Origin of the sequence: Bosea sp. OAE506 (assembly GCF_040546595.1) — a bacterium.
Lineage (GTDB): Bacteria > Pseudomonadota > Alphaproteobacteria > Rhizobiales > Beijerinckiaceae > Allobosea.
The window spans coordinates 453232-683917 of sequence record NZ_JBEPOB010000001.1 but is presented as its reverse complement, the minus strand read 5'-3'; the positions used below and the strand labels follow the sequence as shown (position 1 = coordinate 683917).

195 protein-coding genes, 1 tRNA gene, 5 pseudogenes and 1 riboswitch (2 of these 202 running past the window's edge) are annotated in these 230686 nt (G+C 67.1%); of the genes and pseudogenes, 101 read left to right on the top strand and 100 right to left on the bottom strand.

Features of this window, described 5'->3' with window-relative positions; all coding sequences use genetic code 11:
• Positions 1-557 carry the 5' portion of a helix-turn-helix domain-containing protein gene (locus tag ABIE41_RS03270; RefSeq protein ID WP_465247079.1) on the bottom strand. 25 nt of this gene lie to the left of the window's left edge, so 557 of the gene's 582 nt are visible here — the first part of the coding sequence; the start codon lies at positions 555-557; its stop codon lies beyond the left edge, outside the window.
• Between the two features lie 200 nt (positions 558-757).
• Here ABIE41_RS03270 and ABIE41_RS03265 point away from each other — a divergent pair, with 200 nt between their 5' ends.
• Positions 758-1543: a C40 family peptidase gene (locus ABIE41_RS03265; RefSeq protein WP_066716227.1), complete on the top strand. Its 786-nt coding sequence runs from the start codon at positions 758-760 to the stop codon at positions 1541-1543.
• A 55-nt stretch (positions 1544-1598) separates the two neighbouring features.
• Positions 1599-3404: a translation elongation factor 4 gene (gene lepA, locus ABIE41_RS03260; RefSeq protein WP_192643387.1), complete on the top strand. Its 1806-nt coding sequence runs from the start codon at positions 1599-1601 to the stop codon at positions 3402-3404.
• A 172-nt stretch (positions 3405-3576) separates the two neighbouring features.
• Here the strand turns inward: lepA and ggt are convergent, their stop codons facing one another.
• The gene (gene ggt, locus ABIE41_RS03255) at positions 3577-5139 is read right to left on the bottom strand and encodes a gamma-glutamyltransferase (RefSeq protein ID WP_192643743.1); all 1563 of its coding nucleotides are present in this window, start codon (positions 5137-5139) and stop codon (positions 3577-3579) included.
• 246 nt (positions 5140-5385) lie between these two features.
• Between ggt and ABIE41_RS03250 the strand changes: the two genes are divergently transcribed.
• Entirely contained in the window at positions 5386-6312 is a 927-nt protein-coding gene (locus ABIE41_RS03250; RefSeq protein WP_192643386.1) for an NAD(P)H-dependent flavin oxidoreductase, read from the top strand.
• Positions 6313-6479: 167 nt separating this feature from the next.
• Here ABIE41_RS03250 and ABIE41_RS03245 read toward each other — a convergent pair whose 3' ends face one another.
• From ABIE41_RS03245 to ABIE41_RS03200, 10 genes are all read right to left on the bottom strand, one after another.
• Positions 6480-6959 carry a hypothetical protein gene (locus ABIE41_RS03245; RefSeq protein ID WP_465247078.1) on the bottom strand — a complete coding sequence of 160 codons (480 nt, stop codon included), beginning with the start codon at positions 6957-6959 and terminating at the stop codon, positions 6480-6482.
• Between the two features lie 111 nt (positions 6960-7070).
• On the bottom strand, positions 7071-8321 hold the full coding sequence (locus tag ABIE41_RS03240; RefSeq protein WP_192643384.1) for an NAD(P)/FAD-dependent oxidoreductase: 1251 nt from the start codon (positions 8319-8321) through the stop codon (positions 7071-7073).
• Positions 8322-8466: 145 nt separating this feature from the next.
• Positions 8467-9183: a cytochrome c biogenesis CcdA family protein gene (locus ABIE41_RS03235; RefSeq protein WP_192643383.1), complete on the bottom strand. Its 717-nt coding sequence runs from the start codon at positions 9181-9183 to the stop codon at positions 8467-8469.
• A 12-nt stretch (positions 9184-9195) separates the two neighbouring features.
• The gene (locus ABIE41_RS03230) at positions 9196-9591 is read right to left on the bottom strand and encodes a thioredoxin family protein (RefSeq protein WP_192643382.1); all 396 of its coding nucleotides are present in this window, start codon (positions 9589-9591) and stop codon (positions 9196-9198) included.
• A 115-nt stretch (positions 9592-9706) separates the two neighbouring features.
• Positions 9707-10831 (bottom strand): amino acid ABC transporter permease, encoded by a 1125-nt coding sequence (locus ABIE41_RS03225; RefSeq protein ID WP_354191743.1) that lies wholly within the window; start codon positions 10829-10831, stop codon positions 9707-9709.
• A 1-nt stretch (position 10832) separates the two neighbouring features.
• The gene (locus ABIE41_RS03220) at positions 10833-12005 is read right to left on the bottom strand and encodes an amino acid ABC transporter permease (RefSeq protein WP_192643381.1); all 1173 of its coding nucleotides are present in this window, start codon (positions 12003-12005) and stop codon (positions 10833-10835) included.
• Between the two features lie 89 nt (positions 12006-12094).
• A complete protein-coding gene (locus ABIE41_RS03215) occupies positions 12095-13117 on the bottom strand; it encodes an amino acid ABC transporter substrate-binding protein (RefSeq protein ID WP_210320960.1) in 1023 nt (340 codons plus the stop codon).
• A gap of 186 nt (positions 13118-13303) precedes the next feature.
• Entirely contained in the window at positions 13304-14623 is a 1320-nt protein-coding gene (locus ABIE41_RS03210; RefSeq protein WP_192643379.1) for a TRAP transporter large permease, read from the bottom strand.
• Entirely contained in the window at positions 14620-15138 is a 519-nt protein-coding gene (locus ABIE41_RS03205) for a TRAP transporter small permease (RefSeq protein ID WP_192643378.1), read from the bottom strand. Before ABIE41_RS03205 ends, ABIE41_RS03210 begins: the two co-directional genes overlap by 4 nt.
• Before the next feature lie 74 nt (positions 15139-15212).
• Positions 15213-16205: a TRAP transporter substrate-binding protein gene (locus tag ABIE41_RS03200; RefSeq protein ID WP_192643377.1), complete on the bottom strand. Its 993-nt coding sequence runs from the start codon at positions 16203-16205 to the stop codon at positions 15213-15215.
• Here ABIE41_RS03200 and ABIE41_RS03195 point away from each other — a divergent pair.
• Positions 16204-16500: a hypothetical protein gene (locus tag ABIE41_RS03195; protein ID WP_192643376.1), complete on the top strand. Its 297-nt coding sequence runs from the start codon at positions 16204-16206 to the stop codon at positions 16498-16500. The genes ABIE41_RS03200 and ABIE41_RS03195 overlap by 2 nt on opposite strands.
• 14 nt (positions 16501-16514) lie before the next feature.
• Positions 16515-17384 carry a CPBP family intramembrane glutamic endopeptidase gene (locus ABIE41_RS03190; RefSeq protein ID WP_192643375.1) on the top strand — a complete coding sequence of 290 codons (870 nt, stop codon included), beginning with the start codon at positions 16515-16517 and terminating at the stop codon, positions 17382-17384.
• 56 nt (positions 17385-17440) lie between these two features.
• Here ABIE41_RS03190 and ABIE41_RS03185 read toward each other — a convergent pair.
• Positions 17441-17530: transfer RNA gene (locus tag ABIE41_RS03185), tRNA-Ser, on the bottom strand.
• Positions 17531-17724: 194 nt separating this feature from the next.
• Between ABIE41_RS03185 and ABIE41_RS03180 the strand changes: the two genes are divergently transcribed.
• The 8 genes from ABIE41_RS03180 (at position 17725) to olsB (ending at position 27717) form a co-directional block, all read left to right on the top strand.
• Positions 17725-18045 (top strand): PetM family of cytochrome b6f complex subunit 7, encoded by a 321-nt coding sequence (locus ABIE41_RS03180; RefSeq protein WP_192643374.1) that lies wholly within the window; start codon positions 17725-17727, stop codon positions 18043-18045.
• Between the two features lie 77 nt (positions 18046-18122).
• The gene (gene msrA, locus ABIE41_RS03175) at positions 18123-18782 is read left to right on the top strand and encodes a peptide-methionine (S)-S-oxide reductase MsrA (protein ID WP_192643741.1); all 660 of its coding nucleotides are present in this window, start codon (positions 18123-18125) and stop codon (positions 18780-18782) included.
• A gap of 71 nt (positions 18783-18853) precedes the next feature.
• On the top strand, positions 18854-19441 hold the full coding sequence (locus tag ABIE41_RS03170; RefSeq protein WP_192643373.1) for a TIGR00645 family protein: 588 nt from the start codon (positions 18854-18856) through the stop codon (positions 19439-19441).
• A 94-nt stretch (positions 19442-19535) separates the two neighbouring features.
• Positions 19536-20516, top strand: coding sequence for a TAXI family TRAP transporter solute-binding subunit (locus tag ABIE41_RS03165; protein WP_192643372.1), 981 nt, complete (start codon positions 19536-19538; stop codon positions 20514-20516).
• Positions 20517-20694: 178 nt separating this feature from the next.
• Complete coding sequence (locus tag ABIE41_RS03160) at positions 20695-22860, top strand: TRAP transporter permease (RefSeq protein WP_192643371.1); 2166 nt, start codon at positions 20695-20697, stop codon at positions 22858-22860.
• 68 nt (positions 22861-22928) lie between these two features.
• Positions 22929-24467, top strand: coding sequence for a YifB family Mg chelatase-like AAA ATPase (locus ABIE41_RS03155; protein WP_192643370.1), 1539 nt, complete (start codon positions 22929-22931; stop codon positions 24465-24467).
• A 103-nt stretch (positions 24468-24570) separates the two neighbouring features.
• Entirely contained in the window at positions 24571-26655 is a 2085-nt protein-coding gene (locus ABIE41_RS03150; protein ID WP_192643369.1) for an ATP-binding protein, read from the top strand.
• Positions 26656-26757: 102 nt separating this feature from the next.
• On the top strand, positions 26758-27717 hold the full coding sequence (gene olsB, locus ABIE41_RS03145) for a l-ornithine N(alpha)-acyltransferase (protein ID WP_192643368.1): 960 nt from the start codon (positions 26758-26760) through the stop codon (positions 27715-27717).
• A 16-nt stretch (positions 27718-27733) separates the two neighbouring features.
• Here olsB and ABIE41_RS03140 read toward each other — a convergent pair whose 3' ends face one another.
• The 3 genes from ABIE41_RS03140 to ABIE41_RS03130 are packed head-to-tail and all read right to left on the bottom strand — an operon-like array spanning position 27734 to position 30422.
• On the bottom strand, positions 27734-28597 hold the full coding sequence (locus tag ABIE41_RS03140) for an SDR family oxidoreductase (RefSeq protein WP_192643367.1): 864 nt from the start codon (positions 28595-28597) through the stop codon (positions 27734-27736).
• Complete coding sequence (gene queG / locus ABIE41_RS03135) at positions 28594-29832, bottom strand: tRNA epoxyqueuosine(34) reductase QueG (RefSeq protein WP_192643366.1); 1239 nt, start codon at positions 29830-29832, stop codon at positions 28594-28596. The genes ABIE41_RS03140 and queG overlap by 4 nt, the downstream gene beginning before the upstream one ends.
• A complete protein-coding gene (locus tag ABIE41_RS03130) occupies positions 29730-30422 on the bottom strand; it encodes a glutathione S-transferase family protein (RefSeq protein ID WP_192643365.1) in 693 nt (230 codons plus the stop codon). The genes queG and ABIE41_RS03130 overlap by 103 nt, the downstream gene beginning before the upstream one ends.
• Positions 30423-30663: 241 nt before the next feature.
• On the opposite strand from ABIE41_RS03130, the gene ABIE41_RS03125 reads away from it, so the two are divergent.
• Positions 30664-31461: an undecaprenyl-diphosphate phosphatase gene (locus ABIE41_RS03125; RefSeq protein WP_192643364.1), complete on the top strand. Its 798-nt coding sequence runs from the start codon at positions 30664-30666 to the stop codon at positions 31459-31461.
• 151 nt (positions 31462-31612) lie between these two features.
• The gene (locus tag ABIE41_RS03120; RefSeq protein ID WP_192643363.1) at positions 31613-32122 is read left to right on the top strand and encodes a hypothetical protein; all 510 of its coding nucleotides are present in this window, start codon (positions 31613-31615) and stop codon (positions 32120-32122) included.
• Between the two features lie 25 nt (positions 32123-32147).
• On the opposite strand, the gene ABIE41_RS03115 is transcribed toward ABIE41_RS03120, so the two are convergent.
• Both ABIE41_RS03115 and ABIE41_RS03110 read right to left on the bottom strand, forming a co-directional pair.
• Entirely contained in the window at positions 32148-33866 is a 1719-nt protein-coding gene (locus ABIE41_RS03115) for an MFS transporter (protein WP_192643362.1), read from the bottom strand.
• A gap of 59 nt (positions 33867-33925) precedes the next feature.
• Positions 33926-34813, bottom strand: a complete 888-nt coding sequence (locus ABIE41_RS03110; protein WP_192643361.1) for a protein-methionine-sulfoxide reductase heme-binding subunit MsrQ — start codon at positions 34811-34813, stop codon at positions 33926-33928.
• A gap of 110 nt (positions 34814-34923) precedes the next feature.
• On the opposite strand from ABIE41_RS03110, the gene ABIE41_RS03105 reads away from it, so the two are divergent.
• The 3 genes from ABIE41_RS03105 (at position 34924) to ABIE41_RS03095 (ending at position 38566) form a co-directional block, all read left to right on the top strand.
• Entirely contained in the window at positions 34924-35526 is a 603-nt protein-coding gene (locus ABIE41_RS03105; RefSeq protein ID WP_192643360.1) for an HAD family hydrolase, read from the top strand.
• A 191-nt stretch (positions 35527-35717) separates the two neighbouring features.
• On the top strand, positions 35718-37130 hold the full coding sequence (locus ABIE41_RS03100; RefSeq protein WP_354191742.1) for a mannose-1-phosphate guanylyltransferase/mannose-6-phosphate isomerase: 1413 nt from the start codon (positions 35718-35720) through the stop codon (positions 37128-37130).
• Entirely contained in the window at positions 37130-38566 is a 1437-nt protein-coding gene (locus ABIE41_RS03095; RefSeq protein WP_192643359.1) for a phosphomannomutase, read from the top strand. Before ABIE41_RS03100 ends, ABIE41_RS03095 begins: the two co-directional genes overlap by 1 nt.
• Before the next feature lie 2 nt (positions 38567-38568).
• On the opposite strand, the pseudogene ABIE41_RS24250 reads toward ABIE41_RS03095, so the two are convergent.
• From ABIE41_RS24250 to ABIE41_RS03050, 10 genes and pseudogenes are all read right to left on the bottom strand, one after another.
• Positions 38569-38717, bottom strand: a pseudogene (locus tag ABIE41_RS24250) (transposase); the annotation flags it as partial.
• Positions 38714-39213: pseudogene (locus ABIE41_RS03090) on the bottom strand (IS66 family transposase); the annotation flags it as partial. The pseudogenes ABIE41_RS24250 and ABIE41_RS03090, both read right to left, overlap by 4 nt.
• 341 nt (positions 39214-39554) lie before the next feature.
• A complete protein-coding gene (locus tag ABIE41_RS03085; protein ID WP_192643356.1) occupies positions 39555-40523 on the bottom strand; it encodes an IS3 family transposase in 969 nt (322 codons plus the stop codon).
• 179 nt (positions 40524-40702) lie between these two features.
• Entirely contained in the window at positions 40703-41938 is a 1236-nt protein-coding gene (locus tag ABIE41_RS03080; protein WP_192643355.1) for an ATP-grasp domain-containing protein, read from the bottom strand.
• Positions 41928-42866 carry a glycosyltransferase gene (locus ABIE41_RS03075; RefSeq protein ID WP_192643354.1) on the bottom strand — a complete coding sequence of 313 codons (939 nt, stop codon included), beginning with the start codon at positions 42864-42866 and terminating at the stop codon, positions 41928-41930. Before ABIE41_RS03075 ends, ABIE41_RS03080 begins: the two co-directional genes overlap by 11 nt.
• A complete protein-coding gene (locus ABIE41_RS03070; protein WP_192643353.1) occupies positions 42863-43681 on the bottom strand; it encodes a class I SAM-dependent methyltransferase in 819 nt (272 codons plus the stop codon). The genes ABIE41_RS03075 and ABIE41_RS03070 overlap by 4 nt, the downstream gene beginning before the upstream one ends.
• On the bottom strand, positions 43635-44816 hold the full coding sequence (locus tag ABIE41_RS03065) for a DegT/DnrJ/EryC1/StrS family aminotransferase (RefSeq protein ID WP_192643352.1): 1182 nt from the start codon (positions 44814-44816) through the stop codon (positions 43635-43637). The genes ABIE41_RS03070 and ABIE41_RS03065 overlap by 47 nt, the downstream gene beginning before the upstream one ends.
• A 73-nt stretch (positions 44817-44889) precedes the next feature.
• A complete protein-coding gene (locus tag ABIE41_RS03060; RefSeq protein ID WP_192643351.1) occupies positions 44890-46803 on the bottom strand; it encodes a hypothetical protein in 1914 nt (637 codons plus the stop codon).
• 70 nt (positions 46804-46873) lie between these two features.
• Positions 46874-47686, bottom strand: coding sequence for a phytanoyl-CoA dioxygenase family protein (locus ABIE41_RS03055; protein WP_192643350.1), 813 nt, complete (start codon positions 47684-47686; stop codon positions 46874-46876).
• A gap of 141 nt (positions 47687-47827) precedes the next feature.
• Positions 47828-48700, bottom strand: a complete 873-nt coding sequence (locus ABIE41_RS03050) for a class I SAM-dependent methyltransferase (protein WP_192643349.1) — start codon at positions 48698-48700, stop codon at positions 47828-47830.
• 223 nt (positions 48701-48923) lie between these two features.
• Between ABIE41_RS03050 and rffA the strand changes: the two genes are divergently transcribed.
• Complete coding sequence (rffA, locus tag ABIE41_RS03045; protein WP_192643348.1) at positions 48924-50078, top strand: dTDP-4-amino-4,6-dideoxygalactose transaminase; 1155 nt, start codon at positions 48924-48926, stop codon at positions 50076-50078.
• A 235-nt stretch (positions 50079-50313) separates the two neighbouring features.
• Here the strand turns inward: rffA and ABIE41_RS03040 are convergent, their stop codons facing one another.
• Positions 50314-51054: a WbqC family protein gene (locus ABIE41_RS03040; RefSeq protein ID WP_192643347.1), complete on the bottom strand. Its 741-nt coding sequence runs from the start codon at positions 51052-51054 to the stop codon at positions 50314-50316.
• A gap of 477 nt (positions 51055-51531) precedes the next feature.
• On the opposite strand from ABIE41_RS03040, the gene ABIE41_RS03035 reads away from it, so the two are divergent.
• From ABIE41_RS03035 to ABIE41_RS03020, 4 genes are all read left to right on the top strand, one after another.
• A complete protein-coding gene (locus ABIE41_RS03035; RefSeq protein WP_192643346.1) occupies positions 51532-54747 on the top strand; it encodes a class I SAM-dependent methyltransferase in 3216 nt (1071 codons plus the stop codon).
• Positions 54748-54892: 145 nt separating this feature from the next.
• On the top strand, positions 54893-55957 hold the full coding sequence (locus tag ABIE41_RS03030) for a glycosyltransferase family 2 protein (protein WP_210320959.1): 1065 nt from the start codon (positions 54893-54895) through the stop codon (positions 55955-55957).
• A gap of 126 nt (positions 55958-56083) precedes the next feature.
• Positions 56084-56914, top strand: coding sequence for an ABC transporter permease (locus ABIE41_RS03025; protein ID WP_192643345.1), 831 nt, complete (start codon positions 56084-56086; stop codon positions 56912-56914).
• Positions 56904-58283, top strand: coding sequence for an ABC transporter ATP-binding protein (locus ABIE41_RS03020; protein WP_192643344.1), 1380 nt, complete (start codon positions 56904-56906; stop codon positions 58281-58283). Before ABIE41_RS03025 ends, ABIE41_RS03020 begins: the two co-directional genes overlap by 11 nt.
• 57 nt (positions 58284-58340) lie before the next feature.
• On the opposite strand, the gene ABIE41_RS03015 is transcribed toward ABIE41_RS03020, so the two are convergent.
• From ABIE41_RS03015 to ABIE41_RS03000, 4 genes are all read right to left on the bottom strand, one after another.
• On the bottom strand, positions 58341-58988 hold the full coding sequence (locus ABIE41_RS03015; RefSeq protein WP_192643343.1) for a class I SAM-dependent methyltransferase: 648 nt from the start codon (positions 58986-58988) through the stop codon (positions 58341-58343).
• Between the two features lie 179 nt (positions 58989-59167).
• Positions 59168-60325, bottom strand: a complete 1158-nt coding sequence (locus ABIE41_RS03010) for an alginate O-acetyltransferase AlgX-related protein (RefSeq protein WP_192643342.1) — start codon at positions 60323-60325, stop codon at positions 59168-59170.
• Between the two features lie 6 nt (positions 60326-60331).
• Positions 60332-61678, bottom strand: a complete 1347-nt coding sequence (locus ABIE41_RS03005) for an MBOAT family O-acyltransferase (RefSeq protein WP_192643341.1) — start codon at positions 61676-61678, stop codon at positions 60332-60334.
• Positions 61679-61854: 176 nt separating this feature from the next.
• Positions 61855-62697, bottom strand: a complete 843-nt coding sequence (locus tag ABIE41_RS03000) for a class I SAM-dependent methyltransferase (RefSeq protein WP_354191741.1) — start codon at positions 62695-62697, stop codon at positions 61855-61857.
• Between the two features lie 271 nt (positions 62698-62968).
• On the opposite strand from ABIE41_RS03000, the pseudogene ABIE41_RS02995 reads away from it, so the two are divergent.
• From ABIE41_RS02995 to ABIE41_RS02985, 3 genes and pseudogenes are all read left to right on the top strand, one after another.
• Positions 62969-63481, top strand: a pseudogene (locus tag ABIE41_RS02995) (acyltransferase family protein); the annotation flags it as partial.
• Position 63482: 1 nt separating this feature from the next.
• Positions 63483-64841, top strand: a complete 1359-nt coding sequence (locus ABIE41_RS02990) for an acyltransferase family protein (RefSeq protein WP_354193360.1) — start codon at positions 63483-63485, stop codon at positions 64839-64841.
• Between the two features lie 445 nt (positions 64842-65286).
• A complete protein-coding gene (locus ABIE41_RS02985; RefSeq protein ID WP_192643338.1) occupies positions 65287-65667 on the top strand; it encodes a hypothetical protein in 381 nt (126 codons plus the stop codon).
• A gap of 154 nt (positions 65668-65821) precedes the next feature.
• On the opposite strand, the gene ABIE41_RS02980 is transcribed toward ABIE41_RS02985, so the two are convergent.
• On the bottom strand, positions 65822-66844 hold the full coding sequence (locus ABIE41_RS02980; RefSeq protein WP_192643337.1) for a class I SAM-dependent methyltransferase: 1023 nt from the start codon (positions 66842-66844) through the stop codon (positions 65822-65824).
• Complete coding sequence (locus ABIE41_RS02975; RefSeq protein ID WP_192643336.1) at positions 66841-68949, bottom strand: hypothetical protein; 2109 nt, start codon at positions 68947-68949, stop codon at positions 66841-66843. The genes ABIE41_RS02980 and ABIE41_RS02975 overlap by 4 nt, the downstream gene beginning before the upstream one ends.
• A 201-nt stretch (positions 68950-69150) precedes the next feature.
• Between ABIE41_RS02975 and ABIE41_RS02970 the strand changes: the two genes are divergently transcribed.
• From ABIE41_RS02970 to ABIE41_RS02955, 4 genes are all read left to right on the top strand, one after another.
• Positions 69151-70128 carry a glycosyltransferase family 2 protein gene (locus ABIE41_RS02970; protein ID WP_192643335.1) on the top strand — a complete coding sequence of 326 codons (978 nt, stop codon included), beginning with the start codon at positions 69151-69153 and terminating at the stop codon, positions 70126-70128.
• A gap of 172 nt (positions 70129-70300) precedes the next feature.
• A complete protein-coding gene (locus ABIE41_RS02965) occupies positions 70301-70945 on the top strand; it encodes a class I SAM-dependent methyltransferase (RefSeq protein ID WP_192643334.1) in 645 nt (214 codons plus the stop codon).
• A 12-nt stretch (positions 70946-70957) separates the two neighbouring features.
• Complete coding sequence (locus ABIE41_RS02960; protein ID WP_192643333.1) at positions 70958-71626, top strand: acetyltransferase; 669 nt, start codon at positions 70958-70960, stop codon at positions 71624-71626.
• Position 71627: 1 nt separating this feature from the next.
• Positions 71628-72536, top strand: coding sequence for a glycoside hydrolase family protein (locus ABIE41_RS02955; RefSeq protein WP_192643332.1), 909 nt, complete (start codon positions 71628-71630; stop codon positions 72534-72536).
• A gap of 92 nt (positions 72537-72628) precedes the next feature.
• Here the strand turns inward: ABIE41_RS02955 and ABIE41_RS02950 are convergent, their stop codons facing one another.
• The 3 genes from ABIE41_RS02950 to ABIE41_RS02940 form a co-directional block, all read right to left on the bottom strand.
• Positions 72629-73258, bottom strand: a complete 630-nt coding sequence (locus ABIE41_RS02950; RefSeq protein ID WP_192643331.1) for a class I SAM-dependent methyltransferase — start codon at positions 73256-73258, stop codon at positions 72629-72631.
• Positions 73251-74177: a lysylphosphatidylglycerol synthase domain-containing protein gene (locus ABIE41_RS02945; protein WP_192643330.1), complete on the bottom strand. Its 927-nt coding sequence runs from the start codon at positions 74175-74177 to the stop codon at positions 73251-73253. The genes ABIE41_RS02950 and ABIE41_RS02945 overlap by 8 nt, the downstream gene beginning before the upstream one ends.
• Before the next feature lie 569 nt (positions 74178-74746).
• Entirely contained in the window at positions 74747-76750 is a 2004-nt protein-coding gene (locus tag ABIE41_RS02940) for a hypothetical protein (protein ID WP_192643329.1), read from the bottom strand.
• Positions 76751-77403: 653 nt separating this feature from the next.
• On the opposite strand from ABIE41_RS02940, the gene ABIE41_RS02935 reads away from it, so the two are divergent.
• The 9 genes from ABIE41_RS02935 (at position 77404) to ABIE41_RS02895 (ending at position 87129) form a co-directional block, all read left to right on the top strand.
• Positions 77404-79461, top strand: coding sequence for an ArnT family glycosyltransferase (locus tag ABIE41_RS02935; RefSeq protein ID WP_192643328.1), 2058 nt, complete (start codon positions 77404-77406; stop codon positions 79459-79461).
• A 55-nt stretch (positions 79462-79516) separates the two neighbouring features.
• A complete protein-coding gene (locus tag ABIE41_RS02930) occupies positions 79517-80302 on the top strand; it encodes a class I SAM-dependent methyltransferase (RefSeq protein WP_192643327.1) in 786 nt (261 codons plus the stop codon).
• 8 nt (positions 80303-80310) lie between these two features.
• A complete protein-coding gene (locus ABIE41_RS02925; RefSeq protein ID WP_192643326.1) occupies positions 80311-80703 on the top strand; it encodes a GtrA family protein in 393 nt (130 codons plus the stop codon).
• Between the two features lie 16 nt (positions 80704-80719).
• Positions 80720-82015 carry an NAD-dependent epimerase/dehydratase family protein gene (locus ABIE41_RS02920; RefSeq protein WP_192643325.1) on the top strand — a complete coding sequence of 432 codons (1296 nt, stop codon included), beginning with the start codon at positions 80720-80722 and terminating at the stop codon, positions 82013-82015.
• 1373 nt (positions 82016-83388) lie between these two features.
• Entirely contained in the window at positions 83389-83586 is a 198-nt protein-coding gene (locus ABIE41_RS02915) for a GMC oxidoreductase (protein WP_354191740.1), read from the top strand.
• Between the two features lie 111 nt (positions 83587-83697).
• The gene (locus ABIE41_RS02910) at positions 83698-84684 is read left to right on the top strand and encodes a GDP-mannose 4,6-dehydratase (protein ID WP_192643322.1); all 987 of its coding nucleotides are present in this window, start codon (positions 83698-83700) and stop codon (positions 84682-84684) included.
• Entirely contained in the window at positions 84684-85658 is a 975-nt protein-coding gene (locus ABIE41_RS02905; RefSeq protein WP_192643321.1) for a GDP-mannose 4,6-dehydratase, read from the top strand. The genes ABIE41_RS02910 and ABIE41_RS02905 overlap by 1 nt, the downstream gene beginning before the upstream one ends.
• 80 nt (positions 85659-85738) lie before the next feature.
• Complete coding sequence (locus ABIE41_RS02900) at positions 85739-86701, top strand: glycosyltransferase (protein WP_192643320.1); 963 nt, start codon at positions 85739-85741, stop codon at positions 86699-86701.
• Positions 86698-87129 (top strand): GtrA family protein, encoded by a 432-nt coding sequence (locus tag ABIE41_RS02895; RefSeq protein WP_192643319.1) that lies wholly within the window; start codon positions 86698-86700, stop codon positions 87127-87129. Before ABIE41_RS02900 ends, ABIE41_RS02895 begins: the two co-directional genes overlap by 4 nt.
• Here ABIE41_RS02895 and ABIE41_RS02890 read toward each other — a convergent pair.
• Complete coding sequence (locus ABIE41_RS02890) at positions 87084-87710, bottom strand: hypothetical protein (RefSeq protein ID WP_192643318.1); 627 nt, start codon at positions 87708-87710, stop codon at positions 87084-87086. The two genes, ABIE41_RS02895 and ABIE41_RS02890, sit on opposite strands and share 46 nt — an antisense overlap.
• 288 nt (positions 87711-87998) lie before the next feature.
• Between ABIE41_RS02890 and ABIE41_RS02885 the strand changes: the two genes are divergently transcribed.
• The 4 genes from ABIE41_RS02885 to ABIE41_RS02870 all read left to right on the top strand — a co-directional run bounded on the left by ABIE41_RS02885 (position 87999) and on the right by ABIE41_RS02870 (position 94123).
• A complete protein-coding gene (locus tag ABIE41_RS02885) occupies positions 87999-88952 on the top strand; it encodes a UDP-glucuronic acid decarboxylase family protein (protein ID WP_192643317.1) in 954 nt (317 codons plus the stop codon).
• Positions 88953-89033: 81 nt separating this feature from the next.
• Entirely contained in the window at positions 89034-91409 is a 2376-nt protein-coding gene (locus tag ABIE41_RS02880) for a glycosyltransferase (RefSeq protein WP_192643316.1), read from the top strand.
• The gene (locus ABIE41_RS02875) at positions 91336-93093 is read left to right on the top strand and encodes a hypothetical protein (protein ID WP_192643315.1); all 1758 of its coding nucleotides are present in this window, start codon (positions 91336-91338) and stop codon (positions 93091-93093) included. The genes ABIE41_RS02880 and ABIE41_RS02875 overlap by 74 nt, the downstream gene beginning before the upstream one ends.
• A 178-nt stretch (positions 93094-93271) precedes the next feature.
• A complete protein-coding gene (locus ABIE41_RS02870; protein WP_192643314.1) occupies positions 93272-94123 on the top strand; it encodes a rhamnan synthesis F family protein in 852 nt (283 codons plus the stop codon).
• Positions 94124-94150: 27 nt separating this feature from the next.
• Here ABIE41_RS02870 and rfbA read toward each other — a convergent pair whose 3' ends face one another.
• From rfbA to ABIE41_RS02845, 5 genes are all read right to left on the bottom strand, one after another.
• A complete protein-coding gene (gene rfbA, locus ABIE41_RS02865) occupies positions 94151-95026 on the bottom strand; it encodes a glucose-1-phosphate thymidylyltransferase RfbA (RefSeq protein ID WP_192643313.1) in 876 nt (291 codons plus the stop codon).
• A gap of 6 nt (positions 95027-95032) precedes the next feature.
• Positions 95033-95926: a dTDP-4-dehydrorhamnose reductase gene (rfbD, locus tag ABIE41_RS02860; RefSeq protein ID WP_192643312.1), complete on the bottom strand. Its 894-nt coding sequence runs from the start codon at positions 95924-95926 to the stop codon at positions 95033-95035.
• A 5-nt stretch (positions 95927-95931) separates the two neighbouring features.
• The gene (gene rfbC / locus ABIE41_RS02855) at positions 95932-96489 is read right to left on the bottom strand and encodes a dTDP-4-dehydrorhamnose 3,5-epimerase (RefSeq protein ID WP_192643311.1); all 558 of its coding nucleotides are present in this window, start codon (positions 96487-96489) and stop codon (positions 95932-95934) included.
• 18 nt (positions 96490-96507) lie between these two features.
• Complete coding sequence (rfbB, locus tag ABIE41_RS02850; RefSeq protein ID WP_192643310.1) at positions 96508-97563, bottom strand: dTDP-glucose 4,6-dehydratase; 1056 nt, start codon at positions 97561-97563, stop codon at positions 96508-96510.
• 166 nt (positions 97564-97729) lie between these two features.
• Positions 97730-98638: a glycosyltransferase gene (locus tag ABIE41_RS02845; RefSeq protein ID WP_192643309.1), complete on the bottom strand. Its 909-nt coding sequence runs from the start codon at positions 98636-98638 to the stop codon at positions 97730-97732.
• A 236-nt stretch (positions 98639-98874) separates the two neighbouring features.
• Between ABIE41_RS02845 and ABIE41_RS02840 the strand changes: the two genes are divergently transcribed.
• Positions 98875-100914 (top strand): NAD(+) synthase, encoded by a 2040-nt coding sequence (locus ABIE41_RS02840; protein ID WP_192643308.1) that lies wholly within the window; start codon positions 98875-98877, stop codon positions 100912-100914.
• A 1013-nt stretch (positions 100915-101927) separates the two neighbouring features.
• Positions 101928-102302 (top strand): hypothetical protein, encoded by a 375-nt coding sequence (locus ABIE41_RS02835; RefSeq protein ID WP_192643307.1) that lies wholly within the window; start codon positions 101928-101930, stop codon positions 102300-102302.
• Positions 102303-102316: 14 nt separating this feature from the next.
• On the opposite strand, the gene ABIE41_RS02830 is transcribed toward ABIE41_RS02835, so the two are convergent.
• The 5 genes from ABIE41_RS02830 to ABIE41_RS02810 all read right to left on the bottom strand — a co-directional run bounded on the left by ABIE41_RS02830 (position 102317) and on the right by ABIE41_RS02810 (position 107472).
• The gene (locus tag ABIE41_RS02830) at positions 102317-103072 is read right to left on the bottom strand and encodes an SDR family NAD(P)-dependent oxidoreductase (protein ID WP_192643306.1); all 756 of its coding nucleotides are present in this window, start codon (positions 103070-103072) and stop codon (positions 102317-102319) included.
• On the bottom strand, positions 103045-104085 hold the full coding sequence (locus tag ABIE41_RS02825; RefSeq protein WP_192643305.1) for a ketopantoate reductase family protein: 1041 nt from the start codon (positions 104083-104085) through the stop codon (positions 103045-103047). The genes ABIE41_RS02830 and ABIE41_RS02825 overlap by 28 nt, the downstream gene beginning before the upstream one ends.
• A 160-nt stretch (positions 104086-104245) precedes the next feature.
• Complete coding sequence (locus tag ABIE41_RS02820) at positions 104246-105193, bottom strand: isoaspartyl peptidase/L-asparaginase family protein (protein WP_192643304.1); 948 nt, start codon at positions 105191-105193, stop codon at positions 104246-104248.
• Between the two features lie 141 nt (positions 105194-105334).
• Positions 105335-106924, bottom strand: a complete 1590-nt coding sequence (locus tag ABIE41_RS02815) for an ABC transporter substrate-binding protein (RefSeq protein ID WP_192643303.1) — start codon at positions 106922-106924, stop codon at positions 105335-105337.
• Positions 106921-107472: a MarR family winged helix-turn-helix transcriptional regulator gene (locus ABIE41_RS02810; protein ID WP_192643302.1), complete on the bottom strand. Its 552-nt coding sequence runs from the start codon at positions 107470-107472 to the stop codon at positions 106921-106923. The genes ABIE41_RS02815 and ABIE41_RS02810 overlap by 4 nt, the downstream gene beginning before the upstream one ends.
• Positions 107473-107629: 157 nt before the next feature.
• Between ABIE41_RS02810 and ABIE41_RS02805 the strand changes: the two genes are divergently transcribed.
• The 9 genes from ABIE41_RS02805 to ABIE41_RS02765 all read left to right on the top strand — a co-directional run bounded on the left by ABIE41_RS02805 (position 107630) and on the right by ABIE41_RS02765 (position 118219).
• Entirely contained in the window at positions 107630-108331 is a 702-nt protein-coding gene (locus ABIE41_RS02805; RefSeq protein ID WP_192643301.1) for a creatininase family protein, read from the top strand.
• 31 nt (positions 108332-108362) lie between these two features.
• Positions 108363-109337, top strand: a complete 975-nt coding sequence (locus ABIE41_RS02800; RefSeq protein WP_192643300.1) for an ABC transporter permease — start codon at positions 108363-108365, stop codon at positions 109335-109337.
• Complete coding sequence (locus ABIE41_RS02795; RefSeq protein WP_192643299.1) at positions 109334-110230, top strand: ABC transporter permease; 897 nt, start codon at positions 109334-109336, stop codon at positions 110228-110230. Before ABIE41_RS02800 ends, ABIE41_RS02795 begins: the two co-directional genes overlap by 4 nt.
• Positions 110227-111939, top strand: coding sequence for a dipeptide ABC transporter ATP-binding protein (locus ABIE41_RS02790; RefSeq protein WP_192643298.1), 1713 nt, complete (start codon positions 110227-110229; stop codon positions 111937-111939). Before ABIE41_RS02795 ends, ABIE41_RS02790 begins: the two co-directional genes overlap by 4 nt.
• Before the next feature lie 107 nt (positions 111940-112046).
• Positions 112047-112946 carry a polysaccharide deacetylase family protein gene (locus ABIE41_RS02785; protein ID WP_192643297.1) on the top strand — a complete coding sequence of 300 codons (900 nt, stop codon included), beginning with the start codon at positions 112047-112049 and terminating at the stop codon, positions 112944-112946.
• Between the two features lie 116 nt (positions 112947-113062).
• The gene (locus tag ABIE41_RS02780; protein WP_192643296.1) at positions 113063-114970 is read left to right on the top strand and encodes an OmpA family protein; all 1908 of its coding nucleotides are present in this window, start codon (positions 113063-113065) and stop codon (positions 114968-114970) included.
• A gap of 139 nt (positions 114971-115109) precedes the next feature.
• Complete coding sequence (locus ABIE41_RS02775) at positions 115110-115307, top strand: hypothetical protein (RefSeq protein ID WP_192643295.1); 198 nt, start codon at positions 115110-115112, stop codon at positions 115305-115307.
• 37 nt (positions 115308-115344) lie between these two features.
• Positions 115345-115449: riboswitch (TPP riboswitch) on the top strand.
• A 77-nt stretch (positions 115450-115526) separates the two neighbouring features.
• Entirely contained in the window at positions 115527-117383 is a 1857-nt protein-coding gene (thiC, locus tag ABIE41_RS02770) for a phosphomethylpyrimidine synthase ThiC (protein ID WP_192643294.1), read from the top strand.
• A 92-nt stretch (positions 117384-117475) separates the two neighbouring features.
• Entirely contained in the window at positions 117476-118219 is a 744-nt protein-coding gene (locus ABIE41_RS02765; protein ID WP_192643293.1) for a M48 family metallopeptidase, read from the top strand.
• Between the two features lie 42 nt (positions 118220-118261).
• Here ABIE41_RS02765 and ABIE41_RS02760 read toward each other — a convergent pair whose 3' ends face one another.
• Both ABIE41_RS02760 and ABIE41_RS02755 read right to left on the bottom strand, forming a co-directional pair.
• Positions 118262-118771, bottom strand: coding sequence for a GNAT family N-acetyltransferase (locus tag ABIE41_RS02760; RefSeq protein WP_192643292.1), 510 nt, complete (start codon positions 118769-118771; stop codon positions 118262-118264).
• Position 118772: 1 nt separating this feature from the next.
• Positions 118773-119204, bottom strand: a complete 432-nt coding sequence (locus ABIE41_RS02755) for a type II toxin-antitoxin system TacA family antitoxin (RefSeq protein WP_465247077.1) — start codon at positions 119202-119204, stop codon at positions 118773-118775.
• Here ABIE41_RS02755 and ABIE41_RS02750 point away from each other — a divergent pair.
• The gene (locus ABIE41_RS02750) at positions 119203-120399 is read left to right on the top strand and encodes a multidrug effflux MFS transporter (protein ID WP_192643291.1); all 1197 of its coding nucleotides are present in this window, start codon (positions 119203-119205) and stop codon (positions 120397-120399) included. The genes ABIE41_RS02755 and ABIE41_RS02750 overlap by 2 nt on opposite strands.
• 5 nt (positions 120400-120404) lie before the next feature.
• On the opposite strand, the gene ABIE41_RS02745 is transcribed toward ABIE41_RS02750, so the two are convergent.
• On the bottom strand, positions 120405-122552 hold the full coding sequence (locus tag ABIE41_RS02745) for a transglycosylase domain-containing protein (RefSeq protein WP_192643290.1): 2148 nt from the start codon (positions 122550-122552) through the stop codon (positions 120405-120407).
• 297 nt (positions 122553-122849) lie between these two features.
• Here ABIE41_RS02745 and ABIE41_RS02740 point away from each other — a divergent pair, with 297 nt between their 5' ends.
• Positions 122850-123245 (top strand): DoxX family protein, encoded by a 396-nt coding sequence (locus tag ABIE41_RS02740; protein ID WP_192643289.1) that lies wholly within the window; start codon positions 122850-122852, stop codon positions 123243-123245.
• Between the two features lie 75 nt (positions 123246-123320).
• Here ABIE41_RS02740 and trxA read toward each other — a convergent pair whose 3' ends face one another.
• The 13 genes from trxA to ABIE41_RS02675 form a co-directional block, all read right to left on the bottom strand.
• The gene (gene trxA / locus ABIE41_RS02735; RefSeq protein ID WP_192643288.1) at positions 123321-123641 is read right to left on the bottom strand and encodes a thioredoxin; all 321 of its coding nucleotides are present in this window, start codon (positions 123639-123641) and stop codon (positions 123321-123323) included.
• A 129-nt stretch (positions 123642-123770) separates the two neighbouring features.
• On the bottom strand, positions 123771-124427 hold the full coding sequence (locus tag ABIE41_RS02730) for a DUF1345 domain-containing protein (RefSeq protein ID WP_192643287.1): 657 nt from the start codon (positions 124425-124427) through the stop codon (positions 123771-123773).
• Positions 124424-127894 carry a double-strand break repair helicase AddA gene (addA, locus tag ABIE41_RS02725; protein WP_192643286.1) on the bottom strand — a complete coding sequence of 1157 codons (3471 nt, stop codon included), beginning with the start codon at positions 127892-127894 and terminating at the stop codon, positions 124424-124426. The genes ABIE41_RS02730 and addA overlap by 4 nt, the downstream gene beginning before the upstream one ends.
• Positions 127891-130998, bottom strand: coding sequence for a double-strand break repair protein AddB (gene addB, locus ABIE41_RS02720; protein ID WP_192643285.1), 3108 nt, complete (start codon positions 130996-130998; stop codon positions 127891-127893). Before addB ends, addA begins: the two co-directional genes overlap by 4 nt.
• Complete coding sequence (locus tag ABIE41_RS02715) at positions 130991-131710, bottom strand: nucleotidyltransferase family protein (RefSeq protein ID WP_192643736.1); 720 nt, start codon at positions 131708-131710, stop codon at positions 130991-130993. Before ABIE41_RS02715 ends, addB begins: the two co-directional genes overlap by 8 nt.
• 236 nt (positions 131711-131946) lie before the next feature.
• Positions 131947-133491, bottom strand: coding sequence for a tRNA (adenosine(37)-N6)-threonylcarbamoyltransferase complex ATPase subunit type 1 TsaE (gene tsaE / locus ABIE41_RS02710; RefSeq protein ID WP_192643284.1), 1545 nt, complete (start codon positions 133489-133491; stop codon positions 131947-131949).
• Positions 133488-135914: a sensor histidine kinase gene (locus ABIE41_RS02705; RefSeq protein ID WP_354191734.1), complete on the bottom strand. Its 2427-nt coding sequence runs from the start codon at positions 135912-135914 to the stop codon at positions 133488-133490. The genes tsaE and ABIE41_RS02705 overlap by 4 nt, the downstream gene beginning before the upstream one ends.
• A 458-nt stretch (positions 135915-136372) precedes the next feature.
• Complete coding sequence (gene ahcY / locus ABIE41_RS02700) at positions 136373-137815, bottom strand: adenosylhomocysteinase (RefSeq protein ID WP_192643283.1); 1443 nt, start codon at positions 137813-137815, stop codon at positions 136373-136375.
• Positions 137816-138007: 192 nt separating this feature from the next.
• The gene (locus ABIE41_RS02695; protein ID WP_465247076.1) at positions 138008-138337 is read right to left on the bottom strand and encodes an HPr family phosphocarrier protein; all 330 of its coding nucleotides are present in this window, start codon (positions 138335-138337) and stop codon (positions 138008-138010) included.
• Positions 138338-138349: 12 nt separating this feature from the next.
• Positions 138350-138751: a PTS sugar transporter subunit IIA gene (locus ABIE41_RS02690; RefSeq protein ID WP_192643282.1), complete on the bottom strand. Its 402-nt coding sequence runs from the start codon at positions 138749-138751 to the stop codon at positions 138350-138352.
• Between the two features lie 109 nt (positions 138752-138860).
• Positions 138861-139304 carry an HPr kinase/phosphorylase gene (locus ABIE41_RS02685; protein ID WP_192643281.1) on the bottom strand — a complete coding sequence of 148 codons (444 nt, stop codon included), beginning with the start codon at positions 139302-139304 and terminating at the stop codon, positions 138861-138863.
• Between the two features lie 7 nt (positions 139305-139311).
• Positions 139312-141111: a stimulus-sensing domain-containing protein gene (locus tag ABIE41_RS02680; protein ID WP_192643280.1), complete on the bottom strand. Its 1800-nt coding sequence runs from the start codon at positions 141109-141111 to the stop codon at positions 139312-139314.
• A gap of 100 nt (positions 141112-141211) precedes the next feature.
• A complete protein-coding gene (locus tag ABIE41_RS02675; RefSeq protein WP_192643279.1) occupies positions 141212-141913 on the bottom strand; it encodes a response regulator in 702 nt (233 codons plus the stop codon).
• Between the two features lie 129 nt (positions 141914-142042).
• On the opposite strand from ABIE41_RS02675, the gene ABIE41_RS02670 reads away from it, so the two are divergent.
• The 3 genes from ABIE41_RS02670 (at position 142043) to ABIE41_RS02660 (ending at position 145770) form a co-directional block, all read left to right on the top strand.
• Positions 142043-142852, top strand: coding sequence for a HugZ family pyridoxamine 5'-phosphate oxidase (locus tag ABIE41_RS02670; protein WP_192643278.1), 810 nt, complete (start codon positions 142043-142045; stop codon positions 142850-142852).
• A gap of 204 nt (positions 142853-143056) precedes the next feature.
• Positions 143057-144667, top strand: coding sequence for a phosphoenolpyruvate carboxykinase (locus ABIE41_RS02665; protein ID WP_192643277.1), 1611 nt, complete (start codon positions 143057-143059; stop codon positions 144665-144667).
• Positions 144668-144762: 95 nt separating this feature from the next.
• Positions 144763-145770, top strand: coding sequence for an Lnb N-terminal periplasmic domain-containing protein (locus tag ABIE41_RS02660; protein ID WP_192643276.1), 1008 nt, complete (start codon positions 144763-144765; stop codon positions 145768-145770).
• Positions 145771-145780: 10 nt separating this feature from the next.
• Here ABIE41_RS02660 and ABIE41_RS02655 read toward each other — a convergent pair whose 3' ends face one another.
• The 3 genes from ABIE41_RS02655 to ABIE41_RS02645 are packed head-to-tail and all read right to left on the bottom strand — an operon-like array spanning position 145781 to position 148348.
• Positions 145781-146587 (bottom strand): ABC transporter ATP-binding protein, encoded by an 807-nt coding sequence (locus tag ABIE41_RS02655; RefSeq protein ID WP_192643275.1) that lies wholly within the window; start codon positions 146585-146587, stop codon positions 145781-145783.
• Positions 146563-147315: an ABC transporter permease gene (locus ABIE41_RS02650; RefSeq protein ID WP_192643274.1), complete on the bottom strand. Its 753-nt coding sequence runs from the start codon at positions 147313-147315 to the stop codon at positions 146563-146565. The genes ABIE41_RS02655 and ABIE41_RS02650 overlap by 25 nt, the downstream gene beginning before the upstream one ends.
• A gap of 4 nt (positions 147316-147319) precedes the next feature.
• Complete coding sequence (locus tag ABIE41_RS02645; RefSeq protein WP_192643273.1) at positions 147320-148348, bottom strand: ABC transporter substrate-binding protein; 1029 nt, start codon at positions 148346-148348, stop codon at positions 147320-147322.
• 161 nt (positions 148349-148509) lie between these two features.
• Here ABIE41_RS02645 and ABIE41_RS02640 point away from each other — a divergent pair, with 161 nt between their 5' ends.
• Positions 148510-148977 carry an Lrp/AsnC family transcriptional regulator gene (locus ABIE41_RS02640; protein WP_192643272.1) on the top strand — a complete coding sequence of 156 codons (468 nt, stop codon included), beginning with the start codon at positions 148510-148512 and terminating at the stop codon, positions 148975-148977.
• A gap of 253 nt (positions 148978-149230) precedes the next feature.
• On the opposite strand, the pseudogene ABIE41_RS02635 reads toward ABIE41_RS02640, so the two are convergent.
• From ABIE41_RS02635 to purU, 5 genes and pseudogenes are all read right to left on the bottom strand, one after another.
• A pseudogene (locus ABIE41_RS02635) lies at positions 149231-151082 on the bottom strand (ABC transporter ATP-binding protein).
• 25 nt (positions 151083-151107) lie between these two features.
• Complete coding sequence (locus ABIE41_RS02630; RefSeq protein WP_192643270.1) at positions 151108-152049, bottom strand: ABC transporter permease; 942 nt, start codon at positions 152047-152049, stop codon at positions 151108-151110.
• Positions 152015-152974, bottom strand: coding sequence for an ABC transporter permease (locus tag ABIE41_RS02625; protein WP_192643269.1), 960 nt, complete (start codon positions 152972-152974; stop codon positions 152015-152017). The genes ABIE41_RS02630 and ABIE41_RS02625 overlap by 35 nt, the downstream gene beginning before the upstream one ends.
• 158 nt (positions 152975-153132) lie before the next feature.
• Positions 153133-154920, bottom strand: a complete 1788-nt coding sequence (locus tag ABIE41_RS02620; RefSeq protein ID WP_192643268.1) for a peptide ABC transporter substrate-binding protein — start codon at positions 154918-154920, stop codon at positions 153133-153135.
• 215 nt (positions 154921-155135) lie between these two features.
• A complete protein-coding gene (gene purU, locus ABIE41_RS02615; protein ID WP_192643267.1) occupies positions 155136-155999 on the bottom strand; it encodes a formyltetrahydrofolate deformylase in 864 nt (287 codons plus the stop codon).
• Between the two features lie 382 nt (positions 156000-156381).
• On the opposite strand from purU, the pseudogene ABIE41_RS02610 reads away from it, so the two are divergent.
• From ABIE41_RS02610 to ABIE41_RS02580, 7 genes and pseudogenes are all read left to right on the top strand, one after another.
• Positions 156382-157183 (top strand): annotated as a pseudogene (locus ABIE41_RS02610) (SDR family oxidoreductase).
• Between the two features lie 56 nt (positions 157184-157239).
• Positions 157240-158262 (top strand): inositol 2-dehydrogenase, encoded by a 1023-nt coding sequence (gene iolG / locus ABIE41_RS02605; RefSeq protein WP_354191724.1) that lies wholly within the window; start codon positions 157240-157242, stop codon positions 158260-158262.
• Complete coding sequence (locus ABIE41_RS02600; RefSeq protein ID WP_192643265.1) at positions 158259-159041, top strand: inositol monophosphatase family protein; 783 nt, start codon at positions 158259-158261, stop codon at positions 159039-159041. Before iolG ends, ABIE41_RS02600 begins: the two co-directional genes overlap by 4 nt.
• Before the next feature lie 90 nt (positions 159042-159131).
• Positions 159132-160172 (top strand): ABC transporter substrate-binding protein, encoded by a 1041-nt coding sequence (locus tag ABIE41_RS02595; RefSeq protein WP_192643264.1) that lies wholly within the window; start codon positions 159132-159134, stop codon positions 160170-160172.
• Positions 160173-160325: 153 nt separating this feature from the next.
• Positions 160326-162542, top strand: coding sequence for an ABC transporter permease (locus tag ABIE41_RS02590; protein WP_192643263.1), 2217 nt, complete (start codon positions 160326-160328; stop codon positions 162540-162542).
• On the top strand, positions 162539-163606 hold the full coding sequence (locus ABIE41_RS02585; RefSeq protein ID WP_210320956.1) for an ABC transporter ATP-binding protein: 1068 nt from the start codon (positions 162539-162541) through the stop codon (positions 163604-163606). The genes ABIE41_RS02590 and ABIE41_RS02585 overlap by 4 nt, the downstream gene beginning before the upstream one ends.
• A 146-nt stretch (positions 163607-163752) precedes the next feature.
• Positions 163753-165477, top strand: coding sequence for a Na/Pi cotransporter family protein (locus tag ABIE41_RS02580; protein WP_192643262.1), 1725 nt, complete (start codon positions 163753-163755; stop codon positions 165475-165477).
• 18 nt (positions 165478-165495) lie between these two features.
• Here ABIE41_RS02580 and ABIE41_RS02575 read toward each other — a convergent pair whose 3' ends face one another.
• From ABIE41_RS02575 to ABIE41_RS02540, 8 genes are all read right to left on the bottom strand, one after another.
• Positions 165496-165888: an NUDIX hydrolase gene (locus ABIE41_RS02575; RefSeq protein ID WP_192643731.1), complete on the bottom strand. Its 393-nt coding sequence runs from the start codon at positions 165886-165888 to the stop codon at positions 165496-165498.
• A 226-nt stretch (positions 165889-166114) separates the two neighbouring features.
• Positions 166115-167404, bottom strand: coding sequence for an ArgE/DapE family deacylase (locus tag ABIE41_RS02570; RefSeq protein WP_192643261.1), 1290 nt, complete (start codon positions 167402-167404; stop codon positions 166115-166117).
• An 80-nt stretch (positions 167405-167484) separates the two neighbouring features.
• On the bottom strand, positions 167485-169125 hold the full coding sequence (locus ABIE41_RS02565) for an ABC transporter ATP-binding protein (RefSeq protein WP_354191719.1): 1641 nt from the start codon (positions 169123-169125) through the stop codon (positions 167485-167487).
• Entirely contained in the window at positions 169122-169958 is an 837-nt protein-coding gene (locus ABIE41_RS02560; protein WP_192643260.1) for an ABC transporter permease, read from the bottom strand. Before ABIE41_RS02560 ends, ABIE41_RS02565 begins: the two co-directional genes overlap by 4 nt.
• A gap of 121 nt (positions 169959-170079) precedes the next feature.
• Entirely contained in the window at positions 170080-171057 is a 978-nt protein-coding gene (locus ABIE41_RS02555) for an ABC transporter permease (protein WP_192643259.1), read from the bottom strand.
• Positions 171058-171280: 223 nt separating this feature from the next.
• On the bottom strand, positions 171281-172870 hold the full coding sequence (locus ABIE41_RS02550; RefSeq protein WP_192643258.1) for an ABC transporter substrate-binding protein: 1590 nt from the start codon (positions 172868-172870) through the stop codon (positions 171281-171283).
• Between the two features lie 310 nt (positions 172871-173180).
• On the bottom strand, positions 173181-173579 hold the full coding sequence (locus ABIE41_RS02545) for a c-type cytochrome (RefSeq protein WP_192643257.1): 399 nt from the start codon (positions 173577-173579) through the stop codon (positions 173181-173183).
• A gap of 116 nt (positions 173580-173695) precedes the next feature.
• On the bottom strand, positions 173696-174526 hold the full coding sequence (locus ABIE41_RS02540; protein ID WP_192643256.1) for an alpha/beta fold hydrolase: 831 nt from the start codon (positions 174524-174526) through the stop codon (positions 173696-173698).
• A gap of 253 nt (positions 174527-174779) precedes the next feature.
• Between ABIE41_RS02540 and ABIE41_RS02535 the strand changes: the two genes are divergently transcribed.
• The 5 genes from ABIE41_RS02535 to ABIE41_RS02515 all read left to right on the top strand — a co-directional run bounded on the left by ABIE41_RS02535 (position 174780) and on the right by ABIE41_RS02515 (position 180602).
• Entirely contained in the window at positions 174780-175439 is a 660-nt protein-coding gene (locus ABIE41_RS02535; protein ID WP_192643255.1) for a FecR family protein, read from the top strand.
• Positions 175440-175441: 2 nt separating this feature from the next.
• On the top strand, positions 175442-176140 hold the full coding sequence (locus tag ABIE41_RS02530; RefSeq protein ID WP_192643254.1) for a Crp/Fnr family transcriptional regulator: 699 nt from the start codon (positions 175442-175444) through the stop codon (positions 176138-176140).
• 28 nt (positions 176141-176168) lie between these two features.
• Positions 176169-178058, top strand: a complete 1890-nt coding sequence (locus ABIE41_RS02525) for a CHASE2 domain-containing protein (RefSeq protein WP_192643253.1) — start codon at positions 176169-176171, stop codon at positions 178056-178058.
• A 211-nt stretch (positions 178059-178269) separates the two neighbouring features.
• Positions 178270-179460 carry an OmpA family protein gene (locus tag ABIE41_RS02520; protein WP_192643252.1) on the top strand — a complete coding sequence of 397 codons (1191 nt, stop codon included), beginning with the start codon at positions 178270-178272 and terminating at the stop codon, positions 179458-179460.
• On the top strand, positions 179457-180602 hold the full coding sequence (locus tag ABIE41_RS02515) for a formylglycine-generating enzyme family protein (protein WP_192643251.1): 1146 nt from the start codon (positions 179457-179459) through the stop codon (positions 180600-180602). Before ABIE41_RS02520 ends, ABIE41_RS02515 begins: the two co-directional genes overlap by 4 nt.
• On the opposite strand, the gene ABIE41_RS02510 is transcribed toward ABIE41_RS02515, so the two are convergent.
• Positions 180560-182527 carry a TRAP transporter permease gene (locus ABIE41_RS02510; protein ID WP_192643250.1) on the bottom strand — a complete coding sequence of 656 codons (1968 nt, stop codon included), beginning with the start codon at positions 182525-182527 and terminating at the stop codon, positions 180560-180562. The genes ABIE41_RS02515 and ABIE41_RS02510 overlap by 43 nt on opposite strands.
• Positions 182528-182576: 49 nt before the next feature.
• Positions 182577-183560: a TAXI family TRAP transporter solute-binding subunit gene (locus tag ABIE41_RS02505; RefSeq protein ID WP_192643249.1), complete on the bottom strand. Its 984-nt coding sequence runs from the start codon at positions 183558-183560 to the stop codon at positions 182577-182579.
• A gap of 449 nt (positions 183561-184009) precedes the next feature.
• On the opposite strand from ABIE41_RS02505, the gene nadC reads away from it, so the two are divergent.
• Together nadC and phnN are read left to right on the top strand one after the other, a co-directional pair.
• A complete protein-coding gene (gene nadC, locus ABIE41_RS02500; RefSeq protein WP_192643248.1) occupies positions 184010-184843 on the top strand; it encodes a carboxylating nicotinate-nucleotide diphosphorylase in 834 nt (277 codons plus the stop codon).
• A gap of 17 nt (positions 184844-184860) precedes the next feature.
• The gene (gene phnN / locus ABIE41_RS02495; protein ID WP_192643247.1) at positions 184861-186915 is read left to right on the top strand and encodes a phosphonate metabolism protein/1,5-bisphosphokinase (PRPP-forming) PhnN; all 2055 of its coding nucleotides are present in this window, start codon (positions 184861-184863) and stop codon (positions 186913-186915) included.
• A 169-nt stretch (positions 186916-187084) separates the two neighbouring features.
• Here phnN and ABIE41_RS02490 read toward each other — a convergent pair whose 3' ends face one another.
• Positions 187085-187585, bottom strand: a complete 501-nt coding sequence (locus ABIE41_RS02490; RefSeq protein ID WP_192643246.1) for an Lrp/AsnC family transcriptional regulator — start codon at positions 187583-187585, stop codon at positions 187085-187087.
• Between the two features lie 227 nt (positions 187586-187812).
• Between ABIE41_RS02490 and ABIE41_RS02485 the strand changes: the two genes are divergently transcribed.
• The 5 genes from ABIE41_RS02485 to ABIE41_RS02465 all read left to right on the top strand — a co-directional run bounded on the left by ABIE41_RS02485 (position 187813) and on the right by ABIE41_RS02465 (position 193423).
• The gene (locus ABIE41_RS02485) at positions 187813-189042 is read left to right on the top strand and encodes a 3-methyl-2-oxobutanoate dehydrogenase (2-methylpropanoyl-transferring) subunit alpha (protein WP_192643245.1); all 1230 of its coding nucleotides are present in this window, start codon (positions 187813-187815) and stop codon (positions 189040-189042) included.
• 4 nt (positions 189043-189046) lie between these two features.
• A complete protein-coding gene (locus ABIE41_RS02480) occupies positions 189047-190063 on the top strand; it encodes an alpha-ketoacid dehydrogenase subunit beta (protein WP_192643244.1) in 1017 nt (338 codons plus the stop codon).
• Positions 190063-191412 (top strand): dihydrolipoamide acetyltransferase family protein, encoded by a 1350-nt coding sequence (locus tag ABIE41_RS02475; RefSeq protein ID WP_192643243.1) that lies wholly within the window; start codon positions 190063-190065, stop codon positions 191410-191412. The genes ABIE41_RS02480 and ABIE41_RS02475 overlap by 1 nt, the downstream gene beginning before the upstream one ends.
• Positions 191413-191427: 15 nt before the next feature.
• Positions 191428-192825 carry a dihydrolipoyl dehydrogenase gene (gene lpdA / locus ABIE41_RS02470; protein ID WP_192643242.1) on the top strand — a complete coding sequence of 466 codons (1398 nt, stop codon included), beginning with the start codon at positions 191428-191430 and terminating at the stop codon, positions 192823-192825.
• A gap of 193 nt (positions 192826-193018) precedes the next feature.
• A complete protein-coding gene (locus ABIE41_RS02465; protein ID WP_069053544.1) occupies positions 193019-193423 on the top strand; it encodes a DUF983 domain-containing protein in 405 nt (134 codons plus the stop codon).
• Between the two features lie 15 nt (positions 193424-193438).
• Here the strand turns inward: ABIE41_RS02465 and ABIE41_RS02460 are convergent, their stop codons facing one another.
• The 3 genes from ABIE41_RS02460 to ABIE41_RS02450 are packed head-to-tail and all read right to left on the bottom strand — an operon-like array spanning position 193439 to position 196369.
• A complete protein-coding gene (locus tag ABIE41_RS02460; protein WP_192643241.1) occupies positions 193439-194215 on the bottom strand; it encodes an ABC transporter ATP-binding protein in 777 nt (258 codons plus the stop codon).
• Between the two features lie 7 nt (positions 194216-194222).
• Positions 194223-195284, bottom strand: coding sequence for a FecCD family ABC transporter permease (locus ABIE41_RS02455; RefSeq protein WP_354191708.1), 1062 nt, complete (start codon positions 195282-195284; stop codon positions 194223-194225).
• Positions 195281-196369: an ABC transporter substrate-binding protein gene (locus ABIE41_RS02450; protein ID WP_354191706.1), complete on the bottom strand. Its 1089-nt coding sequence runs from the start codon at positions 196367-196369 to the stop codon at positions 195281-195283. The genes ABIE41_RS02455 and ABIE41_RS02450 overlap by 4 nt, the downstream gene beginning before the upstream one ends.
• A gap of 259 nt (positions 196370-196628) precedes the next feature.
• Here ABIE41_RS02450 and ABIE41_RS02445 point away from each other — a divergent pair, with 259 nt between their 5' ends.
• On the top strand, positions 196629-197411 hold the full coding sequence (locus tag ABIE41_RS02445) for a class I SAM-dependent methyltransferase (RefSeq protein WP_192643239.1): 783 nt from the start codon (positions 196629-196631) through the stop codon (positions 197409-197411).
• A gap of 8 nt (positions 197412-197419) precedes the next feature.
• On the opposite strand, the gene ABIE41_RS02440 is transcribed toward ABIE41_RS02445, so the two are convergent.
• Both ABIE41_RS02440 and ABIE41_RS02435 read right to left on the bottom strand, forming a co-directional pair.
• Positions 197420-198061: an NrsF family protein gene (locus ABIE41_RS02440; RefSeq protein WP_192643238.1), complete on the bottom strand. Its 642-nt coding sequence runs from the start codon at positions 198059-198061 to the stop codon at positions 197420-197422.
• A gap of 88 nt (positions 198062-198149) precedes the next feature.
• Complete coding sequence (locus ABIE41_RS02435) at positions 198150-198722, bottom strand: sigma-70 family RNA polymerase sigma factor (protein WP_354191703.1); 573 nt, start codon at positions 198720-198722, stop codon at positions 198150-198152.
• 157 nt (positions 198723-198879) lie between these two features.
• Between ABIE41_RS02435 and ABIE41_RS02430 the strand changes: the two genes are divergently transcribed.
• The 5 genes from ABIE41_RS02430 (at position 198880) to ABIE41_RS02410 (ending at position 204610) form a co-directional block, all read left to right on the top strand.
• A complete protein-coding gene (locus ABIE41_RS02430; RefSeq protein WP_192643237.1) occupies positions 198880-199734 on the top strand; it encodes a CE1 family esterase in 855 nt (284 codons plus the stop codon).
• 72 nt (positions 199735-199806) lie between these two features.
• Positions 199807-201450 (top strand): thiamine pyrophosphate-binding protein, encoded by a 1644-nt coding sequence (locus ABIE41_RS02425; RefSeq protein ID WP_354191701.1) that lies wholly within the window; start codon positions 199807-199809, stop codon positions 201448-201450.
• On the top strand, positions 201450-202637 hold the full coding sequence (locus tag ABIE41_RS02420; RefSeq protein ID WP_192643236.1) for an OpgC family protein: 1188 nt from the start codon (positions 201450-201452) through the stop codon (positions 202635-202637). Before ABIE41_RS02425 ends, ABIE41_RS02420 begins: the two co-directional genes overlap by 1 nt.
• 77 nt (positions 202638-202714) lie before the next feature.
• Entirely contained in the window at positions 202715-204097 is a 1383-nt protein-coding gene (locus tag ABIE41_RS02415; protein ID WP_465247109.1) for a tetratricopeptide repeat protein, read from the top strand.
• 18 nt (positions 204098-204115) lie between these two features.
• Entirely contained in the window at positions 204116-204610 is a 495-nt protein-coding gene (locus ABIE41_RS02410) for a YHS domain-containing (seleno)protein (protein ID WP_192643234.1), read from the top strand.
• 9 nt (positions 204611-204619) lie between these two features.
• Here ABIE41_RS02410 and ABIE41_RS02405 read toward each other — a convergent pair whose 3' ends face one another.
• The 5 genes from ABIE41_RS02405 to ABIE41_RS02385 all read right to left on the bottom strand — a co-directional run bounded on the left by ABIE41_RS02405 (position 204620) and on the right by ABIE41_RS02385 (position 208884).
• The gene (locus ABIE41_RS02405) at positions 204620-205321 is read right to left on the bottom strand and encodes an SDR family oxidoreductase (RefSeq protein WP_192643233.1); all 702 of its coding nucleotides are present in this window, start codon (positions 205319-205321) and stop codon (positions 204620-204622) included.
• Positions 205322-205393: 72 nt separating this feature from the next.
• Entirely contained in the window at positions 205394-205741 is a 348-nt protein-coding gene (locus ABIE41_RS02400) for a hypothetical protein (RefSeq protein ID WP_192643232.1), read from the bottom strand.
• Positions 205742-205867: 126 nt separating this feature from the next.
• On the bottom strand, positions 205868-206653 hold the full coding sequence (locus tag ABIE41_RS02395; RefSeq protein ID WP_210320955.1) for a BtpA/SgcQ family protein: 786 nt from the start codon (positions 206651-206653) through the stop codon (positions 205868-205870).
• Positions 206654-206713: 60 nt separating this feature from the next.
• Positions 206714-207754 (bottom strand): carbohydrate kinase family protein, encoded by a 1041-nt coding sequence (locus tag ABIE41_RS02390; protein WP_192643231.1) that lies wholly within the window; start codon positions 207752-207754, stop codon positions 206714-206716.
• Entirely contained in the window at positions 207751-208884 is a 1134-nt protein-coding gene (locus ABIE41_RS02385; RefSeq protein WP_192643230.1) for an SIS domain-containing protein, read from the bottom strand. Before ABIE41_RS02385 ends, ABIE41_RS02390 begins: the two co-directional genes overlap by 4 nt.
• A gap of 110 nt (positions 208885-208994) precedes the next feature.
• Here ABIE41_RS02385 and ABIE41_RS02380 point away from each other — a divergent pair, with 110 nt between their 5' ends.
• From ABIE41_RS02380 to ABIE41_RS02360, 5 genes are all read left to right on the top strand, one after another.
• Complete coding sequence (locus ABIE41_RS02380; protein ID WP_192643229.1) at positions 208995-209810, top strand: DeoR/GlpR family DNA-binding transcription regulator; 816 nt, start codon at positions 208995-208997, stop codon at positions 209808-209810.
• 138 nt (positions 209811-209948) lie between these two features.
• On the top strand, positions 209949-210992 hold the full coding sequence (locus ABIE41_RS02375) for an extracellular solute-binding protein (RefSeq protein WP_192643228.1): 1044 nt from the start codon (positions 209949-209951) through the stop codon (positions 210990-210992).
• Entirely contained in the window at positions 210989-212080 is a 1092-nt protein-coding gene (locus ABIE41_RS02370) for an ABC transporter ATP-binding protein (RefSeq protein WP_354191695.1), read from the top strand. The genes ABIE41_RS02375 and ABIE41_RS02370 overlap by 4 nt, the downstream gene beginning before the upstream one ends.
• Positions 212077-212982: an ABC transporter permease gene (locus tag ABIE41_RS02365; protein ID WP_192643227.1), complete on the top strand. Its 906-nt coding sequence runs from the start codon at positions 212077-212079 to the stop codon at positions 212980-212982. The genes ABIE41_RS02370 and ABIE41_RS02365 overlap by 4 nt, the downstream gene beginning before the upstream one ends.
• Positions 212979-213794, top strand: a complete 816-nt coding sequence (locus ABIE41_RS02360; protein WP_192643226.1) for an ABC transporter permease — start codon at positions 212979-212981, stop codon at positions 213792-213794. The genes ABIE41_RS02365 and ABIE41_RS02360 overlap by 4 nt, the downstream gene beginning before the upstream one ends.
• A 9-nt stretch (positions 213795-213803) precedes the next feature.
• On the opposite strand, the gene ABIE41_RS02355 is transcribed toward ABIE41_RS02360, so the two are convergent.
• The gene (locus tag ABIE41_RS02355; RefSeq protein ID WP_192643225.1) at positions 213804-214259 is read right to left on the bottom strand and encodes an Lrp/AsnC family transcriptional regulator; all 456 of its coding nucleotides are present in this window, start codon (positions 214257-214259) and stop codon (positions 213804-213806) included.
• A gap of 128 nt (positions 214260-214387) precedes the next feature.
• Between ABIE41_RS02355 and rocF the strand changes: the two genes are divergently transcribed.
• The 4 genes from rocF (at position 214388) to ABIE41_RS02335 (ending at position 218120) form a co-directional block, all read left to right on the top strand.
• On the top strand, positions 214388-215317 hold the full coding sequence (rocF, locus tag ABIE41_RS02350; protein ID WP_192643224.1) for an arginase: 930 nt from the start codon (positions 214388-214390) through the stop codon (positions 215315-215317).
• Positions 215318-215319: 2 nt separating this feature from the next.
• Complete coding sequence (locus tag ABIE41_RS02345; RefSeq protein ID WP_192643223.1) at positions 215320-216369, top strand: ornithine cyclodeaminase; 1050 nt, start codon at positions 215320-215322, stop codon at positions 216367-216369.
• 114 nt (positions 216370-216483) lie between these two features.
• On the top strand, positions 216484-216690 hold the full coding sequence (locus ABIE41_RS02340) for a hypothetical protein (protein ID WP_192643222.1): 207 nt from the start codon (positions 216484-216486) through the stop codon (positions 216688-216690).
• A complete protein-coding gene (locus ABIE41_RS02335; protein ID WP_192643221.1) occupies positions 216687-218120 on the top strand; it encodes an amidase in 1434 nt (477 codons plus the stop codon). The genes ABIE41_RS02340 and ABIE41_RS02335 overlap by 4 nt, the downstream gene beginning before the upstream one ends.
• Before the next feature lie 50 nt (positions 218121-218170).
• Here ABIE41_RS02335 and ABIE41_RS02330 read toward each other — a convergent pair whose 3' ends face one another.
• From ABIE41_RS02330 to ABIE41_RS02305, 5 genes are read right to left on the bottom strand one after another with little or no spacing between them, the layout of a single operon-like run.
• Entirely contained in the window at positions 218171-218950 is a 780-nt protein-coding gene (locus tag ABIE41_RS02330) for an SDR family NAD(P)-dependent oxidoreductase (RefSeq protein ID WP_192643220.1), read from the bottom strand.
• 1 nt (position 218951) lies between these two features.
• Complete coding sequence (locus tag ABIE41_RS02325) at positions 218952-219905, bottom strand: acetamidase/formamidase family protein (RefSeq protein ID WP_192643219.1); 954 nt, start codon at positions 219903-219905, stop codon at positions 218952-218954.
• Between the two features lie 35 nt (positions 219906-219940).
• Positions 219941-221047, bottom strand: a complete 1107-nt coding sequence (locus ABIE41_RS02320) for a DMT family transporter (RefSeq protein WP_192643218.1) — start codon at positions 221045-221047, stop codon at positions 219941-219943.
• Positions 221034-222518: an amidase gene (locus tag ABIE41_RS02310; protein WP_465247075.1), complete on the bottom strand. Its 1485-nt coding sequence runs from the start codon at positions 222516-222518 to the stop codon at positions 221034-221036. Before ABIE41_RS02310 ends, ABIE41_RS02320 begins: the two co-directional genes overlap by 14 nt.
• 1 nt (position 222519) lies before the next feature.
• Complete coding sequence (locus tag ABIE41_RS02305; protein ID WP_192643216.1) at positions 222520-222729, bottom strand: hypothetical protein; 210 nt, start codon at positions 222727-222729, stop codon at positions 222520-222522.
• Positions 222730-223111: 382 nt separating this feature from the next.
• Here ABIE41_RS02305 and ABIE41_RS02300 point away from each other — a divergent pair, with 382 nt between their 5' ends.
• The 7 genes from ABIE41_RS02300 to ABIE41_RS02270 form a co-directional block, all read left to right on the top strand.
• Positions 223112-223819 (top strand): isochorismatase family protein, encoded by a 708-nt coding sequence (locus ABIE41_RS02300; protein ID WP_192643215.1) that lies wholly within the window; start codon positions 223112-223114, stop codon positions 223817-223819.
• A gap of 437 nt (positions 223820-224256) precedes the next feature.
• On the top strand, positions 224257-225819 hold the full coding sequence (locus tag ABIE41_RS02295; protein ID WP_354191687.1) for an ABC transporter substrate-binding protein: 1563 nt from the start codon (positions 224257-224259) through the stop codon (positions 225817-225819).
• Positions 225820-225910: 91 nt separating this feature from the next.
• Positions 225911-226867: an ABC transporter permease gene (locus ABIE41_RS02290; RefSeq protein WP_192643213.1), complete on the top strand. Its 957-nt coding sequence runs from the start codon at positions 225911-225913 to the stop codon at positions 226865-226867.
• A gap of 10 nt (positions 226868-226877) precedes the next feature.
• The gene (locus ABIE41_RS02285) at positions 226878-227780 is read left to right on the top strand and encodes an ABC transporter permease (protein WP_192643212.1); all 903 of its coding nucleotides are present in this window, start codon (positions 226878-226880) and stop codon (positions 227778-227780) included.
• Between the two features lie 17 nt (positions 227781-227797).
• Positions 227798-228934 (top strand): ABC transporter ATP-binding protein, encoded by a 1137-nt coding sequence (locus ABIE41_RS02280; protein ID WP_192643724.1) that lies wholly within the window; start codon positions 227798-227800, stop codon positions 228932-228934.
• A 10-nt stretch (positions 228935-228944) separates the two neighbouring features.
• The gene (locus ABIE41_RS02275; protein ID WP_192643211.1) at positions 228945-229979 is read left to right on the top strand and encodes an ABC transporter ATP-binding protein; all 1035 of its coding nucleotides are present in this window, start codon (positions 228945-228947) and stop codon (positions 229977-229979) included.
• A gap of 23 nt (positions 229980-230002) precedes the next feature.
• Positions 230003-230686, top strand: the 5' portion of a protein-coding gene (locus ABIE41_RS02270; RefSeq protein WP_192643210.1) for an isochorismatase family protein. 27 nt of this gene lie beyond the right edge of the window; only the first 684 of its 711 coding nucleotides appear in the window; its start codon is at positions 230003-230005; the stop codon falls past the right edge of the window.

Genomic DNA, 230686 nt, shown 5'->3' with positions numbered 1-230686 from the left:
ACCGCATAACGTGCCGGGCCCTCGCCCGGGTTGTGGAAGGCGATCGGCCCGTCGAGCAGCATGGCGAGGCAGTCGCCCGCGGCCAAGCGATGCTCGCGCCCGCCGACGGACAGGGTGAGCTCGCCCTCCAGCAGCCAGAGCTGCTGGTCGAGCCGGAAGCCGCCGCGCGGCGCATCGAGCAGGACGCGCGCACCCGCCGGCATCTCGACCTCCACGATTTCGAGCCGGGAGCCCGTGCCGGACGGCGACACGCTGCGGCGGACATAGCCGCTGTCGGGATCGGTCCAGACCGGCTGCTCGCCCCGCCGCGCCAGCGGGCCGCCTTGCGCCTCGTCGCGGAAGAGGGCCGAGAGCAGGACGCCGAGGCCGGCGCAGAGCCGGTCCAACAGGGCCGCCGTCGGGCTCGATTCGCCGCGCTCGACCCGCGAGATCATCGCGCGGCTCACGCCTGAGCGGGCCGAGAGCTGGTCGAGTGTGAGATCCCGGGCCTGGCGCAGTCCCTTGAGGCGGGCGCCGAGGCGGCGGTCCAGATCGATGTCGACGAACGAATCCATCATGAGAGAATATTTCTACGATGACGGAAATCAAGCGATTTCCGGATGGGTAGAGCATGCGTGCAGGGAGGGGACGTCAACGCCGACTTCACCACGATTCCAGCTTCCCACCAGCGACGAGGTCGATCTTTCCGAAACATCAGGGAAACAGCGCTCATATGCGGGGAACGACGCCCAGAAGGGCGCTGGTCGAGGGAACGGCCATGAATCGAGGTCTGGAGTGGCTTGGAAGAGCCGTCGTCGGCTTCATCACCCGCGGCAGGGCTGAGCCGCGCGCTTCCGACGAGAAGGCTCTGGCGAGACTGCGCTCCGCGCTGCGTCCCGGCGACGTGCTGCTGGTCGAGGGCGGCATGAAGGTCTCCGCCGCGATCAAGTACCTGACGCAGTCGACCTGGTCCCATGCTGCGCTCTATGTCGGAGAGACCGGGCAGGTCTCGGAGGACGGCGAGCCGCTCGTCTTGGCCGAGGTCGAGATGGATGTCGGCTGTGTGCTTTCGCCCTTGTCGAAGTACGGCGCCTTCGGCACCCGCATCTGCCGTCCGCAGGCGCTCGACGAGGAGGGGTGCGAGGTCGTGGTCGACTATGTCCTCGGCCGGCTCGGCACCCAGTACGATCTCAAGAACATCCTCGATCTGATGCGCTGGCTGATCCCGCTGCCCTGGGCGCCGAAATCCTGGCGCCGGCGCATGATCGCGCTGGGCTCGGGTGACCCGACGCGGGCGATCTGCTCGACGCTGATCGCCCAAGCCTTCGAGGCGGCGCGCTATCCCGTACTGCCGACGATCGAATATGCCCGCGCGATGGAGGAGGCGGATTTCGAGGAAATCCTGCATATCCGCCACCACTCGCTCTACATGCCGCGCGACTTCGACATCTCGCCCTATTTCGCCGTGGTGAAGCCGACACTGGAAGCCGGCTTCGACTACCGAGCCCTGACCTGGGCGCAGGAAGCCGCCCCGGGGCCGTTGCGAATGGCTGCGGCGGAATAGCCGGGGTCTGCGGCAAACCCTTGGCGCGCTGGGGCTTCGCTGCTATGGCCCGCGCATGAGCACCCGCACCTTCGACAACATCCGCAACTTCTCGATCGTGGCCCATATCGACCACGGCAAGTCGACGCTCGCCGACCGTCTGATCCAGCAGACCGGCACGGTCGCCGCCCGCGACATGAGCGAGCAGATCCTCGACTCGATGGATATCGAGAAGGAACGCGGCATCACCATCAAGGCGCAGACGGTGCGGCTGGATTATCGGGCCCAGGACGGGAAGGATTACATCCTGAACCTGATGGACACGCCCGGCCATGTCGACTTTGCCTACGAGGTCTCGCGCTCGCTGGCGGCCTGCGAGGGCTCGCTTCTCGTCGTCGACGCCTCGCAGGGCGTCGAGGCGCAGACGCTGGCGAACGTCTATCAGGCGCTCGACGCCAACCACGAGATCGTCACCGTCCTCAACAAGATCGACCTCCCCGCGGCCGAGCCCGAGCGCATCAAGCAGCAGATCGAGGATGTGATCGGCCTCGACGCCTCGGAAGCTGTCGCGATCTCGGCCAAGACCGGCATCAACATCGAGGGTGTTCTGGAGGCGATCGTCCATAAGCTGCCGGCCCCCAAGGGCGACAGCGAGGCCCCGCTGAAGTGCCTGCTCGTCGATTCTTGGTATGACGCCTATCTCGGGGTCGTCGTGCTCGTGCGCGTCATCGACGGCGTGCTCAAGAAGAACATGACCATCCGCATGATGCGCGCCAACGCCTCCTACGGCGTCGACCGCGTCGGCGTGTTCAAGCCCAAGATGCAGGAGGTCAAGGAGCTCGGCCCCGGCGAGGTCGGCTTCTTCACTGCCTCGATCAAGGAGGTCGCCGACACGGCGGTCGGCGACACCATCACCGACGAGAAGCGCCAGACGCCCCAGGCCCTGCCGGGCTTCAAGCCGGTGCAGCCGGTGGTGTTCTGCGGCATCTTCCCGGTCGATGCGGCCGATTTCGAAACGCTGCGCGCCGCGATGAGCCGCCTGCGCCTGAACGACGCCAGCTTCTCCTACGAGATGGAGACCTCGGCCGCGCTCGGCTTCGGCTTCCGCTGCGGCTTCCTCGGCCTGCTGCATCTGGAGATCATCCAGGAGCGGCTGGAGCGAGAGTTCAACCTCAACCTGATCTCGACCGCGCCTTCGGTCGTCTACCATCTCAAGCTGCGCGACGGCACGGTGCTGGAACTGCACAACCCGGCCGACATGCCCGACGTGATGAAGATCGAGACGATCGAGGAGCCCTGGATCAAGGCCACGATCTTCACGCCTGACGAGTATCTCGGCTCGGTGCTGAAGCTCTGCCAGGACCGTCGCGGCGTTCAGACCGACCTGTCCTATGTCGGCTCGCGTGCCAAGGTCGTCTACGACCTGCCGCTGAACGAGGTCGTGTTCGATTTCTACGACCGGCTGAAGTCGATCTCGAAGGGCTATGCCTCCTTCGACTACGCCATCACCGACTATCGCGAGGGCGACCTCGTGCGCATGTCGATCCTGGTCAATGCCGAGCCGGTCGATGCGCTCTCGATGCTGGTCCACCGCTCGCGCGCCGACGCGCGCGGCCGCGCCATGTGCGAGAAGCTGAAGGACCTGATCCCGCCGCACATGTTCCAGATCCCCGTCCAGGCGGCGATCGGCGGCAAGATCATCGCGCGCGAGACCATCCGCGCGCTGCGCAAGGACGTCACCGCGAAGTGCTATGGCGGCGACGCCACCCGCAAGCGCAAACTTCTGGAGAAGCAGAAGGAAGGCAAGAAGAAGATGCGGCAGTTCGGCAAGGTCGAAATCCCGCAGGAAGCCTTCATCGCCGCGCTGAAGATGGACAGCTGAGCAACGCTCGCCACCCTCGGAAACACGCCGTCATCCCGGACAAGCTGCGAAGCAGCGCCGATCCGGGATCCATCGAAGGGCGCCTGAGCTCTATGATGGATCCCGGCGCTTCGGCCGGGATGACCCGTCGTGGTTCCGGCACCGGTGCCTGATCAGAGCGCCGCGGCGAAACTCACCAGCCCAGCGCGCAGCCATCCTTGCGGTGGTCGGAGCCCGCCGACCGCACGCCCGTGACGGGGTCGATCGCGATCGCCTGGCCGCCGCCGATGGCCGCGCCCGGTGCCGTGAAGACGAAGCCGCGACGCTCCAGTTCGGCACGCACGGCTGCCGGCACGGTCTTTTCCGCCTCGATCGCGGTCTGGCCCGGGCGCGGGAAGATGCGCGGCAGCGAGATCGCGCTTTGCAGGTCGAGCCCGTAATCCAGCAGCTTGCTGACCAGATGGGCGTGACCCATCGCCTGGTAGTGGCCGCCCATCACGCCGAAGGACAGGCAGACCCTGCCGTCGCGCAGCATCATGCCCGGGATGATCGTGTGCAGCGGGCGCTTGCGCGGCGCGATCGCATTGGGGTGACCGGCCTTGAGCACGAAGCCCTGGCCGCGGTTCTGAAGCAGCACGCCGCTCTTCGGCGCAACCAGCGCCGCGCCGAAGGGGTGGAACACCGAGTTGATGAAGCTCACCGCCATCCCGTCGCCGTCGACGACGCTGATATAGACCGTGTCGGCATGCTCCACCTCGGTGGGCGCGAAGCTCGGCAGCTCCTTGATCGCCTGCTTCAGGTCGATCTGGCTGCGCAGCTGCGCCGCCAGCTCCTCCGAGAGCAGCCAGTCCAGCGGCACGTCGCTCTGGCTCGGATCGGCCAGCACGGCGTCGCGTACCGAATAGGCGAGCCTGGCCGCCTCGATCTCGATATGCAGCCGGTCGGCGGAGAGCGGGTCCTCGCCCGGCTCGAAGCCCGAGAGGATGTTGAGGATCATCAGCGCGATCACGCCCTGGCCGGCGGGCGGGCACTCGAACACGTCATGGCCGCGGAAGCGCGTGTGGATCGGCGTGACATAGCCGCCCTTGGTGTCGCGGAAATCCTCGAGCGTATGCAGGCCGCCGAGTTCGCGCAGCCGGTCGACCATGTCCTGAGCGATCTCGCCCTCGTAGAAGGCGCTCGGCCCCGTCTCGGCGATGGCCTGCAGCGTCGCGGCGAGTTCGCGCTGGTGGTGAACCTCGCCCGCCAGCGGCGCGCGGCCGTTAGGCAGGAAGACGCGCGCCGTCGGCTCGTCCTTCGCCATCAGCGCGGCCTGTCCCGCCCAGTCGGCGGCGGAGCGGGGCGCCACCACATAGCCGTCCCGCGCCAGTTCGATCGCGGGCTTCAGGAGCTGCGCCAGCGGCAGGCGGCCATGGTCCTTGACCAGCGTCGCCCAGGCCTCGACAGAGCCCGGAATCGTCACCGCATGGGGGGACTGGCGCGGAATCTCGCTGAAACCCTGCTCCCGATACCAGTCCAGCGTCGCCGCAGCCGGCGCCCGGCCCGAGCCGTCATAGGCCAGGACGGTGTCGCTGCCGCCCGCTGCCATCAAGACGAAGCAGTCGCCGCCGATCCCGGTCGAGCCCGGCTCGACCACGCATTGCACGGCGCAGGCTGCCACGGCGGCGTCGATCGCATTGCCCCCGGCCTGCAGGATGTTGATCGCGGTGAGCGTGGCGGTCGGGTGGGAGGTCGCGGCCATGCCACGCCGGCCCATCACCACCGAACGGCCGGGGAGTTCGAAATCGCGCTGGTTCGGCTGGCTCACGTCGTCGTCTCCCGAAGCTCGGCCGGGTTACGCCGGCTCTCCCGACCGCACTCGCCCAGCCCGCTGGATTTGGCAAGCGCCACCGGCGCGCTGCGGCCCTGCAATGGGTTCCACACGGGCCGGCGCGCTGATACGACCGGAGGATCGCGAAGAGATTCCGGCCTGCAGGAATCCGAAGCTGGGGAGATCGCCACCGTGCCGCTACCGACCACGCTCGCCGGGCGCCTGCGCCTGCCCGCCATCGCCTCGCCGATGTTCCTCGTCTCGGGTCCCGATCTCGTGGTCGAGACCTGCAAGGCCGGCATCCTCGGCACCTTCCCGGCGCTGAACCAGCGCACGAGCGAGGGCTACGAGGCCTGGCTGACCGAGATCGAGGGGCGCCTCGCGGATGTGCCCGATGCCGCGCCCTTCGGCGTCAACCTCATCGTCCACCGCTCCAACCCGCGCCTGGAGGCGGATCTGGCGATCACGGCCAAGCACAAGGTGCCGCTCGTCATCACCTCGCTCGGCGCGGTGCCCGATCTGGTCAAGGCCGTGCATGGCTATGGCGGGCTGGTCTTCCACGATGTCATCAGCCTGCGCCACGCCCAGAAGGCGGCCGAGGCCGGCGTCGACGGCATCATCGCGGTCGCGGCCGGCGCCGGCGGCCATGCCGGCACGATGAGCCCCTTCGCGCTGGTCTCCGAGATCCGGCGTTTCTTTGCCGGCACGATCGTGCTGGCGGGCGCGATCTCGAACGGCGCCCAGATCGCAGCCGCCCAGCTTATGGGGGCCGATCTCGCCTATCTCGGCACGCGCTTCATCGCGACCACCGAGAGCATGGCGGACCCCGAATACAAGGCGATGCTGCTGCGCAGCCAGGCCTCCGACATCCTCTACACCCCGGCGATCAGCGGCGTGAACGCCAACTTCATGCGCGAGAGCATCCAGGCGGCGGGGCTGGATCCCGACAACCTCACCGGCCACGGCAAGCTCGATCTCGGCAACGAGGCCAAGGTCTGGAAGACGATCTGGTCGGCCGGTCAGGGCGTCGGCGCGATCGAGGACGTGCCGACGACCGCCGAACTGGGCGCGCGTCTGCTGGCGGAATACCGTCAGGCGCGGGCGTCGCTCGCGGGCTGAGTGCGCGCGCAGATCGTGGGCCATCCGCGCCGTCATCCCGGACGTAGCGAAGCGGAGTTCCGGGATCCATCATAGAGCGCCGGAGCCCTCCGATGGATCCCGGGACAAGCCCGGGATGACGGTGGTGGTTCGGAGCCCGGCTCGGCGACCTCCCGCAGTAGCCCCAATCAGCCCTTCAGCTTGGCGTTGCACTGGCTCCAGTAGCCGCCGCCCTTCTCGATCCATTTCAGCTCGCCATTGGCATTGGCGGTCTTGTTGGCGTTGTACTGGTCGGCGCAGGTCTTGAGGCGCGCCTTGCCGGCGGTGAGGTCGTTGTACTTGGTCGCCACCGCCTTCGGGAACACCGCGGGCTTGGCCTTGGCCGTGCTGGCGGGCTTGGCGGCTGGGGTCGCCGGAGCGCTGGCCGGGGTCGCGGCCGGCTTGGCGGGCTCGGTCACGGCGGCTGCGGCCTCGTTCTCGTCGGCGTCGTCATCGGCGCACTGGGCCTTGCGGAAATCGTTCCACTTCTGGCCCTTCAGCGTGTTGGCCTTCTTGGCGTCCTGATACTTGGCGCTGCATTCCTTCATCGTCAGGGCCGCCGCGGGAGTGATCGGCAGGGCCGTCAGCGCCAACAGGGCAGCGCCGGCAAGGATGGTAGTCCTCAACATGGTCGTCTCCATCGCAAGGGCTCGTCTGCCCCTGCGGCATGGCACTCCCATTCCGCCCGGCTGGCAAGCGGCATTTTCAAGGCGAAGCGGGCGCCTGCCCGTCTTGGGAGATCAGGCCAGCGAGCGCAGGTCGAAGGCGGGGTCCGCAGCCTGCTCCGGCGTCGGCGAGACGCCTGCCGCGATCAGACGTCGGCCCATCATGTGATCGGCCGGGCGGTTGATGCTCTCGATCGCGACGAGCTGCGGCCCGTCATAGCGAAACAGCGAGAAGCGCCCCTCGGCCTGCGAGCCCCGCAGCACGGTGGGCCCGCCCGGAACGCCAAGCCCGACCATCTGCAGCTTGACGTCGTACTGGTCCGACCAGAACCAGGGCACGGCGGCATGGGGCTCCGCCCGCCCGGCGATTGTCGCGCCGACGACGCGGCCCTGATCGTTGGCGTTCTGCACCGAACTCAGCCGCAGGCGCCGCCGCGCATGGACGTTGGGGTGGCTGGTGCAATCGCCCGCCGCGAAGATCAGCGGGTCGGAGGTCCGCCCGAACTCATCGACCGCGATCCCGTCATCGAGCGCGAGACCCGCTGCCGCGGCGATCTCGACATTGGGCACGGCCCCGACCGCCGCCAGCACGAGGTCGCAGGGCAGGCGCGAACCGTCGGCGCAGATCACGGCCGTCACTGTGCCGCCCTCGCCCTCGATGCGCTCGACGCGCGTGTCGAGGCGAAGAGTGACGCCCTGCCGTTCATGCACGCCCTGCATATAGGCGGAAATCTCCGGCGCGACGGCATGGCCGATCAGCCGCGGCCCGGCCTCGATCACCGTGACCTGCTTGCCCAGGGAGACGGCCGCCGATGCGACCTCGAGGCCGATAAAGCCGCCGCCGATGATCACGATCGCCCGCGCTGTCGCAAGCCGTGCGCTGAGCGCCTGCGCATCGTCGAGCGAACGCAGGGCGAGGACGCCGTCGAGAGCGGCACCCTCGCAGCGCAGCACCGCCGCCCGTGCGCCGGTCGCGAGCGCGAGCTGCCCGTAGCCGAGCACCGACCCGTCCGCGAAGTGCACCTGTCGGGCCTCGCGGTCGAGCGTCACCGCATGGCGCCGCGGCAGGAAGGCGATGCCGGCCTCGGCAAAGAAGGAGGCCGCCTTCAGCGGCAGATGGGCTCCGGCCTTGCCGAGCAGGAAGCCCTTTGACAGCGGTGGACGCTGATAGGGCAGCTCGGCCTCGTCACCCGCCAGCGCGATGTGGCCGGTAAAGCCCGCCTCGCGCGCGGCCGCGGCGATGGCGAGCCCCGCATAGGAGCCGCCGATCACGAGAAGGTCGAAGGTGTCGGAGGTCGGCGGGATCGGGGAAGGGGTGGTCGGCATCGGGCGAGCGTCCAATCGCGAGCGCCCGAAGGGATATCCGGGGCGCACCACGCCCGAAGGCGCGCCCCGTATCTAGGCGAGACGGCCGCCGTCGCCTATCCGAAAAGCGAAGGCGGCCGTTGCGGCCAATGCAGCGGAAGGGGCTTCAGAACGAGGTCGTCAGCCGGGTCAGCCATTCCGGCGAGGCGGCGACGAGGGCCGCCTCGAGCGTCTTGTCCCAGCCGGTGATGATCAGGATGCCGACGGCCACGAGGAAGCCGCCCAGCGCCGTCTTGAAGCCCTGACCGGCCGACATCATGCGGTTGCGTAGGCTCATCAGCCGGGCGCGCGACAGCATTCCCAGCGCGATCAGCGGCAGCCCGGCGCCGACGCCGAAGGCGAGCATGGTCAGCGCCACCGCGCCGAGATTCTCGCCTTGTGCGGCCAAGACCGACGCCGCGCCGAGTGTCGGCCCGACACAGGGGCTCCAGACCGCGCCGAGCAGGAGCCCGACGCCGAACTGGCCGCGCAGGCCGTTCGGCGAGAAGCCGCCGAAGCGCTGCTCGGTCCAGTTGCTCAGCGGGCCGCCCGCCGCCGCCACCCGTGCATGCAGCACGGGCAGCATCAGCACGAGGCCGAGCAGGACGAGCATGATCGCCGCGGCCATCCGGAAGACGCCGGTGTCGAGGCCGATCGCGAAGCCGATCGTCGCCACGAACAGCCCGATTGCGGTGAAGGACAGCGCCAGCCCCGCCGCCAGCGCGACCGGCCCATGCTTATGCTCCGAGACCGCCGTGCCGAGCACGATCGGCAGCAGCGGCAGGACGCAGGGCGACAGGATCGACAGGATCCCTGCGATCAGGGCGAAGCCGGCACTGGCCATGATGCGTCAGCCTCAGATCGCGCGGGCGAGGAGGGCTTCGATCGACGCCTTGTGGGTGTCGCCGACCGAGCGCCCCATTTCCGCGCCACCCTTGAAGACGATCAGCGTGCTCTGCTGCTGGGCCTTGAACCCGCGCAGCGCGTCCTTCTGGCTGTCGAAATCGACATTGAAGACGACGAGGTTCTTGAAGCGCGGCTGCTTGGCGAGCTCGGACAGGATCGGCGCCTGGGCCTTGCAGGTCGGGCACCAGGGCGCGGAAACATCGATCAGCACCGGCTTGCCGGCCTTCATCGCGGCGTCGAAGGAGGCCTGCGAGAAGGCCGCCTTGTCGAGGGCGGAAGCCGCGAAACCGGACAGCAGAACGGCCGAGGCGGCGAGGGTGGCGAGAGCGTGGCGACGGTTGAGCATGGGAACCTCTGCGGATGACAGGACCGGCGCAGGAGGCCGGCATCAACCCATTCGCACCGTGCAGCGCTTCCGTTACGTCCTCACGCCGAGTTGATCGCGTCCCGTCGCGCCGGGTTCACCCGCCGGGTGCGCTGCGTTCGTGGTCGGTCTTCAGCCTGCGTTCGAGGAAGCGGCTGTAGGAGCCCATCGCGTAGCTGAACACGGCATAGACCAGCGCCGCGAAGACATAGCCCTCGATCACGGCGATACCCTGCCAGTTCGGGTCGCGCAGCGAGGCGCGCACCGTGTCGAGGAAATCGAGCAGGCCGATGATGGTGACCAGCGTCGTGTCCTGGAAGAAGCCGATGAAGATGTTCACCAGCGGCGGAATCACGATCTTCAGCGCCTGCGGCAGGATGATCTTGCGCATGGCGAGCCAGTAGCCGAGCCCGAGCGCGGCCGCCGCCTCGTGCTGGCCCTTGGGCACCGCCTGCAGCCCGCCGCGCACCGTCTCGGCGATGTAGGCGCCAGCGAAGATGATGATCGCGATCTGGGCCCGCAGCAATTTGTCGACCGTCAGCCCGTCCGGCATGAACAGCGGCAGCATCACCGAGGCCATGAACAGGATCGAGACCAGCGGCACCCCGCGGACGACCTCGATGAAGATGATGGCGATGACCTGGATCGCCGGCAGCTTGGAACTGCGCGCCAGCGCCAGCACCACGCCGAGCGGAAAGCCCAGCGCCAGCCCGACGAAGGAGAGCATGAAGGAGAGCGGCAGCCCGCCCCAGTTCGTCGTGGTCACGACGGGCAGGCCGAAGACGCCGCCATACATCAGCACGCCGCAGATCAGCGGCACCGCGATCCAGAGCCAGACCAGCCCGCGCCCCCAGAAGCGCGGCATCATCGAGACGATGATCGCCGCCAGGAACAGGACGAGCGCCAGCGCCGGGCGCCAGTGCTCGTCGTAAGGGTAGAAGCCGAAGATCATGAAGCGCAGCTTCGCCGCCAGGAACGGCCAGCAGGCGCCCGAGCCGCCCTTGCAGGCCTGCGGCCCGCCCTCGACGACTGCGCGCGTCACCAGCCAGCCCCAGGCGGCAGTCGCGAGCCGGACCATCAGCCACAGGCAGACCAGCGTGATGAGCGCGTTCAGCGGCGTGCCGAAATAGCGCTTCAGCGAGGCGGAAAAGCCGCGATGCCGGGGCGGCGGCAGCGTCTCTCGCGCGACGTTGAGCGCGTCCATCTCCGCGACGGTCGCCATCTCAGCGCTCCACCAGCGCGACGCGCGCATTGTACCAGTTCATGAACAGCGAGATCGAGATCGACATGCCGAGATAGACCAGCATGAAGATGGCGATGCCTTCGATCGCCTGGCCGGTCTGGTTCATCGTCGTGTTCGAGACCATGACGAGGTCGGGATAGCCGATCGCGATCGCCAGCGACGAGTTCTTGAAGGTCGAGAGGTAGGAACTCGTCAGCGGCGGCACGATCACGCGCAGCGCCTGCGGCAGCACCACGAGCCGCATGGTCTGTCCGTCGCGAAGCCCCACCGAGCGCGACGCCTCCCATTGCCCGCGCCCGACCGACAGGATGCCGGCGCGCACGATCTCGGCGATGCCGGCGGAAGACGAAAGCCCGAGCCCGACCAGCAGCGCTGTGAATTCGGGCGTCACCTGCACGCCGCCGGTGATGCGGAAGCGGCCCTTTTCCGGCCAGTTCACCACGAGATCCGGCTGCAGCAGGAGCGTCGCCAGCAGCGGTGGCAGCAGCAGGGCGAGCAGCACGAAGGGCCAGGCCGGGCGTTCGATGCCCGTCGCCACCCGCTGTCGGCGCAGCCTGCCGGCCACGACGAAGGCGAGGACCACGCCAGCAAGCGCCGCCAGCAGCACGCCGCTATGGGCGGGCGACCAGCGCAGCGAGGGTACGATCAGCCCGCCATTGCTGACGAAGACCTCGGGGATCGGCTGCCAGGCTTCGCGCACCGGCGGAAACACCGCCACGATCAGCGCGTACCAGAGAAAGAGGTAGAGCAGCAGCGGCACGTTGCGCAGCGCCTCGACATAGAGCTTGGCGAGCAGCGACAGCATCGGGTTGCGCGAGAGCCGCGCGATGCCGACGATCAGCCCCAGCGTCGTCGCGAGGATGACCGCGAAGACCGAGACGAAGATCGTGTTGAGGATGCCGACCAGCAGGGCGCGGGCATAGCTGTTGCCGGACTCATAGGCGATGAAGGACTGGCTGATGACGAAGCCGGCCGGCCGGTCGAGATAGGCGAAGCCGGTCGCGATGTTCTGCTCCGCCAGCTTCCGCGAGACGTTCCCGAAGAGATAAAGCCCGACGCCGACGACGAGCGCCACCGCCACGACCTGGTAGAGCACGGCCCGCACGCGCAGATCGTTGAGCAGGCGCAGCGGGTTCGACGAAGACGAGGCCATGGCGGATTCCGGGCGACGGGCAAGGCGGGCGGCACCAGGGCGCCGCCCGCGGGGTCCGGGTCTCGGCCCCGGGCAGGGGCCGGCGTCGCTCAACGGAAGGGAGGCGAGTAGAGCAGGCCGCCCTTGGTCCAGAGCTGGTTGGGGCCGCGCGTCAGGCCGAGCGGCGTCTTCTCGCCGAGGCTGCGCTCGAACAGCTCACCGTAATTCCCGTTCTGCTTGATGATGTTGTAGGCCCATTTGTTGTCGAGGTTCAGCATCTTGCCGAGATCGCCGGTGACGCCGAGCATGCGCTGCACCTCTGGCTCCTTGCTCTGGAGCTTCTCGTCCACATTGGCCTGGGTGATGCCGTACTCCTCCGCCGCGATCAGCGTGTAGACCGACCAGGAGACGATATCCTTCCAGTTGCTGTCGTTCTGGCGCACCACGGGGGCCAGCGGCTCCTTCGAGATCGTCTCGGGCAGGATCACGAACTGCTTGGGGTCGTTGGCGACGGCGCGGACCGAGGCGAGGTCGGAGCGGTCGGTGGTGATGACGTCGCAGCGGCCCGAGAAGAAGGCGTTGCGCCACTCGTTGTTGTCCTCGAACACGACGGATTCATACTTGATGCCGCGCGGCTTGAAGTAGTCCTCGAGGTTCTGCAGCGTCGTCGTGCCCGGCAGCAGGCAGATAGCCGCCTGCGAGAGTTCGCTGGCGCTCTTCACGCCGAGCTTGGCATTCACCATCAGGCCCTGGCCGTCATAGAAGACGACCGGTCCGAAATCGAGGCCGAGCGAGTTGTCGCGCGAGAAGGTCATCGTGGTCTGGCGCGAGAGCACGTCGATCTCGCCCGATTGCAGCGCCTGGAAGCGGATATTCGTGTTCAGCGGCACGAACTCGACCTTGTCGGGCGCGCCGAACACCGCCGAGGAGACCGCCCGGCAGACATCCGAATCGAAGCCCTTCCGCACGCCCTTGTCGTCGGCATAGGAATAGCCGGCCGAGCTGGGCGAGACGCCGCAGAGCACCTTGCCACGCTTCTTCACGACGTCGAGCGTGGCCTGGGCCGAGGCCGGGCTCGCCGCCAGGGCGGCGACCGCCGCCAGGAAGCCGAGCGTCGCGATTTTGCTGATCATGCGAGTCATCTACCGTTTCCTCCATCGCACCCTTTAGTCCGGTGCGTTGCAGGCAGCGTAGTTCCAGTCGGAACCAGCTTCAAGCGGTTGCGAGGCGCGCTCCCCGCCGATGGCGAGGAGGTCGCGCGCCGGCCCCAAGCGGCGGCGCATCGGCCGCCGCGATCGCCCTCGTGCGGAGAGGTGAGGTCAGTTCAGGAACTCCGGCGAGATCAGGCTCGGCAGGAACAGCGAGACGGTCGGCCACATGATGATCAGCGCCAGCACGATCAGCATCGGCATCAGCATGATCATCGTGTCCTTGATCGCCGAGCGCATGCTGATGCCGGCAACCGAGCAGGCGATCATCAGGCACAGCCCGTAGGGCGGCGTCACCAGCCCGAAGGCGAGGCTGACGATGCCGATCATGGCGAAATGCACCGGATCCATCATCACCGTCTTGGCCAGGGGCGCGAGGATCGGCCCGACGATGATGATCGCGGGAATCGCGTCGAGGAAGCAGCCGACGAGCAGGAAGATGCCGGCGATGAAGAAGCCGGTCTCGTAGAAACCCATGCCCCAGGCCGATACGCCGGTGAGGATCGCCTGCGGCATCTTGTAATAGGCCATGAGCCAGCCGAAGGCCGACGCCGTGCCGACGCAGAACAGCGTCACGCCGGCGAGCTTGCCGGTGTCGAGCAGGGCCGCATAGAGCCCCTTTAGGTTCATCTCCCGATAGACCAGAAGCGACAGGAAGGCGGCATAGACCACGGCGATCGCCGCCGATTCGGTGGCGGTGAACCAGCCGAAGACCTTGCCGCCGATGATGATGCCGGGCGTCAGCAGCGCCAGCGCGGCCCGCTCGACGGCCGAGAACACCTGCCTGACGGAGGAGCGCGGATATGTCGGGTAGCCGCGCCGGACCGCATAGGCGTGGACCGTCGCCATCTGTGCCACGCCGATCAGCAGGCCGGGGATGACGCCGGCGAGGAACAGCGCGCCGATCGATGTCGTCAGGATTCCGCCCCAGACGATCATCAGGATCGAGGGCGGGATGATCACCGCCAGCACCGCCGAGACGGCGGTGATCGCGACCGAGAAGCTGTCGTCGTAGCCTTCCTTGCGCTGGGCCTCGATGAAGATCTTCGACTGGCTCGCGGCATCGGCCGTCGAGGAGCCGGAAATGCCGGCGAAGAAGAAGGACAGGACGACGTTGATCTGGGCGAGGCCACCCGGAAAATGCCCGACGAGAGCGCGCGACAGACTCATCAGCCGGTCGGTCACACCTCCGACATTCATCAGGTTGGCCGTCAGCAGGAAGAACGGCACCGCAAGCAGGATGAACGAGTTGAACGCGTTGAACGTCTCGCTCATCAGCGTCATCGAATCGAGCCGGGGCTCGATGATCAGGATCGGCAGGCAGGCCAGGCCAAGCGCGAAGGCGACGGGGATCCGCAGGAAAAGGCCGAGGAAGAAACAGCCGAACAGGATGGAGGCAGCCTGCCCCGAGGAGAGAACGCTGCCGGTCATGGGCTGATGCTCTTTCCGAAGAGGACGCGCAGATCGTCGGTGAACTGCTCGCCGAGGAAGACGATCCAGCTCAGCCCCGTGATGGGCCAGGCGATATGGATGAGCCAGAGCGGCAGTTCGGCCAGCTCGGAGGTCCGATTCCAGGCGAATTTGGTGAACTCGATGCCGCCGGTGACGAAGACGATGGCGATCACGAGCACGCCGAGCTTGGCGACGATGCGCATGAACGCATCTCCCCTCGCGCCCAGATTGGGCAGCAGGTCGACGTCGAAATGCGCGCTGTCACGCACGCCCAGGATCGCGCCGATCATCACCGTCCAGATGAACAGGAAGCGGGCCAGTTCCTCCGTCCAGATATAGGACGGGATCAAATCGGTGTAGCGCGAGATGATCTGCAGCATCACGGGCACCACCAGGATGCCGACGGAAAAGACGACGACGGTCGACAGCAGTTGTGAATAGGCAGCCGTCATGCGCCGCCACAGGCCGGGCCTGCCAGACAGAGAGGCATCCATGAAAGGGTTCCGCGTGCGAAGGCAAAGCCCTGGGCGCAGACGCGCCCAGGGCGGCGGGATCGGGGCTTGAGGGTTCAGACGCCGGCGATGGCGGTCTGGATGCCGCTGGCGTCGATTTCCTTCGCATAGGCCTGCATGATCGGCTCGGCGAGCTTCTGCATGGTGGCGCGGTCCTCGAACGGGATCCGCTTCAGCCGGCCCGCCGCCTCGAGCCTGGCGAGGATCTCGGAATCGCCGCCCGATTCGACCTTGCGCTCATAGTCGGCGGCTTCCTTGCCGGCCTGGATCACGGCGTCCTGCAGGTCCTTGGGCAGGGTCGCCATGGTCTTCATCGAGAAGCAGATCGGCCGGACCGAGACCGCGTGCTGGGTCATCAGGATGTTGGGCGCGACCTCGAAGAACTTCATCTGCTCGATGCCGGCCGCTTCATTCTCCGCCGCCGAGATGACGTTGTTCTGGATGGCGTTGTAAATCTCGTTATAGGCGATCACCGTCGGCGACATGCCGATGGCCGCGAAGCTGCGCGACCAGATCGGCGCGCCCTGGACGCGAACCTTCAGGCCCTTGATCTCGGCAACGTTCTTCAGAGGCTTGTTGGCGAAGAGGTTGCGCACGCCGCCGCCGCCATAGCCGATCAGCCGGACGCCGGCCTTCTTCTCGATCTCGTCGGCGATCGGGTTGAGTAGACCCTTGTTCACCACCGCTTCCATATGGGCGAAGTCGCGGAAGACGAAGGGCGCGTCGATGAAGGGCGCGGCCTTGGCGAAGGTCGACATATGGGCGGGCGAGACAACCGCGTAGTCGACGTTCTTCCCCTGCGCCATGTACTCGAAATACTGCTTCTCGAGCCCGAGCGAGGAATCCTTGTGCAGGGTGAAGTTGACCGGCTTGTTGTAGAGCGCCTTCACGCGCTCCTCGAATTTGAGGAGGCCCTGCGTGAACGGGTGCGCGTCGCCGAACTGCACGGCGCCGACCAGCGTCGGTACGGCCTGGGCCCGGACGATGGCGGGGGCGGCGATCGTGGCGGCCACCGCGCCGATGCCCTTGAGCAAGACTCTGCGTTCCATGAAAAATGTCCTCTCCCTGCACGCCCCTCTGATGGGAGCTTTCGACAGTTTGTCAGACAATCCCGGGCTTGGCCATCACCAAGAACGGCCGCTGCAAACGACGATGAAGTTGCTGACCTTTCGGCAGGAATGGGTGTTCTGCCGGGCCCTCTGGGCTCGAAAAAGCCCTTGGCGGCGTGTATTGCGCGCCGCTTCCCTTGCGCGAGCGGCGACGGAAAAGCTTGCCGCAGCCAATCCGGTACTGGCTTTTGCCGGGCAAAACAGCATGATCGGGAGCGGTCTCATCATCTGTTGAAGGTCGGATTAGAGATGAACGGCGCCTTCGCTCGCGAGCCGACCTTGTGGCGGCGCATCCTGCAGTCTCCGTTCACGCGTCTGGTCCTGCTCGGCGGGCCGGTCTTTGTGCTGATGGTCGCCAGCAACACCCTGATGGAGTATTTCAAGGCGGCGCCGTTGAAATCCATCGCGGTCGCAGCGGGCCTGGCGGCCATCGCGACCGCCTTCTATGTGGGATATGCGCGCTGGATCGAGCGCCGTCCCGTCGACGAACTGTCCCTGTCGGGCGCGGGGCGGGAATGGGCCACCGGCCTGCTGGTCGGCGCCGGCCTCTACAGCGCCTGCGTGATGATCCTGATCGCCTTCGGCATGTACCGCATCGAGGGCCTGAACCCCTGGACCTTCGTGATTCCGGCCGTCGCGATGGCGCTCAGTTCGGGCGTCTTCGAGGAGCTGATCTTTCGCGGCGTGCTGTTCCGCTGCGTCGAGGACATCTTCGGCAGCTGGATTTCGCTGGCGGTCTCAGCCCTCGTATTCGGCCTCGTGCATCTGGCGAACCCGGCCGGCACGCTACTCGGCGCGATTTATATCAGCATCGAAGCCGGCCTGCTGCTGGCGGCGGCCTATATGCTGACCCGTCGTCTCTGGCTCAGCATCGGCTTCCACATGGCGTGGAACTATACCCAGTCCGCCATTTTCTCGGGGATCGTCTCCGGGAATGCGCCCGAGCCGGGTCTGATCCGCTCCAACATCAAGGGGCCCGACCTGCTCACCGGCGGCAGCTTCGGTCTGGAATCGTCGCTGATCGCCTTTGCGCTCTGCACCGCAACGGGCGTTGTCATGCTGATCCTGGCCGTCAGGCGCGGCAGGATCGTGCCGCCGCTCTGGAGGCGCACCGGCTGACCCGCAGCGGACGCGTCAAACCGCCGACGGTGGCGCCGCTATGCAGTTGTGGGGAATGGCGGACAGGGCGGGATTCGAACCCGCGATACGGTTTCCCGTATACACACTTTCCAGGCGTGCGCCTTCAACCACTCGGCCACCTGTCCGGCGCGCTGCTTATGACCGCGGGGCGGACTTCTTTCAAGCGCGTTCTCGCAGCCCTCGACAGATCGCGCCGCGGGGCGCGGTTCGCCCGGTTGCAAAGGGGCGGGCGAAGGGGCACATCGGGGCGGCCGGCCAGAGCTGCGCCACGGAAGGCGCCCGGCCCGATCGGTGCGGATTGAGCGAAGGAGTGTGGCGCTTGCGGTTCCTGCTGCGGCTTCTGGGTTACCTGCTCGTGGCGGCCGGCTTCGTCTCCCTCGTCATCGACGGCGCCCGCTCCATAGCCAATTCCAGCCTGCGCTATACGCCCGTCGATCTCGCGGTGACCACGCTGTCGGGTGCCCGCAGCGAAGCATTGCGGCCCCTGGTCGAACGCCACCTCCCAGCGTGGGTCTGGGATCCGGTGCTGACGACCCTGCTGCTGGCGCCCGCCGCGCTCGTCGCGCTGCTGCTCGGCTTCCTGCTGCTCCGGCTGGGCGCCCCGCTCGAGCCCGGCATCGGCGTCGTCACGAGACGGTGAAGCGGCGAGGGCCACACCATCTGTCGAAAACCGGCCGCGATCCCCATATCATGACGGAAACCGATACGGAGCCCGCCATGTTCTTCCTGCGCAAGAAGACCGCCCTGCCCGAGGCCCACGAGGCCCTTCCTGGCCGCGACACGCCGCTTCCGACGGCCGAGCGTCACTTCGTCAACAAGCGTCCGCTCGTCGGCCCCTACCCGGAGGGGATGCGGGTCGCGATCTTCGGGCTGGGCTGCTTCTGGGGCGCCGAGCGCAAGTTCTGGCAGATGGGCGAGGGGATCTGGACGACCGCGGTCGGCTACATCGCAGGCTTCACGCCCAACCCGACCTATGAGGAGGTCTGCTCGGGCCGCACCGGCCACAACGAGGTGGTGATGGTCGTCTTCGACCCCGCCGTGCTGCCCTATGAGGCGCTGCTCAAGACCTTCTGGGAAAGCCACGACCCGACCCAGGGCATGCGCCAGGGCAACGATGTCGGCACGCAGTACCGCTCCGGCATCTATGTGACGGATGCGAGCCAGCGCGCCGTCGCCGAGCGCTCCCGCGCCGATTACCAGCAGGCGCTGGCGGCGCGCGGCTATGGGCCTATCACCACCGAGATCCTCGATTCGCCGACCTTCTATTTCGCCGAGGACTATCACCAGCAGTATCTCGCCAAGAACCCGGCCGGCTATTGCGGGCTCGGTGGCACCGGCGTCTCCTGCCCGATCGGCGTGGGCGTCGCAGCCGCCTGAGCGGCCGGCTTGAAGGCAAGGCGGGCGGCGTGGCACATGCGAGCCACGGCGGCTGGTGAGGGGCGGGAACGATGGCGGGCGAAAGCTTTGACGGGGGCGAGGCCGCCTCGCGCAGTGGGGGGTTGTCGCGCGGCTTCGGCGAGGCGCTGTCCTTCAGCCGCTGGCTGCTGGCACCCTTCTATCTCCTGCTGGTCGTCGGCCTGGCAGGCCTCCTGCTGAAGGCGCTGCAGGAGGCCTGGCACTTCATCACCCATGTCTTCACCGCGACGGAGGCCGAGGTCATCCTTGCGGTGCTCGCGCTGATCGACCTCACCTTCACCGGCTCGCTGATCGTGATCGTGATCTTCTCGGGCTACGAGAACTTCGTCGCTAAGATCGATGCCGGCACCAGCCGCAACTGGCCGGAATGGATGTCGAAGATCGACTTCTCCGGGCTCAAGCTGAAGCTGATCTCATCGATCGTCGCGATCTCGGCCATCCAGCTCCTCAAGGCCTTCATGAATGTGAAGGGCACCAGCGACCGCGACCTGATGTGGTACGTCGTGGTCCATGTGGTCTTCGTCGCCTCTGGCCTGGTGATGGCCTGGACGGACCGGATCTCGGGCGAGGCCAATGGTGGCAAGAAGGGCAAGGGGACGCCCTCCGCGCCGACGACCTGACGCCGGCATGTGGGCGGCGTAACCAAGCCTTAACTTTTCAGTTGATCGGCGCTGGAAAGCCCAAGACAGTGCCTCCCTTTATCGGGAGCCTGACATGTCACTGCATCGTCGTTCGAAATTCGTCGTCGCCGGTCTCGCCCTTGGCGGCGCGGCCCTGGCCGCCGGGCTCGCGTTCGCCCAGGCGCCGGCCTTCTTCCGCATCGGAACCGGCGGCACCGCCGGCACCTATTACCCGATCGGCGGCCTGATCGCGAACGCGATCTCCTCGCCCCCGCAGCTCGTCTCCACCGCCGTCGCCAGCAACGGCTCGGTCGCCAACGTCAATGCGATCGTCGGCGGCGCGGCCGAGTCCGGCTTCGTCCAGGCCGATGTCGCCTTCTGGGCCTATTCCGGCACCGGCGTCTTCGAGGGCAAGCCGAAGATCGAAGAGTTGCGCTCGATCGCGAACCTCTATCCCGAGAGCGTCCACCTCGTCGTGCGCAAGGCCTCGAACGTGAAGAGCGTCGCCGACCTCAAGGGCAAGAAGGTCTCGCTCGACGAGCCCGGCTCCGGCACGCTCCTGAATGCCAAGGCAATCCTGGCCGCCTTCGGCGTCGGCGAGAAGGACATCACGCCCGAATATCTCAAGCCCAACCAGGCGGCGGAAAAGATGAAGGACGGCTCGGTCGACGCCTTCTTCTTCACCGGCGGCTTCCCGGCGGCGGCGATCTCGGAGCTGGCCTCGACCGGCTCGGGCATCGACATCCTGCCGATCACGGGCGCTCCCGCCGAGAAGCTCGCCAAGGACTTCCCCTTCTTCGCCGTCGACGAGATTCCGGCCGGCACCTACAAGGATGTTGGTGCGGTCAAGACGGTGGCCGTCGGTGCCCATTGGGTGACCTCGTCCAAGATCTCGGCCGACACGGTCTATGCCGTGACCAAGGCCCTCTGGAGCGACAAGGCCCGCGCCGCGCTCGATTCCGGCCACGCCAAGGGCAAGGCGATCCAGAAGGCGACTGCCCTCAACGGCCTGCAGGGCGTGCCGCTGCATCCCGGCGCCGAGCGCTTCTACAAGGAAGCCGGCCTGCTGAAGTAAGGCCACTGACGGCCGCGTATCCGCGCCGTCATCCCGGACAAGCCGCGAAGCGGCGCCGATCCGGGATCCATGCCGGAACCGTTCCGGAATGGATCCCGGGTCTTCGCTTCGCTGCGCCCGGGATGACGCGCGCTTCCCTTTGCGTCGGATTGCACGCGAACTGATCGAAAAAGCGCCCATGACCAGCCAGCCCACCGCCGCCGAACTCGCAAAGCTCGAGGAGGAACTCGATCCCGAGATGCAGTTCCGCAAGGTGCCGCATGGCACCGCGCTGATCGTTGGCGGGCTGCTGCTGGCCCTCTCGGCCTTCCACTACTACACCGCGGGCTTCGGCCTGCTGCGCGAGACGACCCATCGCGGTGTGCACCTCGCCTTCGTGCTCGGGCTGATCTTCCTCGTCTTCTCGGCCCGCAAGAGTGAATCCGGCACGGTCTACGCCTCGACATGGCTGCGGCCGGGCGGCGTGCCGCTCTATGACTGGATCTTCGCGCTCGCGGTCGCGGTCTCCAGCCTCTATGTCCCCTGGATCTTCGAGGACATGGTCTTCCGCGTCGGCAATCCCTCGGGGCTCGACGTCGCCATGGGCACGATCACCATCGTGCTGATGATCGAGGCGACGCGCCGCGCCATCGGCTGGGGCCTGCCGCTGATCGCGCTCTTCGCGATGACCTATGCGATCTTCGGCAACTGGTTTCCGGGCATCTTCCTGCATCCGGGCTCGACCTGGTCGAACCTCGTCAATCACCTCTACCTGACCAGCCAGGGCGTCTATGGCGTCGCTCTCGGCGTGGTCGCGACCTACGTTTTCCATTTTGTGCTGTTTGGCGTGCTCGCCACCCGCATCGGGCTGGGCCGGCTCTTCCTCGGCGTCGCGGCGGCCGTCGCCGGGCGCTATGCCGGCGGGCCGGCCAAGGTCTCGATCTTCGGCTCGGCACTGTTTGGCATGATCTCCGGCTCCTCGGTCGCCAACACCGTGACCGTCGGCTCGCTGACGATCCCGATGATGATCCGGCTGGGCTACAAGCGCCACTTCGCGGCCGCCGTGGAATCGACCGCCGCCACGGGCGGACAGATCACCCCGCCGATCATGGGGGCGGCCGCCTTCCTGATGGTCGAGTTCCTCAACCTGCCCTACGCCACCATCATCATTGCCGCGATCATCCCGGCCTTCATGCATTTCTTCGGCGTGCTGATGCAGGTGCATTTCGAGGCGAAGCGCTCGGGCATGGGCGGCATGACCGATGCCGACGCGCCGAAGCTCTCCGAGGTCTTCGCCCGTGACTGGCCGACGATCGCGCCGCTCTTTGCACTGATCATGGTGCTGTTCACCGGCTACACGCCCTATCTCGCTGCCTTCTGGGGCATCACGGGCTGCATGCTCGTCGGCCTGGCGCAGCATCGCGCCGCCTCGGCCCTGGTCTTCGCGGTCGCGATCGGCATCGCCGCGCCGACCGAGTTCCTGCGCGTGCCGGGCGTCAATCTCGGCCTCACGGCGGCGGCCTTCCTGGTCATGGCCCATGGCGTGCTGATGAAGTCGGTTGAGGGCCGCAAGCGCGTCGACGACATGATCGACGCCTTCATCCTCGGCGCAAAATACGCCATCGGCGTCGGTGCGGCCGCCGCGACCGTCGGCATCATCGTCGGCGTGGTCACGCTGACCGGCGTCGGCTTCAAAATTTCCTGGATCGTGACCTCGCTGGCCGACCAGTGGGCGCGCGGCGTCTCCGGGTTGATCCCGTTTTTCCCCTTCGACCTGAAGAGCGCGACGCTGTTCTTCACCCTGCTGCTGACGGGCGTCGTCTGCATCCTGCTCGGCTGCGGCGTCCCGACAACGGCCAACTACATCATCATGGTGACCGTGGCGGCACCCGCGCTCGGCATGCTCGGGGTCAACCCGCTCGTCGCCCATTTCTTCGTGTTCTATTACGGCGTGCTGGCGGACATCACGCCCCCAGTGGCGATCGCGGCCTATGCCGGGGCGAGCATGGCGGGCGCCGACCCGTTCAAGACCGGCAACACCGCCTTTAGATTGGCGCTCGGCAAGGTGCTGGTGCCCTTCGTCTTCGTGTTCTCGCCCTCCATGCTCATCATGGTGCCGGGCTTCACCTGGACCGAGCTCGTCGGCTGCACCGCAGCCTGCATCATCAGCATCACCTTCCTCTCCGCGGCCTTCTCCGGCTGGTTCCTGGCCACGCTGGCGATGTGGGAACGGGTGGTGATCGGGCTTGCTGCCCTGCCGATGATCCTGGCCACGCCGACCAGCGTGCTGGCGGGCTTCGTCATCGCCGCACCCGTACTGCTGCGACAGGTGGTGGCGCGCAGGAATGCGGCCGCCCCCGCCTGAGTTCCTGATCTGTTCTTGCGCGCGGCCCGAAGCTCCGCTAGCCTTCCCTCGGGCATGGGGTGGCGCTGATGGTGACGCGGGTCGCGACGGTGGCGTTCGAGGGCATCGAGGCACGCGCCGTCGATGTCCAGGTGCAGGTCACGCCCGGCGGCGTCAATTTCATCCTCGTCGGTCTGCCCGACAAGGCAGTGGGCGAGAGCAAGGAGCGGGTGCGTTCGGCGCTGATTGCCTCGGGTCTCGCCCTGCCGGCCAAGCGCATCACGGTCAACCTCGCTCCGGCCGACCTGCCCAAGGAGGGTAGCCATTACGATCTGCCCATCGCGCTCGGCGTCATGGCGGCGATCGGGGCGATCCCCGCCGATGCCCTCGCCGGTTACACCGTGCTGGGCGAACTCGCGCTCGACGGCTCGATCAGCGCAGTCGCGGGCGTGCTGCCGGCGGCGATTGCGGCCTATGGCCGGGGGCAGGGGCTGATCTGCCCCCATGCCTGCGGGCCGGAAGCCGCCTGGGCGGCGGCCGACATCGACATCCTCGCGCCGCGCTCGCTGATCCAGCTCGCCAACCACTTCAAGGGCACGCAGGTGATGGCGCGGCCGGAGCCGGCAGTCGCCCGCCAGGCCGGCCCGTTGCCCGATCTCGCCGACATCAAGGGCCAGGAAAGCGCCAAACGCGTCCTCGAGATCGCAGCCGCCGGCGGCCACAACCTCCTGATGAACGGCCCGCCCGGCGCCGGAAAGTCGATGCTGGCGAGCCGGCTGCCCTCGATCCTGCCGCCGCTCGGCCCGCGCGAACTGCTCGAGGTCTCGATGGTCCTGTCGGTCGCGGGCCATCTCGCCGAGGGCGCACTGACCGACCGGCGGCCCTTCCGCGCGCCCCACCATTCGGCTTCCATGGCGGCACTCGTCGGCGGCGGCCTGCAGGCCAAGCCCGGCGAGGTGTCGCTCGCCCATCACGGCGTGCTCTTTCTTGACGAACTGCCGGAGTTTCAGGCCCAGGCGCTGGATGCCTTGCGCCAGCCGATGGAGACCGGGGACGTGCTGATCTCGCGCGCCAATCACCGCGCGATCTATCCGGCCCGTTTCCAGCTGGTCGCGGCAATGAATCCCTGCCGATGCGGCAAGGCGACCGAGCCTGGCTTCGCCTGCCGTCGCCAGCAGAACGAGCGCTGCATGGCGCAGTACCAGAGCCGCATTTCCGGCCCGATGCTCGATCGCATCGACATCGCCATCAACGTGCCCGCGGTCACCGCCGCCGACCTGATCCTGCCGGCGGCGAGCGAGGGCTCGGCCGAGGTCGCCGCCCGCGTCGCCGCGGCGCGGCGCTTGCAGACGGCCCGTTTCGAGGCGCTGGGCCTGAGTGGTGTCACCACCAACGCGGCCTGTCCTGCGCCGGTGCTCGACGAGATCGCGCGGCCCGACAATGCCGGGCTCGCCCTGTTGCGCGACGCTGCCGATGCCATGCGCCTGACCGCGCGCGCCTATCACCGCGTGCTCAAGGTCGCCCGCACGCTGGCCGATCTCGATGGCGAAGCCAGGGTCGGCCGAATTCATCTGGCGGAAGCCCTGTCCTACCGCACGCGCAGCGACCAGGTCGCGCAGGCCGCCTGAGCGTCGGCGGAGCCTGAGAGGGTTAACGAATTGCCCTCAATGCACCGTTGCATTCGCGCTTTCGTCCAACCTTTCCTCAACGCGCCGCTGCTAGGGTGGCGCCATGGATATTTCCTCATCATCCTGGGCAGCGGTTTCGCTGCTGGTGCTGGCGCTCTTCGCCACCGTTGCCGCCGTTCTGCTGCTGCGGCAGCGCGAGCGGATCGTCCAGCAGGCGGCGGAACTCGCCAGCGACGTCGAGGCGCTGAACGACCGCCTCTGGGTGCTGGCCGACAGCGAGGAGCATTACCGCAGTCTGATCGAGGCGCAGGGTGACCTGATCGTACGGCGCGACGGTGCTCGCATCGTTTATGCCAATGGCGCCTATGCTGCCCTGCTGGGGCTCGACGAGGCGCAGGTGGTCGGCTCGCTCGCCCAGCCGCAACTCATCGCCTGCCGACCCGCTCTGGCCCTGGAGGGTGGTGCCCGTGTCTTCGACGAATGCCTGGCGACGCCGCAGGGCGAGCGCTGGGTCTCCTGGGTCGAGACAGTGGTCCCGGTCGCGCTGGGCCAGACCGTGCTGCAGCGTGTCGGGCGCGACATCACCGCCCGCATCGCCGCCGAGCAGGAACTGGTCGAGGCCCGCGCCCGCGCCGAAAGCGCCAATGAGGCGAAGTCGCGCTTCCTCGCCACCGTCAGCCACGAATTCCGCACACCGCTCAACGGCATCCTCGGCATGGCCGATCTGCTCGGCGACACCGGGCTCGATCCGGAACAGGCGACCTATGTCCGAGCGCTGCGTACCTCCGGCGAGGCGCTGCTTGGGCTCGTCGACGATATTCTCGATTTCGCCAAGGTCGAGGCCGGCAAGCTCGAACTCGCCAGCGAGCGGTTCGATCTCGGCGTTCTCGTCGAGACCGTCTCGGAGCTGATGGCCCCGCGTGCTCAGGTGAAGGGCATCGAGCTCGCCGCCCATCTCGCGCCCGATCTGCCGACGCATCTCGTCGGCGACCGCGACCGCCTGCGCCAGATCCTGCTGAATCTCGTCGGCAACGCGATCAAGTTCACCGATCAGGGCGGCGTCGGCATCCGCATCGGCCGCGATGCGGAGACGGTCGTCATCGAGGTCGCCGATACCGGCCCCGGCATCCCCGAGGAGCGGCGCCAGGCCATCTTCGAGGAGTTTGAGCAGGCCGATGTCTCGCCCGCGCGCCGTCACGAGGGCACGGGCCTCGGCCTCGCCATCGTGCGCCGGCTCACCGGGCTGATGGGCGGCTCCGTCGGGGTCGAGGCCAGGGATGGCGGCGGCTCGCTGTTTCGCGTGCGCCTGCCCCTGCCGGTCGCCGACGACGCCCAGCACGCGGCACTGCCGGACTGGCGCGGCAAGCGCGTGCTCGTCGTCTCCGGCGCGCCTTTCGGCGCCGGCTTCCTGCGCGAGACCATTCTGGCGGCCGGCGGAGACGCCCTTGTCGCCAGCGATGCGGCGGAGGCCCGCGCGCTGCTGCGCGGCACGGCCGGCTCCGATGCGGCGTTGATCGACCAGGAGATCGGCCGGACGGAAGCCATTTCGCTGGCGGCAGAGGCACGCCGTGCCGGTGTCGGCGATTGCCTGATCATGCTCTCGCCGCTGGAGCGGCGCCAGTTCGGCTCGCCGCGCGAAGCCGGCTTCACGGGCTTTCTCGTCAAGCCTGTGCGCGCCCGCTCGCTCTATCAGCGGCTTTCGCCGCGCCCCGTCCTGCTGGCGGCAAGCGCCGAGCTGGCAAGCGCTCCCCCACAGTCGCCGGCCCGCCCGCGCCTGACCGTGCTCGTGGCGGAGGACAACGAGATCAACGCCCTGCTGGCGACCCGCACGCTGGAACGCTTCGGTTGCGCCGCCGTCTGGGCGCCGGACGGCCCCCGGGCGCTGGCCGCGATCGAGGCGGGGTTCGCCGGCGATGGGCCGAGCTTCGATCTCGTCCTTCTCGACATCCGCATGCCGGGCATGGACGGCCTCGCCGTCGCCCGCGCGGTGCGGGAGAAGGAGACGCAGAGCCTCGGCCGGGCACCTCTGCCGCTCGTGGCGGTCAGCGCCAATGTCGCCGAGGGGGACCGCGCGGCGGCGCTCGCGGCCGGCATGGATGATTGCCTGGCTAAGCCTCTCGAACGCGCGGCGCTCCAGCGCTGGCTCGACCGCGTCGCCGCGTCGCAGCCTCTGAGCCGGTCGGCCTAGCGCTACGTCACCACTTCGTCGCAGTTCCGTCGCGAACCCGTCAGATGTCGGGCGCATATCCGGCCCATTGCCAGAACGTGCGGCCCGGGGGACAAGACGACGATGGCACCCGACCTCCAAGGACGCTTCCGAGAGCCGGCTCGCAATGCCGTGGCGGCGGGCCTCCTCGCCTCGGGGCTTGCTCCCTTGCGGCGGATCGGTGGCGAGACCATTCGCCGTTTCGGCCTTCAGCCGGCTCAGTCGGACCCTCTGGCCGGAACGCTCGGCCGTAGCGGCTCGCTCGAAGTCCGCCTCGCGCGCGGCCCCAGCGAAGTCTGGCGGGCGCAGCGCCTGCGCTACCGGGTCTTCTACCAGGAGATGTCGGCGAAGCCCGATGCCGTCTCCCGCATGTTTCGCCGCGATGCCGACCGCTTCGACGCGGCCTGCGACCATCTGCTCGTGATCGACCATGCCGCGCGCGGCCGCTTCGGCGGCGTGAAGCCGAAGATCGTCGGCACCTACCGGCTGATGCGGCAGGGCGCGGCCGAGCGGCTGGGCGGCTTCTATACGCAAAGCGAATTCGACCTTGCGCCGCTCATCGCCCGCCATCCGGGCCGGCGCTTCCTCGAGCTCGGCCGGTCCTGCGTGCTGGAGCCCTATCGCGGCAAGAAGACCGTCGAGCTGCTCTGGCACGGCATCTGGGCCTATATCCGCCACCACCGCATCGACGCGATGTTCGGCTGCGCCAGCTTCGACGGTACGGATCCGCAGGCCCTGGCCCTGCCGCTGAGCTTCCTGCACCACCACGCCCGCTCGGCCGGCGAATGGAGCGCCACAGCTCATGGCAAGCAGCGGGTCGAGATGGATCTTTTGCCGGCGCAGATGGTCGACGCCAAGCTCGCGCTGAAGCAGATGCCGCCCTTGATCAAGGGCTATCTGCGGCTCGGCGCCCGCTTCGGCACCGGCGCCGTAATCGACCGGCAGTTCGGCACCACCGACGTGCTGGTGATCCTCCCGGTGGAGGCGATCGACCAGCGCTATGTCGCCTATTACGGCGATGAAGGGCAGCGCTACGCCGCGTGAGCGCGTGGCGGCGGGCTCAGTCCCCGCCGGCCAGCAGCACCGGCAGCGCCTCGCGATAAGTCGCATACCGGAAGGCGTAGCCGAATTCGCGCTTCACCAGCGCGTTCGAGACACGCTTGTTCTCGCCATAGAAGCTTGCCGCCATGGGGGAGAGCTTCGCCGGATCGAACGGCGTCTCGGGTGGCGGCGTCAGCCCCGACAGTGCCGCGGCATGGACCACCACGTCCTGGGGCGGGGCCGGCTCATCATCGGTGACATTGTAGACCGCACCCGGGCGCGGTGCGGCGATCGAGGCCATCAGCACGCCGGCGATGTCGTCGACATGGATGCGGTTGAACACCTGTCCGGGCTTGACCAGCCGCGTCGCGGTGCCGGTCCGCAGCTTCACGATCGGGTTGCGGCCGGGCCCATAGATGCCCGAGAGCCGGAAGATCTGCACGGCCTTGCCGGTCCGCTCGCCCAGCGCCAGCCAGTCGCGCTCGATCTGCAGGCGCAGCTGCGAGCGGAAGCTCGGCCGCGGCGCGGTCCCCTCGTCGATCCAGGCGCCGCCATGGTCGCCATAGACCCCGATGGTCGAGAGATAGCCGATCCAGCGCAGCGATGGCGCCGCCGCGAGCAGGCTGCCCAGCCGGTCGAGCGCGGGGTCGCCGGCTTCCGCCGGCTGAACCGAGACCAGGACGGCCTCGGCCTCCGCGATCGCCGTCGCCAGCGGCGATGAGACGGCGAAACCGTCGAAGACGAGCGTACGAATGCCCTCCTGGCTCAGCCGCCCGGCCTTCTCGGCCGACCGCACCGTGCCGGTCACCTCCCAGCCGCGCGCCAGCGCCTCGCGGGCAAAGAAGCCGGCGGAATAGCCGACGCCGAGGATCAGGAGCTTCATGAGGCGGCATCCGTATCAGGCGGGAGCGCCAGCCATTCGCGGCGCACCTCCTCGTCCTTTTCCATCGCGAACGCTCGGCCTGCAAGCGTCCGGGCCTGCGGCGGATCGAGCCGGATCAGCGCCCAGACCGCCATCGCCCGCACGAGCGGCGAGGGGTCGGCCAGCAGCGCCACGGCGCTCGCCGCAAGCGCGGGACGGCCGCTGTTGCCGATCGCGATCAGCACATTGCGGATGAAGCGGTCGCGCCCGGTGCGCTTCACCGGCGTGCCAGCGAAGAGCGTGCGGAAGGCCGCGTCGTCGAGACGGGCGAGGTCGTCCAGCGGACGTGCATCGAGCCCATCGCGCAGCGAAAGCCTCGTCTCGCGTGCCGCCTTGGCGAACTTGTTCCAGGGGCAGACGGCGAGGCAGTCGTCGCAGCCGAAGACGCGGTTGCCGATGCCCGGCCGCAGAGCAGGGTCGATATGGCCGGGATGCTCGATCGTCAGATAGGCGATGCAACGGCGCGAATCGAGCTGGTAGGGCGCGGGAAAAGCGTCTGTCGGGCAGATCTCGAGGCAGCGCCGGCAGGAGCCGCAATGGTCGCTCTCGGGCGCGTCGACGGGCAGCTCGGCGGTAGTGTAGATCGCGCCGAGGAAGAGCCAGGAGCCGTGCTCGCGCGAGACCAGGACCGTGTGCTTGCCCTGCCAGCCGAGTCCCGCCGCCTGCGCCAGCGGCTTCTCCATCACCGGCGCGGTGTCGACGAAGACCTTGACGTCGGCGCCACTCTGGGCGGCGAGCAAGCCGGCGACGCTCTTGAGCTTGCCCTTGATCACGTCGTGATAGTCGCGCCGGCGCGCATAGAGCGAGATCGCCGCCTTGTCGGGATGGGCGAGCGCCGCCAGTGGATCGCCCTCGGGCGCATAGCTCATGCCGAGCATCACGACCGAGCGGGCTTCGCTCCAGAGCCGGCGTGGCGCGGCGCGCTGGTCCGTGCGCTCTTCCATCCAGGCCATCTCGCCCTGGTGACCCTGCTCCAGCCAGAGCGCGAGCCGGCCGGGCGCCTCGGGGATCGAGTCGACCGAGGCCACGCGGGCGACGGAAAAGCCCTCCGCGAGGGCGCGGGCAACGACCGCCTGCTTGAGGCGCTCGGGCTTCAGAAGTCGAGGTCGTCGTAATGGGCGCTCGGCGCCATCCCCGGCACCCGGTCGCTCAGCAGCGGCCGGAAGCTCGGCCTCGACTTGATCCTCGCATACCATGCGCGCGCCGCTTCATCCTCGTCCCAGGGCACGTCGCCGAGATAGTCGACGCAGGAGAGATGCGCCGCCGCGGCGAGGTCGGCATAGCTCAGCTCGGAGCCGGCCAGCCAGTTCCGCTTGGCCGTCAGCCAGGCGATGTAGCGCAGATGATAGCGCACATTGGAACGGGCCGCGCGGATGGCGCTCATCTCGGGCGGGCCGCCACCTTCCTCGCGGCCCATGAAGCGCTTCATCACCTTCTCCAGCACGAGCGGGGCGGTGATCTCCTCGTTGAATTTCAGCGAGAACCAGTCCAGCAGGCGGCGCACCTCGACACGCTGGCCAGGCCCCTCCGGCAGGAGCCGGCGCTCGGCCAGCGCCAGCCCGCGCGTCTCGTCGAGATATTCGGCGATGGGGCCGGCGCCGGGCACGGCCAGCCCGTTTTCCTCGCGGAACACCGGCGTCGTGCCGGCCGGGTTCATCTCGAGAAATTCGCGCCGCCGTTCCCAGACCCGCTCCTCGACGAGCGTGGCCTCGAGGCCGAACTCCCCGAGCACGAGACGGATGAAGCGCGAATGCGGGCATAGCGGATAGTGGTGAAGCGTCGCCATGGCACTCATGAATCAGGCTGGTGGGGCCGAAGCGGGGCCGCTGGACAGAATTTTGTCCCGAGAGGGCAGGGCGCCGCTATAAGGCGGCGCGCGCGGCCTCACAACCCGCCGGGCCGCGATTCTCGCGCAATCGCCATGATGCGGTTGGGATTTTGGTAACCAATTCGCAAAGGCCTGGGCGTATCGATGCCCACGGCCCCGGGCGGACGCACCGTCCAGACAGCGACGAGGACGAGCCGCCATGGAAAACCTGTTCGAGGCGCTGATCCTCGGCATCGTCGAGGGGCTCACCGAGTTCCTGCCGGTGTCCTCGACCGGCCATCTGCTGCTGCTCGGCCATTTCCTCGGCTTCGAGTCGAACGGGAAATCCTTCGAGGTCCTCGTCCAGCTCGGCGCCATCCTGGCGATCACACTGGTCTATTTCCGCCGCCTGCTCGACATCGCGCTGCGCCTCCCGAGCGACCCGGCCGCGCGGCGCTTCGTGCTGGGCGTGCTCGTCGCCTTCCTGCCGGCGGCGCTGATCGGCGCCCTGCTGCACGGCTTCATCAAGGGCGTCCTGTTCAACCCGGTCATCGTCTGCTGCACGCTGATCGCCGGCGGCCTCATCCTGCTGGTCGTCGACGATCTGGAGCTTGAGGAGAAGCACCAGGACGCCACCACCTTTCCGCTCGCGATGTATCTGAAGATCGGGCTGATCCAGTGCCTGGCGATGGTGCCCGGCGTCTCCCGCTCGGGCTCGACCATCGTCGGCGCCATGCTGCTGGGCGCGAGCAAGCGCGCGGCGGCGGAGTTTTCCTTCTTCCTGGCCATGCCCACCATGGCGGGTGCCTTCGCCTACGACCTGCTCAAGAACTACAAGACCCTGACGGTCGACGACGTCACGCTGATTGCAGTCGGCTTCGTCGCAGCCTTCGTCGCGGCCCTGATCGTGGTCCGCAGCTTCCTCGATTTCGTTTCGAAGCGCGGCTTCGCCCCCTTCGCCTGGTGGCGCATCGTGGTCGGCCTGTTCGGTCTGGCCGGGCTCTGGATCCACGGCTGACGAACGCCGAACGGGCGGACTTGCGGTCCCTGTCTGCCTGCAGCACGCTGTCTGAATGGAACCTGGACCGGCCGCTCCAGACGAGGCGCGCTACGATCTGTGCATCGGCCAACCGGGCCGGTTCGCAAAGCGCTCCAACGCGACACTCCGCTTGACCGACGAAGGCATCGACTATGAGCTCGACGGTCGATCGGGCCTGCGCCCCTATGCCGGGCTGAAGGCGGTCCGGATTCAGCTGTTCTCGCCGGCCCCGAACCTCTCCGCGCTGATCCAGCTCGACTTCATCAAAGGCTGGCCCCTGGTCGTGCATTCCTCCACGCTGGATGGCCAGATTGCCGAGGGACGAAGCCGCGCCTTCGTCGACTTCCTCGCGGATCTGCATCGCCGCCTCTCGCCGCAGGACAGGGCTCGCATCGTCTTCCGCCGGGGCTTCTCGCCGATCAGGCACCTCGTGATCACGATCGGCGCCGTGGTGATCGCGGTTCCCACCTTCGGGCTCCTGCTGTTGGCTCTTGTGGGACAGGTACCGATCGGCAAGGCGATCTGGCCCGGTATTCCCGGTGGATTGCTGGCCGCTGGTTTCCTCCAGCTCGCTTTCTGGTCCCGCCCGGGCAGCTATGATCCCGAGCGATTGCCGGATGGGCTCTGGCCGCGGAACTAGCCGCGTGCTTCACCCTGCGCGGGCTTCACCCTGGATGTCCCGGCCCGTCCTCCCGGCTCTGCTGAGGCGGCAGGCCACGCGGCAGCGTCGCCGGCTCGCGCTCGATCATCCGGTGGACGACGGGCGGATTGGGTCCCTTGTGCAGGGCGCGCACCCTGTCGGTGATCTCGGCATCAGCCTGGGTGATGCGTTGCGCCTGCCGCACATACTCGACCCAGGTCGGCGTGTCGTAGCGCTCGATCCAGAGCTCCGGATCGGTCAGGTCGCGCAGCAGGGTCCAGTGCCGCGCGCCATCGCGGCGGCGGATGCGGCGGCGCTCGGCCATCGCCTTGAGGAATTCGACCACGTCCTCCTCGCGGATCAGCCATTCGATGGTGACGATTACCGGGCCGCTGCGGGGCTCGATGTCGACGGCGACCTTCGGCTCGCGCCAGCGGCTGAGCGGGTCGAGATTGAGCGCCTCCAGCGGGGGCAGCCTGTAGCGGAACCCGAGCGCGGCGCCGGCCAGCAGGGAGAAGGCGGCGAGCAGCAGGGCCTGCTCCGGCCCGTAATGCAGCACCGCCTGGCCCCAGACCCAGCTGCCACCTGCCATGCCGCCAAAGGCCGCCATCTGGTAGATCGCCAGCGCCCGGCCCACCACCCAGCGCGGTGCCGAGAGCTGCACCGTCGCGTTGAAGGTGGAGAGCGTCATCACCCAGCAGGCGCCGGCCACCGCCAACGCCGGCAGCGTCAGCCACATCGTCGTGCTGATGCCGACGAGCGCGGCGGCAAGCGCATTGGCGCCGAAGGTCGCCCGCACCAGCGATTCGGTCGAGAGCATCCGGCGCAGCCTTGCGCTCAGGAAGGCGCCGACCACCGCGCCGGCCCCGAAGGCGCCGAGCAGGATGCCAAACACCAGCGGCCCGCCCTGGACGAGGTCGCGCGCGATCAGCGGCAGCAGCGCCAGCGCCACAATGCCGCCGAAGCCATAGGCAAATGCGCGCAGGATGACGCTGCGGATGTTGGGCGACATCGCGACATAGCGCACGCCGGCGCCCATCGCGATCAGCAGCGTCTCGCGCGGCAGCACGCGCTCGACCTTGGGCGGGCGCCAGCGGGCCAGCACCGTGATCAGCGCGATATAGCTGAAGGCGTTGAGGACGAAGGCCGCGACCGCCCCGGCTGCCGCGACGATCGCGCCGCCGATCGCCGGGCCCACGCTGCGGGCGATGTTGAAGGCGACGCTGTTCAGCGTCACCGCGGCCGGCACGTCGCGCCGCGGCACCATATCCCCGACCGAGGATTGCCAGGCCGGGTTGTTCAGCGCCGTGCCGCAGCCGATCAGGAAGGTGAAGCCGAGCAGCAGCCAGGGCGTCATCAGGTCGAGCCAGGCGGCGGCCGCGAGCAGGACGGACACCGCCAGCAGGAAGCCCTGCGCCGTCAGCATGATCCGCCTTCGGTCGTAATTGTCGGCGATCGCGCCGGCGGTCAGCGAGAACAGCATCACCGGCAGCGTGGTCGAGGCCTGGACGAGGGCGACCATGTCGGGCGAATCCGCGATCGCCGTCATCATCCAGGAGGCGCCGACCATCTGCACCAGCCCGCCGAAATTCGAGGCCAGGCTGGCGATCCAGACCGCCCGGAAGATCGGCTGGCGCAGCGGCACGAAGAGCGAGTTGCGCTCGGATGCCGGCTCGACACCCTCCGCGGCGAGCTCCGCCCTGGCGACGTCGGCTACCGGCTGGGCGTGAGGATCGTCTGGCATGTCACAGGGTTAGAGCCTGTGTCCCGGCCTGCCAACCCGGTTGACTGCAAGGGCGATGCTCACCGGGCGACGCCCGCCGCCTGGGGGCTGCGACCCCGGCGGGGGCGGTCCGCCCGGCGGTGGCGGAAGGCGCCCACTGCGGCGATCGCGAGCCCCGCAAGCGCAACCCAATGGCCGGGGCGCAGCGAAGCCAGATCCTGATAGATGAGAATGTCGCCATTGGCCTGGAAGACCAGCCAGGCGGAGGCCCCCGTCGCGAAGGCATACCAGGCGGTTTCGCACAGCGCCGTGGCGAGTCCTGTCATGAGCGCGGCGGCCACCAGCACCGGCGGCGTCAGGGCGACCTTGAGCCGCTCCAGCCCGCGATAGACCATCAGCAGGCCGAAGAGTCCGCTCATCAGCACGGGCTGCGTCACGTCGATTTTCGACTGCAGCGCGAAATGCAGCAGCGCCAGCAGCATGACGGGGTAGACGAGATTGTGCAGGCTCTGCCAGCGACGCGCGCCCATGCGCCGGATCATGCCGTCGGTCGAGGTCATGCCGAGCGCGACCAGTCCGGCCAGCGCGGTGATGCCGACGACCAGATAGAAGCGCTTGACGATCTCGGAGACGATCAGCCCCCAGTCGAAGGCGAGGTCGATGCAGTAGAGCGCCAGATGCGCGCTCGCATAGGCCAGCACGGAGAGCCCGAGCATCCGCCGCACGCCGATCAGCTTGCCCCAGTCGAGGATGCGCCGCAGCGGCGAGACGGCGAGCGTCACCAGCAGCAGCCGCACCGCCCAGGTGCCGGTGTCGTGCACGGCACGCGTCCAGGGCTTCGAGCCGAGCTGGCCGGTCCAGGCCTCCGCCGCCAGGATTAGCGCCGGCAGCAGCACGAGCAGGAAGACGCCGAGCCGCAGGCCTGACAGGCGTCCCTGCCGGTCCAGCCATGGCAACCATCCGTTCATTCCGGTCTCTCCATTCGCTCTGCGTGCTTGCGATACGCGAGAGTTCGGGCATTTGTCCCATCGCGGTGCACACAAGCCCGTGAGCCTCGACCGTGAGGGGGAAAGCCACCATGCCTACCGCAGTCTTCGATGTCGGCAATGTCCTCGTCCGCTGGGACCCGTTCCGGGTCTATCGCGAGATGATCCCCGACGAGGCGAAGCGTCACTGGTTCCTGCAGAACGTCTGCACCGCAGCCTGGAATCTGGAGCAGGATCGCGGCCGCAGCTGGGAGGAGGGCGTGGCGCTGCTGGTCGCCAGCCATCCCGAATGGGAAGCGCAGATCCGCGCCTATGACGAGCGCTGGCACGAGGCGGTTCCGGGCATGATCGAAGACAGCGTCGCGGTGCTGGAGGACCTCAAGGCCCGCGGCGAGAAGGTCTATGCGATCACCAATTTCTCGCGCGAGAAATGGGCCGAGTGCCTGATCCGCTTTCCCTTCCTGCAAAGCTTCGACGGTGTCGTCGTCTCGGCCCATGAGCGCGTGATCAAGCCGGATCCGGCGATCTACCAGATCCTCTTCGAGCGCTACGATCTTGCGCCGCAGGACTGCATCTTCATCGACGACAGCGCCAAGAACATCGAGACTGCCCGGTCGCTCGGGATGCAGGGCATCCATTTCGTCGAGCCGATCGATCTGAGGGCGGAGCTCGGGAGATGCGGCCTGGCGGTCTGACCCCGGCCGACGGCGGCCGGCACCTCAAACGGCCTCGCTGGCGGTGAGCCGGCCGGACCCTTGCATCCCCGCTACGGCGTTCCAGGCGGCGCCCGCCGCCCGGAATTAAGACTTACGGAAAGAGACGCGAAACAGCCCGTTGCTTTGCGCTGCATCGTCAGCCTATTCAGACTGAACCGGATCTGGGGACCATGATGTCGAAAATCGTTCCTGTCGTGATGTGCGGCGGCGCAGGCACGCGCCTTTGGCCGGTCTCGCGCGACACCATGCCCAAGCAGTTCATTCCGCTCCTCGGAGAGGTCTCGACCTTCCAGCGGATCATGCGCCTGCTCTCGGACGGCGCGGTCTTCGGGCGCCCGATCGTGGTGACCAATGCAGAGTACCGCTTCACGGTGCTCGACCAGCTGCAGGCGATCGGCGTCAGCGCCCAGATCGTGCTGGAGCCGACGCGGCGGGACTCGGCCGCCGCGGTCGCGACGGCGACGCAGCTCGCGCTCGCGGCCGATGACCATGCGGTGGTCGGCGTCTTCGCGGCCGACCACGTCGTTCAGGACGGCGCGCTCTTCGTCGAGACCTGCCGCCGGGCGGGCGATGTCGCGGCTGAAGGACGGATCGTCACCATCGGCATTCCTCCCACCCATCCCGCGACCGGCTATGGCTATATTCGGCCGGGCGAGGCGATCGGCGAGGCGGCGCGTGCGGTGGCCGCCTTCGTCGAGAAGCCCGATGCCCCAACGGCCGCGCAATATCTCCTCGACGGTTATTTCTGGAACTCGGGCAACTTCATCTTCGACGCGGCGACGATGAAGGCCGAGCTCGAGGCCTTCGAGCCGGATGTCGTCGGCCCCGTCGTCGAGGCGGTCGCCCAGGCTCGCAACGATCTCGATTTCCTTGTGCTCGACGCGGCCGCCTTCGGGCGCGCCAAGAAGATTTCGATCGACTATGCCGTGATGGAGCGGACCAAGAAGGCCGCCGTCCTGCCCGGGCATTTCGGCTGGTCGGATGTTGGCGGCTGGTCGGCCGTCTGGGATCTCGCCGACAAGGATGGCGAGGGCAATGCCATCGAAGGACGCGGCTATGTCCTCGAAGGCGCCAACAACCTCATCCGCTCCGAAGATGCGCTGGTCGCGGTGATCGGCCTCGACGACATCGCCGTCGTCTCGACCCGCGACGCCGTGCTCGTCACGCCCAAGGCCCGCGCCGACAAGGTCAAGGACATGGTGGCGCTGATCACCGCCCGCGGCGAATCCGAGGCCGGAGCCCATCGCGAGGTCCAGCGCCCCTGGGGTCGCTACCTGTCGATCGATCTCGGCATCCGCCATCAGGTCAAGCGCATCACGGTGAAGCCGGGCGGCGTCCTCTCGCTCCAGAAGCATTTCCACCGCGCCGAGCATTGGGTCGTGGTCCGCGGCACGGCGGAGGTCACGCGCAACGACGAGACCATCGTCGTGCACGAAAACGAGTCGATCTATCTGCCGATCGGCTGCGTTCACCGCATGGCCAATCCGGGCAAGATCCCGCTGGAGATCATCGAGGTCCAGGTCGGTTCCTATCTGGGCGAGGACGACATCGTCCGCATCGAAGACATCTACAGGCGGTCGTGATGACCAGCCTGAAATTCGGAACCTCCGGCCTGCGAGGCCTTGTCTCCGAACTGGTCGGTCTGCCCGCCTACAGCCATGTCCGCGCGTTCTGCGCGATGATCGCTGAGGACGGCGCGGCCGGTCCCGGCGGCGAGGTGCTGATCGGGCGCGATCTGCGCTCCTCCAGCCCGCTGATCGCCGCACAATGCGCGCGGGCGGTCGCCGATGCGGGGCTGGTCCCGATCGATTGCGGTGCTGTGCCGACACCGGCCCTGGCGCTGGCGTCGCTGCAGGGCCGCGCGCCGGCGATCATGGTCACCGGCAGCCATATCCCGGATGATCGAAACGGGCTGAAATTCTACCGGAGCCAGGGCGAGATCGACAAAGCCGATGAAGGGCGCATCCTCGCCCATCACGCGGCATTGAACCTCTCCGCGGTGCCCGCCGAAGCCGCGACACCCGACAGTCTCGATGCGCTCTCGGCCTATCGGGCCCGCTATGTCGATTTCTTCGGGCCCGCGGCGCTGGATGGCCTTACCGTCGGCGTCTATCAGCACTCCGCCGTGGGGCGCGATGTGCTGTGCGAGATTCTGGCGGCGCTGGGCGCGAAGCCCGTGGCGCTCGGCCGATCGGACCGGTTCATTCCCGTCGATACGGAGGCGCTGCGGCCCGAAGATGTCGCGCTCGCAGCCGGCTGGGCGCGCGAAAGCCGGCTCGATGCCATCGTCTCGACCGATGGCGACGCCGATCGGCCGCTCGTCGCCGATGAAGCCGGCCGCTTCCTGCGCGGCGATCTCGTCGGCGCGCTGACGGCCAGTTTTCTGGGCGCGGACGCGATCGTCACGCCCGTCACCTCGAACTCGGCGCTGGACCGGCCGGGTCTGTTCCCGAAGGTCGTCCGGACGCGTGTCGGCTCGCCCTATGTGATCGCCGGCATGGGGCAGGCGGCGGCCGATGGCGCGGCCTGCGTCGTCGGCTTCGAGGCCAATGGCGGCGTGCTGCTCGGCTCAGATGTCGAGCGCGGCGGGCGCCGTCTCGCCGCCCTGCCGACGCGTGACGCGGTGCTGCCGATCCTCGCGGTGCTGACCGGCGTGGCGGAAGCCGGCGCGCCGCTGAGCCGCCTTGCCGCCGAGCGCAAATTCGCCGTCGCGCTGTCGGACCGCCTGCAGGAGGTGCCGCAGGAGAAGACCGCGGCGCTGATCGCGCGGCTCGATGCCGAGGACCCGGCCTTCCGCAATGCAAGCTTCGCCGCGCATGGCGGCGTCGCGGCGCGTGATCGGCGCGACGGCCTGCGCCTCACCCTGGGCGACGGCAACACCGTCCATTTCCGCGCCTCCGGCAACGCGCCCGAACTGCGCGTCTATGTCGAGGCGATGGACCAGGCAGCGGCGGGCCCTCTGCTGGCCAAAGGGCTGGCTCTTGCGCAGCAGGCGATGGATAGCTCGAGCGTATGGTAAGCGTGGCCGGGAAAGGCCTGCGCCGGATCGGCCGAGAATAGATCACTTATTTGCGCAGCTGGTTCTCGTGGACATCCATATCCCGAGACGCCTGCGCGACACTCACGGCGCGATCCCTGATCAGTAACCCTCCGCTGAGGGCCGCGGTCAGGGTGCCTTGAGGTTCTCGGCGCGGTGCCGCCAGTTCCAGGGCAAAAGCTCGCTCAGACGGTTCTGCGGGATTTCGGCGATGCGGGCGAGGACGTCTGCGAGCCAGGCTTGCGGATCGATGTTAGGCCTAGCGGTGCCGATGAGGCTGTACATGACGGCTGCGCGCTCGGCGCCGCGGTCTGATACGGCTATGAGCAGGCCTTGCGGCCGAGCGCGATGCCGCGTAACGCCCGCTCAGCGGCATTGTTCGTGAAGCAGACGCGGCCGTCGTCGAGGATGCGGGTGAAGCCGTCCCAACGCCGGAGCATGTAATCCATGGCCTGGGCGACGGGAGCGGGTAGCGAGAGATTCGCGCGATGCTCACGCATCTAGTCCTCGAGCCCAGCGACGAGCGGAGCGCTGCGCTCCCGGCGACCGGCTCGACGCTGCGCTGCCGCCATGCCGTAGATCTCGCGCTCGATGTCGAAGAGCGCTTCGATGCGGGTGACGGAAAACAAGCAGCGCCTTCTGTTCTTTTGGGTGTTTGGCGTTGCAGACGCGGTCACCAATCGTCAACGCCCTTGTGGTACCAAAGGGATCTCGAACATGATGAGCCGTTATGAAGCAGCAGGTATTCGAGCTGGCCTTCGGCACATTTCTCCTGACTCGCGCCGCCTCCTTACCGCCTCAGCCTAGCAGGGGTCAAGATTGGACGCCGATTGGAGTGCGTCCCTGCGGGTAGACATGATCAGGCTGCGGTTTTGACCGTGAGCCAGGCGTGTTGATCCTCGAAATGCTGCGGGCTGACATAGCCGAGCGAGGAGTGCAGTCGGCTTCCATTGTAGACCTGATCGATGAATCACGGAAGGTCGGCTCCGACGTTCTCGAAGGTCTCGTAGGCCATCAGATAGACGGCCTTGACCTTGAGCGTTTTCATGAAGCTCTCGGCCTTGGCGTTATCATATGGATTGCCGCGACGCTTCATCGACCCGACGAAACTATGTTCGGCGAGGGCCTGCCGGTCGCGTCCAGCCGCGTATTGCGACCCGCAGTCGGTGTGATGCACGCAGCCGGGTGGCGGCTTTCGCTTTTCGATGGCGGACCGCAGGGCGGCCAGCGTTAGCCTGACGTCAATCGAGCGACCGATGGCATAGCCGACGACCATGCGCGACCAAGCGTCGAGCATGACGGCAACGCAGACGAAACCCGCGGTGATCGCGACGTAGGTGATATCTGCCACCCAGAGCTGGTTCGGCCCATCCGGCACGATATCCTTTGCCAGGTTCGGGAAGATGAGCAGTTCGTGATCGCCATCGGTGGTGGCGATATAGCGCCGACGCCGACGCGGCTGAAGACCATGCTCGCGCATCAGGCGTCGGATATTCTTATGATTAACGACAAAGCCGCGGTGCCGCAGTGCTGCCTGCATCCGGCGGTAGCCATATGCCTCGAAGCTGTCGGAGATCGTCGCCATCGTCTCGACGAGCGCCGTATCGTCGATGCGGGTGGCCGGCTTGTCGTAATAGGTCGAGCGCGCGATCCCCAGCAGCCGACATCCTTCTGCGACGGAGATGCCGCGGGGCCGGTGACGACGGATGTAGTCCCGCTTCTCAGCCTTGGTCCGTGCTTCAGAGCCCGCTTTAGGAACTCGATCTCCAGAGCCTGCCTCGTTGTCGAAGGCGCCAGCCTCAAACTTCTGGATTCCGATCCGGACCAGGTTGCGTGACTGGTCGTGCCGGCGTGCGAGGCTGTGGAGCGTCTCGCCGGCCAGGTAATCCTGTGCCACCTGGCGTTTCAAATCGATGCTATGGGTGCGGTGTCGGGCCATGGGCTGCCATCCTTCTAAAGCCCAGCTCCCCGGTCGATTACCTGTCGTCACAATGTCCGCCTCAGGGGGCGCACTCCAGATTGGGGAGCAATATTGCGCGCCGTTTGACACCCGAGGTCTGGGCCGACACGCCTACCGGTCACAGACGGACGACAAAAGCCTGGCGGCGAAGATGCTGCTCAGCCGCGCCCATCGCCGCGTGCCGCAAAGGTGCCGCCGCGACACCGCTTACGCATCACCTGCAGATCCAGGCGGTTGAAGACCTCTGCCAGCCTGTTCGCGACAGATGCGCCGTCTCGGCATGAAATGACGACCTGGCCGAACCGGCAGCGTCCGTCGGTAAATGGCTGCACCGATGCACCCGGCGCCTCATCGAGCGTCAGATCCTCGACCCATTGCTCGTTCCGTAACCGCTCGACCGCGTGCGGATCATAATCCAGCGTGCCGCCAAGCGGACTTGCAAGGATCTGGACGCCAGCCGGCATGGCGCGCCATGCGCTCAGTTGCGGCAGCAAGCCGACGGCATGCAGGGCAATCAATTCCATCGTGTCGACACCGGTCGATGCCTTGACGAGTTGCATGAGACCGTTTCCGCCGGCACGGGTCGACGCTTCGATGACGAATGGGCCCTGGTCGTTGACGACGATATCGGCGTCGAAGGGACCGTCGGCGTAGCCCAGCAGCTGGAAGACACGCTCGACGGCCGCCAGGACCTCGGCTTCCTGCGCTGCTGACAGCGATCCTGGCGTCCGATGGCCAAGCGTCGCCACCAGTGGTGCATCCGCCGTGAGCCGATCGGTGACAAGTCCGGCCGCGACCCGCCCCGCCTGCATCCAGCCCTCGGCCGTATGCTGCGATCCGCTGATCGCCTGTTCGACAATCGCGCGTCCATCGAGCGAGGCTGCCGCAGCGTTTGCGAGCGCATCCGGCAGAAGCGCCGCGTCATCGATCAGCCTGACACCACGCGACCCGCTCCCGAGAACCGGCTTGACGATCCAGGGACCGACCGGAGGCTCGTCGTCCTTCAAAGCCCATTGCGGTGCAGGCAACCCGGCAGAATGCTGGAAGGCCCTGAAGGCAGCCTTCGACAACAGCGCGGCCACCGCCGATGGCGACGGAGCGCTCAGACCGAGCGCATGTCCCACATGGGCGGCGGTTTCGACGGCGACATCGGACGCCGCGGCGATGATCCCATGCGCGCCCTCCTGTCGAACTGCTGCGAGCACCCGGTCGATGTCGCGCAGGTCGATATCATGTGTCGCGGCCGCCAATCTGTGCCCGGGATTGTCCGGACGATTGTCGATCGTCACCACTCTCGCACCCATCGACTGCAGACGCAGGATCAACGGGATCTGCTGCACGGAGGCAGCCAGCACGACAATGGTGGTGTTACGGAGCCGCGTGTCAGATCTCATCGGCGATGCGCCATTTCGAACGAGAGCCGCTGAGCAGTCGGTGCGACCGCGTGACATAGAGCATGATCATCGCCATGCCCGACATCAACATCGTCGACTGGACGCCCATCATCAGCATCAGGCTCGCCCATCCCGGGATCACCCCATCGGTCGTCAACCGGAGCCAGACAACATAAGCCAGCGAGGCGATCGTTGCCGCCATCGAGAGCGCAGCGATCGCGAGCATGATCCCGGTCGGCAGGCGCGAGTGGGTAAAGACGAGATTCAGCACCAGTCGCAGCGACCGGCCAAGCGTATAGCCTGACGTGCCGTGCCGGCGCGCCTGATGGGACACGGGAACATTGGCGCGTCGATCCGTCGCCGACAGCAAATCGGCGGACAGATAAGCGAAGCGGCCGTCATGCTCGAGTGCCTGATCGACGACGAAGCGGCGGCAGGCTCTGAAGCTGGTCAACGAGAAGCTGCTGGGAAGTCCAAACAAGCGCCGCAGCGTCCAGTCGACGACTTGACCGCCGAGATTCCGGAACCGGCCGTGGCGCTTTTCCTGATAGGCGCCGATGGCCAGATCGGTACCTGCTCTGATTGCCGCCAGAAGCGCGGGGATGTCCTCGGGTCGGTGCTGGCCGTCGTCATCCATCGTGACGACGATTGTGACATCGCGATCCATGCTGCCCATCGCGCAGAGCAGGGCGCCATGCTGTCCGGCATTCCGGGCCAGCCTGATGCCGTGGATGAACGAACCATGTTGCGCCCGCAGCGCCTCGATCGCACGCCAGGTGGCCCCATCATCGGGTGAGGCATCGTCGACGAGGACGATCCGGAAAGGATCAGGCCCGTGCGCGAGGACTGCGACGATGCCATTGACCAGCACTGGCAGCGCGACGGCTGAGCGGTAGCACGGAATCAGGACCGCAATCGTGTCGCTCACCTTGGGGCGTCCTGTCGGACCAAACCGATACCCTTGTAGTCGCCCCATTGCTGTCTGGCCGGCGCAATGCGCAGAATCGCCTCGCCGACATGATAGAGCGCCCGCGTGATGAAGCCGGGCCACTCCACGGGAGCAAGGAACAGCCGCACCGGCCAGAAATGCAGTTCGGCGCGATGTGTTACAGCGAAGCCGGCCGCGCGAAATACATCCAGAACATCGTTCAGCGGCATGTCCAGGACACGATGGAGATGGCCTTGATGGAACGGTTCGATGATGGCTACGCGGGCGCCGGGACGGACAGCCTTGTAAAGACGCTCAGCCGCCGTTTCAAGGTCACCCCTGTCCTTGCAAGCAGCCGAGAGGCATCCCAGCACGGCCGCGTGATCGAAGGCTTCCACCTCGTCGAGGTCGAAAACAGACATGACCTTCGCCTCGATCGGCAAGGCGCCGTTCAGCCTCCTGGCAATCTCGACAACGGCCGCTGCAAAATCGAAGCTGCCGACATTGGCGCCCTGACGGGCAAGATGGCGAGACAGGCGCCCCGTCCCAGCACCAACATCCAGCACATGAGCGCCGCTGATATTGCCCAGAACACTGTCGATAAACGCAAATTGATCGATTTCGATCAACGCGTTATAGCGGCGGTTGGTAAACATCGAGATGGCGCTGTCCGAATAGTGACCGGCTTTGCCATCCCAGAATTCGGGCGAACTGTAGACGTCCTTGCGCTTCCGACGATTACGCAACATCTCGAGGATAGCGACCATTTCAGGCTCCGGAAAGCTTTTTGACAGCAGCGACCACGCGATCGACATCGCTATCGCTCAACTTTGGCGACGTCGGCAGGTTCAAAACCGAGTCTGCCACGGCCCAAGCATTGCGTGAATCCCGGTCTGTCGCCAAATGAGTGAAACTGAAGCCGGTATCGACCCCAAGTTCAGCAAGCTGATGGTGAAATGCGATCTTGTCGTTCGCGACAAAGATCGGAAACCGAATAACCGTTCCGATGTCATCGACTTTCCCGGTCCAGACATCGATCGTCGACGTCGAGGCCAATGACTTTCGGTAACGGCTCATGATGGAGGCCCGGCGTGACTTTACCTCTTCCAGTCTGTCGAGCTCGCGCGAAAGAATCGTTGCCTGCCACTCGGCGAACCACTTCACATAATAGCCGTTCAGTCGCGGCGCGACCGACGCAGTCTCCGCAGTGACCCGCCCCTTCCAGGTAAAATTGAGGTTATAGAACAACCGGTACAGGAACGGCGTCGTCCCGACGACCAGCGCTGCAGCCGCCAACAGGGCCACGAGCCTTTCGCCGAACGAATAGGCTGCCAATCGGCTCGCGGCGACACGCTTGACGGCCATAGCCAGAGCGCGGTCGTCAGTGCCGACGAACCCGCCTTTTGGTGGGACGTTCAAAAGCTTCGAGCCGTCGAACGAGCCAAAGCACGCCATGCCAAAACTGCCCATCGGCCTACCGCCGATCGTGCCCTGAAATGCCGCGGCAATATCCTCGATCACAATGGCGCCGGCTCGCGTTGCAACATCGACAATACCTTCGATATCGCACGGATAGCCATACTGGTGCGTGGCCACAACGATGTCGCGTTCTGCGATCCGTCCCTCAAGTGCTTGTGCGGACATGTTTATGTCACCCGCGTCGTGATCGATGGTGACAACCTCACGGCCGGCCAGAACAGCGGCGTCGTGAACGGCATTGCATGTGTAGCCAGGGATGATCACGCGGCCGGAGACGCCGATCTCGTCGAGCGCGAGCAGCAACAACCAGAGTGCTCCCCGGCCTGACGCCGTGGGGACGACATGCTCGCGCTGCAGGATCGCTTGCAGTCTGACTGCCACTTCGGCAACGCGCGGTCCCGGGGTTTCGCCGGTGCCGAACGAACGGACAAGGTCGAGCACGCCGTAGTTGGGCGCATAGCGCGGTATCATGTCGCGACACCTGAACTGCGGGTCGAGGCAGGTGTCAGCGCCCGTCCTGCGATCCTGTTGCGCAAGTGGCGGCTCATTGAGACACCATACGCCATAGGGCCCCCTGTCGCCTGAAGAGAATGACGGTCGATGCCTGTTCGCCTGTCGACAACAGATAGGCGACATCGCATCGCGGCGCGGCCGTCTGCGTACAGGTCACGGTGAGGACCCGCGCGACGGTGAGCTCGCCACGGGTCACGGCACCAGCCGCAGGACCTCCCAAAAGACCCTCGCGCAGCGCAGCCAGGATGACCGTCATCGGCGGCGAATCATTCGATGGGACAAGAACCTCCGCGAGGACGACGGCTACGTCAGGCGACTTTCCGCCACTGAGCGTCAGACGCCGATTGATCTCCACCGCAACCCCGATATCGCGTAGGTTGCGAAGTCCATCCTCGCAGACGCTCGGATTGGCGCAAAGCGCGACCAGCGGCCGTCTCGCCTGCGTGAGCAGGGCCGCGAGCCTGTAGGTCTCGGCCGTGATCTGCGGAAGCGCCGGTCCGAACCAGACTTTGCTCCAGCCGAGTGAACCCGCCAGAGAATCCAGGCCGTTGAACTGGTATGGCTGGTTCTGGAAACTCAGCGTCCATGTGGAGTTTGCGGCCCGGGTCGGTCTCGGCGTGAAGTCCTGTCGACCAAACCAGACTGTATAGTTGCTCCTCTCGACCCCGCTTTGGATCAGAACTGCGTGAAGATCTGCAAGAAGCTGGTGCTGGCTCCTGAAATCCGCCCCGCCCGGCAGCTTCATCACGCTTGCCGTATCGCCATTCGCGGTTCCAGCCAGACCCAGAAGACAGGTTGCGAGCGTCAAAGCGGGGACCGGGCGTGCTGCCAGCAAAAGCCCCGCTATGGCGACCAATCCGAGCCCGAGCAGCAGCCAGATGACCGTCAGCGCGAAAGGGTCGGTGCGCACGGACTGCGGGATGGCGAGCCCGACCAGCATCACGGCAGCGCCCATCGCCACGACGAACCCAGCAATGGCTCGACGTGAGCCGGGAGCGAGCCTCTCGGCTGCTGACATCGCGAAGACGGCCGCAGGCACGAGAGCGATCTGAATATAGCTCGCGTAGAAGGCATGCTGGATGACGAAACTCGACAGCAGCGCAGTGGCGCAAAACAGTGCCAAGGGAACCAGTGCGCTGAGAAGCAGAGTTGTCGTCGGACGATCACGCGAGCGCGTCGACCAACCGATGGCGATCAGTACCGCGACCAGCGGTGGGACAACAAGCCGCGGCGTCGAGGGGGCCCAGGACGACAGCGGCGTCAGGAAAGCCTGTCCATCGCGCTGAAACGACATGGCGATATCCGAGGCGACGCTCAGCATGAATGTCAAAGGCAGGCCCAAAGCGTAGCCGCCGATCGAAAGAGCCGCGGCCATTGCGATGGCGCCCGCGGCAAAGGCGACGAGACGCGGCAGGCGCGCTGGCGCACTCAGGATCAGAACGGCAGCCGTCGCGCCTGCAATGCCGCCGCCAAAGGGATGAGCAGCGATCGCGGCAAACGCGCTGGCCCCGGCCGCGACGAAGGCCGAGCGCCTGTCGCCGCGAAAGCCCGTGAAAATCAGGGCAGTCGCCAACAGTCCGAGCGCGATGGCAGGGCCATCGACATAGCCGCGCGCGAAGGCGGCGACGAAAAGCGGATTGCCGGCCAATATGGCGGTGATCGCCAGGCGAAGGCTAGGTGTCGAAAGTGTCTCGCCGGCGATCCTGTAAATCGCAGTGACCGCCGTGAGGTAAAACAGGCCGACGAAGGCCACCTGCGCCGAGAGCGGTTCAAGCAGCCGGTAGAGGATCGCGCCCGGCACGACAACAGCCAGGCGCGCGCCGTGATAGTCCGTACCGCGGTAAAGATAGTTCTCTGCAGGCGTCAGAAACCAGTTGATGTAGAGTTGCGGGTCGACCCAGCCGATCGGCGGATAGGGCTGGAACGGGCCCCAGACCAGCAGCATAGCTGCGAATGCCAGCAGGCATCCATAGACTGAAACACTCAACCCGCTCCTGGAACTCATCGGCTTCTGTTCATCTGCTCTTGTAATACGCACTCAAGTCGGTCGGCGTCCTGTAGGGATAGCCAAGCAGCTTTCTCAGCTCCTCATCGCCGGTGAAGTCATCGCCGAGCAGGTCCGGGAGCGAGATCTGCTGCTTGAGCAGCGGGATCGTGTAGACGTGATTGACCGCCCGCCGCCGTGCCGCCGTCCGGTTCGCGCCGCCGGAATGATAGGTCATGCAGTCGAGCAGGATGAAGCTGCCGCGTGGCGCCGTAACCTTCGTCTCGATCGCCTGGATCATGTGATCCGACGGGAAGGCTTCCTGCTTGTGCGTCGCCGGCAAGACGCGCGTGGCGCCGTTGTCGGGTGTGAAGGCATCGAGGCAGAAGAGCGCATTGATCGCCAGTGGCCGTGACGACACGAAATGCTGGTAAGGCAGATCGCGATGGTAGGAGCCCTGGTTGTAGCGCTGGTTGTTGGCCGGGTTGACGATGCCGTTCTGCTGGTTGAGGACGATGGCGCCCCCGATCAGCCGGCGACAGACCTCGAGAACGGGCCGATTGGAGGCCAGTGCGATGAAAGCGCTGTGCGTGCTCAGCATCGCCCGGATCGTGTTGTGTTCATCGATCGCGGTCAGATGATCCAGACCGTAACGCGAGACCAGACCCGCATGGGCTTCGTCGAACGCCGACGAGAAGGCATCGAGCTCGGCCGTGGAGTAGCCCCCGTCAAGCACGGCATAGCCCAGGAGCCGCAGCGACTCGACGGCCTCGTCGGTCGCGCTGGCAACCTCGATCTGTTCGCGCACGCCGTAGCGGGCGACCGCGCTGCTTGCCTCGCTCATCGAGAACCTCCTTGAATGATCCAAGCCTTCTCGACCATGATCGACGAAGCGGCCTGCAGCTGATCTTGTCGGTCGGCTATCATGATGTTTGCTCGCAGGAAAGGGCGATCAGACGCTCCGTCATGCGCCGACGAGCAAAGGTCAGGCTGCCTTGCGGGCAAGGACAAACCGCGAGCCACCGACGGGAAGCGGGAACCCGGCCATGATCAGCCGCCTTTCGACGTCGAGCATACCTGCAAAGAGACGATCGACCGACCCGGGAAGCGTGTGCTCGCTGGCCGGATTGACCAGTGAGCGCTTTCGCTCCGCCAGTCGCTTGGCAAACATCAGCGGCAGGAGCGTGGTCACGAACGAGGTCTGCGTCACGATCGACAGTCCCGCACGCTGGCACTTCTGCGCGAGTTCCCGCCGGGCATAGCGGCGCTTGTGGTGCGAGAAGGCGTCGACCTGGCTCCAGAGCCACTGGTGCTGGGGCACGGACAGAAACAGCTGGCCGCCCGGCTTCAGCGACTTCGCCATCGCCGCGATGGCCTGCTCGTCGTCGGTGATGTGTTCCACGACATCGAACGCGCAGACCAGATCGAATTCCTCGACGAATGGTATGCGCGTCGCGTCCATCTGCATCAGCTGGACGCCGTGTCCCAGACGGGCCGCCGCATAAGGAAGCCCGTTGGCATAGATTTCGGTCGCAACGATGCTGGCCGCCGGGAGCACGTCCTGCAGCGCCATCGTCACATATCCCGTGCCGCAACCGACCTCCAGCACCTGACGGGCATCCGACGCGTAGCGGCCGACCAGACCGGCAATGAGGCGGTTGCGCGCGCGGAACCAGAAGCTGCGATCCTGCACGGAATCGAGGCCACTGTGCGCGTCCGATGACATCCCGTCATTCTCGAGCGCGAGCTCGGGCGCGAAAGCATGAAAGCCATCGATGGACTGCGGCTGATACCCGCAGGTCAGACAGCGCCAATCGATGTCGATTGCGCGCGCCCCGCAGGTGAGACAAGCTTTCATTATCCGTTCCCTGACTGGGGGCTGTCAGCGCGACCGCAGACCCTCGCTGAGGCCGGTCCATGCCCTGTTTTGCGAGCCCGTGCAATCGCAGCGACGCTTGCTGCCCCTTGCTTGCGCTTTTGGCGCAACCAAGGCAGAAACGGAGCAGAAAAAAATGCGTCGCGGCGAGGCGCTCCACGATATCGATTGTCGGAACCGATAGAGAACAGGTCGGATACAGCGAATGACTAAAGCTTACCCTTTCAATCGACCGACGCTTGCCGGAAGCGAAGTAGAGGCAATACTCGATGCCATCGAGCGTCGTCACATATCGGGCAATGGTAGCTATACGAAACAGTGCCATAATTGGCTTCAGAACTACATTCGCGGCTCAAAAGCGCTTTTGACCCATTCCTGTACTGCGGCGCTTGAAATGTCGGGCATATTGGCAGGACTGGAGCCCGGTGATGAAGTGATCATGCCCTCATTCACGTTCACCTCGACGGCCAATGCATTTGTGCTTCGTCGTGCGACGCCTGTGTTCGTCGATGTCAGGGAAGACACGCTGAATATCGACGAAACACTGATCGAGGCGGCCATCACCCCCAAAACCAAGGCGATCTGCGTCGTGCACTATGCCGGTGTCGCGGCCGAGATGGACGCGATCATGAGCATTGCCGCGAGGCATGGTCTGTTCGTGATCGAAGATGCGGCGCAGGCCATGTTTGCGACGTATAAGGGCCGGCCTCTCGGCTCGATCGGTCACATGTCGGCTTTCAGCTTTCACGAAACGAAGAATATCATGTCGGGTGAGGGCGGCGCGCTCATCGTCAACGATCCCTCGCTGCGCGAACGTTCGGAAATCATCTGGGAAAAAGGCACTGACAGGGCCAAGTTCGAGCGCGGGGAAGTCGCGAAATATAGCTGGGTCGATGTGGGGTCGTCATTCCTGCCGAGCGATATCATCGCAGCCTTCCTGTTGAAGCAATTGGAGAGCGGCGCGGAAATCACGCGATCGCGGCTCGAAATCTGGAACCGCTACCAGACGGCGTTTCAGCACAAGCATAATGCCGGTGTCGCGCGGTGCCCGACCATTCCCTCGCACTGCGCCCATAACGGTCACATCTTCTTTCTGCTGGTCTCGGAAGCCTGCGAGCGCGACCGGGTGCTTGCCCGCGCCAGGGCGGAGAACGTGAGTTCGATCATCCATTATGTGCCGCTGCACAGCGCCCCTGCCGGCCTGCGGTTCGGGCGGCTCGGCTCGACGATGGCGGTGACGGACAGCATCGCGTCGCGGCTGATCAGGCTGCCGCTGCATGTGCAGCTAGACGAGGGCGATCAAAGCTACATCATCGATGTGATGACGAGGGCCCTCGAGAACGCTCCGGCGACGGTCTGAGCGCGTCGCCGGCGTCTGCAGGAGGCCCGCCTGGCATCCTGCGGAGACGGGGTATCGCCAGATCGAGCCGATCGGCGCCGTGCCGTCGCAGGCAGCGGAGAATAGCCTGCCTGATGACCCGGACTTGCCGAACGACCCGTCGGTCAGGCCGATCCTCCCCAATGCTACAGCCCCCTCGCATGCGGCGGACGCCCGATCCGGCCTCCGGCGCAAGCGCGGCGAAAAGGTGGGGAGATCATTCGAACAAGCCGGACGGAACCGGGTTTGATTTGAGTTGAGCGAAGGTCGATGCCGGCCCGCAGCGCATCAGCGTGTCGATGATGCTGACGCCCTGCTCGAAGGGCTCCATCGCCTGGTCATAGACCGGGTAACCCGCGTAATTGGCGTAAACCACATCTACATGTGCCGCGTCGAACTGCGGCTGCTCGATGTAGGATTTCGCAGCCGGTCCGGACAGATAAAGGCTCGCCTGACGTGCGACGCAGATTTCAACCAGGCGCCCCGTCGGGTCGGCCGCCTGTCGGGGCACGATATCGGTGCGCAAGAACGTCGTTGAAAGGCCGATCATCGTCGTCAGGCCACGGATGAAATGCAGGTTGACGTCCGTGAGGCGCTCGAACTTGCCGGCCTCCGAGTACAGTGTCTCGAGTTGGGGCCCGATCTCGCCGTAATAGGGCGCCTTGCGATAGGCGTGAACGATGCTCATCCAGTGCTTGCGGGCCCAGTTGGGCTCGGCGATCGTCACATCAGCAATCGAGGCGTGGAACGCTCCCTTCGTGTTGACGGGGATCGTCAGCCATAACAACTTGCCATCCTGAACGATGAGGTTGCGGTTTCGCCAGTCGCGCTTTGTAAATTGAACGTCGTCGAAGATCAGGAATTCATCAACGGCGGAAACGATGTCAAAATAACCTTTCCATGGAATATAGTTTGATTGCAAGATCGCAATCGTTTTTTTGCTAGTATTTTTGAACATTTCGTCCGCCGGCGCGCGAAGCCGCTCCCCTTCTGGCGTTGTGTGCAGTCGATTTATAACATCGTGGCAGGCGTGCCAACGGAGAACGTCTGGTCGTGTCCGCGATGGTCAGGCCAGTCCTGGCCGAGCAGGCGGATTGGCGGTCGGCACGGCACCAGACCCAGCGGCACCGCCTGATCAGATGGGTCATGGAGGATGTGGTTTCGACCACGCCAGACGGACTCGACGCCGCCGGGCTTTGGGCTCATCAGCGCATTGACAACTGGCCCCATCTCCCTTCAATCGCCGCCGATCTGCCAGATGGCAGCAGGCAGGTCGCCACGGGGCGCGTTATGAGGGCGGTGGTTCACTGACTGGAAGCCTGCAAATGCCTTTGAGTTCGCGGCAATCCTTGTCGCCCGTTTTGCGGCTCAGATGACTCTATCGAAATGTGGAATTGGTTTGGGATCGCGTAGGATCGCTATGAAGGATACATTCTTGAGCGTCGTCGGGGATTTTGCCCGCGAGCATGTCTTCGCCCGGCCGATCAGGCTGACTGATGTGCCGTCCTGGCAGTCCCACATCCCTTTCGCGTTTTTTCTTGTCGGGGCGTTTCAGCCGCGAACCTTCGTCGAGCTCGGGACGCACAAGGGCGATTCCTACAGCGCCGTCTGTCAGGCCGTGACATCCCTGTCCCTGGACACACGCTGCTTTGCGGTGGACACCTGGCAGGGAGACGAGCATGCTGGCGCCTATAGCGACACTATTTTCAACGAGGTGTCCGAGCACAATCAGGCGCATTTTTCCGCGTTCTCGACCCTGGTCCGGGCGCGCTTCGAGGATGCCGTCACGCAGTTCGCCGACGGCTCGATCGACCTGCTCCATATCGATGGACTGCACACCTATGAGGCGGTCCGAAACGACTTCGAGACCTGGCAGCCGAAGCTGAGCGACAGGGCGATCGTCCTGTTCCACGACACGCAGGTTCGCGAGGGCGATTTCGGCGTCTGGAAGTTCTGGGCGGAGTTGCGCGAGCGCTACGTCACGACGGAATTCCGCCATGGCCATGGCCTGGGTGTTCTCGCCTACGGAACCCAGTCCTCGCCGGAGCTGCGCCGCTTCTTCGAAGCCGACGAGCCGACCTGGTCGATGATCGAGCTGTTCTTCGAGCGGCTGGGTCTTGCCTGCCGCGGCGTCGGCACCGAGCTGATGCTGAGGGGCGATATAAGGCGCCTGCAGGCCGAGTATGACCACGTCCGGCAAGTCGTGTCTGACCAGGCCGAGGCCTACCAGCGGGAGCAGGACCACCTGAAGCAGGTGGTGCTCGATCAGGCTGCAAGAAGCGATCACGAGCAGACGCACCTGTTGAATCTTCTTGCGAACGAGAGAGGCCTGCTCGACCAGAGCAGACGAGCGCTCGATGAACTCAAGGCGTCCGCGCAGCGTGTCGAGGATAAAAACCAGGCGCTGCTTGGCCGTAACAGCGATCTTGAGCTCGCCAACACGACCCTTGCCGGGAACCTGAGCCGCAGCGAACAGGAGCGGGACCTCAAGCAGGCCCATCTCGATGCGATCGCCCGGTCCCTCAGCTGGCGCGTCACGAGGCCGTTGCGGTTGGCCAGGCGGATCGTTCGCAGGACCGGCGCTGCAAAGCCAGTCGCGGCTGGCCAGGGCGCTGGCGTGTCGCCGCAAGCGAGGCAACCGAACCTCCAGGCGGTCCCGAACCAGTCGGCGGAAACTGCGGGTGCGTACCTCGCCGAGCGCATTGTTTCGCTCCGGCTGCCGACATCGGTCGATGCGCCTGTTGTCTCGATCGTCATCTCGACCTATGGAAATCTCGGCATCACCTATGATTGCCTGGATTCGATCGCGAAGAACGCGCCGAACTGCTCCATCGAGGTGATCGTCGTCGACGACGCCTATCGGGGCGACGAGGACATGTCGCTTCTCGGCAGGATCGAGGGCATCCGGTTTATCCGCAACGAGACCAATCTCGGCTTCCTGCGCAGCTGCAACCATGCCGCGACACTGGCGCGCGGCCGGTACATCTTCATGCTCAACAACGACACGCTGGTGCTACCTGAAGCGGTCGATGCGCTTGTGAGCCTGCTCGAAATGCGCCCGGATATCGGGATGGCCGGTTCGAAGCTGATCTTTCCGGATGGTCGGCTGCAGGAAGCCGGTGGCATCATCTGGCGCGACGCCGCCGGCTGGAACTATGGCCGCGGCGACGATCCGAATCTGCCGCGGTACAACTATCTCCGAGAGGTGGACTACTGCTCGGGCGCCGCGCTCATGGTCCGCAGCGACCTTTTCGCCGAGCTGGGCGGGTTCGACGAGGCCTTCCTGCCGGCCTATTACGAGGATGTCGATCTGGCGTTCAGAGTGCGGCAGAAGGGTCTCAAGGTGTTCTACGAGCCACGCTCCGTCGTGGTCCATCTCGAAGGCATGTCCCACGGCACCGACACGGGCAGTGGGATCAAGGCGCACCAGCTCGTCAACCAGACGCGCATGCGCGAGCGCTGGGCCGAGATCCTGGATGCCAGGCATTTCGCCGACGCCGCTTCCGTCGGGCGCGCGTGCGATCACGACAGCCGCCGCAAGAACATTCTTGTGGTCGACCATTACACGCCCGAGCCCGACAGGGATGCCGGATCGCGCAGTGTCATGGGCATCATGGATGGCCTGCTGGACGCAGGGTGGGTCGTCAAGTTCTGGCCGCACAACCGCGCCCATAATCCGTTCTACGTTTCGGCGCTGGAGCGGCGCGGCATCGAGGTTCTGGACGGCCGTACTCCCGAGGACTTCGACACCTGGATGCAGCGCAACGGCCAGCAGCTGGATCACCTCCTGGCGATCAGGCCTGAGATTGCGGCTGACATCATCCCGCAGCTGTTCCGGCGGACCCGGGCCGTGCGCAGCTATTACGGCGTTGATCTGCATTACATGCGCATGCGGATGCAGGCGGGACAATCGGGTGACCGGCAGCTGATGGCCGATGCCGACCAGATGGAACATCTGGAGCGCTCGGTCTGGCGCAATTTCGATGTCGTGATTTATCCCTCCGAGGAGGAGGCGACCACGGTTCGGCTTTCGGCGCCCCAGATCCTGGCGCGGGGCATCGTGCCGTTCTACTTCGATCCGTTCCCGGCACGTGTGACGCAGCCGGAGGAGCAGCGCCTGCTCTTCGTCGCCGGCTTTGCTCATCCACCCAATGTCGATGCCGCCACTTTCCTGATCAGCGAGGTCGTGCCGCTGCTGGAGGCCTGCATCGGTCCGGTCAAGGTCACTCTGGCCGGATCGAACCCAACAGAGGCCGTCAAGGCGCTGCAGAGCGAGACCGTCACCGTCACCGGCTACATCTCGGACGAGGCACTCGCCGCCCTTTATGACAGCCATCGCGCAGCGATCGTGCCCCTGCGGTTCGGCGCCGGTGTCAAAGGCAAGGTCATCGAGGCTCTCAGCCGCGGCCTGCCCCTGGTGACGACGTCGATCGGCGCGCAGGGCATCATCGGTCTTGACAAGGTCGTCACCGTTTGTGACGACGCCGCCGGATTGGCGGAGGCCCTTCGCCTGTTGATGACCGACGACGATGCCTGGATGGCCCGCTCCCGTGGTCAGATGGCGTTTGCGCAGGAGTTCTATTCGCGAGCCGCGATGGGAGCTTCGGTCCTGGCGGCCATGAAGGCTGCGGAGGCTGTCCGCGCCGGCTGACCTGTTGCGGTCGCAGCCTGCGTGGCGCGTTCACTTCGATCCGGGCTCGGCCTGACCAGGCTGCATGCGTGACAGGCGCGTCGCAATTGCATGATACCCGCCGCCGGCCAGGCCGGCGCGGCGAACATGATGGGAACAGCGTGTGATGAACCGTGATCTGGCAGCCGAGATGGGGGAGGGCGCGGAAGCGCCGGCCGCCCAGTCCGCGCGCCTTACCGTCGCTGTCATCATCCCGTGCTATCGCGTGCGTGCTCACATCGAGACGGTCGTCCGTAACGTGAAGGACCGTGTCGATCATGTCTTCGTGGTCGATGACAAATGCCCCGAGAACAGCGGAGCGCTGGTCGTCCAGCAGTTCGCGGGCTGCAACGTCACGGTGATCACCCACGAGGTCAATCAGGGCGTCGGCGGCGCGATGATGACCGGTTACCGGGCCGCCGCGCAGGACTACGATCTCCTCGTCAAGATGGACGGAGACGATCAGATGGACCCTGATTTCCTCGATGTCCTGGTCGCGCCGGTTTGTCTGAACGACGCCGACTACTCCAAGGGAAACCGCTTTCACGCCCCGCATTATCTAAAGCAGATGCCGAAGATCAGAATCTTCGGTAACGCGATGCTGTCTTTCCTCAATAAGATGTCGTCGGGTTACTGGAAGTTGATGGACCCGACCAACGGATACACCTGTCTCGATGCGAAGGTCGTCGACAAACTCGATTTTGAAAAAATCGACCGGCGGTTTTTCTTCGAATCGGATCTGATCTTTCAACTGGGCCTGATCCGCGCGGTCATCGTCGATGTGCCGATTCCGGCGCGTTACGGCGACGAGGTCAGCAATCTCAGTGCGCGCAAGGTCCTGGTCCCGTTCCTGCGCAAGCATCTGACGAATTTTTGTTCGCGGTTCTTCTATCAATACGTTCTGCGGGACTTCAACATCGCGACGATCTGGACGCTGTTTGGCGTCCTGATGTTCGGCTTCGGCGTCGCGCTGGGCTCGACCTATCTGGGCAGGGCGCTGATCACGGGCGAGCCAACGGCGCTTGGCATCATCATGATGTCGGCGATCAACGTCACGATCGGTCTCCAGCTGCTGCTGTCGGCTCTGGCCTATGACATCAACGCCGAACCGTCCCGTGCGATCGCGCGATATCTGCGGCGGCCACAGCGGGCGATCTCGGGTCTGCGCTCGACTGGACTGCGTGGGAGATAGCGCCTAAGCGTTCGCCGCACGCAGTGAGACAGATCGATGGGCCTGGGACCAAGGCGTCGAGATTTCCGGCACAGGCGGTTCTCCATCGACGACGCGTCCGGACGGCAAAGACGGGGTATGATGCGAATGGCGGATCGGTTCTGGAGGAGGCTGCCTGTTTTTGCGCCTCTGACAAACGCTTGGACGCATCGGCAACTAATCCGCAAGTTCGTCGTCCGCGAGATTGTCGGGCGTTATCGCGGCTCGATCGGCGGGTTGTCATGGTCGCTGGTCCAGCCCATGGCGATGCTCGTGGTCTATACCTTTGTGTTCTCGGTGGTGTTCAAGGCGCGTTGGACGGCCCAGAACGAAGTGGCCGGCGTCAGTTTCGCCGTCGTTCTTTTCGTTGGCCTGATCGTGCAGGGACTCTTCGCCGAGTGCATCGGGCGGGCGCCTGGCCTCATCGTGAGCAACGCGACCTTCGTCAAGAAGGTAGTGTTCCCGATCGAGATTCTGCCCGTGGTCGCTATGGGGTCGGCCTTGTTCCACAGCCTGGTCAGCTTTGGCGTGCTCTTCATTGCCATGATGATCGCAGGCAATCCGTTTCACTGGACGATCCTGCTGACCCCGCTGGTGCTGGCTCCGTTTCTCCTGCTGGTGCTCGGCCTGACCTGGTTCCTGGCCGCGCTCGGCGTGTTTCTCCGCGACATCGGGCAGATGATCGGGTTGCTGGTCACGGCCTTGATGTTCCTGTCGCCGATCTTCTATCCGATGTCGGCCATCCCGGAGGCATACCGGACCCTGATCCTGCTCAACCCGCTGACATTCCCTGTCGAACAGGCTCGCGATGTGCTGGTCTGGGGGCGGATGCCGTCCTGGAGTGGCCTTGCCCTTTACACCGCCATCAGCTGGACCGTGGCGGTGGCGGGGTTCGCCTGGTTCCAGCGGATACGCAAGGGGTTTGCCGATGTCCTCTGACATCGCCATCGGCGTCTACGGCGCCGGCAAATGCTATCTCGTCTACGACAGGCCGGAGGACCGCCTGAAGCAGGCCGTCTTCGGTCGCGCCGCGCAACTCCTGAACCGGCCGATCCCGCGCTACTTCCGCGAATTCTGGGCGCTGCGCGAGGTCGGTTTCGAAATCCGACGGGGCGAGACCGTCGGGATCATCGGACGCAACGGGGCCGGCAAGTCGACATTGCTTCAGATGATCTGCGGCACGCTGACCCCCACTGTCGGCCATATCCACACTCAAGGCCGGATCGCCGCCTTGCTGGAGCTGGGGGCCGGCTTCAATCCCGAGTTCACCGGACGCGAGAACGTGCAGCTCAACGCGTCGATCCTCGGCCTCTCGGATGCGGACATCGAGACGCGCTTCCCGGCCATCGCGGAATTTGCAGGGCTCGGCGACTTCATCGACCAGCCGGTCAAGACCTATTCGAGCGGGATGTCGGTCCGACTGGCTTTCGCCGTCATGGCTCATGTCGATGCCGACATTCTCATCATCGACGAAGCTCTGGCAGTCGGCGACGCGTTCTTCGTCCAGAAATGCATGCGCTTCTTGCGTGATTTCGCGCGTCGCGGCACGCTGCTCTTCGTCAGCCATGACAGCTCGGCTGTGCTGTCGCTGTGCGACCGCGCAGTCTGGCTGGATAGCGGCACCCTGGTGCAGGACGGCACGCCGAAAGAGGTCTCGGACGCCTATCTCGCCAAGCTCTACGAGAGCCGGCAAGGCCAGGATTCCGGCCTGCGCAAGGACCTGCCGGACAACGACGTCCAGCTGGCCTTCGACCAGGGAGAGCCGTCGCAGGGCGAAGGCTCGGACCCGGCAGATGCGGGCGAAGCCGATATGCGGGACTTGCCGGCGCCGACGGGCGTCGCATCATTCGGCGCCGGCGGCGCTGTCATTAGGGCCGTGAACGTGCGCGACCAGTCCGGGACGCCCCTGCTCAGCGTCGAGGGCGGCGAGCATGTCACGGTCGAGATTGTCGCCGACGCGAAGATCGACCTCGCAAGTCCCATTCTCGGCTTCCATCTTCGCGACAGGCTTGGCCAGAACCTCTTCGGCGAGAACACCTATCTCACCTATGCCGAGCAGATGCCTCATGTCCGGGCCGGCCAACGCATGCGCGCGCGGTTCAACTTCCAGATGCCGTATCTGGTGAATGGCGACTACATGGTCTCGGTCGCCGTCGCGGACGGCACCCAACTTGACCATGTCCAGCACCACTGGGTGATCGATGCGATCACCCTGAAGTCGAACTCGCGCCACAACTACCGAGGTCTGCTCGGCATTCCCGGCATGACCGTCGATCTGCGGGTCGCCAGCGACGCCGCAGATCCCTGATGGACTGCCATCCCTGCTCCGTCTGTACCGGCTGCGAGACAGCGGCTGCGCAGCTCGTCAACCACGCCCGGTCTTGGGCGCGAATTTCGCGGTGTGCCGTCCTTTTTCGAACGCGACGATGCTGTCGTAGACATGCATCGATTGCGTCGTGCGCGTAAATTCTGTCGGCTCCAGTTCGCCGCGGGCATGATCGGCGTTGAGCTCGTCGATGAAATGCTTGCAGCGCTCGATGAAGCTGCCGGCGCGCCTGAGCCCGCCCTCATATTCATCCCAATAGGCGGTGTGCAAATCCTCGACCATGTAGACCGTGTTCCGGTCGAGGAGCGGGTAGAGATAGTCGAAGGTCGCGCTCAGATCGCCCATGTAGTGGCTGCCATCGTCCAGAACGATGTCGGGCACGCCGAATTCCTCGATCACCGTCTTGAGGAAGGCCGTGTCGGACTGGTTTCCGATCCGGACGGAAATCTGATCCTCCTCGAAGTCGCGGCAGCTCTCGTTGATGTCGATTCCGACGATCCGGGCATGGGGTCCCAGAAAGCGCTTCCACATCTGCAGCGAGCCACCCTGACCGCAGCCGATCTCGAGAAAAACGACGTCGCGGTTCACGAACCGGCTGAAATGTCTCTCGTAGATCGGGAAATAATGCTTCCACTTGTGAATGACCCGAGCATCATTGGTCAGGAAGTCGAGCCACAAGGAATTCATCACAACCATCCGAAATTGAATTTTCGTCCGTCGCCGAGGTGGCGCATACGCGCGCCGGCGACATCCACTGCCTCAGGTCGCAGCCGCCGAGCTAGTAGGGTACGCGCCGGCTTTTGACAACAGAACGAGACCGGGGCGGCCCAGGACCGCCCGCGCCGCTGGCTCCGGTCCCGGGGCGATCACCTGGCCCTGAAGCGCTCGTCGATGGTTTTCACAGCAAGGTCGATGTCGGCCTTGTCGGCGAAGGCCAGGAGAGCCCCGTACTGCACTTCGATCATCTGGATGAGCACATGCCGGGTCTCGAGCGGCAACTCGCGGGCAAACACGCTGAGTTTCGGCACCTGGTTCCATCGGATACGATAAGTGTCAGAGAAATAAAGATAAATTCCCGATCGCGTAAAGCCGTCCGTGAAGCTGTCGCCGAGAATCGTCAGCGGCTTGAGCAGGCGTGGCCCGGTCGTTGGAAAATGGATGCTGAATTCGAAGATGCCTGTGGGAGGATCCTGCCGGAAGTCGGGCGGCATGGGCCAGTCCGGCTTCACCACCAGCATGTCTTCCTTCGGCGATCGCAGCAGCGGCATGAATGTGGCGATGCCACCGCTGAACCGTTGGGTCGCGATGCTGAGCGGATGCGACCAGATCGTCGCCGGCTTGTCTTCGGCGGCACTCGCCAGTGCGACCACGCGTCGGGCGACTTCAAAAGCACCCGTGTCGTTCCAGTGGAAATCGGTCTTGTGAAACACCTGGCGCGACTTCGCCGTCTCACGCAGGATCGCCGTTGCATCGACGACAGCAATAGACTGGGCGCTGGCGAGCGAGCGCTCGAGTTGCCTGATCCGCGGGTTCTCCTTGGCCGGCAGGGCCGAGCCCGGGACCATCTCGGGGTAGAACCGGTCCGCCATCTCGTTGAGGACGAAGATGGTCTGGATGCCGTTGCGCTTGAAGGCATCCGACAAGGCGACGATGCCGGCCCGGACCGCCTCCGAATTGATGGCGAGGTAGGCCTCGACATTGGGTCGCTCGACATCGAGGACGCTGCGATAGAACAGCCAGCCGCGAGATCCGATATGGACGCGGTCGGAGGTTTTGAAGAGCGAATAGTCGATCTGCGTCTTGATGCGGATCAGCAGTGCACGCAGCCCGAAATTGTCGTTGAACCAATCGCTGGCGCCGCGGACGAGCTGATGTGAGGCCTCGAGGCCCTTGGGCCAGGCCGCGAGCACCCGGTTCTCGATCAGCGGCTGTTCCGGTATCAGCCTCGTTGCCATCTGGCCCAGCGGCGCAAGGACGAGGGTGGCGAAGATCAGCACGAAACCGAGGCGGAGAAAGGCTGTCATCGTCGCTCAGAACCGGAAATAAATGAACGGATTGAACCCGTTCGTGGCGATCAGCGAGAGGGAGTACACGAAGACGACGAGCGCGCCGACATTGATTGCGGCGATCCGCCAGGCCGGAAGGTCGTCTGCGAGCTCGAGCCGGGCGATATTGAAGGCCGACAGGGACATCACGACGCCGACGAGCAGGAAGGTGATCCGGTTCGGGGTCATGATCAGCCAGATCGCGTCGCTGAGCGGGATGCGTCCGGTGCCCGACATCGTCGACAGATAGGACAGCGCGGCGTCGATGGTCGCAGCGCGAAAGAAGACCCAGCCGATCATCACGAGCAGGAGCGTCATCGCCCAGCCGGGCAGTCCCGACGGGCTCCACCCAAAACGGTGGTGCAGCAGCCGCTCGAGCACGAGCAGGACGCCGTGCCAGAGGCCCCAGACCAGAAAGGTGATGGCTGCGCCATGCCAGAGGCCGCACAGCGCAAAGACCAGTGTGAGGTTGAGATAGGTGCGCAGCGGACCGGCGCGATTGCCGCCGAGCGGGATATAGAGATAGTCGCGAAACCAGCGTGACAGCGTCATGTGCCAGCGCCGCCAGAATTCGGTGATGCTCCGGGATCGGTAGGGCTGCTCGAAATTCTGCGGAAAGCGGAACCCCAGCATGCGTCCGAGTCCGATCGCCATCGTCGAATAGCCCGAGAAATCGAAGAAGATCTGCAGCGTGTAAGCGACGATCCCGAGCCATGCGTCGCTGAACGTCAGCGCGCCGGCCGGCAAGGCGAAGACCCTGTCGGCGACGAAGCCGGCATTATCGGCAATGATGATCTTGCAGCCCAGCCCGAAGCAGAACAGCACGATCCCGGTATGGACGTCGGTCAGGCTGCTCCAGCGATGGCGGATCTGGTGCTGGACTTCGGCGTAGCGGACAATCGGGCCCGCTATCAGCTGCGGGAACAGCGTGTGGTACATCCCGAAATCGACCACGCTCTGCGTCGGACGGACTTCGCTTCGATAGGCATCGACGATGTAGGAAATGCCCTGGAACGTGAAAAACGAGATCCCCGCCGGCAGAAGAATGTCGGTGGACGGCACGCCCAGCGCCGCAAACAGACCCGCCACCGGGGCAGGCGCCGTCTGCATCAGGAACATCCAGTATTTGTAGTAGACCAGCGGCAGCAGGTTCAGGACGATGCCCAGGATCAGGAACGCCCGGCGACGGATCTCGCTGCGATCCGAGGCTATGGCGACTGCCACGATCTGGTTGACGATCACGGAGGCGACGAGAATCCAGAACAGAGCGCCCGCATCGGTCCAATAGAACAACAGGCTCGACACCAGCAGCAGCGCATTGCGCCAACGCATCGGCGTGACAAAATACAGCGCGAAGAAAACCGGCAGGTAGAAAAAAATGAACGTTGGCGAGCCGAAAGACATGGCGCTAGGGTTTCAGCTCTTCGAAGACAGGTCTTGACGGAGACGCGTCCAGGGTCCGCCACGCGAAACGGACAGGATCGCGAGTGTGACGCCGTCGCGTGGCGTCATTTCTGCAGGCAGAGTACGAATACGCCACCGCAGCTGTTCGATGCGATGCCATGACGTGCCGATTGTACGAAGCGCCAGACCGCCTTCGAGAAGCCGACGGCCTTCGCACGGTCGAGGATGTCCCAGCCTGGCAACTCGAATACCAGCGAGCCCTGCTCGCTCATCGGATTGCCGTGCCATTCCGGTTCGGTCAGATGGACCAGCTGGCCATTCTCGATCCGCGTTTTGACGATCGAGGCCTGCTGGTTGAACAGGAACGGACAGGTTCCGACATGCCAGCCACCGGGCTTCAGCACCCGGAACATCTCCGACAGGCCGACATCGAGGTCGGGAACATGCTCAAGGACTTCGGTTGTCAGAACCACGTCGAAGGCGTTGGATGCAAATGACAGCGCGGTCAGATCTTCGCTGTTGATCGGATAAAGCCAGTGTTTGACGTCGTCACTGGCGGCATATTCCGAGCCGATGAACTTGGCGAAACGGCCCCTCAACAAAAACGCGAGCTCGGTTATCGCCTCGGCCGCATAGATCTTGGTTTCGTATCGGTCGAGGTTGGGAACGCAATGGCTCAAGGCGAGCAGAGCGGCGCGGTGACGCGAGATCAAGCCGCCGGCCAGTCCCGATTCCCGATAATTGGCCGGGTTCCAATCGATGTCGGGTCCGGCGAAGGTTCGTCCGGTGACCGGCTCGATGATGCCATTGGCCTTGGACCACTGGCGGATCTCGTCCGTGACCGCATCGTCCATGAAGCGCTTGTTCTGAGCCTGCCAGGAGAGCCAGGCATCCAGACTGTCGAAGTCTACTTCGGTCGTGTTGCTGTCGGTGCTCGAACTGGACATCTGAATTCCCGCGGCCGGTCTGTGCCCTGTCAATGATCCGAAACCCCCGCCCATGGCAAGTGGTCGGTCGCGCCTGGCGCGCCGGGGAGGGCGCGCAGGTCACCAGCCTGCGCCGTCGGCGGCGCCGGCGTCCGCGACCCGGCGCGGCGGTTTGCAGGTCAGCGGGCTTCGGTGGGGTCTCGCTGCCAGCTTGTTGGGGCCCTGGTATTGGATTATGGCGCCTACGCCAGTTCAGCGGTGAAATCTCCGTGCGCTACCGAGAGAATGGAAATTGCGTAACCTAGCGTCAGATTACCGCCCGGATATCGACGGCCTTCGTGCGGTCGCGGTTTTAGCGGTTATATTTTTCCATCTTGGCGGCGATGTTTTCAAATTCGGTTTTCTGGGCGTCGATCTGTTTTTCGTTATATCCGGCATTCTGATTACACGAATCGTTCAAGGGAACATTTCAAACAAATCATTCTCACTGCGACGATTTTATGAGTGGCGGGCTCGCAGAATATTGCCTGCTCTCGTCAATGTTATCGTTTCCGTTTATTCAATCGGTTGGCTTGTGCTTTTGCCGACGGATTTTGAACGTCTGGGCCGCCATATCGTCGGGGCGGCATTGTTCGTTTTCAACGTCCAGTTCTACATGGAGGTTGGCTATTTCGACAAAGAGGCCGCCCTCAAGCCGCTTTTGCACCTTTGGTCACTCGGTGTCGAGGAGCAATTTTATCTGATATGGCCGATAGTAATCATTGTCTGCTTCAAATTAAATTTCAAGCTGATGTATTTTGGATTTATTGCGTTTTTTGCCTCGCTTTCCTGCTATCTGTATTTGCAGTCAGCAGCTCCGGCCGGCGCGTTTTATCTTCCGAGCGCGCGCGTGGGAGCTGATGGCCGGGGCGTTGTGCGCGCTGACAGCGCGGCGCCTTCCGCGGCATCTGGGTCCGCTGGCGGGGCTTGTCCTGATCTCCCTTGCGCTTGCCGGCGTGTCCTCGTCGGCTCTGGGCGTCGCGGGCCCCCGGCTCATCGCGGTGCTCGGCGCCTGCGCCATCGTCGCGTCCCGAACCGGTTCTCCGGTCGGCCACGTGCTTGGAAATCCGTTGATGCGGGCTTTGGGTGCGATCAGTTATCCGCTCTATCTGTGGCACTGGCCCATCCTGTCGTTCCTGCATGTGCGCTACGGACTGGAACTGCCTGCGTCCTATGGTGTGGCGGGCGTTGCAGCCGCCTTTGGGCTTTCAGTCCTGACCTACCGCTTCGTCGAAATGCCCATTCGCCATGCGAACTCACGGTTCGACTGGCCAAAGACGCTGGCCGCTGCCGTCGTGGTGTTGGGTTTGCTCGGCGGCGTCACGGCGCAGCAGGACGGCTTTCCAGGCCGCTTGCCGCAGGAGGTTCGCGCCATCCTCGGAACCAAGATCGATCTGGCGAGGGACGCAAGGGTTGGCCGCTGCTGGCTCAGCAGCACGATGTCGCCCGATGAACTCTCGCCCGAATGCCTGCCCTCCACAACCTCCGACAAGCCTGCGGTCTGGATCTGGGGCGACTCGCATGCCGCGCGTCTTTATGTCGGCGTCGAAAGCGAGTTCGGCCAGCGTTACGGGGTCGGGCAGATGACCCGCGACGGATGCCCGCCGGTGCTCGGTGTCGGATACGAACTGTGCCGGACGGCGAATGCCGCGGCAGTCGACGCCATTGTAAAAGCCAAACCAGCGACGATCGTGCTTTACGCGGCGTGGAGTCTCTATGCGTCCCCGCAGGCGGACGATCCATTGTATCGTAATCTGCTCGAGACGTTGCAGCGCCTGTCTTCGGCTGGAATCAAGAACATCGTCGTGATCGGTCCGCCGCCGCACTGGAGCGACGAACTGCCAGCCCTGCTGCTCAGGGCATGGACGGCGACGGGAACGGTCCCTTTGCGCCTGTCCGGCCATCTCAATGCCTCGTCGAAGCCGATCGATCTGGCGTTGCAGCAAGTGGTGCGAGGCACAGGGACGTTCATATCCCTGCTCGACATCCTGTGCGATCCGGACGGGTGCCTGACGCTCGTGCCCCAAATGAACGGGGCTGTCTTTGCACCGGATTACGGTCATTTTTCCGGGCCCGGCGCTGGATTTGTCGCCGGTTCAGACCCGTTCCGCAACGCCTTGCGCTAGGTCCTCCGACAGGGGACGGAGAGCCAGGGCCGGGACGCGTTTGCGGCCACGGGTCCATTCGCGATCCACAGAGACCGGCTCAGGCGTCGAAGGAGGCGATCACGATCCGGCCTGGCAACAGGTTTGTGATGCAGATCAAGCGCAGCCTGGAGTCAAATACACAAATTTCGTATCAACGGCCAATTCCGTGTTTGGGTTGCAATCGCAACTTGCGTATATGGCCTGTCATATTTCGCCATAATATTTGTAAAAGTTTTACCATCGCGCATTTTGAGGCTTATGTATTTGAATATGTCTTGAATGTTTATAACAATTACGTATCACGCACTTGGTAATTTACGATCTGTCCGTGCCCGATAAAGATATCGGTCGACAGGGTCGGCTCGGCTGCTAAGGGTGGCACACAGCATCGTCGCAGGCCGGCGGGTCGAATCGGGACGCACCTATGAGCAAGGGTATCGCCTTCATTCTGTTTGCGATCAGTCTGGTGACGGTCGCCGGGTCGCAGATCCTGTTCAAGGCGCGGCTGACACCGCTGGGAGCTGAATTCGCCAGCTTCCGGCCGATTCTGCCGCTGGTGCAGCGCGTCCTGTCCGACCCGCTGATCTGGGCCGCTGGCGTCCTCGTCCTGATCGGGGCGTCCTGCTGGTACATCTCGATGACCAAGCTTCCGATCAGCCTGATGCTCCCCCTGGCCAGTTTGATCGGGCCCTTCACCGCGATCGCAGCCTATTTCATCCTCGGCGAGACCTTGTCCGCTGAGAAGCTCGCGGCCATCGGGTTCATCGTTGTCGGCGCGTCCTGGCTCGCCTGGCTGGGCGTCTAGCCGCAGGGGGCCTGCGGAACCCTGGTTGCGTTGAGGACGTCTCACCCATCCTGCTTTGCCGTGACATGCGATGGCTTCGCCACCGCCTCAACGCAAAGTGCGACGGCGGCCAGGCGCCAATTCCCGTCTCTCCGAAGCGCGCGAGCGATCCGCCTTACCGAGACACGGGATCGGGACCTGATGGCGCGGCCGGACGCTTGTGTTTGCGCGCAAGAACAATCCGGGATCCGCCGAGCGGGAAACGGATGCCAAGCAGCGTAAGAAACGCTTCCACGCGCAGCACCGACTTCAGAATGGCGTTCACGAGCCGAGGCGGTTCGAACTCGTCGGTTACCCCTTGAGACGGTGCGGCCGCATCCGGTCTGCGCTTCCGCCGGAGCGCGCGGCTGAGGACGAAGATGGGAAGCAGCAAAGCGCAGTACGACCCTGAAAACACGACCTCGAAGCCGGACGCCGCGAGTTTTCCCTCAAGTTCGCCGATCGCATAGCGACGCTTGTGAAACGCAATGTCGTCGCTGGCGCTCCAGAGCCAGGGGTGCTGTGGAACCGCCAGCAGAACGGCGCCGCCGGGCTGAAGGGCGGTATGCATCGCCTGCAGCACCATCTCGTCCTCCTCGATGTGTTCGACGACATCGAAGGCGCAGATCAGATCGAAAGCATTGCAGGCATTGATGTGCCGCGCATCCATCTGGACGAAGTCCACGTTGGAGCGCATTCGGTTGCGTGCGAAGGCAAGACCTGCCGGATGCAGCTCCGAGGCGACGAAGCGGGCGCCGGGTCGTCTCCGCACGAGCTCGGAGAGAACGATGCCGTTGCCGCAGCCGATTTCCATGATGCTGCGGGCATCACCGCAATACTTGTCGACCAGTCCGCAGAGCAGATAGGTCCTCGGCACGAACCAGAAATGGCTGTCCTCAAGGGCCGCAAGCTGGCTGAACGCCGCCGGATCGAACCCCGTCAGCGTGTCTGCCAGCTCAGGCGCCAGCAGCGGGACGCCGTCCTGAGCCGGCGGAGCATGTCCGCACTGCAGGCAGGCAAAACCCTCTGGCCAGATGGCCTGCCCCGGCTCTATTGCGTGGTGTGCGCCGCAAACGGAGCAGATCCGCGCGCCCTGCGCCGGTGATGTCGCACCGGGCCCGGACCTCTGGGCTGGCTCGGACGTCGGATGCGGGTTCATTTCAGCTCTTCCGGCAACGCAGGCCTTCCGGTGTTGCTCTGCTCGGAAGGGTTGGCCAGACCATCGACGCGCACGAACCAAGCCTTCATCGCGAATGCGGGCTGTTCGACGGTCAGTGACCGCGCGACGGAGAATGCAAGTCCAGCCTCGCGCAGGCTGGAGAGCGCCGATTCCAGATCCGACTGGCTTTGACCGAGCACAACAAGTGTCTTCGGGAGGCCGCCGATCAACTGGGCTTTCTCGGCTGCATCAATCGGACGGATCTCGAAGAGAAACGTGGATTTATCCCACAGACGCAGCGCTGCTATCGTATCCAGCACATCCAGATGCAGGACTTGATCGCCAAAACGCAGCGGGCGCGAGACAGGTGCGCCGTCTCCCGATCTGGTCTTGAAGCTGGACCGGTTGAACCAGAAGGCCAGACGCTGTCCGCTCTGCTCTTCGATCTGCAAGGCGCGATGGACTATCACGGCTGTCCGGAACACGGTCTTGTTGTCGACCCGGGCTGCGGATGTGTAGGCGCGGCGGGTATCCCGATTCATCGCGACCGCGGTGGTGCAGACGACGAACAGGGCTGCAAAGCCAATCGCCCTCGTCCTCGATCTGAGCAAAAGCAGGCAGGCCAAGGCTGCAGCCATCACGATCATGACGAGCGTGACCAGTCCGTCGAGCCGATCCCACCGCGACCAGAGCAGGGGTGCCAGCCAACAGGCCGCAGCGAAACCCAGGCTCAGCCCACCCGCCCACATGGCCCGCCGGACCGCTGCGGCCGGCAGAGAGAGGTGAGCTGCACCAGCCAGTGGCAGGATCGAGAACGGCATCGCAAACGCCGCATAGAACGTCGACTGGCTGGCGCTTCCGCCCATCACCACATCGTAGAGAGGCAGCAGCAGGATACCAGAGATGCCCGTGCCCAGAGCCAAGCGATTGCGCCGGTCCCGAGGCGACAGGCGGTTGGCCATCAGCAGGCACAGTGCGAGGATGAAGAACGGAGCGGCAAAAACGCGCGTCGCCGACGGAAGCCATTCCGCGAAACCGGTTCGGTACTTTGCGCCCAAGCCGCCTCGCGAGAGTTCGATGATTGGCCCCAAAGTCGCGAATGCATCCGGGCCGAACCTGAGCTGGTTCAGGGCCAGGACAAAGAAGAGCCAGGTCGCCGCAATCCCGAGCAGGCCGGCTGCGATGAAGATCAACCAGTTGGCCAGCACCGCCTCATAGCGGAACCAGGCGAAAGCGAGGATCAGAAGGCCGCCTGACGCGCATGCGAACGGATGTGCCAGGGCCGCAAGCATAAAGCTGGCACCCACGAGAACCAGCCAGCCCGGCCTGAGCGACTGCGACCAGGCAGACAGGCCGGCCAGCATCACAAGCAGGTAGCAGAGTGCGCTGATATCGACGTAGCCCGATGTCAGGATCATCAGATAAAGTGGGTTGTATGCAATGCATGCAACCACGAGCGCGGCCACCGCGCGGTCCCAGAGCAGCCGACATGTCACATGGATTGAGACAAGACACGTGACATGGAACGCGACAATCAAGGTCAGCCAGGCTTTCTCTGGCGCCAGGAAAAGATGCAGCAGGTTTGCCGGCAATATGTAGGAAACGCGGGCGGCGTGGTAATTCCAGCCGTGAGTTTTGACCAGGCCGAAAAAGTCGAGCGCATAGCCGAGGTAAAAGCCGCTATCGACCCAGCCTGGCGGCAGAAATCGCTGTATCGGGGCGGTGAAGAAAAAGATCAGCGGCAATGCGACGGCAACGACAAGATCACCTGCCAGCAGGGTTAGCCGTGGTCTGTCGATCAGGCCTCGGACCGCCCTCCACCAATCGATGATGACGGGAGCCAGCAGCGCGAGCGCCACGCATCTGACGCCGATCCGAACGCCTTGTCCTTGAAGATCCGCCAGCAAATCCAGCCGCCAGAGGGCGAAGCAGAGGAACGTGCCCAGGACCGAGAGGGGCCTGAGATATCGCGCTGATGCGGCGGCCGTTGACCAAAAGACAATAGCCGGAATGCAGAGGAGCGTTGCACCCAGAACCCGGAGCGGTCCGAGCGTGCGGGTATCCACGCCCGGCAAGGCGCCCTCCGAAAGGACGACGAGAGCCAAGATCAGGCACGGAATCGCGGCTATGCTTGAAAGCCGAGGGCTTGAAGCAAGATCGCCACCTCGCTTCGTTCCTGGCAAGGGAGGCACGCTATCGGCGGCTAGCATTCAAAATGGGTTCCTGCAATAAGGTGCCCACAGGGCCATCAGGCCAGTTAGCGGGGTTGAGAGGTCTTGGCAATACATCCAGTAGAGATCAGCGTCGTGGTGCCTTGCTATGGTTGTACGGGAACTCTTGAGCCACTTTACCAACGCCTAGTCGCGACTTTATCTAAGCTAGTCCAACATTACGAAATCATCTTTGTCGATGATCGTGGCTCTCAGGACCAATGGCCCATCCTGTCTGGCATCGCAAGTCGTGACGGGCATGTGCGGGCGATCCGGCTTTCTCGGAATTTCGGCCAGCAGATCGCGATCACCGCTGGTTTGGCGCATGCTCAGGGCCGATTTGTCGTGGTCATGGACTGCGATCTCCAGGATCCCCCGGAAACGATCCCCGAATTGTGGCGGTCAGCATGCGCCGGCAACGACATCGTCTTCGCCAGCCGTGTCGGGGGAGACCCCAAGCGGCGCCGCTTTCTGAACCGGCTCTACTTTCATGTGATGGCGGCTGCCACCGGGTATCGGATCGATCCCGGCCAGGGGTCTTTCAGCATGATATCGCGAAAGGCCGTCGACGCCTTCCTGCAGTTCAGCGAGAAGGAGCGCCATTATCTGTTTATTCTGCGGTGGCTCGGCTTCACCACGTCTTCAATCACCTATGAGCGTCATGACCGGACGATTGGCCAGTCGAGCTACACGTTCGCCAGTCTGATCAAGCATTCAATCCAGGGCTTTTTCTTCCAGTCCACGGCGCCGCTGCTATGGATCATGTGGACCGGGCTGGTCTGCGCCGGATTCAGCATGCTGTCGGGTCTTTTTTTCCTGGTCAACGCCCTGCGGGGGACGCCCCCCGAGGGCTTTACCGCACTGATCGTGGTGCAACTGCTGATCGGCGGTCTTCTGCTGACCGGTATCGGAACCGTCGGCCTCTACATCGCGCGGATTTTCGACAGCGTGAAGCGCAGGCCGCTCTATGCGGTCGATCTCATCCTTGGCGAGGGTCACGAAGGAGCGGCCGCAACGACCAGGGTGGCGGAACCGATCGCGGCGCCGCTTGAACCGCGTCGGACGGGCCCGTGACGCCGGTTGCGATGTCACGGGCTCCCGGCCCTTTGACGGCGTCGCATTCAAGCCTTGCAACATGTCGGCAATGCGATATGTCGCTATCGCCCCGGCTGTTCGGTCATTTGTCTCTATGTCGCTTGTCAGGCACCGGTTTATCCATCGAACAGGGCAAGAGCGGAGTGCCGAAATGAACGCATCCTATCGCGGGATCATCTCGCACTACGAAGATTGCCTGAAGCAGCATGGTGAGGGCGCTCGCGCGGTCGACTGGAAGTCGGAGCAGGACGCCGCGATCCGCTATGATGTGATGCTCGGCCTGATACGTCCCGATCCGGCCCGGGTCTCGCTGCTCGATTTCGGTTGCGGCTTGGGCGGGCTGTACAATCATATCGGCGCGCGTGGAGGGCACCCCATCGACTACAGCGGGCTCGACGCCTCGAAGGATTTTGCCGAGGCAACGCAACGGCTTCTGCCGGGCGTGCCCGTCTACTGCCAAGACATCCTCGTCGACAGCTCCGGTTTGCCGCAGTTCGACTACGTCGTCATGAACGGGATTTTCACCCGCCGTCACGAAATGTCCTATGCCGACATGATGGATTACCTGCAGCGACTGCTGTCGAAGGCCTACGAGCATGCCCGCATCGGCATCGCCTTCAACGTCATGTCCCAGTTCGTCGACTGGGAGCTCGAGACACTCTTCCATGCCAGCGTGGCAGACGTGTCGGCCTTCATCGGATCGCGCCTGTCGCGCAACTTTACAATCAGAAACGATTACGGTTTGTTCGAGACGACTTACTACATCTACCGTGAGCCGACTTTCGCACGCAAATAACGGACAACGATCATGTCAGAACTGCCCTTGATTGTGTTCGGCGCCGGTGAAATTGCCGAAGTTGCAGCGTTCTATTTTGGCTTTGATGGCGGTCGGACGGTCTCGGCTTTTGCCGTCGATGATGAGTATGCATCCGACACACGATTTGCGGGCCTCCCGCTGGTCGCCGTCTCACAGGCGCTCAAAGATTTTCCGCCCGATCGGTATGACGCCTTTGTCGGTGTCGGCTATTCCAAGATCAACGGCATGCGCCAGGCGAAATGCAATTTTCTTCGCGAACACGGCTATGACCTGGCATCCTATATTTCGCCGCGGGCAACAGTGTTTCCGAGTTGCAGCTTCGGCTGGAACGCCTTCGTTCTGGAAGACAATACGGTTCAACCTTTCGTCAAGGTCGGCAATGGCGTCACGCTCTGGAGCGGGAACCATATCGGCCATCATGCCGTCATCGGCGACTTCGCGTTCATCTCGAGCCATGTCGTCGTTTCGGGCGGCGTTTCCGTCGGCTCGCGCACGTTCATCGGGGTGAATTCGACACTCAACGATCACATCAGCATCGGGGAGCGTTGCGTCATCGGATCAGGCTGCCTGATCAGCAAGGATGTGCAGGACGAGGGCGTGATGACGAGCGAGCCGGCGAAATTGTCGCCTGTTCCGAGCCGACGCCTGAAAGGGTTCTGAGATGCGTCTCGAGCGGCTTGGGCACGTCTTCTCGGCCCAGGATGGCCCGGACTGGATGGTATCGCACGCTGCCTACCCGACCCCTGTGCTGCTCGGGGACGGACGCCTGCGGATCTTCTTCAATGCCCGCGATGCGTCCAATCGCGGCCAGGTCGGGTGGCTCGATGTGGATCCGGCGGATCCGACCCGCGTTGTGGCGGTCAGCCAACAGCCCAGCCTGATGCCAGGGGCGCTCGGTTCCTTCGATGATCGCGGCATCTCGCTGGGTTCGATCCTTTCAACGAAGGACGGCCTGCGTCTATATTATCTTGGCTGGAACAAGTCCGCAGATGTTCCTTTCCGAAATGCGATCGGCATGGCGCTGGCCAGCGACGGGATCGGCACCCGTTTCGAACGCGTCTTCGCCGGCCCGATCCTCGACCGCAGCCGACACGATCCTTTCACGCTGAGCTACCCGTTTGTCGAAGCGCCGGAGCAGGGCGGTTGCTGGCGGATGCTCTACGGCACCAGTCGGAACGGTGGCATTCGCGAAGAGGCGATGAACCATGTCATCACCGAAGCCGTCTCGGATGACGGCATCGACTGGCGGCCCTCAGGGCTGGATACGATCGCACTCCAGTCCGGCGAGTACGGCCTGTCTCGGCCCTGGATCTTCACGCGTGAAGGCAACCGGTTCGCCGTCGTTTCCATTCGCAACGCGGCCTATTCGCTGGGATTGGTGGCCTGGGACCCGGCGCGCGCGGTGTGGATCAGGCAGCATGACCAGCTGCTGGGGCCCGATTTCGAGGCCTGGGAAGGTGGCGCACCATGCTACGGCGCGACCGTCGATGTCGGCGGGCGTCAGCTGATGTTCTATTGCGGGACCGGCTACGGCCAAACCGGTTTCGGCGTTGCGCAAATCCGGGATTGAGCATCGCTGGCTAGGCGGACGCGCTGGGCGGGCTGCCGGTCGTCACCTGGACGACCGCAGGCCCAGCCTGGTGCCGCCAATAACGGCGGTGCTCACGCGGTCTTGGGCTGCGAACAGCTCATGATCCAGTAGGTATAGGGCAGCCGCGGATTTTTCGCGGTATGGCCCTCGACGACGCCGAATGATGCCGTGGGGAGCGCATCGTAAGCCTCGGGCGTGCGCACGTTCTGGCCGCGATCCATACCAATGATCCAGCGCTCGAACATGCCTTGACCGTCGACATAGACGTTGTCGAGCGTCACGACGCGGCCGCCAGGCTTCACGACGCGGGCCAGCAGCCGGAACAGTTCCGCCGCCTGTTCGTCTGACATGTGATGCAGAACGGCCAGAACGATCGCCAGATCGACGGGTTCGACGCTGTCAGCAGATTTTTCGTCAAAGTAACCCGCATGCAAGGTCACATCGCGATGGGCCTGCTCGCGCATGCCCTGCGCGACATAGGACTCATTCGGCTCGAAGCCGATATAGGTGACGTCGCCGAGATGGTTGGCAAGCCGTCCCGTGCCGCAGCCGATATCGAGGATCCTCATACCAGGGGTCGGGCGCAGTTCATTCGCGACGAAGCGCTTGATGTTCTGCTCCGCCCCCATCAAGGACTGGAACGTTTCGTAAATCCACGGGAACCGCAGTAGGCTGTGAATCCCGCTCGTTTTCTCAGACATCGTCCGTTGTCCTGTCCTTGATCAGTAACAGCCCGTGTAACAGGCCGAGTCCTATGATTAAAGGGCTTATCAGCCGCAAGGCTATTGCACCGGCTTCTGCTGCAGACGGAGCGACGCCCATCCAGATCATGCCCTGCCGGGCAGACAGTTCCGCAACGCCCAGTCCGACCGGTACCATCGAGGCGGCGACCGAAATCGTCACGCCGGCAACCAGGCTTGCGCATTGCGCGAAGGTCAAGGCGACGCCGGAGCACGCGATCGTAAGCTGCCAGAGAGCGACGACGCTAAACCATTTTCCGGCCGTTCCGAACCCGACGACCAACAAGCGGGCTGCGGAGAGGTGGAAATCCGCGAAGGGCGAAAACAATCGCCCGAGGACTCCGTGCTTGAAGAGCCCGGCTGTCACACGTAGCGCAAATGGCACGATGCAAAAGCCGATCGCCATGACAGCGGCCGCTGGCGCCAGCCAGATCGCCTGACCCCCGCGCAAGCCTATCGCCGCGAGCGTCAGGATGGCCGCGAGGTCTGCGATCCTTTCCATGGCGAAAGCGGCGGTCAGCTTGTGCCAGCCGCCCGCGCCGGAATCCCGGGCGAGTTTCAGCTTCAGCGCTTCGCCGAGCTGGAGTGGCGTCAGCGCCGCGGTCGCAATGCTCAACGCGGTCTGCAGATGCGTGCGCCAGAGCATGCGGGGCGTGAACGCCATGCCCGCCACGGCCGTCCAACGGATCGTGCGCGTCACGAGAACGGCCATGCTGATGGGAATGCCCAACAGGATGAAGCGCGCATAGTCGAACGCCGCCAATGTCGTACCGATGCTGCGCCAGTCGAAGATCAGCAGGGTACCCAGGCAAGCGGCGACGCCGATCGCGATCGGCAGGAGTATCCGGATTTTCATCTGTTCATCCAGGCTGGCGAGCAAGACGATCGAAACCCTCGGCCGGGGCGTTTCTCGCAGAGACGATGGCGTCCCTCCGTCGACACCTTCACCGTCGCGTTTCGCTTCTCGTCCAGCATCCGGGTTGCGAGCCATGGTCGCGGCCGCAAGCGTCCAGCCTCGAACGGGATCAAGAGAGCACTGTCAGTGCGCGCGGGCGGAGATCCGGGCTTCAGGCTATCGCTCATCACTGGAACTCAGGTCCCGGCACTGGCCGGATCGCGCACAGACTTCCTCCGGGACATGGCTCATTGTTGAGTTATTGAAACGGTTTGCGTGGGGGGCGGCGGATCATCTGCCAAGGTGTCAGACGATCGACCGGATTGCTGCGCGTCTTATCCCGCAGGGTAACCCGTGTCCATCGCCTGTCCGTTCGGAGACGGGAGCATCCCAAGTGATCCGGGCCGGCCGCCCATCGCCCGCGCCCACTGCGACTGGTGACAGGATGTGACTCACGACCCTTCGTCAGCACCACATCCGCTCCGTCTCAGCCGGCATCGCAAGACCGGGCTGAACTGGTTCGACGAAACAGACCCGATGGCATGCCGCGATCGTCACCGCTGTCTGAGGGTCAGAGCCACCGGCTCGGAAAATCTGTTGCCGCTCTCGTCGACGACACGGATTTCGAGCGTCTTGGGCTCGCCGATCAGGCTGTTTGGAACAAGGGCCGTGACCGCTGCCCCGTTGGCGAACGTCTTGAGCGGCTTGCCATCCAAATAGAGCGTCGCATCGGCCGATACGGGACCGGATAGTTCGATCCAGATTGCCGAATTGCCGTCGGGTTGCGCGTTGAAGGCTTCGCCGGCAAGCGCGCTGTCTGGCCCATAGCGGAGAACGCGCAGGATCTCGCTGGACGCGTCGGGTTTGGGCGGGCTGGGCGGATCGCGCAGCCAGATCGTGCCCATGCCGAAAGGCACCGGATGGTAGGTGGCGCGGACGTGGTCCATGTAACGCGCCGCCCAGGCCTCGAAGCGGGAGGCCGGCGCGTTGGTCGGCGCCCAATCGAGCACAATGATCGCCGCTGGCCGTTCTTGCTGCGTCGTTTTGATCGCAAGGTCGATCCAGCCGGGATTCTGGCGCGGTGTCGAATCGTCGACATAGGCCTGTCTGCCGAGCAGCATCCGCCGCTCGTTCATGAAGATCAGGCCGGCGCAATAGGGCACGCAGATGATCCTGTCGCCCGGTGCGGAACTGGCCTGTATGGTGCGGTAAACCTTCCCATACAGAGCCTGCTCGGACGGTTTGAGAAGCAGGTCGACACCGTTGCCCGCCTTGAACGGCTGGTTCCGGTCGGCTCGCAGCGCCCACCAACTCATTGACGGCTCGGTTGTGCCATAGCCGAGAAAGGCCGTGAACTGAGCGAGAGCCAGGACCAGAATGGCAGCCTGCCCCGCCAGGCGCGGCGTCGCCCGTCCGATCGTGATCGTGTTCAGAATGCCGAACGAAACATAGGCGAGCAGCATTGCATAGGCATGTGCGAAGGCAACGAAATGTGGCCAGCTCGGCCAGAACAGCGCGAAATACGGCCACTGCACCGCAGTGATCAGGAACAGCGCAAGAAGGACGAAATCGGGGCGCCGGCGCTGACTGCGCACTGCGCTGATGGTCCACGCCAGACCGATTCCGGCCAGATTCAGAGCCGTAGAGTAGATAAGAAAGGCGAAAACGCGCTCCCTTGTGTCGGGGCCGAACAGGGCGCTGATCGGCAGGATGATCATGCGCGACGTCTCTTGCTCGGCGGGCGTGCTGCTCAAGCCGGTGCCACTGATGGTCTTGAGCAGGAAAAATCGGATCGCGCGCGGGTAGCTCGCCCAGTTTTCGAGAAGCGGCACGAGATAGCCGCGGCTCGCTGCGACAGCGGCTATTGGAACGAGCGCGACCAGCGTCAGCGCGATGAAGAGGGCTGTCTGCCGCGCCGCGCCGCTCGCCGCCGTCTTCCAGTCTGCATCATTGAACCAATTGCGGACAGCGATGAGGCAGATGGCGAGGCCCAGATAGAGCAGGCCAAAATCAGGCCTCATCTGAAAGACGACACCCACGGCCAGCGCGGTCAGAACAAGCGCGAGGCGATCCTGCCGCAATGGCGCCCGTGCCAGCAGGACGAAGGGCAGCGCGAACAGCCCCAGTGTGATCGACCGGACGACATAGGCTGAAAACGGGGGGACGAGCACGAAGCAGGCCGTGGCCGCGACAGCGGCGAGCGTGCTGCGAGTCGCGACCTTCACTGCCACGAAAATCAGCACCGCCGTCGCGACGGTGACGCCCTGCATCATGAGCAGCAGCGTTCCATAGTCCACCGGGCGGCCCCAAAGGACAATCTGGCCCAAATAGTACCACAGGGGCCCGTAACCTAGAAAGTCGGTTGGATTGGCGCCAAGGCGCAATTCGTAAACGGTCTGCGCGTAAAGACCCATGTCTCCCCAGTCGAAGCCGCGGGAAAATGTCTTAGACAGGCAATATAAAAGCACAGCAAAAATTATAAACGCAAAAAATTGCGGTGTTAATACCGCAAAGACAGGTTTTATATTTTTAAAACGAAAAAGAGAAATAAAAGTCACAGATTTTATTCTCTTTTAATTCCGTTTTGAATATCTGAAGTTAGCTTACGGATTTACGTATCTAGTTGTGCCGCGCCATGAATATGGTTGTATTCAAGGTGCATAGCCGGATTTTTTGTGTCCTTCCATTTGGCAAGGTCCCATGGTCCATTGGTCTGCGTGAAACGCGGCTGTCGGTTTTGGGTCCAGTCAGCGTCGTCATTGTGTCCACCGCTGTGCGCATCCACAGCCCCGGCTGTTCTTCTACGTCATAGCGGCCTCGTCATAAAGGCGAAATGGCTCGTTCCGGCGCTGCGCGTCTCAACGTGCCTTATTGGCGACGGCGTGGTTCAAAAGACCGAGATGTCCAGGCCGTGGCGGGTCGTTTCCCGATCGGCTGGCCAATCGGCCCTGTCGCGCGGCCGTCATCGGGTCGGCGTTGCTCACAGGCCGGCCGCGTCAGGCGGGACCGGTCTCATGACGCCGGTGGGGCGGCTTCGGCCCATTTCATTGAAAAATGCACCTCCCGGGCGCGAGGCCATCGTGACATTCGGCTCGCCCTGTGGTCTGGCCACCGGCTGGCGCTCCGCCCCTGGCACGATCAATCTGTTTGAGGAATTGCAATGTCGGCCTTCTGGCGATCCATATCCCGGCCTCGTGTCCTGGACATCGCCATGACGGCGTCGCTCGCGCTCCTCGTCATGGGCCTCGCCAGGACGGATGTCCTTTCGCCGGTCGGCTGGTCGGCGACGACCGTCAAGGCCGTCTGCGCAGTCGGCGTGTCCGCGCTGACGGCTGTCGCGGCGGCCCGGCTGCTGCAGTCCCGGTTCCATGTATCGGGTTGGGTCGTGATCGCGCTGGCAGGCGTGTTTCTGGCGGCCGGGCTGTTTGGGCCCGCCGCGACAGCGGTGGTCGCGATGCTGCTGGTCGCTTCGGCGATTGCCGGCACGGCCGTCACCAGCGCCGCCGCCCGGGACGCATCGTCAGGGTCCGAGCCGTCCTGGCCGATGGCTCAGCGCCTGAGCATCGGCCTTGGGCTCGTGACCATCGCCGTCACGTTCCTCAGCCCGTTGCGAGTCAATTTCCCGCTGGTGCATCTGGCCATGCTGGGCCTGTTCGCGGCACCGATCCTGCGCGCCGACATCCGCAGGCGGCTGAGGTCTGACTGGGCGGAAATGCTCCGCCCGGTGCAGCGCTCGCAGGATGGGGTGTCGCGGCCCTGGTTGCTGCTGTGGAAGGTGATGGCGGTCGCGCTGACGCTGTTCTTCATGCTTCATGCCGCTCTGCCGGAGCGCTACCACGATGCGCTGGCAGTGCATCTCTATGTCGCCTCCTATGTCGCGTCGCATGGCGAATGGTCCTACGATCCCGGTCTGTTCGTGTTCGCGGTCATTCCGCTCGCTGCCGATTTCCTCTACGCGCATGTCTATCTGTTCGCCGGAGAGCCGGCGGTCAAACTCGTCAACCTCGTCACCGTCCTCGTCATCGCCGCTCTCGTCCGCGGTGCCGTCGCGCGTCGCTACGGCGCTCCCGCGGGCTTGATCGCAGCGCTGCTGTTCGCCTCCATGCCGCTGACGCTCGTGGAAAGTTCCTCGAGCTTCATCGAGAATCCGCTGACGATGTGGATCACCGCCGCTGCCGTGATCATTCTGGATCGCGGCCGAGGCCTGACCCTGCGCGGGCTCGCCGCCGTCATGATCGTGCTCGCGGCAGCCGCGCTCAGCAAGGTGCATGGTGCGATCGCGGCCGCCATGCTCGGAGCGCTGGCGACCGGCCTCTGTCTCGCGACGCGTCGTCGGCCCATGGAATGGCTCGGCCTGGCCTGCTGCGGCGTGCTGGGCGCGATCACGGCCTTGTCGACGTATCTCCACGCCTTCTGGATCACCGGGAACCCTGTCTTCCCCTTCTTCAACAACGTGTTCAAGTCACCGTTCTATCCCCCCGTCCAGTTCGTCGACACGCGCTGGATCGGTCGCTTCAAGCCCGACATGCTCTATCAGGCGACATTTCAGTCACCCCAGTTTCTGGAAGCCTATAACGGCGCGCTCGGGTTCAGTCTGATGGCCTTCCTCGCGGCGGCGCTCGTCGCCGCAGCAATCTACAGGCAGATGCGCTGGCTCGCGCTCGTCTTCCTGGGCTTCATCTGCGTGATCGGTTTCAGCACGCAGTATCTGCGCTACTTCTATCCCGCGCTGCCGATCGCGTTCCTGCTCGTCGGGGCCATGGCCTCGCTGTATCTGGCGCGGCCCCGCATGGCGCTCGTCTTCAACCTCGTCGTCGTCGCCGTCCTTGGCCTGAATGTCTACAAGCTCAATGCCGGCGGCTGGATCATGGCGAGCTATGATTTCAGCGTGCTGTTCGATCCGCAGAAGGCCAGGCGCTACGAACAGGCCTTCGTGCCGGAGAAGACGCTCCTGCGGCTGGTCAACCAGCTTCAGGGCCGCAGCTCCCGCGTTCTCCTGAGCGGGGTCAGCTCGGCTGCGCCGCTCGAGGGCACTGCGCTCTATACCTCGTGGTACAGCAAGGATTTTTCCAACCATGGTGCGGCTGCGGCATCGGGAGCCGACGTCGAGGCCTATCTTCGGCTGGTGAACCCGACCTTCATCGTCCATCGCTCGCCACCGGAGCCGAGCTATCCCTTCCATGCCCTGCTCGACGCCGAGATCAACCGTTTCGGGCGCAAGATCGCAACGCTGGGACCGGTGGCGCTCTATGAGGTGCGTCTCCCTTGACGGTCGGAAGGGCGAGGTTCATCAACGCGCCTCACTCAGGCGGAGCCACGTGACCATGGGACTTGCCGATCTTCTGCGCGAACCCGCACTGGCGGGCGTCGATGTCGACGGTGTCGAGCGCATGCATGCGCATCGCGCGATCATCGATCGCAAGCCGATGATCCGTGAGGTCTTTACAGAAATCCACCGGCTGATGCTGGATCTCGAGGCGGAGTATCTGACCGCTCCGGGCCTTCGTCTCGAAATCGGCGCGGGTGTCTGGCCGATCCGTGAAAGCGATCCGGGCGTGCTGGCGACTGATGTGGTGGCGGCTCCGCATCTCGACCGCGTGGTCGATGCCCAGGCCATGGATTTTGCCGAGGGCAGTGTCCGCAGCGTGTTCGGGCAGCATTGCTTCCACCATTTGCCCGAGCCGGAGGCATTCTTCTCCGAGCTGTCGCGGGTCTGTCCGTCCGGCGGCGGGACCGTGCTCGTGGAGCCGTATTGGAGCCCGGTCGCCGATCTCCTGTTCAAGCGGCTGTTCGCCAGCGAGGATTATGACAAGACGGCAGCGGGCTGGACCACTACGGGGAGCGGCGCGATGAGCGGCGCCAACCAGGCGCTGAGCTACATCGTTTTCGAACGGGACCGTCAGCGCTTCGAACGCCTGTTCCCGGAGCTCGAAATCGTTCACCAGGGGCCGGTCGCGAACCATGTCCGTTACCTGCTCTCGGGAGGGCTAAATTTCCGCCAGCTCGTCCCGGATTTCATGGCCGGACCACTGAAGGGGGTCGAAACCCTGCTCGGTCCCATCAACCGTGTACTGGCGCTGCACCACGTCATCGTCCTGCGCAGGCGATAGACGGGGCAATGAGAGCCGCAGCGCTTTACATTGCCGTTCAGCTCGCCGCCTATGGCCTCGATATCGGGACATTCGTCCTGCTGGTCGACGTCTTTGCAATCGGACCGCTCTGGGCCAACATCTGCGCCAAGGCGGTCGCCGGTGGTTTTGCCTTCTTCAGCCACCGCCATGTCACCTTCCGGTCGGCCGCGTCCGAAAGCGTATCGGGCCAGGCGCTTCGCTACGTTCTCCTGCTCTTCGCCAACAGTCTGGCCTCGTCGGCGATGCTGGCCCTGTTCATGCGCGTGATGCCGTCGCCCGTCATTGCCAAGGTGATCGCCGACATTATCCTAATTGCGGCGAGCTTCACGCTCTCGAAGGCGGTGGTTTTTCGTGGCACCAGGCCGGGACAAGGGAATTGACCGCGTGCAACCGGTGATGACGGTCGCCGTGACGGGCGCCAGCGGCTATGTCGGCGCGGCTGTCTGTCGAGCCCTGACGAACCGCGGCGTCGCGGTGCGCGCGCTGTCACGGCGCGATCCGCTCATCGCCGGTGCCAGCTTCGTGGCTTATGATCTCCGGCGTGAGCTCGATCCCGGTCTGCTCGCAGGTGTCGATGCGGTCATCCACACCGCAGCAGAGACGTCGCGGGGCGCCGAGCCGGACATCGATGCCGAGATCGCGGGGCTTCATCGTCTTGTCGACGCCGCCGGAGCCGCATCGGCCCGCTTCATCTTCGTCTCGAGCCAGACAGCGCGACCGGATGCGCCGACCGGCTATGGCCGCCTGAAGGCAAGCGCGGAGCGGGTCGTTCTGAGCCGGAACGGGGCCGTCGTCCGGCCCGGGCAGGTTTATGGCGGGCCCGAAAAAGGGCTGTGGGGGACGCTGGCCGCCCTGGCCCGGCGCGCGCCCGCGCTTCCCCGCTTCATCCCCGAGCCGCGGGTGCAGCCCATTCACGTCGACGACCTGGCCGATGCGCTGGTGGCGCTGGCTTGCGAGGCGCAGCCACAGAACCGCATCTACGGCATCGCGGATCCGCGTCCGATCGCGTTTTCGTGCTTCGTTCAATTGGTGGGGATCGTCCGCTTCGGGCGCCGATTGTCGCTGATCCCCGTGCCGCTGACTCCCATCCTCTGGGTTCTTCGCGGCGTCGGACAGCTGGGGCTGCGCCCGACATTCGCAAGGCGGCTCGCCTCCCTGAACGACCTGCCTGAGCTGGACAGCGCAGCCGACCTGGCCGCCTTGGTTCCTCATTATCGACGCTTTCCAGACGGCGTCTGTCGGGGCGCTGCGCCGGCGAGGAGTCTGCTGAGAGAGGGCGCTGTGCTGCTGCGCTATGCGACGGGCGGCCGCCCGAGCCGCTGGCTCGTGCGCAGCTATGCCCGCGCGCTCGTCGCCATGGACAACGGCGCGCCACTGGAGATGCCCGGCTTGGTCCGTCTCATGCCGTCCAGCCTGATGCTGTTCGATCAGCCTGCCGCCCGTCGCCGCGCGGGCTCGCGGGATGGCCTGTCGCGCCGCATCGATCTTGCCTGCCTCCTGGCCGAAAGCTCGGCGCGGCATGTCGACGACTTTCTGATGTCGCCGCATCGACCGGTTCGGCTGGCTCAGATGGCGCAACTTGCTGTCGCACTGCCACTGGAGGTGCTGGCACGGGTCGCCGATTTCCTCGGCGGTCGCCTGATCGACCGTGCCAGGCCTTCGCCAATCAGGGGCGCAGACGATGACTCATGATGTCGTGGTCATCGGCACCGGCCCGGCTGGCGTCTCGGCGGCATGGCCGCTGGTGCAATCGGGGCGCGACGTGCTGATGGTCGATGCCTCTATCGATGCTGCAATCGCACCGCCCGACGGCGAGTATTTCGATCTGCGTCGCACCGACGCCGACCAGCGCGACTGGATGTTCGGGGCCGATATGGCGTCCTGGATCGATGGTGCTGCGACCTCGCCGAAGCTGCGTGTGCCGACGCTGCGGTCGGTCTTCGACGGGTTTGCCGCTGCCAACCGGATCGAGACGGACAACTTCGCGGCGATAGGCTCGCTCGCCAGCGGCGGCCTCTCGAACGCCTGGGGCTGCGGCGTTGCGCGCTACGATCGCGACGAGATGGCCGCCTTTCCCTTTCCTCATGCCGATCTGGACGCGTCCTTCGCTGTCGTCAGCCGTCGTGTCGGCCTCTCCGGGAAATCCGATGACGACCTGAGCGGCTATTTCGGACTGGACGACTGGGCCGATCCGGCGCCGCCTCTCGACGAGAATGCGCAGCTGCTGATGCAGCGATATGACGCAAAACATCGCGACACGGGTCTGCAGGGCCTGCGCCTGGGCCGCGCGCGTCTGGCCTTGCTCGCATCAGATCGCGCGGATCGGCGCGCCTGCAATCTCTCGGGACTCTGCCTGTGGGGATGTGCCCGTGGGGCACTATATTCCGCCTCGCAGGAATTGCCAGGCCTCGCGCGGGCCGGTGCGCGTCTGCGCAAGGGCTTCGTGGTCGATCATCTCGAGGCGATCGAAGGCGGCTGGCGTATCCATGGTTTCGAACGCGGACCGCGCGCGCGCTCTACGATCGATACCAGGCGTGTCGTGCTGGCGGCAGGAACACTTGCGACCACGGCGATCGCCCTGCGGACGATGCGACGTTTCGAGAGCCCGCAACGCATCATGTCGAACCCGACCACGGCTTTCCTGCTCTGGCGCAGGGGCCTGCCCGGTCGCCCGCCCCGGCCGGGTCCGGCTTTCGCGCAGCTGTCCTTCGCCCATCGATCGGCGGCCGGCTACCTGGCTCATGGCGCCCTGTTCTCGCCCGGGCACCTGCCGGCCTTCGAGTTCATCAAGCATATCCCTACATCGAGAGCGGCCGCACGACTGGCATGGCGGCTGCTGAACAGCGCCACGCTCGTCGGTAACGCCTTCCTGCCTGCAAGGCTGACGCAGCACAGCGCCGCGCTAAGGCCAGATGGCACGCTGCACATCATCGGCAAGGCGGAGGATGGCCTTCCCGCCGCGATAGCCGACATCGCCCGCGACTGGCGGAAGGCGGCAAGTCAGCTGGGATTTCTCGTCATGCCCGGCAGCTTCGCGATGGGCCAGCTGGGCTCCGACATTCATTATGCCGGCACGCTGCCGATGCGCGGGAAACCCTCGCGACGGCGAAACGACCCCATATGGCGAACTGGCGGGTCTGGCGGGCGTCTTCGTGGCCGACGCGGCCGCATTCCCCGAACTGTCCGCCAAGCCGCACACGCTGACCATGATGGCGATTGCTGACCGCCTCGGCCGCCATCTCGCGCAATTGCCCGAGCATTGAGCCGTCCCGCCAGGCCATGCCCATGCCCCGGCGCGCTTTTGACCCTCATGCAAAAGCTTTCTATATCGAACCGATCACGATGACGGCTTGGCGCCGCGGACAGGGTTTCTCATGAAAAAGGCGTTGATCACCGGCGTGACCGGCCAGGATGGGGCGTATCTGGCAGAGTTCCTGCTGGGCAAGGGCTATGCCGTCCATGGCATGGTGCGCCGCTCCAGCACCGCCGACGTCAACGACGTCAGGCTGCGCTGGCTCGGCATCGACAAGCAGATCCGTCTCCATGACGGCAACCTGTCAGACCTCTCGAGCATCATCCGCATCCTGCGCGACGTCGAGCCCGACGAGGTCTACAATCTCGGTGCGCAGTCCTTCGTGAAATCGTCCTGGCAGCAGCCGCTCCTGACCGGAAACATCACCGGGCTCGCCGTCGGCAACGTGTTGGAGGGCATCAGACTGACCTGCCCGTCCGCACGGTTCTACCAGGCGTCGTCGTCGGAGATGTATGGCCTGATCCAGCAGCCCATGCAAAGCGAGACGACGCCGTTCTATCCGCGCTCGCCCTATGCGGTGGCCAAGCTCTACGGGCACTGGATGACGGTCAATTATCGCGAGAGCTTCGGCCTTCATGCCTCGAGCGGCATCCTGTTCAACCACGAGTCGCCGCTGCGTGGCATCGAGTTCGTGACGCGCAAGGTCACCGACGGCGTGGCACGCATCAAGCTGGGCTTGGCGACCGAACTCAGGCTCGGGAACATCGATGCCCAGCGCGACTGGGGGCATGCCCGCGATTATGTCCGGGCGATGTGGCTGATGCTGCAGCAGGACGTGGCGGACGATTACGTGATCGCGACGGGTCGGACCGTGACCGTTCGCGACATGTGCCGGATCGCCTTCTCGCATGTCGGTCTCGAGATGGACCGGCATCTGGTGATCGACAAGGACCTGTTCAGGCCTGCCGAGGTCGAGGTGCTTCTGGGGAATGCCGCCAAGGCCAAGGCCAAGCTCGGCTGGGAAGCGGTCGTCACGTTGGAGGAGATGATCAGCGAGATGGTCGAGGCCGACCTTGCGCGATTGCGGGTTCGAGGCGTGGGCCAGTAGTGGTTCGCGCCGCTCCACGCATTCTGGTCACGGGCGCCGGCGGTTTCGTCGGCTCCGTTCTGTTGCAGCGGTTGAGCGCAAGGTTGCCAGCGGATGCCTGCATCCATGCCGCCGGTCACGCTGGCGATGACGGGCGGATCATCGCGCTCGACCTCGATGTCACCGATTATGGCGCTGTCGAGCGCGCCGTCATCTCGGCAAGGCCCGATGCCGTCATGCATCTCGCTGCCGTGTCGGCGTTTCAGATGGCGCGGAACGATCCGCTCAGGGCATGGCAGGTCAATCTGACGGGAACGCTCAACCTCGCCACGGCGATCATGACGCATGCGCCAGAGGCCCTGCTGGTGTTCGCGGGCACGTCGGAAGCGTATGGAGATACGTTCAACCGGTCCACGCAGCCGATCGACGAAAGCGCAGCCCTGCTGCCGCGCAGTCTCTACGCCGCCACCAAGGCGGCCGCCGATATCGCTCTCGGCCAAATGGCGCATGACGGGCTGAACGTCGTCCGGTTCAGACCCTTCAATCACACCGGTCCCGGTCAGATCGAAAGCTTCGTCGTCCCGGCCTTCGCGGCTCAGATCGCGCGGATCGAGGCCGGCCTGGCCGCGCCTGTCATCGAGGTCGGCAATCTCGATGCGCAGCGTGATTTTCTCGATGTGCGCGATGTCGTATCGGCCTATGAGGCTGTCTTGCTGGACAAGCCAGTCTCCACAGGCGCGGTCTTCAACCTGAGTTCCGGACAGCCCCGCCGTATCGGCGACATCCTGAACCAGTTGCTGGCGATGTCCACGGTCGGCATCGAGGTGCGCATCGACCCGGCGCGCCTGCGGCCCAACGAAGTTCCGGTTGTCGCCGGCGACAGCAGCCATGCCCGCTCCATCCTTGGCTGGCAGCCACGTCTCCCCTGGGAGACGACGCTCGAAGGCGTGCTCGAGGGATTTCGACGAAGCTCTGGCACCCAGCGCCCGAGCTGACGTCGTCACCTGCAAACGCCCGGCCTTTTTGCGGTCTCATGCCCGGTGTGATATCGGCCCGCATCACTCTGGACCCAACAATGTCGCAAGCAGCGCCCGCCTCCCTCATCATCCTGATGCCGGTCTTCGAGGATCGTGCCAGCGCCCGCCAGCTGATCGTCGATCTCGCGGCCGCCTGCCCGGTGAAGCCGTTCATCGTGGCGGTCGAGGACGGCTCGCTCAACGAGATCATGAGCGCCGACGACATCGCCGCCGCGGGGCTCGAGGGCGAGATCATCCATCTCGCCCGCAATATGGGCCACCAGCGCGCCATCGCGGCGGGCATCGCCCATATCGCCGCCGTGCATAAGCCCGACATGCTGGTGGTGATGGATTCCGATGGCGAGGACGTGCCGGCCGCCGTGCCGCAATTGCTCGAGATGCTGGCCGACCCCAAGGTCGACGTCGTCGTGGCCGAGCGGCGGCAGCGTTCCGAGAGCCTGCAGTTCCGCGCCTTCTATTCGGTCTATCGGCGCCTGTTCCACCTGCTGACCGGACGCGGCATCCGCTTCGGTAATTTCATGGCGATGACCGGCAAGGGCGCCAGCCGGATGGCGGCGATGCAGGAGACGTGGGTGCATTTCCCCGCCGCCGTCATGGTCTCGCGCCTGCGCATGCGCGCGGTGCCGACCGATCGTGGCAAGCGCTATTTCGGCGTGTCGCGGATGAACTTCGTCTCGCTGGCGCTGCACGGCATGCGCTCGATCATGGTCTTCGCCGAGGACGTGCTGGTGCGGGTCGGCGTGATCTGCGTCGGCATGATCGTGCTGGCCTTCGGGCTGCTCGGCGTCGCGACGCTGCTGAAGATCATCGGCTGGGCGACGCCGGGCTGGTTCTCGACCGCCTTCGGCATTCTCGTGATCATCCTGCTTCAGGCCGGCATCCTGAGCTTCGTGACGCTCATGGTGTCGGGCATCGTCAAGGGCACGGCGCCGGTCAGGCGCGCCGATCTCGATCTCGTCATCGAGCGCGTGGAGACGACAGCCGGGGCCGGCAGCGCGTGAGCGCCTCGTCCGGGGCCGGAGAGGGGAGCGGCCTTCGCGGCATCGCTCTCTTCATCGTCAATGGCCTGCTCGCGACGGGTGTTCACTACGCCACGCTGATGCTGCTGCTCGAGGTCGTCCGCGTGCCGTCGGCCGGCCTCGCCAACGGCATGGCCAGCATTGTCGGTATCGCCGCCTCCTATGTCGGCAACCGGCTGATGGTGTTCCGCTCGTCCCAGCCGGCGCGTGCGACGCTGCCGCGCTTCCTTCTGCTCTATGCGTCGCTCGCGCTGTTCCATGCCGGCTTCCTCGCGTTGTGGAGCGACCGGCTCGGGCTGCCCTATGGCTGGGGCTTCATCGTCTCCACCGGGCTCGCAACCGTGATGAGCTATCTCGGAAACCGCTATTTCGTCTTTGCCGGTGCGGCTGCGCCGGGATCGCAGGCATAGGTCGCCGGCGCCGAGTTGCGGAACGGGTCGGTCAGGTCGTCGGTGTAGACGCCCATGATCTTGCGGCGCTTGGGCAGCAGATTGGTGCGGTAGAACCGGGTGATCCCGGCGATCCTCTGGCCCCGCTCGGTCAGGACCACGCAGCCGTCGCGGATCGCGATCGTGCCGGATTCGAGCTGCTCGGTCAGGCGGATGTCGACCAGCCGGTGCTCCTTCATGTACTCGTTGACGAAGATGCCCTCGAAGGCGTCCTGCCGGATGGCACCGCCGCGCTGGGCAAGCTTCTCGAGGATATACATCGAGAGGGAGCGGTCGATCACGGTTGGCACGCTGATCGCATAGCCGCCGGCGAGCGCGAGGCCCAGGAGCACGCTCAGGGTCATTTCGAGCCCGCTCAACGGCAGCCTGTGCCGCAGGGCCACGACGATCGCGAGGAACAGAACGCCGGTCGCGACCGCGTCGACCACGGTATCGTAGAGCACCACGCCGACCGGGAGAAAGCGGAAATGGATGATGTTGATGATCAGGAAGGTCGCGAGATAGGCGCCGACGAGGAGGGCCGCGGCCCAGGCCTTTTTCATGATGCTGTCCATTCCGGTGCGGGCCCGATCAGCTCGGCGCGCCGGGCGCGTCTTACAGCACCGCGCTCGGGCTGGGAACCTCAGCGGCTGCCGCACGCACCCGATCTGCGTCCCCGGCCTGTCGGCGATGAGGTCCGTTCACGGCTGGTGCGATTGACTTTTCAGGCCGCCTCGCCGCAGTAGCTGCGAGCGCGAACCGGCGCGATGCGGCCGCAACGGCCCGGTCGCCGGAACGGGACCAGCCAGGTTGGCCACGCCTGGATCTTATCAAGAGGATGGGGTTGCCGGATGTACCACACCACCAAGCGCGTGCTCGTGACGGGCGGTGCCGGATTCCTCGGCTCCCATCTCTGCGAGACCTTGCTGCAGGCCGGCCATGAGGTTCTCTGCCTCGACAACTTCTTCACCGGCAGCCGCAAGAACGTCGCTCATCTGCTGGACGACAAGCGTTTCGAGCTGATGCGTCACGACGTGACGGTGCCGCTCTACATCGAATGCGACGAGATCTACAATCTCGCCTGCCCGGCCTCGCCGATCCATTACCAGTTCGATCCGGTGCAGACGACGAAGACGAGCGTCCATGGCGCGATCAACATGCTCGGCCTGGCCCGGCGCGTGAAGGCGAAGATCTTCCAGGCCTCGACCTCGGAGGTTTATGGCGATCCGACGGTGCATCCCCAGCCGGAGGAGTACTGGGGCAACGTCAACCCGATCGGCTTCCGCTCCTGCTACGACGAGGGCAAGCGCTGCGCCGAGACGCTGTTCTTCGACTATTGGCGCCAGCACCAGCTGCGCATCAAGGTGGTGCGCATCTTCAACACCTATGGCCCGCGCATGCACCCCAATGACGGTCGCGTGGTCTCCAATTTCATCGTCCAGGCGCTGCGCGGCGAGGATCTCACAGTCTATGGCGAGGGCAACCAGACCCGCTCCTTCTGCTATGTCGACGATCTGGTCGCCGGCTTCGTCAAGATGATGGATACGCCCGACGACGTCACCGGGCCGATCAATCTCGGCAATCCCGGCGAGTTCACCATTCGCGAGCTGGCGGAGATGGTGATCGAGCTGACCGGGGCGTCGTCCAAGATCATCTCGCAGCCTTTGCCGCAGGATGACCCGAAGCAGCGACGGCCCGACATCACCAAGGCGCAGCAGACCCTAGGCTGGGAGCCGCAGGTGCCGCTGCGACAGGGCCTGATCAAGGCGATCGCCTATTTCGACAATCTTTTGGGACAGTGCTGATACGCGCCGCGCCGGTTTGGCCAGACGAAAAGGTCTTGCCTGCGTGATTCAGTCCGGCTGTCCTGCCGCGGATTCATGAGTATGAACAAGTACATCAGGCAGTTCGCGGTCGAGTTGCGGCGAAACGGGCCGTTTTTCGCCATTCGCAAGGCGGTCGCCTTTCTCCGCTACCGGATGTTCGGACGGCCGCCGAAATTCGGCACGCTGGTCCATGACCCGCTGATCTCAGTCATCGTGGTGTCCTACAACTCCCAGCAGGATCTTCCCGTCTGCCTGGAGTCTCTCGCCCGCCAGAGCTACAGTCATATTGAGGTCATCGTCGTCGAGAACGGTGCCAGCGATACGCAGGCCCTCGTCAAGTCGATCCTCCCCGAGGCAACATGGCTGCGCGCGTCCGGCAATGTCGGCTTCGCGGCCGGCAACAATTTCGGTTACGCCCACGCCCGCGGCGAACTCGTGGCGCTGGTCAATCCCGATGCGCGGCTGGACGAGGAGTGCCTGTTCGAGCTGCTCCAAGCTTTCCGCTTCGACGGCGACATCGCCGTCACAACACCCAAGACACGGTTCTGGACCCGCTTCGCCGATGTCCATTTCGAAAGCGACACGGCGTTTGCGATCCCGGTAGCTGCGCTCGAAAGCCAGCTAGCCTATCAGAAGTTCTTCATTCGGCAGGGCGAGCTGGACAAAGCGCAAGGGAAGGTCCTCTCCCGCCGGGAACGCCGCCGCGATGGCACCAGCAAGGACGCGATCATACTCAGGCTGCCGGTCGACGGCACGCACCTCTCGCTGACCCTCCCGGGCACAGGTGCCATCAAGGTTTTTTCGGTGGGCACGGGGGAGCAGGTGTTTCACCCCGGCGAGAGCGGCGTGCCGCTGGCCATCTCGTTGCAGCCACGGGACCATCTCAGCGCCAGCTGGGTCATCAACAATGCCGGCACCGGCGTCCGGGCCGGCGGGCCGTTCGATATCGGCTTCGGGGAAAAGGACGAACTGCTTTATGACAGCAGGGCCAACGTGCCCGCCTTCTGCGGCTGCGTCGGGCTGATCCGGCGGGCGGCGCTGATCGGCCGCGACATCTTCCGGCCGGAGTTCTTCGCCTATTTCGAGGATTCCGAGCTGTCGCACCACATGCAGTCGCTCGGCTACCGCATCCAGTACAGCCCGCGCGCCATCGCCTACCACAAGCATTCTGTCAGCTCCTCGGAAGGGTCGCCGCTCTGGACGACGCTGGTCGAGCGCTCGCGCCTGATCTACGAGCGCTATCGCGGCAGCAAGGGAGCCCAGCCGAAGCTCGCCGCGTTCCTGGCCGATCGCGAGCGCTATAGCGCCGTTCCGCCGGCCCTCGCCGAGACGCTTGCCCGCTATGACGCAGCGATCGGCGCGACGGCGCGACCCGGCCGGACGATCGGCCTCTACAACTCCTACTGGACGACGATGGGCGGGGGAGAGGCGCATGCGATCGGGCTGGCCCTGGCCATGGCAGGGCCGGACGACGAGATCTTCCTGATCTGCGAGAGCGATTTCGACATCGCCGAACTCGAGCGCCGCTTCGGCTACGATCTCTCGCAGTGCCGCAAGCTCGTCGTGTCGGCGATGACGCGGGAGTTCACCGCGCGTTTCGACGTCTTCGTCAACTCGACCTTCCGGTCCAATCTCGGCTCGCTGGCGCCGCAGTCCTATTACGTCGTCAGCTTTCCGCATCAGGAGATCCGGAAGGCGATCCTGCAGGACTACACGTTCCTGTTCAATTCGCGGTTCACCGAGACATGGGCCCAGCGCTTCTGGGGGCCCAGTCGCGGTGTCGTGGTCTGCCCGACCTTCTCGACGACCGCGCCGCCGCCCGAGGCTTATGCGGCTAAGGAGAAGCTCGCGCTGTCGATCGGACGTATCACCGATCGTGGCCACGCCAAGAACCAGCACAGCATGATCGAGGCGTTCGCCACGACGGCGGGCGATCCGGAGTTCGCCGCGTGGAGGCTCGCGCTCGTCGGCAGCTTCGACCAGCGCGATGCGCAGGACGGCGCCTATCTCGCCCGCATCGTCGCGATGGCGAAAGCCGATCCGCGCGTGACGATCCTGCCGAACTGCCCGCGCGACACGATCAACGACCTGCTCGGCAAGGCGGCGCTCTACATCCATGCGGCAGGCCTCGGCCAGCCCGAGACCAAGCCGGAATACCACGAGCATTTCGGCATCGCTCCGCTGGAGGCCTGCCTGTTCGGCGCCTGGCCGATCGTCTATGCCAAGGGAGGCCCGGCCGATCTAGTAAAGGATCTCGCCTTCGGCGATATCTATCATGACTTCGACGAATTCGTCACTATGCTTCGCGATGCCATGCAAAGGGCGGCCACGATCGACCACGAGGCTGTGGCTGCTTCGGCGCGTGCGTTCTGCGTCGAGAATGACGTGCGCTTCCAGAGCTACCTCACCGAAACGGCGAACCGCTATGACGGCTGATTCTAAGGCAGCGACCGCCGGACTGGACGAAGGCTTCACCGCGCCCTGGACCGGGTTCCTGAGTGCGGCCCTCGTCGCCGGACTGTACTTTCAGGGGCTTTTTTTCTCGCTCGGCTCGTTCTGGCGCGACTCCTTCGATGGACGACTGATCCTCTGGATTTTGGAGCACGGGCGCCAGAAGCTGCTGGGGGTCGAGGTCGCGAGCTATTTCCAGTCGATCCAGTTCTTTCCTTACAAGAACTCGCTCGCCTTCTCGGACTCGCTGATCGGCATGGCGCCGATCTACACGCTGTGGCGCATCTGCGTCAGCGAGATCGTCGCGCTCAACCTGACCTTGATAACCGTTCTCGCGATCGCCGCAGTGCTGGTGGATCGTCAGCTCAGAGCGTTGGATCTCGCCCCGCTGGCGCGGGTACTGGCGACGGTGGTGGCGCTCTCGAGCTTCCCGATGTTCGCGGTCATGGGGCATTTCCAGCTCTTCGGCCTGCTCTTCGCCCCGGTCGTCATGATCCTGATCGCCCGCATCCTGCTCTTGGACGCCCGCGGGCTCTATCCCGAGCTGTTCATGACCATGGGATTCGGCACGGCCATCGCCATGTACCTGCCGTTTATGCTGGCCTTCCTGCTCCTGCCGCTGGGAGCAATCTATTGGCGCCGAGTCCTCGCGCTGCCAAAGGCGATGACCCGGAAGGACATCGCCGCCGCGGGCCTGTTCGGGCTCGCCATGGCGATGCTTATTCTTCCTTATATCGGGCTGCAGAAGGGTTTCCCGCCGATCCCGCTACCGGAAGTACAGTTCTACGCGGCCCGGCTCTCGTCTTTCTTCCTGCTGACGCCGGCCAATTTCCTTTATCCCAATCTCAGCGTGGAGCCGGGCGACTGGGAGCGGAGTTATTCACCGGGTGCGGTCGGCATCGTCTGCCTGCTGACCGCCACGACGATCGTCGTCCGGACGCTGGCTCTGGCCGAGGACCCGACCACTCAGCAGAGGTTGCGCCTACTAGGCTTTGCCGGCTTGGTGTTCGTGATCGCTTGGGGTCTTTCGCTCGGGCCCTATGTCGAGATCTTTGGCCAACGCATCATCACGCCCGTGGGCATTGTGCAGAAGCACATTCCAGCTCTGCGGGTCATCCGGGCCCCCGGGCGCTTTTCGATCTTCTTCACGCTCTATTTCGCGCTGGTGTTCGCCTTCGGAATGTCCAACGCTGCGATCCGCGGGAGGATGATGGTGCTGGCGCTGGTCTTCTGCGTGTTCCAGATCCCGCGGGCGGATTTCATCGCCAAGGAAGCCCGGATCCTGCGCGGCGACGACTGTCTGACACAGCTGGGCGGCGGGGATGTCGCCAGCGTCGTGCCTCTGGCGAGCGGCGGCCATCTCGACTGGATCAACGCGCGGATCGACCACATGCTTCTGATGCTGCCCTACAAGGCCCGCATCTTTGACGGCTATGGGAATCGTGACACGCCCGAACTCCAGCGCGTGACGCATCTTGAGAGGCTGTTTCGAGGGGGCGAACTCTCCGCACCGGATTATCGCCGAGACCTGCTGGGGCTGGGCGCGACGCACATCGTCGTCGTGAATGACGCGGTGTCTAGCCAGGAGGCCGCACGCTTCGAGGCTGTTGCGCCCGTCACCTGCAGGACATCCGCCGTTTCCGTGCACAGCCTGCTGCGCGCTCGCTGAGCCTGGCATTCCGCTGCCCAGGCTGTCGATTGACGCTCATCCGCAGGGCGGTTATCAGGCGGTGGGGGCAGTCTGACAGTCTTGGTCACGTACTGGCGCCGCTACAGTCGGTTCGTGAACCAGTAATGTTAAACCGCAAAGCGCGCAGCCGTTAGACTATGGCGAAGAGGTTCTATTCTTGACAATAGCGAGAAAGTTTTCTGCTACTTTCGCGCGTCACGTCGTCGAGAAGGTTGCGGCCGCCACAATAGGGTCGCTGTTCGTTTCGGATGTTAGTCAGCGCATCAGGCGCATACTTTCGGCCAGGGTCACGGGCAACCCGGTCCCCGGTGTTCGCGCCGCGGTCATCGCTCACGTCTATTACGTTGAGCTCCTGGACGAAATTCTGGCGTGCCGGGAGGCCATCCCGGGCTCGGTCCCCCTGCACCTGACCGTCCCGACGGACCGGGTCGACACCGTCGCCGATCGCGTCGCCGGGCTAGTGCATGTGCACCTGCACCCTTACGAGAATCGTGGCCGCGACATCGCGCCCTTCATGGGCGTGTTGTCTTCCGGCGCACTGGACGGATACGACGCGGTTCTCAAGCTCCATACTAAGCGCAGCCCGCATCTCATCGACGGGGAGACCCGCCGCAAGCTGCTTTTCACGATGCTCTGCGGTGGGCCCAGCGTGGCAGTGAGGGTGCTGGCCGCGTTCGAGAACCCGGCGACAGGCATGGTTGGTTGGCGCTTCTGCTACCGGACAGGCCGCTCGTACTGGATGAAGAACGAAGCCCGCGTGCGCGAGATCGCGTCGCGAATGGGAGCCGACGGCGTCGCGCGTCTCGGATTTTTCGAGGGCTCGATGTTCTGGTTTCGCCCGGCGGCCCTGGCCGCGCTGCGTGATCTCCACCTGGCCTGCGAGGATTTCGAGCCGGAAGCCCGCCAGCTCGACGGCACGCTTCATCATGCCATTGAGCGCTGCTTCACGATCGCAGCATGGGCGGGGGGCTATGTGGTCCGCGACCTGCGGGGGCGGGTGCTGCCATAGCGCTACGACGGCCGGTTTTTCAGTTCTTCATAATCCGAGATCGAACGCAACCTTGAGTAGATACTGCCCGTATTCGCTCTTTTTGAGCGTCTCTCCGAGCGCTGCGAGTTGCTGCGCCGAGATCCAGCCCTGCCTCGAAGCAATCTCCTCCGGGCAGGCGATGCGCAGGCCCTGGCGACTCTCCAGTGTGCGTACGAACTCGCCGGCTTCCATCAGGCTGTCGGGGGTTCCGGTGTCGAGCCAGGCGAAGCCGCGGCCCATGCACTCCACGGAAAGCTCGCCGCGTTCGAGATAGACCCGATTAACGTCGGTGATCTCGAGCTCGCCGCGGGGGGAAGGCTTGAGGTTGGCGGCGATTTCGACGACCTGAGCGTCGTAGAAATAAAGCCCCGTCACCGCCCAGCTGGATTTGGGCACCTTGGGCTTCTCCTCGATCGAGATCGCCTTTCCTTCCGCGTCGAACGCCACCACCCCGTAACGTTCGGGATCACGCACATGATAGGCGAAGACACTTGCGCCTGTGGGGCGCGCCGCGGCTGAGGCCATCATCTCCGGCAGGGTATGACCGTAATAAAGGTTGTCGCCCAGGATCAATACGGAAGGCTGTCCAGCGACAAAGTCCGCACCGATGAGATAGGCCTGCGCCAGACCACCCGGATGGGGCTGCTGCGCATAGGAGAGCTGCATGCCCCAATCCGAGCCGTCGCCGAGCAGGCGCTGGAAATGCGGCAGGTCGTGCGGCGTCGAGATGATCAGCACCTCTCGGATGCCCGCCAGCATCAGCGTCGACAGCGGGTAATAGATCATCGGCTTGTCGTAGACAGGCAGAAGTTGCTTCGACATCGCCAACGTCATCGGATGGAGCCGCGTGCCGGAGCCGCCGGCCAGGATGATGCCCTTCATCGTCGTCTATCCCGTCTGGTGTTCGGTCAGGAGCCGCCGCACGCAGGAACGCAGCGCGTCCTGCCAGTGTGGCAGCGTGACCTGGTGAATGGCGGCGAGCCTGGAGGATTCCAAGCGCGAATTTGCCGGCCGTTGAGCTGGCGTCGGATAATCGGCGGTGGCGATACGCTTGACCCGCACGGGCGCGCCGCCCAGGCGCTCGCGTTCTGCAAATATCGCCTCGGCGACGTCGGCCCACACGGCCTCTCCCTGCGAGCCCATATGGAAGACGCCGCGCAGGGCTGCCTCATCCGGGTTCTCGCTGAGATTGCGCGCCACCGTGAAGATCGCATCGGTGATGTCGAGCGCGCTGGTCGGGCATCCGGCCTGGTCAGCAACAACGCCGACCTCGTCGTGCGTTTCTGCTAGCCGCAGCATCGTCTTGACGAAATTCTTGCCGACGGGGCTGTAGACCCAGGCGGTGCGCAGGATCGCATGGTTGCCGGTTGCGGCGGCCACCGCGCGCTCGCCCGCGAGCTTGCTGCGGCCATAGGCCGAGATCGGGCCGACCGTGTCGTCCTCGCGATAGGGGCGGTCGAGCCGGCCGTCGAAGACATAGTCGGTCGAGATCTGGATTACGGGGACGCCGAGCGCAGCCGCTGCCTTGGCAACCTCGCCGGCCGCCGCGCCATTGACGAGCAACGCCGTCTCCTCCTGGCTCTCGGCCAGATCGACCGCAGTGAACGCCGCCGCATTGACGACGACATCCGGCCTACTGGCTTGGATCGCAGGCGCGATCGTCGCGAGCTCTTCGAGATCGAGTTCGGGACGGCCGAGCGCGGTGACACTGACGCCCGGCGGCGCCCGTTCCCGCATGGCGAGCACAACCTGCCCCGAATGTCCTGTCACGGTGATGCGCATGCCGATCAGTCGAAATAGCGCGGCAGATCGGAAAGTCGTGGATGCTTGCGGTCCTTGTCCGACAGCACGAGGTCGGCATGCGGAACGCGCCAGTCGATCCCCAGTGCCGGATCGTCGAAGGCCAGCCCATGGTCATTGGCCGGCCCATAGGGCGCGCTGACCTTGTAGAGCACCTCTGTGTCGGGCTCGAGCGTGACGAAGCCGTGCGCGAAGCCGACGGGTACCAAAAGCTGACTCCAGTTCTCCGCCGAGAGCTCGACGGCGACGTGCTGGCCAAAGGTCGGTGAAGACGCCCGGATATCGACGGCGACGTCGAGGATACGGCCCTTTGTCACGCGGACGAGTTTGTCCTGTGCGAAAGGGGCCGATTGGAAGTGGAGCCCGCGCAACGTGCCCACGGGCCCCGAGCGGGAGTGATTGTCCTGCACGAAGATCAGGTCGATGCCGGCCTGCGCCATGTCGGACTGCTTGTAGACCTCGGAGAAGAAGCCGCGATGGTCGCCATGCTTCTTCGGGGTGATGATCTTGACGGCGGCAATCGCGGTCGGTTCGAAGCTCAGCATGGGTTCGTCCGCTTCCGTTCAGGCTGCGCCGAGGCGCTCGCCGTGATAGACGCCCGAGCGGATATCGCCCCACCAATCGGTATGGGTGAGATACCATTCGACCGTGCGTCGCAAGCCGGTGTCGAACGTCTCCTTCGGTGTCCAGCCAAGCTCACGGCCGATCTTGCCGGCATCGATGGCATAGCGTGCATCATGGCCGGGCCGGTCGGTGACGTAGGTGATGAGGCGCTCGTGCGGCCCGGCCGGATCGGGCCTCAACTCGTCGAGCAGGGCGCAGATTCCTTTGACCACATCGATATTGGCCATCTCGTTGTGGCCACCGATATTGTACGTCTCGCCGACCACGCCCTTCGCGGCCACCGTCAGCAAGGCGTCGGCATGGTCGTCGACATACAGCCAGTCGCGCACGTTCAGGCCATTGCCATAGACCGGCAGCGGCTTGCCCTCGAGCGCGTTGATGATCATCAGCGGGATCAGCTTCTCCGGGAAGTGATACGGCCCGTAATTGTTCGAGCAATTCGTCATCACTGTCGGCAGGCCATAGGTGTGGTGCCAGGCGCGCACTAGATGATCGGAGGCCGCCTTGGAAGCGGAATAGGGCGAGTTGGGCTGGTAGGCCGTGTCCTCGCGGAAGAAGCCCTCGGTGCCGAGCGAGCCGAAGACCTCGTCGGTCGAGATGTGGTGGAAGCGGAAAGCTGCTTTGCGGTCGCCGGAGAGCCCGCGCCAGTGGCGCAGCGCCTCCTGCAGCAGCGCAAAGGTGCCCACGATATTGGTCTGGATGAAGTCGCCCGGTCCGTCGATCGAGCGGTCGACATGGCTCTCGGCGGCCAGATGCATGACGATGTCGGGGTCGAACGCGGAAAAGATCGCGCGCATACGCTCGCCATCGCCGATATCGACCTGCTCGAAGCGGTACCGATTGCTGCCGGCGACGGACGCGAGCGAAGCGAGATTTCCGGCATAGGTCAGCTTGTCGACGACACAGACGTTTGCCTTCGTCTCGCCGATCAGCTTGCGGACGACCGCCGAGCCGATGAAGCCGGCGCCGCCCGTGACGAGAAATTTCAGTGACAAGCCGCTTCGCTCCAAATGGTCAAGTGTTGATCAAGAAACGCGTCCAGCGCGAAGGGAGAAACAGCCACCCCAGTATTCTGTCAAGTGGTTGCGGTCGAGGCGACGACGGGCAGCCTTGAGGTGAGTGGCCTACAGCAAGGCGTGGTTTCGCGCTCAATCGGCCATGTCAGGTGACACTGGGCGGTGCCGCTCCGAGCCGGCCGCGAAAGCCGTCGGCAAGCCCGGCACGGATGGGCCGCAGCGCTCCCTGTTTGCCCCTGAGTGCCAGAAGGCCGATCTGGGCAACAAGTCCGACGCAGGACCGGATCCGCCAGCGCAGCGGCACGTGGCTCAGGCGGGCGGTGGCGATGACGTTGCGCGCATAATAGTAGTTGCGCACCGGGCTGTGGCGTAGGATCTGGGCCTTTCCCAGATCCTCTGGGCCGACGGCCTCACCCCAGCGATGCGGCATCGCGAGGTCCGTTGCGACGAACGAGCCCCAACCGCGCTGCCAAGCCCGGAATCCCCATTCGACGTCGATGCCTGCGATGAAGAAATCGTCCTGGAAGGGGCCGATCGCGGCGAAGGCTGTCGTGCTGACCAGCGAGCCGGAGGTGGGCGCAAAATCGACAGCAGCCAAGTCATTGCTGGCGGCATCGTCCCGCCACTCATATCGGATCGGCTTGTAGAACCCTTCGTCCGGTGGAACGAGGCGTGGCGCCAGGATCGCGACCTTCTTGCCGTTACGCACTAGCACCATAAAGCGCTGGGTCAGCGTGTCGAGTATGCCCTTGGGCGGTTCGCTGTCCTGGTCGAGCAGCATGACGTGGCTGAAGCCTTCCCCTGAGGCGGCCTCCATCACGGCGTTCAGCCCGCGGCCAAGGCCGACATTTTCCGGGCTTGAGATGAGACGAAGCGACGTCGACGACAGGGCATCGAGGGCCGCAGGCTCGACTGGTCCGTTGACAAAGGCGAAGAGACGACAACCGTGCAGGCCGTTGGCCAGACGCAGAAGAACGGCTGGATCGGGCCGGTAAAGAACGACGGCTGCGCAGCTGCGCCCCTCTGGTACCCGCTCGTTGTGCGCTGTCGTCAAGCTGCCGTCCCTCATTGCAAGCTAGGCCATAGCCCTATCCGCCGTGCGACATCAAATGGCGCCCAGCTCGCAATGGATCGCCGGCCGCGGGCTGGTCGGCGCAATCTGAAGGGCTGGGTGACCGTCCGTGAAGGGAGTCCCAGCACCCTTGCTTGCCCCACGTCGCGTGCGCGATAAGGGGGCTCCGCCCTGGCTGTTTGCCGCGGCGCAACGGGATGCTTGAAAGCCTTCTCCGCATGAGCTTCCACAACCTCCACCGCCACGGCTTCATCCGTCTCGCCTGCGCGGCGCCGCGGCTGAAGGTTGCCGATCCGGCTTTCAACCTCGCGCAGATGCTGCCGCTGCTGCGCCAGGCGGACGGCGAGGGCGCCTCGGTCGTGCTGTTTCCGGAGCTGGGCCTCAGCGCCTATGCGATCGACGATCTGCATATGCAGAGCGCGCTGCTCGATGCGGTGCGCGACGCTCTGGCCGCGCTGGTCGAAGAGAGCCGTCAGCTGCGGGCGGTCGCGGTGGTCGGCGCGCCGCTGCGTGTTGAGGGACGGCTGTTCAACTGCGCGATCGCCGTGCACCGCGGCCGTATCCTCGCCGTGGTGCCCAAGACCTATCTGCCCAACTACCGCGAATTCTACGAGCGCCGGCAGTTCGCCTCCGGTGAGCGCGCCGGCATCACCTCGATCACGCTCTGCGGGCAGGAGGTGCCCTTCGGCACCGATATCCTGCTGACGGCTTCCGACATTCCCGATCTCACCCTGCATATGGAGATCTGCGAGGATGTCTGGATGCCGGTGCCGCCGAGTTCCTTCGCAGCGCTGGCGGGCGCAACTGTGCTGCTCAACCTCTCGGCCTCCAACGTCACCATCGGCAAGTCGGATTGGCGGCATACGCTCTGCAAGGCCCATTCGGGGCGTTGCATCGCGGCCTATGCCTATTCCGCCGCCGGCACGGGCGAATCGACCACCGATCTCGCCTGGGACGGTCAGGCGATGATCTACGAGAACGGCGCGCTGCTGGCCGAGGCCGAGCGCTTCGCCGCCGAGCCGCAGCTGATCCTGGCCGATATCGACCTCGAGCGGCTGGCACTCGACCGCATCCGCATGAACACCTTCGGCGACAATGCCGATGCGCTGCGCGACCGGCTCGATTTCCGCAGGATTGCTTTCACGCTGGAGCCGGACCGCGAGAGCGATCTCGGCCTGCGCCGCGAGGTCGAGCGCTTTCCCTTCGTCCCATCGGACGATGCCAGGCTGAACGAGCTCTGCTTCGAGGCCTACAACATCCAGTCGCATGGCCTGCGCAAGCGGCTGGCGAGCACCCGGGTCGAGAAGATCGTCATCGGCGTCTCGGGCGGGCTCGATTCGACGCAGGCCCTGCTGGTCGCGGCCGACACGATGGATGCGCTCGGGCTGCCGCGCGAGAACATCCTCGCCTACACGCTGCCGGCCTTTGCCACGAGCGCGGGGACGAAGACCAATGCCTGGCGGCTGATGAAGGCGCTCGGCGTCAGCGCGGCCGAGATCGACATGACCCCGGCCTGCCGGCAGATGCTGGTCGATATCGGCCATCCCTTCGCCGAGGGCGAGCCCGTCTACGACATCACGTTTGAGAACGTGCAGGCGGGGGCGCGCACCTCGCTGCTGTTCCGCCTTGCCAACAAGAACAACGGCCTCGTGCTCGGCACGGGCGATCTGTCGGAGCTGGCGCTGGGCTGGTGCACCTATGGCGTCGGCGACCAGATGTCCCATTACAACGTCAACGGCTCGGTTTCGAAGACGCTGATCCAGCATCTCATCCGCTGGGTCGCCCGCACGGAGCGCTTCGGCGTGGAGGCCTCAGCGACGCTGGAGGCGATCCTCGCCACCGAGATCTCGCCTGAGCTGGTGCCGGGTGAGGGCGAGGGACCGAGCCAGAAGACCGAGGATTTCGTCGGCCCCTATGCGCTGCAGGATTTCAACCTGTTCTACACGACGCGCTACGGCTTCCGGCCGAGCAAGATCGCCTTCCTCTCGCACCATGCCTGGGCGGATGCGGCGCGCGGCGACTGGCCGCCGCATATGGAGGCGGCCAAGCAGGTCGCCTACGACCTGCCGACGATCAAGAAGTGGCTGACCGTCTTCGTACGCCGCTTCTTCGAGACCAGCCAGTTCAAGCGCTCGGCCATGCCCAACGGGCCGAAGGTCTCGTCGGGCGGCTCGCTCTCCCCGCGCGGCGACTGGCGCGCCCCCAGCGACGCCTCGGGCGCGGCGTGGCTGGCGGATCTGGCGCGTATTCCGGATTGAGAATCGGCGCGCCGGGGCCGACGGCCGATCGCATCCCTCCGACCGCGATGACACCCGCGCCGTCATTCCGGACAAGCCGCGAAGCGGCGCCGATCCGGAATCCATCGTCGAGTCAAAGCGATGCCCGCATCCGCCCTCCGATGGCTTCCGGGTCTTTGCTGCGCTCGCCCGGAATGACGGTGAGGGATGATGGGCCGTCGCGATGCACCGAAAGCCCCGGCCGGCTGATCGCCGCGGGGTTCTCGGGCCTTGAAGCGTATCCGAGGGGATGCGCGGGACGAGATGGCGTCGCAGCCGACGACTGCGTGCCGGTGTCGGTGTCGATGTCGGAAACGTCGAAGCAGCGTCAACAGCCGCCACCTCGCCCCGCGCGCGGTTCTCTTTGGTTCATTCGCCGCGCGTTGCGTCCCTCACGGACCGGGTTGTGGTCGACCCGGGCGACGAAGCCCCTCCGGACAGGGCAGGCCCGCGACGGCCGCCTCCCCGAACACCGCACCCTCACCGGCCACACGACGCCTCGCGAAGCCCCCTCGGTCGGGGAGAGCGGGCGCAGGATAGGCACGGGTTCGGGCGACGGGGATAAGACCGGCCCGATATCCCCGCTTGTCCAGGAGATCGATCCGAACTGGAAGCCTCCGGCCAGCCTGTCGCAAGGAATCGAGGGTGCGATCCTCAGCAACCAGGCCGCCATCCGGCAGGCGGAAGCGAGGCTACGCGAACTGAGCAGCCGAGGCATCGGCGAAGGGCCGTTCGCCAGGGAGTCGATCCCGGCGCGTGGGCCGGGACAGAGATTTTCCGCCAGCGAACGCCGAGAGATCAACAACATCGGTTCGGCATTTGGATGCCATACCTGTGGAACGACTGAGCCCGGCACCAAGAGCGGGAACTTCATTCCCGATCACCAACTGCCGAGTTCCATCGCACGCCCGGGTTCCCCCCAGCGCCTTTACCCCCACTGCCAATTTTGCAGTGATGCACAGGGCGGTCATGTTCGCCCGTTCAGGAGGCGCTGAATGTCGCGCACCGTCAGCATCCGACCCGTCAACTCGATCATCTTCATCCACGGAGGCGGCGACTTCGATGTTCCGGCCGACAAAATTGACCGGAGGAAGAGCCTAGTCGCGGCCTCCGACGACTGCCTGATCGTCTGTGTCCATCCGGAGGTCGATGGTCCGACCGAGCTGACGATCGGCCGTGCTGTCGATGTTGACCCAGGTCGAGCGCCAGACTTCATCGGCCCGCTGTCGACGCCAAGGCGCCGCGTGATCATCGACCAGGTCGACGAGCGCGTCATCCACGACCAGATCGTCAGCTCCCATGCGCCGACCATCCGCATCTGGTTCAGCCATCCGCGCTGGCCGGAGCGGGTTCTGATCGGGATCGACTGACGGTCCGGCGCGCCTCAGGAGCGCCCGCCATCCACCGAGAGCACCTGGCCGGTGATCCAGCCCGCCTGCTCGCTCAGGAAGAACAGGCTGGCGGCTGCGATGTCGGCCGGCGTGCCCAGCCTGCGCGTATGGATGCCCTCGATCAGGCGCTTCTGACCTTCTGCCCCGTAGCTCTCCCATTGCCGCTCGGTCGCGGGATTGGAGCGCACGAAGCCCGGCGCGACCGAATTCACGGTGATGCCGTGCGGCCCGAATTCCCAGGCGAGCTGCTTGGTCAGTCCGACCAGCGCATGCTTGGCCGACGAATAGGCCTGGATGCCGGTCAGGCTCGGGCGCAGGCCCGCGCCTGACGAGATCGTCACGATCCGGCCATGGCCGGAAGCCTTCATCGCGGGCGCCGCCGCCTGCGCCAGGAAGAAGGCGGAATCGACGTTGGCCGCGAAGATCACGCGCCAGTCGGCTTCCGAGATCACCTCGATCGGCCGTCCGACCTGGCCACGCACGCCGCCCGCCGCATGGACGAGAAGCTCCAGCCGGCCGCTCTGCGCGACGATGTCAGCGATGAGGCTCGCCGCAGCCTCGGCCGAGCCGAGATCGACCGCGTGCGGAATGGCACCGATCGCAGCCGCTGTGGCCTCGACACCCTCGGCATCGATATCGGCGAGATGGACGGTGGCGCCGGCCTCGACAAGGGCGGTCGCGATCGCGCGCCCGATGCCCTGGGCCGCGCCGGTGACGAGGGCTACGCGGTCGTCAAAACGGATTTGCATCGGTCGATCAGCACTTTCAGGGTCTCTGGGGATTGCGGCCGCCGGCCGTCCTCGATGTCGTGGATCAGCGTCACCAGCGTCTCGACCGCCGGCGTCGGCACGCCGGCCTCGCGCCCGAGCGCGGCGATGATGCCGATCTGCGGATCGACCTCGGTCTTGCGCTTGCGCACCGCGAGGTCGCGCCAGATGCCGGAATGGGTCTTGGCGGTCTTGGAGGTGTAGTCGGCGAGCCAGGCGATGGTCTCGATCTGCGGATATTCCGGCTGGCCCGGCGCAAAGACCATCGGGTCGAACTCGCCGAAGCCCAGCGTCTTGACGCCGCGCGCCGCCGCCACCGCCGCGACCTCCTGGCCGAGCGCCAGCCAGACCACGAGGCGGTCGGGATCGGCGAAGTTCGCCGACATCGAATCGCCCGTCAGCGCGGTGCCGAACAGCATCGCGCCATAGGAGAGCTTGCCCCAGAGATAGCCCCAGATATTGGTGGTCAGGATCGACTTCGGCTCGAAACCGAGCAGCAGCCTGTGCATCTCGATCGCGCGGGGCGTAATCTGCCCGTCGATCTCGCCGACGACCACGGCCCCCTCATTGCCGTAGAGGATCTCGCCCGGCCCATGCCAGTCGGCGCCGAAATTGACGAAGCAGCCCATCGTCCGCTCCGCCCCGACGACGGCCGCGATGGCGATCTCGTTGAGCCCGTTCTGCGCCGAGAGCACGTAGCCATCGTCCGCAAGATGGGGGCTGAGCGCCGCGACCGCCTCGTCGGTCGCGCCGGCCTTTACGGCGAGCACGATGCGCTTGTAGGTCCCGGTCAGCTCGGCCGGCGTCACGGCGGGGATGACCTGGCGAAATTCCTCGATCGGCCCGGTGATCGAAAGCCCCGTCGTGCGGCAGGCCTCGACATGCTCGGGCACGATATCGACCAGCAGCACGGGGATGCCGGCGCGGGCCCAATAGGCGCCGAGCGTGCCGCCGATGGCGCCGGCGCCCCAGATCAGGATCGGTTCGGTGGTCATGTGAGCAGCTCCTGAGCCCGTGAGCCCTCATCCTGAGGAGCGGCTGAAAGCCGCGTCTCGAAGGATGTTTCCGTGAACGCGCGAACCTCCTGGACCATCCTTCGAGACGCCGCTGCGCGGCCCCTCAGGATGAGGGCTGAGGGAGACGAGCGGCCAGCCATCACGCCTGACCCGCGATCTCGACATCGCCATGCGTGGCGACATGGACGAGGCCGTCCGGCGTCACCCAGCCGCGATACATGCCCTGCGTGTTGTAGGGGGCGACGATGGTCCCGTCCGCGTCGATGGCGACCAGCCCGGCGCCGATCTTGTGGGCGGTGAGCTCGCCGAGCACGGCGGCGCTCGCGTCCTCGAGGCCGAGGCCCTTGTAGCCGATCAGCGAGGCCAGCTCGTGGCCCACGCAGTAGCGGATGAAATACTCGCCCTTGCCGGTGCCCGAGACCGCGCAACGTCCGTCGCGGGCATAGGTGCCGGCGCCGATGATCGGGGAATCGCCGACGCGGCCGACGGGCTTGTTGGTGTAGCCGCCTGTGGACGTCGCCGCCGCCAGATGTCCGGCCGCGTCCAGAGCGACCGCGCCGACGGTGCCGTGCTTCTCGGCCTCGCTCGCCTCGCCGGCCGTGCCGACGAGTTCGCGGATCTTCATCGAGGACAGGTTCTTGCGCCGCCGCTCCGTCGAGAAATGCCCGTTCTCGACGATGTCGAGGCCTTCATGGGCAGCGTAGGTGTCGGCCGCGGGTCCCACCAGCAGCAGCGGGTCGCCGCGCTGCATCAGCGCCTTGGCGGCGCTGACAGGATTGCGGATGCGCTTGACGGCGGCGACCGCACCGGCCGCTAGCGTCGCCCCATCCATGATCGAGGCATCGAGCTCATGCTCGCCCTCGGCATTGAAGGCGGCGCCGTAGCCGGCGTTGAAATGGGGAGAATCCTCCATCACCCGGACCGCCGCCTCGACGGCGTCGACGGCGCTGCCGCCTTGGCTAAGGATGGCCCAGCCGGCCCGCAGCGAGGCCGCGAGATCGGCCCGGGCTTCCGCCCATTCCGCCTCGCTCATTTCGGATTTCGGCAGCGTGCCGCAGCCGCCATGGATGGCGAGGGCGATGGTCATGACGGGTCTTCCTGGAATGGCGCGCGAACCGGGCCCGTCATGCTCGCCCTTGTGGCGAGCATCCACACCTGAGCCTTGGCGCACGGCGCGCAAAGGCGTGGATGGTCGGGACGAGCCCGACCATGACGGCAGTGGGTTGCCTCACTTCTTGGCGGGCTTGATGTCCATCGCCAGCGTGTCCTCGTCGACGCGCGGGGCGATCGTCACCTTGTCCTTCTGCATCGCCCAGGCCGAGCCGACGGCGACGATCGGCAGGCGCGGCCGGTCCTTGGCGACGATCGCGTTGGCCTGCGAGAGCAGATCGTTGCGCTTGGCCTCGTCGAGCTCGACCGAGGCGTCCTGGATCAGCTTGTCGAGATCGGCGTTCTTGTAGCCGAGCACGTTGAAGGCGCCGAGCTTCTTGGCCGGGTCGTTGGAGTGGACCACCGAGGAGAGCGTGTAGTTCGCCTCGCCGGTCAGCGTGCCCCAGCCCGACATCGCCAGAGAGAATTCGCCGCGCGTACGGGCCGGGAAGAACACGGCCGCCGTCTGGGCATTGGCGGTGACGTCGAGCCCGATCCGCGCCAGCATCTGCGCCACCGAGGTGCCGACCTGGCGGTCGCCCGGCAGGCGATCATTGGTGAAGGAGAAGGTGGTCTTGAAGCCGTTGGGGTAGCCGGCCTCCTCCAGCAGCTTCTTGGCCCGGGCGAGATCGACCTTCAGCGGCGGCAGGCTCTTGTTGAAGCCGGCGATGCTGGAGGTCACCAGCTGGTTGACCGGCGCGCCGAGGCCTTCCATCGCGATTTCGACGAGCGCCGGCCGGTCGATGGCGAGGTCGATCGCCTCGCGTACGCGGGGGTCCTGCAGCGGGTTCTTCGGCAGGGGCGAGCCGTCCTTGGCGCTGACCTGCGGGGACTTCTCCCGCATGTCGATTTCCATGTTGAAGACATAGACCGTGTCGATCGTGGCGACCGAGAGCTTCGGGTCGCGCTTCAGCGTCGCAACGTCGGAGGCCGGCGCGCGCACGATGATGTCGACCTGGCCGGCCTTCAGCTGGGCGACACGGGCGGCGTCATTGGGCAGCTCCTTGCGGACGACCTTGGCCCAGGGCTCCTTGGGACCCCAGTAGCCGTCGAACCGGTCCAGCACGAGCTGGTCCTTCGGCGTCCAGGAGACGAACTTGTAGGGGCCGGTGCCGATCGCGGCCTTGCCGGAGTTGAAGGTCTCGTTGGCGTTGTCCTTGGTCAGCCCGGCAGCGGCCTTGGACGAGACGATGAACAGGCGGATGAAGTCGTTGGGCAGGTTCGGCGCCGGCCCGTCGGTGACGATGTGAACCGTCAGCGGGTCGATGATCTTCACCTCCTTGACGCGGCGCGTGTAGATCGTCGTCGGATTGGGGCCGGAGACGACGGGGATCCGCTCGATCGAGAACTTGACGTCCTCGGCGGTGAAGTCCGACCCGTCGTGGAACTTGACGCCGGAGCGCAGCTTGAACTCCCAGGTATCGGGCGTGATCGCCTTCCAGCTGGTGGCGAGGCGCGGCTCGATCTGCAGCTTGTCGCCGGACCAGGTCAGCGTGTCGAAGATATGCTTCAGCGACTCGGCATGGGTGCCGGTCGCGGTGAAATGCGGATCGATCGAGTCCGGGCCGGCGCGCACGCCGATGGTCAGGTTCTGGGCAAGCGCGGCGCTCGATACGGAAGCCCCGAGCACGAGGGCCAGGGCGGCGACGCGGGTGAAGTGGATGGTCATGGTGCGGTTCCCTCTTTTTCGAGATCGTGGGGCCAGGTCGGTGAGGCGATCACCAGCTTGTCCATGAGTTCGCAGAGCTGGCGCTGCTCGGCGTCGGTGAGCGCGGACAGCATGGCGGTCTGCTGCTGGATCATCAGCGGCATCGTCTCCTCGAAGATCGCGCGGCCGGGCCCGGTCAGGTAGAGCACGAAACTGCGCAGATCCTCGGGGTCGGTCTCGCGCCGCAGCAGGCGCCGCTGCAGCAGCCGCTGGATCGCGCGGCTGAGCGTGTTCTTGGGCAGCCCCGAGGAGGCGACGATGTTCTTGGCGGCCACCCCGTTGCGCAGACCCACGGCATAGAGCGCCACGAATTCGGGGCGCACCAGACCGTAGCGGGTCTCGATCCAGCGATAGACGGGGTCGTTGAAGCGGAACGCGACGAAGTTCAGGCGGAAGGACAGCCAGCAGGGATTGTCCCAGAGCTTGGTCACGGTCAGCGGATCGAGTTCGCTGAGCGCCTTCTCGCGCGCCGCACCGACCTGCGAAACAGCCGTCGGCGCACGCCGCATGGCCAGCCTCCCCCGCACCCATTTGGTTCCAAATGGAACTTGACGCTGTCCGATGCGAGAGTCAAGGATGCGGAAGACGAGGATGGTTGAGCCTCGGCGCGCGAGCAATGCGATTCTTGCGAACTCTGCGCAATATCACCCTAGCAAGGATCAGGCCGTGCGTGTTGCGCAGATGAACTGGATGCAGATCGAGGCGCAGGCGAAGCGCGACGACCGCTGCGTGCTGCCGCTGGGCTGCGTCGAGCAGCATGCCTATCTCAGCCTCGCCACCGACGCGATCCTCGCCGACCGCGTCGCCGGCGACGCCGCCGAGCCGCTCGGTCTGCCGGTCTTCCCCGTGCTGGCCTATGGCATGACGCCGGGCTTTGCCGCCTATCCCGGCACGGTGTCGCTGCGCATGAGCACTTATGTCGCGGTGATGGAGGATCTGCTGGAGGGCTTCTACCGCTCCGGCTTCCGCCGCATCGTGCTGGTCAACGGCCATGGCGGCAACGCGCCGATCATGACGCTGGCGACCGAATGGATGGGCAAGCATGCCGACGCGAGCGTGCGGCTGCACAACTGGTGGGCGGGCCCTCTCTTCCAGGCCGCCGTCCGCGAGATCGACCCGGCCGCCTCCCACGCCTCCTGGATGGAGAACTTCCCCTGGACGCGGCTGGAGGGCGTCGCCATGCCGGATGCTTTCAAGCCGCCCTTCGACGCCCCGGCCTACCAGGCCGCCTCGCCGCCGAAGAAGCGCGAGATCCTCGGCGACGGCAATTTCCACGGCCGCTACCAGCGCTCCGACAACGAGATGCTCGCCCTCTGGCAGGTCGGCGTCGAGGAGACGCGCGCCGCGATGGTGGAGAGCTGGCCGTGAGGGCTGAGGGATCTGCCCTGCAGGCAGTGCCATGCTAGCCCATATCCTCGGCAGGCTGGGGCAGGCGCTCGTCGTCATGCTCGTGATGTCGGCGCTGGTCTTCGTCGGCGTCTACGCCATCGGCAACCCGATCGACGTGCTGATCGGCCCTGATGTCAGCCAGGACATCCGGCTCGACACGATCGCGCGCTACGGGCTCGATCAGCCGCTTTACGTCCAGTACTTCACCTTTCTGAGCCGGATTGTGCAGGGCGATTTCGGCCGCTCCTTCGTCTTCGGCATGCCGGTGCTCGACCTCATCCTGTCGCGCCTTCCGGCGACGCTGGAGCTGACGCTGGCAGCCGTCGTCGGTGCGGCGCTGATCGGCATTCCCGCCGGCATCTATGCCGGCTACCGGCCGGACGGCTTTGCCGCTAAGGCGATCATGACGGTCTCGATCCTCGGCTTCTCAGTCCCGACCTTCTGGATCGGCCTCGTCCTGATCATGGCCTTCGCGGTCGAGCTGCAATGGCTGCCGGCCGGCGGTCGCGGCGCGACGGTTTCCGTCTTCGGCGTCGAATGGAGCTTCCTCACAGCCAACGGCCTGAGCCATCTCCTGCTGCCGGCGTGCAATCTCGCCTTCTTCAAGCTCGCTTTGATGACGCGGCTGGCCCGCGCCGGCACCCGCGAGGCGATGCTGTCGGACACGGTGAAGTTCGCCCGCGCCGCAGGCCTCTCCGAATGGACCGTGCTGCGCCGGCATGTGCTGCGGCTGATCGCGATCCCGCTCGTCACCGTCTTCGGGCTCGAATTCGCCTCGACGCTGGCCTTCGCCGTCGTCACCGAGACGATTTTCTCCTGGCCCGGCATCGGCAAGCTGATCATCGATTCGATCACCTCGCTCGATCGGCCGGTGATGGTGGCCTATCTGATGCTCGTCTCTTTCGTCTTCATCATGATCAACTTCCTCGTCGATCTCGCCTATGTCGGGCTCGATCCGCGGCTGCGCCGGGCGGGCTCGCGATGACACAGCCCGTACCCGCCAGGGACGTTTCGCCGGTCGCGCGCTTCTGGGCCGAGTTCCGCGAGAGCAAGGTTGCGGTCGCGGCGCTCGTGGTCGTGCTGCTGATGCTCGGCGTCGCGATCTTCGCGCCGCTGGTCGCCCCGCAGAACCCCTATGATCTCGCCAATCTCGTGCTGATGGATGCGCGCCGGCCTCCCGGTTTCATCGGCTCGGCCGGCTACACCCATATCCTCGGCACCGATGCGCAGGGGCGCGACCTGTTCTCGGCGATCCTCTATGGCTTGCGCATCTCGCTGCAGATGGGGCTGATCGCCGGTTCGCTCGCCTTCGTGGTCGGCGTGACGCTGGGCGTCGGCGCCGCTTATCTCGGCGGCCGCTGGGAAGCCTTCATCATGCGCGTGGTCGATCTCCAGCTCGCCTTCCCGGCGATCCTGCTGGCGCTCGTCCTCTCGGCCCTGCTTGGCCAGGGCAAGATGCAGCTGATCGCGGCCCTGGCCGCCGCGCAATATGCCTATTTCGCCCGCACGGCCCATGGCGCGGCCTCGGCCGAGCGCGGCAAGGACTATGTCGAGGCGGTGCTCTCGACGCCGCTGCCGGCCTGGCGCGTGGTGCTCAAGCACATCTTCCCGAACTGCCTGCCGCCGCTGATCGTGGTCGCAACCGTGCAGGTGGCGAGCGCCATCGCACTCGAGGCGACGCTCTCCTTCCTCGGCGTCGGGCTGCCCGTGACCGAGCCCTCGCTGGGCATGCTGATCTCCAACGGCTTCCAGTACATGCTCTCGGGCCGTTACTGGATCTCGATCTATCCCGGCATCGCCCTGATCGTGCTGATCGTCGCCATCAACCTCGTCGGCGACCGCATCCGCGACCAGGTCAATCCGAGGCTGAAGCGATGAGCGGCGCCCTGCAGCCTCCCCTGCTCGAGGTCACCGACCTCGCCACCTATTTCCACGCCCGCGCCGGGGTGGTGAAGGCGGTCGACGGCGTCACCTTCAGCCTGAAGCGCGGCGAGGTCATGGGCCTCGTCGGCGAATCCGGCTCGGGCAAGAGCATCACCGGCTTCTCGATCATTGGCCTGCTCGATCCGCAGGGGCGCATCGAGCGCGGCTCGGTGAGGCTGGAGGGGCGCGAGCTCGTCGGCCTGCCGCCGGACGAGCTGCGCGCCATCCGCGGCAAGGCGATCTCGATGGTCTTCCAGGACCCGATGATGACGCTGAACCCGATGCTGACCATCGGTGACCAGATCGGGCTGGCGCTGGAGGCGCATGAATCCGTCTCAGGCGCCGAACGCCGCCGGCGCGGCATCGCCGCGCTTGCCCAGGTCCGCATTCCCGATCCCGAAGCCAAGATCGATTTCTACCCGCACCAGTTCTCCGGCGGCATGCGCCAGCGCGTCGCCATCGCGATCGCGCTGCTGCATCGCCCGCGGCTGATCATCTGCGACGAGCCGACGACCGCGCTCGACGTGTCGATCCAGGCTGAAATCCTGGCCGAGATGAAGGAGCTGGTCGCGGAACTCGGCACCGCCCTGATCTGGATCAGCCACGACCTCGCCACCGTCGCTTCGATTGCCGACCATGTCTGCGTCATGCGCTACGGCAAGATCGTCGAGGCGGGCCCCGTGCTCCAGGTTCTGACCCGGCCCCAGCACCCCTACACGCAGGGCCTGCTCGACTCGCTGCCCTCGCGCGCCAAGCCCGGCACGCTGCTGGCGCGCGGGGCGGGCACCGATGCCGCGCCCCCGCCACGGCTGCCGCGCCAGGCCGAGACCGGTCGCCGCGCCGCCGACCTGCCCTATGTCGTCGCCGAGGCGGTCGCGAAGCGCTTCCAGCGCAAATCCGGCGTGCTGCGGCTGCTCGCCCAGAAGGCCGGCTTCGCCCGTCCGCTGCCGGCGGTGCAGGCGGTGGACCATGTCACGCTCTCGATCGCGCGCGGCGAGGCGCTGGGACTCGTCGGCGAATCCGGCAGCGGCAAGTCGACGCTCGGCCGCATGGTCGCGGGCATCTATGCGCCCGACAGCGGCCACATCCTGCTCGATGGCGAGCCGGTGATGAGCGCGGGCGATCGCCCGCACAAGATCACCACGCGCATCCAGACGATCTTCCAGGACCCCTTCGCCTCGCTGAACCCGCGCATGCGCATCGGCGACAGCATTGCCGAGGGTCCGCTTGCCCATGGCCTGATCTCCCGGGCCGAGGCTGGCACCTATGTGGCGCAATGGCTCGCCGCCGTCGGGCTCGACCCTGCCTTTGCCGCGCGGTACCCGCATCAGTTCTCCGGCGGCCAGCGCCAGCGCGTCGCCATCGCCCGCGCGCTCGCCATGCAGCCCGATGTCGTGGTCTGCGACGAGCCGGTGGCCTCGCTCGACGTCTCGATCCAGGCGCAGATCATCAATCTGCTGCTGCGGCTGCGGCAGGAACTCGGCCTGACGCTGCTCTTCATCTCCCACGACCTCTCGGTCGTCCGCCATCTTTGCGACCGCGTCGCGATCATGCATCGCGGCAAGATCGTCGAGAGCGGCCCGGCCGGCGAGGTCTACGACAACCCGCGCGACGATTACACGAAGCGCCTGCTGGCGGCGGTTCCCGTGCTGCCGGTGGCGTAAACCTCTTCCGTCATTCTCGGGCGAAGCGAAGCGCAGACCCGAGAATCTCCGGCCAGAGATGCTCGGGTCGAGCCCGAGCATGACGTGCCTCGACAAAGGAGACCACCATGTCCGAACCCGAACTCCTCCCCTGGCAGTGGTCCGAAGAAACCTGGCGCGCCAAGGTCGATCGCGTGCGCGCCGGGCGCAACCTGAAGCCGGCAACCTGGAAGAACGGCGCACGCTGCGCGGTCGCGCTGTCCTTCGACGTCGACCATGAGACCAACGAACTGCGCGACGGCGGCAAGTCGGTCGGGCGGCTGTCATGGGGCCAGTACGGCAACCGCGTCGGCATGCCCCGCATCCTCGATCTGATGAAGAAGGAGGACATTCAGGCGACCTTCTTCGTCCCGGCCGTGACCGCCTTGCTCTATCCCGACGAGCAGCGCCGGGTCATCGCCGAGGGCCACGAGATCGGCCTCCATGGCTGGATCCACGAGGTCAACACCGCCGTGCCGCCGGACGCCGAGCGCGAGCTGCACCTGCGCTCCGCCGACACGCTGGAAAAGATCACCGGCGTCCGCCCGGTCGGCATGCGCACCCCCTCCTGGGACTTCTCGGAGGTGACGCTCTCGATCGAGCGCGAGCTCGGCCTGCTCTACGATTCCTCGCTCTTCGCCGATGACGACCCCTACGAGATCGTCGAGAAGGGCGAGCCGACCGGCATGGTCGAACTGCCGGTCGAGTGGATCCGCGACGACGCGGTCTATTTCAACATGAACCGCTTCCAGGCGCTGCGGCCCTATACGGCGCCCGAGGCCGTGTTCGACATCTTCCGCCGCGAATTCGATCGCGCCTATGAGGAGGGCGGGCTCTTCCTTCTGACCATGCACCCGCATGTCATCACCTATCGCTCGCGCATCTGGATCCTCGAGAAGCTGATCTCCCACATCAAGGAGATGCCGGATGTCTGGTTCGCCAGCCATGCCGAGATCGCGGCTTTCGTGAAGGAGCAGGCCGGCATCTGAGGAGGCGCCGCCCCGATTCCTAAGGAACCGGGCCAGATTTCCGCCGTTTTTGGTTCAGGACGGGTTCAGCGCATCCGGCGCGTTCTCGCTCGCAGACGAAAACGGAAACGGATTTCATGACGCGCACCAAAAACTGGCTTCTGGTCGGCACCATCCTCCCCGCCATCGCCCTGTCGCAGGCGGGGGGAATGGTCGCCGCCGCAGCTCCCGACCGCTTCCCCGAACTCGCCCAGGCGCCACCGCTGGCCGACGACCAGCCGGCCCAGCCGCGCCGCGAGCGTGCGCCGGGCGTGCCGCGGGCGCCGGGCGGCCCCGCCGCTCCCGGGGCGGAAGGCCCTGCCGGGCCGCGCGCGCCCGGCGCGCCCCCGGCCATCCAGCGGCCGAGCGCCCCGCAGGCCCCCACCGCCGCCCCGCCGGCCGCGCCCCGTGCCCCGGCTCCGGCAGAGGCCGCGCCGCCGCGTGCCGCGCCCGAGCCGCGCCGTGACCCGCCGATGCCGCGCCCGGCTCCCTCGATCACCGCGCCGCAGCCGGGCCAGCCCGCAGCCCGCCCGGTTCCCGTGCCGCCGGTGGATGGCGAGCCGGCCGTGCGGCCGACGCCGCCGCGTCCGCCCGCCGCTGCCCCCGAGCGCCCGTCTCCCGCGGAGCGCCTGACTCCGGCTGAGCGCCCCGCGCCGCCGGCTGCGGCTCCCGCCGAGCGCCGGGCCCCGGCTGCAACGCCCGGCACCCCGCCGGCGTCACAGCCCGCACCCCAGAACCGCACCGCACCCGCCCCGGCGGCGCCCGCGCCCGGCATCGCGCCCACGGCTCCGCCGCCGGCCGCACCGCAGACCCGGACGGCACCGGTCGCTCCGGGACAGCCTCCGGCCGCCGCGCCCCAGGCCACCCCGCCGGCGGTTGCGCCGCCTGCAGCGGCACCGGCTCCTGCTCCCCAGGCGGCCCCGACCGCTCCGCCGCCGGCCACGCCGCCTTTGCGTGACGGGCAGACGCAGGCCACCCCGCCGGCTACGCCAGGCGTGCCGGGGCAGCCGGCCGATCCGCGGCAGGGTCGCCGCGGCGGCATCGGGCTCGGCGGCGCGGCCGCAATCGGGCTGGGCGCCGGCGTCGTCGGCGGCATCATGGCGACGCAGGGCGCCGACCGGCTGGAGGATGTGCGCGGTCGCCGCGAGGAGCGTCGCGAAGGCGACGTCACCATCATCCGCGAGCCCGGCCGGACCATCATCCGCGACGACGACCGCACGATCATCCGCCGCGACGAGACGCAGCGCTTCCGCGAACTCGGGCTGGAGACCCGGACCGAACGGCGCGGCGACGAGAACCGCACGATCTTCGAGCGGCCCGACGGCACGCGGATCGTCACCATCACCGACGAGGAGGGCCGCCTGATCCGGCGCACGCGGCTCGACCGCGAGGGCAGGGAGGTCGTCATCATCGACAACACCCGCCGCGACCGTCCGCGCGACCGCTTCTCGGACGAGATCGTGGTCCTGGAACGCCCGGCGCTGCGCATCCCGCGCGAGCGTTACATCGTCGATGCCGAGCGGGCCGATGAGAACCTGATCTACGAGACCATCGTCGCGCCGCCGCTCGGGCCGATCCCGCGTCGCTACACGCTCGACGAGGTCCGCTACTCGCCGGATCTGCGGGCCCAGATGCGCAGCGTCGACATCGACAGCATCACCTTCGAGACCGGCTCCTGGGATGTGGCGGCGGGCCAGGCGCAGCGGCTCTCGGTCATCGCCGACTCGATCCGCCGCGCGCTGCAGCGCGCCCCCAACGAGGTCTTCCTCGTCGAGGGGCACACTGACGCCGTCGGCGCGGACATCGACAATCTCTCGTTGTCGGATCGCCGGGCGCAGTCGGTCGCCGAGATCCTGACCAAGGATTTCGGCGTGCCACCGGAGAACCTGACGACGCAGGGCTATGGCGAGCAGTACCTCAAGGTGAACACGCAGGATGCGTCGCGCGAGAACCGTCGCGTCACGCTGCGGCGGATCACGCCGCTGCTGGCGGGGCAGGGCAACTGAGCCCCAGAGCCCCCACGCTTGATACGGAAGGCCGCCGAGAGGCGGCCTTCCTGTTTTGGGACAGCCGCGCATTCGCGCCGTCGCGTTCACGAAGGCTCAACTCCGCGCGCCTATCACCGAAGCAAGGGAGGATCCCCCCATGAGCGACTCCATGGCCATCGCGGCGACCTTTGCCGCGACGCAGGCGACCGCGATGCAGCAGGCGCTTCAGACCATCATGCTGAGCCAGCAGGCTCAGGCTGATCAGAGCGTCGTCGCCCTGCTCCAGCAGAGCGCCGAGCAGATGCAGGCTGTTCTTCCCGCAGGACAGGGCCAGTCCGTCGACATCACCGCCTGAGGCGGTTGCGCATCACCGCCCATCCGCCTAACCTCGATCCCGTTCCGAGGGGTGCCCGCAAGGGCTGAGACGGCTTTCCCAGCCGAACCCATCGAACCTGATCCGGGTCATACCGGCGGAGGGACTGGAACGCGGCGCAAGCCCGCATTGCGACCGCATCACAGCGCTTGAACCGCTTTCGACGCCGGATCTCCTGACCTCAAAGGCGGAGATCCAAAAATGCCTTCCCAACAGACCAGAACCTTCGGCGCGCCGACCGGCGTCACCACCGGGCCGATCACGGGCTCGCGCAAGATCTATGTGCCGGCCCCGCAGGATGCTGCGATCCGCGTGCCCTTCCGCGAAGTGTCGCTGAGCACCGATGCCGAACCGCCGGTGCGCCTCTATGACCCCTCCGGCCCCTATACCGAGACCAATGTGGCGATCGACCTCAATGCCGGCCTGCCGCAGGTGAGGCGCGCCTGGCTCGACGGGCGCGGCTTCGAGACGATTGCGGGGCGCGCCGGGACACCCGCCGACAATGGCCATGCCGCGCCTTCGCAGAGCGTGCCGTCCTGCCCAGCGCAGCGCCCAGTCCTGAGGGCGCAGCCCGGCCGGATGGCGACGCAATACGAGTTCGCGAAGGCGGGCATCGTCACCCCCGAGATGATCTATGTCGCGCATCGCGAGAATCTCGGCCGCGCCGCGATGCTGGAGGGCGCCCGCGAGCGCCACGCCGATGGCGAGAGTTTTGGCGCGAGTGTGCCGGAGTTCGTCACACCCGAGTTCGTCCGCAGCGAGATCGCGCGCGGCCGCGCCATCATCCCCGCCAACATCAACCACCCCGAGTTGGAGCCGATGGCGATCGGCCGCAACTTCCTGGTCAAGATCAACGCCAATATCGGCAATTCGGCGGTGACCTCGGGCGCGGCCGAAGAAGTCGAGAAGCTGGTCTGGGCGATCCGCTGGGGCGCCGACACGGTGATGGACCTCTCCACCGGCCGCAACATCCACGCCATCCGCTCCTGGATACTTAGAAACTCGCCGGTCCCGATCGGTACGGTGCCGATCTACCAGGCGCTGGAGAAGGTCGGCGGCGACCCGGTCAAGCTGGACTGGGAGGTCTTCAAGGACACGCTGATCGAGCAGGCCGAGCAGGGCGTCGATTACTTCACCATCCATGCCGGCGTGCGCCTGGCTTACGTGCCGCTGACAGCCAACCGCGTCACGGGCATCGTCTCGCGCGGCGGCTCGATCATGGCGCGCTGGTGCCTGGCGCATCACAAGGAGAGCTTCCTCTACGAGCGCTTCGACGAGATCTGCGAGATCATGCGCGCCTATGACGTCTCCTTCTCGCTCGGCGACGGGCTGCGGCCGGGCTCGATCGCCGACGCCAATGACCGCGCCCAGTTCGCCGAGCTGGAGACCTTGGGGGAGCTCACCACCATCGCGTGGAAAAAAGGCTGCCAGGTGATGATCGAGGGCCCCGGCCATGTGCCGATGCACAAGATCAGGGAGAATATGGACAAACAGCTGCGCGAATGCGGCGAGGCCCCCTTCTACACGCTGGGGCCGCTGACGACCGACATTGCGCCGGGCTATGACCACATCACCTCCGGCATCGGGGCGGCGATGATCGGCTGGTATGGCTGCGCCATGCTCTGCTACGTCACGCCCAAGGAGCATCTCGGCCTGCCCGACCGAGATGACGTCAAGACCGGCGTCATCACCTACAAGATCGCCGCGCACGCCGCCGACCTCGCCAAGGGCCATCCGGCGGCGCGCCTCCGCGACGATGCACTCTCCCGCGCCCGTTTCGACTTCCGCTGGGAGGACCAGTTCAATCTGGGGCTCGATCCCGATACGGCGCGCGCCTATCACGACGAGACCCTGCCGAAAGACGCCCACAAGGTCGCGCATTTCTGCTCGATGTGCGGGCCGAAATTCTGCTCGATGAAGATCACGCAGGATCTCAGGGCAGAGGTGCTGGCGATGGACGACGCGCAGCGCGCAGCGCTCGACCGGGCGGCGGGCATGGCCGGCAAGGCGCAGGAGTTCCGCGACCGCGGCGCCAGCCTCTATCTGCCGGCGGAGTAGGATCCACGGGTCCGAAGCCGGCCCGCCGCACGGAAGGGGGCCGCTCGCCGCCCCCTTCCGGAACGGCTGCGAATCCCGCACAATCGCGGGCGATGCGGCTCTCCCTGTTCAAGCGCAAGCCCGATCCGGAGCGGATCGAGGTCTCCCATGCTGGGGCACTCTACCCCGTGCAGATCAAGCGGCGGGCGAGCGCGCGGCGGATGACGCTGCGCGTCTCGCAGGCCAGCGGCGAGATCACGCTGACCTTGCCGGAACGGGCCGATTTCGCGGCAGGCCGGCTCTTCGCCGAGAACCACGGCGGCTGGATCGCGGCCCGCCTCGCCAAGCGTCCCCAGCTCATTCCCTTCGAGCCCGGCCAGACGATTCCCTTCCGCGGCACGCCCCACCGCATCGTCCACTGGAGCAAGGCTCGCGGGCTCACCCGCGCCACGCAGGACCATGACGGCGCGCCGATCCTCGCGGTCGCCGGCGAGGGCGCCCATGTGCCGCGGCGAATCAAGGATTTCCTGCGCCGGGCCGCTCTGGACGATCTGGAGGCGGCGGTCACTCGGCATACGGCCGCGCTCGGCATCCCCGCCCGCAGGATCACCATCCGCGATACCACCAGCCGCTGGGGCTCCTGCTCCTCGCAGGGGCACCTGAATTTCTCCTGGCGGCTGATCCTCGCCCCGCCACTGGTGCTGGACTACCTCGCCGCCCATGAGGTCGCCCATCTCAAGGAGATGAACCACTCGCACCGCTTCTGGGCGCTGACCCACAAGCTCTGCCCGCGCACGGAGGAGGCGGAGGCCTGGCTCAAGCGCCACGGCGCGGGGCTGCACGCCTATGGTGCGTGAGCACCGCGTGTTTGGCGACCCTGCCCCGATCGGGCTCGTGCGCTAAGGACCCTCGTCGCGCAGCGACAGGGCGATGTCCTGCAGGGATCGAAACAGCATCAGCGGGTCGCTGGGCGAGGCGATGAACCCGCGTCGGAGCCAGAAGCGCTGCGCCTGATCGTCGATCGCTCGCACCAGCAGCGCCCGGCCGCCGATCAGGCCGGAGACATGGACGCAGCGTTCCAGCGCGTGCCTGACGAGCCCCGTGCCGACCCCGCGCCCGACCCAGTGACGGTCCGTCGCGAGCTGGCCCAGCAACAGGCAGGGAATGGGATCGGGCGGCTGGCCGGTCCGGATCGAGCGTGGCAGCGCGCTCGGCGTGATCGCCGTCGGCGCCAGCCCGTAATAGGCGATGACTCGGTTGTCCGCCTGGACCACCATGACGGCGGTGAAGCCCTTGCGATGGTTCGAAAGCGCCCGGTGCTTCAGCCAGAGGTCGAGTGCAGGCTGGCCCGAGTCGAAAGCCGAGAGATCATGCGCCTCGGACAAGGGCTCCGGTGGCGAGATCGTCACGCTAGGCGCCGTCGGCTGTATCAGTCGTCTCCCAGGGAGCTGGCCTGCGCAGCAACTCGGCCATGGCGGGCACGCGTTCGGCAGGTTTGGCCAGCATGGCAACGAAGGCCTCGAAATCGGCCGGGCTCAGGCGGATCGACAGGCTGTCCATCACCGCCTCCTCGGCCGCGCGCACCGCCGAGTCGCGCACGAACTGCGTCCGCGAATGGCCGCGCAGCTTCGCCGCCCTATCGATGAGGGCGATATCGGCTTCGGGAAGCCGCATCGACAGGGGATGATCCTTGCGTATCGCCACGCGCGCCATCGGACGATCCTCGTTGTTATCGGCCAGCAAGGTAGCGCGTTTTGCACTACAGTTCCAGAGGGATCGGCGCTTGATCCTGTCTGCGCCTCGCTCCACAAGGATCGCCCGTCCCGTTGCGCCGGCTGCCATGAAACTCCGCCCCGATACGCTGGCGATGACCGCCGTTCTCGCCATGCTGACGGCGCTGGGCCCGCTCTCGACCGATTTCTATCTGCCCTCGCTGCCCGACATCGTCCGCGTCATGGCGACCGACGTCGCGGGCGCTCAGGCGACGCTCTCGGCCTTCCTGTTCGGTTTTGCGGGCGGACAGATCCTCTGGGGGCCGCTCTCCGACCGGCTCGGCCGGCGCCCGGTCCTGCTGACGGGGCTCGCCCTCTTCACCCTGGCGACTCTGGCCTGCGCGCTGGCGCCCTCGATCGAGGCGCTGACCGCGGCCCGCGCCGTCCAGGCGCTCGGCGCGTCGGGGCCGATCGTGCTCGGCCGCGCCATGGTGCGCGATCTCTATGAGGGGCCGCGCGCCGGCCGCGAGCTCGCCCGGATGGGCATGATCATGGGGCTGGTGCCGGCCGTCGCGCCGGTGCTGGGCGGCGTGCTCCAGCAGGCCTTCGGCTGGCGCTCGACCTTCGTGGCCTCGCTCGTCTTTGCCGCGGTTCTCGCAGCGGTGGTGGGCGTCCTCCTGCCCGAGACCCTGCGGACCCGCTCGCGCGCGCCCCTGTCCCTGCTCGCCATCATCCGCGGCTTCGGGACGTTGCTGCAGAACCGCGCCTATCGCGTCTATGTCGGGTTGACGGCGCTGGCCTATGGCGGGCTCTTCGCCTTCATCTCGGGCTCTTCCTTCGTGCTGATCGGCATCCATGGCCTGACGCCGGCGCAGTACGGTCTGTCCTTCGGCTTCGGCGTGCTCGGCTTCATCCTCGGCACCATCCTCGCCCAGCGTCTCGTCGGCCGCCGCGGCATGGACGGGGTCATCGGGCTCGGCGTCGTCTGCCTGGCCGGCGGCGGGCTCGCCATGCTGCTCTGCGTGCTCACCGGCTTCGCCGGCCCCTTCGGCGTCATCGTGCCGATGGCGCTCTATGCCTGCGGCGTCGGACTGACCATGCCGCAGGCCCAGGCCTCGGCGATGATGCCCTTTCCCGACCGGGCCGGCGCCGCTTCCTCCTTCACCGGCCTCTGCCAGATGCTGTTTTCGGCCTGCGTCGGGCTGCTCGTCGGCCATGCGCTGAAGAGCGGCGCGCTGCCGCTGCCGCTGGTCATGTCGGCGATCGGCGTCGCCGCGCTGGTGCTGTTCAGGGCGAGCGCCGCAATCCGCGCCGTCAAGGGCTGAAGGCCTCAGCCGCCGAAGAGCCGCTCCAGGAAGTTCTTCTCCTGCGGCGCCGGCGGCACCCAGGCGCGGTCGCTGTCGGCGGTCTGGGTGTTGGCGGGCGGGCGCGTGCTGGCGACCGGCGCGCCGCCGTCGAAGATCGAGCGCGGCGTGCCCTGCCAGAGGCCGCCGGGCAGCGGCGCGGGCTGCAGCCCGACATGGGCCGCCTTCATGTACTTGCCCCAGATCTCGGCCGGGAGCCCGCTGCCGGCGACGCGCTTCATCGCACTGTTGTCGTCATTGCCGAGCCAGACCGAGGTCACCAGCCGTGCCGTGTAGCCGACGAACCAGGCGTCGCGGAAATCCTGCGTCGTGCCGGACTTGCCGCCCACCTCCCAGCCGGGGATGTTGGCCTTGGCGCCGGTGCCGCTGACCATCACCTCATGCAGCATGGCGTTCATCATCGACAGGGTCTGCGGCTGGATCACCGGGCCGAAGCTCGCCGCCTTGCGCGCATAGATCACCTTGCCGGCGGAGGATTTCACCTCCCGGATGACATAGGGCAGCACGCTCTGGCCGCCATTGGCGAAGGTCGCATAGGCCGCCGTCAGCTCGACCGGCGTGACCTCCGAGGTGCCGAGTGCCAGCGAGAGGTTGGGCTGGAGGGCCGAGTTGACGCCGAGCCGCTGGGCGGTCCGGATTACCTCGCGCGGCGTCACCTCGTTGATCAGCCGCGCGGCGATCGTGTTGAGCGAATGCGCCAGCGCGGTCTGGAGCGTGACGGGGCCGCGATAGTTGCGCGAATAGTTCTCCGGCTCCCAGCCCTTGAAGGAGACCGGGCTGTCGTCGCGGATCGTGTCGGGTGTCAGGCCCTTTTCCAGCGCCGCGAGATAGACGAAGGGCTTGAAGGCCGAGCCCGGCTGGCGCTTGGCCGCGGTGGCGCGGTTGAACTGGCTCTTGGTGTAGTCGCGCCCGCCGATCAGGGCGCGGATGCCGCCATCGCTCGCCATCGAGACGACCGCGCCCTGGCTCACGCCCTGCTTGGCGCCCTGTGCCGCCAGTGCCTCGACGAGGATATTCTCGGCGGAGGACTGGAGCTTGGTGTCGATCGTGGTCAGCACGGTGACGTCGCCCTCGACCGCGCCGATGAAGTCGTCGAGCACGTCCATCACATAGTCGGCGGCGTAGTTCACCGAGCCCGCACCGATGCGCTCGGCCGCTTCCGCGGGGGCTACGAGGGCCGTCTTGGCGGCGTTCTGCGAGATCAGCCCCTGGTCGGCCATCGCGGCGATGACGAGCTGCGCGCGTTTTTCGGCCGCTTCCGGGTTGCGATTGGGCGCCAGGCGGGAGGGCGCCTGTACGAGGCCCGCCAGCATCGCAGCTTCCGCGATCGTCACCGAACGCGCCGATTTGTTGAAATAGCGCTGCGCCGCGGCCTCGACGCCATAGGCGCCGGAGCCGAAATAGACGCGGTTGAGATAGAGCTCGAGGATCTGATCCTTGCTGTAGGTTCGCTCCAGCCAGAGCGCCAGGATCGCCTCCTGGATCTTGCGCGCAGCCGTGCGCTCCTGCGTCAGGAACAGGTTCTTGGCGAGCTGCTGGGTCAGGGTCGAGCCGCCCTGCACGCCCCCGGCGCGGCGCAGATTGTTGACCACGGCGCGGCCGAGGCCGATCGGGTCGATGCCGAAATGCTCGTAGAAGCGCCGGTCCTCGATCGCCACGAAGGCCTTGGGCAGATAGGGCGGCACCTCGCCGATCGTGATGGTGCGCCCGCCGGTCTCGCCGCGATTGGCGAGCAGCGAGCCGTCCGCGGCCAGGATCGCGATGTTGGGCGGCCGCTTCGGCACGGTGAGCTGATTGATCGGCGGCAGCTGCGCGGCGTGATAGGCGACGAGCCCGCCGAGCCCGATCGCGCACCACAGCCCGAGCACCAGCGTCCAGTAGAACAGCCCGCCGAGAAAGGAGCGGCCGCGCCGTCCGCGCCGCCGGCCGCCGCCCCCGCCGCTGCGCTTGTCGCGTCGCGGCGGCTGGCGTGTCTCGTTGCGGGAAGGGGCCCGGTGGCCGCGCGAGGGGCGGTCGTCGTCGGAAAGGCGCATGTCGAAATCGTCGCGGCTTTCGCCCCGCCCTGGTCCGAAGGAGGGCTCGCGCCGCTCGGCCCGTTTCGTCCGGTCGTTCATCCTGCCCCGTCATGCGAAGGCCGCCGGAGGTCACAGCCGGCCGGACGCCCACACAGGAGTTAAACATGGCGCTTTTAAGGGGTGGTTAAGCCTGCGGGGCCCTCCGCCGCCCGCTGATGTCGCGGGAACGTGAAGATATTGCGTGGATGCAAGACCAGGCTGGCGACCGCCCGGCCTTGCGGACCCTGCGACAATCCGCCATCACGGCAAAAATAGCGAGGGAAACGCCGGGACAACCCGATCCGGGCCGCGGACACCAAGTCCTTCCGGCCCATTGCGTCAAAAAGAGAGACCCCCATGCTCGCATCAGCCCAGCGCTTCCAGCCCTACGCCCTTGCACTTCTGCGGATCTTCACCGCGCTCAGCTTCATCTCCCACGGCACCCAGAAGCTCCTCGCCTTCCCGGCTGCGCCTTCCTGGGGCATGCCCGGCGCCTTCTCGCTGCCCTGGATCGCAGGCGTGTTGGAGATCGTCGGCGGCGCGCTCGTGCTGGTCGGCTTCCTGACCCGCCCGACCGCCTTCCTGCTGTCGGGCCTGATGGCCGTCGCCTACTGGATGGCCCATGGCTCGAAGGGCTTCTATCCGATCCTGAACGGCGGCGAGGCTGCCATGCTGTTCTGCTTCATCTTCCTCTACATCTTCGCCGCCGGCCCGGGCGCCCTCAGCGTTGACGGCCTGCGTCGCCGCGGCTGATAGGCGCTCCGGAACAAAAAAAGGCCCGCCATCCGGAAGGATGGCGGGCCTTTTTCGTTTGGGACGGAGCGCGGCTCAGACGGCGCCGGCGATCCAGCGCGAGAGGTCGCTCTTGGGGGCGGCGCCGACCTTCTGGGAGGCCAGCTTGCCGTCCTTGAACAGCATCAGGGTCGGGATCGAGCGGATGCCGAACTGGGCGGGGATCGCCTGGTTCTCGTCGACATTCATCTTCACGATCTTGACCTTGCCGTCCATTTCGCCGGCGATCTCCTCGAGCGCCGGGCCGATCATGCGGCAGGGTCCGCACCACTCGGCCCAGAAATCCACGACGACCGGCTCGGTCGAGTTGAGGACGTCCGCCTCGAAGCTCGCATCGGTGACTTTGCTCGTAGCCATGGGCGTTTCGCCTTTCAAAGTTGGGTGGCGGGAGCGCCGCCTTCGTTGGGCAAGCTATGAACGCGCCCCCGCGGGGTCAAGGCGCCGCCGCCGCGGGGACGGCCCTGTCCACGGATCATGCCGCCGCCTTCAGGAGCCGGCGGAAACCAGGCTTGCCCCGACATTGATGGCAAGCGCCAGGATGCTGGTGTTGAAGACGAAGGCCAGGATCGAATGGACCAGAACGAGACCCCGGGCACTGCGCGTCGTCACGCCTACGTCCGAGGTCTGCGAAGTGCAGCCGATCGTGTAGGCGAAATACAGGAAATCGACATAGTCGGGGTCGCGCTCGCCGGGGAAGTCGAGGCAGGGTCCGTCCTCGCCGGCATAGTAGGCGCCGGCATAGTGCAGGGTGAAGAAGGCGTGCAGCAGGGTCCAGGAGCACAGGATCGTGATGCCGCCGAGCGCCAGATGCAGCCCGCGCTCGCCGGGCGGCAGGCCGCCGAGGCCCGAGAGCTGCAGGCCGATCGCCGCGATGCTGGCGGTCGCGGCGAGGCAGGCGATGACCAGGATGGCGCCACCACCCTCGTCCTGCCGCGCGGCGCGGGCGCGGATCTGGGGCACGCTCTCGTTCAGCATCGTCGCCGCGAGCATGGCGAGATAGAGCACCGCCCCGGCATCCCAGGCGATCAGCAGCCGCGTCGTCCAGCTCCAGCCCGACGGCAGCGCCAGCGCGAGGCCGGCCATCGCCGCGAGCGCCAGAAACAGGCGCGGGCGCACGCGAAGGGGGCGCGGGACCAGTCTCATTGCGCTGCCATTCCCCTCGCGCCAAGCTGCGCAAGCAGCGCGTCGAGCACGGCGGCCTCCGGCTCTAGCCGCGTCAGCGTCGCCGTGTAGACCAGCAGCGCCCGCACGCGCCGGCCAGGATAGATCTGCCCGACCAGGGCCCGGTAGACGGCAAGCTGCGCCAGCGTGGTCGGCGCGATGGCTTTAAGGTCGCGTGGCGGCCGGGCGGTCGTCTTGAAATCGGCGATGATCACCTCCTCGGGCAGGATGGCGAGGCGGTCGATCTGTCCTGAGACCGGCCGCCTCTCGCCGGCGCCCCAGGCGAGCAGGCCCGTGATCGGCACCTCGGCGAGCGAGCCCGGCCCAAACAGCGCGGCAAGCGCCGGATCGGCCAGCAGCGTCAGCGCCTCCGTGACGATCGCCTCGCGCCGCGCTTCCGGCAGTGCGGCGCCGCGCGAGGCGGCGAGCGCAGACGCCACCGCCTCGCGCCGCTCGGGCGCAATCTCCGGCAGCATCTGCAGCAGGAGATGAGCGAAGCGCCCGGCCGCGGCGGCCTCCGCCAGGAAGGGCCCATCGACCGGCCGGTCGGGGGCATCGGCGGCGGTGAGCGCGCTGGAGGGCTTCAGCGGGGGCGCCGGCTCGGCCTCCCGCGGCGGCGGGCGCGACAGCCAGTCGGGTGCAGGCTCGGGCGTCGCAGGGCTCGCCGAGGCCTCCAAGGCCAGAGGCTGCGGTCGCGAGGTCATGAAGCGGCGCAGCGCAGCCTCGCCCTCGCCGATCTCGATGAGCCCCGGATCGGAGACGGCCAGCCCGGCCTCGACCATGGCATACCAGCTCCCGGCCGGGGCCTCGCCCTTGGCCTGCGCGCCGCAGACGATCAACCGGTTCTCCGCGCGCGTCATCGCGACATAGAGCAGGCGGTGGTGTTCCTCGACCATCTGCTCGACGACGCGAGCCTTGGCCTGGGCCGTCGCCTGCGCATCCTCGGCGCTGGCCGGCGGCCAGATCGGCACGGCCTGCCGCCGTGGCGGCTCGACCGCCAGGATCTTCGGCAGCCGCTTGGCGCCGGGCGGCGGGGCGAGATCGGCGAGGATGACGATTCCCGCCTCGAGCCCCTTGGCGCCATGCACCGTCATGACGCGGACCTCGCCGCGGCTGGAGGAGAGGTCGCGCTTCACATCGGTGGCAGCGCCGCAGACATGGTCGAGGAAGCCGGCGAGCGAGGGGCCGTAGCGCCGCTCATGGTCGAGCGCCGCTGACAGGAAGGCGTCGAGCGCGTCGCCGGCCTCCGCTCCCAGCCGCGCGAGCGCGAGATTGCGCCCGCCGCCCGGCCCGAGCAGCCCGGCGAAAAAGCGGAATGGCCCGCAGCGCCCCGCCTCGGCCGCGAGCTCCGCCAGCCGCGACTCAACGGCCGCGTAGCGCGGCTCGCTCGCAGCCGCCTCGCGCAGCGCCGCCCGCAGCGAGCCGCTTCGGCCGGGCGCGAGGCGCATGAGGTCGTCGTCGTCGAGCCCGATCAGCGGCGTCTTCAGCGCGGTGGCGAGCGTCAGGTCGTCTTCCAGCAGCAGCAGCGTCCGCCCGAGCACGACGAGGTCCTCAACCGCCGGATGGGTGGCGAGCGTCAGCCGGTCGCGGCCGGTGACGGGCACGCCGGCATCCTTCAGCGCCTTGACGATCGTCTCGAACAGCGCGCCGCGCTGCCGCAGCAGGATCATCACGTCGCCGGGCGAGAAGGGCTGGCCGAGATCGTCCACGCCGCGGCGCGTCCAGCCGGCAAGCGTCGCGGCGATGCGCTGGGCGAGCTTGGCCGTGCCGCTGCGCCGCTCGGGCGCATCGACTGGGGTCGTCCAGGCATCGGGCGGCTCGCCGGAATCGTTGGCGCAGAGCGGCCAGAGATCGACGCAGCCGGGGTCGCTCCGACGCACGGTGTCATGGATTTCGGGCCGCTCCGAGCCGTCGAAGACGAGGCCGCGCGCATGGTCCGGCAGGGCGAAGACGGCATCCACCGCCTGCATGATGTCGGGCGCCGAGCGGAAGGAGGTGTTGAGGCTGATCGCCTCGAAGCGCTGCTCGGCCTCGCGGATGCGTTGCCCGAGCTGCCGGCGCTGCGTGTTGAACGCGGCGGGCGCGGCGCCCTGGAAGCCGTAGATCGACTGCTTCTCGTCGCCCACCACGAAGACGGTGCGCGGCTGCGGGCCGGCCTCGCGTCCCCCGGCGCTGAATTCGTCGGCGAGCTGGCGCAGGATTGCCCATTGCGCGTCGCTGGTGTCCTGCGCCTCGTCGAGCAGGATGTGGTCGATGCCTGCGTCGAGCTTGTAGAGCACCCAAGCGGCCTCGACGCGCGTCAGCAGCGAGCGCGTCCTGGCGATCAGGTCGTCATAGTCGAGCAGCGAGCGCTCGCTCTTCTGGCGCTGGTAGGAGGCGAGCATCCGCGTCACCAGCAGCGCCAGCGCATGGCTGCGGTCGCGGATCGCGATCGCGTTGAGGCGGTCGATGGCGCCGCAGAGTTCGGTTTCCAGCTCGTCCAGCACGTCGCTTGCCGGCGGCTGCAGGCGCGTCTTGTCGGAGCGGCCGCGAACATCGGCATGAACCGCCTGCGCCTTGGTCAAGAGTCCCGAGCGGCAGAGTTCGACGGGGTCGTCCCCCTGTCCCAGCAAGGCACGGCGCAGAATCTCGGCTGCATCCTTCTGCGTCCTGGAGCCGCCCGACAGCGCCGCGACCAGCCCCTCCATGCCCGCAGCCTGCGCCAGCCACGCCTCGAAGCCGCTTCGCACCGTCTCCGCCGACAGGTCCGGCGCGATGCCGAGCACGGCGGCGATGCCCTCGCGCATCTCGGCGGCATCGCGCGCGCGGCCTTCCGCGTCGTTGAACAGGGTTCGCTGGCGTAGCGCCTCCTGCATCATCGCATCGAAGGTGTCCTGCGCCGCCTGGCGGGCGAGCATGTCGAGCGCCTGTGCTTCCTCGCCCTCAGGAGAAGCCGCGACCGCCCGCAACAGCTCGCGCCGGGCCTCGCGCAGCATCTCGGCCTGGGCGAGGTCGTCGGCGACCTCGAAGCGCGGCGGGACATTCGCCTCGAAGGGGGCCGATTGCAGCACCCGCGTGCAGAAGGCGTGGATCGTCTCGATCTTCAGCCCGCCCGGCGTCTCCAGCGCCTGCGCGAACAGGCGCCGCGCCGCCGCAAGGCTCTCGCGCGAGGGCGGCTTGCCGGTCAGGCGGGTCAGCACCGTGTCGAGCTCCGCCTCCGGCAGCGTCGCCCAGGCGCTCAGCGCCGCAAAGACGCGGTTGGCCATGTTGGCGGCGGCGGCTTTGGTATAGGTGATGCAGAGCAGGCGGCCCGGCGCCACGCCGTCGAGCAGCAGCCGCAGCACGCGGTTGACCAGCACATAGGTCTTGCCCGAGCCGGCATTGGCCGAGACCCAGGCGCTGAGCCGCGGATCGGCCGCCAGCGCCTGGTTCTGCTGAGTGAGGGGCGGGACGATCCAGCCGGGCTTCATGCCCCGTCCCCCTCGTCGCTCTCGGAGGCGGCGGCCCATTCCTTGACCCGCGCGAGATGGTCATAGGGCGAGGCGAACTTGATGTAGTCGGGTGCCCGGCGGGAGACAAAGGCCTCGCGGCCGCTGCGCAGCGCCTCGACATGCGCCAGCAAGCGTTCGAGATGGCGGCTTGCCACATCCGCCAGGCTCTCGCCGTCGAACTCCAGCGGCTTGTCCTTGGCCCAGGCCTTCGGGTCGTGATGCAGCTTCATGTACAGCACGGCCTCGACCGGGGTGGGGCCGACCGCGCCCTCGAAGCCGGCGCGTGCCGCCAGCTCCGCCTCCAGCGTCAATTGCGGCGCGAAGCCCTTCTCGACCTGCGCCTTGCTCGGCGGCGCGCCGGTCTTGAAATCGATGATGCGAAGCTTCGGTTCCCGCGTGATCTCGACCCGGTCCGCCTTGCCGCTGAGCCGCAGCGTCTGCCCGTCGGAGAGCGGGAAGCGGTGGCCGGTGAAGACCTCGACCGCGATGCGGGCGAGAGAGCCGCGCCGCCGCTCCTCCCAGGCGATAAAATGGCCGGCCGTCAGCAGGAAGCGCGGCCACCAGAAGGCCCGCACCTCCGGCGCATCCGCAAAACGCCGGAACGCCTGCTCGCCGATCGCGATCAGCCGGCCATGGGCGTCGGCCGGCAACTGCTCCGGATAGGTCGCCGCGAAGGTCTCGACGATCTCGTGCAGCAGGCTGCCGCGATCCTGCGCGCTCGGGTCCTCCACCAGCCCGTCCAGCGCGTCGAGCTTCAGGATCGTGCGGGCATGGATCTGGTAGGGGTCGCGATAGAGCGTCTCGACATCGGTGACGCTGAGCGAGAGCGGCTGCAGCGCGCGCGGCGGCCTCGGCGCCGGCCGGCCGACCGGGCGAACCGGCGCCGGAGCCGAGAGCCGGCCGGCCAGCGCCGTCAGCCGTTTCCCTTGTGCCAGAGCCTCGCCCCAGACGGGCACCGGCGTCACCGCCTGAAGCCGCTGCCAGAAGCGCGAGGCGATCGTTTCGGACTCGCCGGCCTTGCGCGCCCGCGTCAGCGTCACGCAGGGCGCCGCCAGCGCCATCGAAAAGTCATGCGCGGTCTGGCCGACGCGGCGCTCCGGCGGCGACAGGCCGAGTTCGGCGCGCATCGGCCGGTTGATGAAGGCGTCGGTCGTGGTCTGCGGCGGCCAGACGGTCTCGTTCAGCCCGCCGAGCACGACATGGTCGGCCTCGAGCAGGCGCGCCTCGAGCAGGCCCCAGATCCGCACGCGCGGATGGCCCCCGCCGCCGCGCTTGACCACGCGCTCGGCCAGCAACCCGTCCAGGATCGCAACGACATCGGCGGGCCGGCCACCCTCGGGCATGTCGGACTGCGCGGCGGCGAGATCGTCGAAGAGTCCGGCCAGCGCCTCGCCATCGGCGTCGCGGAAGGCGCAGGCCTGCCCGTCCTCGTTCAGGCTGACGGCATCGACCGTGGCGCGGGCCGCGGCGGTCATCACCGCCAGCGACGGCGCCTGCAGAAACAGCGCCTCCAGCAGCGGCGAGAAGGCGGTGCCGAGCGCCGCCAGCACTGTGGCCGCCGCCGCGGCATCGTCTTCGCTCAGGCGTTTGCGCGGACCCGGCGCATGGCGCGCGGTGCAAAGCTCGCTCCAGCGTCCGAGCTGTTCGTACAGCCCGGCGAGCCCCCGCCCGACGCTCTCGCCGCGCCATAGCCCGATCTCCAGCGCCGAGGCGCCGCGCGCCGTCTCCTCGCGCGAAAGCCCGAGCCGGCAGAGCGGGTGGGCGAGCAGCGGCACGAGGCTTCCCGGCGTCATCTGCGCCAGAGCCGCCTCCAGCACGAGCCGCAGCAGCGAGCCGGCTGGCCAGCGCGCCAGCGGCAAGCCGGCCGAATCATCGACCGCGATGTCCCAGCGCCGGAGCTCGACTGTCACTCGCTCGGCGAGGCCGCGATCGGGCGTGATCAGCGCCGCCTGCCGGCCCGGCGTCTCCAGCGTCTCACGCAGCGCGACCGCAACCGCCAGCGCCTCCTCGCGCTCGTCGGCCGCCTCGACGAGGCGCAGGTCGCGGAAAGCCAGCTCCGCCTCCTCGGCGGGAAGGCGCTCGCGCAGATCCGCCCAGCTCTGCGTCACCGAGGCCGGCAGCATCGCCTCGCGCAGAAGCCGCGAGCGGGCGCCATGCGCGGCATCGTGTTCGGCGAGTGCGCGCACATCGGCCCGCACCGCCTGCAGGGTGTCGAGCAAATGGTGCAGCGCCGCCTGCGGATGCGAGGGGGCGGGCTCCTCGGCGATCGCCAGCCAGGCCTCTTCGGGCAGCTCGAGGTCGAGCCCGGGCAGTACCACCGCGCCATTGGGCAGCCGCGCGATCGCCGCGAGCAGCCGCGCCGTGGCCGGGACCGTGCCGGTCGAGCCGGCCGCAATGATCGGCCCCGTGACGGCGCCCGAGAGCAGGCGCTCGCGCTCGGCGGCGAGCATCCGGTTGCGGAAGGTGGCGGGGTCGCAGGCGCCGCGCTCGCTCAGGATGGTGGGCCAGGCGCCGCCGAGGATCGACAGGAACTCGGCATTGAGCTGCCAGATCCTGTCGAAGCGGGCCGCGTCGAGCCGTCCGAGCCGCTCGACCGCGACGTCCTCCGTCTGCATCTGGTCGAGCAGCGCGGCGAGGTCGCCCGCGAGCCCATAGGCCTCGGCGAGAGTCGCCGGCACCAGCGAGGGCTCAGACGGGTCGAGCCGCAGATGGCTGCGATTGGCGCTGCGCCCCCAGGCATCGACGAGTCGCGTCAGGATCATGCGCCGCGCCAGCGGGTCGATCGGCGCGATGCGGTCTTCGGCCAGCGCTCCGGCGCCGATCAGCGCCGTCTCGGCCTCGTCGACATCGCCCAGCGGCAGGATTCGCGGCAGCAGCAGCGGCGCGCCGCCGAGCTTGTCGGAGAGGCAGGCGGCGAAGGCGCGTGCCGCGCGCCGCGTCGGCAGATAGAGCGTCACGCGCGCCAGCGCGGCGGGGTCCTTGGGATCATGGACGCGCCCGAAGCGCCCCTCCAGCATCGCCTGCGCCAGCACGTCGAGAAAGGGCGCGCCGGCGGGGATCGTGAAGAGGTTGAGTTCAGCCATCGGCTCGCGCGGGCGTGGCCTGCGCCGCCGCGAAGGCGGCCTCGGCCGGCGCGATCGCCTCGGGCGTACCGACATGCAGCCATTGCCCGTCGAGCACGAGCCCGTGCAGCCGGCCGGCCGCAATGGCGCGGTCGAACAGCAGATTCAGCGAGAACGGCCCTTCTGGCGTATCCGCGAACAGGTCAGGCTTCATGATGGCGACACCGGCATAGACGAAGGGTGCGCTGTCGGCGCTGCCGCGCCGTGTCAGCAGCCCGTCCTCAGCCTTGAAGAAATCGCCGCGCCCGTCGAAGCCGACGCTGCCCTCGCGCTGCGCCAGCAGCAGCAGCATGTCCATCCGCCCGGCGTCCCAGGCCCGCGCCATGGCCTGCATGGCCGAGCCGCCCGCCTCGCTCCAGAGCGAATCCGAATTCACATGGAAGAAGGGCTCGTCCCCCAGGAGCGGCAGCGCCTTCTTCACCCCGCCGCCGGTCTCCAGCAGCACCGCCCGCTCGTCCGAGATCGTCACCCGAGGGTTAGTTCGGCCGGCCAGATGCGCCTCGATGCGCTCGGCGAGATGGTGGACATTGACGACCGCGTCCTCGACGCCGGCCTGCGCCAGCCGGTCGAGCGCATGGTCCAGCATCGGCTTGCCGCCGATGCTGACGAGCGGCTTGGGCAGCGTGTCGGTGATCGGCCGCATCCGCTTGCCGAGCCCCGCCGCCAGCACCATGGCGCGGCGGATCGGGTGGGAATGGGCCTGCGTCACGCGAATCTCCCTTGATGGCGGGCAGGCTAGCAGAAGTGCGGGCGACAACCACTCTCAGCCCTCATCCTGAGGAGCGGGCAGAGCCCGCGTCTCGAAGGATGGTCCAGCGAGTTCAGGAGCCTCCTGAAGCATCCTTCGAGACGCCGCTGACGCGGCTCCTCAGGATGAGGGCTCGTATAATGAAGCTCGCAGGCGTCCGCTCACCCCACCTCGAACAGCTTCGGCAGATGCGCCTGATACCAGCCCTTGAGTTCTTCCAGCGCCGGGTGCTCGAGATTGCGGCGCAGATAGGCCTCGATGCGCGGCAGATGCTTGAGATAAGCCGGTTTGCCGTCGCGCTTGTCGAGCCTCGCGAAGATGCCGGCGATCTTGGTGTTGCGCTGCGTGCCGAGGATCGCATAGGCGCGGGCAAAGCCCGCGAGGTCGAAATCGGGATCGTCCGCCCGGCGCGCCTGGCCGTAAGCCGCGAGCAGCCGCAGCTCCAGCGCGGCGGGCACGTCGATGCGCGCATCCTGCCCGAGCGAGGCGAGGTCATAGGCCGGGTGGCCGATCACCGCGTCCTGGAAGTCGATCAGCCCGAGCTTGGCGTGCCCTTCGCGTTTCGGCAGCCAGATCAGGTTGGGCGAGTGGAAGTCGCGCAGCGTCCAGGTGCCCGGCGCCTCCAGGATCTCGTCGAAGAGCCGGTTCCAGATCCGTGCGAACTCGGCTTGCGTCACGGCGGGCAGGGTGACGCCCGCAATGTGCGGGGCGTACCAGTCGAGGATCAGCTCGGTCTCGATGGCGAGCGCGGCCCGGTCGTAGTCCGGCAGGACATGGTCGCGCCCGTCGGCCACGGGCAGGATGGTCGGCAGGGCGTGGCGGTGGAGGTCGGCCAGCAGCCGCGCGGCCGCCTCGTAGCGTTCCGCCATCGGGCCGTTGCCGTCGATGACGCCTTCGCTGCCGAGATCCTCGATCAGCAGCAGTCCGGTATCGAGATCCTGGGCGTAGATCTCCGGCGCCGAATAGCCGAGCGAATGCAGCCCGCGGTCCATCGCGACGAAGGCGTCGACGTTTTCGGCGAGATGCGCGATCGCGCTATAGGGCTTGCCGAGCCGGATCGCCGGACCGTCCGGACGCGGCGGCGAGATCATCAGCACGGCGCTGCTGCCATCGGGCCGCGTCAGCCGCTCATAGGCGCGGCTCGAGGCGTCGCCCTGCATGTAGTCGCGACGGGCATCGTCCCAGCCGGCATCGTCGATGAGCCGCCGCGAGGCGATCGCGATCGCCAGGCGCTGCCGCCAGAGCACGCCGCCGGAGAGGTCCGCGATGCGGCCCGTCTCCGGATGGTCCGGGTCGACATCGAGCACGATGTCGAGGCGGCGCCCGCCGGGCAGGCGCGTGCCGGCCCGGTCGGGCCATTCGACGAGCAGGATCAGCCGGTCGAGATCCTCGGTCAGGCCGATATCGTCCAGCTCCTCGGGCGAGCGCACGCGGTAGAGATCGGCATGAAGCACGCTCCCGCGCGGGGTCTCGTAGCTCTGGACGAGGGTGAAGGTCGGGCTCGGCGCCTCCAGCCGGGGATCGTCGGCCAGCGCGCGCAGGATCGCCCGCGCCAGCATCGACTTGCCGGCGCCGAGCTGGCCCGAGAGCGCGACGATGTCGCCGGGCTTCAGGATCGCCGCGAGATCGGCCGCCAGCCGCAGCGTCGCCGCTTCATCGGCCAGCACCAGCCGGTGCGGGCCGGACTTGCGCGCTTCGTCCGTCATTCCGCGGCGTCCGAGAGCGGCACGCCCGCCGAGGGGAACACCGCCGTCACGCGCGTGCCGCGGCCCGGCGCCGAGTCGAGCTCGACGCGGCCGCCATGCAGTTCCACGATCGAGCGCACGATCGAGAGGCCGAGGCCGACGCCCCGATGGCTGGAGCCGAGCGAGTGGCTCTCGAAGCGGTCGAACACCTTCTCCTTCACCTCGGCGGGAATGCCGCGGCCCTGATCGGCGACGGTGATGCGGACATGGCCTTCGCTGCGGGCCGCGCTGACGGTGATCGTCTGACCGGGCGAGGAGAAGCCGATCGCGTTGGAGATCAGGTTGAACAGCACCTGCCGCAGGCGCTTGCCGTCGGCGCGCAGCGGCCCGGCCTCGGGTGCGATCACGACCTTGAGTTCGAGCTTGCTGTCGGTCAGGCGGTCATGCAGCCCTTCCGCAGCCTGGGCGATGGTGTCGGCGACATCGACCTCTTCGAGTTCGAGCGTCAACGCCCCGTTGTCGATCGTGGCGAGGTCGAGGATGTCGTTGATGATGGCGAGCAGCGCGCCCGAGGAGCGGGTGATGTGCGAGGTGTATTCGCGCTGCTTCTCGTTCAGCGCGCCGATCGCCTCGGTGCCGAGCAACTGCGCGAAGCCGATGATGTTGGTGAGCGGGGAGCGCAGCTCGTAGGAGACGTGGTGGACGAAATCCTCGCGCAGCCGCGAGACCTTCTCCAGCGCCTCGTTCTTCTCGGTCAGCGCCCGCTCGACATTCACGCTGGCGGTGACGTCGGCAAAGGTGATCAGCGTCGCCCCATCGGGCAGCGGCGCCGCAGCGCAGTCCAGCACCGTGCCGTCGCGCCGCTGCATCCGGCAGACATAATCCTCGCGCGCATCGCGCACGCCGGTGACGGCGCTCTGCAGCTCGCCCCAGATCTCGTCCTGCGGGAAGAGCGGGCGGCACAGCCGTACCACCTCGTCGATATGCGGCGCGGCGGCGGCGAGGTCGGGCTTGATCCGCCAGGATTGCGCGAAGGCCGGGTTGGAGAGCTTCAGCCGCCCGTCCGAGCCGAACACGGCGACGCCCTCGCGCAGCGAATCCAGCGTCTCGCGCTGCGTCCGCGACAGCGCGTTGAAGCGCGACTCAAGCGTGAAGCGCTCGGTCACGTCGTCGAGGAGATAGGTGACGCCGCCCTGCGGGTTCGGGCTCGCCACGACATGGATCGTGCGCCCGTCGGGCAGGTACCACCAGTCCTCATTGGCGCGGGTGGCGGTGTAGGCCGCCTGCACGCCGGCCTTCCAGCTGCGATAGTCGCCAAGCTCGGGCAGGCGCCGCTCGGCGCGCAGCCGGTCGAGGATCTCGCCGTCGCTGGGATGGCCGTCGAGGAAAGCCGGGTCGAGCGACCAGAGCGCCTCGAAGCCCGAATTGCGGTAGACGAGGCGCTGCGAGGCGTCGAATACCGCGACCGCGGTCTTGAGCCGGTCGAGCGTGCGCACATGCGCGTCCATCTGGCGCTGAAGATCGGTCCGGACGGCTTCCAGCTCGCTCATGTCGGTGGCGATGCCGGCGAAACCGGTCGGCGTCGGCAATTCGAGGATGTCGAGCGTGCGCCGCTGCCCGGCGATGACGGCGGGTGCGCGTGCCGAAAAGACCTGGCCCTCGCGGCGTGCCTTGGCGGCAGCCTCGCGCTCCACCCGGTCGAGCAGCTCGATGCCGCTCTTGACCGCCTCGCCATCGGCAACCTCGACGGCGCGCGCATAGGCGGCGTTGCACCAGCTCAGCCGGCCTTCCGGCGTGCGCGTCCAGGCCGGCTGGGGCAGGCCGCCCAACAGTCCCGCCAGCGCCTTGTGCTCGCTGCCGAGCCGATCGAGTTCGCCCTGCAGCGCCATCACCCGCGCGCGTTCGCCGGTCACCTCGCGGAAGCGGATCACGGCACGCCCGGCCACGGGCCGACCTTCGACATCGATGAAGGGGCCCGTCTTGCTCCGCAGCGTCAGGCCGAAGGATTCGCCGCGCTCCTTCAGCGCGTCGGTGGCGAGTTCGAGCCGCTTGGCGTCGGCCGGCGGCGCCCAGGCCCCATAGGCGAGGGCGAGCGTCGCGCCGGGCGCGCCGAGAAAGCCGCTGTCGCCTTCGAAAACGGGGTCGGCCTGCCGTCCGGTCCAGCTCACGACGACCTGCGGGTCTGTCGCGAGCAGGGCCGTCAGCCGGTCATGCTGGCCGCGGGTGGCTTCGAGTTCGCCGGCCAGCGCCGCCTCGCGACGGTGCCAGCGCGCGCGCTCGCGGACATAGACCAGCGAGGTCGTGGCGGCGAAGACGGTCAGCCCCGCCAGCACAACCGACAGCACGCCGGTGCTGAACATGTCGGGACGCAGCGGGACCAGCCACGCGCCCTGGGCGAGCGCGGCGGAGGGAGCCTGACTGGCCGCGAGACCCGGCAGAAGCACGTGGCGGCTCCAGCGCCAGCTGCTTCGTTCCTGTCGGCTCGACCTGGTCATTCCGCGTCCGTCTGCTTCGGAGGCGGCACCGGCCGCCCCATCCTGATGTCCGCCCGCGAGGGCACGGAACGGCGCGCCGCCGTCCCCCGGCCCCCCTTCGCGGGACCTCGACGCACGCCTGCCACCACACCGATCACTGCGTGTCGACCCGGCCCGCGCCATGCGCCAGGGGCCGAATCAACCCCACTCTAATCACCCGCTGAGTCCGGCAGGAAGTGCTTAATGAGCGGTAAATCGGGCGGATTTTTCGCTCCGGCTGTCGTGGCCGGGCGCCTCGCAAGACCTAGCGGTCCGCGCCTTGTGGGGCGCCATTAGTAGCGTCTGGTGCGAAAAAGACTCGTCTCTCCGGAAACGAAAAAGGCCCGGCGCGAACGCCGGGCCTCCTGCCGTCCGGATGGTGCCGGATGTCAGTAGCGGTACAGCTCGGGCTTGAACGGGCCGGTCTGCGCGACGCCGATGTACTTCGCCTGCTGGTCGTTGAGCACGGTCAGCTTGGCGCCGACCTTGGCGAGGTGCAGCGCGGCGACCTTCTCGTCGAGATGCTTGGGCAGCGTGTAGACCTTGTTCTCGTACTTGGCGTGGTGGTTCCAGAGCTCGACCTGGGCCAGCGTCTGGTTCGAGAACGAGCAGGACATCACGAAGGACGGGTGGCCGGTGGCGTTGCCGAGGTTCACCAGGCGGCCTTCCGACAGCAGGATGATGCGCTTGCCATTCGGGAACTCGATCTCGTCGACCTGCGGCTTGACGTTGTCCCACTTGAAGTTCTTCAGCCCGGCGACCTGGATCTCCGAGTCGAAGTGGCCGATGTTGCAGACGATGGCGCGGTGCTTCATGTCGCGCATGTGGTCGACGGTGATGACGTCGAGATTGCCCGTGGCGGTGACAAAGATGTCGGCGCGCGGAGCGGCGTCCTCCATCGTCACGACCTCGTAGCCCTCCATCGCCGCCTGCAGCGCGCAGATCGGGTCGACTTCGGTGACGAGCACGCGGCAGCCGGCCTGGCGCAGCGAGGCGGCCGAGCCCTTGCCGACGTCGCCATAGCCGGCGACGACCGCGACCTTGCCGGACATCATGACGTCCGTGCCGCGGCGGATGGCGTCGACGAGCGACTCGCGGCAGCCATAGAGGTTGTCGAACTTCGACTTCGTGACCGAGTCGTTGACGTTGATCGCCGGGAAGGGCAGGCGGCTGGCCTTGGCGAGCTCATAGAGGCGGTGCACGCCGGTGGTGGTCTCTTCCGAGACGCCCTTGATCGCGTCGCGGGTCTTGGTGAACCAGCCCGGATTGGCCTTCAGCTCGCGCTTGATCAGCGCGAAGAAGATCGTCTCTTCCTCGTTGCTCGGCTTGTCGAGGAAGTCGGTCTTGCCGGCCTCGGCCTCGGCGCCGAGGATGATCAGCATGGTAAGGTCGCCGCCATCGTCGAGGATCATGTTCGGCGTGCCGCCGTCACCCCAGGTCGCGGTCTTCAGCACGTATTCCCAGTACTCCTCCAGCGTCTCGCCCTTGATGGCGAAGACCGGGGTGCCGGTCGCGGCGATCGCGGCGGCGGCATGGTCCTGGGTCGAGAAGATGTTGCAGGACGACCAGCGCACGTCGGCGCCGAGTTCCTTCAGCGTCTCGATCAGCACGGCGGTCTGGATGGTCATGTGCAGGCAGCCGGCGACGCGGGCGCCCTTGAGCGGGAACTTGCCCTTGTGCTCTTCACGGATGGCCATCAGGCCCGGCATCTCGTCCTGGGCCATGTTGATTTCCTTGCGGCCGTAATCCGCGAGGCTGATGTCCTTGACGATGTAATCGGTCTTCGACACGGGGCGTGCTCCAGCTGGTCTTCGAATGATGGGCGGGTCCATAGCAGCGCCCACGCCCAAAGGCAATCAAAGATATAAAGATGTCTTTATGTGATTGGTCGAAAGGGAGCGGTCTGTCGAATTCGTGACGTTTGGTCACATCCACGCGGCCGCGACCCGTTGCGATCGGGGCTCCTGGGTCGAATGGAGGGGGAGGGCGCCGGCGGCGCGCCGCTGCCAGATGCCAGGCTCGGCCTACTCGCCTTCGCCGAACCGGTCCGCCACCAGCGCTTCGAGCGCCTTCAGCGCCTCGCTCGCCTCGCGGCCCTTCGCCACCACCGTGATCGTCGAGCCGATGCCGGCTCCGAGCGTCAGGATGCCCATGATCGAGGTCGCACCGACTGTCTCGCCGCAGCGGGTGACGGTGATGTCGGCATCGAAGGCAGATGCGCATTGCACGAATTTCGCCGTGGCGCGGGCGTGCAGACCCTTTTTGTTGACGATCTGGAACTCGCCATAGACGGCGCCCGTCGGGATCTCGACCTCAGGGCAATCGCAATCGTCGATCTCCTGCCTGTCGTCCACAGAACCGGCCCCCTACTTCCCGGCCAGGACGCGGCTGGCGACGGTGATGTATTTGCGGCCCGCATCCTGCGCGCTGGTGACAGCCTCGTCGAGGGTCTTTTCCTCGCGCACGCTGGCGAGCTTGATCAGCATCGGCAGGTTGATGCCCGCGACGACGTCGATGCGGCCGGGCTCCATCACCGAGATGGCGAGGTTGGACGGCGTGCCGCCGAACATGTCGGTCAGGACGATCACGCCCTTGCCGGTCTCGACCTGCTCGACCGCCGCGATGATGTCGCGGCGACGGCCTTCCATGTCGTCATCGGGGGCGATGGCGATGGTGGCGAGATGCTGTTGGGGGCCGACGACGTGTTCGAGCGCGGCACGGAACTCCGTGGCCAGATGCCCATGCGTCACGAGGACCAGTCCGATCATTCACTATGGCACCGAAGAGCGCTTTCGGCGCCCGGACAAGGTGGCGGTTTATGCGGCAGGTGCGAAAGATAGGCAAGCGGCCGGCTTCGAACTCGACAAATTTTCGACATCAGCCCTCGGTGAAGAGCGCCAGCGCCGCCAGCACCAGCCGCTCGTCGCCGGCACGCCCCGCCACGGTCAGGCGCGGGAGATCGATGCCCTCGAGCCGATCGACCAGATCTTCGGGCTCCGGCATGCGGGCGGGCTCGTCGCCGCTGAGGTCGACGATCAGCCGCACCACCACCGCCGGCTGATGGGGCTCCGGCGTCAGCCCGAGCCCCCGCCGCTCGATTAGCCCCTCCAGCGGCGCGACCGGCCTGGCCAGCAGCCGCCCGCTCCGGGCGCTCAGCGCCGTCCGGTCGTCGGCAACCAGCCGCGCAAAACGACCCTGGCTGCCCGCCATGGCGATGAGAGCAAGCGCGAGGCTGGATTTGCCGGCGCCCGACGCGCCGCGGATCAGCACGCCCCGTTCGCCCAGCGCCACCGTCGTGGCATGGAGGGTCTGGGCTGTCACAATCGCCTCACGCCGTCTGCTGCAGCGCCGGCAGGCAGACGATGAAGCGCGCCCCCAGCCGCGCCCGCTCGCTATCCGGCCCGGCCGGGCCGAGCCGGTTCTCGGCGCGGATCGTCCCGCGATGCGCCTCGACGATCTGGCGCGAGATCGACAGGCCGAGCCCCGAATTCTGGCCGAAGCCCTCATTGGGCCGGTCCGTGTAGAAGCGCTCGAAGATGCGTTCCAGCGCATGCGGCTCGATGCCGGGCCCGTCATCCTCCACCGTGATCAGCACCTCATCGCCCGATCGCGACAGCAGCACGCGCACGGGCTTGTCCGAAGGCGAAAAGGAGCGCGCATTCTCGATCAGGTTGACGATCACCTGCCCCAGCCGGGAATCGTGGCCGAGCACGATGAAGCCGTCGCGCCCGGTCGGCCGCTGGCCGCGCCGCTCGGTGACGAGCTCGATCTTGGCCCGGCCCTCGCGGCGCATCTCGTTCTGCACCGAGACCACCGCCTCGAGCACCTGGGAGAGATCGACCGGCCCGGCATCGTTGCGGGCGAGTTCGGCATCGAGGCGCGACGCGTCGGAGATGTCGGAGATCAGCCGGTCGAGCCGGCGCACATCGTGCTGGATCACCTCCAGCAGTCGCCCGCGCGACTCTTCGGACTTCGCCCGCGGTAGCGTCTCGACCGCGCTGCGCAGCGAGGTCAGCGGGTTCTTCAGCTCGTGGGCGACATCGGCGGCGAAGCTCTCGATCGCCTCGATGCGGCTGTAAAGCGCCTTGGTCATGTCCCGCAGCGAGCCGGAGAGATGGCCGATCTCGTCATGCCGGTTGCCGAAATCCGGGATCTGCTCGCGCGACTTCACCCCGCGCCGCACCCGCTGCGCCGCATCGGCGAGCTTGCGGATCGGCTCGGCGATGGTGCCGGCCAGCAGCACCGACAGCACGATCATCACCGCGGCGGCGACGGCGAAGACCTGGAAGATCGCATAGCGCTCGGAGACGATCACCGCGTCGATGTCGCCGCCCTGCGTTGACAGCAGCAGCACGCCCTTCACCGCCCGGAAGCGCTGCACCGGCACCGCTACGGAGACGATCGTCTGTCCCCGGGCATTGACCCGCACCACGCTGGCCGGCGAGCCGTTCAGCGCGCGCGCGACTTCAGGATAGGATTTGCCGTTGGCGTTCTCGAAATCGTCATAGGCGGGCACATCGGCGCGGCCGAGCCGGTTGCGCAGGAGGTTCCAGGTGCGCTCCAGCAGCGGCGCCTCGTCGGGCTCGCCGACGCGCGGCAGGTCGAGCCGCAGCACGTCGCCGCGCGAATAGAGGCTGCGCGAATCCAGCGTCAGCAGCCCGTCGCGGTCATAGATGCGGGCACGCGTCTTGGTCGGCGTCACCAGCCTGCGCAGCAGCGGCGCCACCTTCTCGGGATTGATCGAGAAGTCGAGCGGGTCCTCCGCAATGCCGGCGCTCTCCCCGGCCTGCAGCTGCAGCAGCTTGTCGGGATCGATGGTGATCGCGTCGGTCTCGACCGTCGCCGAGGCCGCGATCGCGCCGGCGATGATCTCGCCCTGCGTGAGCAGGCTCTGCACGCGGGATTCGATCAACCCCTCGCGAAACTGGTTGAGGTAGAGGAAGCCGACCAGCAGGGCGAAGAGCCCGCCGAGATTGAGCACGACGATGCGGCGCGTCAGGCTCGAGGCGGCGCCCGACGAGATCGCGCGCAGGCCACGCCTCGTAAAAGCCCGCAGCCGAGCCTTCAGCGCGGGCTTGCCCTCGCCGTTGCGGATCTCCGCCCTGCGCTCCTGCTCGATCGTCGCCATGGTCTCCGCCGCGCCGGCCGCCCGGAAGCGGTCCGTCCGCTAGAGCGGGCCGGCACAGCCGCGCGCCCGCCGCTCGTCCTGCCCGGGTTGGGCCGGACGCTCAGCCTTCCTTGAACCGGTAACCGACGCCGTACAAGGTCTCGATCATGTCGAAATCGGCGTCGACCTGATTGAACTTCTTGCGCAGCCGCTTGATGTGGCTGTCGATGGTGCGGTCGTCGACATAGACCTCGTCGTCATAGGCGGCGTCCATCAGGGCGTTGCGGCTCTTCACCACGCCCGGGCGCTGCGCCAGCGATTGCAGGATCAGGAACTCGGTGACGGTCAGCGTCACCGGCTCGCCCTTCCAGGTGCAGGTGTGTCGCTCCGGATCCATCCGCAGAAGCCCGCGCTCCAGCGCCTTGGCATCCTCGCTGCGGGGCGTAGCTGCTGGATCCTTGGCGCCGGCGCGGCGCAGGATCGCCTTGACGCGCTCGACCAGAAGGCGCTGCGAGAACGGCTTCCGGATGAAGTCGTCGGCGCCCATCTTCAGCCCGAACAGCTCGTCGATCTCCTCGTCCTTCGAGGTCAGGAAGATCACCGGCAGGTCGGACTTCTGTCGCAGGCGGCGCAGCAGCTCCATGCCGTCCATGCGCGGCATCTTGATATCGAAGATGGCGAGGTCGGGCGGGTTCTGCTTCAGGCCGTCCAGCGCCGAGGCGCCGTCGGTATAAGTCATGATGCGGTAGCCCTCGGCTTCGAGCGCAATGGAAACCGAGGTGAGGATGTTGCGGTCGTCGTCGACCAGCGCAATGGTTGGCATAAGTGCTTTATCTCTTGGCCGTGTTGCAATGACGCAGGGTCCACTCTCGCGAGAGAAGGGCCAAACCGTGGCCGCAATCTAGCGGTCGCATGGCGACTTGCCTATGACCCCGATACAGAAAGACCCGAGATGCCCGCAGGTTCCACCGCCGCGCCCTCGAATTCCGCCGACAACGTCAGCCAGCCCGCCCCGCGCAAGGACCCGGTCCGCCCTACCGATGACGACGCGCGCGCGCTCGGCCGCCAGCTCCTGCGCGGTGCCCGTTCGGGCGCGCTGGCGACGCTGGGGCGCGACGGCCATCCCTCGTCGAGCCTCGTCAGCCTGGCGACCGACAGCGACGGCACGCCGCTGATCCTGGTCTCGGCCCTGTCCTCCCATACCGGCCATCTCGAGGCCGACCCGCGCTGCTCTCTGCTGCTGGCGCCGGGCGGCAAGGGCGATCCGCTCGCCCATGCCCGCATCACCCTGAAGCTCGTCGCGCGGCGGATCGCGCGCGACGGCGCGGAGGGAGAGCGCATCCGGCGCCGCTTCCTGGCGCGGCAGCCCAAGGCCGCGCTCTATGTCGATTTCGGCGATTTCTCCTTCTTCGCGCTCGATCTTCAGGGCGCGAGCCTCAATGGCGGCTTCGGCCGGGCCTATGAGCTGGTGCCGGGCGACCTGCTCAGCGATTCCGCCGCCGCCAGCGCCATCGCGGCGATGGAGGAGGGCGCGGTCGAACACATGAACGCCGATCATGCCGACGCCATCCGCGCCTATGCGACCGGCCTGCTGAAGGCGCAGGATGGCGACTGGCGGCTGACCGGGCTCGATCCCGAAGGGGCCGATCTCGCCCGTGGCGACGCGGTCCTGCGGCTGCCTTTCCCGGCGCCTGTCACCGATGCGGCGTCGCTGCGGCGAACGCTGGTCGAGCTCGCAGCGGCGGCCCGGCCTTCGCCCTAGCGCCCTGATTTACCACATCGATTCGATTCAATCGATTTAGATGAGATTGTTCCCGGCGGAGGCTTTGCCTTCTCTTGAGCCGGGTCCAACATGGCCTTAAGGGGACCGGCATCGGCCGGCACAAAGGTCGCCCACGCGCGTCGTTTCCTTCGCGCATGTCTGCAGATCAGGCGGTCTTGGGCCAGCCTGCCTCGGGAGGTTTCGTTGAAAACCATCGGTCAGTTCAATGCCGCGCAGGGGGCGGAGACGTTCGGCTTTCGCAACCTGAAGAGCGTCTCCTGGAACCTCGAGGCCGCCCGGCTCTATGAGGAATCGCTCGCCCGCGGCGAGTCCCAGCTCTCGCGCCACGGCGCCATCACCGCCGACACCGGCACCCACACCGGCCGGTCCCCCAAGGACAAGTTCACGGTCCGCGACGCGCTCACCGACAAGAGCGTCTGGTGGGACAACAACAATGCGATGAGCCCTGAGCATTTCGAGGCCCTGCTCGCCGACTTCATCGCCCATGCCGAAGGCAAGGACCTCTTTGCGCAGGACCTCTATGGCGGCGCCGACCCGGTCCACCGCGTCAAGGCCCGCGTCTACACCGAGATGGCCTGGCACTCGCTCTTCATCCGCAACCTGCTGATCCGGCCGGCGCGCGAGGAACTCGCCGACTACGTGCCGGAGATGACGATCGTCGACCTGCCGAGCTTCAAGGCCGATCCCGCCCGCCATGGCTGCCGCAGCGAGACCGTCATCGCCATCGACTTCACCCGCAAGATCGTTCTGATCGGCGGCTCGGCCTATGCCGGCGAGATGAAGAAGTCGGTCTTCACCTATCTCAACTTCGTCCTGCCGACGAAGGGCGTCGTGCCGATGCACTGCTCGGCCAATGTCGGCCCCAACAACGACTCCGCCATCTTCTTCGGCCTGTCGGGCACCGGCAAGACGACGCTCTCGGCCGACCCCGACCGTACGCTGATCGGTGACGACGAGCATGGCTGGTCGAAGGACGGCATCTTCAATTTCGAGGGCGGCTGCTACGCCAAGACGATCAAGCTCTCGGCCGAAGCCGAGCCGCAGATCCACGCCGCCTCGCTGCGCTTCGGCACGGTGCTCGAGAACATCGTCATGGACGAGATCACCCGCGAGGTCGATTTCGACGACGGCAGCAAGACCGAGAACACCCGCTCGGCCTATCCGCTCGATTTCATTCCCAACGCCTCGCGCACCGGCCGGGCCGGCGTGCCGAAGAACATCGTCATGCTGACGGCGGATGCCTTCGGCGTGATGCCGCCGATCGCCAAGCTCACCCCCGCCGAGGCGATGTACCACTTCCTCTCCGGCTACACCGCCAAGGTCGCCGGCACGGAGCGTGGCCTGGTCGGTGTCGAGCCGGAATTCTCGACCTGCTTCGGCTCGCCCTTCCTGCCGCGGCACCCGTCGGAATACGCCAATCTCCTGCGCGACTTCATCGCCAAGCACCATGTCGATTGCTGGCTGGTGAACACCGGCTGGACCGGCGGGCAGTACGGCACCGGGCGGCGCATGCCGATCCGCGTCACCCGCCGCCTGCTGACGGCGGCTCTCGACGGCTCGCTCAACCGCGCCGATTTCCGCCGGGACCCCTATTTCGGCTTCGCGGTGCCGACCTCGGTACCCGGCGTCGAGCCGCACATCCTCTACCCGGTCAAGACCTGGCAGGATAAGGCGGCCTTCGCCGAAACGGCCAAGAACCTGATCGGCATGTTCGCCAAGAACTTCGAGAAGTTCGAAGCCCATGTCGACGACGCGGTGAAGGCGGCGGCGCCGGTCAACTCACTGGCGGCGTGAGGCCCTCGCGGCCTATCATCGAGGCGCGGGCCAGCTTTCTCCGGTAGGGGAAGGGGGCCCGCGCTTCGCATCTCACATCTCGGGGCGGTGACGCTGTGGCCATCCTCCTCATCGCCCTTCGTATCCTCGCCACGCTCGGCATCCTCGGCGCCACCACCTGGGGCGCCGGCCTTCTGATTTTCCGGCTGCCGGGCGCGACCGGAACGCTCGCGGCGATCGGCTTCGGCATCGCCGGGCTCGCCGGCGCGTTCGGCCTCTGGAGCGGCGCCGCGCGCCTGCCGCTCTCCTTCGCGGTCCTTTTCCTCGGCCTGCTCGGCTGGTGGAACGGGCTGGTCCCCTCGCATGACCGGGCCTGGATTCCCGAGCTCGCGCGCCTGCCCGCGATTGCCCACGAGGGCGACGTCCTGACCGTTTCCAATCTGCGCAACTTCAACTGGCGCACGGAGACGGATTACGACGAGCGCTGGGAAACCCGCCGCTTCGACCTGAGCAAGGTCGAGGGCATCGACCTGTACCTGTCCTACTGGTCGGGCGAGGCGATCGCCCATCTCCTCGTCAGCTTCCCCTTCGCCGACCAGCCGCCCTTGACCTTCTCGATCGAGGTGCGCCGCGAGAAGGGCGAGGAATGGTCGGCGCTCGCCGGCTTCTTCCGCAGCTATGAAATGGCCTATGTCGCGGCACCCGAGCGCGATCTCGTCGGCCTGCGCAGCCATGCCCGCAAGGAGGATGTCCGGCTCTTCCGCATCGCCGCGACACCGGCCCAGGCGCGTGATGTGCTGCTGGCCTATGTCGCCGACGTCAATGAACTGGCGGGCCGGCCGCGCTGGTACAACACGCTGACGACCAACTGCACGACGGTCGTCTACACGCTCGTCGGCTCGGTCGCGCCGGCCTGGAAATTCTCGCTGCCGCTCGATCCGCGCGTGCTGCTCTCGGGCTTCCTGCCCGGCTATCTCCAGCGTATCGGCGCGGTGCGCAGCGACATCCCGCTCGACGAACTTGTCCGCCAGGCCCGGATCGGCGAACGCGCGCGGACGATCTCGCTCGACGATCCCGACTTCTCGAAGAAGATCCGCGAGGGCGTGCCGACGGCACGCCCCTGAGATTGCGTGCTCAGATCGCCGCGCCGTCGCTGACCGTGTCGGCACCGAGCCCGAGACGGATCGAGCGCACGATGTCGGCCTCTGCCGCCCCTCCGCGCTTGCGCGGATGGGGCTCGCGGACGCGGTGTTCGGCGATGATCTGGCCCGGCGCACCCGACAGGATCACCACCCGGTCGGCCAGATAGGCGGCCTCGTCGATGTCGTGGGTGACGAACAGGATGGTCTTGCCGGTGCGCTGCCAGACGCGCACCAGTTCGTCCTGCAGGCTCTCGCGCGTCAGCGCGTCGAGTGCCGAGAAGGGCTCGTCCATCAGCAGGATCTCGGGCTCGACCGCGAGCGCCCGCGCCAGCGAGACGCGTTGCCGCTGCCCGCCGGAGAGCTGATGCGGCCAGCGCTGCGCCAGCGCGCCCAGCCCCACGAGATCGAGCATCGCCTGTGACCGCGCCAGCCGCTCGGTCCGAGGCGCCTGCCCCTCGAGGCCGAAGCCGACATTGGCGATCACCTTGCGCCAGGGCAGCAGTCGCGAATCCTGAAAGACCAGCGCCACCGGCCGCCGCGTGCTGTCGGCGGCATGGATCGCGACCTCGCCCGCGCTCGGCTTGGCGAGGCCAGCGATGACCCGCAGCAGCGTCGACTTGCCGACGCCCGACGGTCCGACGATGGCGAGGAACTCGCCGCGCGCGACCGAGAGGTCGAGCTGGCGCAGCACCTCGGTCGCCTCCCCGTCGCGGGTGAAGGTTAGCGAGAGGCCCCGGATCTGGATCACGGGGTTCTCGAGCACGGGCTTGTCCGTCACGCTTTCCAACGCAGCACCCATTTCTGGAAGGCGACGAACAGGGTGTCGAGAAACCCGTAAAGGCCGGCCATGGTCAGCATGTAGACCACCACGATGTCGGTCGCGAGCAGGCTGGAGGCCTGCATCATCCGCTGCCCCACCCCCGCGACGCCGAAGATCTCGGCCGCAACCACCGCCATCCAGGCCTGCCCCAGCGCCGTCCGGACGCCGACGAGGATGCCGGGCATCGCGGCCGGCAGCAGGATCTTGGTGAGCCGCTGCCAGGAGGAGGTGAAGCCGAAGGCGTCCGCCACTTCGATCAGGTCGCGGTCGACGCCGCGGATCGCGCCCTGGGCCGCGAAGAACACGATCCAGAACACGCCAATCGCAATGATGAAGACGGCCGCCGAGGGGTTCACCCCGAACCAGATGATCGCGAAGGGCACCCAGGCGAGGCCGGGAATCGGCCGCAGCACGCGCACCACCCAGGCGGTGGCCTCTTCCGCCGTGCGCGACATGCCGACGAGCACGCCCAGGGCCACGCCCAGAAACGAGCCGGTGATCAGCCCGGTGAAGTAATGGCCGAGCGAGCCGAGAATCGCCGAGAACCAGGCGCCGGACCGGATCTCAGACAGGAACGCCTTTGGCAGCGCGCTCGGCCCCGGCAGGAAGGCCGGGTTGACGATGCCGAAGAACGGGATCGCCTCCCACAGCAACAGGAAGGCGACGAGGCCCAGGAAGGCGAGGGCTGGCGCCCGCAGTGAGGCCATGCGCTCAGCCGGCCACCTTGGCGGCACGCTCGAAGAACTGCGTCTCGAACAGCCCGTCGAAAGGCAGCTCCTTCTCGAGCGAGCCGAGCTTGACCTGATAGGCCTGCATCGCGCGCGAGGGCTCGATGATCTTGCGCGGATCGATCTCGAAGGTCGAGGCCGGCGAGACCAGGGCCTTGCGGATCAAAGCGGGGTCGACGATGCCCTTTCCCAGCGCGGCGCCGACATGGGGCGCGGCCTTGTCCGGGTCCTTGGCGATCAGGGCGGCGGCACGCACCAGGCTGTCGACCAGCTTCTGCACCGCATCGGGGTTCTTGGTGACGAAGGAGCCCGAGCCGGCGACGACCGTGCCCGGTTGGCCGGGGAACAGCTCCTGCCCGCCAGCGATCAGCTTGATGCCCGGGTTGCGGGTCTGGACAATGGTCAGCGCCGGCTCTCGCACGATGCCGCCCTCGACAGCGCCGGCGAGGACCGCCTGCTGCGTCGCGTCGATGCCCATGGGCACCACCTCGATATCGCCCTTATCGGCCTTGGCGACCTCCCAGAGCCAGTACTGCAACACCGTGTTGGGGACGGAGCCCGCGGGCTGTGTCGCCAGCCGCGCGGCCTTGCCGGTCGCGGCCTTGTGCGCCTTGAAGGCGGCGGCAGGCGCGGTGCCGGGCGTGAAGAACTTCGCCAGCGCGGGGGCCGCGACGAAGACGTTCTCGGCGATGGCGGTGGCGGCCACCACCCGGACATCGACGCCGCGCGAGCGGGCCACTGCCAGCGGCGCGATGCCGGCGACATAGAAGTCGATCGTCCCCGAGGCGAAGGCCTGGATCATGTTCGGGCCCGACTCGAACACGGTGAAGCTCGCGGCGATGCCGGCGTCCTTCAGCCAGCCCTCGCCCTGGGCGACGAAGACCGGGGCGGTCCCGATGACCGGGATGTAGCCGATCCGGGCTGGAATGGCCGTCTGGGCTGCAGCGGGGCGGGTGAGCGCGGCGGTCGCGGCGAGCGCGGAGCCTGCGAGCAGGAACTGGCGGCGGTCCATGGTCGAAAATCCTCAGCTCGGAAGCGCCAAGCAGACGCCTATTGACAGTCTCAGAAAAGGATTTTCTATCTGAATACAAGAGTCGCCGTTCAAAAAGAAAAATGGCCCCTCATAATGACTAATGACAGCATGAATCTTCTCTATTGGCTGGGTGTGACAGAATGGACGCGATCGACCGCAAAATCCTGACCGTGCTGCAGGGGGATGCCAACATCTCGATCGCCGAGCTGGCCGATCGCGTAGGCCTGTCCCAGACCCCCTGCTGGAAGCGGATCCAGAAGCTCGAGCAGGCGGGGGTGATCCTCAAGCGCGTCGCCCTGGTGTCGCCGGAGAAGATCGGGCTGGGGCTGACCGTCTTCGTGCAGATCGAGACGGCGGACCATTCCGGACCCTGGCTCGAGAAATTCGCGCAGATGGTCGCGGCCATGCCGGAGGTGATGGAGCTCTACCGGATGGCGGGCGATGTCGACTACATGCTGCGCGTCGTCGTCGCGGACATGGCCGCCTATGACACGTTCTACAAGAAGCTGATCGAGACGATCCCGCTCAAGAACGTGACCTCGCGCTTCGCGATGGAGCGGATCAAGTCGACCACGGCCTATCGCGTACCGGATCTGCCGAAGCCGTGAGTCTCAGCGCGCCGGTCTGAGCGTTTTCTGCGAATCATCGCCGTCATCCCGGACGGAGCGAAGCGGAGATCCGGGATCCATTCCTGAACCCCGATCGGACGCGTTCCGGAATGGGTCCCGGGTCAAGCCCGGGACGACGCCGCGTGTCCGAGACGACCTGGCAGCTTCAGGAGCCAAGAAAAAGGGACGGACGCGATCGCGTCCGTCCCTTGGTACAGCGTGTCCACACAGGTGGAGCCGGTGCGTCGCCCGATCAGGCCGCGACGGCCTCGATCGTCTTCTTCTCCCACTCCTCGCCCCAGATCATCACGGCATGGCCCGGTGAGACCTCGCGGAACTGGCGGATCGGCGGGACGAAGTCCGGCGCGCGCACCGGGCTCTTGATCTCGTCGTTGGTGACCGGGTTCTTCTCGTGGCGGCGTGTCGGATCGGCGATCGGCACGGCGGCCAGCAGGCGCTTGGTGTAGGGGTGCTGCGGATTGCCGAAGATCGCCTCGCGCGGGCCGATCTCGACGATCTCGCCGAGATACATCACCGCGACGCGATGGCTGACGCGCTCCACCACCGCCATGTCGTGCGAGATGAAGAGATAGGCCAGCCCCATGCGGGCCTGCAGCTCCAGCATCAGGTTGACCACCTGTGCCTTGACCGAGACGTCGAGCGCCGAGACCGCCTCGTCCGCCACAATCAGCCGGGGCTCGACCGCCAGCGCGCGGGCAATGCAGATGCGCTGGCGCTGGCCGCCCGAGAACTCGTGCGGGAAGCGGCTGGCCATGTCGGGCTGCAGGCCGACGCGGCGCAGCAGCTCGGCGATCTGGTCGCGGGCTTCCGACCGGGTGGCGAGCTTGTTGATCAGCAGCGGCTCGGCGATGGCCGCGCCGACATTCATGCGCGGGTTCAGCGAGGCAAAGGGATCCTGGAAGATCATCTGCATGCGCTTGCGCTGCTCGCGCAGGTCGTTCTGGTTGAGCTTCAGCACGTCGACGCCGTCGAGCAGCACGGAGCCCGCCAGCGGCTCGATCAGGCGCATCACCGAGCGGCCGGTCGTGGACTTGCCGCAGCCGGATTCGCCGACCAGCGCCAGCGTCTCGCCCGCCTTGACGCTGAAGGAGACGTTCTCGACCGCATGGACGCGGCCGGTGACCGAGCTCAGCAGCCCGGAGCGGATCTCGAAGCGGGTGGTGAGGTTCGAGACCTCGAGCACGGGCCGCTCGGCGCTCTTCACCGTGTCGGGCGTCTCCTCGGGGATGTCGGATTCGCCGGTAGCGCGGTCGACGACCGGGAAGCGCATCGGCCGCGAGCGGCCTTCCATCGAGCCGAGCTTCGGCACGGCCGAGAGCAGCGAGCGGGTGTAGGGGTGCTTGGCGCGGGCGAAGATGTCCTCCGTTGCGCCGGTCTCGACCGCCTGGCCGTTATACATCACGACCGTGCGGTCGGCGATTTCGGCGACCACGCCCATGTCGTGCGTGATGAAGAGCACGGACATGCCCTCCTCCTCCTGCAGCAGCTTGATGAGCTGCAGGATCTGCGCCTGGATGGTCACGTCGAGCGCGGTCGTCGGCTCGTCGGCGATCAGCAGCTTGGGCTTGCAGGCCAGCGCCATGGCGATCATCACGCGCTGGCGCATGCCGCCCGAGAAGCGGTGCGGATATTCGTGGAAGCGCGACTTCGCGGCGGGGATGCGGACCTTCTCCAGCAGGCGAACCGTCTCCGCCTCGGCCTCGGAGCGCGACATGCCGCGATGCAGGATCAGCGCTTCCGCGATCTGGAAGCCGATCGTCAGCACCGGGTTGAGCGAGGTCATCGGCTCCTGGAAGATCATCGCGACGTCGTTGCCGCGGATGTGCCGCATCTGCGGCTCCGGCAGCGTCAGCAACTCCTGCCCGGCGAGCTTGATCGAGCCCTCGATCTTGCTCGAGCCCTGCGGCGTCAGGCGCCATGATCGACAGCGCGGTCACGCTCTTGCCCGAGCCGGATTCGCCGACCACCGCAACCGTTTCCTTCGGCGCGATGTCGAAGGAAACGTTGCGGACGACCTGCTTCCAGGCACCCTCGACCCGGAAGGAGGTGCTGAGATTGCTGACGGACAGGATGGGAGTGGTCATGCGATTGCCTTCCGGGTGTTGAGGGTCAGATGACGCGGCGCGGGTCGAGGGCGTCGCGTAGGCCGTCGCCGATGAAGTTGATCGAAAGCACGGTCAGGAAGATCGCGGCCCCCGGGAACAGCGCCCAATGCGGCGCCGAGTCGAGATGGTCCTTTGCGTCGAACAGCAGCCGGCCCCAGGTCGGGATGTCCGGCGGGAAGCCGAGGCCGAGGAACGAGAGCGTCGATTCGGCGATGATCGCCGAGGACACTTCGATCGTCGCGGCGACGATCACGGGACCGATCGCGTTGGGGAGGATGTGGTTGACCATCTGCCGGAACTTGGTCGCGCCATGCGCCCGGGCAGCCTCGACGAACTCCTTCTCGCGCAACGACATGAACTGGGCACGCACAAGTCGTGCCACCGGCATCCATTTCAGGCCGCCGATGACGATGACGATGAGGATGAAGACGCCACCCTCGACGCCGAACATCGCCTTCAGCTGTTCACGGAAGAAGTAGATCACCAGCAGCAGGAGCGGCAGCTGCGGCAGCGACAGGAACAGGTCGGTGACCCACATCAGGAAATTGTCGACATAGCCGCGCGACATGCCGGCGATGGCGCCGATGAGGATGCCGAAAAAGGTCGCGACGACCATGGCCGCGAGGCCCACAGCAAGCGAGATGCGCCCGCCATAGATCATCCGCGCCAGCAGGTCCTGGCCCAGATCGTCCGTGCCGAAGGGGTGCTTCCACGAGGGGGTCTGCAGCTGCGCCGAGAAGTCGATCTCGTTGATCGGCACCGGCCACAGCCAAGGCCCGACGACGACCCCGAGGATCAGCGTGCCGAGCACGAAGCTGCTCGCCATCGCCAGCTTGTGCCGACGGAAGCGCTTCCAGGTTTCGCGACCCGGCGAGGTCGCGGCGCTCGTTTGAGCTGCGCCCGACACGGGCTCAGCTGAAGGAGATGCGAGGGTCGAGCCAGCCATAAAGGATATCCGCGATGAGATTGAACAGGACGACGAGGCAGGCGAAGACGAAGGTCACGGCCATGATGACCGGCGTGTCGTTGGCCAGGATCGCGTCGATGAGGAGCGAACCGATTCCGGGGATCCGGAAGATCTGCTCGGTGACGATGGCGCCGCCGAACACCGCCGGCATCTGCAGGGCGACGAGTGTCACCACCGGGATCAGCGCGTTGCGCGTGATGTGGCGCAGGGTGACGGTCTTTTCGCCGAGCCCCTTGGCGCGGGCGGTGGTGACATAGTCCAGCCGGATCACGTCGAGCACCGCCGAGCGGACATAGCGCGTGTAGGAGGCCGCCTGGAACAGGCCGAGCACCGTGATCGGCATGATGGCCTGGCGGAACATCTCCCAGTACCAGCGCCAGCCTGTCGCCGCGAGGTCGGAGCGATAGACGAAGGGGAACCAGTCGAGCGTGACCGAGAAGATCAGGATCAGCAGCAGGCCGGTGAAGAAGGTCGGCAGCGAGAACCCGACGAAGGCCAGCGTGTTGGCGACCTGGTCGAAGATCGAATAGGGCCGCGTCGCGGCATAGATGCCGACGGGCAGCGCGATGCACAGCGCCAGGATCTGGGACGAGCCGACGACGAACAGCGTGGTCGGCACGCGCTGCAGGATCAGCTGGTCGACATTGATCCGGCTCGCGAAGGAGAAGCCCCAGTCGCCCTGGACCATGTTCGACAGCCAGCGCACATAGCGCACCATGATCGGGTCGTTGAGGCCGAAGCTCGCACGCAGGGCCTCGCGCACCTCGGGCGGCACGTTCGGGTTGGTGGCCATTTCAGAGAACGGATCGCCCGGCGCCAGGGCGAGCACCGTGAACAGGATCAGGCTGATGCCGAGCAGGCTCGGAATAGCGATCAGCAGTCGCCTCAGCAGATAAGCGCCCATCAAGCAAAACTCTTCGTCAAACGCGGACTCAGCGCCGCTACAAACAACGGACCGCCGGTCTCAGGGACACCGGCGGTTTCCGCCTCATCAGAAAATGAAGAGGGGGCGAGCCCTCCGGCGCGCCTGATGGCTGCGCCGGTGGCCCGCCCCCGTCACACTCAGCTGCGATACCAGGCCGCAAGGTTCCAGGTGTCGACGTCCCAGCCGCTGTGATCATGCGACAGGTTGTTGAGCGACGCCGCGACGCGGGTGCGCGACAGGAGCGGCAGGATCACATTGGCCTCGCAGAAGATCTCGTTGACCTTGATCAGCAGCGCGGCACGCTTGGCAGGATCGAGCTCCTTCTGGGCGGCCTTGTAGGCCTCGTCAGCAGCCGGATCGGAGTAGCGCGAGACGTTGCGGCCCAGCCACTTGTTCTCCTTGTTGGCGATTTCCCAGGAGACGAACTGGTTGAGGAACCGCTCCGGATCGGGCTGCGGCTGCGTGGTCGTGTACATCTCCATGTCGACATAGAGCTTGGTGTAGGTGTCGGGGTTCGCCACGTCGGAGGAGAAAAACACCGAGGCGGTGACCGACTTCAGCTCGAGGTCGATGCCGGCGCGCTGGCAGGCCTGCTTGATGATCTGCTGCGTCTTCTGACGCGGGGCATTGATCGAGGTCTGGTAGACGTATTTGAGCTTCTTGCCGTCCTTCTCGCGGATGCCGTCCGAGCCGCGCTTGTAGCCGGCGTCGTCCAGGATCTTGTTCGCCTTGTCGATGTTGAACTCGTACTTGAGCTTGGTCGACTTGAACTGCGCCGGCTGGTTCACGAAGCTCGCCGTGGCGATGCCGCCGCGGCCATAGATGAACTTCTGGATCGAATCGCGGTCGATCAGCAGGTTGATCGCCTCGCGGACCTTCGGATCCGACAGGGTCGGGTGCTTGGTCTTGATGCTGGAGCGCTCGCCGTCGACCTCGGTCCACGGATCCGTCGTGTTCAGGATGATGAACTCGATGTCGCCCGAGACCACGGCGCTGATCTTGCCGCGACCGCCGGTCTCCATGCGCTTGAGGACTTCGTCCTCGACCTGGAGGTTCCAGGCATAGTCGTATTCGCCGGTCTGCAGCACGGCGCGGGCGGCCGAAACCGCGTCACCGCCGCCCTTCACCTCGATCGTATCGAAATGCGGCTGGTTCGGGATGTGGTAGTCGGCGAAGCGCTCGCCGGTCAGGATGTCGCCCGGCTTGAAGTCGGTGAACTTGTAGGGGCCGGTGCCGACGGGCTTCAGGTTCGCGGGTGCCTCGCGGGACTTGGCACCCTTGTACTCGCCGAAATGATGCTTCGGCAGGATCTGGCCGGTCACGCCGACGAAGGCGTCGGCCCAGAACGGCGTCGGCTCCTTGAAGATGACCTTGACGGTCAGGTCGTTCACCTTCTCGACCGTGATGTCCTTGTAGGCGCCGGTGGTGTAGGCGGCGGTCGCCGGATCGGCGGCGTATTCCCACGTGAAGAGGACGTCGTCGGCGGTGAGCGGCTTGCCGTCATGCCACTTCACGTTCGGCTTGATCTTCCAGATCACCTCCTTGCCGTCGGCCGAGAGGCCGCCATTGGCCTTGGAGGGGATTTCCGCCGCGAGCTGCGCGATCAGGTTGCCGTCCTTGTCCCAGCCGGCGAGCGGCTCGAAGAAGATGCGCGAGGCGATCTGGTCCTTGGTGCCGCTGGCGAAATGCGGGTTCAGCAGCGTCGGGGCCTGCCAGAGCAGGATCTTGAGCGGCCCGCCGCCGCCGGCCTTGGTCGGCTTGTAGGGCAGGGTGGCGTTGGCCATGGCGACGCCGTTGAAGGCCAGCAGCTGGTTCGCGAAAGGCGCGGCCACGCCGACCGCGGCAGCCTTCTTCAGGAAGGAGCGCCGCGACAGGGCACCCTCCTTCACGCGGGCGATCAGCTTGCCCAGATCCTGGTCTTTCATTGCGAAGTCTCCACTCAATAAGCTCGTTGACGGCTGTCCGACGCCTTGGTGCGCCGTTCTCCCTCTCGGTCGGCCCTCAGCAAGCCATGTGCCAACGAAAGCGTCAACTGTGCAGCGCAGGGCGAATGTGCGTGCACCGCAGGGCGAGGGAGCGCGCTCGCGGGGAAATGATCGATTGTGTCTTTGCGGGCCTCCTTCCTGCAAATTTATGCCGATCAATCGGGAAAGACGACGGTTTTCTTTCCATTGAGGATAACCCGATCCTCGAGATGATGGAGCACGGCCCGGGCCAGCACGCGCCGCTCGATGTCGCGCCCCTTGCGCACCAGATCCTCGGGCGTGTCGCGATGCGAGATGCGCTCGACGTCCTGCTCGATGATCGGGCCCTCGTCGAGGTCGGGCGTAACGTAATGGGCGGTGGCGCCGATCAGCTTCACGCCGCGCTCATGGGCCTGGTGATAGGGCTTGGCGCCCTTGAAGCCGGGCAGGAAGGAGTGATGAATATTGATGCAGCGGCCCTTCAGCTTGGCGGAAAAACCGTCCGACAGGATCTGCATGTAGCGCGCCAGCACGACGAGATCGGTCTGCGTTTCCTGGATCAGGCGCCAGATCTCGGCCTCCTGCTCCATCTTGGTCTCGCGCGTCACCGGCCGGTGCAGGAAAGGCAGCTCCCCGAGGTCGGTCGAGGCGATGTGCTCGCGCGCGTGGTTGGAGACGATGCCGGTCACCTCCATCGGCAGTTCGCCGATCCGCCAGCGATAGAGCAGGTCGCTCAGGCAGTGGTCGAATTTCGAGACGAGCAGCATCACACGCTTCCGGGTCGCACGCTCCCGCAGCGAGAAGGTCATGCCGAAGCGCTGCGCCAGATCGCCGACCGAGGCGGCGATGGCGTCGTGCGGGGGGCTTTCCTCCAGCCGCGCGAAGACGACGCGCATGAAGAAGCGGCCGGTTTCGACATCGTCGAACTGCTGCGCGTCGAGGATGTTGCAGCCGGCCTCGAACAGCAGGGTCGAGACGGCGGCGACGATGCCGGGGCGGTCGGGGCAGGACAGGGTCAGGATCGCGCTGCGGTCGGACATGACGGATGCCGCCGGCGGGCGGCCCTCTCTGGAAATGGAAGAGATCGGGATGGCGGGTTCGACGGGCGCGCGACGCGCTGCCGTCAACCTCGCCCGAGGACGCGCGACGGCACGATCGGCCGGCGGCGGTGTCGCTCCGCCCCGGGCAGGAAGCCGGGAATGATGACGCGGGGTGCCATGTCCTGGGACCGCAGCCTTTCGGATCCATCCGTTTGCAGCCCAGCACGCTCGAATGCGGCCACCCTTGTCAAGCTGCGACGGTCCCGCCGCAGGGGCGCGCGGGCGGAACGCTTGACGGCCCCCGGGCAAAAATGGAATGCATGTTCCATAAGAGGCCTGAAATCAAAAAAACGTGCCATCTGCTTTGGAGGAAGCATTCCCGGTGTCGGACACGCAGTCGCATAGCGGCGCTCTCGCCGGAAAGGTCGCCATCGTCACCGGCGCCAGCCAGGGGCTGGGCGAGGCGATCGCGCGCGAACTGACGGCGCGCGGGCTGGCAGGCCTCATCCTCACCGGCCGCAACAGCGAGCGCGGCGAGGCCGTGGCGGCGAGCCTGAAGGCGGCCGGCTGCGACGCCCGCTTCCACGCCGCAGACCTCGCCGATCTCGCTTCGGTCCGGGCGATCGTGCCAGCGGCGGAGCGCGGCTTCGGCCGGGTCGACATCCTCGTCAACGCGGCCGGCGACACCGACCGCGGCAGCGTCTTCGACACCTCGCCCGAGCTCTACGAGCGGGTGATGGCGGTCAATCTGCGCGCACCGTTCTTCCTGATCCAGGACGCCGCCGAGCGGATGCGGCGCCAGGGCATCGCTGGCTCGATCGTCAACATCCAGTCCATGTCGGCCCATGGCGGCCAGCCTTTCCTCTGCGCCTACAGCGTCTCCAAGGGCGCGCTGGCGACCCTGACGCGCAATGTCTGCCTATGGGCTGCTGCCGCACCGGATCCGCGTCAACGGCCTCAACATCGGCTGGATGGCGACGCCGGGCGAGGACGCGGTGATGCGCCGCCACCATGGCGCGCAGGATGGCTGGCTCGAGAAGGCCGCTGCGGGCCAGCCCTTCGGCCGCCTGGTCGATCCGCGCGAGGTGGCGCGTGCGGTGGCCTATCTGGCCTCGGATGAATCCGGGCTGATGACCGGCTCCAACATCGATTTCGACCAGACGATTCTCGGCGCCCATGATTGACATCGCCGCCGACGCGACTACGGCCCGCTCGGGCCCCTGACAGGACGACAGACGAGATGACGACGCGAGTGCCGAAGATGCGGGTGGGATTGCTGGGAGCGGGCCGGATCGGCCGCATCCATGGGCTGAACGTGGCGGCGCGCGCCGATGCCGAACTGGTCGCGGTGACGGATGCGCTGCCTGCGGCCGCCGCGGCTCTGGCGGCCGAGACGGGCGCGAAAGAAACCAGTGCCGAGGCCATTCTGTCGGATGCCGGCATCGACGCCATCCTGATCTGCACCCCCACCGACACCCATGCCGATCTGATCGAGGCTGCTGTTTCCGCCGGCAAGGCGGTGTTCTGCGAGAAGCCGGTCGATCTCGACGCCGCCCGCATCCGCCGCTGCCTCGCCACGGTGGAGACATCCGGCCGGCCGCTGATGATCGGCTTCAACCGCCGCTTCGATCCGAGCTTCGCCGCCCTCGAGCGCCGCCTGCGGGCCGGCGAGGCCGGGGCCGTCGAGATCGTCAGCGTGATCTCGCGCGATCCCTCGCCGCCGCCGGTCGAGTATGTGAAGCGCTCGGGCGGGCTCTTCCGCGACATGATGATCCATGACTTCGACATGGCCCGCTTCCTCCTCGCCGAGGAACCGGTCGAGGTCTTCGCGCTGGGCTCGGCGCTGGTCGATCCCGCCATCGGGCAGGCCGGCGACGTCGACACCGCCGCCGTGTTGATGAAAACAGCCTCCGGCAAGATCGCGCAGATCTCGAACTCGCGCCGCGCCACTTACGGCTATGACCAGCGCATCGAGGTCCATGGTTCGCAGGGCATGCTGCGCGCCGGCAACATCCACGAGACGACCGTCGAGAGCGCGACCGGCAACGGTTTCCGGGCCGATCCGGTCCAGAACTTCTTCCTCGAGCGCTACGCCGCCGCCTACCGGGCGGAACTGGAGGCCTTCTTCACCGCCTGCCGCGGCGGTGTCGCGCCGACACCGTCCGGCCTCGACGGGCTGAAGGCGCAGATCCTCGCCGATGCGGCGACGGAATCGGCCCGCACCGGCAAGCCCGTCGCGGTCGATCTGGAGGCGGGACGATGACGCCGGCCGAACGCGATCTCCGCTACTATGCCGCCCTCGGACTGGCCGCCGAGGCGAGCCATCTCGCCCAGGGCTATTTCAGCCGGCGCGATTCGCTCGGCGTGACCATGAAGGGCGCGCAGGACTGGCTGACGGTCGCCGATGGCGCGGTCGAGGCCTTCCTGCGCGAGCGCCTGTCGCAGCTCTTCCCGCAGGATACGGTTATCGGCGAGGAGGGCGGCGGGACCGCCTCGGACGCGGTCTGGATCCTCGATCCCATCGACGGCACCGCCAATTTCGCCCATGGCGACCGCAACTGGTGCATCTCGATCGGCTTCCTCGTCGACCGCCGGCCCGAGATCGGCGTCGTCGCCGCGCCCGCGCTGGGCGAGCTCTATGCCGCGCGCCGCGGCGCCGGGGTGACGCTGAATGGCGCGCCGATCAAGGTCTCGGGCGGCAGCGATATCGCCCGCGCCTCGGTCGAGCTCGGCTGGTCGACCCGCATTCCCGCCGAGCGCTATGTCGAGATCATCGGGCGCTGCTATGCGGCAGGCGCCGCCGTCCGGCGGGCGGGCTCCGGCACGCTCGGGCTCTGCCACGTCGCCAATGGCAGCAGCGACGCCTATGCCGAGCTGCACATCAACGCCTGGGACGTCGCCGCCGGTATCGTCATCGCCGGCGAGGCGGGCGCCCACATCAACGATTTCTTCGCCGGCGAGGGCATTTCGAAGGGTAATCCCATCCTCTGCTGCACGCCCGGACTGGCCGCGCCGTTGCAGGACATCAGCGGAATCGCTTAGCCGGCGGTCAATGCGATTGATCTTTGCGGCCAAGTCGTCGCAGTTTCACGATAACCGGCAAAAAGCCGGACACCATCAAGGGAGGTCATCATGAAGATCAGGTCATGGTTCAAGGCGGGGCTTTTCGCCGCCGCGGCGGGTGTCGCCCTGTCGGCAGGGGCTGCCCAAGCGCAGCAGGGCTCGCTCGTGATGTATTGCGGCGTCCAGGAGGAATGGTGCCGCGCCATGTCGAACGCCTTCGAGAAGGAAACCGGCATCAAGGTCGCGATGACCCGCAAGTCGGCGGGCGAGATCTACGCCCAGCTCAAGGCGGAATCGTCCAATCCGCGCGGTGACATCTGGTGGGGCGGCACGGGCGACCCGCATCTCCAGGCCGCCGAGGAAGGGCTGACGCAGGAATACACCTCGCCGGCCAACAAGGATCTGCACGACTGGGCGCTGAACCAGTGGACGGCCGCCAAGCAGCGCTCGATCGGCATCTATGCCGGCGCGCTGGGCTTCGGCTTCAACACCGAGCAGATCAAGTCGAAGGGCATCCCCGAGCCGAAATGCTGGGCCGACCTGCTCAACGCCAAGTTCAAGGACGACGTCCAGGTCGCCGATCCCAATTCCTCGGGCACGGCCTATAACCTGCTCGCCACCGTCATTCAGCTGATGGGCGAGGACAAGGGCTTCGAATACCTCAAGGCCCTGCACAAGAACGTCAGCCAGTACACCAAGTCCGGCGCCGCCCCCGCCAAGGCCGCGAGCCTCGGCGAGACCGCGGTCGGCATCGTCTTCATCCATGATGCGGTCGTGTTCGCGGTCCAGGGCGACCCGATCAAGCCGGTCGCTCCCTGCGAGGGCACGGGCTACGAGATCGGCTCCATGTCGATCGTCAAGGGCGCGCGCAATCTCGACAACGCCAAGAAGTTCTACGACTGGGCCCTGACACCGGCGGCCCAGGCGCTCGCCGCCCCGGCCAAGTCCTACCAGGTGCCGTCGAACAAGAACTCCACGGTGCCGCCGCAGTCGCCGAAGATGAGCGAGATGAAGCTCATCAACTACGACTTCGTGAAATACGGCTCCTCCGCCGAGCGCACGCGCCTGCTCGCCAAGTGGGACAAGGAAGTGAAGGCCTTGCCGAAGTAAGGCAGGCGAGCCTTCCGGGCTTCCAGACCGAACCATCGCCGCCGTCCGGACCTGCTCCGCGACGGCGGCGCGGTTCCAGACCAAAGCGATCAACGAGGCCACAAGAGCCGGTTCGACCGGCCAGGCCGATTGGGGTGAGGGGACTTAGCAAGGATGCGCGCCACCACGAAGCTCGTGCTCCTGCTCGGCTGGCTCGGCTATGCCGTGCTGCCCTGGTATTTCGTCGAGGGCATGAGCCTGACGCGGCTGGGCTGGGCGGCCGGCTATCCCTTCGGCAAGGCCGGCAGCGCACTGGCGCTCGGCCTCTCCGGCCAGGCACCCTGGCTGCTCTGGATCGGCGCGGCGCTGGCAGCCGCGACGGCCTTCGTCGCCAGCCGCGATGCGGTGCGCACCGCGACGGCGCTCGTCTGGGCCGGGGGGCTGGGCCTTGTGCTTCTGTTCGCGCAGGGCTTCGCCATCGGCCTCGAAGGCCAGGGCCTTCCCGGCCTGGCCTCGCTGCTCGGCGGGGCTGGCGGCGTCCAGCGCGGCATGGGCGGCGGCGCCTTCATCGTCATCGTGGCGCTTCTGCTGCTGCTCTGCCACGGCCTCGCCTATCGCGGCATCTGCCGGGGCGACTTGTTCACAACGTCCTCGATCGGCATCGTCATCCTGCTGATCGGGCTCTTCATCTTTTATCCGGTCTCGACGATCCTGCGCAGTGCACTGGTCGATCAGGCCGGCGCCTTCGCTCCCGCAGCCTTCTTCGCGCGCTTCTTCGATTCCTCGATCTGGGGGCTCGGCTGCCTCAGCGCCAACGTCAATTGCGGCGTCGCCTGGAACACGCTGGTGCTGGCGGTGCTCTGCGGCGTCATCACCACCCTGCTCGGCCTCGCCTGCGCGCTGCTGATCCTGCGCACCGGCATGCCCGGCAAGCGCGTCATGCGGGCGCTGACGGTGCTGCCGATCATCACCCCGCCCTTCGTCATCGGCCTAGCGCTGATCCTGCTCTTCGGGCGCGCCGGGGTGGTCTCGACCTTCCTCTACGAATGGTTCGACGTGCCGCGCTCGCGCTGGCTCTACGGCCTGCCGGGCGTACTGCTGGCGCAGGTGCTGGCTTTCGCGCCGATCGCCTTCCTCGTGCTGATCGGCGTGGTGCAGGGCATTAGCCCCAGTCTGGAGGAAGCCTCGCAGACGCTTGGCGCCAAGCGCTGGCAGACCTTCCGCACCGTGACCTGGCCGCTGCTCAAGCCCGGCATCGCCAACGCCTTCCTGCTCGGCTTCGTCGAGAGCATGGCCGATTTCGGCAACCCGCTGGTGCTGGGCGGCAATTTCGAGGTGCTCTCCACCAAGATCTTCTTCGCCGTGGTCGGCGCGGCCTATAATCAGGGCCAGGCGGCGGTTCTCGCCATCATCCTGCTCGCCTTCACGCTCGGCGCCTTCTGGGTGCAGCAGCGCTGGCTGGGCGGCAAATCTTACACGACCGTCACCGGCAAGGGCGATTCAGGCCTACCGACCCCGCTACCGCGCCGCATCACCTGGCTCGCCGCAGCCGCGATCGTGCCCTGGGTCGCGCTGACCTTCGTGATCTATCTCGTCATCCTCGTCGGCGGCTTCGTGAAGTCGATGGGCCGCAACCACACCCCGACGCTGGAGCATTACGCCACCGGCTTCGCGATCGACTTCAGCAACGGCATCTATTTCCAGGGCTCGGCCTGGAACTCCTTCTTCACGACGATCAAGGTCGCGGCGATCTCGGCGCCCCTGACCGCGATCATCGGCCTGCTCACGGCCTATCTGCTGACACGGCAGCGCTTTGCCGGGCGTGGCACGCTAGAATTCGCGACCATGCTCTCCTTCGCCATTCCCGGCACGGTGCTGGGCGTCGCCTATATCCTCGCCTTCAACGTGCCGCCGATCGAGATCACCGGCACGGGCCTGATCCTCATCATCGCCTTCGTCTTCCGCAACATGCCGGTCGGCGTCCGCTCCGGCATCGCCGGGCTGTCGCAGATCGACAAGAGCCTGGACGAGGCCTCGACCACCCTGCGCGCCCGCAGCTTCACCACGCTCTGGCGCGTCGTGCTGCCGCTGCTGCGGCCGGCGCTGGTCTCAGCCCTGGTCTATTCCTTCGTGCGCTCGATGACCGCGGTCAGCGCGGTGATCTTCCTGGTCTCGGCGGAGTACAACCTCGCCACCGCCTATATCGTCGGGCGCGTCGAAGCCGGCGAATTCGGCCTCGCCATCGCCTATTCCTCGGTGCTGATCGTGTTCATGGCGCTGGGGATCGGCCTGATCCAGCTCGGCGTCGGCGAGCGTAAGCTCGGCCGGCGCAAGGCCGTCGCGCTCAACAGCTCCGTGTCCGACCCCATCAGCCAAGGAGCTGCAAGTTGACCAAGGCCGGCCCCGCATCCGTCGAATTCCGCAACGTCTCCATGCGCTATGGCGCGGTGACGGCCGTCGACAATGTCAGCTTCACCGTCGAGGCGGGCAAGCTGGTGACGCTGCTCGGCCCCTCCGGCTGCGGCAAGACCACGACGCTGCGCATGATCGCAGGCCTCGAGATCGCCAGCGACGGCCAGATCCTGATCGGCGGGCAGGACGTGACGAGGCTCTCGGCCGCTGACCGCGACGTCAGCATGGTCTTCCAGTCCTATGCGCTGTTTCCGCATATGAGCGTGCTGGAGAACGCCGCCTACGGGCCGACCGTGAAGGGGCTCGGCAAGGAGAAGTCCCGCGAGATGGCGCTGGAGAAGCTGGCGCTCGTCGGCCTCAAGGGCTTCGAGAACCGCTACCCCTCCGAATTGTCGGGCGGCCAGCAGCAGCGCGTCGCCGTGGCGCGCGCGCTCGTGCTCGAGCCGCAGGTGCTGCTGTTCGACGAGCCGCTCTCCAACCTCGACGCCAAGCTACGCCGGCGCGTCCGCGAGGAGATCCGCGAGCTGCAGCAGGATCTCAACCTCACCGTGGCCTATGTCACCCATGATCAGGAGGAGGCGCTGGCCGTCTCCGACAAGATCATCGTGATGTCGAACGCGAAGATCGCCCAGCAGGGTGCCCCGCGCGAGCTCTATGAGGAGCCCGCCAACGCCTTCGTCGCGGATTTCATCGGCGATGCGAACCTGATCGACGTGGCCATCACCGCCGTCTCGGACGGCCGCGCCACCGTCGCGATCGGCCCCGCCAGCGTCAGCCTGCCGGCGCGGGGGCTTGCAACCGGTCCCGCCCGTGTCGCGATCCGCCCGGAAAGCCTGCTGCTGACCGACCAGGCCGGCGCGGGCTCGCTGCCCGGAACGGTGCGCAAATGCGCCTATCTCGGCAACCATCTCGACCTGATGATCGAGACGCAGGTGGGCGAACTCTTCGTCGTCCAGTACGGCCACCACCCCATGCTCCCGGCCGGGACGCCGGTAAACCTGTCGCTCGCCGGCTCGGGCGTCACGCTGATCCCGCCCAACTGAGCCGGAGGCGCCGCCTGAGGAGGCATTTTTGCGGTGATTGCCGCATTACGGGCACGTTTTGCCCCTATCGGTGCTAAGTTGGCTAATGAAAGAGCGGCGATTGTGGAGTATCCTCGCGCCCTGAATCGGAGAAAGACCCTGCGCCGATGACCACGAACGACAGCGCGACCATGATCCTGCTTCACCTCGCCGGGGGTGTCGCGCTGCTGATCTGGTCCGTCCGGCTGGTCCGCACCGGGGCGATGCGGGCTTTCGGCGGCTCGCTGCGTCAGGCGCTGCAGAGCTTCACGCGCAACCGCTTCGCCGCCTTCGGCAGCGGCGCGCTGGTCACCATCGTCCTGCAGAGTTCGACCGCCACCACGCTGCTCGTTTCTTCCTTCGCTGGCCGCAAGCTCATCGCCCCTGCGATGGCGCTCGCCGTGCTGCTCGGCGCCAATCTCGGCACGGCGCTCGCCGCCTTCGTGATCTCCATGGACCTCGGCTGGCTCTGGGGCCTGTGCCTGGCCATCGGCGTGGCGCTCTATCTTGGCCATGAGGCGATGGACCGGGCCCGCAATATCGGCCGCATCCTCGTGGGCATCGGCCTGATCCTGCTGGCGCTGATCGAGCTGAACGCGGCTGCCGCGCCGCTTGCCCAGTCGCCGACCTTCCGCACCCTGCTGTCGGCCTTGGCGAGCGAGCCGCTGATGGCCGCGCTGGTGGCCGTCGCCGCGACCTGGCTGACCCATTCGAGCATCGCCGTCATCCTGCTGATCGCGACCTTCGCCGCCTCGGGCCTGTTTCCGCCGGCAACCGCGCTGACCCTCGTGATCGGCGCCAATCTCGGCAATGCGCTGATCCCGGTCCTGGACCAGCTCGGCTCGCCCGCCGCGCAGCGCCGCGCCGCCATCGGCAATCTCGTGACACGGCTCCTCCTCGCATTGGCGGTGCTGCCCTTCGTCGCGCCGCTCTCGGGCTGGCTGCTGGCTCTGCCCTCGGCGGATGCGCGCCTCGCCATTGAGTTCCACGTCGCCCTGAACCTGGTCGGCGCCCTGCTCTTCCTGCCCTTCGTGACGCCCGTGGCGGCCCTGGTGGAACGGCTCATGCCGGACCGGGACAGTGCGGAAACCGAGGTTGCGCCGCGATATCTCGACCCCAACGCGCTCGACAGCCCGACCGAGGCGCTCGCCTGCGCCATGCGGGAGGCACTGCATCTCGGCGACCGCGTCGAGGGCATGCTGCGCGACACCATGACCCTTCTGGAAAAGGACGAGCTCAAGCTCTCCCGCGCCATCGCCCAGGCCGATGACGGCGTCGATTCCATCCACGAGGCGATCAAGCTCTATCTGGTGCGCGTCTCGCGCAACGAACTCACCGACGAGGAGGGCCGCCGGCTCCTCGAGATCATCACCCTGATCACCAATCTCGAGCATATCGGCGACATCATCGACAAGAACCTGCGCGAACTCGCCGAGAAGAAGATCCGCAAGCGCTATGCCTTCTCGCCGGAGGGGCTGGCGGAGATCAGGGACTTCCACCAGCGCGTCGCGTCGGGCCTTGGTCTCGCTCTCAACGTCTTCGCCACGCGCGATCTCGCTCTCGCCCGGCAGCTCTTTGCCGAGAAGGCGACGATGCGCGATGCCGAGCGGCGGGCGACCGAGAGCCATTTTGAGCGGCTGCGCAGCGGGCGCCCGGAATCGATCGAGACCAGCGCGATCCATCTCGACATCATCCGCGATCTCAAGCGCATCCACGGCCATGTCGCCTCGATCGGCTATCCGATCCTGGAGAGCGCCAATGCGCTGCGCGAGAGCCGGCTGATGGAGACCAAGGAGGCGCGCGCCCGGCAGGAGCGCGAGGGCCTCGTCTCCGCGACCCAGCCGGGGCACTGAGCCCGGCGGCAGGCTGTCTCAGGCGGCGAGCGCAATCGTCGCCTGGCGAATGGCGGTGGCGAGTTCGGGCTCGTCGACCAGATCGGCTGCGTCTTCGGGGCTGAACCACTGGCTCTGGCGCTGGCCCTGCTCGGCCCAGACCGGGAGCTGGCGCTCGACCTCGAGCAGGAACAGCGTCACCTCGCAGAGCACGAAATGGTCGGATTTGCGCTTCCAGTAAGTGTAGCGCCCGGCTGGCTCCGTACCGATGCGCCCGATCACGCCGGCTTCCTCATAGGCCTCGCGCGCCGCCGCCTCGGGAGCGGTCAGCCCCTTGATCGGCCAGCCCTTGGGCACGATCCAGCGCCGGGTCGTGCGCGAGGTGACGAGCATGACCTCCAGCCTGCCATTGGGCAGGCGCCGGATCGGCATGGCCGCGATCTGCGACCGTGTTCCCCGGGGAGGAGGCCTTGGACTTCTTCATCGGCTGGTGCTGCCCCTCGCTCGGCACGCGGCAGGGACGATTCGCGCCGCCCCGTCGGCGATTCAAATATTGCGCCAAAGCATGGGAATGGAAAGACCGTTCCACATCCCCGCCTGTCGCATTTGGGGGCAGAGGGCGCGCAATCAAGGGGGCTGCGCCGACCTGTCCCGCCTCTCAGCCCGAGACGGGTTCGACCCCGCACCATTCGGCGACGAACAGGGCCATCGCGCCGGTGATGCGCTTCAGCGAGGCGAGGCTGACCCGCTCGTCGAAGGCATGGATGTTCTCGCCCATCGGGCCGTAGCAGAGCGCCGGAATCTGGTCGTAGAGCGCATGCACACGGGCATCGAGATAGGCCGGTGTCATGAAGGACTGGAGTGGCTTTCCCATGGCGGCCTGATGCGCACGGCCGAGCACGGCCTCCGCCTCGCTGCCGGGCTCCAGCACATAGCCTTCCGCCCAGAAGCCGTTGAAGGTCACCTTCGGCGGGTTGTTGGCGAGGAAGCTGTCGGCCCGCGAAGCGGCGCGGATGCAGTCTTCGATGCGCTGCGCGATCTCCTGCGCGGTCACGCCGGGATAGAGCCCGACGCGGCAGTCGACGCGGCACCAGCACGGCACCGAGGAGGCCCAGTCGCCGCCCTCGATCTTGCCGATGTTGAGGTTGATCGGATGGGCCTGGTCCTCGAAATGCTCGCGGCCGACCTTCTCGGCGTTGAACTCCTCCTCGAGCTTGCGCAGGGCCGCGATCACGCGGTAGGCGGCGTCGATCGCGTTGGCGCCGGCGCCCATCTCGCGGACATGCACGGGCACGCCCCGCACCTCGAACTGGAACCAGATCACGCCCGCATTGGCCCGCGCCAGCATCTCGTATTCCGGCTCGGGGATGAGGGCGGCCTGCGCCCGGTAGCCGCGCAGATGCGTCATCAGCGCGCCATTGCCCGTCGATTCCTCCTCGACCACCGATTCCAGATAGAGCGTCGCCGCCGGCTGAAGGCCGATGCGCCGGAGCGCGTCGAGGCAGGCGAAATTGGCGCCGTGCCCGGCCTTCATGTCGGCGCCGCCGCGGCCATAGAGCCAGTCGCCCTCGATCACGGGGTCGAAGGGCGCATGGGTCCACTGGTCGACCGGCCCGGTCGGGACCACGTCGACATGCGCCTGCAGGATCAGCGAGCGCCCCTTCTCCTCGCGCGGATGATGGATCCCGACGAGAATCGGCGCGTCGGAGTGATGCTCGGAAAACGGCCCGCCGCCGGGATGGGCCTTGATCGCGGCCTCGTCCATCTTGAAGCGGTCGACCGTGAAGCCCCGCTCCCGCAGCGCCCGGTAGACGAAATCCTGGCAGGCGTGCTCCTGCCCGCGCAGCGAGGGAAAGCGGATCAGCTCCTGCGTGAAGGCGATCTGCTCGGCGAAGCCGGCCTCTACGGAAGCCAGGATCTTGTCGCGAAGGGCGGGGTCGAGAGGCATTGTGCGGGGCTCCTGGGAGAGGGCGTCATGGTCGGGCTCGACCCGACCATCTCGGAAACCAGTGTCGTCTCATCACGTCATCAATGCCCGAACCGTGCGCCGCCGGGCACCGCCGCCAGCAGCGCCCGCGTATAGTCGTGGCTGGGAGCGGCGAAGAGCGCAGCCGTCGGACCGGTCTCGACGATCCGGCCGCGCTGCATCACCGCAATGCGGTCGCAGATCTGGGCGGCGACGCGCAGATCATGCGTCACGAACAGGATGGCGAGCCCCAGTCGCTGCTGGATGTCCTTGATCAGGGTCAGGATCTGCGCCTGCACCGAGACGTCCAGCGCCGACACGGCTTCGTCCGCCACGAGCACGTCGGGCTCCAGCGCCAGCGCCCGTGCGATGCCGATGCGCTGGCGCTGCCCGCCTGAGAATTCGTGCGGATAGCGGTCGATCGCATTGGCCGAGAGGCCGACGAGTTCGAGCAGGTCGCGCGCGGTCGCCAGCGCGTCATTCCGCGAGGTGCCATGCGCCACCGGCCCGTCCGAAATGATCCGCCCGACCGTCTGCCGCGGATTGAGCGAGGCGAACGGGTCCTGGAACACCATCTGGATGCGCTTGCGCTGGGCACGCAGCGCGGCGGGCTTCAGATCGCTCAGGACGAGATCGCCGGCGGCCTGACTGCTCAGGCTGATGCGGCCCGCATCGGGCTCGATCAGCCGCAGGCAGCAGCGTCCGACCGTGGATTTGCCCGAGCCCGATTCCCCGACCAGCCCCAGCGTCTCGCCGCGCTGGAGCGAGAAGGTGATGTCCTCGGCGGCCCGGACCTCGCGCGCGGTGCCGAAGAAGCTGCGCTTGCGATAGACCTTGCCCAGCCCTTCCACCGTCAGCACCGGGGCCGAAGGCGGCAGCGGCGCGCGGGCCGGCGGCGTCAGCGAGGGAACCGCGGCCAGCAGCTTCTGCGTATAGGGATGGTTCGGTGCACCGAGCACCTGATCGACCGTGCCCTCCTCGACCAGAACGCCCTTTTCGAGCACGGCGATGCGGTCGGCGATCTCGGCGACGACGCCCATGTCATGGGTGATGAACAGCACGGCGGTGCCGTGCTTATGGCGCAGATTGTCGATCAGCTTGAGGATCTGCGCCTGGGTGGTCACGTCGAGCGCGGTCGTCGGCTCGTCGGCGATCAGGAGCTTGGGCTCGAGTGCCAGCGCCATCGCGATCATCACGCGCTGGCGCTGGCCGCCGGAGAGCTCGTGCGGATAGGCCCGCGCCAGCCGCGGCGGGTCCGGGAGGCCGACCTCGGCGAGGAGATCGACGGCGCGGCGCTGCCGCTCGGAGCGGCTGTGCAGCCCATGCGCCTCGAAGGTCTCGATGATCTGCTCGGCGACACGCATCACCGGGTTGAGCGAGGTCATCGGTTCCTGGAAGATCATGCCGACCTCACGGCCGCGCAGATCCTGCATCGCGGCCTCGTCGAGCTGCAGCAGATCGCGCCCGGCGAGGCGGATCGCGCCGCCCGCCGGCTTCACGGCCTTGGGCAGGAGCCCCATCACCGCATGGGCGATCATCGACTTGCCCGAGCCGGATTCGCCGACGACGCAGAGCGTCTCGCCGGCGCCGATCGTCAGCGAGATGTCCGCTACGGCATGCGCCCGATCGGCCAGCGCCGGCAAGGCGAGCGTCAGGGTCTCGATGGAGAGGACGGGAGCCGGCTTGGCCATCACCTCGCTCATTCGCGCCCCCTGGCGAGGCGCGGATTCAGCGCGTCGTTCAGCCCTTCACCGGCCAGATTGAGCGCAAGCACCGTCAGGAAGATCGCGAAGCCGGGGAAGAACGAGATCCACCAGGCATCGAGCAGGCGCGTGCGCCCGGCGCCGACCATATAGCCCCAGCTCATCAGGTTGGGATCGCCCAGCCCGAGGAAGGAGAGCGAGGATTCGAGCAGGATCGCCGAGCCGATCATCAGCGAGCCCATCACGATGATCGGCGCGATCGTGTTCGGCAGCACCTGGCTGAAGATGATGCGCGGCGTCGACTGGCCGATGGTGACGGCCGCCTGGACATATTCGCGCGTCTTCAGCGAGAGCACCTCGCCCCGCACCAGCCGCGCCACCGGCGGCCATGACACGACGCCGATGGCCAGCACGATCGAGCCCAGCGCCGGCTGCAGGATCGCCACCAGCACGATCGCCAGCGCGAAGGAAGGGATGGTCTGGAAGAACTCGGTGAAGCGCATCAGCGCGTCGTCGACGAAGCCGCCGGCATAGCCGGCGGCGGCGCCCAGCGGCACGCCGATCAGCAGCGCCACCAGCGTCGAGACCACGCCGATCATCAGCGAGACCCGCGCGCCATGGACCAGCCCGGCGGCGAGGTTGCGCCCCAGCGTGTCGGTGCCGAGCGGGAAGCGCTCCATCACGAAGGGCGCCAGGAAGGGCCGGCCGACCGGGCGCCAGGGCGACTGCGGAAACAGCGTCGGGGCCAGCAGCGCGAAGGCGACGACCGCGAGCAGGATGACGAGGCCGAATACGGCGCCACGATTGCGGCAGAACCGCTTGAAGAAGTTCATGGGCAGCCCTCGCCGTCATGCTCGCCCTTGTGGCGAGCATCCACGTCTTGAACACAGGCCTCGACGAGCGAAGGCGTGGATGGTCGGGACAAGCCCGACCATGACGGAGAGGCGAGCACCATCACGACGCCGCCTCGATGCGCGGATCGGCGATCCGGTAGACCAGATCGGTCAGGATGTTGAAGCCGACGACCATGGCCGAGGACATGAAGAAGACGCCGAGCAGCACGGAATAATCGCGCTGGACGAGTGCGTCGAACATCAGCCGGCCGATGCCGGGCCAGGCGAAGACCGTCTCGGTGAGGACGGCGCCGCCGACGAGCTGGCCCGCCTGCAGACCCGCCAGCGTGACGACGGGCAGGATCGCGTTGCGCGCCACATGCCGCCGCGAGACGATCCCGGGAGAGAGCCCCTTGGCGCGCGCCGTCTTGACGAAATCGGCGCCTGCCACCTCCAGCATCGAGGCGCGCATCATCCGCGCATAGAGCGCGGTGAAGAACAGTCCGAGTGTCAGCGACGGCAGGATCAGGTGGTGGCCGATGTCGAGCGCCCGCGCCAGGCCGGTGTAGTTCGCGCCGATGGTCTCGTAGCCGACATTGGGGACGAGACCGAGCTTCAGGGCGAAGACGATCTGGCTCATCAGTGCGATCCAGAACAGCGGCGTCGCATAGAAGACGAGCGAGAGCGTCGTGATCAGGCTGTCCGACCAGCGGCCGGCCCGGCGCGCGGCCAGCGCGCCCATGACCACGCCGAGTCCCAGCGAGATCAGGAAGGCCGCGCCCGTCAGAAGCAGCGTCGCGGGCAGCCGGTCGAGCACCAGCGTCAGCACCGGCTGCTGCTGCCGGTAGCTGAAGCCGAGATCGAAGGTCAGGTAGCCCTTGAGATAGATCCAGAGCTGGGTCAGCAGCGGCTCGTTCAGCCCGAAGCGCTCGCGCAGCTGTTCCAGCAGCTGCGCATCGGCCGCGCCCGCTTCGCCGGCCAGCACCTGCGCGGGATCGCCCGGCGCGGCGCGGATCAGGAAGAAGTTCAGCACCGCGATGGCGAGCAGCGTCAGGACGCCCTTGGCAAGCCGGCTGGAGAGGAAGTGCAGGAGATTCATGGAAAGAGATCTCGGCGCTCGACCACAACCGCGCCGTCATCCCGGACGCAGCGAAGCGGAGCTCCGGGATCCATCGTAGGGCAGAGACTGCCCAAGGGATTGGCTTTACGATGGATCCCGGAGCTGCGCCGCTTCGCGGCTTGTCCGGGATGACGGTTGAGGGTGATCAAGCGCTCCAGTTCAATCGTTCATGGGGTGTGTGACGCGATCATTGAGGAGCGCGTCACTCCTTCCACGCGTCCTTGAAGCCGTCATTCACGCCGATGGCAGTGGTGACGAGGTTCTTGACGTTGCAGCGGTAGATGGTCGGGAAGTCCATCTCGAGCTGCCACAGCACCGGCACCTCCTCGGCCAGCAGCTTCTGCACCTTCGTGTACGCCTCCTGTCGAGCGGCGTCGGTCGGCGCGATCGCGGCTTCGGCGAAGAGCTTGTCGACCTCCGGGTTCACATAAGCGCCCTGGTTGCCGAAGGGGTTACCCTTGACGATGTTGGTCGAGATGTAGTTGCGCGCCACGCCGGTCGCGGGGTCGCCGAGCTGGTAGAGGAAGTTGAAGGTCAGGTCGAAATCGCCGTTGCTGGCCTTCTGCGTCCAGCCCGGCACGTCGGTGGTCTCGATCGAGACATTGATGCCGACATCGGTCAGGTTCTGCTTGATGGCTTCCGCCCAGCGGCTCCAGACCTCGCCATAAGGCAGCGCCAGCAGCTTCAGCGGCTCGCCCTTGTAGCCGGACGCCTTGACCAGTTCCTTCGCCTTGGTCGGATCGAAGGTGTATTTCGGCACGTCGGCCGAATAGAACTTCGTCTTCGACGAGATCGGCCCGGTCGGCAGTTTGCCGAGGCCGCCCCAGACGACGTCCTTGCCGAATTCGCGGTCGATGGCGAACATCATCGCCTGGCGGAACTGCTTGTTGGCGAGCGGGCCGCCGCGCGCGATGTTGGGGGTGACCCAGGCATGGGGCGCGAACATCTCCCAGCCCTTCGTCGTCACGCAGGTGTTGGGCAGCTTGGAGAGGCGGGCGACGTCGTAGACGTCGACGGAGCCGCCGGTGAGCACATCGACCTTGCCGGTCTCGTAGGCGACGGCGCGCGCAGCCGCGTCGGGGATGATCTGCCAGTAGATCTCGGCGAGGTTGGGCTTGCCCTTCTGCCAGTAGTCCTCGTTCTTCACGAGGTGGATGTAGGAGCCCTTCTTCCACTCCTTCAGCTTGAAGGGTCCGGTGCCGATCGGCGTGTTGTTGGCCGGATTGGCGCGGTAGTCGGTGCCGTCATAGATGTGCTTGGGGATCATCGGCGCGCCGGCCGCCTCCTGCGAGAGCAGGAGCGGGCCGAAGGGCTGCTTCAGCGTGATCTTGACGGTGAGATCGTCGACCTTCTCGATCTTCTCGACCTGGTTGTTGGCGATCGGGCGCCAGCGCGGATGCACGTCGCGCAGGAACTTGTCGAGCGAGAAGACGACGTCGTCGGCGCTGAAAGGCTTGCCGTCATGCCATTTCACGCCTTCCTGGAGCTTGAAGGTGTAGACCTTGGAGTCCGCCGAGATCTCCCAGCTCTTGGCCAGCGAGGGCTGCGGAGTCAGCTTGTCGTCGTAGCGCAGCAGCGACTCGTAGATGTTGCCGGCAACCATGTTGGTCGGCCCGTTCTGGTTCAGGCCCTGCATCAGCATCGGCGGTTCGGGCTGGACGACGACATGCACCGTCCCACCCTGTTTGGGTGTCTGGGCGAGCGCCGGCAGGCCCGAGCCGACGAGGCCGAGCAGGCCGAGTGCCGTGGCGGCCGCAAGCCGCCCCCGAAGGGCTGATGATGAAGTCGTCATGGGTCTCTCCCTGTACCGTCACGCCGTCACGAGCGGCGGAGCCCCCTCAGACTCCGTCCGACGCCGACTAGAACACAGCATGCAGCCGCCGCACAGGCCATCGGCTGGTGCGGCGGCGCGGAAGACCGTTCAAGTTCCGGGCCATGGCCGAGCGGGTCCGGCCGCTTTCGCACGATGTTGCGCGCGACGGGCCGGAACGGACACAATCGGGGAAAGGCGGAGATGTCCGCTGCGCTCGGCACATGGTCGCCGAGCGCCTGATGCAGGGATCGTGGCAGCCCAGCCAGCCGCGCGGGCCGCAGCCGGCGTCTCAGAGCTTCTTGCCGTCCTTGTCGAACTGCTTGAGGAAGGCCGTCAGATCGGCGATTTCCTTCTCGTTCTTGATGCCGGCGAAGACCATCTTCGTGCCCGGGATCTTGGCGCGCGGATCCTTGATGTATTCGGCGAAGACCGCCTCGTCCCAGGTGATGCCGGAATTCTTGTTCGCCGCGGAATAGCTGTAGCCCTCGACCGAGCCGGAAGGACGGCCGAACAGCCCGTTCAGCTGCGGGCCGACGATGTTCTTGGCGCCCTCGCCAATCTGGTGACAGGCCCGGCACTTGTTCCAGGAGCGCTCGCCTGCGGCGACATCCTGCGCCGAAGCCGGGGCGGCGAGCAGGACGGGCGCAAACAGCGCGGACAGGGCGGCGAGGCGGGCGAAAGCGTGCATACGAAGATCCTTGGGGCTTGCGGCGCGGGTCGGCGAGCGGCCGACCCTGGAACTGGCTTAATCCAAAGACGCCGCCCGGCTAAGGCGCTAATTCGACGCGGCCCATCCCGCGTCCGTCAGCCGAGGCGGCCGATCCAGTCCGCCACCGTCGCGGTGAAGGCATCCGGCCGCGACACCGGAAAGAGATGCCCGCCCGTGTCGAGCATGGTCTTGGCGCAGCCGGGCAGGGCCGCGACGATCTCCTCTTGGAGAAAAGCCGGCACGACCATGTCGTCGCGCGCGCCCAGCACCAGCACCGGCAGGCTGAGCGCCGCCATCTGATCGCGTCCGTCGAAGGCCAGCAGCGCGTCGATCCGCTCCCGCATCACCGCCTGCTGCGTGGCGCTGAGCGGGGCCGCCGCCAGGGCCGCCTCATAGACATGCCAGTTGGCCTCGATCCAGGCCGGCGGATAGGCGCAGAGCACCGAGGTGGCGGCGTAGGCTTCCGGATTCGTTCCGAGGATCTCGCGCCGCGCCCCGAAATAGCCGCCCATATAGTGGTTCGGCCGCAGCCAGCTTCCGCTCAGGATCAAGCCCTCGACCCGCTCGGGGAAGAGATGAGCCAGCGTTTGCGCGATGCAGCCGCCGGTCGAGTGGCCAAGCACCACCGCCCGGTCGATCCCGGCCTCGTCGAGCACGGCGAGACAGTCCCGTGCCAGCGTCTCGATGCTGCAGGTGTCGCTGCCGCGCGTGCTGGCGCCGATGCCGCGCTGGTCGAAGCGGATCACGCGGAAGGAGCGGGCCAGCGTCTCGGCGATGCTCGTCCAGAACGCCGCGCCACCGCCGAGCCCGGTGACCAGCAGCAGCGGCCGGCCACGCCCCTCGACGAAGGCGCTCAGCACGGCACCATCCGCGGTGCGGACGTCGAAGCCGGCCGGGGCGGGCAGGTCGCTCTGGTTAGCGTTCATGGGGCAACCTCCTCTCGCGGCGGCTCTCTGGCACCGGCGCTGCGAGGATGGCGCAGCCGGCCGGCCCCCGCCATGGCGGCCATGGCAGGGGAGAGACGCGGTCGGCGCAGGGCGATGAGGCTTGAACCGGGTGGTCGCGCCGGGCGACCATCGTCAAGGAGGCGCATGATGATGGCGTCCGCCGGGCGCGCGCTTGACCTTGCAGCGTCTCTCATGGGGAAGATGTCAGGCGATGCGTGGGGATGGCGGGACGATGCAGATCAGGCAAGGCGCGATGGAGCAGGCCGACGACGTGCCGTTCCAGCGGCGCGATCTTCTCCGCATGGCGACGGTGTTGGCCGCGGCCGGCGTCCCGCTCGCCGCCTGGGCCCAGGCAGTGGAGGCTACCTCACCGGCGGGACAGGTGACGGATCTGCGCGGCGATGCCATGGCGCGGCTGAAGGAGGCGTGGCGCCGGCTCTCGGCCGAGGGGCCGGTCTTCGTCGGGGACCGGGTCGAGACGGGTGAGGGCGCACGCGCCGGGTTCCGTCTCGGACGGGCCACCGACCTTCGGCTGGGCGAAAACACCCGCATCACCATCGACCGCTTCATCGTCGATGCCGGCGGCACCATCAGCCTGGGGGCAGGCGCGCTGCTGGTCGACAAGGCGCCCGGCAGCGAGGCCGGGCGGATCCGCGTGCGCTCCTCCTATGGGCTGATCGCGGTGCGCGGCACGCGCTTCTTCGCCGGGCCGAGCAACGGCGTCTTCGGCGTCTTCGTCGAGCGCGGCGAGGTCGCCGTGCGGGCTGCGGGCCGTGAGGTCGTGCTGGCGGCGGGCGAGGGCACGGACATCGCCCGTCGCGGCGCCGCGCCGACGCCGGCCCGACGCTGGGGCGCGGCGCGCATCGCCGACGCGCTCGCCCAGATCGCCTGACGATGGAGCCCTCCGCCATCGCGGCCATGCTGGGCGAGGCCGGCTTCTTTACCGGGCTGCCGCCACAGGCCCTGCTCGACTGTGCCGGCGAGTTCCGCGAGCAGCGCTTCGATGCCGGCCAGATGCTGTTCGCCCGCGGCGAGGCGGGCGACCGTCTTCTCCTCGTCGCGGAAGGGCGCGTGCGCCTGTCCGTCACGACCGAGGAGGGCCGCGAGCTCAGCATGCGCCACGCCGCGCGCGGCGAATTGCTCGGCGAGATCGCCGTGCTCGACGGCGGCACCCGCAGCGCGGACGCCGTGGCGATCACGCCGGTTCTCGCCCTGTCCCTGCGCCGGGCCGCGCTCGACCAGCTCATGGTGCGCCACCCCGCGCTCTCGGCCGGGATCGTCGCCTTTCTCTGCCGCCGCCTGCGCCAGACCACCGACCAGCTCGAGGGCATCGCGCTCTATTCGATCGAGGTCAGGCTGGCCCGCTTTCTCCTGGTCGGGCTGGCCGGCCGGCGTGCCGCCCCGGGCAAGCGCGTGCCGCTCGACATGGCGTTTTCGCAGGGCGAACTGGCGCAGCTGCTGGGCGCCAGCCGGCCCAAGGTCAACGCGGCGCTCGGCTCGCTCGAACAGGCCGGCGCCATCCGCCGGACGGCCGACCGTCTCTTCTGCGATCCCGATCTCCTCGCCAAATGTGCCGGGACCGGCGATGGCTGAGAGCCGGCTGCGGCCGTCGAGGCCGGTTATGGCCGGCCTGCTGGCGGGGCTCGCGATCCTCCTGCTGGCGCAGACGGCGCCCTCCGCCTGGCGCGAAAGCCTGAGGGAGCGCGTCTTCGACCTGATACTGGGCGCGACCGCCGCCTGGCGTCCGGCCACGCCCGAGATCAGGCTCGCCTTCGTCGCGATCGACGGTGCGAGCCTGGACGCGGTCGGCCCCTGGCCCTGGCCGCGCGAGACCCTGGCGCGGCTTATCGCGGCGGTGACGGCCGCGAGGCCCGCCGCCATCGCCATGGACATCCTGCTGGCGGGTGAGGACGAGCGCTCGCCGGCGGCGTTGGCCCGCCGGCTCGCCACCGCGACCGACCGCGCCGAGATCGCCGCGCTCGCCCCCACGCTGGCGGACGGAGATCGGGAACTCGCCACGGCCATCGCCGCGGGCCCGGTCGTCCTCGGCTGGGTGCTCGATCCGCGCGGCGCCGATGCGCTCGCTCAGGTGCCGGTGCTGCTGCGCGAGGGCGTGGCGCTCGGCGGGCTCTGGCGCGAGAACGGGGCGAGCGGCCCACCGCAGGCGCTCGCCGCGGCCGCGGCGGGGACGGGCACGCTTTCTCTGCCGGGCGACGAGGACGGTCTGGTGCGGCGCGTGCCACTCTTCGTGGGAGCGGGCGGCGCGCTTCGGCCCGGGCTGGCGCTGGAGGCCGCGCGCGTCGCGGCCGGCGCCCCGGGCTATCTGCTGTCGGCCGATCCGCCGCACTTCACCTTCGGTTCCGTCAGCCGGCCCCTGCCGCCGGACGCGATGCTGCGCCTGCTGCCCTCAGTCGCCCCGCTCCGCGTGATCGCCGCCTCGGACCTGCTGCAAGGACGTGCCGACCTCGCACCGCTCGCCGGGGCCGTCGTCCTCATCGGCGGCAGCGCGCCCGAGCTGGGGGCGCTGCGGGCGAGCGCGCAGGATCCGCTCACCCCCTCCGCCTTGCTCCAGCTCCAAGCCCTGCGCCAGCTCGCGGCGGGGATCATGCCGCTGCGGCCGGCCGGGGCCGACCTGGGCGAGATCGCATTGGCGCTGCTTTGCGTGATCGGCGCCGTTGCCGTCGCGCGCCGCCTGCGCCCGGCGACTTCAGTCCTCGCCACGGCAGGGCTGGTCGTCGCGCTCCTGCTCGGAGCCGCCCTTCTCGTCATGGCCGATCGACTGGTCGATCCGACGCCGGCTGTGACGGCGGCCCTGCTGGGCTTTCTCGCCACCTCGCTTGCGGGATTTTCCGAAGCGCGCTGGCGCGAGGGCCGCCTGCGACGCCGTTTCGAACAGCATCTGGCGCCGGGCGTGGTCGAACGTATCGTTGCAAGTCCCGGCAGCCTCAGGCTCACCGGCGAGCGGCGCGAGGTCACGGCCCTCTTCACCGATATCGAAGGCTTCACCCGCACTACCCGCGAGGCGGGGCCGGAACAGCTCGTCGCCGTGCTGGACGGTTATTTCGAGGGCGTCACCCGCATCGTCGGCGAGCATGGCGGCATGGTCGATAAGCTCGTCGGCGACGCGGTCCACGCGCTCTTCAACGCGCCGCTCGACCTCGACGACCATCCCCGCCGCGCGCTGGAATGCGCCGTGGCGATTCTCGCCTGGACCGAGCGCTACCGGGCGAGCGGTCCCGCCGCCGCGATCGGCCTCGGCCGCACGCGGCAGGGGCTGGAGACCGGGTTCGCCATCGTCGGCGACGTCGGCTTCGGCGCCAAGCTCGACTACACCGCCCATGGCGAGGCGGTGAACATGGCGGCGCGGCTGGAGGCGCTGAACAAGGAGCTCGGCTCGTCGATCTGCGTCGGCCCCGCCGCCGCGGCGCGCTGCGATCCCGCCCGGCTGCGGCGGCTCGCAGAGGTCGATCTGCGCGGAATCGGCCCCGTCACGGTGTTCTCTCCGGTCTGAAGACAGGGCTGCCGCAGCGTTCGCACCGTCGCTGTTCCCCCCGGAACAGTCACGAGCGTTGGTAGGGCGCAGTGTTCGCTCATGCCGATCCTCCCCGTGCGGAGAGGATTGCCCGGAAAAAGGAGATGACGTTATGGTTCAGCACTCGATCGACCTTCGTCGCAATCCGGCTGGGGAGCAGGGCGGCGACAGGCCTTGCCGGAGCCGCCGCATGACCCTGCGTTCCTTCACCACCGCCGTCATGCTCGCGCTCACCGCCGTCGGCAGCGCCCCGGCCGCCATCGCGCAGCCGGTCGCCGCGGTCCGTCCCGCGGCGCTGCTGCCGCTGGAGCAGGCCTTCATGAAGGCGGCGACGGATCTATTCGCGAGGCTGCCCGCCAGCGCCGGCGAGGTCACGGTGGTCATCGATCCGCTGATCGACGGCGTCACCGGCATCCAGTCGGCGGCGACGCGCGGCTTCGACCGGCGCATCGCCGAACTGGTCGCGGAACGCTACCCGCATGTGAAAATCCTGGCCTTCACGCCGGAAAACGTCGCCAAGGCGCGCTTCGTCTTCATCGGGACGTTCAACACCATCAACAATGCCGGCCAGCCGGGCGGCGAGCGCGATGCCTTCTGGATCTGCTTCGCCCTGGTCGAGCGCGAGGCGAAGACGGTCTATGCCCGCAGCGTCGCCCGCTCGACCGTGGGCGATGTAGACATCGCCCCGGCCGCCTCCCATGCCGACACGCCGGTCTGGGGGCTGGATGCCGCGACGCGCGCCTATATCGAGGCCTGCCAGCGCTCGCAGCCGGGCACGCCCGTCTCGCCCGCCTATCTCGACCAGCTCGGGGCGGCCGCCCGTATCCGCGAGGCCGGCGCAGCCTATGAGGCCGGCGACCATCGCCGGGCGCGCGATCTCTATCGCGAGGCCCAGGCCCAGCCGGGCGGCGACCAGCTGCGCGTGCTCAACGGGCTCTACCTTTCCTATGCGGCGCTCGGCGAGACCGGCGCGGCGGACGAGACCTTCGGCCAGATGGTCGAGCGTGGCTTCAGCCTCGGCCGGCTCGGCGTGAAGTTCCTGTTCGAGCCGAACTCCACCGCCTTCAACGCCGACCGCAAGCTCTCGGCGAGCTATCCCGCCTGGTTGCGCGAGATCGCGATGCGGGCGACCCGGGCCGGTGTCTGCCTCGAGATCGTCGGCCATGCCAGCCGAACCGGCCCCGAGACGCTCAACGACCGGCTCTCGCGCGAGCGGGCGGAGCGCATCGCCGGCCTGATGAACGCGCAGGCGCCCGGCATGTCGCAGCGCTTGCGGGCCTCCGGCGTCGGCTTCCGCGAGACGCTGGTCGGCCTGCCGCGGGACGATGCCAGCACGGCGGTCGACCGCCGTGTCGAGTTCAAGACCGCGCCCTGCGCATGACCGCCCGGGACACTGCCCCCGTGCCGGCGCCCGGCAGGCGGGCCCTTCTGGGGCTCGCTCTCGCGGCGGCGAGCCTGGCGCTGCCGGCCCCGGCACCGGCACAGACGGCCCCCCAGAGCGGCGCCGCCTCGGCCCTTCCCACGCTGAAACTGGCGCCGGTGGCGCCGCCCCGGGACGCCGGCGCCGAGATGGCCGCACGCATCGCGGCCACCACCGATCGCGCCGCCCTGCTCGAGCTTCTGGCGGCCGGCGTCGAGAAGCCGAGGATCACGGCACGGCTGGCGCAGCTCGGCTTCGTCGATCTCGCGGCGGGTGGCCAGCGGGTCTGGCTGAAGCCGGGCGGGGGTGAGAGTTTCCGCGACTGTGCCGACTGCCCCGAACTCGTCCTGGTGCCGGATGGCGATGTCCGCATGCAGCTCTCGACCGGCGCGACGCCGCGCAATGTCGAGGTGACGCTGCCCCAGCCCTTCGCGATCGGCCGCTTCGAGGTGACGCGGGCGCAGTACAAGGCCTTCATGCAGCAGTCCGGCCATGTCGTCGAACTCGGCTGCCATGTCCGCGCGCCGGTCTGGAAGCTCGACCCCTCCCTGTCCTGGCAGGATCCCGGCTATCCGCAGGGCGACGACGAGCCCGTGGCCTGCGTCAGCCATGGCGATGCGAAAGCCTATGTCGCCTGGCTGTCGAAGCGCACCGGCCAGCGCTATCGCCTGCCGACGGACCCCGAATGGCACCATGTCGCCGCCGCCTCGGCGAAGGAGATGGCCGATCCCGCGCGCCTCTGCGCGATCGGCAACGGCGCCGACGAAACCGCCAAACAGGCGATGCCCTCCTGGACGGTCGCGCCGTGCCGCGACGGGTTCCGCACCACCGCGCCGGTCGGCCGCTTCGCCGCCAGCCCCTGGGGCCTGTCGGACCTCAGCGGCAATCTCTGGGAATGGGTCGATACCTGCCCGCCCGACCCCTCCGTGCCGGGCCAGCCCTTCCCGCCGCCGGTCTGTCGCGAGGAGGAGGGGCGCATCCTGCGGGGCGGGTCCTGGGCCGATCCGCCGGCGGCGCGGCGGCTCGATTCAAGGATCGTCAGCGAGCCCGGCATCCGTGATCAGGTCGCGGGCTTCCGCGTCGCGCGCGATCTCGGCAGCTGAGGAACGGCCTCAGGCGGCACGGGCTGCATGCGGGCCGGGCTGCGAATGCTCCAGAGCCAGACGGTCGTCGCTGCGAGCAAGGCCAGCCCGACAAGCTGCGTCGCCGCGAAAGGCAAGAAGAGCCCGATCCCGCCTGCCGCCAGCAGCAAGCGTCCGGCCAGGCCGAGGCGAGAGAACAGATAGCCCTCGATGGCGGCGTTCAGCGCGAACACGCCGAGCGCGACGGCCGCAACCGACAGCACGGTCTGCCAGACCGGCCCGATCAGCAGCAGGGCGGGCTGGTACATGAAGACGAAGGGCAGAATGAAGGCGACCATCGCGATCCGGCAGGCGACGATCGCGATCATCACCGGATTGGCCTTGGCGATCGAGGCCGCCGCGAAGGCTGCCACCGCCACCGGCGGCGTGATCGCGGACATCGACGCGATGTAAACGATGAAGAGATGGGCCGGGAGCACCGCGATGCCCAGCGCGATCAGCGCGGGTGCCGCCAGTACCGCCGAGAGCGCGTAGACCGCCGGTGTCGGCATGCCCATGCCCAGCACGATGATGACGAAGGCAGCGACGAGGATGGTGAGGATCGGGCTGCCGCCGGACATGTGGAACAGGCCGGAGCTGATCTTGCCGGTCAGGTCCGTCATCGAGAGCGTCCCGACCACGAGCCCGGCGATGGCGCAGGCGACGCCGACGCCGATCATCCCGCGCATGCCGTCGCTCAGGCCGAAAAAGACCGTCTTGACCAGCCGAACCGGGTCAGGATGGCGCAGCAGTGCGACAGGGAGCAACGCAGCGCAGGCGATGGCGCCGGCGAAGGACGGGCGGTTCAGGCTCAGCACGCCCCAGACCAGCAGGCCGATCGGCAGGAGATAGGCCCAGTCGCGCCGCAGCACGGCCAGGATCGACGGCGTCTCGCCTTCCGACATCGGCCGGAGACCGTCCCGATGCGCCTTGAAATGGGCCGCAAGGAAGACTGATTCATAATAGAGCAAGGCGGGGATCAGCGCCGACAGGGCGATCGTCGCATAGGGGATCCCGGTGAAGTCCGTCATCAGGAAGGCGGCCGACCCCATCACCGGCGGCAGCAGCGCCCCACCCGTCGAGGCTGCGGATTCGATCGCGCCGGCATAGGTCCGGCTGACGCCCGTGCGGATCATCAACGGGATGCTGAAGGAGCCGGTCGTGACGACGTCGGCCGTCGGCGAGCCCGAGATCGAGCCGTAGAGTCCAGATGACACGACCGCGACCTTGCTCGCCCCGCCGACCTGCTTGCCGACCAGGCTGTTGGCGACGTCGTAGAAGAAATCGGCGCCGCCGATCCGGTCCAGCAGCGCGCCGAAGATCACGAAGACGACGACCAGGAAGGCCGCGACCTCGAGCGCCGGGCCGAAGAGCCCGTTGGTCGAGAACACCAGATGGTCGACGATCTCCTGGGTGCTGAAGCCGCGATGGGCGAAGGAGCCGGTCAGTCTGCTGCCGAAGATCGCATAGGCGAGGAAGGTCGCCACCAGCACGACGAGGATCATCCCGATGCAGCGCCGCGTCGCCTCCATCACCAGCGCGATCAGCACGATCGAGGCGGCGATGTCGGCGGTCGAGAGTTCGTCGATCATCGGCAGCCGCATCTCGTGGACCGGCTGCATCGCGACGAAATAGCCGCAGCAGGCGACCGACAGCGCGACCAGAGCCCAGGCGAACCAGGAGCGGCCGGTCGGCCGCAGCGGGTTGGCTGTCGTCGTCAGGAAGGCGAGGGCGAGAACCGCGCCGAGGAACAGAAACAGCGCGATCTCGCGCTTGACGTACCAGCCGAAGGAGATGGCGATCAGCAGCACGGCCGCGGCGAAGCCCACGACATGCACCGTCCACTGCTCCGGTGCCGCGAGCTCGCGCGATCGCCCCGGTGCCAGGAGCTTCAGCAGGTTCGGCATCGCGGCACCTCGGCCTCTGGATGGCGGAACGGGACGGGCGCGGCGCCCGTCACTTCAGCAGGCCGGCCTTCCGGTAGGCGGCCTCGGCGCCCGGATGCAGCGCGAGCGGTGCGGTCTGGGTCAGGTTCACGGGCTCCAGCCGTGCCATTGTGGCATGGGCCTGCCGCAGATAGTCGAAATGCTTGATCAGGCCGTCGACGATCAGCGCCGCGTCTTCGTTTTTCATCTCGGAAGCCGCAAATAGCACGACGCTTCCGGTCACGGTCGCGATTGCCTGCGGCTGGAACGGATAGGTGGCGGCCGGGACGGTGATCGGAGCGGTGCCGAGCAGGGCGCCGAGCTTGGCCGTCGCCTCCGGCGAGATGCCGAGCATCCGCACCTTCATCTCGCGGGTCGCGCTGTTGATCTGGCCGGAGGGGAAGGCGAGCATGTTGATGACGATGTCGGCCTGGCCGTTCTTCATCATCTCCAGGCCGGCATTGTAGTCGACATGGTGGATGCGGCCGCCCCAGCCCTCGATGTCCTTGGCGGTGATGCCATAGGCCTTGAACACCTCTTCGCCGGTCACAGCCATCAGCGTGCCGCGCTGGTTGAGCGCGATGCGGACGGGCTTCTTGGCGGCCAGGATGCTCTCGAAGCTCTCGATGCCGGATTCTTCGCGCACCAGGATCTGCACCGCCGCCTGCGGGTCGATCAGCGCGATGGCGCGCAGATTGGCGATCGGCGCCTTGAACGGGTCTTCGCCCGCCTGCGCCCGCTTGATCAGCTGGGCATGGGCGATGCCGAGTTCGACCTTGCCGGTCGAGACGAGCTGGATGTTGGCGGCCTCGCGGCCCGGTTCGTAGCCGAAGGAGGCGCCGGGCGATTCCCGCCGGATCGTCTCGCCGATGGCGTTGCCGATCGCGCTCCAGGCGCCGCCGACCGAGCCGCCGGTCAGGGTGATCTTGCGGGTGGGCGCCGTCTGCGCCGCCGCGAAACCCGCCCCGAGGGCGAGCGCGCCCGCCACTAGCGATGCGAAAGCCAGTCTCTTCATGATCACCCTCCCAGCCTCGTGTCGGGCACGGTCCGGGGGCGGACCGTGCGACCGAATGGTACCGGCCGATCGGGTCGGCCGGCGATCTGACGTAGCTGCCGTTCCCCGGCGGCTTCAAGCCGCCTTGTCGAATGCTGTCTTGCGCAGCACGAGGGAGAGTTTGTTGGTGTGCATATGGGTTGTCAATGCTGGCCATCGCTCAAACCGATGGCGTGCGCTGCAGCAAAAATTCGCAACCTTGCCGCGACAACTACGTCTGCCGCGCCGATATCGTGGGCTGGCCGATGCGGCGGCCGGTTGTCATCAGGATGTCGCCGAATCCTTGCTTGACACATCAGGACCCACTTCGCATCGTTGGTATGCAAACAGTCATGAGATCGGGCCATCCATGCTATTCGCTCCCATGGCGAAGCCCGCAGAGGCTGGCGGAGCGCGCGGCAGGGCTGAGCATGTATGACCGTTTCACCACCCAGCGGCTGATCGACCTCTGGCTGAGCGAGGACATCGGTTCCTGCGACCTCACCGTCCAGCTGATGATCGAGCCGACGGAAACCGGTGCCTTCCGCATGAACGCCCGCGAGTCGATGGTGCTGGCGGGGCTCGATGTGGCGGCCGCCGTCTTCACCCGCTACGAGCCGCGGCTCTCGATCAGGGTCGAGGCCGCCGATGGCGACCGCGTCGAGAAGGGCGCGACTCTGATCCTCGTCGAGGGGCCGGCCCAGGGCATCCTCACCGCCGAGCGCACGGCGCTCAACATCGTCCAGCGGCTCTCGGGCATCGCCACCGAGACGGCGCGCTATGTCGACATCATCAAGGGCACGAACGCCCGGCTGATCGACACCCGCAAGACCACGCCCGGCCTGCGCATGCTGGAGAAGCACGCGGTCGCCTGCGGTGGCGGGCTGAACCATCGCCTCGGGCTCGATAACGGCGTGATGATCAAGGACAACCACATCGCCGTCTGCGGCGGCATCGCCCAGGCGGTCGAGCGTGCGCGGCGGCGGCTGCCCGTCCTGACCAAGCTCGAGGTCGAGTGCGACCGGCTCGAGCAGGTGCGCGAGGCGGTCGCCGCCGGCGCGGACGTCATCATGCTCGACAACATGCCCGTGCCGCAGATGAAGGAGGCGGTGGCTTTCGTCGCCGGCCGCGCCAAGCTGGAAGCCTCCGGGGGCATCCGCTACGAGACGATCCGCGCCATCGCCGAGACCGGCGTGGACTACATCTCCACCAGCAAGATCACCCAGTCGGCGCCCGCCGTCGACATTGGTCTCGACGAGGCCTGAAGGCGACGACATCCACCATGCGGCCAGGCATCCTCTTCGTCGTCGTCGGGCCGAGCGGGGCCGGCAAGGATACGCTGATGGACGGGGCCCGCCGGGCCCTGGCGCAGGGCGGGCGCTTCGGTTTCGCGCGACGGCTGATCACCCGTCCGGCCGATGCCGGCGGGGAGGATCACGAGGCGATCGCCGAGGCTGATTTCTCGGCGCTCGCGAGCGGTGGCGGGCTTCTCGTCTCCTGGCAGGCGCATGGGCTGCATTACGGCCTGCGCGCTTCGCTGCGCGACGATCTCGCCGCCGGCCAGCACATCGTCGCGAATGGCTCGCGCGGCGTGCTGGAGACGCTGGCTCGCGCCGTGCGGCGGCTCATCATCATCAACGTCACCGCCTCGCCCGAGACGCTCGCCCGCCGTCTCGCCTCCCGTGGACGCGAGACGGCGCAGGACATCGCTGCGCGGCTCGCCCGCAAGCCGCCGCAATGGCCTGACGGCATCGAGACCATCACCGTCTCCAATGACGGCACGGTCGAGGAGGGCATCGAGCATTTTCTCGGCGCCATCGACGCCGCCACGCGCCGCCTCTCGTTGAAGCCCGTCCCGATCGACGGCTGGCGCGACAGCATCGCCTATCTGCCACGCGACAGCCTCATCGGCGTCGCGGATTTCGACGGGCCGGGCAAGGTCGACGTCGCCGGGCCGGTCGCCGCGGACGGGGCGCGCCGCAGCATCCGCGCCCGCGTCAACGTCGTCGAGGCCGGCTGGCTGCTCCAGCCCGACGAGATCGGCCTGTCGCGCGAGGCCTTCGCGCAGCTCGACTTGCCCGAAGGCAGCGAGATCACGCTGACCCGCACGCCGCCGCAGCACAGCCGCGATGCGCTGCGCGCCAAGATCCAGGGCGCCGAGCTCGGCGCCAGCGACTACGCCATGCTGCTGCGCGACATCGTCGAGGGTCGCTACCCGGAAGGCGAGATCTCGGCTTTCCTCGTCGCCGCGACGCGCTCGCTCAGCGATGCCGAGGTCGCCGCGCTCGCGAGCGTCAGGGCCAGTTTTTCGACGCCCCTGCGCTGGGACGAGCCGATCGTCGTCGACAAGCATTCGATGGGCGGCATCCCCGGCAGCCGCATCACGCTGATCGTCGCGCCGATCGTCGCCGCCCACGGGCTGGCCATGCCCAAGACCTCCTCGCGCGCCATCACCTCGGCCGCCGGCACGGCCGATGCGATGGAGGTGCTGGCCAGGGTCGACCTGACGGAGGACGATGTCCGCCGCACGGTGGCGCAGGCGCGCGCTTGCATCGCCTGGAATGGCCGCCTCAACCACTCCGCCGTCGACGACGTGATGAACGCCATCACGCGCCCGCTCGGCATCGATTCCAACCGCTGGTCGGTCGCCTCGATCATCTCGAAGAAGCTGACGGCCGGCTCGACCCATGTCGTGGTCGATCTGCCCTATGGCCGCCGCGCCAAGCTCCACAGCGAGGCGGAGGCACGCGAACTCGGCGCGCTGTTCGAGAGCGTGGGGCGTTCGGTCGGCCTGCATGTCGAGGCCGTCGCGACCTGCGGCGCCGGGCCGATCGGGCGGGGCATCGGGCCGGCGCTCGAGGTCCGCGATGTGCTCTGGGTGCTGGAGGGCGATGCCCAGGCCCCGGCCGATCTGCGCGAGAAGGCGCTCGACTTCGCCGGTCGCATCCTCGCCTGGGATCCAGCCATCGGCACGCGGGAGAAGGGTCGCGCAAGGGCCGCCGAACTCCTGGCTTCGGGCGCGGCGCGCGCGGCGCTGGACGGCATCGTCGCGGCGCAGGGACGCCGGGACATCGTCGCGAAGCCCGCCGCCCTGACCCGCACCATGCGGGCCTCCCGTGCCGGGCGCATCAGCGAGATCGACGGCTGGCGCATCGCCGGCATCGCGCGCCGCGCCGGCGCTCCCTTCGACAAGAGCGCCGGCATCGACCTGCTGCGCGCGGTCGGCGACGATGTCGCGGCGGGCGAGGGGCTCTTCACCATCCACGCCGCGGCCGCTCCGGATCTCGAAGCGGCGGTGGCGCTGGCGGCTGCGGATGAGGGGTTCGTGCTGGGCTAGGTGCTTGCGCCCAAGCGATTATTCTCGGAACCACCACCGTCATCCCGGGCTTGACCCGGGATCCATCGGAGGGCTCCGGAGATCTCCGATGGATTCCGGAGCTCCGCTTCGCTGCGTCCGGGATGACGGTGCGGTTTGACTGACCATCACAAGGCTCTGAAGCGAGCGATCACGGCCGCGGCATCTTCAGCGGGTCGATCGAGATCGCGCGCTTCAGCGTGCGCAGGCCGAAGGTCGTGCGCGTCTGGCGGATGCCGGGGATGCGGTAAAGCATCTCGCGCAGGAAGCGCTCGTAATGGTCGGTGCCGCTGACCACGACCTTGACGAGATAATCGTATTCGCCGGTGACGAGATAGGCCTCGACCACCTCCGGAATCCGGGTCAGCGCCTCGCCGAAATGGTCGAGGATCTTGTCGTCATGCTTGTCGAGCGTGATCTCGACGAAGACGATGTTGCCGAAACCCAGCGCCTTCTGGTCGAGCACCGCGACGTATTTCTCGATCGCGCCGCTCTCCTCCAGCCGCTTCACCCGCGTCCAGCAGGGCGAGGGCGAGAGGCCGACCTTCTCGGCCAGCGCATTGACGGTCAGACGGCCGTCCTCCTGCAGGGCGGAGAGAATCCGCAGATCGGTGGCGTCCGGTTCATCGCTCCGGCGGTTGCGCGGTATCACGGAACATCATCCTGCATTGTGGGTAGAAGTCAGAAGATATTTCCGCAGATGGTTCCGGACGCAACTGATTTCGACAGGAATCTCCGCCGCCTCCGGGCTAGCCTGATGCCAAGAGGGATGCGTCGCCGCTCGCGACCAAAGCCCCGCGGAAACGGACGGCTTGCCGTCCGGTCCGGACAGCGGAATGCTGGCCGACCGGACGATATGGCGGATCAGGGACGGAGCGCATGACCGACACACCCCTTCGCTTTCACGTGCCGCAGCCGGCGTCCCGTCCGGGCGAGCAGCCGGATTTCTCCCATGTCGTGATCCCCAAGGCGGGTTCGGTGGAGCGCCCGCCGGTCGATGTCGATCCCAAGGACATTCGCGACCTCGCCTATTCGATCATCCGCGTGCTCGACCGCGAGGGGCAGGCCGTCGGCCCCTGGGTGCCCGATCTCAGCCCCGACGATCTGATCCGGGGCTTACGCCACATGATGACGCTGCGCAGCTTCGATGCGCGCATGCAGATGGCCCAGCGCCAAGGCAAGACCTCCTTCTACATGCAGCATACCGGCGAGGAGGCGGTGAGCTGTGCCTTCCGCATCGCGCTGTCGGATGGCGACATGAACTTCCCGACCTATCGCCAGGCGGGGCTGCTGATCGCGCATGAGTATCCGCTCGTCGACATGATGTGCCAGATCTACTCCAACGGGCGCGACCCGCTGAAGGGCCGCCAGCTGCCGGTGATGTACTCCTCCAAGGAGAGCGGCTTCTTCTCGATCTCCGGCAATCTGACGACGCAGTTCGTCCAGGCAGTGGGCTGGGCGATGGCCTCCGCGATCAAGGGCGACACGAAGATCGCCGCGGCCTGGGTCGGCGACGGCTCGACGGCGGAATCGGATTTCCACGCCGCGCTCGTCTTCGCCTCGACCTACAAGGCCCCCGTCGTCCTCAACGTCGTGAACAACCAGTGGGCGATCTCGACCTTCCAGGGCATCGCGCGCGGCGGCTCGGGCACCTTCGCGGCGCGGGGCCTGGGCTTCGGCATCCCGGCGCTGCGCGTCGATGGCAACGACTATCTCGCTGTCTATGCCGTGGCGCAATGGGCGATCGAGCGCGCCCGCCGCAATCTCGGGCCGACGCTGGTTGAATACGTCACCTACCGCGCCGGCGCGCATTCGACCTCGGATGACCCTTCCGCCTATCGCCCCAAGCAGGAATCTGATGGCTGGCCGCTGGGCGATCCGTTGCTGCGGCTGAAGGAGCATCTGATCGCGATCGGCGCCTGGAGCGAGGAGCGGCATGTGCAGACGCAGGCCGAGATCCTGGAGACGGTGATCGCCGCACAGAAGGAGGCCGAGAGCTTCGGCACGTTGCATTCCGGCGGCAAGCCCTCGGCCCGCGACATGTTCGAGGGCGTCTATGCCGAGCTGCCGCCGCATCTGCGCCGCCAGCGCCAGCAACTCGGAGTCTGACGCCATGCCGCGCATGACGATGATCGAGTCGATCCGCTCCGCCATGGACGTCTCGATGGGCCGCGACGAGAATGTCGTGGTCTATGGCGAGGATGTCGGCTTCTTCGGCGGCGTCTTCCGCTGCACCCATGGCCTGCAGCAGAAATACGGCGTCAATCGCTGCTTCGATGCTCCCATCAGCGAGGCCGGCATTGTCGGCACGGCGATCGGCATGGCGGCCTATGGCCTGCGGCCCTGCATCGAGATCCAGTTCGCCGACTACATGTACCCGGCCTATGACCAGATCGTCTCGGAGGCCGCCCGCCTGCGCTACCGCTCGAATGGCGATTTCACCTGTCCGATCGTGATCCGCATGCCGACCGGCGGCGGCATCTTCGGCGGCCAGACCCATAGCCAGAGCCCGGAAGCCCTCTTTACCCATGTCTCGGGCCTGAAGACCGTGGTGCCGTCGAACCCTTACGACGCCAAGGGCCTGCTGATTGCCGCGATCGAGGATCCCGACCCGGTGATCTTCCTCGAGCCCAAGCGCCTCTATAACGGTCCCTTCGACGGCCATCACGACCGGCCGGTGACGCCCTGGTCGAAGCATGAACTCGGCGAGGTGCCCGAGGGGCATTTTTCCCTGCCGCTCGGCAAGGCCGCGATCCGGCGCGAAGGATCAGCCGTCACCATCATCACCTATGGCACCATGGTCCATGTTGCCGAGGCCGTGGCGCAGGAGACCGGCATCGATGCCGAGGTGATCGACCTCAGGACCCTCGTCCCGCTCGACCTCGAGACCATCACCGCCTCCGTCGCCAAGACCGGCCGCTGCATGGTCCTGCACGAGGCGACGCTGACCTCCGGCTTCGGCGCCGAGCTCGCCGCGCTGGTCCAGGAAAACTGCTTCTTCCATCTCGAGGCGCCGGTCAGGCGCGTGGCGGGCTGGGACACGCCTTATCCGCATGCCCAGGAATGGGCCTATTTCCCCGGCCCCGCCCGCGTCGGCCAGGCGCTTCGCGAGATCATGGAGAGCCGCTGATGGCCGAGCGCATCATCAAGCTCCCCGATGTCGGGGAAGGCATCGCCGAGGCCGAGCTGGTCGAGTGGCACGTCAAGGTCGGCGACATCATTCGCGAGGACGATCTGCTCGCCGCCGTGATGACCGATAAGGCGACCGTCGAGATCCCGGCCCCCGTCGACGGCGAGGTCACCTGGATCGGTGCCGAGATCGGCGACACGGTCGCGATCGGCTCGGCGCTGGTGAAGCTCGAGGTCGCAGGCGAGGGTGGCACGGCGGAACCATCCGAGCCCGACGAGAAGCACGCTGTCATTCCGCGGCAGGCCGAAGGCCTGAGCCCGGAACCCAGAACCGATGCGCCCGAGAGCAAAAGCGCCGGTGAAACCGAGCCGAAATCCGCCGCGGTAGCGCCTCCACAGGCCATGACCGTGCCGAGGCCTACCAAGGCGCTCGCGGCCGCCTCCGCTCCGGCCCCAGCCCTGCCGCGGCGCGCGCCCGGAGAACGGCCCGTTGCTTCACCCGCGGTCCGCCTGAAGGCCCGCGAGGCCGGCATCGACTTGCGACAGCTCGCCGGCACCGGCCCGGCCGGGCGCATCCTGCATGAGGACCTCGACGCCTTCCTGCTGCGCGGGCCTGAAGCCGAGCGCAAGCCCGGCCTCGCGGAAAAGACTGGCGTCAGCGAGATCAAGGTCGTCGGCCTCAGGCGTAAGATCGCCGAGAAGATGGCGCTGTCGAAGGCGCGCATCCCGCACATCACCATCGTCGAGGAGGTGGACGTCTCGGCGTTGGAGGATCTGCGCGCCGTCCTCAACAAGAAGCCGACGCCCGAGCGCCCGAAGCTCACGCTCCTGCCCTTCCTGATGCGCGCCATGGTCAAGGCCCTGGCCGAGCAGCCCAATCTCAACGCGCTCTATGACGACGAGGCGGGCATCGTGCGCCAGCATGCCGGGATTCATCTCGGCATCGCGACGCAGACGCCGGGCGGGCTGATGGTCCCCGTGGTGAAGCATGCGGAGGCGCGCGACATCTTCGGCTGCGCGCTGGAGCTGAACCGCATCGCCGAGCGCGCCCGGCAGGGTACCGCCACCCGCGACGAACTCACCGGCTCGACCATCACCATAACCTCGCTCGGCGCGATGGGCGGCATCGCCACGACGCCGGTGATCAACCATCCGGAGGTCGCCATCGTCGGCGTCAACAAGATGATGATCCGCCCGGTCTGGGACGGCACCACCTTCGTGCCGCGCAAGATGATGAACCTGTCGTCGAGCTTCGACCACCGCGTCGTCGATGGCTGGGACGCGGCGGTCTTCGTGCAGCGGCTCAAGGAGCTGCTGGAAAACCCGGCGACGCTGTTCATCGATGTCTGAGGGCGGAGCCGCATCATGACCGAGATCACCTGCAAGCTGCTCGTCATCGGCGCCGGGCCCGGGGGCTATGTCTGCGCCATCTGCGCCGGGCAGCTCGGCCTCGACACCGTCATCGTCGAGGCCGGCAGGCTCGGCGGCACCTGCCTCAATGTCGGCTGCATCCCGTCCAAGGCGATGATCCATGTCGCCGAGGAATACGAGAAGGCCGCCCACGCCGCCGCCGGCAAGACGCCCTTCGGCCTGACGGCCGGTGCGCCGGCGCTCGATTTCGCCAAGGCCGTCGCCTGGAAGGACGGCATCGTCGGCCGCCTCAACAACGGCGTAGGCGGCTTGTTGCGCAAGGCCAAGGTCAAGATCGTGCAGGGCCGCGCCCGCTTCCGCGATGGCAAGACGGTCGTGGTCGACACGGAAACGGGCCCGAAGGTGATCCGCGCCGAGCGCATCGTCATCGCCACCGGCTCGGTGCCGGTCGAGCTGCCCTTCCTGCCCTTCGGCGGGCCTGTGATCTCCTCGACCGAGGCGCTGTCCCTTTCGCAAGTCCCGCAGCGTCTCGCCGTCGTCGGCGGCGGCTATATCGGGCTCGAACTTGGCATCGCCTTCGCCAAGCTGGGCAGCCGGGTCACCATTATTGAGGCGCAAGAGCGCATCCTGCCGCTTTATGATGCGGAGTTGACGGCACCCGTGGCCAAACGCCTCACCGCGCTCGGCGTCGAGGTCCTGCTCGGCGCCAAGGCGCGCGGCGCCGCGCCCGCGGGCGATGCGCTGCTGGTCGAGACGGCGGACGGGCAGGAGCGGCGCATCGCAGCCGACAAGATCCTCGTCACCGTCGGCCGCGCCCCCGTCACGTCGGGGATCGGGCTGGAGGAGCTGGTGCTCGACATGGATGGCCGCTTCATCCGCATCAACGATCGCTGCGAGACATCGATGCGTGGCATCTTCGCGATCGGCGACGTCACCGGCGAGCCGATGCTGGCGCATCGCGCCATGGCGCAGGGCGAGATGGTGGCTGAGATTGCCGCCGGCCTGCCGCGCGCCTGGGACAAGCGCGCCATCCCCGCTGTCTGCTTCACCGATCCCGAGATCGTCTCGGTCGGCCTCTCGCCCGACGAGGCGGCCCGCGCCGGGCACGAGGTCCGCATCGGCCAGTTCCCCTTCGCCGCCAATGGCCGCGCCATGACCCGCGACGGCGAACAGGGCTTCATCCGCATCGTCGCCCTGGCGCAGAACGGGCTGGTGCTCGGCATTCAGGCCGTCGGCTGCGGCGTCTCGGAACTCTCGACCGCCTTCGGCCTCGCCATCGAGATGGGCGCCACGCTGGAGGATGTCGCCGGCACGATCCACGCCCATCCGACACTGGGCGAAGGCTTCCAGGAGGCGGCGCTCAAGGCGCTCGGCCACGCCATCCATATCTGAGCCGGCTGCGGCAAACCGTCCCGGCTCCGTGCGGCGAGGGATCGTGCGGGGCGATGGACCGTTGTTCCCAGGCGTTGTGGGGCGTGGCAACACCGATGCAGCCCGGCAATGCGTGAGCGAAGATTGCCTTTGACGGTCACGGCGCCCATCTCGGGCGGGTGCCCATATTTGCGGCATTGCCTGGGAGAACGAGATGTCCGGCGAACATTGGCCGACCCTGTCGCCGCTGCAGACCGGCCTGCGCGGCCGCTGCCCGCGCTGCGGCAAGGGCCATCTCTTCGACGGCTTCCTGAAGATCAGGCCTTCCTGCGAGGTTTGCGGCCTCGACTATTCCTTCGCCGATCCGGCCGACGGCCCGGCCTTTTTCGTGATGATGTTCGTCTGCGTTCCCGCGGTCGCCTTCCCGCTCTGGCTTGAACTCGCCTACCAGCCACCGACCTGGGTGCATCTGGTCACGACGCTGCCGCTCATCCTGCTGACCTGCATCCCGCCCTTGCAGCCGCTCAAAGGATGGCTCGTGGCAGCGCAATACGTCCACAAGGCGGAAGAGGGGCGTCTCGCCCGCGCCGACGAACCGCTTCCGCCGCCGCCAGCCTGACGAGCCGGACCGGCCTCACGCAGCCTGCCGGCTCGACCCCTCGACCAGCACATAGGGCTCGCCGCCGGCCAGGATCTCGACACGGGCGCGCACCCCATAGACCTCGTCGAGCAGCGCCGGCGTCACGATGCTGCGCGGATCGCCCATCGCGATGAGCCGCGCATGCGCTAGCACCATCACCCGGTCGGCGAAGCGCAGCGCCTGGTTGAGATCGTGGATCGAGATCAGCACCAGCATGCCGCGCTCGCGCGTCAGCCGCCGCACCAGGCTCAAAACCTCGAACTGCCGGTGCAGGTCGAGCGCGCTGGTCGGCTCGTCCAGCAGCAGGACGTCGGGCTCGCGCACCAGCGTCTGTGCGATCGAGACGAGCTGGCGCTGCCCGCCGGAGAGTTCGCCCAGGCCCCGGAAGGCCAGATCCTCGATCTCGAGGTCGCGCAGCACGCTGTCGATGCGCCGCAGCTCCTCGTCGCTGACCGACCAGGCACCGCCCTGCTTGAGCGCGAGCAGGATCGACTCGTAGACGGTCAGCACGGCGTTCACTGCCGTGTCCTGCGGCAGGTAGCAGCATTGCGGCGCGGCCCGGCCGGCGACGCGGCTGGTTCCGCCGAGGCTGACCGTGCCGTCCCCGGAGGCCAGCCCGGCGATGCGCCGGAACAGGCTGGATTTGCCGGCTGCATTGGCGCCGATCAGCGCCACGACCTCGCCGCCGCGCAGATCGTCGGCATCGACGCCGCTGAGGACGCGGCGTTTGCCATAGGCGACACCGACGCCGCTGAGCGTGAGCTGGACCATCAGAGCCTCACCATGAGCGTTTCCGGCTCGTCATGATCAGGCTGAAGAAGAACGGCACCCCAATCAGCGCGGTGACAATGCTGATCGGGAAGATCAGGCCCGGGATCAGCGACTTCGACACCACAGAGGAGGCCGAGAGGATCGCGGCTCCCGCCAGCGCCGAGGCGGGCAGGAAGAAGCGCTGGTCCTCGCCGATCACCATGCGCGCGATATGCGGGCCGACGAGCCCGATGAAGCCGATCGTCCCGACGAAGGAGACCGGCACAGCGGCGAGCAGGCTGACCAGCAGCATGATCTCGAGCCGCAGGCGGCGGACATTGATGCCGAAGCTCGCCGCCTTGTCGTCGCCCAGACGCAGCGTCGTCAGCGCCCAGGCGCGGCGCAGGAAGAAGGGCAGGGTGAACAGCAGCACCGCGGTGGTGATGCCGAGTTTGTGCCAGTTAGCCTTGGTCAGCGACCCCATCGTCCAGAACACGACCGCGCCCAGCGCCTGCTCGGAGGCGAAGAACTGCAGCAGCGAGAGCAGCGCGTTGAAGGTGAAGACCAGCGCGATGCCGAGCAGGATCACGGTTTCGGTCGTCACCCCGCGCTGCTGGCTCAGCACATGGATCAGCATCGCCGCGCCCATCGCCATGATGAAGGCGTTGATCGGCACGATGTAGTCGATCGCGAAGGGCACCAGCGCGACGCCGAAGACCAGCGCCAGCGCCGCACCGAATGAAGCCGCCGCCGAGATGCCGAGCGTGAAGGGGCTGGCGAGCGGGTTGTTCAGGATCGTCTGCATCTGCGCGCCCGCCATCGCGAGCGCCGCCCCGGTGACGACTGCCATCAGCGCCACCGGCAGACGGATGTCCCAGATCACGACGCGCAGCGCGGCGGGCGCCTCGGAGGGGTTCAGCAGCGTCGCTAGCACCTGGCCGACGCTGTAGCGCGCGGGGCCCAGCATCAGGTCGACGACGAGGCTCGCCAAGAGCAGCCCGAACATGCCGAGAAGGATCAGCCGCCGCCGCAGCGTCAGCGCGCGATAGGCGATCCCGGCCGGTCGGCTCGCGGCGACGGTCGCGCTCACTTGCGGTCCACCGTGACCCAGTAGCCGGGCTCGTAGGGCAGGGGCAGGAAGCGCTCGTGCAGCGTCTTCAGCGTCGCCTCGGCATCGAGATCCTTGAACAGTTCCGGATGCAGCCAGGTCGCGATCTCCTGGATCGCCACGAACTGGTAGGGGCTGTTGTAGAACTGGTGCCAGATGGCGTGCACGCGCCCGTCCTTCACCGCTTTGGTCTGGCTGAAGGCCGGCCGCTTGGCGAGGCCAGCGAGCTTGCGGCGCGCCTCGCTGAGGTCGCTGCCCGGCCCAAGCCCGACCCAGGCGCCGCCCGGCACATAGGCGCCCCAGTTGCCGCCGGTGATGATGACGACATCGGGGTTGGCGGCGACGACGGCCTCGGGATTGACTGTGCCGAAAGTGCCCGGAATCAGGTCGGAGGCGAAGTTCTTGCCGCCGGCGATATCGACCATCTTGCCGAAATTCTCGTTGCCGAAGGACATGCAGCAATCGTCGCTGTAGCCGCCGGCCCGCTCCATCATCACCAGCGGGCGCTTCAGCCCTTGGACCTTGGCGAGCCGGTCGGTGACGCGGGCGATCTCGGCGGCGCGGAAGGCGATGAAGTCGTCGGCGACCTTCTCACGGTCGAAGAGCTTGCCCATCAGCCGCATCGACGGTTCGGTGTTCTGGAAGGGCTTCTCGCGGAAATCGACATAGACCACGGGGATGCCGACCGCGGCGAGCTTCTCGACCAGGCTCGCCTCGTCGCTGGCGACCTTGGCCTCGATGTTGAGCAGGAGCACGTCGGGCTTGAGCGCGATCGCCTGCTCGATGTCGAAGGCGCCTTCCTTCATGCCGCCGAAGCTCGGCAGCTTCGCGATCTGCGGGTAGCGCGCCAGATACTGCTTGTAGCTGTCGGGATCGGCCTTGGGCAGGTCGTCGCGCCAGCCGACGACGCGCTTGAACGGGTCCTCCTTGTCGAGCGCGGCGACGAAGTACATCTGCCGGCCTTCGCCGAGGATGACGCGCCGGACCGGCGCCTCGACCGAGACTGTGCGGCCGAGCACATCGGTGACCGAGACCTTCTCGGCGAAAGCGGACGGGCCGCCGGTCATGAGCGAGGCGGCGACCGTAGCGGCAGCGAGCAGGGCGCGCAGCGGGGGACATGGGCAATCTCCGGGAAAAGTGGCCGGGTCCGTAGGTCCGCTCCAGTAAAGGGTCAAGTCTTATCTTTTGGAATTATTGTAAACAAAAACGAGTGGAGCGTTTTCGGCAGTAATCGTATCGCAATTGGCCGTTTGTGCTGAAACAGCTTGCGGTGCCCCGGTTTCCGTGGTTTTCGCAGCCGACAGCCCTGCATCGGAAGTGCCGGCCATGACGACCCTGCATCACAATCTCAGCCTCAAGGACGAGATCCGCGACTTCTGGTCGATGCGGTCCGAAACCTTCGACACCATGCCCGGCCACGAGATCTTCTCGGTCGCGGAGCGCCAGGCCTGGCTCGCTTTGTTCGCGCGCCATCTTGGCCAACCGCCGGCCGGCGCCAAGGCGCTCGACCTCGCCAGCGGCACCGGCGTCATCTCCCTGCTGCTGGCCGATCTCGGCTATGCCGTCACGGGGCTCGACCTGTCCGAGGCCATGCTCGCCCGAGCCCGGGCCAAGACCGTCGGCAAGCCGATCCGCCTCTATGCGGGCGATGCCGAGGATACGCTGGAAGCCTCCGACAGCTATGATGCCGTGGCGACGCGCCATCTGGTCTGGACCCTGCCCGATCCGCCGGCGGCCTTCCGCGAATGGCATCGCGTGCTGAAGCGCGGCGGCCGCGTCGCCATCGTCGATGTCGACATGACCAATCCGCGCCCCGGCAACGGCAAGGCGCTGCGGCTGCTGGCGAAGCTCGCCCGCATGGTCTCGGCACCGAAGCCGCCGCCGCCCTACAAGGCGGCCCATGATGACATCGTCTCGCGCGTCTATTTTGCGAAGGGCTGCCGGCCGGAAGAGATCGCGCGGCTTCTCGCCGAGGCCGGCTTCATCGATATCAGGGTTGATCGCGACCTGCGTGCCATCCACAGGGCGCAGGGACGCTTCATGCCGCTGCATCAGCGGCTGGAGCGCGCCAGCCAGGACCGCTTCATCGTCTCCGCCCGCAAGCCCTGAGGCGCGGCCTACCAGCGCAGCAGGCGCGGCCCGGCGAGCGCCCCGAGCCCACCGGCGACGGCCATCGCCAGGGGATACCAGGTGGCGAGGAAGGGCACGGCGTCTTCCGGGCAGTGCAGCGCGTAGGCGAGCGTCGCAAGCCCCGCCGCGCCGACCCCGGCCGCGAGTCCCGTCAGGCGCGGCCGCACCGGCGCGCCGCGTCGGGCGAGCACGAACAGCCCGGCCAGCGGCAGTAGTGCATAGAGCGGCACCAGCACGAGGCAGGCCGACCAGGTTCGCCCGAGCAGGAGCGCGGGCCAGGCCGGCATCGGCTGGGCCGCCAGCACCGTCAGCGCCCAGGCGAGCACGGCCGCGACCGGCAGCAGGACGAGCGCGAGCAGGCCGCCCGCCGCCCGGCCCGGCCGCAGGCTGCGCTGGAAGGCGATGAGCGCAAGGCCGGCCACCGAGGCGCCCAGGACGAATTTGGCGAGAACGGGCAGCGTCATGGCGGCCGCGGCCAGGTCGAGGCGCGGCCCGAACATCAGGAGGACCACGGCGGCGCAGGCGGCGAGCCCGGCCAGCGCGGTCAGCCCCGTCGCGCGGGCGAAGCCCGCCGTCTCGACGGGGCCGGAGTCGCTGGCGAGGAGGGTGACGAGATCGTCGGTTTTCATGGCGCTGTCGAAACCTGCGGGGGCCTGCTGCGGTTCTGAGAGTTCGGCGGCGGAGCCTGAAAGGTTACACGGCTCAGGGGGCGAAAGATCATGGCGTTCGCGTTCCGCGTCGGCTGAGCACCTTCGCCATCGCCTTCAGACCACGATGCAGCGCGACCTTGGCCGCGTTTTCGGTCATGCCGGTGGCCTGGGCCGCATCGGCGAGGCTCCCGCCTTGGAGCTTGACGCGATCGATCAGCGTTCGCGTGCGTTCCGGCAGGGCGGCGAGCGCACGCTCGACATCGAGCTTGGCGTCGCTGGCGGCGCTGCCGGGGGCCGCCTGGGAGAGCGCTTCGTCCTCGATCTGCAGATGGCCGCGATGCCGGCCTGAGCGCCGCAGATGGTCGATCAGCTTGTAGCGGGCGATGGCATGGGCCCAGGCCGAGACGGGCACGGCCGGGTCGTAGGTATGCCGCGACAGATGCAGCGCCAGCAGAGTCTCCTGCAGTACGTCCTCCGCCTCCTCGGCGCTGGCGATGCCGGCCCGCGCCAGATGACCGCGCAGGAAGCCGCGCAGACGCCCCCCGATCAAGCCGAGGAAGCGGCGATAGGCGCCGGCGTCGCCTTCGAGCCCGGCCATGAAGGCGGGGTGCAGCACGGCTTCGAAATCGTCGAGCGACACGGGCGGCGAGGGGTCCGGAACAGGGAGGCAGGTCTTCTCCTTGCACGCCTTTCCACTCGCTCACAAGCCGGCGAGCGCCCCTCGCAGCGGCTGCCGAACGCCGCTAGCGTCGGCTGCGCACGGCCGGCGATCGGCGGGCCGGCCATGGAGCCGACCGATGATCCGCCGCTGGCCGCTCTGGCTCGCCCTCGCCGGCCTTGTTCTGGCAGGCCCCGGCCTCGCCGCGCCGGTCGAGGCCTGCCCGGGCGAGCAGGGCTGCCGGGTCGAGGGCGGGCATTATCGGCTGATCCTGCCCGATGCTGCCGCTGACAGGGCCCCGCTTGCGGCGCTGATGTACTTCCATGGCTGGCAGGGCTCGGCCGAGGAAACCGCCGCCGATGTCGGCCTGCGCGCGCTGGCGACGCGGCTCGGCATCGCCCTGATCGCGCCCGACGGCGCCGGGCGCACCTGGTCCTATCCGGGGTCGCCGGGCCGACATCGCGACGAATTCGCCTTCGTCGGCCGGGTTCTCGACGATGTCGCAGCGCGCTTCCCGGTCGATTCAAGCCGGATCATGGCGAGCGGCTTCTCGCAGGGCGGCTCGATGGTCTGGTATCTCGCCTGCCGGATGCCGGAGCGCTTCCGGGCCTTCGCGCCGGTTGCCGGTGCCTTCTGGGAGCCGCTGCCCGCCTCCTGCGCCGGACCGCGGCCCGCCCTGATCCATACCCATGGCACGGCGGACGGCACCGTGCCGCTCGCCGGCCGCGCCCTGCGCAACGGCTACCGCCAGGGCGATGTCTTCAGGAGCCTCGCCATCCTCGATCCGCAGGCGAGGGCGGTGACGGTGGCGGATTTTGCCACCGCTCCGGATTCGCTCTCCTGCCTGCCGCTGAGCGCGGCCGGCGCTCCGCCCCTGGAACTCTGCCTGCACGCCGGCGGCCATGTCGTCGATCCCGCGTGGATCGAGCGGGCCTGGCGGCTGACGATGACCGAGCCGTCCCCGCGCGCCGATCACCTTTCCGTGAAGCGGTAACCGCGGGAGGCTCCGCCGCGATTGTCATCCTGAACCGCCGGCTTGGCGCTTCGCCTGCGAGGAGTTGCCTGCATGACGATCCAGACCCCGCCGCCAGCCCCTATGCCGGCCGGCACGGCCACGCTGACGGGCGCCGACATCATCGCGGCGAGGTTGGCGGCGGCCGGCGCGACCCATGCCTTCGGCATCCCCGGCGGCGAGGTGCTGGCGCTGGTCGATGGGCTTGGGCGCGCGGGCATCCGCTTCGAACTCGCGCGGCACGAGAACGCCGCGGGCTTCATGGCCGAGGGGCTCTGGCACGTCACGGGCGCGCTGCCCGTCTTAGTGGCGACGCTGGGGCCAGGCGTCAGCAACGCCATCACCGCGGTCGCCCATGCCCAGCAGGATCGAGTGCCGCTGATCTTCATCACCGGCTGCGTCGATCAGGCGCTCGCCGAGAGCTACACCCACCAGGTCTTCGACCATCAGGCGGTGCTTCGCCCGCTGGTCAAGGCGAGCTTCCGCGCGGCGCCCGGCACCGAGGCGCTGGTCGTCGACAAGGCGCTCGCCATCGCCCGGTCCGGCCGGCCGGGCCCCGTTCATATCGACCTGCCCATCGCCGTCGCCGAGGCGCCCGCCACGACGCTTCCGCCGCCGCCGGTCGCCCCGGTGGCTGTCGGTGGGCCCGCCGATCTCGACCGCGCGGTGGCTTTGCTCGCCGGGGCACGCCGGCCGCTCGTTCTCGCCGGGCTCGACCTCGTCAACGAGAACGCCGCCGCCTCCCTAGCCCGGCTGATCGACCGGACCGGCGCGCCGCTGCTGACCACCTACAAGGGCAAGGGGCTGCTGCCCGAGGACGACCTGCGCGTCATCGGAGGCGTTGGCCTCTCGCCGAAGGCGGATGCGCTGATCCGCCCGCTGATCGAGGCGGCCGACCTGATCGTGCTGGCCGGCTATGACCCGATCGAGATGCGCCAGGGCTGGCGCAACCCCTGGCCGGCCGACAAGCCGGTCATCGACATCGTCGCCCAGGCGCTGCCGCATGGGATGCACCGCGCGACGATGACGCTCGAAGGCCATGTCGGCACCATCCTCGATCGGCTGGCCGAGCGGCTCTCACCCGCGACGGTCTGGGAGCGGGGCGAGCCGGCCACGATCCGCGCCGCCTTCCGTCGTGCCTTCGCGGCCCCCGACGGCTGGGGCCCGCATGCCGTCTTCGAGACGCTGCGGGCGGCGGCGCCGAGTGGCACGGTCGCGACGGCGGATTCCGGCGCGCATCGCATCCTGCTCTCGCAACTCTGGTCCTGCGACGGGCCGCGCCGCCTGCTGCAATCGACCGGGCTCTGCACCATGGGTTGTGCCCTGCCGCTGGCGACCGGCGCGGCGCTCGGCAGCGGGCAGCCGACGCTCTGCTTCGTCGGCGACGCCGGGCTGGAGATGGTGCTCGGCGAACTCGCGACGTTGCGCGATCTCGCTGTGCCCGTCGTCATCGCCGTGCTGGTCGACGAGGCGCTCGGCCTGATCGCGTTGAAGCAGAAGCAGATGGGGCTGGCCCGCGCTGGCGTCGATCTCGGCCTCAGCGACTTCGCCGCCGTGGCACGCGCCTTCGGTGGCCATGGCGCGACGGTTGATGACCGCGCGAGCCTTACCCGCGAGGCGGCCGCTGCCTTCGCGCGGCCCGGCTTCAGCCTGCTCGCCTGCCGCATCGACGCCGCCGCCTATGAGGGGGCCTTCTGATGGCCGCGCCGGCACCGACGTCGAAGCGGCCGCGCGACGAGCGCCTCGACCTGTTCCGCGGCATCACGATGCTGATCATCTTCGTCGCCCATGTGCCGGCCAACAGCTGGAACGCCTGGATCCCCGCCCGCTTCGGCTTTTCGTCCGGGGCTGAACTCTTCGTTTTCTGCTCCGGCTTCGCCAGCGCGCTCGCTTTTGGGGCGACCTTCGTCCGGAGGGGCTGGTGGCTCGGCACGGCGCGCATCCTGCAGCGCCTCTGGCAGGTCTACTGGGCCCATGTCGGCCTCGTCGTCGCGCTGGTGGCGCTGGCCACGCTGCTCGACACGCTGGTCGGCAGCGCCGAGCTGGGGCGCCAGTTCGCGCCGCTGATGACGGATCCGGAGCGGGCGCTCTTCGGCCTCGTCACCCTGACCTGGCAGCCCGATTACCTCGACATCCTGCCGATGTATCTCGTCATCCTGGCGCTGATCCCGCTCGCCATCGCGCTGCGGCGGCTCCACCCCTGGCTGCCCTTCCTGATGGTGGCGCTGCTCTACGCGCTGGTCTGGACGGAAGGGCTGAACCTCCCCGGCAACCCCTGGAATGGCGCCGGCTGGTTCCTGAACCCTTTCGCCTGGCAGGCGATCTTCTTCATCGGCTTCTTCATCGCGATGAAGTGGCTGCCGGTGCCGCCGCTGCGCCGGCCCGGTCTGCTGCTGGCGGCCGCTGTCTTCGTGGTCGTGTCCGTGCCCTTCTCCTTCTGGGGCATCCTGGAGCATTGGCCCGCCGGCCGGGAGCTGCGCGAGCTCCTGCTGCCGGCAGCGTCGGAGAAGAGCAATCTCCACCCGCTGCGCATCTTGCACTTCCTGGCGCTCGCCTATCTCGTTTTGAGCGCGATCGAACCGGTCCGGGACCGGCTCGACGCCGGCCTCGGCCACCTGCTCATCCTGATCGGCCGGCAGTCGCTCGCGGCCTTCCTGGGCAGCATCGTGCTCGCGCGGCTCGCCTGGACGGCGTCGGAGATCGCGGGGCATGACGGGCTCGCCGTCGCCCTGCTCAACGTCGCGGGCTTCGCCGCCATCCTCGGCGTCGCCTGCGTCGTCGGCTGGTTCAAGCGCGCGCCCTGGGCCGGTCCGCCGCCCGCGTCCCGCGACACGCCCGCAGAGGCGCCTGCATCGGCCCCATCACGCCTGCGTGAAGCGAGTTGAACGGCGGTTGATCGCGCCGCTGCGAACTCCCTTCCGAGCGGCGGAGTCGGGCTTCGCCGGAAACGAGAGTGAGCCCCATGTTCTTCGACCTCTGCGGCAACAGGATCGGCGTCGCCAACGATGCGGCCAGGCTCGCCTGGGACGAGACGCTGGAAGCGGTGCTGGCCCATGCCGCGTCCGCACCCGAGCACCTCGCCCGGACGCTCGCGGCCGATCCCGGCTTCGCGCTGGCCCATGCCGCCAGAGGGCTGATGCTGCTCTCGCTTGCCCGGCCCGAATTGCTGGGCACGGCGCGCGACTGCCTCGCTCAGGCCCGCCGCGCCAGCGCCGAGCGGCCGGTGACGCCGCGCGAAACGCGGTTCGTGGAAGCCCTCGGCCTCTGGCTCGACGACAGGCCGCGCCGCGCCGCCCAGGCGCTGGAGGCGGTATTGGCCGACCATCCCCGCGACGTGCTGGCGCTGAAGCTCTCGCATGGCATTCGCTTCATGCTCGGCGACCAGGGCGAGATGCTGGCCTGCCTGCGCCGCGTCGTGCCGCATGTTCCCGCCGGGCACCGCCTGAGCGGCTATGTCTTCGGCTGCTACGCCTTCGCGCTCGAGGAGCGCGGCTTCTACCGCGAGGCCGAGGCCGCCGGGCGCCGCGCCGTCGAATGGGCGCCGCGCGACGCCTGGGGGCGCCATGCCGTCGCCCATGTGCTGGAGATGACGGGCCGCACGGAGGAAGGCATCGCCTGGCTGGCCGACAGCGCGGGCTGGGCCCATGCCAACAACTTCCGCTTCCACATCACCTGGCACCTGGCCCTGTTCCGGCTGGAGCGCGGCGAGACGGCGGAGGTGCTGCGCCTCTATGACGAAGGCATCCGGGCCGAGCAGACTGACGATTACCGTGACATCGCCAATGGGGCCGCGCTGCTGGCCCGACTCGACTATGCGGGCTTCGATGTCGGCTCGCGCTGGGAGGAGCTGGCGACGAAGGCCGAGGCCCGCATCGACGACCGCCGCCTCGTCTTCGCCGATCTGCATTATGCGCTGGCCCTGCTCGGCTCCGGGCGCGATAGGGCGGCCGGCACCATCGCGCAGTCGCTGGCCGCCGATGCACAGGTCCACGCCAGCGGCGAGCGGCGCGAGGCCTCCCGCAGCGGCGCGCTCGCCGCCTACGGGCTGATCGCTTTCCACGAAGGCGACTATGGCGAGGCGGCACGCCTGCTGGGTGCCGCGCGCGGGAGCCTGACCGCCATCGGCGGCAGCCATGCCCAGCGCGACCTCTTCGAGCAGGCCTATATCGAGAGCTTGATCCGCTCCGGCGCGCATGATCGCGCCGCTCCCGTTCTGCGCGAGCGGCTGGCGCGGCGCGGCGGGCACAATCTCTTCGCCAGCCGCCGGCTCGCCCGCCTCGGCAAGGCGCGCACGGGTCTGGCGGCGCTCGCTCTCGCCGCCACACCGCTCGCCATCGCGCATTGAGGAAGGGAGGCCGACGCCATGATCTCTCACCGCTCCGCCCTGATCGGCCGTCGCGGGCTGCTGGCCCTGGTCGCGCTCCTGGCCCTGCCGGGTGTCGCGGCCGCGCCGGCCATGACCGGGAAGCCCGTGAACACGCTGGGCTCGGCCGAGGGTGTCGCGATCCGCGGCTATGACCCCGTCGCCTATTTCCGCCAGGGCGGCCCGCGCCAGGGCTCGCCCGAGCACGCCGTCCGGCATGACGGCGCCACCTGGCATTTCGCCAGCGCCGCCAACCGGGCGCTCTTCCTGGCCGATCCGGAGCGCTACAAGCCGGCCTATGGCGGCTTCTGTGCCTACGGGACGTCGCGCGGCTATCTCGTGAAGATCGAGCCCGAGGCCTGGTCGATCGTCGAGGGCCGCCTCTACCTCAATTACGATCTCGACGTGCGGGCCACCTGGTCGAAGGACACAAGGACCTATCTCGCGCGCTCCGAGCGGAACTGGAAGCATCTCACGGCGCGGGACATCCGTTGAAGCGCGCGCTCAGATCGAGCGTGTCAGCCCGCCATCGACGCGGATGTTCTGGCCGGTGATGTAGCCGGCATCCGGCGACAGCAGGAAGGCGATGGTGCCGGCGATCTCGTCGCTGCGGCCATAGCGCTGCATTGGCACGCGCTGGCGCCGCTCCTCCGTCGCCGGCAGGCTGTCGATCCAGCCCGGCTGGACGTTGTTCATGCGGATGTTGTCGGCGCCATACTGGTCGACGAAGATCTTGGTGAAGGTCGCGAGCCCCGCCCGCGCCATCGCCGAGGTCGGGAACATCGCCTCAGGCTCGAACGCCCAGGCCGTGGTGATGTTGACGATCGCGCCGGATTTCTGAGCCTGCATCATCGGCGTCACCAGCCGGATCGCCCGCACGGCGCTGAGGAAGTAGACGTCGAGCCCGCGCTGCCAGTCCTCGTCCGTGATCTCGAGGATCGGCCCGCGAGGACCATGGCCGGCGCTGTTGACCAGCGCGTCGACGCGGCCCCAGCGCTCCATCGTCAGGTCGACTAAGCGCCTCACGTCGTCGCCGGAGAGGTTCGAGCCGGTGACCCCGAGCCCGCCCAACTCTAGCGCCAGCGCCTCGCCCTTGCCGGAGGAGGAGAGGATCGCAACGTTATAGCCGTCCTTGGCGAGGCGGCGCGCCGTGGCTGCCCCCATGCCGCTGCCACCGGCGGTGACGATCGCTACTTTCCTGCTCATGCCCTGCTCCTCGCGCTGTCCGTCCGCTGTTCTAGCGTCCGGAGCGGCGCGAGGGATAGGGGCCGTCAGACCTCAGTAGCGGTCGTAGCGGCGATAGCCGTAGCCGGGAGGCGGGCCGCCGTAGCCGGGACGGCCGTAATAGGGGCGGGGGCCATAGCCGGGCCGCGGCCCGTAGCCACGGCCATAGGCCGGGCCGCGCCCATAGCCACCACGGCCGTAGCGCTGCTGGCGCTGGGTTTCCTGCATCATGTAGAGCCGGCGCTGCTTGGCGGCGGTCATGGTGAAGGCCAGATCCTGCTCGTCGAGCTGCTGCGCCGTCGCGGCCGGAAGGGCCTGCGAGGCGGCGGCCGGCGCCGTGGCGCCGACGGCGGCCAGCGCGACGAAACCGAAGATGCCCGCGAGGACTGAAAGCCTGCTCATCGAAAATCCTTTCGTGCCGCTCTGATGCGGCGAGACGTCAACCGCGGGCCCGTCGAATCGTTCCCTTCGAGACCGACAGTGCCGGGCTGCGCGGGCGCCGGCAAGGGAGGCGATGCCGCGAGGACTTCAGCCGCGCGCGGCGTCCATGAAGCGCCGGCAGAGATCGAGATCCCAGCGCAGCACGTCGGACGCCGCGGCGTCCTTGCGCATCAGGGCCGTCGAGACGATCACGCCGTCGGCGGCGGTCAGCGCCTCGCCGACATTGCCGGTCGTCACACTGCCGCCCAGCAGGATCGGCCGCTTGATTCCCGTCTCGCGGGCACGACGGATGCGGGACAGCGAATCCGCCCAGTCCGCCCCGGTCAGGATCAGACCGTCGGCGCCGGTCTTCTGGGCCCATTCGGCGGCGAATTCCGGCGTCTCGGACGACATCGGCACGGCGGTGCGGTCATGCACGTCGGCGAGGATTGCGATGTCGTCCCGGCCCAGCGCGTTGCGGAAGGCGAGCGCCTGCGCGCCCATGCCGGTGCGCGGCCCCTGCGCCGTCATCGCGGCGCCGACGAAGACCTTGAGCCGCACGAAATCGGCCCCCGCCGCATGGGCGATCGACAGCGAGGCGACCGGATCATGCGCCTCCACGATGATGCCGAGCCCGATATCGGGCACCTCGGCCCGCAGGAAGCGGGCGAGGGCGGCGGTCATGGCGAGCGAACTCGCCGCCATCGGCCCGGCCTCGCGGGTCTGGTCCTGCAGCTTGATGTAGGGAACGCCTGCCTGCGCGAAGACCCGCGCATTGGTCGCCACGTAATCCTCCAGCCAGGCCATGCTCTTGTCGCGCATCCGGCCGAAATCCGGCAGGTGCAGCGCAGCGATGACGAGGGGGCGGGCGGCGAAGACGCGGAGCGTGGTCAAGGCTGGCTTCCTGGGCGGCGAGGGCAGGGTCAGGCGGGCAAGGATCAGGCGGGCAAGAGTTCAGGCTGGCATGGGCGCGCGGGCGAGGGAGGATGTCAGCCGCGCCAACGCTTCGCGGCAGGCGGCGCGGTCGATCGGCAGTGCCCCGTCGGCGCCGTGGCGGCTGACGATGAGCGAGGCCGAGACGGCGCCAAAGGCGGCCGCGAGGACGGGATCTCCCGTCTCGACGAGCCCGGCGAGGAAGCCGCCGCAAAAGGAATCGCCTGCGCCCGTGGGATCGATGGCATGGGTCGGAATCACCGGCACGGCGACGGGCGCACCGGCCGCCTTGTCCCAGACGAGGCAGCCGCGCGGCCCGAGCTTCACCGCCGCCGTGCCGCGGCAGCGCGCTGCCGCGAGTGCCAGCGCCTGCTCGATCGGGACGCCGGGGACGAGCGCGGCGAGCTCGATCTCGCTGGGCAGGAAGGCGTCGATCTGCGCGAGGAAGGGCGAGAGATCGTCGAGCGAGAGTTCCGCCAGCTGCCAGCCGGCATCGAGCGTCACCACCATGCCGCGGCCGTTGAACAGGGGCAGCAGGTCGGCCAGCACGACCGGGCGGCTCGGCGCGCAATGGGCCCCTCGCGCGCGCAGATAGTGCTCCGGCACCTGCGCCGCGACCATCGGATGCGTGTCACGGAACTGCGAATAGGACAGCTCGCCGCCATCGCCGCGCCGCCGCAGATGCGCCTGCCAGTCATCGACCTGCTGGGGCGTGAGCCGGTCGGTCGGGAAACCGGCCTGCGCCAGCTCCTCGGGGCGGCTGGTCAGTCGCTCGCTGCGGTGGCCCTCATCGTCATAGATGAACCAGTTTCCGCTCTCGAGCGCGACATCGACCATGACGACGCCGTCGAGCGCGACGCCGTTGTCGCGAAGCCGCGCAAGCGTCTCGCGCGGATAGCTCGCCACGGCGACGCTGACGAGGCCGATAGGCTCGCGCCAGCACAAGGCGCCGACGCTGGAATAGGCGCCGTTGCCGCCGACCCGCGCCAGCGCGACCGTCCCGTCGGCCGAGATCACATGATCGACCGTCAGCCCGCCCGCGGTGACGAGCTCCGGCGTCACGCAGCGAGGCCGCCGAGCCGCGGGGCGCCGAGGCCGAGCGCGTCGCGTGCCTTGGTCACATGGTAGCCGAACAGATGCAGCGGAACGCTGTAGACCAGCGGCGCCAGCTCGATCCGCACCGGCGGCAGATGCCAGACATGGGCGCAATAGGGGCCGAAGTCGTCTTCGCCCTCCGGCACCAGCGCGATGGTATGCCCCTCGACGCCCTTGCCGACGATGGCGGTTTCCAGTGCGCGCTGGCGGCTCGCCTGGTCGGGCGCGATCAGGAAGAGCGGGTCGCCGGCCTTCTGCGTGCGGTAGTGATGGTATTCCTCCAGCGGGAAGGCGATGGCGTGGATCGGTGCCAGCTCCTTCAGCTTGGCCGCGCCGAAGGCGGCGGGCGCCAGATGCGGGCCGGCCCCGGCCAGCAGCATCATGTCGCTGCGCGCCAGCTCCACGCCCAGCGCCTTCGCCTTGTCGTAGAAGCCCGTCGCGACGGCATCCATCACCGCGGGCAGTGCGGCGAGGTCGCTTGCGAGCCCCGGTGCCTTGCCTTCGCCGAGGCCCTTCGCTTCGGCGATCGCCAGCGCCAGTGCGATCAGCAACGCCATGGCGGCCGTGCTGGACTGTGTCGGCCAGCCGCCGCGCGTCGCCTGGATCAGCAGCGCGGCCGGGAAATCCTGCATCATCGCCGAGGTCGCGGTGTTGGTCAGCGCCACGGCATACCCGCCGCGCGCGACCGTGGCCTTCAGGCTGGCGCTGACGGGCGCGGTGTTGCCGCTCGAGCTCAGCCCGATCGTCAGCGTGCCGTCGTCGAGAAGGTCGAGCCCGTACTGCTCGAGATCGAAGGCCTCATAGGGCTCGCAGGGAACGCCCAGCAGCCGCTCATAGGCCAGCCGGACGCCGATGCCGGCGATCCAGGAATCGCCGCAGCCGGTGATGACGACGCGCCGCAGCGGCCGCGCGGCGATCTCGCCGGCAATGCGCTTCACCGCCTCCGCCGTGGTCGCGAGCGTGCGGGTCATGGCGTCGCCCTGCGCCATCATTTCCGTATGCGTCAGCTCCACGCGCCGGAAGCGCTCAGGATCGCCAGGCGCATCCGATGAGGATTCGCGCTTGAGGGCTTTGAACTGCTGCATGTGGTCGGCCATGCTGGTCCTGTCCTGTCGAAGGTCTCGTGCCGGATCCGCTCGCCGGATCTGGGCTCGACTTTCGATATCCTTCATTTTATCTGGTAACGCAAGTGACAACGAAGCCTGCCATGTCCTCCACGCAAGCCCTGCCCGATCTCGCCCGCGGCCGCACATTGCCGCGCCACGAGCGCATCATCGAAAGGCTCTCGGCCAAGGGCGTGGTCGAGGTCGCGGCGCTGGCCGAGGAGCTTGGCGTCTCCGCGGTGACGATCCGCGCCGATCTCGACGCGCTGGAGAAGCGCCAGCTCATCCGCCGAATCCGCGGCGGGGCGATGGCGCTCCGCCCGGCCCGCTTCGAGCGCCCCGTCGACCTGCCGAGCCAGTCCTTTTCGGACGAGAAAGAGCGCATCGCCGACCAGGCGGCCGCCCTCGTCCGCGACGGCGAAACCGTCATCCTCGACGCCGGAACGACCACGCTCGCCATCGCCCACGCCTTGCCGGCCGCGCTCACCGATGTCGTCGTCGTCACCAACGGTCTCGACATCGCGCTGGCACTGCAGGCGCATGAGGGCGTCACCGTCATCGTCACCGGCGGGCGCCTCAAGCGCGGCGGTCGCAATGCCCGCTCCAGCAGCCTGATCTCGCCCTTCGGCACGACGCTGCTGCGTGAGATCAACGCCGATCTCGCCTTTCTCTGCTGTGCCGGCGTCGATGCTGCCCGCGGCTTCACCAATGGCAACTGGGAAGAGGCGGAGGTGAAGAAGGCGATGATGGCCTCGGCCCGGCGCGTCGTCTTCGTCGCCGACCACGGCAAGATCGGTCATGTCGGCAGTGCCCGCATCGCGCCGCTCGACCAGGCGGATCTGCTGATCACCGACCAGGGCGCGGCGGCGGCCGACATCCAGGCGCTCGAGGCGGCGGGGGTTCAGGTCACCATCGCGTGAGCGCTCGAAAAATCGGCGCGACCTGGCTAAGTTTTATGCTTGCGATTGTTTTCGTTTGTCCGCAAATTGAAAGCTCAATCCATCGCGCCCGCAGGCCGCGGGTGCCGTTCCGACGCAGGCAGGCCGGGGAGAACCTCCATGACGACTTTGTCTCGACGCCGTTTCCTCGGGGCCGCAGCGGGCAGCGTCGCGCTGGCCGCACCAACGGTCCTGCGAGCCCAGGCCCGCGAACTGGTCATGATCGGCTATGGCAGCGCCCAGGACGATCCGCTGAAGCGCGCCGGGGACATCCTCGCCAAGAAGTATCCCGGCGTCTCGCTGCGCATCATCGGCGGCCTTTCGGCGGAGGCGATCGCCCAGATCAAGGCCTCGCGCGGCGCCTCGCCCTATGATTTCGCGGTGATGGGCTCGCCCGCGATCATCAACGCAGTCGACGAGGGCGTGCTCGAGCCGCTCGACATCGCCAAGGTCCCCAACGCCAAGAACATTGACCCGCGCTTCATGCCCTACGCCTACGGCATGGGCGTGCCGATCAGCTATGCCGGCATCGGCATCGCCTACAACAAGCAGATGGTCCCGAACCCGCCCAAGACCTGGGCTGATCTCTGGAAGCCGGACTATGCCGGCAAGATCGGCGTCTCTCGGCCGCAGTCCAATCTCGGCCTCGCCTGCGTCTCGATCGCGGCCTCGGCCTTCGGCAAGACCGATGCGGACACCGATTTCGGCCTCGCCAAGTGGAAGGAGCTGAAGCCGCTGGTCGGGCGCAATCCCAACCTGCTGCAGCAGATGCTGGAGCGCAGCGAGATCGGGCTCTGCCCGCTCTGGCACGACAACACCGGCATCGCCATCGCCAGCGGCCTGCCGCTCGGCTACGCCAAGGTCACCGGCCCGGGTCCGCTGATCCTGCCGACCATGATCGTCAAGTTCACCCGCACCGCCCATAGCGACCTGATCCACGAATTCGCCGACATCCTGCTCACCAGCGAGAGCCAGACCTTCGCCGCCCAGCCGCCCTATTACTTCGGCACCACGGTGAAGGGCATCGTCGCCCCGGCGGGGGCCGCCGCGTTCCTGCCTTCCACGCCGGAGGAGATCGCCTCGATGGTGTCGGTCGACTGGCCGAAGGTGGCGCCTAACCGCGGCAAGATCGTCGAGGCCTTCGACCGGATGTTCGCCGGGTGATCACCGCGGCTGCGCCCATCCCGGCGGCCGGGACGGCGGCAGCCGCCCCGGTCGTGGCCATCCGCGACGCGGTCAAGCGCTTCGCGGGCCTGACCGTGCTCGATCGCTGCTCGCTCATTGCGCAGGAAGGAGAGATCCTGACGCTGCTGGGCTCGTCGGGCTGCGGCAAGACCACGCTGCTGCGCTGCATCGCCGGCTTCCTGACGCCCGACGAGGGCGAGATCCTGATCGACGGCCGGGACACGATCCCCGTCCCGGTCAACCGCCGCTCCGTCGGCGTCGTCTTCCAGAGCTATGCGCTCTTTCCCCATCTCACCGTGGCGAAGAATGTCGGCTATGGCCTGCGCATGCGGGGCGTTCCGGCCACCGAGATCGGCCGTCGCGTCGCCCAGGCCCTGCAGACCGTCTCGCTGACCGGCTTCGGGGAGCGCTATCCGGCCCAGCTCTCCGGCGGCCAGCAGCAGCGCGTCGCGATCGCCCGTGTGCTGGTTCTGGAGCCGCGCGTGCTGCTGCTCGACGAGCCCTTCAATGCCCTCGACGCCAAGCTGCGCGGCACCATGCAGATGGAGATGCGCCAGCTGATCAAGCGCCTCGGCATCACCGCGATCTTCGTCACGCATGATCAGGAAGAGGCGCTGACCATGTCGGACCGCATCGCCGTGATGCGCGCCGGCCGGATCGAGCAGCTGGGGACGCCGGAGGACGTCTTCGACAGGCCGGCCAGTGCCTATGTCGCCGATTTCGTCGGTGCTTCGAATTTCTGGAACGGCGTTGCGAGCCAGGGCCGGGTCGTGCTGCCGGACGGCCAGAGCGTTGCGACGACGCTCGACGGCGAGGTCCGTGTCATGCTGCGCCCGCACAACATCCTGATCGAGCCGGCCGTCGAGACCGGAGCGGGCTGGCGCGGCAGCGTCCGCTTCCGCCGCCATGTCGGCGCGCTGATGGAATACGAGGTCGAACTCGGAGACGGGCTTTCGCTGCGCGTCGTGGCGCTGCGCGACGAGACGGTCGCCCGCATCGACGTCGGCGACCGCGTGGCCCTGCGCCTGCGCGATCCCGCCGCCTGCATCGCCTTCCCGCGCGCATGACCCGCCGGCCTCTCCTGCTGCGGCTGGTCGACGAGCTGCTCTCGGGGCGCGGCATCTGGCCCGCCGTGCCGGCGATCGTCGTGCTCGTCGTCGTCGCCGTCATCCCCTTCGGCGTGCTGCTCTCGCTCGGCTTCTCCGACATCACCGTGTCGCGCGGGGTCATCGTCTCGCAGGAATTCTCGCTCGGCCATCTCGCGACCGCGCTGGCCGACCCGCTCTATCACATCACCTTCCAGCGCTCGCTGACGCTGGCACTGACGACGACGCTGTTCTGCGCGCTGCTCGGCTTCCCCGTCGCCTATCTCTTCCTGATCGGCGGCCCCTGGACCCGCCGCATTATCCTGGTGCTGACGATCGCGCCGATCCTGACCAGCGGCATCGTCCGGACCTATGCCTGGATCGTCATCCTCGGCGGCCGCGGCGTGGTCAATGCGACGCTGATGGAGTTCGGGCTGATCTCGCAGCCGCTGCGCATCATCAACACGCATTGGGCGGTGCTGATCGGCATGGTCCAGATCCATCTGCCGATCATGATCCTGCCGCTGATCGCGGTGATGAGCCGGCATGACACCCGGTTGGAGGAAGCGTCCGCCAATCTCGGCGCCAGCCGGCTGGCGACGCTGCGAACCATCATCCTGCCGCTGAGCGTGCCCGGGCTCGGCACCGGCGCCGCGCTCGTCTTCACGCTGAGCTACACCACCTTCGTGGTGCCGCAGCTCCTCGGAGGCGGCAATTACCTGAACGCCGCGACGATGGTCTACGAGCAGGTGGTCTACTCGCTGCAATGGAGCAAGGGCGCGGTGACCGCGATGATCCTGATGGCGAGCTGCCTCGCCGTGCTGCTGGTCTTCGCCTGGCTGACGCATATCGCGACGCGCTGGACACGGGTGGCACAAAGATGAAGCGGATCGACGGCGCCGAACTCCTCGATCGGCTGGGCATCGGCTTCATCATCGCGCTCGCGGTGCTGGCGCTCACGCTGCTCCTGCTGCCGGCGGTCATCGTCGTGATGATGTCCTTCGACACGCGCGGCTATATCAGCTTCCCGCCCGCCGGTTTCACGCTCGACTGGTACGTCAAGGTCTTCAACCAGCCGGTGCTGGTCAACGCGATGTGGACGAGCATCAAGGTCGGGCTCTACGTCACCGCGCTCTGCATCGTGCTTGGTGTGCCGACCGCGCTGGCCTGCGCCCGTGGCGACTTCCGCGGCGCCACGGCGCTCTCCGTCTTCGTGCTGGTGCCGCATATGGTGCCGGGTATCGTCCTCGGGGTCGCCGTGCTGTTCTCGGGCGCGCTGCTGGGCATCGGCCCATCGATCTGGCTGCAGTCGGTCTCGCTCTCGGTCTATGTCATGGCGGTGATGGTGCGCACCGTGATGGCGCGGCTGCAGCGGCTGGACCCGCTGCTGGAGCAGGCCTCCGCCAATCTCGGCGCGAGCCGCTGGCAGACCTTCCGCACCATCACGCTGCCGCTGCTGCTGCCGGCGATCCTGGCCGGCGCCGTCTTCACCTTCATCGAGGGCGTCGACAATCTCTCGGTGACGATCTTCACCCATGGCTATCGTGACCGGCCGCTGCCAATCGAGCTGCTCGCGATCGTCCAGAACAGCAGCTCGCCATTGGTCGCCGCCGTTTCCAGCGTGCAGATCCTGCTGGCGATGCTGGCCCTTCTGGCGATCTCGCTGACGATTGGGCTCGACCGCGTCAACGACTGAGCGGATGGCTCAGCCGGGCTGCGCCGGGCCGAGCCCGGCCCGGCTGCTGCGCGGCGTCGCCAGCAGCAGATGCGTTTCGGAAGCCGCGATGCCCGCGATCAGTCGCATCCGCGTCAGCACCGCGTCCAGAGCCGTCAAGCTGTCCGTGCCGAGCTCGGCGATCAGATCCCATTTGCCGCTGGTGGTGTGGATGGCGGTGATCTCGGCAAAGCCGCTGAGCGCCGTCACCACGCGGTCCTTGGCCCGGCCCTCGACCTCGATCAGCGTGATGCCCCGCACCGGGGCCGAAACCGCGTCCGCCCGCAGGATCACGGTGTAGCCGACGATCTCGCCGGCCTGTTCGAGACGCTCCAGACGGGAGCGAACCGTCGCCCGGGAGACACCGAGATCGAGCGCGAGGTCGGAAATGGCGCGACGGCCATTGCGGCGCAGCAGCGTGACGAGGCGGCGGTCGAGGTCGTCCATGGCCGGCTCCGCCATTGTGAGAAGTCGAGGGTGCCGAAACGATAGATCAAGCCGCCATTTATGCCAATCTGGCTGCTTCGTCCTGCCGGCCCCTCGTCCTAGACCCGTCGCGAGCAAGCGAGGGCGCGATGGATCGGACGAACTGCATTCTCCTGGGGGCCCCGGTGCAGGACGGCACAGGCCGGCTCGGCTGCGACATGGGCCCGAGCGCTTTTCGTGCTGCCGGCATCGGCGAGGCGCTGCGCTCGCTCGGTCATGGCGTCGTCGACCGCGGCAATGTCGCGCCCGCGCCGCTGCAGTCGCTGAGCCACCCCAACCCCGCCATCCATGCGCTGCCCGAGGTCGTCGCTTGGACGCAGGCGCTGTCGCAGGCCATCTACGAGGCCGGGGCCGAGGGCATGCCGATCGTGCTGGGCGGCGACCACAGCCTGGCGGCCGGGACGCTCGCCGGCCATGCCCGCCGGGCGCAGGAGAGCGGCCGCAAGCTCTTCGTCCTCTGGCTCGATGCGCATCCCGACGTCCACACGCTGGAGTCGACCGAAAGCGGCCATCTCCATGGCGTGCCGATGGCCTATGCGCTCGGGCTGCCCGGCTTCGCGGGTGTCTTCCCGCCGCTCACGGCCACACTCGATCCGGCGCGGATCTGCATGATGGGCCTGCGCAGCGTCGATCCGGCGGAGCGGCAGGTTCTGGCCGCCATGGGGCTTCGCGTCCACGACATGCGCGCCATCGACGAGGAGGGCGTCGCCCCCCTGCTGCGCGGCTTTCTCGACGAGGTCGCGGCACAGGACGGCCTGCTTCATGTCAGCCTCGACGTCGATTTCCTCGATCCCGACATCGCGCCCGGTGTCGGCACCACCGTGCTGGGCGGCGCCACCTTCCGCGAGGCGCATCTGATCATGGAGATGCTCCATGACAGCGGCCGCGTCGCCAGTCTCGATCTCGTCGAGCTCAACCCCTTCCTCGACGAGCGCGGCCGCACCGCCCGGCTGATGGTCGATCTCGCCGCCAGCCTGATGGGCCGGCGCGTGCTCGACCGCCCGACACGGAGCTTCTGACCATGGATCGCAAGCTCAACCTCGTGCGCTTCGTCAGCGTCGAGCGGATGATGCGGATCATCGGCGCCTGCGGCATCGAGACCGCCCTCACGGCGCTGGCGAGCTGCATCGAGGCCGATTTCCGACGCTGGGAGCTCTTCGATAAGACGGCTCGCGTCGCCTCGCACAGCCCCGGCGGCGTCATCGAGCTGATGCCGACCAGCGATGGCGCCCACTACGCGTTCAAATACGTCAACGGCCATCCCGGCAACACCCGCGACGGGCGCCAGACCGTCACTGCTTTCGGCGTGCTCTCGGACGTCGCCACGGGCTATCCTTTGCTGCTGAGCGAGATGACGATCCTGACCGCGCTGCGAACCGCCGCGACCTCGGCCCTGGCGGCGCTCCATCTGGCCCCGCCGGGCGCGCGCTGCATGGCCCTGATCGGCAACGGCGCGCAGTCGGAATTTCAGGCGCTCGCCTTCAAGGCGCTGCTCGGCGTCGACCGGCTGCGGCTCTACGACATCGACCCTGCTGCGAGCGCGCGATGCGCCGCCAATCTGGCGGGCTATGGCTTCGACATCACCCTGTGTGCCTCGGCTGAGGCTGCCATGCAGGGCGCCGAGATCGTCACCACCGCGACCGCCGACAAGGCCAGCGCCACCATTCTCACCGACAACATGGTCGGGGCCGGCATTCACATCAACGCGGTCGGCGGCGACTGCCCCGGCAAGACGGAACTGCATCCCGACATCCTCAGGCGCAGCGCCATCTTCGTCGAATACCCCCCGCAGACGCGGATCGAGGGCGAGATTCAGCAGCTGGCTCCGGATCACCCGGTCACCGAACTCTGGCGCGTCGTCGCGGGCCAGCATCCGGGCCGCCACGATCCGCGCCAGATCACGCTGTTCGACTCGGTCGGCTTTGCGATCGAGGACTTCTCCGCTCTGCGCTGGCTGGCGCAGGAGGCGCAGCGGCAGCGCGAATATGACGAACTCGACCTCCTCGCCGACCCCGACGAACCGCGCGACCTGTTCGGCATGCTGCTTCGGGCACAGGCAGCTGTCGCCTGAGCGGTGGTACAGCCGAATGTATCCTATTTCACGCTATGGCATCCGATAAGAGCGGCCAGGCACGTCGTTTGCATACAATCCTTCTCGTCATTCTGATGGAGAGAGGAGAAAGCTATGCAGACCCCGTTGCGGGACATCGTCGCCGTCCAGGCGCAGACATGGTCGGGCATCAGCCAGCCCAATGAGGCGGCCGGCATCATGGCCGATGCGCTGGCCGCCAGCATTGCGGGCTTCACCGCCTTGCGCGGGCAGCTCGCCTTCGAGGACGAGCCGTCGAGCTTCGAGGCCGCGCTCCAGGAAACGAAGGAGCCGCAGTCATGAACGCCGCCGCGAAAAGCTCGCTCCTGCATCTCTCGCTGACCGACGCCGCCGATGCGCTGAAGGACGGCTCCGTCACCGCCGTCGAACTCACCACCGTCGCGCTGGAAGCCTTCACCCGCGTCGACAAGGCGATCAATTCGGCGATCTGGCTGGAGGGCGCCGCCGCGCTCGAAGCCGCCGAGGCGCTCGACAAGAAGCGGAAATCGGGCGCGACGCTGGGTCCGCTCCACGGCCTGCCGCTGGCCCACAAGGACATGTACTACAAGGCCGGCAAGCTCTCGACCTGCGGCTCGGCGATCCGCAAGGATTTCCGCCCGGGCTACACCGCCACCGTGATGGAGCGGCTGGAGGACGCCGGCTCGGTGACGCTGGGCGGGCTGAACATGGCCGAGTTCGCGCAAAACCCGACCGGCCACAACCAGCATTACGGCCATTGCCGCAATCCCTGGCACACCGACTACTGCACCGGCGGCTCCTCCTCGGGCTCGGGCGCGGCGGTCGCGGCGCGGCTGGTCTATGGTGCGCTCGGCTCCGACACCGGCGGCTCGATCCGACTTCCGGCCGCAATCTGCGGCGTCACCGGCATCAAGGCGACGCAGACCCGTGTCTCGCGCCATGGCGTCATGCCGCTCTCCTTCTCGGCCGACAATGTCGGGCCGCTGACGCAGACCGCCCGCGATGCCGCGCGCTTCCTCGGCGTCATCGCGGGACAGGATCCCAAGGACCCGACCTCGTCCGCCGAGCCGGTGCCGGACTACGAAGCCGCCCTGACCGGCGACATCCGGGGCATGCGCATCGGCGTGCCCACCAACTACTTCTTCGACGGCATCGACCCCGAGGTCCAGGCCGCCTTCGACGCCATGGTCGCGGTGCTGGAGGCCCGCGGCGCCGTCATCGTCCCGGTCACGATCCCGCATATGGATGCGGTGGCGACCTATGGCGGCATCGTCTCACGCGTCGAGGGCGGCACGATCCATGCGCAATGGATGCGCCAGCGCCCGCAGGACTATGCCGTGCATCTGAGCGGCCGGCTTTACCCGTCGCAGGGCATTCCCGGCACCTATTATCTCGAGGCGCTGGCAAGGCGCGGCGCGATCCTGAAGGCGGTGGCGGCTGCGGTGTTCGGCGTCTGCGATGCCTTCATCACGCCGACGCTGCGGATGAAGGTGCCGACGCTGCTGGCCACCGACATCGATGCCGGCACACCGGGCGCGATCGAGACCTTCCAGGACGTCTCGATCAACACGCGGCCGATCAACTATCTCGGACTGCCCTCGGTCAGCGTGCCCTGCGGGCTCGATTCCAACGGCCTGCCGATCGGCTTCCAGATCCAGGGCCGCCCCTTCGCTGAGGCGCGCGTTCTCAAGATCGCCGACGCCTATCAGCGCGACACCGATTGGCACCGCCGCCTGCCGCCCAACGTGTCCTGAGATTGCACACTGATCTGCCGCCGCCCCCCCCCGGCGGCGGCAGATCACCCTCAGCGGATCGAGGGCCGCCGCTGGCCGCCATCGACATGGATGTCGGCCGCATTGATGCCCGCCGCGCGCGGCGAGACGACGAAGGTGATTGCGTCGGCGATCTCCTGGACCGCACCGAGCCGCTGCGCCGGAAAATCCTCCGCCTCGAACTTGGCAAAATCCTCGGGGCGCTCGGCCCGGATCCGCTCCCAGCCGCCGCCGGGGAAGATCGTCGAGCCTGGCGAGACGGCGTTCACGCGGATGCCCTGAGGCCCCAGCTCCCAGGCGAGCGAGCGCGCGGCATGGATCAGGCCGGCCTTGGCCGCGGCATATTGCGCGCCTCGCGCGGCCGGAGCACGGCCGGAGATCGAGGCGACGAAGACGGCGTTGCCGATGTCGCTGCGGGTAAGCGCCGGCGTCGCTTCGCGCAGCGCCGCGATGGCATGGCCGACATTGAAGCGGAAGGTCTCCTCCCAGTCGGCGTCGCTGGCGCTGGCCAGCTCGCGCTCGCCGAAGCTGCCGCCGGCATTGGCGATCAGGATGTCGAGCCCGCCATAGGCCGCCATGGTCTCCGCCACGGCCCGCGCCGATTCCGCGGGGCTGCGGAAATCCGCCTGGATGGTGAGAACCTCGCCGCCTGCGTCCCGGATCTCGGCCGCGGTTGCGGCGAGCGTGTCCGCCCCGCGCGCGGCGATGGCGAGGCGGACGCCCTCGCCGGCAAGCAGCAACGCGGTGGCCTTGCCGATGCCGCGGCTGCCGCCGGTGATCAGCGCGATCTTCCCCTTCAGACCCAGATCCATCTCAGGCCGCCTTCGGGAGCAGGAGCTTCTTGGCGAGCATGCAGTGGATGCCCTTGGAGCCGTTGACCGTCTGGGTCACCCGCAGATCGGCGGCGATCGAGCACAGCGTGTAGGCGTCCTCGCGCGAGAAGCCGGCCACCTCGCCGATCAGCACGATCATGTCGCGCAGCGCCATCTCGGCGCAGCGGTCGAGATCGGGGTCCATGCCCATGGTCAGGTAATGCGTCGGCGTCTCCGCCCGCGGATAGGTGAAGGTGAGGTCCTCGCGCAGGATGAAGGTGAAGCGGCCCTGCAGCGCGGTTTCGATCGCCGTGACGCAGACCTCGCCGTCGCCCTGCGCCGCATGGCCGTCGCCGCACGAGAACAGCCCGCCCTCGACGAAGACCGGCAGGAAGATCGTCGCGCCCGCGACCATCTCCTTGTTGTCGAGATTGCCGCCGAAGGCGCGCGGCACGATCGAGGTTACGCGGCCCCAGGCCGGCGGCGGCGCCGTGCCCATCACCCCGAAGAAGGGCGCGAGTTCCAGTTCCAGGCCCCAGGGCAGCTTACCGATCTTGGCGTTGAGGTCGAGCGGGATGTGCAGCAGCCGGACATCATGGAAATCGCTCTGCAGCGTGCCGGCGAGCGGGCGGATGACGTTGTAGCCCCAGTCCTGCCGAAGCTGGATATCCTCGATCCGCACCTCCAGCACATGGCCGGGCTTAGCACCCTCGACGGCGATCGGCCCGGTCAGGATATGGCCGGGCAGGGTCTTCTCGGCATGGGCATGGACGTCGGCGATCTCGGGCGGGGTGGTGAAGCCGCTGCCCGGCTTGGGATGGACTTCCGGAGCGCCGGTCACCGTGTCGACGGTGACCGTGTCGCCGCTGGCGATCACCAGCTTCGGCTTCAGCGCCGCGTCGAAGAAGCCCCAATGGCAGGTCGCGCCGCTGGCTTTCAGGTGATGATGGGTCATGCGTCGTCGTCCGGGTCAGAGGGGCGGAGATGGTGTCAGGCGGGCGGGTTGTCCGGCAGCGGCGTGGCGGCTAGGCGGCGCGCGCCGGCGTTGTGGCGCATCGTATAGAGGGTGCCGCCGGCGACCAGCGCAGCGCCGACGATGGTGACGAGATTGGGCAGCTCGGCGAAGACGAGATAGCCGCTCAGCGTCGCCAGCAGCAGGCGGACGAAGTCGAGCGGCGCGAGCGCCGAGGCCTCGCCCATCTGGTAGGCGCGGGTGACGAGCCATTGCCCGGCCGTGCCGACGACGCCGATGCCGATCATCAGCACCCATTCGACCGGAGTCGGATGGGTCCACAGGAAGACGGCCGGTGCGCCAAGTGCGATCAGCACCACAGCGCCCTGCCAGAACAGGATCGTCTCCGTGCGCTCGGACTGGCCGAGCACGCGCACCGAGATCGTGATGCCGGCCCCGAACAGCGCGCCGAGAATGGCGAGCAGCGCATAACCGCTCATTGCCTCGCCGCCCGGCCGCAGCATGACGAAGACCCCGGCGAAGCCGATCGCCAGGGCGATCCAGCGCCGCCGGTCGACGACCTCGCCCAGGATGAGGATGGCGAGCAGCGTCACGAACAGCACCTGCGCGAAGCCCAGCGCCGTCGCCTCTGCCATCGGCAGATAGATCAGCGCCGTGAAGCCGCACAGCATGGCGCCGAGCGAGAACATCCCCCGCAGGAACTGCAGCCCCGGACGGCTGGTGTGCATGATCCGGGGCAGGGCGCGCCCGACCACCAGAGCGAGGATCAGCGTCATCACCAGCTGCCGGACGATCAGGATCTGCGGCAGCGGCACGCGTCCGCCCGCGAGCTTGATCAGCGTCATCATCACCGCGAAGGCGCTGAAGGCGGCGATCATCAGAAGCGAGCCGCGCAGATTGGGCGTGGCCGCGCGCCACCAGCCGCGGGCGCGGTCGCGATGGCGTGCTCGCGCTGTCGGCAGGGCGTTCGCCGCAGCCGGCAAAGCACTGGCTGCGAGGATCGAGGCGGCGGCCGCGAGGCTGTCCGCCGAGGCCTCGACGGTGACAAGCTCCGGAGCCGGCTCCGGCAGCGCCTCGTCAGGGAGGAAGGCGACGGCGCGCGCCCCGGCATCATCCTCGCTCATGGGGGCACCGGGTGTGGCCCTCGGCGCACCGGCGCCTCATGCCGCCTGCCTGAGCGCGGCTGTCGCCGGCCGCAGCCCCGTCAGGGCCAGCGCCTTCTCGATCTGCGCCCCGATGCGCAGAACCGTCGGCTCGTCGAAGGGCCGCCCGACGATCTGCACCGAAAGCGGCAGGCCCGAGGCCGAGAACCCGGCCGGCATCGACATCGCCGGGTTGCCGGTGACGTTGAACGGCATGGTCTGGATCGGCCAGTTTGGCGGGAAGGCGTCCGAGAAGCTGTCGAAGCGCGCGGCCGGCGCCAGCGCCGAGGCGCAGAGGATCGCGTCGTACTGCTTGAGCAGCTGGTGGTTGACCGCCACCGCCAGCTCCCGGGCGCAGGCGATAGGCCTGGGTCAGGTCGGCGGCGCTCGTGGTGGCGCCCAGGATCATACGGGTGAAGGTCAGACGGCCGAAATCGAGCGGGCGCTCGCGGTAATCCTTCTCGTGGATCGCGAAGGCCTCGGAGAACATGATCACCCGCCCGACGGCGTTGAACAGCTCGTAATCGGGGATCGTGACCTCCTCGACGATCGCGCCGGCCTTCGCCAGCAAATCGGCGGCCTTGTCGATCGCCGCCAGGACCTCGGGCGAGACGCCCTCGGCCTGCGCGAAGAAATGGCGTGGCAGCGCGATCTTCAGCCCGCTGACATCGCCGCCCAGCCCGCTGCGGAAATCGGGGGCGGGCACATCGGCACTGGCGGGATCGAGCGGATCGTGCCCGGTGATCACCTCCATGGTGATCGCGGCGTCCTCGACCGTCCAGCTCAGCGGGCCGCAATGGTCGAGCGTATAGGAGAGCGGGAAGACGCCGCGCCGGGACACCAGTCCATAGGTCGGCTTCAGCCCGACCGTGCCGCAATAGGCGGCCGGCCCGCGGATCGAGCCGCCGGTGTCGGACCCCATCGCCATGCGGCACAGCCCTGCAGCCTCCGCCGCGCCCGACCCGGAAGACGAGCCGCCGGGAATGTGCTCGGGGTTCCACGGGTTGCGCGCGGGCGGAAACGGCAGGTCGAAACTCGGGCCGCCCAGCGCGAATTCATGCGTCGAGAGCTTGCCGAGCAGCACGCCTCCCCCGGCCTTGATCTTGGCCGCCACGACGGAATCGGCGGCGGGCACATTGTCGACCAGCAGCTTGGAGTGGCAGGTCGTGCGGATGCCGGCCGTGTCGTAGATGTCCTTCAGCGCATAGGGCACGCCCTGCATCGGGCCGGCGTCGATGCCCGCCTTGAAGGCGGCGTCGGCGGCATCAGCATCGGCGAGCGCCCGTTCGGCGGTGACGGTGATGAAGCTGTTCAGTGCGCCGTCCAGCGCGGCGATCCGTGCCAGCGCGTCCTGCGCGAGCGCGGTTGCTGTCAGCTCGCCCGCACGCAGGGCGGCGCCAGCCTCGGCAATGGACAGTTCGTGCAGCGGTTTGGTGGTGCCGGTTGCGGGCATGTCAGACCCCCTTCATCAGGGTGACGAGGGAGAAGGTGTTGGAGGGCTCGTCCGCCGCCGTGCGCGGCTGGCGCAGCAGCGCGCACATGCGCTTGAGGTCGCCATAGCCGGCCAGGACGGCGGCCATCCGGTCTTCCGGGACAGCCACTTCGGCGCGCCGCAGCAGCACCTCCAGTTCGAGCTTCAGATCCGCCGTGCTCGCTTCGCTCATCGCCCTGTCCTCTGGTCCGCTTTCGTCGGCCCGGGCGATGCAACAGCCATGCCATTTCCGCATCATTGTATCCAATGAGGTAAGCTGTCTCGGCGCTGGCGGCAGCAGCTCTCCTGCTGGCCTATGGGGTCCAGAGGGGACCAAGCGCGCAGAAGCCCAATAAAGCGGCGGCTACTTCGCGGCCTATTGGGCGCAGAAGCCGCTCATCCCGACGCTCTGGCCTCGCGCCAGCATGAAGCGTCCATTTTGGCGGCAGCGCTGCATTGAATACAATCACCCGAGCTTGGCATGGGGCTTGCTGTGATGGTGGAGCTATCGCCGGCGCGGCCCGAGGCGGGGCCCATGTCGGCGCGACCCTCGTCCCGTCGATCAGGAGCGTCCCATGCACACCATTGCGATCCCGGATTACGTTCTCCAGCGCGTCGTCGAGCGGCGCGGTAAGGTCAGGCTGTTCGAGGCGCTCGATCCGGCCCGGACCGCGCTGATCGTGGTCGATCTCCAGAACGGCTTCATGGCGCCGGGCCAGCCGGCCGAAATCCCCTATGCCCGCGAGATCGTGCCCAACGTCAACCGCATCGGGCAGGCGCTCAGGGCCGCCGGCGGCCTCGTCGTCTACATCCAGAACACGATCACGGAGGAGACGCAGGCGGACTGGTGCGTCTGGTTCGACAACTTCACCAAGGGCGACTTCAAGCAGCGCATGATCGCCGCCTTCGCGCGCGGCAGCTTCGGCCATGCGATCTATCCAGAGCTGGAGGTCCTGCCCGGGGACTGGGCGGTCGAGAAGCAGCGCTTCGGTGCCTTTGTCGAGGGTTCATCGACGCTTCATGCGCAATTGCAGGAGCGGGGCATCGACACGCTGATCATCGTCGGCACGGCGACGAATGTCTGCTGCGAGTCGACCGCGCGCGACGCGATGATGATGAACTACAAGGTCGTCTTCGTCTCCGACGCCAATGCCTGCCGGACGGACGAGGAGCACAACGCGACGCTCGGCAACATCCTGGCCCTGTTCGGTGACGTCCAGTCGACCGACGAGGTCATCGCCGCGATCGGCGCCGGCGCCACTGTGCTGCAGGCGGCCGAGTGAGGTCGGGTGTGGGCTCTGGCGGAGCGGCGGGGCCGCTCCGCCGGAGCGTGTCGGCGCAACATTGTGCAGCGCAGCACAAAGTGGGCGTCATTCGCGCCAGTCCGGTCGGGGTGCGGGTCGCCTTGGCGAAGTTGTGTGCAATGAAGTCCGGGCTCACTTCCGCCGTTGCGGGTGGGGCGTCTGCTTGGTCCGCTGATCAAGGCGGAAATAACCCGATATTGCTGAAAATGAGTCTCTGACGGCGGTGTGGCTCCGAGCGGGGCCATGGGGCCAAAACAGGTCGGTTGATCAGATTGGACACAATCGAGCCGGCTTGGCACGGCCCTTGCTAAAATCCCTGGGACGCCGCTCACGACCTCATTCGCATCCCGGAGGGAGCCTGCATGCCTCACCCGTCTCAGACATTTCGGAGTTCCGTCGTTCGCCTCGCGGCCGGCTTGTCGTTCGCGGTCGCGGCGGCCCTCACGGCTCCCGCCCCGGCGCAGGCCCAGACGACGCTGCGCGTCGCGATGACGGCGGGCGACATCCCCGATGTCACCGGCCAGCCCGACCAGGGCTTCGAGGGCTACCGTTTCGTCGGCTACACACTCTATGACTCGCTGATCCTGTGGGATCTCTCGCGCTCTGATGTCGAGGCCTCGCTGACGCCCGGCCTCGCGACGAAATGGGAGATCGACCCCAAGGACAGCAAGCGCTGGATCTTCACCCTGCGCAAGGACGTGAAGTTTCATGACGGCTCGGATTTCAACGCCGATGTCGTGCTTTGGAACATCTCGCGCCTGATCGACGAGAAGGTTCCGCATTTCAACGCCAAGCAGTTCGCGGCGATGCGCACCCGCACGGTCAACATCGACCGTGCCGAGAAGGTCGACGACCACACCGTCGCGATCATCACCAAGGAGCCGGACTCGCTCTTCTACATCCAGATGAGCTTCTGGATGATGATCTCGAAGGCGCAGTTCGAGAAGGCGGGCTCTTACGAGAAATACGCCCAGATGCCCTCGGGCACGGGGCCCTATCGCTTCGCCGGCATCGTGCCGCGCGAACGGCTGGAGATGACCCGCAACGAGACCTACTGGAACCCCAAGCGCATTCCCAAACATGACCGGCTGGTGCTGCAGCCGATGCCCGAGGCGACGACGCGCGCAGCGGCCCTTCTGTCGGGACAGGTCGATTTCATCGAGGCGCCCTCGCCGGACACGATCGCGCGGCTGAAATCCTCAGGGATGCAGGTCATCACCCTGCCCTATCCGCACAACTGGCACTATCAGTTCAACTTCGTCGATGGTCCGTTCAAGGACAAGCGCGTGCGCCAGGCGGCGAACTACGCGATGGACCGCGGCGAAATGGTCGAGATGCTGAACGGCCTGGCCCAGGAGGGCTATGCGACCGTGCCGCCCAGCTCGCCCTATTTCGGCAAGCCGGTCCTCTACAAGCTCGATCCGAAGAAGGCGACCGCGCTGCTGAAGGAGGCGAAGTGCTTCCCCTGCGAGGTCACGCTGGCGATCTCGACCTCGGGTTCGGGCCAGATGCAGCCGCTGCCGATGAACGAGCTGGTCAAGTCGCAGCTCGAGGCGGTGGGCTTCAAGGTCAAGCTCGAGGTGATGGACTGGAACGCCCTGCTCGACGTCACCTTCAAGGGCCGCGAGAAGTTCCCCGCCTACCATGCCGTCAATGTCAGCCGCGCCACGCAGGATCCCTTCTCCGGCATCTTCCGCTTCGTCATGCGCAAGCAATGGGCGCCGGCCGGCGGCAATTGGGGGCACTACGAGAACGCCGAGATCGAGAAGCTGATCACCGACATCTACAACACCTTCGAGCAGACGAAGCGCGACGCGATGATCACCCGCGTCCACGAGATCATGAACGAGGACGCCGCCATGCTCTTCGTCACCCATGACCTCAACCCGCGGGCGCTGTCGCCCAAGGTCAAGGGCTTCGTCCAGGCCCAGAGCTGGTTCCAGGATCTGACGCCGATCACCGTCGGCACGACGAACTGACGCGGCCCCGCCTTTGGGATGCGGCCAGTCGGGGCCGCATCCCCCCGAGCCCACAGCGATCCAGGACCCGAGCCGACCGAAGGAGACCTCCATGTGGCACTACATCGCCCGTCGCATCGTCTACGCGATCCCGATCGCCATCGGCGTCACGGTCTTCTGCTTCGCGCTCGTCTTCCTGGCCCCGGGCAACCCCGTCCAGATGCTGCTCCCGGCCGATGCCAGCCAGGAGGTCGTCGACCTCATCATGAAGACCTACGGCTTCGACCGGCCGCTGCCGGTCCAGTACTGGACCTGGCTGACGCGCGCCGTCGTCGGTGATCTCGGGGTCTCGATCCAGTCGAACCGTCCGGTGATCGACGAGGTGCTGCGCGCGCTCGGCAACACCATCTTCCTCTCCTTCGGCGCGGTGGCGCTGGCCTTCAGCATCGCCTTCGTGCTCGGCACGCTGGCCGCCTATTACCGGGGCAGCGCGACCGATCGAGGCGTCACGGCCCTGTCGATCGTCGGCGTCTCGATCCCCAATTACTGGCTCGGCATCGTCCTGGTCATCATTTTCGCGGTCGAGCTGAACTGGCTGCCGGCGACCGGCATGGGCCCGCGCGGCTCGGAGACCTTCAACCTCTTTGAATGGTCCCATTTCAAGCATGTGATCCTGCCGATCGTCACACTGTGCATGGTGCCGGTCGGCATGATCACCCGTACCACCCGCTCCGCCGTCTCGGAGGTGCTGGGCAACGAATTCGTCAACACGCTGCGCGCCAAGGGCCTCGGCGAACTCGCGGTCATCCGGCACGCGCTCAAGAACGCCATGCCCCAGATCCTGGCCGTGATGGGCCTGCAGTTCGGCTACCTGATGGGCGGCTCGATCCTGGTCGAGACGATCTTCAACTGGCCGGGCACGGGCTTCCTCCTCAACAAGGCGATCCTGACGCGCGACATCCCCGTCCTGCAGGGCACGATCCTGATCCTCGCCCTCGTCTTCGTCTTCACCAACCTCGTCGTCGATCTGTTCCAGACCGCGGTCGACCCGCGCATCAAGCGCTCCTGAGGAGGCGGCCATGACCGATTTCACCACGGCGACCCGCCTGCTTGCGGCGGAAGAAGAGGCCCCGGCCACCAAGGTCCGCGGTTACTGGCAGAATGTCGGCTACCGGCTGCGCTACGACTACGTCACGCTCGCCTTCGCGCTCATCATCGTCCTGATCGTGGCGATGGCCGTGTTTGCGCCCTGGATCGCGCCGAAGGATCCCTACAAGACCTCGATGGCCTTCCGGCTGCGCCCGGTCGGCTTCCGCGACTTCCATCTCGGCACCGACGAGCTCGGCCGCGACATCCTCTCGCGCCTGATCCATGGCGGGCGCATGTCGCTGCTCATGGGCGTGGTGCCGGTGGTCTTCGCCACCTTGATCGGCGGCTTCCTCGGCGTGCTCGCCGGCTTCATCGGCGGCAAGCTGAACATGGCGATCATGCGGACCATGGACGTCTTCTACGCCTTCCCCTCGATCCTGCTGGCGGTCGCGATCTCCGGCGCCATGGGCGGTGGCATGGCCAACGGCATGGTCGCGCTGACGCTGGTCTTCATCCCGCCACTCTGCCGCATCGCCGAGACGGCGACGACCCAGGTGCGCGGGCTCGATTTTGTCGAGGCGGCCCGGGCCTCGGGCGGCTCGACCCGCTCGATCATCGCCACCCACATCCTCGGCAACGTGCTCGGCCCGATCTTCATCTACGCTTCGGGCCTGGTCTCTGTCTCGATCCTGATCGCGTCGGGCCTGTCCTTCCTTGGCCTCGGCGTCGAGCCGCCGCATCCCGACTGGGGGCTGATGCTCTCGACTTTGCGCCAGTCGATCTACGTCAACCCGATCGTCTGCGCGCTGCCGGGCGTGATGATCTTCGTCACCTCACTCGCCTTCAACATGGTCAGCGACGGGCTGCGCCAGGCGATGGACGTCAGACTGTGAAAGGGCCCGCCATGTCCATGACAACCGCGCCGACCGCCCGCCCGCCGCAGCTCTCCTCGGTCCCGGAGGGAGACATCCGCGATCGCGGCGGCCCCTCCCAGCCGATGCTGATCGTCTCCGACCTGAAGAAGCATTTCGCAATCAAGGGAGGGATGCTCAACCGCACGCAGGGGCATGTGCGGGCCGTCGACGGCGTCTCCTTCACCGTGCTCAAGGGCGAAACGCTCGGCGTCGTCGGCGAGTCCGGCTGCGGCAAGTCCACCCTGGCGCGGCTCCTGATGCACCTCATTCCCTATGACGCGGGTGAGGTGCTGTTCGACGGCGAGTCGATCGGCGGCGTCCGCGGCCTGACGATGAAGGAGTTCCGGCGCGCCATGCAGATGGTGTTCCAGGACAGCTACTCCTCGCTCAACCCGCGCCTGCCGGTCGAGGAATCGATCGCCTACGGCCCGCGCGTCCATGGCATTCCCGCTGCCAAGGCCAAGGAGATCGCCCGCGAACTCCTCACCAAGGTCGGCCTCAAGCCCGATCTCTTCGCCCAGCGGTATCCGCACGAACTCTCCGGCGGTCAGAAGCAGCGCGTCAACATCGCCCGGGCGCTCGCGCTCGAACCGCGGCTCCTGATCCTCGACGAGGCGGTCTCGGCGCTCGACAAATCGGTCGAGGCGCAGGTTCTCAACCTGCTGCGCCAGCTCAAGCGCCACTTCAACCTGACCTATGTCTTCATCAGCCACGATCTCGACGTGGTGCAGTACATCTCCGACCGCGTGCTGGTGATGTATCTCGGCGAGATCGTCGAGATCGGGCCGGTGGATGCGATCTACGAGCATCCCAAACACCCCTACACCCGCGCGCTGCTGGCCTCGCGGCTGTCCTTCGATCCCGCCGAGCGCGTCCATGAGGCGCCGCTGACCGGCGATCCGCCCAACCCGATCAACCCGCCGTCGGGCTGCCGCTTCCGCACCCGCTGCCCGATGGCGGAAAGCGTCTGCGCGGAAACCTCGCCCCGGCTCGAGGGCGCCGTCGCGGCCGACATCCATGTCGCCGCCTGCCATGTCCAGAACCCGGGCTCCGGCCACAGCCTCGCCGGCAAGGCGCCGGTGCTGGTCGCCAGGCCGAAGGTCGGCGCCGCCCCGCTGGCCGCCACCGCGTGAGGAGGAACCGATGACGACAGCCACAGCGCCATCCGCCGTCCCCGGTCCCGTCGCCCTCGCCGCGGTCAGACCGCTGGTCGAGGTCGAGGATCTCTCGGTCAAATTCGTCAGCCGCGAAGCGACCGTCGCCGCCGTGAACGGCGTCTCTTTCTCGATCCAGCCCGGCGAGGTGCTCTGCATCATCGGCGAGTCCGGCTCCGGCAAATCCGTGACGATGCGCGCTCTGATGCGGCTGCTGCCCAAGGGTAGGGCCAGGATCGGCGGCAAGATGCGCGTCGGCGATCACGACATCATGGCGCTCAGCGACAAGGAGCTGACGCAGATCCGCGGCTCCACCATCTCGATGATCTTCCAGGAGCCGATGACGGCGCTCGACCCCGTCTACACGATCGGCCACCAGATTGCCGAGACGGTCGTCAAGCACGAAGGCTGCTCCTATGCCGACGGGCTCAAGCGCGGTCTGGAGCTGCTCGAATTCGTCAAGGTGCCCTCGCCGGAGCGGCGCCTGAAGGCCTATCCGCACGAGCTCTCCGGCGGCCTGCGCCAGCGCGCTATGATCGCGATGGCGCTGTCCTGCCGGCCGCAGCTCCTACTGGCCGACGAGCCGACGACGGCGCTCGACGCGACCGTGCAGATCCAGGTGCTCGTGCTGCTGCGCAAGCTCCAGCGCGACATGGGTATGAGCGTGATCTTCGTCACCCATGATCTCGGCGTCGCCGCCCAAATCGCCGACCGTGTCGCGGTGATGTATGCCGGCCGCGTCGTCGAATCCGGGCCGGTTCGCGACGTGCTGATGAACCCGCAGCACCCCTATACCCGCGGAATGCTGGCCTCCTCCGTCCATGGCAGCGCCCGCGGCGTCGACATCGAGGCGATCCCCGGCTCGCCGCCCGACATGCGCCGCCTGCCGCCGGGCTGCGCCTTCGCGCCACGCTGCAAGTTCGCCGACGAGGCCTGCCGCGCGGCGAGCCCGCCGGAAACCGTGCCCGCGCCTGACCGCACCGTCTGCTGCTTCAAGGTCGGCTCGCCCGCCCTGTCCTCCTGATCCCTCGCACGAGAGAGACCGCCATGCACAAGGTCGAGATTCCCGCCTATGTCACGCAGCATGTCGTTGCCCGCCGCGGCGTCGAGCATGTCTATGCCGATCTCGATCCCGCCCGCACGGCGCTGATCGTCGTCGATCTCCAGAACGGCTTCATGATGCCGGGCGTCGCCCATGCGCTCTGCGACACGGCCCGCGAGATCGTGCCCAACGTCAACCGGATCGCCGACGCCGTGCGCCGGACCGGCGGCAAGGTGTTCTGGATCAAGAACACCCATGACGAGGCCTGTCTGACCTCCTGGTCGCATTTCCACGAGGATCTGACGCGGCCGGAGCGGCGCGGCGCGCGCGTCGAATCCGTGTCGGAAGGCAAGCTCGGCCACGAACTCTGGGCCGATCTCGAGGTCAGCCCGGAGGACGAGATCGTCCAGAAGACGCGCTTCAGCGCCTTCATCCAGGGCTCGTCGGATCTCGAGGCGCGGCTGCGCGCGCAGGGCTACGACACCCTGATCATCACCGGCACCGTCACCAATGTCTGCTGCGAATCCACCGCCCGCGACGCCATGATGCTGAACTTCAGGACGATCATGGTCACCGACGGCAATGCCGCCAATTCCGATGCCGAGCACAACGCCTCGCTGATCGCCTTCTACCTCACCTTCGGCGACATCATGGACACGCAGATGCTGATCGGCTGTCTTGAGACAAAC

What these genes read in the sequence shown, in the direction of transcription:
- rfbD (WP_192643312.1), bottom strand. Translation starts at nt 95,926, where the DNA reads ATGCGCATCACCGTGACAGGACATTCGGGGCAGGTTGTGCTCGCCATG.
- ABIE41_RS02600 (WP_192643265.1), top strand. Translation starts at nt 158,259, where the DNA reads ATGACGCCGGCCGAACGCGATCTCCGCTACTATGCCGCCCTCGGACTG.
- ABIE41_RS03115 (WP_192643362.1), bottom strand. Translation starts at nt 33,866, where the DNA reads ATGCCAGACGATCCTCACGCCCAGCCGGTAGCCGACGTCGCCAGGGCG.
- ABIE41_RS02510 (WP_192643250.1), bottom strand. Translation starts at nt 182,527, where the DNA reads ATGCCGAACCTGCTGAAGCTCCTGGCACCGGGGCGATCGCGCGAGCTC.
- ABIE41_RS02950 (WP_192643331.1), bottom strand. Translation starts at nt 73,258, where the DNA reads ATGTCTGAGAAAACGAGCGGGATTCACAGCCTACTGCGGTTCCCGTGG.
- ABIE41_RS02530 (WP_192643254.1), top strand. Translation starts at nt 175,442, where the DNA reads ATGGAGCCCTCCGCCATCGCGGCCATGCTGGGCGAGGCCGGCTTCTTT.
- ABIE41_RS02880 (WP_192643316.1), top strand. Translation starts at nt 89,034, where the DNA reads ATGAACAAGTACATCAGGCAGTTCGCGGTCGAGTTGCGGCGAAACGGG.
- ABIE41_RS02425 (WP_354191701.1), top strand. Translation starts at nt 199,807, where the DNA reads ATGACGATCCAGACCCCGCCGCCAGCCCCTATGCCGGCCGGCACGGCC.
- ABIE41_RS02480 (WP_192643244.1), top strand. Translation starts at nt 189,047, where the DNA reads ATGCCGCGCATGACGATGATCGAGTCGATCCGCTCCGCCATGGACGTC.
- ABIE41_RS02800 (WP_192643300.1), top strand. Translation starts at nt 108,363, where the DNA reads ATGCTAGCCCATATCCTCGGCAGGCTGGGGCAGGCGCTCGTCGTCATG.
- ABIE41_RS02650 (WP_192643274.1), bottom strand. Translation starts at nt 147,315, where the DNA reads ATGGCCTCACTGCGGGCGCCAGCCCTCGCCTTCCTGGGCCTCGTCGCC.
- ABIE41_RS02595 (WP_192643264.1), top strand. Translation starts at nt 159,132, where the DNA reads ATGAAGATCAGGTCATGGTTCAAGGCGGGGCTTTTCGCCGCCGCGGCG.
- ABIE41_RS02645 (WP_192643273.1), bottom strand. Translation starts at nt 148,348, where the DNA reads ATGGACCGCCGCCAGTTCCTGCTCGCAGGCTCCGCGCTCGCCGCGACC.
- ABIE41_RS03150 (WP_192643369.1), top strand. Translation starts at nt 24,571, where the DNA reads ATGGATATTTCCTCATCATCCTGGGCAGCGGTTTCGCTGCTGGTGCTG.
- ABIE41_RS02730 (WP_192643287.1), bottom strand. Translation starts at nt 124,427, where the DNA reads ATGAGACTGGTCCCGCGCCCCCTTCGCGTGCGCCCGCGCCTGTTTCTG.
- ABIE41_RS02385 (WP_192643230.1), bottom strand. Translation starts at nt 208,884, where the DNA reads ATGGCCGACCACATGCAGCAGTTCAAAGCCCTCAAGCGCGAATCCTCA.
- rfbC (WP_192643311.1), bottom strand. Translation starts at nt 96,489, where the DNA reads ATGCTGAGCTTCGAACCGACCGCGATTGCCGCCGTCAAGATCATCACC.
- rffA (WP_192643348.1), top strand. Translation starts at nt 48,924, where the DNA reads ATGACTAAAGCTTACCCTTTCAATCGACCGACGCTTGCCGGAAGCGAA.
- ABIE41_RS02930 (WP_192643327.1), top strand. Translation starts at nt 79,517, where the DNA reads ATGGGACTTGCCGATCTTCTGCGCGAACCCGCACTGGCGGGCGTCGAT.
- ABIE41_RS03155 (WP_192643370.1), top strand. Translation starts at nt 22,929, where the DNA reads ATGGTGACGCGGGTCGCGACGGTGGCGTTCGAGGGCATCGAGGCACGC.
- rocF (WP_192643224.1), top strand. Translation starts at nt 214,388, where the DNA reads ATGGATCGGACGAACTGCATTCTCCTGGGGGCCCCGGTGCAGGACGGC.
- addA (WP_192643286.1), bottom strand. Translation starts at nt 127,894, where the DNA reads ATGAAGCCCGGCTGGATCGTCCCGCCCCTCACTCAGCAGAACCAGGCG.
- ABIE41_RS02935 (WP_192643328.1), top strand. Translation starts at nt 77,404, where the DNA reads ATGACGGCGTCGCTCGCGCTCCTCGTCATGGGCCTCGCCAGGACGGAT.
- ABIE41_RS02835 (WP_192643307.1), top strand. Translation starts at nt 101,928, where the DNA reads ATGTCGCGCACCGTCAGCATCCGACCCGTCAACTCGATCATCTTCATC.
- ABIE41_RS02840 (WP_192643308.1), top strand. Translation starts at nt 98,875, where the DNA reads ATGAGCTTCCACAACCTCCACCGCCACGGCTTCATCCGTCTCGCCTGC.
- ABIE41_RS02655 (WP_192643275.1), bottom strand. Translation starts at nt 146,587, where the DNA reads ATGGGTGCTGCGTTGGAAAGCGTGACGGACAAGCCCGTGCTCGAGAAC.
- ABIE41_RS02830 (WP_192643306.1), bottom strand. Translation starts at nt 103,072, where the DNA reads ATGCAAATCCGTTTTGACGACCGCGTAGCCCTCGTCACCGGCGCGGCC.
- ABIE41_RS02765 (WP_192643293.1), top strand. Translation starts at nt 117,476, where the DNA reads ATGCGGCTCTCCCTGTTCAAGCGCAAGCCCGATCCGGAGCGGATCGAG.
- ABIE41_RS03245 (WP_465247078.1), bottom strand. Translation starts at nt 6,959, where the DNA reads ATGTTGAGGACTACCATCCTTGCCGGCGCTGCCCTGTTGGCGCTGACG.
- ABIE41_RS02915 (WP_354191740.1), top strand. Translation starts at nt 83,389, where the DNA reads ATGCCGGCACGCTGCCGATGCGCGGGAAACCCTCGCGACGGCGAAACG.
- ABIE41_RS02755 (WP_465247077.1), bottom strand. Translation starts at nt 119,204, where the DNA reads ATGGCAGCCGGCGCAACGGGACGGGCGATCCTTGTGGAGCGAGGCGCA.
- ABIE41_RS02750 (WP_192643291.1), top strand. Translation starts at nt 119,203, where the DNA reads ATGAAACTCCGCCCCGATACGCTGGCGATGACCGCCGTTCTCGCCATG.
- ABIE41_RS02420 (WP_192643236.1), top strand. Translation starts at nt 201,450, where the DNA reads ATGGCCGCGCCGGCACCGACGTCGAAGCGGCCGCGCGACGAGCGCCTC.
- ABIE41_RS02960 (WP_192643333.1), top strand. Translation starts at nt 70,958, where the DNA reads ATGTCAGAACTGCCCTTGATTGTGTTCGGCGCCGGTGAAATTGCCGAA.
- ABIE41_RS03095 (WP_192643359.1), top strand. Translation starts at nt 37,130, where the DNA reads ATGACCAGCCTGAAATTCGGAACCTCCGGCCTGCGAGGCCTTGTCTCC.
- ABIE41_RS02330 (WP_192643220.1), bottom strand. Translation starts at nt 218,950, where the DNA reads ATGGATCTGGGTCTGAAGGGGAAGATCGCGCTGATCACCGGCGGCAGC.
- ABIE41_RS02535 (WP_192643255.1), top strand. Translation starts at nt 174,780, where the DNA reads ATGCAGATCAGGCAAGGCGCGATGGAGCAGGCCGACGACGTGCCGTTC.
- ABIE41_RS02980 (WP_192643337.1), bottom strand. Translation starts at nt 66,844, where the DNA reads ATGAACCCGCATCCGACGTCCGAGCCAGCCCAGAGGTCCGGGCCCGGT.
- ABIE41_RS02550 (WP_192643258.1), bottom strand. Translation starts at nt 172,870, where the DNA reads ATGACGACTTCATCATCAGCCCTTCGGGGGCGGCTTGCGGCCGCCACG.
- ABIE41_RS02360 (WP_192643226.1), top strand. Translation starts at nt 212,979, where the DNA reads ATGAAGCGGATCGACGGCGCCGAACTCCTCGATCGGCTGGGCATCGGC.
- ABIE41_RS02910 (WP_192643322.1), top strand. Translation starts at nt 83,698, where the DNA reads ATGAAAAAGGCGTTGATCACCGGCGTGACCGGCCAGGATGGGGCGTAT.
- ABIE41_RS02445 (WP_192643239.1), top strand. Translation starts at nt 196,629, where the DNA reads ATGACGACCCTGCATCACAATCTCAGCCTCAAGGACGAGATCCGCGAC.
- ABIE41_RS02515 (WP_192643251.1), top strand. Translation starts at nt 179,457, where the DNA reads ATGACCGCCCGGGACACTGCCCCCGTGCCGGCGCCCGGCAGGCGGGCC.
- ABIE41_RS03055 (WP_192643350.1), bottom strand. Translation starts at nt 47,686, where the DNA reads ATGAGCGAGGCAAGCAGCGCGGTCGCCCGCTACGGCGTGCGCGAACAG.
- ABIE41_RS02465 (WP_069053544.1), top strand. Translation starts at nt 193,019, where the DNA reads ATGTCCGGCGAACATTGGCCGACCCTGTCGCCGCTGCAGACCGGCCTG.
- ABIE41_RS02690 (WP_192643282.1), bottom strand. Translation starts at nt 138,751, where the DNA reads ATGATCGGACTGGTCCTCGTGACGCATGGGCATCTGGCCACGGAGTTC.
- ABIE41_RS03160 (WP_192643371.1), top strand. Translation starts at nt 20,695, where the DNA reads ATGACCAGCCAGCCCACCGCCGCCGAACTCGCAAAGCTCGAGGAGGAA.
- ABIE41_RS02355 (WP_192643225.1), bottom strand. Translation starts at nt 214,259, where the DNA reads ATGGACGACCTCGACCGCCGCCTCGTCACGCTGCTGCGCCGCAATGGC.
- thiC (WP_192643294.1), top strand. Translation starts at nt 115,527, where the DNA reads ATGCCTTCCCAACAGACCAGAACCTTCGGCGCGCCGACCGGCGTCACC.
- ABIE41_RS02405 (WP_192643233.1), bottom strand. Translation starts at nt 205,321, where the DNA reads ATGAGCAGGAAAGTAGCGATCGTCACCGCCGGTGGCAGCGGCATGGGG.
- ABIE41_RS02630 (WP_192643270.1), bottom strand. Translation starts at nt 152,049, where the DNA reads ATGGCTGGCTCGACCCTCGCATCTCCTTCAGCTGAGCCCGTGTCGGGC.
- ABIE41_RS02475 (WP_192643243.1), top strand. Translation starts at nt 190,063, where the DNA reads ATGGCCGAGCGCATCATCAAGCTCCCCGATGTCGGGGAAGGCATCGCC.
- ABIE41_RS02775 (WP_192643295.1), top strand. Translation starts at nt 115,110, where the DNA reads ATGAGCGACTCCATGGCCATCGCGGCGACCTTTGCCGCGACGCAGGCG.
- queG (WP_192643366.1), bottom strand. Translation starts at nt 29,832, where the DNA reads ATGGTATGCGAGGATCAAGTCGAGGCCGAGCTTCCGGCCGCTGCTGAG.
- ABIE41_RS03060 (WP_192643351.1), bottom strand. Translation starts at nt 46,803, where the DNA reads ATGCTGCTGGTCTGGGGCCCGTTCCAGCCCTATCCGCCGATCGGCTGG.
- ABIE41_RS02285 (WP_192643212.1), top strand. Translation starts at nt 226,878, where the DNA reads ATGACCGATTTCACCACGGCGACCCGCCTGCTTGCGGCGGAAGAAGAG.
- msrA (WP_192643741.1), top strand. Translation starts at nt 18,123, where the DNA reads ATGTTCTTCCTGCGCAAGAAGACCGCCCTGCCCGAGGCCCACGAGGCC.
- ABIE41_RS03110 (WP_192643361.1), bottom strand. Translation starts at nt 34,813, where the DNA reads ATGAACGGATGGTTGCCATGGCTGGACCGGCAGGGACGCCTGTCAGGC.
- ABIE41_RS02450 (WP_354191706.1), bottom strand. Translation starts at nt 196,369, where the DNA reads ATGACCGGCGGCCCGTCCGCTTTCGCCGAGAAGGTCTCGGTCACCGAT.
- ABIE41_RS02305 (WP_192643216.1), bottom strand. Translation starts at nt 222,729, where the DNA reads ATGAGCGAAGCGAGCACGGCGGATCTGAAGCTCGAACTGGAGGTGCTG.
- ABIE41_RS03230 (WP_192643382.1), bottom strand. Translation starts at nt 9,591, where the DNA reads ATGCTCAACCGTCGCCACGCTCTCGCCACCCTCGCCGCCTCGGCCGTT.
- lepA (WP_192643387.1), top strand. Translation starts at nt 1,599, where the DNA reads ATGAGCACCCGCACCTTCGACAACATCCGCAACTTCTCGATCGTGGCC.
- ABIE41_RS02375 (WP_192643228.1), top strand. Translation starts at nt 209,949, where the DNA reads ATGACGACTTTGTCTCGACGCCGTTTCCTCGGGGCCGCAGCGGGCAGC.
- ABIE41_RS02890 (WP_192643318.1), bottom strand. Translation starts at nt 87,710, where the DNA reads ATGAAAAAGGCCTGGGCCGCGGCCCTCCTCGTCGGCGCCTATCTCGCG.
- ABIE41_RS03170 (WP_192643373.1), top strand. Translation starts at nt 18,854, where the DNA reads ATGGCGGGCGAAAGCTTTGACGGGGGCGAGGCCGCCTCGCGCAGTGGG.
- lpdA (WP_192643242.1), top strand. Translation starts at nt 191,428, where the DNA reads ATGACCGAGATCACCTGCAAGCTGCTCGTCATCGGCGCCGGGCCCGGG.
- ABIE41_RS02620 (WP_192643268.1), bottom strand. Translation starts at nt 154,920, where the DNA reads ATGAAAGACCAGGATCTGGGCAAGCTGATCGCCCGCGTGAAGGAGGGT.
- ABIE41_RS03065 (WP_192643352.1), bottom strand. Translation starts at nt 44,816, where the DNA reads ATGATACCGCGCTATGCGCCCAACTACGGCGTGCTCGACCTTGTCCGT.
- ABIE41_RS02575 (WP_192643731.1), bottom strand. Translation starts at nt 165,888, where the DNA reads ATGCCGATCCGGCGCCTGCCCAATGGCAGGCTGGAGGTCATGCTCGTC.
- ABIE41_RS03210 (WP_192643379.1), bottom strand. Translation starts at nt 14,623, where the DNA reads ATGACCGGCAGCGTTCTCTCCTCGGGGCAGGCTGCCTCCATCCTGTTC.
- ABIE41_RS02400 (WP_192643232.1), bottom strand. Translation starts at nt 205,741, where the DNA reads ATGAGCAGGCTTTCAGTCCTCGCGGGCATCTTCGGTTTCGTCGCGCTG.
- ABIE41_RS03215 (WP_210320960.1), bottom strand. Translation starts at nt 13,117, where the DNA reads ATGATCAGCAAAATCGCGACGCTCGGCTTCCTGGCGGCGGTCGCCGCC.
- ABIE41_RS03020 (WP_192643344.1), top strand. Translation starts at nt 56,904, where the DNA reads ATGTCCTCTGACATCGCCATCGGCGTCTACGGCGCCGGCAAATGCTAT.
- ABIE41_RS02290 (WP_192643213.1), top strand. Translation starts at nt 225,911, where the DNA reads ATGTGGCACTACATCGCCCGTCGCATCGTCTACGCGATCCCGATCGCC.
- ahcY (WP_192643283.1), bottom strand. Translation starts at nt 137,815, where the DNA reads ATGGACCCGCCCATCATTCGAAGACCAGCTGGAGCACGCCCCGTGTCG.
- ABIE41_RS03040 (WP_192643347.1), bottom strand. Translation starts at nt 51,054, where the DNA reads ATGTTCAAAAATACTAGCAAAAAAACGATTGCGATCTTGCAATCAAAC.
- ABIE41_RS02325 (WP_192643219.1), bottom strand. Translation starts at nt 219,905, where the DNA reads ATGACCCATCATCACCTGAAAGCCAGCGGCGCGACCTGCCATTGGGGC.
- ABIE41_RS02580 (WP_192643262.1), top strand. Translation starts at nt 163,753, where the DNA reads ATGACCACGAACGACAGCGCGACCATGATCCTGCTTCACCTCGCCGGG.
- ABIE41_RS03200 (WP_192643377.1), bottom strand. Translation starts at nt 16,205, where the DNA reads ATGGAACGCAGAGTCTTGCTCAAGGGCATCGGCGCGGTGGCCGCCACG.
- ABIE41_RS02740 (WP_192643289.1), top strand. Translation starts at nt 122,850, where the DNA reads ATGCTCGCATCAGCCCAGCGCTTCCAGCCCTACGCCCTTGCACTTCTG.
- ABIE41_RS03240 (WP_192643384.1), bottom strand. Translation starts at nt 8,321, where the DNA reads ATGCCGACCACCCCTTCCCCGATCCCGCCGACCTCCGACACCTTCGAC.
- olsB (WP_192643368.1), top strand. Translation starts at nt 26,758, where the DNA reads ATGGCACCCGACCTCCAAGGACGCTTCCGAGAGCCGGCTCGCAATGCC.
- ABIE41_RS03220 (WP_192643381.1), bottom strand. Translation starts at nt 12,005, where the DNA reads ATGGCCTCGTCTTCGTCGAACCCGCTGCGCCTGCTCAACGATCTGCGC.
- ABIE41_RS02640 (WP_192643272.1), top strand. Translation starts at nt 148,510, where the DNA reads ATGGACGCGATCGACCGCAAAATCCTGACCGTGCTGCAGGGGGATGCC.
- ABIE41_RS02925 (WP_192643326.1), top strand. Translation starts at nt 80,311, where the DNA reads ATGAGAGCCGCAGCGCTTTACATTGCCGTTCAGCTCGCCGCCTATGGC.
- ABIE41_RS03125 (WP_192643364.1), top strand. Translation starts at nt 30,664, where the DNA reads ATGGAAAACCTGTTCGAGGCGCTGATCCTCGGCATCGTCGAGGGGCTC.
- ABIE41_RS03015 (WP_192643343.1), bottom strand. Translation starts at nt 58,988, where the DNA reads ATGAATTCCTTGTGGCTCGACTTCCTGACCAATGATGCTCGGGTCATT.
- ggt (WP_192643743.1), bottom strand. Translation starts at nt 5,139, where the DNA reads ATGGGCCGGCGTGGCATGGCCGCGACCTCCCACCCGACCGCCACGCTC.
- ABIE41_RS02410 (WP_192643234.1), top strand. Translation starts at nt 204,116, where the DNA reads ATGATCTCTCACCGCTCCGCCCTGATCGGCCGTCGCGGGCTGCTGGCC.
- ABIE41_RS03140 (WP_192643367.1), bottom strand. Translation starts at nt 28,597, where the DNA reads ATGAAGCTCCTGATCCTCGGCGTCGGCTATTCCGCCGGCTTCTTTGCC.
- ABIE41_RS02885 (WP_192643317.1), top strand. Translation starts at nt 87,999, where the DNA reads ATGTACCACACCACCAAGCGCGTGCTCGTGACGGGCGGTGCCGGATTC.
- ABIE41_RS03165 (WP_192643372.1), top strand. Translation starts at nt 19,536, where the DNA reads ATGTCACTGCATCGTCGTTCGAAATTCGTCGTCGCCGGTCTCGCCCTT.
- ABIE41_RS02560 (WP_192643260.1), bottom strand. Translation starts at nt 169,958, where the DNA reads ATGAACTTCTTCAAGCGGTTCTGCCGCAATCGTGGCGCCGTATTCGGC.
- addB (WP_192643285.1), bottom strand. Translation starts at nt 130,998, where the DNA reads ATGGCTGAACTCAACCTCTTCACGATCCCCGCCGGCGCGCCCTTTCTC.
- ABIE41_RS02715 (WP_192643736.1), bottom strand. Translation starts at nt 131,710, where the DNA reads ATGGTGCTGGCGGCGGGGCTCGGCAAGCGGATGCGGCCGATCACCGAC.
- ABIE41_RS03195 (WP_192643376.1), top strand. Translation starts at nt 16,204, where the DNA reads ATGAAAAATGTCCTCTCCCTGCACGCCCCTCTGATGGGAGCTTTCGAC.
- ABIE41_RS03100 (WP_354191742.1), top strand. Translation starts at nt 35,718, where the DNA reads ATGATGTCGAAAATCGTTCCTGTCGTGATGTGCGGCGGCGCAGGCACG.
- ABIE41_RS02815 (WP_192643303.1), bottom strand. Translation starts at nt 106,924, where the DNA reads ATGACCATCCACTTCACCCGCGTCGCCGCCCTGGCCCTCGTGCTCGGG.
- ABIE41_RS02955 (WP_192643332.1), top strand. Translation starts at nt 71,628, where the DNA reads ATGCGTCTCGAGCGGCTTGGGCACGTCTTCTCGGCCCAGGATGGCCCG.
- ABIE41_RS02670 (WP_192643278.1), top strand. Translation starts at nt 142,043, where the DNA reads ATGCCCGCAGGTTCCACCGCCGCGCCCTCGAATTCCGCCGACAACGTC.
- iolG (WP_354191724.1), top strand. Translation starts at nt 157,240, where the DNA reads ATGACGACGCGAGTGCCGAAGATGCGGGTGGGATTGCTGGGAGCGGGC.
- ABIE41_RS02680 (WP_192643280.1), bottom strand. Translation starts at nt 141,111, where the DNA reads ATGGCGACGATCGAGCAGGAGCGCAGGGCGGAGATCCGCAACGGCGAG.
- ABIE41_RS02985 (WP_192643338.1), top strand. Translation starts at nt 65,287, where the DNA reads ATGAGCAAGGGTATCGCCTTCATTCTGTTTGCGATCAGTCTGGTGACG.
- ABIE41_RS02625 (WP_192643269.1), bottom strand. Translation starts at nt 152,974, where the DNA reads ATGGGCGCTTATCTGCTGAGGCGACTGCTGATCGCTATTCCGAGCCTG.
- ABIE41_RS02485 (WP_192643245.1), top strand. Translation starts at nt 187,813, where the DNA reads ATGACCGACACACCCCTTCGCTTTCACGTGCCGCAGCCGGCGTCCCGT.
- ABIE41_RS02520 (WP_192643252.1), top strand. Translation starts at nt 178,270, where the DNA reads ATGACCCTGCGTTCCTTCACCACCGCCGTCATGCTCGCGCTCACCGCC.
- ABIE41_RS03010 (WP_192643342.1), bottom strand. Translation starts at nt 60,325, where the DNA reads ATGACAGCCTTTCTCCGCCTCGGTTTCGTGCTGATCTTCGCCACCCTC.
- ABIE41_RS02345 (WP_192643223.1), top strand. Translation starts at nt 215,320, where the DNA reads ATGGATCGCAAGCTCAACCTCGTGCGCTTCGTCAGCGTCGAGCGGATG.
- ABIE41_RS03235 (WP_192643383.1), bottom strand. Translation starts at nt 9,183, where the DNA reads ATGGCCAGTGCCGGCTTCGCCCTGATCGCAGGGATCCTGTCGATCCTG.
- ABIE41_RS02540 (WP_192643256.1), bottom strand. Translation starts at nt 174,526, where the DNA reads ATGAACGCTAACCAGAGCGACCTGCCCGCCCCGGCCGGCTTCGACGTC.
- ABIE41_RS02570 (WP_192643261.1), bottom strand. Translation starts at nt 167,404, where the DNA reads ATGCCTCTCGACCCCGCCCTTCGCGACAAGATCCTGGCTTCCGTAGAG.
- nadC (WP_192643248.1), top strand. Translation starts at nt 184,010, where the DNA reads ATGTATGACCGTTTCACCACCCAGCGGCTGATCGACCTCTGGCTGAGC.
- ABIE41_RS02820 (WP_192643304.1), bottom strand. Translation starts at nt 105,193, where the DNA reads ATGACCATCGCCCTCGCCATCCATGGCGGCTGCGGCACGCTGCCGAAA.
- ABIE41_RS02320 (WP_192643218.1), bottom strand. Translation starts at nt 221,047, where the DNA reads ATGAGCGAGGATGATGCCGGGGCGCGCGCCGTCGCCTTCCTCCCTGAC.
- ABIE41_RS02900 (WP_192643320.1), top strand. Translation starts at nt 85,739, where the DNA reads ATGTCGCAAGCAGCGCCCGCCTCCCTCATCATCCTGATGCCGGTCTTC.
- tsaE (WP_192643284.1), bottom strand. Translation starts at nt 133,491, where the DNA reads ATGACGGACGAAGCGCGCAAGTCCGGCCCGCACCGGCTGGTGCTGGCC.
- ABIE41_RS02280 (WP_192643724.1), top strand. Translation starts at nt 227,798, where the DNA reads ATGACAACCGCGCCGACCGCCCGCCCGCCGCAGCTCTCCTCGGTCCCG.
- ABIE41_RS03000 (WP_354191741.1), bottom strand. Translation starts at nt 62,697, where the DNA reads ATGTCCAGTTCGAGCACCGACAGCAACACGACCGAAGTAGACTTCGAC.
- ABIE41_RS03205 (WP_192643378.1), bottom strand. Translation starts at nt 15,138, where the DNA reads ATGGATGCCTCTCTGTCTGGCAGGCCCGGCCTGTGGCGGCGCATGACG.
- ABIE41_RS03005 (WP_192643341.1), bottom strand. Translation starts at nt 61,678, where the DNA reads ATGCGTTGGCGCAATGCGCTGCTGCTGGTGTCGAGCCTGTTGTTCTAT.
- ABIE41_RS02300 (WP_192643215.1), top strand. Translation starts at nt 223,112, where the DNA reads ATGCACACCATTGCGATCCCGGATTACGTTCTCCAGCGCGTCGTCGAG.
- ABIE41_RS02430 (WP_192643237.1), top strand. Translation starts at nt 198,880, where the DNA reads ATGATCCGCCGCTGGCCGCTCTGGCTCGCCCTCGCCGGCCTTGTTCTG.
- ABIE41_RS02745 (WP_192643290.1), bottom strand. Translation starts at nt 122,552, where the DNA reads ATGAACGACCGGACGAAACGGGCCGAGCGGCGCGAGCCCTCCTTCGGA.
- trxA (WP_192643288.1), bottom strand. Translation starts at nt 123,641, where the DNA reads ATGGCTACGAGCAAAGTCACCGATGCGAGCTTCGAGGCGGACGTCCTC.
- ABIE41_RS02340 (WP_192643222.1), top strand. Translation starts at nt 216,484, where the DNA reads ATGCAGACCCCGTTGCGGGACATCGTCGCCGTCCAGGCGCAGACATGG.
- ABIE41_RS02380 (WP_192643229.1), top strand. Translation starts at nt 208,995, where the DNA reads ATGTCCTCCACGCAAGCCCTGCCCGATCTCGCCCGCGGCCGCACATTG.
- ABIE41_RS03030 (WP_210320959.1), top strand. Translation starts at nt 54,893, where the DNA reads ATGAACCGTGATCTGGCAGCCGAGATGGGGGAGGGCGCGGAAGCGCCG.
- ABIE41_RS03080 (WP_192643355.1), bottom strand. Translation starts at nt 41,938, where the DNA reads ATGAGATCTGACACGCGGCTCCGTAACACCACCATTGTCGTGCTGGCT.
- ABIE41_RS02440 (WP_192643238.1), bottom strand. Translation starts at nt 198,061, where the DNA reads ATGAAAACCGACGATCTCGTCACCCTCCTCGCCAGCGACTCCGGCCCC.
- ABIE41_RS03105 (WP_192643360.1), top strand. Translation starts at nt 34,924, where the DNA reads ATGCCTACCGCAGTCTTCGATGTCGGCAATGTCCTCGTCCGCTGGGAC.
- ABIE41_RS03070 (WP_192643353.1), bottom strand. Translation starts at nt 43,681, where the DNA reads ATGTCGATCGCGTGGTCGCTGCTGTCAAAAAGCTTTCCGGAGCCTGAA.
- ABIE41_RS02790 (WP_192643298.1), top strand. Translation starts at nt 110,227, where the DNA reads ATGAGCGGCGCCCTGCAGCCTCCCCTGCTCGAGGTCACCGACCTCGCC.
- rfbA (WP_192643313.1), bottom strand. Translation starts at nt 95,026, where the DNA reads ATGAAGGGCATCATCCTGGCCGGCGGCTCCGGCACGCGGCTCCATCCG.
- ABIE41_RS02365 (WP_192643227.1), top strand. Translation starts at nt 212,077, where the DNA reads ATGACCCGCCGGCCTCTCCTGCTGCGGCTGGTCGACGAGCTGCTCTCG.
- ABIE41_RS02555 (WP_192643259.1), bottom strand. Translation starts at nt 171,057, where the DNA reads ATGAATCTCCTGCACTTCCTCTCCAGCCGGCTTGCCAAGGGCGTCCTG.
- ABIE41_RS03130 (WP_192643365.1), bottom strand. Translation starts at nt 30,422, where the DNA reads ATGGCGACGCTTCACCACTATCCGCTATGCCCGCATTCGCGCTTCATC.
- ABIE41_RS02565 (WP_354191719.1), bottom strand. Translation starts at nt 169,125, where the DNA reads ATGAGCGAGGTGATGGCCAAGCCGGCTCCCGTCCTCTCCATCGAGACC.
- ABIE41_RS03190 (WP_192643375.1), top strand. Translation starts at nt 16,515, where the DNA reads ATGAACGGCGCCTTCGCTCGCGAGCCGACCTTGTGGCGGCGCATCCTG.
- ABIE41_RS02310 (WP_465247075.1), bottom strand. Translation starts at nt 222,518, where the DNA reads ATGCCCGCAACCGGCACCACCAAACCGCTGCACGAACTGTCCATTGCC.
- ABIE41_RS02545 (WP_192643257.1), bottom strand. Translation starts at nt 173,579, where the DNA reads ATGCACGCTTTCGCCCGCCTCGCCGCCCTGTCCGCGCTGTTTGCGCCC.
- ABIE41_RS02275 (WP_192643211.1), top strand. Translation starts at nt 228,945, where the DNA reads ATGACGACAGCCACAGCGCCATCCGCCGTCCCCGGTCCCGTCGCCCTC.
- ABIE41_RS02795 (WP_192643299.1), top strand. Translation starts at nt 109,334, where the DNA reads ATGACACAGCCCGTACCCGCCAGGGACGTTTCGCCGGTCGCGCGCTTC.
- ABIE41_RS02825 (WP_192643305.1), bottom strand. Translation starts at nt 104,085, where the DNA reads ATGACCACCGAACCGATCCTGATCTGGGGCGCCGGCGCCATCGGCGGC.
- ABIE41_RS02460 (WP_192643241.1), bottom strand. Translation starts at nt 194,215, where the DNA reads ATGGTCCAGCTCACGCTCAGCGGCGTCGGTGTCGCCTATGGCAAACGC.
- ABIE41_RS02965 (WP_192643334.1), top strand. Translation starts at nt 70,301, where the DNA reads ATGAACGCATCCTATCGCGGGATCATCTCGCACTACGAAGATTGCCTG.
- ABIE41_RS03025 (WP_192643345.1), top strand. Translation starts at nt 56,084, where the DNA reads ATGGCGGATCGGTTCTGGAGGAGGCTGCCTGTTTTTGCGCCTCTGACA.
- ABIE41_RS03050 (WP_192643349.1), bottom strand. Translation starts at nt 48,700, where the DNA reads ATGAAAGCTTGTCTCACCTGCGGGGCGCGCGCAATCGACATCGATTGG.
- purU (WP_192643267.1), bottom strand. Translation starts at nt 155,999, where the DNA reads ATGTCCGACCGCAGCGCGATCCTGACCCTGTCCTGCCCCGACCGCCCC.
- ABIE41_RS02525 (WP_192643253.1), top strand. Translation starts at nt 176,169, where the DNA reads ATGGCCGGCCTGCTGGCGGGGCTCGCGATCCTCCTGCTGGCGCAGACG.
- ABIE41_RS02590 (WP_192643263.1), top strand. Translation starts at nt 160,326, where the DNA reads ATGCGCGCCACCACGAAGCTCGTGCTCCTGCTCGGCTGGCTCGGCTAT.
- ABIE41_RS03225 (WP_354191743.1), bottom strand. Translation starts at nt 10,831, where the DNA reads ATGGCGACCGTCGCGGAGATGGACGCGCTCAACGTCGCGCGAGAGACG.
- phnN (WP_192643247.1), top strand. Translation starts at nt 184,861, where the DNA reads ATGCGGCCAGGCATCCTCTTCGTCGTCGTCGGGCCGAGCGGGGCCGGC.
- ABIE41_RS02780 (WP_192643296.1), top strand. Translation starts at nt 113,063, where the DNA reads ATGACGCGCACCAAAAACTGGCTTCTGGTCGGCACCATCCTCCCCGCC.
- ABIE41_RS02810 (WP_192643302.1), bottom strand. Translation starts at nt 107,472, where the DNA reads ATGCGGCGTGCGCCGACGGCTGTTTCGCAGGTCGGTGCGGCGCGCGAG.
- ABIE41_RS02920 (WP_192643325.1), top strand. Translation starts at nt 80,720, where the DNA reads ATGACGGTCGCCGTGACGGGCGCCAGCGGCTATGTCGGCGCGGCTGTC.
- ABIE41_RS03085 (WP_192643356.1), bottom strand. Translation starts at nt 40,523, where the DNA reads ATGGCCCGACACCGCACCCATAGCATCGATTTGAAACGCCAGGTGGCA.
- ABIE41_RS02675 (WP_192643279.1), bottom strand. Translation starts at nt 141,913, where the DNA reads ATGCCAACCATTGCGCTGGTCGACGACGACCGCAACATCCTCACCTCG.
- ABIE41_RS02785 (WP_192643297.1), top strand. Translation starts at nt 112,047, where the DNA reads ATGTCCGAACCCGAACTCCTCCCCTGGCAGTGGTCCGAAGAAACCTGG.
- ABIE41_RS02415 (WP_465247109.1), top strand. Translation starts at nt 202,715, where the DNA reads ATGTTCTTCGACCTCTGCGGCAACAGGATCGGCGTCGCCAACGATGCG.
- ABIE41_RS03265 (WP_066716227.1), top strand. Translation starts at nt 758, where the DNA reads ATGAATCGAGGTCTGGAGTGGCTTGGAAGAGCCGTCGTCGGCTTCATC.
- ABIE41_RS02505 (WP_192643249.1), bottom strand. Translation starts at nt 183,560, where the DNA reads ATGAAGAGACTGGCTTTCGCATCGCTAGTGGCGGGCGCGCTCGCCCTC.
- ABIE41_RS02335 (WP_192643221.1), top strand. Translation starts at nt 216,687, where the DNA reads ATGAACGCCGCCGCGAAAAGCTCGCTCCTGCATCTCTCGCTGACCGAC.